Source organism: Streptomyces sp. NPDC047042 (assembly GCF_040644035.1).
Classification (GTDB): domain Bacteria; phylum Actinomycetota; class Actinomycetes; order Streptomycetales; family Streptomycetaceae; genus Streptomyces.
On record NZ_JBEYVP010000028.1, the window covers coordinates 1 to 165,840 of the forward strand.

The 165,840-nt window shown below is 70.2% G+C and carries 142 protein-coding genes, 5 pseudogenes and 1 riboswitch; of the genes and pseudogenes, 68 read left to right on the forward strand and 79 right to left on the reverse strand.

Features of this window, described 5'->3' with window-relative positions; translation table 11 throughout:
* Positions 1-219: 219 nt before the first annotated feature.
* Positions 220-1,185 (forward strand): YihY/virulence factor BrkB family protein, encoded by a 966-nt coding sequence (locus tag ABZ855_RS29940; RefSeq protein ID WP_360812092.1) that lies wholly within the window; start codon positions 220-222, stop codon positions 1,183-1,185.
* A 58-nt stretch (positions 1,186-1,243) separates the two neighbouring features.
* On the opposite strand, the gene ABZ855_RS29945 is transcribed toward ABZ855_RS29940, so the two are convergent.
* The 5 genes and pseudogenes from ABZ855_RS29945 to ABZ855_RS29965 form a co-directional block, all read right to left on the reverse strand.
* Positions 1,244-1,543: a hypothetical protein gene (locus ABZ855_RS29945; RefSeq protein WP_360812094.1), complete on the reverse strand. Its 300-nt coding sequence runs from the start codon at positions 1,541-1,543 to the stop codon at positions 1,244-1,246.
* Positions 1,544-1,705: 162 nt separating this feature from the next.
* A pseudogene (locus ABZ855_RS29950) lies at positions 1,706-2,877 on the reverse strand (DUF6596 domain-containing protein).
* Positions 2,874-3,293 (reverse strand): YciI family protein, encoded by a 420-nt coding sequence (locus ABZ855_RS29955; protein ID WP_319202564.1) that lies wholly within the window; start codon positions 3,291-3,293, stop codon positions 2,874-2,876. The pseudogene ABZ855_RS29950 and the gene ABZ855_RS29955 overlap by 4 nt, the downstream one beginning before the upstream one ends.
* Positions 3,294-3,432: 139 nt before the next feature.
* Positions 3,433-4,287, reverse strand: a complete 855-nt coding sequence (locus ABZ855_RS29960; RefSeq protein WP_360812096.1) for a DUF3592 domain-containing protein — start codon at positions 4,285-4,287, stop codon at positions 3,433-3,435.
* Between the two features lie 64 nt (positions 4,288-4,351).
* Positions 4,352-4,774, reverse strand: coding sequence for a hypothetical protein (locus ABZ855_RS29965; protein WP_360812098.1), 423 nt, complete (start codon positions 4,772-4,774; stop codon positions 4,352-4,354).
* Between the two features lie 150 nt (positions 4,775-4,924).
* Between ABZ855_RS29965 and ABZ855_RS29970 the strand changes: the two genes are divergently transcribed.
* The 5 genes from ABZ855_RS29970 (at position 4,925) to ABZ855_RS29990 (ending at position 12,060) form a co-directional block, all read left to right on the forward strand.
* Positions 4,925-6,298 carry a hypothetical protein gene (locus tag ABZ855_RS29970; protein ID WP_360812100.1) on the forward strand — a complete coding sequence of 458 codons (1,374 nt, stop codon included), beginning with the start codon at positions 4,925-4,927 and terminating at the stop codon, positions 6,296-6,298.
* Positions 6,298-7,614 (forward strand): hypothetical protein, encoded by a 1,317-nt coding sequence (locus tag ABZ855_RS29975; protein WP_360812102.1) that lies wholly within the window; start codon positions 6,298-6,300, stop codon positions 7,612-7,614. Before ABZ855_RS29970 ends, ABZ855_RS29975 begins: the two co-directional genes overlap by 1 nt.
* A 3-nt stretch (positions 7,615-7,617) precedes the next feature.
* A complete protein-coding gene (locus tag ABZ855_RS29980; RefSeq protein WP_360812104.1) occupies positions 7,618-10,602 on the forward strand; it encodes a tetratricopeptide repeat protein in 2,985 nt (994 codons plus the stop codon).
* A 197-nt stretch (positions 10,603-10,799) separates the two neighbouring features.
* Positions 10,800-11,456, forward strand: a complete 657-nt coding sequence (locus tag ABZ855_RS29985; RefSeq protein ID WP_360812106.1) for an ATP-dependent Clp protease proteolytic subunit — start codon at positions 10,800-10,802, stop codon at positions 11,454-11,456.
* 1 nt (position 11,457) lies between these two features.
* Positions 11,458-12,060 carry an ATP-dependent Clp protease proteolytic subunit gene (locus tag ABZ855_RS29990; protein WP_360812108.1) on the forward strand — a complete coding sequence of 201 codons (603 nt, stop codon included), beginning with the start codon at positions 11,458-11,460 and terminating at the stop codon, positions 12,058-12,060.
* 33 nt (positions 12,061-12,093) lie between these two features.
* On the opposite strand, the gene ABZ855_RS29995 is transcribed toward ABZ855_RS29990, so the two are convergent.
* Positions 12,094-12,501 (reverse strand): helix-turn-helix transcriptional regulator, encoded by a 408-nt coding sequence (locus tag ABZ855_RS29995; protein ID WP_360812110.1) that lies wholly within the window; start codon positions 12,499-12,501, stop codon positions 12,094-12,096.
* A 264-nt stretch (positions 12,502-12,765) separates the two neighbouring features.
* Here ABZ855_RS29995 and ABZ855_RS30000 point away from each other — a divergent pair, with 264 nt between their 5' ends.
* A complete protein-coding gene (locus tag ABZ855_RS30000; protein ID WP_360812112.1) occupies positions 12,766-13,653 on the forward strand; it encodes an RNA polymerase sigma factor SigF in 888 nt (295 codons plus the stop codon).
* Between the two features lie 140 nt (positions 13,654-13,793).
* Here ABZ855_RS30000 and ABZ855_RS30005 read toward each other — a convergent pair whose 3' ends face one another.
* Together ABZ855_RS30005 and ABZ855_RS30010 are read right to left on the reverse strand one after the other, a co-directional pair.
* Complete coding sequence (locus tag ABZ855_RS30005; protein ID WP_360812114.1) at positions 13,794-14,246, reverse strand: ATP-binding protein; 453 nt, start codon at positions 14,244-14,246, stop codon at positions 13,794-13,796.
* Between the two features lie 111 nt (positions 14,247-14,357).
* Positions 14,358-15,728 carry a DUF6777 domain-containing protein gene (locus ABZ855_RS30010; protein WP_360812116.1) on the reverse strand — a complete coding sequence of 457 codons (1,371 nt, stop codon included), beginning with the start codon at positions 15,726-15,728 and terminating at the stop codon, positions 14,358-14,360.
* Positions 15,729-15,886: 158 nt separating this feature from the next.
* Here ABZ855_RS30010 and ABZ855_RS30015 point away from each other — a divergent pair, with 158 nt between their 5' ends.
* Positions 15,887-17,176, forward strand: coding sequence for a streptophobe family protein (locus ABZ855_RS30015; RefSeq protein ID WP_360812118.1), 1,290 nt, complete (start codon positions 15,887-15,889; stop codon positions 17,174-17,176).
* A 51-nt stretch (positions 17,177-17,227) separates the two neighbouring features.
* Positions 17,228-17,356 carry a hypothetical protein gene (locus ABZ855_RS30020; RefSeq protein ID WP_360812120.1) on the forward strand — a complete coding sequence of 43 codons (129 nt, stop codon included), beginning with the start codon at positions 17,228-17,230 and terminating at the stop codon, positions 17,354-17,356.
* A 27-nt stretch (positions 17,357-17,383) separates the two neighbouring features.
* Here ABZ855_RS30020 and ABZ855_RS30025 read toward each other — a convergent pair whose 3' ends face one another.
* The 5 genes from ABZ855_RS30025 to mgrA form a co-directional block, all read right to left on the reverse strand.
* Positions 17,384-18,400, reverse strand: a complete 1,017-nt coding sequence (locus tag ABZ855_RS30025; RefSeq protein ID WP_360812122.1) for a serine/threonine-protein kinase — start codon at positions 18,398-18,400, stop codon at positions 17,384-17,386.
* The gene (locus tag ABZ855_RS30030) at positions 18,400-19,002 is read right to left on the reverse strand and encodes a hypothetical protein (RefSeq protein ID WP_360812124.1); all 603 of its coding nucleotides are present in this window, start codon (positions 19,000-19,002) and stop codon (positions 18,400-18,402) included. Before ABZ855_RS30030 ends, ABZ855_RS30025 begins: the two co-directional genes overlap by 1 nt.
* A gap of 14 nt (positions 19,003-19,016) precedes the next feature.
* Entirely contained in the window at positions 19,017-21,359 is a 2,343-nt protein-coding gene (locus ABZ855_RS30035; protein WP_360812126.1) for an FHA domain-containing protein, read from the reverse strand.
* A gap of 72 nt (positions 21,360-21,431) precedes the next feature.
* Positions 21,432-21,842, reverse strand: a complete 411-nt coding sequence (locus ABZ855_RS30040) for a hypothetical protein (protein WP_319202601.1) — start codon at positions 21,840-21,842, stop codon at positions 21,432-21,434.
* Positions 21,843-22,398: 556 nt separating this feature from the next.
* Positions 22,399-23,394 carry an L-glyceraldehyde 3-phosphate reductase gene (gene mgrA / locus ABZ855_RS30045; RefSeq protein ID WP_360812128.1) on the reverse strand — a complete coding sequence of 332 codons (996 nt, stop codon included), beginning with the start codon at positions 23,392-23,394 and terminating at the stop codon, positions 22,399-22,401.
* Between the two features lie 119 nt (positions 23,395-23,513).
* Here mgrA and ABZ855_RS30050 point away from each other — a divergent pair, with 119 nt between their 5' ends.
* Together ABZ855_RS30050 and ABZ855_RS30055 are read left to right on the forward strand one after the other, a co-directional pair.
* The gene (locus ABZ855_RS30050) at positions 23,514-24,401 is read left to right on the forward strand and encodes a LysR substrate-binding domain-containing protein (protein WP_360812130.1); all 888 of its coding nucleotides are present in this window, start codon (positions 23,514-23,516) and stop codon (positions 24,399-24,401) included.
* Between the two features lie 28 nt (positions 24,402-24,429).
* Positions 24,430-24,945: a DinB family protein gene (locus ABZ855_RS30055; RefSeq protein ID WP_360812132.1), complete on the forward strand. Its 516-nt coding sequence runs from the start codon at positions 24,430-24,432 to the stop codon at positions 24,943-24,945.
* On the opposite strand, the gene ABZ855_RS30060 is transcribed toward ABZ855_RS30055, so the two are convergent.
* Both ABZ855_RS30060 and ABZ855_RS30065 read right to left on the reverse strand, forming a co-directional pair.
* Positions 24,927-26,006 carry an adenosine deaminase gene (locus ABZ855_RS30060; protein ID WP_360812134.1) on the reverse strand — a complete coding sequence of 360 codons (1,080 nt, stop codon included), beginning with the start codon at positions 26,004-26,006 and terminating at the stop codon, positions 24,927-24,929. The two genes, ABZ855_RS30055 and ABZ855_RS30060, sit on opposite strands and share 19 nt — an antisense overlap.
* Before the next feature lie 41 nt (positions 26,007-26,047).
* The gene (locus ABZ855_RS30065; RefSeq protein ID WP_360812136.1) at positions 26,048-26,467 is read right to left on the reverse strand and encodes a VOC family protein; all 420 of its coding nucleotides are present in this window, start codon (positions 26,465-26,467) and stop codon (positions 26,048-26,050) included.
* Between the two features lie 238 nt (positions 26,468-26,705).
* Here ABZ855_RS30065 and ABZ855_RS30070 point away from each other — a divergent pair, with 238 nt between their 5' ends.
* Positions 26,706-27,587, forward strand: coding sequence for a phosphatase PAP2 family protein (locus ABZ855_RS30070; protein WP_360812137.1), 882 nt, complete (start codon positions 26,706-26,708; stop codon positions 27,585-27,587).
* On the forward strand, positions 27,523-28,230 hold the full coding sequence (locus ABZ855_RS30075) for a dienelactone hydrolase family protein (RefSeq protein ID WP_360812139.1): 708 nt from the start codon (positions 27,523-27,525) through the stop codon (positions 28,228-28,230). Before ABZ855_RS30070 ends, ABZ855_RS30075 begins: the two co-directional genes overlap by 65 nt.
* A 710-nt stretch (positions 28,231-28,940) precedes the next feature.
* Here the strand turns inward: ABZ855_RS30075 and ABZ855_RS30080 are convergent.
* From ABZ855_RS30080 to ABZ855_RS30110, 7 genes and pseudogenes are all read right to left on the reverse strand, one after another.
* Positions 28,941-29,897, reverse strand: a pseudogene (locus tag ABZ855_RS30080) (hydrolase); the annotation flags it as partial.
* 210 nt (positions 29,898-30,107) lie between these two features.
* On the reverse strand, positions 30,108-31,007 hold the full coding sequence (locus ABZ855_RS30085; protein WP_360812141.1) for an aldo/keto reductase: 900 nt from the start codon (positions 31,005-31,007) through the stop codon (positions 30,108-30,110).
* Between the two features lie 39 nt (positions 31,008-31,046).
* Positions 31,047-32,417: a phospholipase gene (locus tag ABZ855_RS30090; RefSeq protein ID WP_360812143.1), complete on the reverse strand. Its 1,371-nt coding sequence runs from the start codon at positions 32,415-32,417 to the stop codon at positions 31,047-31,049.
* Between the two features lie 220 nt (positions 32,418-32,637).
* On the reverse strand, positions 32,638-33,213 hold the full coding sequence (locus ABZ855_RS30095) for a DoxX family protein (protein WP_360812144.1): 576 nt from the start codon (positions 33,211-33,213) through the stop codon (positions 32,638-32,640).
* 418 nt (positions 33,214-33,631) lie between these two features.
* Positions 33,632-34,957 (reverse strand): aldehyde dehydrogenase family protein, encoded by a 1,326-nt coding sequence (locus tag ABZ855_RS30100; RefSeq protein ID WP_360812146.1) that lies wholly within the window; start codon positions 34,955-34,957, stop codon positions 33,632-33,634.
* A gap of 164 nt (positions 34,958-35,121) precedes the next feature.
* Positions 35,122-35,562, reverse strand: coding sequence for a MarR family transcriptional regulator (locus tag ABZ855_RS30105; protein ID WP_360812148.1), 441 nt, complete (start codon positions 35,560-35,562; stop codon positions 35,122-35,124).
* Between the two features lie 89 nt (positions 35,563-35,651).
* Positions 35,652-36,005 (reverse strand): YciI family protein, encoded by a 354-nt coding sequence (locus tag ABZ855_RS30110; RefSeq protein ID WP_360812332.1) that lies wholly within the window; start codon positions 36,003-36,005, stop codon positions 35,652-35,654.
* A 98-nt stretch (positions 36,006-36,103) separates the two neighbouring features.
* On the opposite strand from ABZ855_RS30110, the gene ABZ855_RS30115 reads away from it, so the two are divergent.
* Positions 36,104-37,153: an acyl-CoA dehydrogenase family protein gene (locus ABZ855_RS30115; RefSeq protein WP_360812150.1), complete on the forward strand. Its 1,050-nt coding sequence runs from the start codon at positions 36,104-36,106 to the stop codon at positions 37,151-37,153.
* A 15-nt stretch (positions 37,154-37,168) separates the two neighbouring features.
* Here ABZ855_RS30115 and ABZ855_RS30120 read toward each other — a convergent pair whose 3' ends face one another.
* A complete protein-coding gene (locus ABZ855_RS30120; RefSeq protein ID WP_360812152.1) occupies positions 37,169-38,011 on the reverse strand; it encodes a helix-turn-helix transcriptional regulator in 843 nt (280 codons plus the stop codon).
* 101 nt (positions 38,012-38,112) lie between these two features.
* On the opposite strand from ABZ855_RS30120, the gene ABZ855_RS30125 reads away from it, so the two are divergent.
* On the forward strand, positions 38,113-38,877 hold the full coding sequence (locus ABZ855_RS30125) for an SDR family oxidoreductase (RefSeq protein WP_360812154.1): 765 nt from the start codon (positions 38,113-38,115) through the stop codon (positions 38,875-38,877).
* A gap of 167 nt (positions 38,878-39,044) precedes the next feature.
* Here ABZ855_RS30125 and ABZ855_RS30130 read toward each other — a convergent pair whose 3' ends face one another.
* From ABZ855_RS30130 to ABZ855_RS30140, 3 genes are all read right to left on the reverse strand, one after another.
* Positions 39,045-40,190 carry an LLM class flavin-dependent oxidoreductase gene (locus tag ABZ855_RS30130; protein WP_360812156.1) on the reverse strand — a complete coding sequence of 382 codons (1,146 nt, stop codon included), beginning with the start codon at positions 40,188-40,190 and terminating at the stop codon, positions 39,045-39,047.
* 131 nt (positions 40,191-40,321) lie between these two features.
* Entirely contained in the window at positions 40,322-40,876 is a 555-nt protein-coding gene (gene ssuE / locus ABZ855_RS30135; protein ID WP_360812158.1) for an NADPH-dependent FMN reductase, read from the reverse strand.
* Between the two features lie 197 nt (positions 40,877-41,073).
* Positions 41,074-41,157, reverse strand: coding sequence for a putative leader peptide (locus ABZ855_RS30140; protein ID WP_360812333.1), 84 nt, complete (start codon positions 41,155-41,157; stop codon positions 41,074-41,076).
* A gap of 217 nt (positions 41,158-41,374) precedes the next feature.
* Here ABZ855_RS30140 and ABZ855_RS30145 point away from each other — a divergent pair, with 217 nt between their 5' ends.
* Both ABZ855_RS30145 and ABZ855_RS30150 read left to right on the forward strand, forming a co-directional pair.
* Positions 41,375-41,815: an SPW repeat protein gene (locus ABZ855_RS30145; protein ID WP_360812160.1), complete on the forward strand. Its 441-nt coding sequence runs from the start codon at positions 41,375-41,377 to the stop codon at positions 41,813-41,815.
* Between the two features lie 115 nt (positions 41,816-41,930).
* Positions 41,931-42,215, forward strand: a complete 285-nt coding sequence (locus tag ABZ855_RS30150; protein WP_360812162.1) for a GlsB/YeaQ/YmgE family stress response membrane protein — start codon at positions 41,931-41,933, stop codon at positions 42,213-42,215.
* 36 nt (positions 42,216-42,251) lie between these two features.
* Here the strand turns inward: ABZ855_RS30150 and ABZ855_RS30155 are convergent, their stop codons facing one another.
* Both ABZ855_RS30155 and ABZ855_RS30160 read right to left on the reverse strand, forming a co-directional pair.
* A complete protein-coding gene (locus tag ABZ855_RS30155; RefSeq protein ID WP_360812164.1) occupies positions 42,252-43,028 on the reverse strand; it encodes a GNAT family N-acetyltransferase in 777 nt (258 codons plus the stop codon).
* A gap of 144 nt (positions 43,029-43,172) precedes the next feature.
* Positions 43,173-44,075, reverse strand: coding sequence for a GNAT family N-acetyltransferase (locus ABZ855_RS30160; RefSeq protein ID WP_360812166.1), 903 nt, complete (start codon positions 44,073-44,075; stop codon positions 43,173-43,175).
* Positions 44,076-44,271: 196 nt separating this feature from the next.
* On the opposite strand from ABZ855_RS30160, the gene ABZ855_RS30165 reads away from it, so the two are divergent.
* Positions 44,272-45,888 carry an alpha/beta hydrolase gene (locus tag ABZ855_RS30165; RefSeq protein ID WP_360812168.1) on the forward strand — a complete coding sequence of 539 codons (1,617 nt, stop codon included), beginning with the start codon at positions 44,272-44,274 and terminating at the stop codon, positions 45,886-45,888.
* A 60-nt stretch (positions 45,889-45,948) separates the two neighbouring features.
* Positions 45,949-47,046, forward strand: a complete 1,098-nt coding sequence (locus ABZ855_RS30170) for a chemotaxis protein (protein ID WP_360812170.1) — start codon at positions 45,949-45,951, stop codon at positions 47,044-47,046.
* On the opposite strand, the gene ABZ855_RS30175 is transcribed toward ABZ855_RS30170, so the two are convergent.
* Positions 47,040-47,474: an SsgA family sporulation/cell division regulator gene (locus tag ABZ855_RS30175; protein WP_360812171.1), complete on the reverse strand. Its 435-nt coding sequence runs from the start codon at positions 47,472-47,474 to the stop codon at positions 47,040-47,042. The two genes, ABZ855_RS30170 and ABZ855_RS30175, sit on opposite strands and share 7 nt — an antisense overlap.
* Positions 47,475-47,959: 485 nt before the next feature.
* On the opposite strand from ABZ855_RS30175, the gene ABZ855_RS30180 reads away from it, so the two are divergent.
* A complete protein-coding gene (locus ABZ855_RS30180) occupies positions 47,960-49,381 on the forward strand; it encodes a SpoIIE family protein phosphatase (RefSeq protein ID WP_360812172.1) in 1,422 nt (473 codons plus the stop codon).
* A gap of 25 nt (positions 49,382-49,406) precedes the next feature.
* On the opposite strand, the gene ABZ855_RS30185 is transcribed toward ABZ855_RS30180, so the two are convergent.
* A complete protein-coding gene (locus tag ABZ855_RS30185; protein WP_360812173.1) occupies positions 49,407-50,903 on the reverse strand; it encodes a hypothetical protein in 1,497 nt (498 codons plus the stop codon).
* A gap of 245 nt (positions 50,904-51,148) precedes the next feature.
* On the opposite strand from ABZ855_RS30185, the gene ABZ855_RS30190 reads away from it, so the two are divergent.
* Entirely contained in the window at positions 51,149-52,294 is a 1,146-nt protein-coding gene (locus tag ABZ855_RS30190) for an aminoglycoside phosphotransferase family protein (RefSeq protein ID WP_360812174.1), read from the forward strand.
* Between the two features lie 234 nt (positions 52,295-52,528).
* Positions 52,529-54,529, forward strand: coding sequence for an N-acetylmuramoyl-L-alanine amidase (locus tag ABZ855_RS30195; protein WP_360812175.1), 2,001 nt, complete (start codon positions 52,529-52,531; stop codon positions 54,527-54,529).
* 89 nt (positions 54,530-54,618) lie between these two features.
* On the opposite strand, the gene ABZ855_RS30200 is transcribed toward ABZ855_RS30195, so the two are convergent.
* The 7 genes from ABZ855_RS30200 to ABZ855_RS30230 form a co-directional block, all read right to left on the reverse strand.
* Positions 54,619-55,116, reverse strand: a complete 498-nt coding sequence (locus tag ABZ855_RS30200; RefSeq protein ID WP_319202659.1) for a hypothetical protein — start codon at positions 55,114-55,116, stop codon at positions 54,619-54,621.
* A 46-nt stretch (positions 55,117-55,162) separates the two neighbouring features.
* Positions 55,163-55,831 carry an ABATE domain-containing protein gene (locus ABZ855_RS30205; protein ID WP_360812176.1) on the reverse strand — a complete coding sequence of 223 codons (669 nt, stop codon included), beginning with the start codon at positions 55,829-55,831 and terminating at the stop codon, positions 55,163-55,165.
* Between the two features lie 102 nt (positions 55,832-55,933).
* Positions 55,934-56,176: a DUF397 domain-containing protein gene (locus tag ABZ855_RS30210; RefSeq protein ID WP_055523791.1), complete on the reverse strand. Its 243-nt coding sequence runs from the start codon at positions 56,174-56,176 to the stop codon at positions 55,934-55,936.
* 84 nt (positions 56,177-56,260) lie between these two features.
* The gene (locus ABZ855_RS30215; protein WP_319202665.1) at positions 56,261-57,427 is read right to left on the reverse strand and encodes a thiolase domain-containing protein; all 1,167 of its coding nucleotides are present in this window, start codon (positions 57,425-57,427) and stop codon (positions 56,261-56,263) included.
* Positions 57,417-58,475: a thiolase domain-containing protein gene (locus ABZ855_RS30220; protein ID WP_360812177.1), complete on the reverse strand. Its 1,059-nt coding sequence runs from the start codon at positions 58,473-58,475 to the stop codon at positions 57,417-57,419. Before ABZ855_RS30220 ends, ABZ855_RS30215 begins: the two co-directional genes overlap by 11 nt.
* Complete coding sequence (locus ABZ855_RS30225) at positions 58,472-59,419, reverse strand: OB-fold domain-containing protein (RefSeq protein WP_360812178.1); 948 nt, start codon at positions 59,417-59,419, stop codon at positions 58,472-58,474. Before ABZ855_RS30225 ends, ABZ855_RS30220 begins: the two co-directional genes overlap by 4 nt.
* A gap of 18 nt (positions 59,420-59,437) precedes the next feature.
* Positions 59,438-60,238 (reverse strand): crotonase/enoyl-CoA hydratase family protein, encoded by an 801-nt coding sequence (locus ABZ855_RS30230; protein ID WP_360812179.1) that lies wholly within the window; start codon positions 60,236-60,238, stop codon positions 59,438-59,440.
* A gap of 195 nt (positions 60,239-60,433) precedes the next feature.
* On the opposite strand from ABZ855_RS30230, the gene ABZ855_RS30235 reads away from it, so the two are divergent.
* The 4 genes from ABZ855_RS30235 (at position 60,434) to ABZ855_RS30250 (ending at position 66,464) form a co-directional block, all read left to right on the forward strand.
* Positions 60,434-62,053 (forward strand): acyl-CoA synthetase, encoded by a 1,620-nt coding sequence (locus tag ABZ855_RS30235; RefSeq protein WP_360812181.1) that lies wholly within the window; start codon positions 60,434-60,436, stop codon positions 62,051-62,053.
* A gap of 173 nt (positions 62,054-62,226) precedes the next feature.
* Complete coding sequence (locus ABZ855_RS30240) at positions 62,227-64,323, forward strand: sulfatase (protein WP_360812182.1); 2,097 nt, start codon at positions 62,227-62,229, stop codon at positions 64,321-64,323.
* 165 nt (positions 64,324-64,488) lie between these two features.
* The gene (gene paaK, locus ABZ855_RS30245) at positions 64,489-65,784 is read left to right on the forward strand and encodes a phenylacetate--CoA ligase PaaK (RefSeq protein ID WP_360812183.1); all 1,296 of its coding nucleotides are present in this window, start codon (positions 64,489-64,491) and stop codon (positions 65,782-65,784) included.
* Positions 65,785-65,897: 113 nt separating this feature from the next.
* Positions 65,898-66,464 (forward strand): cysteine hydrolase family protein, encoded by a 567-nt coding sequence (locus ABZ855_RS30250; RefSeq protein WP_360812184.1) that lies wholly within the window; start codon positions 65,898-65,900, stop codon positions 66,462-66,464.
* 21 nt (positions 66,465-66,485) lie between these two features.
* Here the strand turns inward: ABZ855_RS30250 and ABZ855_RS30255 are convergent, their stop codons facing one another.
* Positions 66,486-67,985 (reverse strand): acyl-CoA synthetase, encoded by a 1,500-nt coding sequence (locus ABZ855_RS30255; RefSeq protein WP_360812185.1) that lies wholly within the window; start codon positions 67,983-67,985, stop codon positions 66,486-66,488.
* Positions 67,986-68,097: 112 nt separating this feature from the next.
* Here ABZ855_RS30255 and ABZ855_RS30260 point away from each other — a divergent pair, with 112 nt between their 5' ends.
* Positions 68,098-70,575 (forward strand): penicillin acylase family protein, encoded by a 2,478-nt coding sequence (locus ABZ855_RS30260; protein WP_360812187.1) that lies wholly within the window; start codon positions 68,098-68,100, stop codon positions 70,573-70,575.
* A 114-nt stretch (positions 70,576-70,689) separates the two neighbouring features.
* Here ABZ855_RS30260 and ABZ855_RS30265 read toward each other — a convergent pair whose 3' ends face one another.
* From ABZ855_RS30265 to ABZ855_RS30285, 5 genes are all read right to left on the reverse strand, one after another.
* Positions 70,690-72,240 (reverse strand): acyl-CoA synthetase, encoded by a 1,551-nt coding sequence (locus ABZ855_RS30265; protein ID WP_360812335.1) that lies wholly within the window; start codon positions 72,238-72,240, stop codon positions 70,690-70,692.
* A 32-nt stretch (positions 72,241-72,272) separates the two neighbouring features.
* Positions 72,273-73,400, reverse strand: a complete 1,128-nt coding sequence (locus tag ABZ855_RS30270; RefSeq protein ID WP_360812189.1) for a nitronate monooxygenase family protein — start codon at positions 73,398-73,400, stop codon at positions 72,273-72,275.
* Between the two features lie 261 nt (positions 73,401-73,661).
* Positions 73,662-75,329, reverse strand: coding sequence for an NAD(P)/FAD-dependent oxidoreductase (locus ABZ855_RS30275; protein ID WP_360812337.1), 1,668 nt, complete (start codon positions 75,327-75,329; stop codon positions 73,662-73,664).
* A gap of 356 nt (positions 75,330-75,685) precedes the next feature.
* On the reverse strand, positions 75,686-77,920 hold the full coding sequence (locus tag ABZ855_RS30280) for a serine/threonine-protein kinase (protein WP_360812191.1): 2,235 nt from the start codon (positions 77,918-77,920) through the stop codon (positions 75,686-75,688).
* A 57-nt stretch (positions 77,921-77,977) separates the two neighbouring features.
* Positions 77,978-78,835 carry an oxygenase MpaB family protein gene (locus ABZ855_RS30285; protein WP_360812193.1) on the reverse strand — a complete coding sequence of 286 codons (858 nt, stop codon included), beginning with the start codon at positions 78,833-78,835 and terminating at the stop codon, positions 77,978-77,980.
* Positions 78,836-79,194: 359 nt separating this feature from the next.
* On the opposite strand from ABZ855_RS30285, the gene ABZ855_RS30290 reads away from it, so the two are divergent.
* Positions 79,195-81,213, forward strand: coding sequence for a non-reducing end alpha-L-arabinofuranosidase family hydrolase (locus ABZ855_RS30290; protein WP_360812195.1), 2,019 nt, complete (start codon positions 79,195-79,197; stop codon positions 81,211-81,213).
* A 332-nt stretch (positions 81,214-81,545) separates the two neighbouring features.
* Here ABZ855_RS30290 and ABZ855_RS30295 read toward each other — a convergent pair whose 3' ends face one another.
* Positions 81,546-82,169, reverse strand: a complete 624-nt coding sequence (locus ABZ855_RS30295) for a hypothetical protein (protein ID WP_360812197.1) — start codon at positions 82,167-82,169, stop codon at positions 81,546-81,548.
* Between the two features lie 322 nt (positions 82,170-82,491).
* Here ABZ855_RS30295 and ABZ855_RS30300 point away from each other — a divergent pair, with 322 nt between their 5' ends.
* Entirely contained in the window at positions 82,492-82,875 is a 384-nt protein-coding gene (locus ABZ855_RS30300; RefSeq protein WP_360812199.1) for an SMI1/KNR4 family protein, read from the forward strand.
* A 200-nt stretch (positions 82,876-83,075) separates the two neighbouring features.
* Here the strand turns inward: ABZ855_RS30300 and ABZ855_RS30305 are convergent, their stop codons facing one another.
* On the reverse strand, positions 83,076-83,951 hold the full coding sequence (locus ABZ855_RS30305) for a hypothetical protein (protein ID WP_360812201.1): 876 nt from the start codon (positions 83,949-83,951) through the stop codon (positions 83,076-83,078).
* The gene (locus ABZ855_RS30310; RefSeq protein ID WP_360812203.1) at positions 83,933-85,432 is read right to left on the reverse strand and encodes a hypothetical protein; all 1,500 of its coding nucleotides are present in this window, start codon (positions 85,430-85,432) and stop codon (positions 83,933-83,935) included. The genes ABZ855_RS30305 and ABZ855_RS30310 overlap by 19 nt, the downstream gene beginning before the upstream one ends.
* 546 nt (positions 85,433-85,978) lie before the next feature.
* On the opposite strand from ABZ855_RS30310, the gene ABZ855_RS30315 reads away from it, so the two are divergent.
* Positions 85,979-86,470: a hypothetical protein gene (locus tag ABZ855_RS30315; protein ID WP_360812205.1), complete on the forward strand. Its 492-nt coding sequence runs from the start codon at positions 85,979-85,981 to the stop codon at positions 86,468-86,470.
* A 58-nt stretch (positions 86,471-86,528) separates the two neighbouring features.
* On the opposite strand, the gene ABZ855_RS30320 is transcribed toward ABZ855_RS30315, so the two are convergent.
* The 3 genes from ABZ855_RS30320 to ABZ855_RS30330 all read right to left on the reverse strand — a co-directional run bounded on the left by ABZ855_RS30320 (position 86,529) and on the right by ABZ855_RS30330 (position 88,972).
* The gene (locus tag ABZ855_RS30320) at positions 86,529-87,107 is read right to left on the reverse strand and encodes a DUF4240 domain-containing protein (protein WP_360812207.1); all 579 of its coding nucleotides are present in this window, start codon (positions 87,105-87,107) and stop codon (positions 86,529-86,531) included.
* Between the two features lie 108 nt (positions 87,108-87,215).
* Positions 87,216-87,704 carry a hypothetical protein gene (locus tag ABZ855_RS30325; protein ID WP_360812209.1) on the reverse strand — a complete coding sequence of 163 codons (489 nt, stop codon included), beginning with the start codon at positions 87,702-87,704 and terminating at the stop codon, positions 87,216-87,218.
* A gap of 227 nt (positions 87,705-87,931) precedes the next feature.
* Positions 87,932-88,972, reverse strand: coding sequence for a WD40 repeat domain-containing protein (locus tag ABZ855_RS30330; RefSeq protein ID WP_360812211.1), 1,041 nt, complete (start codon positions 88,970-88,972; stop codon positions 87,932-87,934).
* Positions 88,973-89,196: 224 nt separating this feature from the next.
* Here ABZ855_RS30330 and ABZ855_RS30335 point away from each other — a divergent pair, with 224 nt between their 5' ends.
* The 3 genes from ABZ855_RS30335 to ABZ855_RS30345 are packed head-to-tail and all read left to right on the forward strand — an operon-like array spanning position 89,197 to position 90,768.
* The gene (locus ABZ855_RS30335; protein WP_360812213.1) at positions 89,197-89,724 is read left to right on the forward strand and encodes a DUF4240 domain-containing protein; all 528 of its coding nucleotides are present in this window, start codon (positions 89,197-89,199) and stop codon (positions 89,722-89,724) included.
* Positions 89,725-89,736: 12 nt separating this feature from the next.
* The gene (locus ABZ855_RS30340) at positions 89,737-90,330 is read left to right on the forward strand and encodes a hypothetical protein (RefSeq protein WP_360812215.1); all 594 of its coding nucleotides are present in this window, start codon (positions 89,737-89,739) and stop codon (positions 90,328-90,330) included.
* A gap of 51 nt (positions 90,331-90,381) precedes the next feature.
* A complete protein-coding gene (locus ABZ855_RS30345) occupies positions 90,382-90,768 on the forward strand; it encodes a hypothetical protein (RefSeq protein WP_360812217.1) in 387 nt (128 codons plus the stop codon).
* Here ABZ855_RS30345 and ABZ855_RS30350 read toward each other — a convergent pair.
* From ABZ855_RS30350 to ABZ855_RS30365, 4 genes are all read right to left on the reverse strand, one after another.
* Complete coding sequence (locus ABZ855_RS30350; RefSeq protein WP_360812219.1) at positions 90,755-91,414, reverse strand: SMI1/KNR4 family protein; 660 nt, start codon at positions 91,412-91,414, stop codon at positions 90,755-90,757. The two genes, ABZ855_RS30345 and ABZ855_RS30350, sit on opposite strands and share 14 nt — an antisense overlap.
* A gap of 279 nt (positions 91,415-91,693) precedes the next feature.
* On the reverse strand, positions 91,694-92,872 hold the full coding sequence (locus ABZ855_RS30355) for an acyl-CoA dehydrogenase family protein (protein ID WP_360812221.1): 1,179 nt from the start codon (positions 92,870-92,872) through the stop codon (positions 91,694-91,696).
* A 183-nt stretch (positions 92,873-93,055) separates the two neighbouring features.
* On the reverse strand, positions 93,056-93,835 hold the full coding sequence (locus tag ABZ855_RS30360) for a CbtA family protein (protein WP_360812223.1): 780 nt from the start codon (positions 93,833-93,835) through the stop codon (positions 93,056-93,058).
* 25 nt (positions 93,836-93,860) lie between these two features.
* Positions 93,861-94,082: a CbtB-domain containing protein gene (locus ABZ855_RS30365; RefSeq protein WP_319202697.1), complete on the reverse strand. Its 222-nt coding sequence runs from the start codon at positions 94,080-94,082 to the stop codon at positions 93,861-93,863.
* A 61-nt stretch (positions 94,083-94,143) separates the two neighbouring features.
* A riboswitch (cobalamin riboswitch) is annotated at positions 94,144-94,225 on the reverse strand.
* Positions 94,226-94,380: 155 nt separating this feature from the next.
* On the opposite strand from ABZ855_RS30365, the gene ABZ855_RS30370 reads away from it, so the two are divergent.
* Positions 94,381-94,965, forward strand: coding sequence for a histidine phosphatase family protein (locus tag ABZ855_RS30370; RefSeq protein WP_360812225.1), 585 nt, complete (start codon positions 94,381-94,383; stop codon positions 94,963-94,965).
* Positions 94,966-94,992: 27 nt separating this feature from the next.
* Here ABZ855_RS30370 and ABZ855_RS30375 read toward each other — a convergent pair whose 3' ends face one another.
* From ABZ855_RS30375 to ABZ855_RS30405, 7 genes are all read right to left on the reverse strand, one after another.
* Entirely contained in the window at positions 94,993-95,394 is a 402-nt protein-coding gene (locus tag ABZ855_RS30375; RefSeq protein WP_360812227.1) for a ferredoxin, read from the reverse strand.
* A 41-nt stretch (positions 95,395-95,435) separates the two neighbouring features.
* Entirely contained in the window at positions 95,436-96,554 is a 1,119-nt protein-coding gene (gene paaE, locus ABZ855_RS30380) for a 1,2-phenylacetyl-CoA epoxidase subunit PaaE (RefSeq protein ID WP_360812229.1), read from the reverse strand.
* Positions 96,554-97,096, reverse strand: coding sequence for a 1,2-phenylacetyl-CoA epoxidase subunit PaaD (paaD, locus tag ABZ855_RS30385; RefSeq protein ID WP_360812231.1), 543 nt, complete (start codon positions 97,094-97,096; stop codon positions 96,554-96,556). Before paaD ends, paaE begins: the two co-directional genes overlap by 1 nt.
* Before the next feature lie 2 nt (positions 97,097-97,098).
* Positions 97,099-97,968 (reverse strand): 1,2-phenylacetyl-CoA epoxidase subunit PaaC, encoded by an 870-nt coding sequence (gene paaC, locus ABZ855_RS30390; RefSeq protein WP_360812233.1) that lies wholly within the window; start codon positions 97,966-97,968, stop codon positions 97,099-97,101.
* Positions 97,969-97,988: 20 nt separating this feature from the next.
* The gene (paaB, locus tag ABZ855_RS30395; RefSeq protein WP_360812235.1) at positions 97,989-98,291 is read right to left on the reverse strand and encodes a 1,2-phenylacetyl-CoA epoxidase subunit PaaB; all 303 of its coding nucleotides are present in this window, start codon (positions 98,289-98,291) and stop codon (positions 97,989-97,991) included.
* Complete coding sequence (paaA, locus tag ABZ855_RS30400) at positions 98,288-99,286, reverse strand: 1,2-phenylacetyl-CoA epoxidase subunit PaaA (protein WP_360812237.1); 999 nt, start codon at positions 99,284-99,286, stop codon at positions 98,288-98,290. Before paaA ends, paaB begins: the two co-directional genes overlap by 4 nt.
* A 110-nt stretch (positions 99,287-99,396) precedes the next feature.
* Positions 99,397-101,109, reverse strand: a complete 1,713-nt coding sequence (locus tag ABZ855_RS30405; RefSeq protein ID WP_360812239.1) for an IlvD/Edd family dehydratase — start codon at positions 101,107-101,109, stop codon at positions 99,397-99,399.
* Positions 101,110-101,158: 49 nt separating this feature from the next.
* On the opposite strand from ABZ855_RS30405, the gene ABZ855_RS30410 reads away from it, so the two are divergent.
* Genes ABZ855_RS30410 through ABZ855_RS30420 form a run of 3 tightly spaced genes read left to right on the forward strand, consistent with a single transcriptional unit; the run spans position 101,159 to position 103,154 of the window.
* Positions 101,159-101,989, forward strand: coding sequence for an IclR family transcriptional regulator (locus tag ABZ855_RS30410; protein WP_360812241.1), 831 nt, complete (start codon positions 101,159-101,161; stop codon positions 101,987-101,989).
* Positions 101,986-102,123 carry a hypothetical protein gene (locus tag ABZ855_RS30415; RefSeq protein WP_360812243.1) on the forward strand — a complete coding sequence of 46 codons (138 nt, stop codon included), beginning with the start codon at positions 101,986-101,988 and terminating at the stop codon, positions 102,121-102,123. Before ABZ855_RS30410 ends, ABZ855_RS30415 begins: the two co-directional genes overlap by 4 nt.
* A gap of 14 nt (positions 102,124-102,137) precedes the next feature.
* Positions 102,138-103,154, forward strand: coding sequence for an alcohol dehydrogenase catalytic domain-containing protein (locus ABZ855_RS30420; RefSeq protein ID WP_360812245.1), 1,017 nt, complete (start codon positions 102,138-102,140; stop codon positions 103,152-103,154).
* Between the two features lie 277 nt (positions 103,155-103,431).
* Here ABZ855_RS30420 and ABZ855_RS30425 read toward each other — a convergent pair whose 3' ends face one another.
* From ABZ855_RS30425 to ABZ855_RS30435, 3 genes are all read right to left on the reverse strand, one after another.
* The gene (locus ABZ855_RS30425) at positions 103,432-106,794 is read right to left on the reverse strand and encodes a discoidin domain-containing protein (protein WP_360812247.1); all 3,363 of its coding nucleotides are present in this window, start codon (positions 106,792-106,794) and stop codon (positions 103,432-103,434) included.
* Positions 106,795-106,863: 69 nt separating this feature from the next.
* Complete coding sequence (locus tag ABZ855_RS30430; RefSeq protein WP_360812249.1) at positions 106,864-109,668, reverse strand: family 78 glycoside hydrolase catalytic domain; 2,805 nt, start codon at positions 109,666-109,668, stop codon at positions 106,864-106,866.
* A gap of 114 nt (positions 109,669-109,782) precedes the next feature.
* On the reverse strand, positions 109,783-110,823 hold the full coding sequence (locus ABZ855_RS30435; RefSeq protein WP_360812251.1) for a LacI family DNA-binding transcriptional regulator: 1,041 nt from the start codon (positions 110,821-110,823) through the stop codon (positions 109,783-109,785).
* 321 nt (positions 110,824-111,144) lie between these two features.
* Here ABZ855_RS30435 and ABZ855_RS30440 point away from each other — a divergent pair, with 321 nt between their 5' ends.
* From ABZ855_RS30440 to ABZ855_RS30455, 4 genes are all read left to right on the forward strand, one after another.
* Positions 111,145-112,470, forward strand: a complete 1,326-nt coding sequence (locus ABZ855_RS30440) for an ABC transporter substrate-binding protein (protein ID WP_360812253.1) — start codon at positions 111,145-111,147, stop codon at positions 112,468-112,470.
* A gap of 67 nt (positions 112,471-112,537) precedes the next feature.
* Complete coding sequence (locus ABZ855_RS30445; RefSeq protein ID WP_360812255.1) at positions 112,538-113,470, forward strand: sugar ABC transporter permease; 933 nt, start codon at positions 112,538-112,540, stop codon at positions 113,468-113,470.
* Positions 113,467-114,294: a carbohydrate ABC transporter permease gene (locus tag ABZ855_RS30450; RefSeq protein WP_360812257.1), complete on the forward strand. Its 828-nt coding sequence runs from the start codon at positions 113,467-113,469 to the stop codon at positions 114,292-114,294. The genes ABZ855_RS30445 and ABZ855_RS30450 overlap by 4 nt, the downstream gene beginning before the upstream one ends.
* A gap of 64 nt (positions 114,295-114,358) precedes the next feature.
* Positions 114,359-115,816, forward strand: coding sequence for an RICIN domain-containing protein (locus ABZ855_RS30455; protein ID WP_360812259.1), 1,458 nt, complete (start codon positions 114,359-114,361; stop codon positions 115,814-115,816).
* 61 nt (positions 115,817-115,877) lie between these two features.
* Here ABZ855_RS30455 and ABZ855_RS30460 read toward each other — a convergent pair whose 3' ends face one another.
* The 5 genes and pseudogenes from ABZ855_RS30460 to ABZ855_RS30480 all read right to left on the reverse strand — a co-directional run bounded on the left by ABZ855_RS30460 (position 115,878) and on the right by ABZ855_RS30480 (position 122,181).
* Positions 115,878-116,597 (reverse strand): alpha-L-rhamnosidase C-terminal domain-containing protein, encoded by a 720-nt coding sequence (locus tag ABZ855_RS30460; RefSeq protein WP_360812339.1) that lies wholly within the window; start codon positions 116,595-116,597, stop codon positions 115,878-115,880.
* 106 nt (positions 116,598-116,703) lie between these two features.
* Positions 116,704-119,016, reverse strand: a pseudogene (locus ABZ855_RS30465) (family 78 glycoside hydrolase catalytic domain); the annotation flags it as partial.
* A gap of 90 nt (positions 119,017-119,106) precedes the next feature.
* Positions 119,107-120,378 (reverse strand): extracellular solute-binding protein, encoded by a 1,272-nt coding sequence (locus ABZ855_RS30470; RefSeq protein WP_360812261.1) that lies wholly within the window; start codon positions 120,376-120,378, stop codon positions 119,107-119,109.
* A 55-nt stretch (positions 120,379-120,433) separates the two neighbouring features.
* Positions 120,434-121,255 carry a carbohydrate ABC transporter permease gene (locus ABZ855_RS30475; protein ID WP_360812263.1) on the reverse strand — a complete coding sequence of 274 codons (822 nt, stop codon included), beginning with the start codon at positions 121,253-121,255 and terminating at the stop codon, positions 120,434-120,436.
* On the reverse strand, positions 121,252-122,181 hold the full coding sequence (locus ABZ855_RS30480; RefSeq protein WP_319202763.1) for a sugar ABC transporter permease: 930 nt from the start codon (positions 122,179-122,181) through the stop codon (positions 121,252-121,254). Before ABZ855_RS30480 ends, ABZ855_RS30475 begins: the two co-directional genes overlap by 4 nt.
* Positions 122,182-122,329: 148 nt before the next feature.
* Here ABZ855_RS30480 and ABZ855_RS30485 point away from each other — a divergent pair, with 148 nt between their 5' ends.
* On the forward strand, positions 122,330-123,367 hold the full coding sequence (locus ABZ855_RS30485) for a LacI family DNA-binding transcriptional regulator (RefSeq protein ID WP_360812265.1): 1,038 nt from the start codon (positions 122,330-122,332) through the stop codon (positions 123,365-123,367).
* Between the two features lie 191 nt (positions 123,368-123,558).
* The gene (locus tag ABZ855_RS30490) at positions 123,559-124,710 is read left to right on the forward strand and encodes an ABC transporter substrate-binding protein (RefSeq protein ID WP_360812267.1); all 1,152 of its coding nucleotides are present in this window, start codon (positions 123,559-123,561) and stop codon (positions 124,708-124,710) included.
* 142 nt (positions 124,711-124,852) lie between these two features.
* Here ABZ855_RS30490 and ABZ855_RS30495 read toward each other — a convergent pair whose 3' ends face one another.
* Both ABZ855_RS30495 and ABZ855_RS30500 read right to left on the reverse strand, forming a co-directional pair.
* Positions 124,853-125,263, reverse strand: a complete 411-nt coding sequence (locus ABZ855_RS30495) for a DUF4345 domain-containing protein (RefSeq protein ID WP_360812269.1) — start codon at positions 125,261-125,263, stop codon at positions 124,853-124,855.
* Between the two features lie 165 nt (positions 125,264-125,428).
* On the reverse strand, positions 125,429-126,037 hold the full coding sequence (locus tag ABZ855_RS30500) for a TetR family transcriptional regulator (RefSeq protein ID WP_360812271.1): 609 nt from the start codon (positions 126,035-126,037) through the stop codon (positions 125,429-125,431).
* Between the two features lie 138 nt (positions 126,038-126,175).
* Between ABZ855_RS30500 and ABZ855_RS30505 the strand changes: the two genes are divergently transcribed.
* Entirely contained in the window at positions 126,176-127,015 is an 840-nt protein-coding gene (locus ABZ855_RS30505; protein ID WP_360812273.1) for an alpha/beta hydrolase, read from the forward strand.
* A gap of 78 nt (positions 127,016-127,093) precedes the next feature.
* A complete protein-coding gene (locus tag ABZ855_RS30510) occupies positions 127,094-127,309 on the forward strand; it encodes an e9imm peptide (protein ID WP_360812341.1) in 216 nt (71 codons plus the stop codon).
* 9 nt (positions 127,310-127,318) lie between these two features.
* Here the strand turns inward: ABZ855_RS30510 and ABZ855_RS30515 are convergent.
* Positions 127,319-127,471: pseudogene (locus ABZ855_RS30515) on the reverse strand (IS5/IS1182 family transposase); the annotation flags it as partial.
* Between the two features lie 488 nt (positions 127,472-127,959).
* Between ABZ855_RS30515 and ABZ855_RS30520 the strand changes: the two are divergent.
* The 3 genes from ABZ855_RS30520 (at position 127,960) to ABZ855_RS30530 (ending at position 133,700) form a co-directional block, all read left to right on the forward strand.
* Entirely contained in the window at positions 127,960-130,230 is a 2,271-nt protein-coding gene (locus tag ABZ855_RS30520; RefSeq protein ID WP_360812343.1) for a LuxR C-terminal-related transcriptional regulator, read from the forward strand.
* A gap of 202 nt (positions 130,231-130,432) precedes the next feature.
* Positions 130,433-131,368: a hypothetical protein gene (locus ABZ855_RS30525; protein WP_360812275.1), complete on the forward strand. Its 936-nt coding sequence runs from the start codon at positions 130,433-130,435 to the stop codon at positions 131,366-131,368.
* Between the two features lie 40 nt (positions 131,369-131,408).
* Complete coding sequence (locus ABZ855_RS30530; RefSeq protein ID WP_360812277.1) at positions 131,409-133,700, forward strand: LamG domain-containing protein; 2,292 nt, start codon at positions 131,409-131,411, stop codon at positions 133,698-133,700.
* A 147-nt stretch (positions 133,701-133,847) separates the two neighbouring features.
* Here the strand turns inward: ABZ855_RS30530 and ABZ855_RS30535 are convergent, their stop codons facing one another.
* Positions 133,848-134,654 (reverse strand): transcriptional regulator, encoded by an 807-nt coding sequence (locus ABZ855_RS30535; RefSeq protein WP_360812279.1) that lies wholly within the window; start codon positions 134,652-134,654, stop codon positions 133,848-133,850.
* A 15-nt stretch (positions 134,655-134,669) separates the two neighbouring features.
* Between ABZ855_RS30535 and ABZ855_RS30540 the strand changes: the two are divergent.
* Positions 134,670-135,283 (forward strand): annotated as a pseudogene (locus ABZ855_RS30540) (SDR family oxidoreductase); the annotation flags it as partial.
* 594 nt (positions 135,284-135,877) lie between these two features.
* Positions 135,878-137,344 carry a hypothetical protein gene (locus tag ABZ855_RS30545; RefSeq protein ID WP_360812281.1) on the forward strand — a complete coding sequence of 489 codons (1,467 nt, stop codon included), beginning with the start codon at positions 135,878-135,880 and terminating at the stop codon, positions 137,342-137,344.
* Here ABZ855_RS30545 and ABZ855_RS30550 read toward each other — a convergent pair.
* Positions 137,275-139,686 carry an NB-ARC domain-containing protein gene (locus ABZ855_RS30550; RefSeq protein WP_360812283.1) on the reverse strand — a complete coding sequence of 804 codons (2,412 nt, stop codon included), beginning with the start codon at positions 139,684-139,686 and terminating at the stop codon, positions 137,275-137,277. The two genes, ABZ855_RS30545 and ABZ855_RS30550, sit on opposite strands and share 70 nt — an antisense overlap.
* 275 nt (positions 139,687-139,961) lie before the next feature.
* Here ABZ855_RS30550 and ABZ855_RS30555 point away from each other — a divergent pair, with 275 nt between their 5' ends.
* Positions 139,962-142,424, forward strand: coding sequence for a SpoIIE family protein phosphatase (locus ABZ855_RS30555; protein ID WP_360812285.1), 2,463 nt, complete (start codon positions 139,962-139,964; stop codon positions 142,422-142,424).
* A gap of 219 nt (positions 142,425-142,643) precedes the next feature.
* On the opposite strand, the gene ABZ855_RS30560 is transcribed toward ABZ855_RS30555, so the two are convergent.
* From ABZ855_RS30560 to ABZ855_RS30580, 5 genes are all read right to left on the reverse strand, one after another.
* Positions 142,644-143,915: an Nramp family divalent metal transporter gene (locus ABZ855_RS30560; RefSeq protein ID WP_360812286.1), complete on the reverse strand. Its 1,272-nt coding sequence runs from the start codon at positions 143,913-143,915 to the stop codon at positions 142,644-142,646.
* Positions 143,916-144,093: 178 nt separating this feature from the next.
* Positions 144,094-144,813, reverse strand: a complete 720-nt coding sequence (locus ABZ855_RS30565; protein ID WP_360812288.1) for a GntR family transcriptional regulator — start codon at positions 144,811-144,813, stop codon at positions 144,094-144,096.
* Between the two features lie 103 nt (positions 144,814-144,916).
* Entirely contained in the window at positions 144,917-145,672 is a 756-nt protein-coding gene (locus ABZ855_RS30570) for a hypothetical protein (protein ID WP_360812290.1), read from the reverse strand.
* 1 nt (position 145,673) lies between these two features.
* Entirely contained in the window at positions 145,674-146,750 is a 1,077-nt protein-coding gene (locus tag ABZ855_RS30575; RefSeq protein WP_360812292.1) for a maleylacetate reductase, read from the reverse strand.
* Positions 146,751-146,872: 122 nt separating this feature from the next.
* The gene (locus ABZ855_RS30580; protein ID WP_360812294.1) at positions 146,873-147,895 is read right to left on the reverse strand and encodes a hypothetical protein; all 1,023 of its coding nucleotides are present in this window, start codon (positions 147,893-147,895) and stop codon (positions 146,873-146,875) included.
* A gap of 139 nt (positions 147,896-148,034) precedes the next feature.
* Between ABZ855_RS30580 and ABZ855_RS30585 the strand changes: the two genes are divergently transcribed.
* The 10 genes from ABZ855_RS30585 to ABZ855_RS30630 are packed head-to-tail and all read left to right on the forward strand — an operon-like array spanning position 148,035 to position 156,201.
* The gene (locus tag ABZ855_RS30585; protein ID WP_360812296.1) at positions 148,035-148,892 is read left to right on the forward strand and encodes an N-acyl homoserine lactonase family protein; all 858 of its coding nucleotides are present in this window, start codon (positions 148,035-148,037) and stop codon (positions 148,890-148,892) included.
* Positions 148,889-149,824 (forward strand): NAD(P)-dependent oxidoreductase, encoded by a 936-nt coding sequence (locus tag ABZ855_RS30590; RefSeq protein ID WP_360812298.1) that lies wholly within the window; start codon positions 148,889-148,891, stop codon positions 149,822-149,824. The genes ABZ855_RS30585 and ABZ855_RS30590 overlap by 4 nt, the downstream gene beginning before the upstream one ends.
* Complete coding sequence (locus ABZ855_RS30595) at positions 149,821-150,231, forward strand: cupin domain-containing protein (protein ID WP_360812300.1); 411 nt, start codon at positions 149,821-149,823, stop codon at positions 150,229-150,231. The genes ABZ855_RS30590 and ABZ855_RS30595 overlap by 4 nt, the downstream gene beginning before the upstream one ends.
* 6 nt (positions 150,232-150,237) lie before the next feature.
* Positions 150,238-150,687: a 4-carboxymuconolactone decarboxylase gene (gene pcaC, locus ABZ855_RS30600; protein WP_360812302.1), complete on the forward strand. Its 450-nt coding sequence runs from the start codon at positions 150,238-150,240 to the stop codon at positions 150,685-150,687.
* Positions 150,680-151,600, forward strand: coding sequence for an NAD(P)-dependent oxidoreductase (locus tag ABZ855_RS30605; RefSeq protein ID WP_360812304.1), 921 nt, complete (start codon positions 150,680-150,682; stop codon positions 151,598-151,600). Before pcaC ends, ABZ855_RS30605 begins: the two co-directional genes overlap by 8 nt.
* Positions 151,597-152,358, forward strand: a complete 762-nt coding sequence (locus ABZ855_RS30610) for a carboxymuconolactone decarboxylase family protein (protein WP_360812306.1) — start codon at positions 151,597-151,599, stop codon at positions 152,356-152,358. The genes ABZ855_RS30605 and ABZ855_RS30610 overlap by 4 nt, the downstream gene beginning before the upstream one ends.
* Before the next feature lie 11 nt (positions 152,359-152,369).
* Positions 152,370-153,230: an SDR family oxidoreductase gene (locus ABZ855_RS30615; protein WP_360812308.1), complete on the forward strand. Its 861-nt coding sequence runs from the start codon at positions 152,370-152,372 to the stop codon at positions 153,228-153,230.
* The gene (locus ABZ855_RS30620; protein WP_360812310.1) at positions 153,227-154,315 is read left to right on the forward strand and encodes a zinc-binding dehydrogenase; all 1,089 of its coding nucleotides are present in this window, start codon (positions 153,227-153,229) and stop codon (positions 154,313-154,315) included. The genes ABZ855_RS30615 and ABZ855_RS30620 overlap by 4 nt, the downstream gene beginning before the upstream one ends.
* A gap of 11 nt (positions 154,316-154,326) precedes the next feature.
* Positions 154,327-155,448, forward strand: a complete 1,122-nt coding sequence (locus tag ABZ855_RS30625) for a zinc-binding dehydrogenase (RefSeq protein ID WP_360812312.1) — start codon at positions 154,327-154,329, stop codon at positions 155,446-155,448.
* A gap of 6 nt (positions 155,449-155,454) precedes the next feature.
* Positions 155,455-156,201 (forward strand): GntR family transcriptional regulator, encoded by a 747-nt coding sequence (locus ABZ855_RS30630; RefSeq protein ID WP_360812314.1) that lies wholly within the window; start codon positions 155,455-155,457, stop codon positions 156,199-156,201.
* 166 nt (positions 156,202-156,367) lie between these two features.
* Here ABZ855_RS30630 and ABZ855_RS30635 read toward each other — a convergent pair whose 3' ends face one another.
* A complete protein-coding gene (locus tag ABZ855_RS30635) occupies positions 156,368-157,603 on the reverse strand; it encodes an acyl-CoA dehydrogenase family protein (protein WP_360812316.1) in 1,236 nt (411 codons plus the stop codon).
* Positions 157,604-157,798: 195 nt separating this feature from the next.
* Between ABZ855_RS30635 and ABZ855_RS30640 the strand changes: the two genes are divergently transcribed.
* From ABZ855_RS30640 to ABZ855_RS30670, 7 genes are read left to right on the forward strand one after another with little or no spacing between them, the layout of a single operon-like run.
* Positions 157,799-158,965 (forward strand): flavin reductase, encoded by a 1,167-nt coding sequence (locus ABZ855_RS30640; RefSeq protein ID WP_360812318.1) that lies wholly within the window; start codon positions 157,799-157,801, stop codon positions 158,963-158,965.
* A 29-nt stretch (positions 158,966-158,994) separates the two neighbouring features.
* Positions 158,995-160,236: an acyl-CoA dehydrogenase family protein gene (locus ABZ855_RS30645; RefSeq protein WP_360812320.1), complete on the forward strand. Its 1,242-nt coding sequence runs from the start codon at positions 158,995-158,997 to the stop codon at positions 160,234-160,236.
* Between the two features lie 56 nt (positions 160,237-160,292).
* Positions 160,293-161,300 (forward strand): alpha/beta fold hydrolase, encoded by a 1,008-nt coding sequence (locus tag ABZ855_RS30650; protein ID WP_360812322.1) that lies wholly within the window; start codon positions 160,293-160,295, stop codon positions 161,298-161,300.
* Positions 161,297-162,874: an FAD-binding oxidoreductase gene (locus ABZ855_RS30655; protein WP_360812324.1), complete on the forward strand. Its 1,578-nt coding sequence runs from the start codon at positions 161,297-161,299 to the stop codon at positions 162,872-162,874. Before ABZ855_RS30650 ends, ABZ855_RS30655 begins: the two co-directional genes overlap by 4 nt.
* A complete protein-coding gene (locus tag ABZ855_RS30660) occupies positions 162,871-163,719 on the forward strand; it encodes an SDR family NAD(P)-dependent oxidoreductase (RefSeq protein WP_360812326.1) in 849 nt (282 codons plus the stop codon). The genes ABZ855_RS30655 and ABZ855_RS30660 overlap by 4 nt, the downstream gene beginning before the upstream one ends.
* A complete protein-coding gene (locus ABZ855_RS30665) occupies positions 163,709-164,122 on the forward strand; it encodes a nuclear transport factor 2 family protein (protein WP_360812328.1) in 414 nt (137 codons plus the stop codon). Before ABZ855_RS30660 ends, ABZ855_RS30665 begins: the two co-directional genes overlap by 11 nt.
* 5 nt (positions 164,123-164,127) lie before the next feature.
* Complete coding sequence (locus ABZ855_RS30670) at positions 164,128-165,714, forward strand: FAD-binding oxidoreductase (protein ID WP_360812330.1); 1,587 nt, start codon at positions 164,128-164,130, stop codon at positions 165,712-165,714.
* Positions 165,715-165,840 lie beyond the last annotated feature (126 nt).

Genomic DNA, 165,840 nt, shown 5'->3' on the forward strand with positions numbered 1-165,840 from the left:
GAGGTGGAAGACCTCCTCGTCGAGGACGGCGAGGTCGGCGCGCCGGAAGGTGTAGATCGGCTTGTCGCCGGCGGCCCGGCAGCACCACGTCGGTCACCTCGATCGGGAGCCCGTTCGAAACGCCCGGCGGCGAGCGCCGGTGAACCGGCGGTTCGGGGGCAGTCGACAGGGCACGCACCGGGGCTCGACCCGGAATCGAACGGAGGGAGCCGGTACGCGATGGGAACCGCCGTCCACGTCCCGCAGACCAGGGACATGATCGGGGAGGAACTCTCCGGGGACGAGGCGCTCACCGCCCTGCGGCGGTACGGCGGCATACGGCTCCTGGTGGACTCGTTCACCCGGTTCCGCTACGCCGACGGCTTCACCAACGCGCGCGCCCTGGCCTTCCAGATCGTGCTCGGCCTCGTTCCCCTTACCCTCGCTCTCGTGGGCCTCGCCACGTCCGTGCACACCGAGGCGGTGGGCCGGGTCGTCGAACGGACTCTCGGCGACATCGTCCCCGGAGCCGGCGCCGGCGTGCTCGACGAGGCGTTCGCGGGGACGCGGCGCAGCGCGCACGGCGATGTGTGGAGCACCCTCGCGCTGTGGCTGGGGCTCGCCTTCGCCGTGCTGAACCTCGCTTCGGCGATGGGCCAGATCGAGCGGGGCGCCAACCGTATCTACGGCATCGAGCGCGACCGCCCCTTCACCCACAAGTACGGTCGCGCGCTACTGCTGTCGGTGGCGGGCGGCCTGCCGATGGTGCTCGGGTTCGTGGTGCTCGTCGCCGGTGAGGCGGTCGGGGACGCCGTCGCCCAGACCCTGGGCTCCCCGAGCGGCGGCGACCACTGGTGGGGTGTCCTCGAGGTGCCGGTGGGACTGGCACTCGCGTGGATCGCCTCCGCCGTGATCTTCCGCTGGTCGCCGCGTCGCGGCCAGCCCGGCTACACCTGGCTCGCCTTCGGCAGCGCGGTCCACATCGTCCTGTGGGTCACGGCCACCTGGCTGCTGTCGCTGTACGTCGGCAAGAGCGCCGCGTTCGGTGCCGTGTACGGTCCGCTCACCGCGTTCGTCGCCCTGCTGCTGTGGGCCAACGTCACCGGCATCGCCCTGTTCCTGGGCATCGCCTTCGCCGCCCAGCTGGAAGCGGCCCGCGCCGGGATCGAGTCCGCCGTACGTCCGGATCCCGGGCCCGGTCGATGAGCTGTCGACGGCTTCCGGGGCGGCTGTCAGCGCCGCCCCGGAGACGGCCCCGCCTCGCTCAGGCGGCGCCGGTGACCCCAGGGGCGATGAAACGCCTGTACAGGGGGTTGAAGTCGGTGTCCGGGGCGCCTTCGATGCCGGCCTTCTCGATCGCGGGGGCCAGTCGCTGGGCGAAGAAGGTGTGGAAGGCCTCCTCCGATTCCCAGACGTCGATCACATGGAGCCCCTGCGCGTCGAACCAGGCCACATGCGCTTCAGCACCGGCCGGGGCGACCTCCTCCCAGCCGACGGTCTCCCGCACGGTGTCGTACTGCTCAGGGCTGACTCCGGCCCAGCTCATCGACATCACTACAGTCATTTTTCCGCCCCCTGTGTCCAGCTCCGAATGTGCTCGAGCATCCTCCCGCCGCGGCCTCCGGCGACGTAGAGCGCGCAGAGGCGCGGCCTCCCGGCGCTCCGCCCCCGCACGCCGGGCGTGCGGGGGCACGGCGGAGACTCCGGAACTCGGGCGCCCTTCAGGTCAGGGAGACTCCTGGCGCGGCCGCTCCCGCATCCGGGTGTTGAGCCGGGCGGCCTGGCGGGTCAGGTGGTCGCGTTCGGCGAGGTTGGGGGCCTTTCGTGCCGCCTCGGCGTACAGCCTTGCCGCTGTCGTCAGGTCGCCGTCGCGCTCGTGGAGGTACGCGGCCACCGCGGTGTGGCGCGGCAGCGATTCGTCCACTGTCGCGAGCGCCGCCAGACCGGCGCGCGGGCCGTCCGCCTCGCCGACGGCCACCGCTCGGTTGAGCCGGACGACCGGGCTGTCGGTCAGGCGTGCGAGTTCGTCGTACCACTCGACGATCTGTACCCAGTCGGTCTCCTCGGCGGTGGGCGCGTCCGCGTGGAGTGCCGCGACGGCGGCCTGGGCCTGGAACTCGCCCAGCCGGTCGCGGGCGAGGGCCGCCTGGAGGATCGCGACGCCCTCGGCGATCGAGGCGGTGTCCCAGCGGCCTCGGTCCTGCTCGGCGAGCGGCACCAGACTGCCGTCGGGCGCGGTGCGGGCGGCGCGGCGGGCATGGTGGAGCAGCATGAGGGCGAGCAGCCCGGACACCTCGGGGTGGTCGACCTGGGCCGCGAGCTGCCGGGTGAGCCGAATGGCCTCGGCGGCGAGGTCGACGTCGCCGGAGTAGCCCTCGTTGAAGATCAGGTAGAGGACGCGCAGGACGGTGGCGACGTCGCCGGGCCGGTCGAAGCGGACGCCGGTCACGGTGCGCTTGGCCCGGCTGATGCGCTGGGCCATGGTCGCCTCGGGCACCAGATAGGCCTGGGCGATCTGGCGGGTGGTCAGTCCGCCGACGGCGCGCAGTGTGAGCGCGACCGCGGAGGACGGCGTCAGCGACGGGTGCGCGCACAGGAAGTACAGCTGGAGCGTGTCGTCCGCCGCGGGGGCGGGTCCCGGCGTCGGCTCCTCGTCGACGCGGTCCTCGCGCCGGCGGCGGGCCGCGTCCGCGCGCGTCGCGTCGCGTCGAGGAACCGCCGCCAGGCGACGGTGACCAGCCAGCCCTTCGGGTCGCGTGGCGGATCGTCCGGCCAGACGCGGACCGCCTCGAGCAGTGCGTCCTGTACGGCGTCCTCGGCCGCCGCGAAGTCTGCTCCGCGGCGGACGAGGACGGCGAGCACGCTCGGGGTGAGGCTGCGCAGCAGGGCCTCGTTCATCGGTGCGGGCACTCCGTGGTGCTGGGTGACGCGGCCAGGAAGGGGCGCAGTTCGAGCCACTCGTGGATCGGCTTGCCGCCCGCGCCCGGCGCGGCCGACAGCTCCCCGGCGAGTTCGACGGCGCGTTCGTAGCTGTCCACGTCGATGATCATCCAGCCGGCGATGAGGTCCTTGGTCTCGGCGAACGGGCCGTCGGTGACCGGCGGACGGCCCTCGCCGTCGTAACGGACGAACGTCCCCTCGGGGGCGAGTGCCTGGCTGCCGACGAACTCGCCGGTCTCCTCGAGCCGGGCCGCGAAGTCGGACATGTACCGCACGTGGTCGGTGATCTCCTGCGGTGTCCACTGGTCCATGGGGATGTCGTTGACCGCGGCCGGGGCGCCTCGGTAGTGCTTCAGAAGCAGGTACTTGGCCATGACGGCTCTCCTTGGTGCGGGTGCGACCCATTGTGGTCGCGTTCACTACGGAGACGGAGCCCGGCACGGGTTCTCGACATCGCCGGCGGAAATCGCCGAAAGTTTTTTGTGAGGACCGGGAGACCGGGCCCGGGGGGTGTCACAGAGTGAGCGCCCCGGCGACCACGGCCGCGATGCCGACGAGCAGCAGGATGATGATCCACCCGACGGCCCTCTCACTGTCCCGGCGCTCGGCCGCGAGGTCGGGCGTGTAGACCGTGGGGTCGTCGGGGGCGTAGTGAACGGTGAGGTGGCGGCCGAGTGATCGGCCGGGGTCGGGGATGCCGTCGCGGGAGAGGACGGTGACGTGGACGCCCTCCCGGGTGGTGAAGGTGACGACGGGTGCGTGATTGACGATCTTGCTGCCCTCCCCGTCCTCGTAGACGTCCTTGGTGACCGCGACGACACGCGCCGGCACGGCGACGGCCGACGACAGCAGGGCGTCGCGGGTGCGCACGGCGCGGAGGTCGGCGCCGCTCGCCATGGCGACGATAAGCAGCGTGCCGAAGCCGAGCAGCGCCCATGGCCAGCCCCGGGCGACGGCCGCGTGGATGACAAGCCCGACCAGGAGCAGAGCGACCGCGCAGTTGGGGACGACCCGGCCGTGCTTCTCGTCCGCGGGGTCGAGCACGACGCGGAACCGGTCCGGCCGCCCGCGGCGGTAGCGCACCGTGAGTTCACGGCCGACCCAGGCCGCCTCGATGCCCCGGCCGTGTCTGCCGGCGTTCGGCAGAACGAACTCCCGCCCGCTGTCCGGGTCCTGGAAGGCGACCGTCACCGGGATCCCGGGGTCCTTGGACGCGCCGTGCGCCGGCTGTCCCACTTCGACGATCCGTGCCGTCACCCAGACCGCTCGCTGGGCCGGGGCGAGTCCGACCAGGGACAGCCCGTAGCCGAGCAGCGCGACACTCGCCGGAACGACCCACCACAGTTCCAACAGCCCGTACGTACTCACTCACAGCTCCAGGCGGAACAGACCGCGGCCCGGATCGACCCCGACGGCGTCGAGCCGCCGGTTGTCACGGGGTCACACCGTCACCGGCGTAGAGGTAGCCACCGGGTCGGGCGGGGTCGGCGACCAGCAGTACCTGGTCGCCGGGGCGGGGTATGCGCAGCTTGGAGACGATGGTCTGGAGCGTGACGCGGTCGGCGGCGCCGGGCGGCTGGAGGACGAGGTCGACGACCGGATCGAAGTTGACCAGCTTGCCGGTGTCGCTGATCGACACGACAGCCGCGGGTACGGTCGGCACGCCGGCCGCGAGCAACTGCTGTACGACGTGGCCGGAGTTGTACGCGCCGATCGACTGCTGGACCCTGGCGAAGTCCGACTCGCCGAGGAACGCCCGCGTGGTCCGGCCGTAGAAACCCTTGCCGCTCGCCACTTGGCCCGCGATCTCGGCGGCCTTCTCCTCACGGCTCTTGCGCCGCCCGAAGATTCCCATGGTCTTCTTCCCCTCTGCCGATGACTGGTCCGCGCGACTCGTACGCGTGACTGGCCGGCCGACCGGCCGACGATGTGGACGCTAGGCGGCCCTGATCGCCTACCGATCCCAGGTTCGTACGCATATCCGCCTCCGGCGTACGCTCCTGACATGCCGTCTCCCAGCCAGCCGACCGGCGAGCGCCGACCGCGCGCCCTGGTCATCGACCACGCCTGGCGCGGACTCGGCGCGGGCCTCGAACCGCTGAGCGGTCCCGGCGGGGCGCCGCTGACCCGCACGGTCAAGCTGATCGTGCTGCCGCTGATCGTCAGGCCGACCATGCGTCCCGAACTCGCGGGGGACTTCCTCGCTCCGGAGGAGGCCGCGCTGGTCGAGGAGCTGATCCTGGAGTCCGCCGCGCAACTGGCGGCGACGGCACAGTGGTTCACGCTGCTCAAGAAGGCCCGCCGGGCGCTGGGCGTGGTGGCGGGCAATCCGCAGGACCTCTACTTCCAGCGCTGCTTCGAACTGGCCAGCGAGCACGGGGTGCCCCGGGACGGTGCCGACGCGTTGGCCAGGGCCTTGGTCGAGGAGGTGGCCCACTCCCCCGGCGGACGCACGGTGGACGCGCTGAAGGACCACCTCGCCGACCCCGCCCGGCGCGCGCGGCTCGAGGCCGAGCTGGCCGCCGCCTGGGAGAGCCGACCCCCGGCCGTCGGCGCGACCGCGCTGGCCTCGGCCCTCGAGCGGGCCGCCGAGGCCCTGGACGCCTGCGGTGCGCAGGGCCCGGCGAGCACCTCCCCCTCGTACGCCGCCATGATCGGAGCGGGTGACGGCGAGTCGTTCGGCCGGGCTCTGTGGGCGGGTACGAGCGGTGTCTGGGGCCGCGACACCCTGTCGACGCATCTGGGGCTGACCGGGCGGCCGGTACCGCCGCGACCTGAGGTGGGCCGGGGCGCCTCGACGGCCACGCTGCCCGCACCGCTGGACCGCACGCTCTTCGAGCGGCTGTTCACGGTCCTGCAGTCGTCGGCCCACCGGGAGGAGTTGGCGACGGTGGCGGAACTCGTCGCGCGGGAGACCGGCCGCAGTTGCGCGCCGCTCGGCCTGCACGACGAGAGCCTGCGCGTCACCGTGGTCCTCGGCGGACGCCTGGCAACCGGCCTCGACCCGCTGGGCACCGGGGAGGGCCCGCCGGGACGGACCACCGCGCACCGGGCCGTCAACAGCCGCTGGCGGCGGGAGGCTTCGGTCCTGCGCGCCCGCAGGATGACCGTCTCCGCGCGCCCCGACCCGGACGGCGGCGTCCTGGACGCCCTCGCCCAGGACCTCCGCACCCCGTGGGCCGCCTACATGCGGCGGCTGTGGGTACGGCTGCACGGCCGCGACGTCCGCGACGCACCCCTGGCAGACCTCGCGTCGGCCTGGTCGGTGCTCGACGGGGTGGCCCGCTCGGTGATGATGGACCACCGCGCCCGGGTGCGCTCGGCACTGCGCGCCCTGGCCACGGACCCCGCCCCGGCGGCCGAACCGAGGAGCGCGTGATGGCGCGGGAGGACGAGGTCGTCGACGTCCGGATGACACGCGACGAGGACGGCACGGTCCTGATCGCCGCCGGGCCCGGCCGCCGTCCTGTCGACGCGTACGACGATGTCGCCGCCGCGGGCCCCGACTTCACCCGGGCCGTCCTGGAGGTCGCGGGCGCCGATCTGACCTGGCCCGTCCTCGACGACCCGGGGCTGCCGGCGGCGGAGGTCCATGACCCGGGGCGGGCCCAGCAGTGGCTGTGGGCGCTCTACGGTGAGCGCGTCGCCGCCGCCGTCCACGACTGTGCGGCGGGACAGTCCGACGTGCGGGTGACGGCGGAGGTGACGGCACTGGCGGGGGCAGCCGCCCGGCTCGGCCTCGGTCACTGGGCGGCCCGGTGGTGGCCTGCCTCGTACGCGGACGGGATACCCGAGCTCGAACCGGCTCTGCTGGGACTGGAGTCGGCCGCGCTCACCCACCGCTGCCAGCAACTGTTCGACGACGAAGGCGACCAGCACGACGACTGCGCGGCCGAACTGATCGAGGAGAGCCTGGGCGCTCTCGATCCGCTGATCCAGTGGTGGCGCGCGCAGGCGCAGCCGTCGGACACGGCTCGCCATCTGGAGAGCGTCCTGCGGCTGCTCGACGACGCGGCGGACAGCGCCGGTCTGGACGGGCAGGCGCTGCGCCGACTCCGGTCATCCCTGGACGTGCGTGGTCCGGCCGGTACACCGGTCGACCTCGGCGCACTGTTCGCCCGACCGGAAGGATTCGCACTCGCGGCGGGTGAAACGCTCGCGGTGGGCGGCCGGGTGATCGCCCGGGGGTCGGGGACCAACGACTGGCGCCGATACCCGCCGGGCTTCGTCGACGCCGCTGAGAACGCGGTCTCCTGGACCGCTCGCGCGTTCGGCACCCGGCGGCTGATCGAGGTCGAGGCCGTCGCCCACAGGTCGGCACCCGCGACAGACACTCTCCTCTTCGCGGAGGTGAACGTGAACGGCGGTGCGGCACATCGGGTGCCCCTCGCGAGACGCGACGACCTGTGGACCGGTCACTCGGACCTGCCGTCGGCTCTGCCGGCGGGGGTGCGGGTGCCGCGTATCGAGGTCGGTGTCCTGCTGCCGGGCTTCGACCCGGGCCCCGGCACACCGGCCGAGACCGACGTTCGCGCCGAGCGGGAAGCCGTTCGCGCCCTGGTCCGACGGCGGCTGGCCATCGCGGCGCAGCCTTCCGCGTCCGACGCGTCGCCTCTCGACACCTCACCTCTCGAGACCTGCTCGGCGCCGTTCCTCGCCGAGACCGCCGCCACTGCCACCGACGAGGACTACTGACACATGCCGGACGCCGGGATCGAGCATGGCGAGCAGGCCGGACAGGCCGAGAGCGGCGCGGGAGTGTTGTCGCTGTACGGGGAGCCGTTCGACGGCGGTTTCGCCCTGGCCGAGGAACATCAGCTGGCGGCCGATCTCACGGCCGCGTGCGCCGTCTACGAGGAGTTGCTCGCCGTGGCGGAATCCGTCGAGGACTCCCCCGACGTGCGGTTTCTGCGAGCGCATCTGTGGTCCGATCTGGCGAGTGTCCGGCTGTCCGCCACGGACCTGGTCGGGGCCGAGGAGGCCGTCGAGTGCTCCCGTGCCCTGCTCGACAACGTCGCCGGCGTCCCGATGGGACCGCGTGGTCGTCAGCTGTGGCTGGAAGTCCGGCTGAAGACACTGCTCGCCGGAGCCGATCTGCGGCGCCGGACCGGGCGTCTGGACGAGGCGATGGACCGTCTCGCCGAGGCAGCTCGCACGCTGCACGAGTTCGACGATCCCGAGGGGCTGCGCACCGCCGAACTCGGCTCCAACCGCGTGCTGTTGCTGATGGAGCGGGGCGAGTGGGGAGCTGCCGAGGAACATGCGACGGCGTTGCTGTCCACCCTGGAGGAGACCGAACTGGAGACGGTGCCAAGGGTGTTGACCGCCCTCGGCATGATCTGCTCCTCGACCGGCCGGTTCGACGAGGCCGAGGACCACCTCGCCCGCGCGGCGGAACGCTTCCGGGCCCTGGGTGACGTCGGCGAGCAGCACTCACTGCTGGCCAACCGGGCGTACGTGGCGATGCAGCGGGGCGAACTCGACCTCGCGGAGCGGCTGTTCGCCGAGGCGTCCGCGTTCTTCGAGCGGCACCAGTGGTTCGGGAACCTGGCGGTCTGCGAACAGGCACGCGCCTTCCTCGCCGGCCGATGCGGCGACAGCACCGGTGCGGGCGCCCTGATGACGGCGAGCCTGGCCCGCTTCGAGGAGATCGGCGCGTCGATCGCCGCCGCCGACACCATGCTGCTGGGCGCCCAACTCGCCTACGACCGGGGGGACATCCCCGAGCTGCAGCGGCTGGCCCAGGGGGCCCGCGACGTCTATCAGGCGCGGGAGGTGTACGAGCGGTGCGCCCAGGTCGACCTCATGCTCGCGAGAACACTCGAGGACAATCTGAACCGCACCGACCACGGCGACCACGAGAGGCGGTCCATCGACAACGCGCTCTCCCTGGCGCTTCCCGCCGCCCTGACCCTGCAGGCGGCGCGCTACGACTTCACCACCGCCCACGCACGTCATCAGTGGCTTCAACTCGCCGACGAGGCAATGGAGTTGGCCTTTCGTCTCGCCGTGCGCCGACAGGATCAGGGGCTGCTCTTCGAGCTGGTGGAACACCGCAGCGCGGGCGCCCTGCTGGCGCTGGACCGTACACCGCCTTCGGCGCCGCGCACCTCGCCACACGGGCGAGCCGAGGACTCCGAGGACGCCGGGTCGGTCTTCCCGAGCGCGGCCATGAAGACGTACGCCCCCGCCGACGCCCCCATGGCCCTGGGCGGTGTGGCGGCGGAGGCCGCGGCCTCCGCCGGGCTGCGTGTCGCGCCGCCGCCGAAGGTACGGATGGCCGCCCAGGGGCCCGGGCGTGTCGCACTCCAGGAGTACATCGCGGGGGCCGAGTTCCGCTATCAGCGGCGGATCGTGGACGACGAAGAGGTCCCGTTCTGGTTCACCGACGATCTGACCGGCCGCCCGGTGGTGCAGGTCCGGCTGGCCGACGCCGGCGACCTGTTCATGACCTGGACCTGGGCCGGCGGCGCCCGTGGCTTCGGTACCGGCCAGGGTGTCGCCGCCGAAGTCGACCTGGCGGTGCGGGAGTTGGCAGCAGCGCTGCCGGGTACCGGCGAGGGAGCGGAGGGGGTGCGCCGGGCGTTCGGCTCGGGGGCGCTGGCGGAGCCAGGGGCCGAGCGACGACTCGCCCGGCTGCTGGCGGAGGCGCTGTGGCCGGAGGGGCTGACGGCGCAGCTACGTCAGGTGTCGGAGCAGGCGGGCCGTCCGCTGATCCGGATCCAGCCCTCGCCCCGGGTCGCCCAGGTCCCCTGGGAACTGCTCGCCGTCGACGCCGACTCCGACGTACGGCTCATCGAGCTGGCGGACGTCGTGACCACCGCGCCGATGTCACTGCGCCGCCAGGCAACCGCGGCCCGCCCAACCCCCGACACGGGCACAGGTACCGGTTCGGGTACGGGTACGGGCCCAGTGGTTCTCGTCCTCGACCCCCGGATCCCCGGCTTCCGGGCCGACTCCCCGCTCGGGTCCGTCCTGGGACCGCCCGGATCGGACCCGGAGCTGCTGTCCCTCGTACGGAGACGTCTCGACGCGGGTGCCGTCCTGCCGCCCGTGTCCTCGCCGGCGGAGGCGCTGCGCCGTACCGATCTGGACCGGGACTGGCTGAGCGACGTACTGCGCAAGGGCGCCCGGAGGCTGCTGTACGTCGGGCATGTGAGCGGCGCGCCGGTCGAGGGCGGGCAGAGCGAGGACGGCACGCTCCATCTGTGCTGCGGTCCGGGAACCACCGGCCTGGCCGAACAGGTGCGCGGCCACCGCCCGTTGTCGGCGAAGGACCTGCTGCTGGGCACGCTGCCCCTGCGGGCCGACGGCGAACCCGGGTCTGTGCTGTGGCCGGCGCCGCCGCGGGTCGCGCTCATCGGCTGCGAGAGCGGCGGCGACCTCCGCTTCACCGAGTCGTTCGGCCTCGCCACAGCGATGATCCACAACGGTGCCGAGCTTGTCACCGCCACCCGTTGGGTGCTGCCGACCAGTTTCGCCTTCCACCGGCTGGCGGGGCTGTCCGAGTCCGTACGCCCGCTGACCGAGGCGATCGTCGCCGTCGACACCGCCCACGAGGACCCGGACCCCGTGGACCGGCTCGGACGCTGGCAGCGCGAGCGGCTAGAGCAGTGGCGGTCCGGCGGCCGGATCGAACACTCGCCGCTGCTGTGGGCGGCCATCACCTCGATCACCGCGTGAGGCCCAGGACTTCACAACAGGACAAGCAGGACAGGAAAGGGCAGGCCGGCGCCTCTGCCGTCGGCGAATCTGCTGCGGGCCAAGAAACCGGCCAGAGGCCTCGAGTCGGGCCGAGAGTGGGAGTGCGGCGTCGTCCGCCGTCCGCCGTACGACGAACGTACGACGACCCACCACCCACGACCCGACAAGGAGCCCCGATGTCCCCGTTCACCGCCGCCGGCCCCTGGCCCGCGCTGCTGCCCCGGGCCGAGGAGGGCGACACCCCCGCCTCCCGGTTCGACGACCATCTGGCCGCCCAACTGCTCGGCCGGCGCATCGTGTTCCTCGGTACGCAGGTCGACGAGGTCTCCGCCAACCGGATCTGCGCCCAGCTTCTCGTGCTGTCCGCGGAGGACCCGCGCACCGACATCAGCCTGTACATCAACAGCCCCGGCGGCTCCGTGACCGCGGGTCTCGCCATCTACGACACCATGCAGCTGATCCCGAACGACGTGTCCACGCTCGCCATGGGATTCGCGGCCAGCATGGGCCAGTTCCTGCTCAGCGTGGGCGCGCCCGGCAAGCGGTACGCGCTGCCGAACGCGCGGATCATGATGCACCAGCCGTCGGCCGGCATCGGCGGCACCACCTCCGACATCGAGATCCAGGCGGAGAACCTGGAGTTCACGAAGCGGACCGTCGAGCGGATCACCGCCCAGCACACCGGCCAGAGCGAGGAGACGATCTCCCGGGACGGCGACCGCGACCGCTGGTTCACGGCCGAACAGGCCAGGGAGTACGGCATGGTGGACCGGGTGGTCGGCGCGCTTGCCGACGTCCACCCGGCCTCCTCACGACGACGGATCGGGCTCTGACATGGGGACGTACACGATTCCGAACGTGGTGGAGCGCACCCCGCAGGGCGAGCGGTCGTACGACGTGTTCAGTCGGCTGCTGTCCGAGCGGATCATCTTTCTCGGCACCGAGATCGACGACGGGGTGGCCAATGTCGTCATCGCGCAGCTCCTGCATCTGGAGTCGTCGTCCCCGGAGCGCGAGATCGCGATCTACCTCAACTCGCCCGGCGGCTCGTTCACTTCGCTCATGGCGATCTACGACACGATGACGTTCGTCCAGGCGCCCATCTCGACGTTCTGCGTCGGCCAGGCCGCGTCGACGGCGGCGGTGCTGCTGGCCGGGGGTGACCCCGGGCGCCGGTTCGTGCTCGAACACTCCCGGGTGCTGCTCGGCCAGCCGGCGAGCAACGGTCACCGGGGCACGGTCTCCGACCTGGCCGTACGGGCCCGGGAGATGGTCCGCATCCGCGCGCAGGTCGAGGAGGTACTCTCCCGGCACACGCACCACGACGTGGCGACGCTGCGCGCGGACATGGACCGCGACAAGGTGTTCACCGCGGCGGAGGCGGTGGCGTACGGCCTGGCCGACGAGGTGCTGAGCCGGCGCCTCGTCGGTGTCTGACCGGCCCGCCGTTTCGCGACGGGCGCGGGTCGGCTAGGCGGCCAGGCACAGCCCGTTGTACGGCGCCGAGGTCGTCGTGCGCGCGGGGGTGCGGCTTCGGTTGTGCCGGGTCAGCTCTCTCTGGGCCAGGGACAGCAGGTCTCCCAGGTCCAGACCGAGGGCGTGGGCGGCGGCCGCGAGGACCTCCGAGGAGGCTTCCTTGCGGCCCCGCTCCAGCTCCGACAGATACGGCATGGAGATCCTGGCCGCGTCGGCGACGTCCTTGAGGGTGCGTTCCTGCGCGACTCTCTCGCGCCGCAGGACGTCACCGACCAGGTCGCGGAAAAGCGGTTCCCTGGGCGCGGGCTGCGCCGGGGTCACCGGAGCGGCCGGAGCCGGTGTCGGCGCGGTCTTCGGACGCAGCGGGATCACCCGGGCCTGGTTCGGCGCTTGATTGCTCACCCCCTCAGCCTAGATGCCCTCACCCCACAGGGAAGACATCGGCATTCCGCCCTGGGTGGAATCACCACGCGCGACGAACCACGAACAGGACGAACCGCCAGCTCAACACCCTTGGTTTCGCGAGACCTTCGCACCTCGCGTCCGCCAGTTTCTCTTGCACGGAGCAAAATAGGGGGCATGTACGGCGCCCGACCGGGTACGCGCGCAGTCGGGAACCGTTCCATCGTCCGCAACTCGATGTTTTCGTGGGAGAGGTAACAGGTAATGGACACCGCCATGATCCGGTCGAAGGCAGAGGTCGTCGTGGACACCGCCGGGGCCAGGACGGGTGACGACCCACTGCCCGGAGTCCCGGAACCGCGAAAGGTGGCCCCGCGTGACGCGCGGGAGCTGTCCCGCCAGTTCTTCCAGCGTCTGTCCGAACTCGAAGAGGGCACGCACGAACACCAGTACGCACGCAACACCCTGATCGAGATGAACATGTCGCTCGTGCGGTTCGCAGCAGGGCGTTTCCGGGGTCGCGGCGACGACATGGAGGACATCGTCCAGGTCGGGATGATCGGCCTGATCAAGGCCATCGACCGGTTCGAGCTGTCCCGTGAGGTGGAGTTCACGTCGTTCGCGGTGCCCTACATCGTCGGGGAGATCAAGCGGTTCTTCCGCGACACGACATGGGCGGTGCACGTACCGCGCCGGCTCCAGGAGCTGCGCGTCGAGCTGGCCAAGGCCCGTGAGGAACTGTCGAGCAGGCTGGACCGCGATCCGACGGTCGCCGAACTCGCCACGCTCATGAACCTGTCCGAGGACGAGGTGGTCGAGGGCCAGATCGCCTCCAACGGATACAACTCCGCGTCTCTCGACGCCGCGTTGACCGGTGACGGTCCCGATGACGGCGAGGCGGTGCTGGCCGACTTCATCGGGGTCGAGGAGCACGGGATGCGGCTGGTCGAGGACTTCCAGTCGCTCGCCCCGCTGCTCGCCGAACTCAGCGACCGGGACCGGGAGATCATCCATCTGCGGTTCGTCGAGGAGGCCACCCAGGCGGAGATCGGTGAGCTGCTCGGCTGCTCGCAGATGCATGTGTCGCGGCTGATCAAGCGCATCATCACGCGGCTGCGCGAGGGCATGCTCGGGGAGCTCGACTACGCCTGACGCGCGCACCGGCTCGTCGGCGGGCCGGATGGTGCTGCCCCTCACTCGCTCGATCGAGCTCGATCGAGCTCAGCGGTGAGGGGCAGCACTCACACACCTGGGTACTCACTCACTGAGTGAACGCACCGGGTGAAGTCGACTCACTGGGTGAGGGGCAGCACAGCCCTCACGCACTTGCCGACCGGGACGCGGCGGGCGGTCACCTCGGTGGCGAGTGCGTGGACGATCTCCAGGCCGTGCCGGCCGATGCGTTCCGGGTCCCTGGGGTAGCGCATGGGCAGCGTGGCGCTGCTGTCGTACACGGCGACCGTGACCGAGGTGTCCGTACCCTCCAGTTCGAGGACGTAGGGGCCGTGACTGTGCCGGTCCGCATTGGTGACCAACTCGCTGACAACCAGCATCAGTTCACCGTCGAGACGCGTGTCGTTCGGGGCGCACCGCTCCTTCCTCAGTTGCTCGAGGAAGGTCTCGGCGAAGACGCGTGCCTCCGCGATGCACCCCGGCTCACCGGTGAAGTGCGTCGCCCGTCGCAGCGGTTCGACGGGCTTGTCGAGACCAGTCGGTGTCACTGCTCCGTCCAGGTGGTCGATCATGCGTTTCTCTCTCGGTGGCCGGTCCGGCAGAACCCGGTCGCACCACTGCTCGTACCCCGAGCCGCGCGTCGCAGTCCCCCCTCTCCGAGGTGGCGTCCGTCTCCGGGGACCTCAGGAGGACGACGAGGTGAGGGCCGGTTGTGACGTACTGCCGGAGAGGTTGTCGTCGGGCGGGGACCGGAGCGACTCGGGGGCCGAGGACGGGGGTGAGGAGGAGGGAGCGCCGGACGTCGTCGGGCAGGGGGTGGCCGACGGACTCGCGGTGTTGGGTGTGGCCGGTGACGCGGGCGATGAGGCGGCGGGCGAGGACACGCACGGCAGCGGTGACCTCGGCGACAGCAGGCCGGGCGCCTGGGACGTGGGCTCCGAGGACTCCGGGGAGGGTTCCACCGAGGGTTCAGATGACGCTGTGGAGGGTTCAGATGACGCTGTGGAGGGTTCCGAGGACGCCGTCGAGGGGGTCGACGAACTCACCGACGGGGAAGGCCGCACGGCAGGCGGGGTGGTCTTCTGGTCGTGCCTGCCGGTGTCGCCGTGGTGGCGGTGGAACCAGTCGCGGTGGTCGGGGTCGTAGACGACGAAGACGTTGATGACCGTGGTGGAGGGCGCCACGACCACCACATTGGAGCTGCGGTACGCGGGCCAGGCGTCGCCCCGCTGGTGCGGGGTGGTCTGCTGTCGTACCGGGTCGGCGAGCGGGTTGCCGCACGCGCAGCGCACGCGCGGCCGGCCCCGGTCGTCGACGAGGACGGCCGTCCCGGTCTGGAGAACGGCCTGGTAACTGGTGGCGGCCCCGTCGCGGTAGCCGTGGTTGGTGACACGGGTGTCCATCCGCAGCTGTACGGGGGTGAGTGAGCGCAGATACGCGGGAACCCCGGCGGGCCGCAGGCCGAGGACCGACGCGAAAGCCCCGTTCTTCGCTGGGGCAGCCCCGAGCACCCTGATCTGCTTCTCCACGTCGCAGCTGGCGACCTTGCGGGTGCCGCCGTACAGGCCGGCCGCGCCGCCGTCCACGCGTCGTACGACGTTCGCGGCGGGCGTGTCCGAGACCGTGGCGGTGGGGGTGACGGCCGGCGGGGCGGAGCTGTCCTTGGCCGTGGACTCGGTGAAGGGGTCGGGCCCCGACTTGTCCGCGGCCTGGAGGAAGATCTCGCCGCCCGACCGGTCTGAGGTTCCTTCGGAGCGGGTGAGAACGACGATCAGGACCACCGCGGCCAGGACGGAGGTGGCGAGCACCGCGATCCGGGGCACCGACCGCCACCAGGGCCGGTCGCGGCCGGGTCCGGACCCGGGTCCCGTTCCGGAGCCGCCACTCGCGCCTGCGCCTCCGCCCTCTCCCCCGTCCCCGGGCCCGGCCCCGCTCCCGCCTCCGCCGTCGGCGGGCGGCTGGGACGGGGGTCCCACGGGGGGCGGGGTGGGGCCCGAGAGAGGGCCGGAGGGCGGTCCTGTGGGGCGGTCGGAGGACGGCTGTTCGACGCTCACGGGCTCTTCTTCCGACGTGGGCTCGCGGCATGCACCCCGATTTCTGCCGCTTTCTTCCACAACGTGCCCATTGTGTGCCCTGGTCCCGGTTCGCCCGCAAGCGGAGGCCTCGCTCCTCCCGACAGGCGCACCCGCCGAGTGCTGCTTAGCGTGGCAGGGTGAGCACGCGAACCCCCGCTTCCGTGCCGGTTCTCGCCGAGGAGCGGGCCGTCTCCCGGCACGGCTGGGCACAGGCCCTGGCCGCGGTGCTGACCGGACTCGCCTCCATGGTGCTGACCGCCGGGCTGGGGCTGTGGGCGGCCGGGGCCGGCGATCTGCCGGACGGGGCCTTCCCCCGGGTCGTCGCGGCCACCGTCGTGACGGCGGTCGGCGGCAACGTCGAACTCACGGGCGACGCCGGAGACCTCGCCGAGACAGCGGGCGGTCTGACCGTGATGCCGCTGTCCGTGACCCTGGTCGGGGCACTGGTGATCGGCGCGGGTTTTCTGCGCCCGTTGCGGCACCGGGCCGTCGCCGGGGCGACCGAGCTGGCCGGCTGGGCCGTGCGCATCGCCGTCCTGTGGGTGCTGGGCCTGACCGGTCTGGCGTTCGCGGCCCGTCAGACCTTCGCGGTGTCGCTGGGCGAGGGAACACTCGGCGACATCGGCGACATCTTCGGCGACGCACCGAGGATCGGCTTCGCGGCGGACGTACCGCTGACCCTCCTCGCGGGCGTGCTGTGGCTTGCCGGAGTACTGGTGCTGGCCCTGCTGGTCTCACGCGGGGCCCCGCTGCCGCCCCGGCTGCTGCGGTTCCAGGAGTCGGTGCGCCCGGCCGCCCACGCCATGGTCGTCCTGCTGCTCTCGTTCGTGGCCCTGGGAACCGTGATCGGGCTCGTCGTGGCCGTGACACGCGGGCAGCCCGCCCAGTCCCTCGCGCTGGTGCTGCTGGGCATGCCGAACCTGGTCTGGCTGGCCCTCACCATCGGGCTGGGCGCCACCTGGGAGGGGCGCGTCGACGGTCCCTTCGGGCTGCCGATGCCCCATGCCCTCGACGAGGTCCTGCGCACCTCCGACACCGCCACGCTCAATCTGGGCACCCTCGCCGACTTCGACGGCAAGGTGTGGTGGCTGGTGGTGGTCGACGCCGTACTGCTGCTGGCGGTCGCGTTCCTGATGGCGGCGCGCTCACCGGCCCGGACGCGGGCCTGGCAGCACGCCGTGCACATGGCGGTCGCGCTCGCGCTCACGGTCCTGATGATCTGCCTGGTCGGCCGGATCTCCGCCCACTACGGTCTGTCCGTGCTGGGCGTCGGGGACCTCGGCGGCAATCTCTCCGGCACCCTGTTCCTGCACGCCCAACTGTGGGGTGCGCTCGGCTTCGCGCTGCTGTGGGGGCTGGTCACGGGATTCCTGGGTGCGCTGCCGGCCCGGCGGGTGCACCGGCGGGGCGAGGTCGACAACCGCTAGGCGGGGCTCGGCGAGGCACTCGTATGGCGGAGGTACGGCACCTGCGGCTCGGTGACGTACGACGACACGGTGTTGCGGGTCGACGGGGGCTGGCGTATCTCGTACCGGAAGGTGTCGGCGCGGCGCGTGCCGTTGGGCGGGCTCGGCCTGGAGCAGGACCGGCCGCCCGTCTCCGTGTAGGCCCAACGGCCTGCCGCCCGGGGCCCGTTACCTCGGCCGCCGGTGGCCGTGGCGGGTGAACACCGGGCGTGCCCAGGCCGGTGGGCGGGGTGGCCCTTCGTCGGCGGACCCGGGCAGCCGGACCACCTGGGTCGGTGCGTGGCCGGTGTGCACGGCACCCGTCGAGGCCATGCGAAGGGCGGCGACGAAGTCGAGGCACGAGTCGTAGCGGTCGTCGGGGCTCTTGGCGAGGGCCTTGGCGAACACCGGGTCGACGGCGGCGGGGAGTTCGGGACGCTGCTCGGTCACCGGCGGTGGCTGGTCGTACTGGTGGGCCCACAACAGGGCCATGTCGTCGTCGCGTTGGAAGGGCGGGCGGCCCGCCAGGACCTCGTGGACGACGCACGCGAAGCCGTAGACGTCGCAGCGTCCGTCGACCGGGCGCCCGGAGATCTGCTCGGGCGCCACATAGTCGAGGGTGCCGACGAACTGGCCGACGGTCGTGAAGCCGGTGAGCGACAGCGACTTCTTCGTCAGGCCGAAGTCGGTGAGGTAGACGTGCTCGGGATGGTCGCTGTCGGTGCCCCGGGCGACCAGGATGTTGCCGGGCTTGACGTCCCGGTGGACCAGCCCGTGTTCGTGGGCGGCGTCCAGCGCGGAGGCGACCTGGGCGGCGATGCGGATGGCGGCCGGGAGCGGCAACGGGCCCTTGCTGTCGAGGAGATGACGCAGGTCGCTGCCGGCGACGTACCGCATGGCGATGTAGAGGATGCCGTCGGTCTCGTCGGCCTCGAAGACCGGGACGATGTGCGGGTGGTCGATCGCGGCGGCCACCCGCGACTCATGTGTGAAGCGTTTGCGGAAGGTGTCGTTGCGGGCGAGTTCGGGGGCGAGGAGTTTCAGGGCAACCGTGCGATCGAGCCGCAGGTCCCTGGCCCGGTAGACGACGGCCATGCCACCGCGGCCGATCTCCTCCTCGACGCGGTAGCCGGCGATCTGCTTCCCGAGCAGGTCGGAGGGCCGTCCCGCGTGCGACCGGGTGTCGTGGTCCGGGCCGCGCTGCATCAGCCGCCACCGTCGGCGCCGCCGATGCCGGCGTCCCCGACCACCCGGGTGTGCGCGTGGCCAAGGTCGGGCACCACCTGGGTCGGCTCATGGCTGGGGGCGGCGGGTTCCCGGTCGGCGGCGTACGTGCTCAGCCGGGTGCCGTCGGTGTACACCCAGCGTTCGTGCTCGGCGTCGTACAGCCATACGGACTCGCCGTCGACGACGATTCCGATGCGCTGTCCATGAGTGAGCCCCCGGAAGGACTCCCGGTCGAGTGCGCCCTCGGTCAGCTCCTCCACGGCGCCGCGATAGCGGGTCAGCGCCTGTTCGGCGCGGGCCAGCAGGGGGCGGGGGTCGGCGGTGCGGGCGAGCGGGGCGCCGGCGGCGGGCGGGTCCTGGGGTACGGCGACCAGGAGCCGTCCGTCGATCCAGGCGGACCAGCCGTTCGCGCACCGGACATGCCCCCAGTCGCCACGCCGTTCGACCAGCTCGACCGGCAGCAGCGCGTCGAGCGGCACGGTGGGCCGGGCGGGGTCGGGTTCCTCCCAGGCGGCCAGACCGCCCTGCGGCACGACGTGCGTGGGCCGGAACCCGGAGATCCGGAAACCCGGGGACGTCATCTCGCCCACCCCCTCTACTTCCGCATGACAGCCGGTTCGTGCCGCCGCAGCAGCCGCAGGACCAGGTAGCCGAACACCGCCGAGAGCACGACCAGCATGCCCGCGTTGATCAGCCAGACCCCGGCCGAGTGTTCGAACAGCGGGTCGCCGGTCAGGTCGCCGGGGACGATCCGCGACAGGCCGATGGTGCCCGCCATCGCCCCGAGCGCCCATCGCGACGGCACCAGCCAGGAGAGCTGTTCGATGCCGGGGACGCCGTCGAGTTTAAGCAGGGCCCCGCAGAACACGACCTGGACGATGGCCAGGAGCACGAGCAGCGGCATCGTCACCTCTTCCTTGCGGACGAGGGCCGAGACGAGGAGGCCGAGCATCATCGCGGTGAAGGAGAGCAGCGCGACGGCGACCGTGATCTCCACGAGGGGTGGCATCAACACGCCTTTTCCGCCTGGTGCGTTGAGGTCGACGCCGAGGAGGGCGACGAGGGTGAGTACGACGGCCTGGGCGACGGTGATCGTGCCGAGGACGACGACCTTCGACATCAGATACGCCGATCTGGACAGTCCGACGGCCCGTTCGCGCTGGTAGATCACGCGTTCCTTGACCAGTTCCCGCACGGCGTTGGCCGCCCCCGTAAGGACGCCGCCGACGCAGAGGATGAGCAGCGCGTTCATCGCCGTCTCCTGCGTCAGCGTGCTGCCTGCCAGCGCCCTGGCCATCGCGCCCATCACGAACGGCAGCGCGATCATGATGGCGAGGAAGGTGCGGTCGGCGCTCAGCGCGGCGGTGTAGCGGCGGATTAGGGTGCTCAGCTGTCCGCCCCAGCTCTGCGGCTTGGGCGGGGGCGGGGCGGCGTCGACCGGGCCCGACCTCGGCAGCCAGGGCTGGGCGGTCGAGTTGACGATGTACTGCTGGTGGAACGGCGAAACGCGGTAGTCCCCCGCCCAGTCCCTGTCCCGGTCGCGCTCGAAGGCCTCGAACGCCTCCGGCCACTGCCAGTACCCGAAGAAGGCGAGGGTGTCCTCGGGCGGCCCGTAGTACGCGACCTTGCCGCCGGGCGCGAGGACGAGGAGCCGGTCGCAGACGTCGAGGCTGAGCACGCTGTGGGTGACGACGATGACGGTCCGACCGTCGTCGGCGAGGCCGCGCAGCATGTGCATCACCGAGCGGTCCATGCCCGGGTCGAGGCCCGAGGTCGGTTCGTCGAGGAAGAGCAGAGAGGGTTTGGTGAGCAGTTCCAGGGCCACGCTGACCCGCTTGCGCTGACCGCCGGAGAGGCTGTGCACGGGCTGCCGGGCGCGCTGTTCGAGGCCGAGTTCGCGGATGACCTCGTCGACCCGTTCCCGGCGCTCCGCCTTCGCGGTGTCCTGCGGGAAGCGCAGTTCGGCGGCGTAGGAGAGGGCTCCGCGCACGGTCAGCTGGGCGTGCAGGATGTCGTCCTGCGGGACGAGGCCGATGCGCTGGCGCAGTTCGGCGTAGTCACGGTAGAGGTCGCGGCCGTCGTACAGGACCGTGCCGTGGTCGGCGGGGCGCTGCCCGGTCAGGGCGTTGAGGAGGGTGGACTTGCCCGCGCCGCTCGGGCCGACGACCGCGAGCAGGCACTTCTCCCCCACCGGGAAGGACACGCCCTCCAGGAGGGTCTTGCGGCCGTGGTCCACGGCGACGGTGAGGTCCTGGACGTCGAGGGAGACCTCGCCGGTGTCGACGTACTCCTGGAGCTGGTCGCCGACGAGGCAGAACGCGGAGTGGCCGACGCCGACGATGTCACCGGGGATGACGAGTTCGCGGGCGACGGGACGGCCGTTGAGGAACGTGCCGTTGTGGCTGCCGAGGTCGACGATCTCGTACGTCCCGTCCGCACGGGAGCGCAGTTCGGCGTGCCGGCGGGAGACGAGGAGGTCGTCGACGATCAGGTCGTTGTCGGTGGCGCGGCCGATGCGGACGGTACGGGTGGACAGCGGCCGGACGGTGGTGGGCTGCCGGAAGGTGCCGGTCATGGCCGGCATGGAGACCGCCGAGGGGCGTTCCCGGGGCGGCGGGGGCGGGCTGACCAGGACGGCTCGCGGTCCGTCGGCGGGGCTGCCGAAGCGCAGTACGCTGCCGGGCCCGACGTCCCGTTCCCTGACACGCAGCCCGTCGGCGTAGGTGCCGTTGGTGCTGTTCTCGTCCTCGACGGTCCAGTGGTCGTCCTCGGGTCGCAGCACCGCGTGGTGCCACGAGACCCGGACGTCGTCGATGACGATCTCGCTGAGCGGGTCGCGTCCGACGTGGTAGTCGTGGCCCGGACTCATCACCGTGCAGCCCGTCTCCGTCTCCAGGACGAGTTCGGGCGCCGACGGCGTGACCCAGCGGTCTACCATGCCCAAAATTCTAGCGATTCGTCCGTATATACGCCTGGGCAGCCCGCCACCGGAGCCGGGGAGCCCGGGCGGCTACGCGACCGGTACGACGAGCGCCGGGTTGGTCCGCTGCATGCGCAGCGCGTCCACGGATTCGGCGAGGAGTTCGTACTCGGTGGTCTCGTCGTACGTGGCGATCCGGACGAGCCGGCCGGCCGCCAACTCGTCGGCGACCAGATCCTGCTGGTACGGGTCCAGGGTCCAGGCGCGCAGCAGGCCGGGGACGTCGGGCACGGTGGTGGCCACCGGGACGAGCGAGTTCGGGGGGAAGTACGGTTCGTCGGGCTGCGGATCGAGCCGTTCGGCGATCCAGTTCGCCCGGTCCCGTAACCACCACAGGGCCAGCGCCAGGGTGGGTGCGCGGTAGGTGCCCAGCGGTACTCCGATGCGCCGGCCCGCGCACACCCCGTACGCCGTGACATGGCAAAGGAACTCGTCGTGCACGATCTTTCCCCCGATCGCCTGCCGGCCTTGCCTCGCTTTCCGTGCGGCTCACTCGCTGTACTCGTTGCTGCAGGTCACTCCATGGTCACTCAGTGGTGCAGTGTTCTACCAGTTGAGTATCTTCACTATTGACACTCTGTCACCACGCCTTTCCAGCCAGTTTCCAGGCATTCTCCTGGCATATTCCTGGCAGGTATGGACCGGAATCCGACGGGTCAGTCTCTTTTCCCGCGGACGGATCTCCCGTGATTCACGAGGATCATGGGATTCGCGACGAGTTCTTCGCTTCCCAGTGGTCTCCACAGCGAAGACCACTGGGAATGGATGGCCCCATGACCACCAGCGAAAAAGTCGACAAGAGCGACGAGGAATTCACAGCCGTACCGCGCAAAAGCCCGGCACCCGGGGGCTGGACCTCCCGGTCTGGCCAGAATCCGTCACGTTCTCCGGTCCCTCGAAGGCCGAGATCCGAAAGGCCCTGGGAAAGGAAGAGGCTGCCACAGTGACAGTACGGCCGGCCGAACGATTCCGTTCATGACGGAGGACCTGACATGGATCAGGCCTTGACGACGGCCTCGATCCGGGCCAGCTCCTCGTCGGAGAACTCCAGGTTCTCGATGGCCGCGACGCTGTCCTCCAGCTGCTGCGGGCTGCTCGCGCCGACCAGGGCGGAGGTCACCCGGCCGCCGCGCAGGACCCACGCCAGGGCCAGTTGGGCCAGGCTCTGGCCGCGGGACTTGGCGATGTCGTCGAGGGCGCGCAGCTGCTGCACGAGGTCCTCGGTGATCCGGTCGGAGCTCAGGAACGGGCTGTCGCTCGCCGCCCGCGAGTCCGCCGGGATGCCGTCGAGGTAGCGGCCGGTGAGCACGCCCTGCTCCAGCGGGGAGAAGACGATGGAGCCGACCTGCAGCTCGTCCAGCGTGTCCAGCAGGCCCGACTCCTCGGGACGGCGGTCCAGCATCGAGTAGCGGGGCTGGTGGATGAGGAGCGGGGTGCCCAGGTCGGCCAGGATGCGGGCGGCCTCGCGGGTCTGCTCGGGCGAATAGTTGGAGACGCCGGCGTAGAGCGCCTTGCCCTGCTGGACCGCCGTGTGCAGAGCGCCCATCGTCTCCTCGAGCGGGGTCTCGGGGTCAGGGCGGTGCGAGTAGAAGATGTCGACGTAGTCGAGGCCCATGCGGGTCAGGCTCTGGTCGAGGGAGGAGAGCAGGTACTTGCGCGAGCCCCACTCGCCGTACGGGCCCGGCCACATGAGGTAGCCCGCCTTGGTGGAGATCACCAGTTCGTCGCGGTACGGGGCGAAGTCGGCCTTGAGGGCCTCGCCGAAGGCGGACTCGGCGGCGCCGGGCGGCGGGCCGTAGTTGTTGGCCAGGTCGAAGTGGGTGACGCCGAGGTCGAACGCGCGGCGCAGGATGGCGCGCTGGGTGTCGACCGTGCGGTCCCCCGGGCCGAAGTTGTGCCACAGGCCGAGCGACAGCGCGGGGAGCTTCAGACCGCTGCGTCCGGTGCGCCGGTAGGGCATGTCCGCGTAACGGTCGGGGTGTGCGGTGTACAACGCGACTCCAGAGGGGTTGGCACAGCTGACGTGATCATTGCTGGTACCACTCTTCCTCGGCGGCGGGCAGTGGTCCAACAGGAGAATCCGATGGAATTCAGCGGATAGGCTTCTCAATCATGGAACTACGCCACCTCCAGCACTTCGTCGCGGTCGCGGAGGACCAGCACTTCACCCGGGCCGCCGAACGGCTGATGGTGTCGCAGTCGGGTCTGTCGGCGTCGATCCGCGCGCTCGAACGGGAGCTGCAGACCCCGCTGTTCGTGCGCACCACCCGCCGGGTGACCCTCACCCCGGCGGGTCGTGCGCTGCTCGGCGAGGCCGAGCGGATCCTCGCCCAGGTGCGCTCGGCCCACGAGGCGGTGGCCGCGGTGCAGGGGGTGCTGCGCGGGATGCTCGCGCTCGGGTCCGAGCAGTGCATCGCCGGGGTCCATGTCGCGGGACTCCTCGCCAGGTTCCGGCGGCAGCACCCGGACGTGGAGATCTCGCTGCGGCAGGCGGGCTCGGGCGCGCTCGCGGAGGAGGTGGCCGCCGGGCGCCTGGACCTCGCCTTCGCCGTCCGGGGGACGCAGGAGGAGAGCGACCAGTTGCGGGCCGTACCGCTGAGCAGCGAGGCGATGACCGTGCTGTGCCATCCGAGTCACCGGCTCGCGGTGGCCGGCGCGGCCGTGACCCCGGAGGACCTGGGCGGCGAGGTGTTCGTCGACTTCCACCCGGACTGGGGGCCGCGCCGCACCACCGACGCCGCCTTCGCCGAGGCGGGCGTACGCCGGACGGTCGCCCTGGAGGTCAGCGACGTGCACAGTCTCCTCGACCTCGTGGACGAGAACCTCGGGGTGGCCGTCGTACCCCGGCACTTCCGGCACAAGCGCGCCTCGCTGACGGCGCTCCCGGTCAAGGGCACCGGCGAGACCGTGTACGAGACGGTCGCCCTGCTGCCGCCCTCGCCGGCGACCAGTCCCGCCGCGCGGGCGCTCATGGCTCTTCTGGAAACAGAGGAGGCATGACGGACCCGGATGCGGAAGGGTGGACCCCATGCATGCAAAGGACATCCTCATCGACGGGTACACCCGCATCCAGGAAGAGGTTCACGCCGCCGTCGAGGGCCTGGGCCCCGACGAGCTCAACCACCGCCCCGGCCCGGACGCCAACTCCATCGCCTGGCTCGTGTGGCACCTCACCCGGGTCCAGGACGACCATGTGGCCGGCGCCTTCGGTCTCGACCAGGTCTGGCTGGCACAGGACTGGGAGAAACGCTTCGGCCTCGGTCTGAAGCCCCGTGACATCGGGTACGGCCACACCTCCGCGCAGGTCGCCGAGGTGCGGGTCGACTCACCCGAACCGCTGCTCGGCTACTTCGATGCCGTGCACGCCCAGAGCCTCGAAGCCCTGCGCGATCTGACCGCCGGGGACCTGGAACGCGTCGTCGACGAGCACTGGGACCCGCCGGTCACACTCGGCGTCCGGCTGGTCAGTGTCCTGGCCGACGATCTTCAGCACGTCGGCCAGGCCGCCTACCTGCGGGGACTGCTTCAGAGCGCCGAGGCGTAGCCCGGCAGGACGACGTCCTCGATGAGGGCCTTGCGCTCGTCGAACGGGATGAACGCGCTCTTGACGGCGTTCACGGTGACCGTGCGCAGGTCCTCGACCGTCCACCCGGCCTCCTCGACCAGGAGGGACATCTCACGGGTCATCGTCGTGCCGGAGACCAGGCGGTTGTCGGTGTTGAGGGTGACGCGGAAGCCGAGGTCGCGCAGGGCGGTGATGGGGTGCTCGGCGATCGACGTGGCCGCGCCCGTCTGGAGGTTGGAGGTCGGGCACATCTCCAGGGCAATACGCCGGTCGCGCACCCAGCCCGCGAGACGGCCGAGCTTCCCGGCCGCGAGGTCGGGGATGTCGTCGGTGATGCGGACCCCGTGGCCGATGCGCTGGGCGCCGCAGACCTGGAGGGCCTGGTGGATGCTGGGCAGACCGTGGGCCTCACCGGCGTGGATGGTGAACGGCACGCTCTCGCTGCGCAGGTGTTCGAAGGCGGCGAGGTGGTCGGCGGGCGGGAAGCCGTCCTCGGCGCCGGCGATGTCGAAGCCGACGACACCGGCGTCCCGGAAGGCCACGGCCAGGTCGGCTGCCTCACGGACCCGGTCGAACATGCGCATGCCGCACAGCAGGGTCCCGACCCGTACCGGGGTGCCCGCGGCGGCGGCCTTCGCCATACCGGCCGCCAGGCCCTCCTGGACGGCCTCGACGACCTCGGGGAGGGTCAGACCGCCGTTCACGTTCAGTTCGGGGGCGTAGCGCACCTCGCCGTAGACGACTCCGTCCTCCGCGAGGTCGAGGACGTACTCCTCGGCCGCGCGCAGCAGGCCCTCGCGGGTCTGCAGCACGGCGAGGGTGTGCTCGAAGGTGGCTATGTAGCGCACCAGGTCACCGGAGTTGGCCGCTTCGACGTACCAGGCGGCCAGTTCGTCCGGGTCGGTGGTGGGCAGGGTGTGGCCGACCTCGGCGGCGAGCTCGACCAGGGTGGCGGGGCGCAGGCCTCCGTCGAGGTGGTCGTGCAGCACGGCCTTGGGGAGGCGGCGGATGGTGGCGGTGTCGACGGGGGACGCGGTCATGTGCGGTGCTTCCTCGGCAGGTGGTGGTGCGGTGGGATGGGTCAGTCGGTGGCGGGCTGGAGAAGGTCCCAGCGGTTGCCGTACAGGTCCTGGAAGACGGCGACCGAGCCATAGGGCTCATGGCGCGGTTCCTCCAGGAAGGTCACGCCGGCGGCGCTCATCCGGGCGTGGTCGCGGGCGAAGTCGTCGGTGTGCAGGAAGAAGCCCACGCGTCCGCCGGTCTGGTCGCCGATCCGGGCACGCTGGTCCTCGTCCTTGGCCCGGGCGAGCACCAGGCCGGTACCCGCCGCATCGGTGCCCGCTCCCGCCGAACCCGGCTCGACGACGACCCAGCGGGAGCCGTCGGGGCGCGGGGAGTCCTCCACGAGCCGGAAGCCGAGCGCGTCGGTGTAGAAGCGGATCGCCTTGTCGTAGTCGTCGACGACGAGGGTGACCAGGGCGATGCGTCGCGTGGGCTTCATGCGGTTTCCTCGGCCGGTGGGGTGACGGGTGGGGGCGGGGTGACGGGTGGGGGCGGGGTGGGCACTGATGGCGCGATGGACGGGCGGCCGATGTGCGGCCGATGTGCGGATCACATGCGGTTGACGGGTGAGGTTATACGTAACACCCAGGGCGTGTCACCTCAGTACCCGCAGGTGTGATGTCCTGCGCATCCGAAGGTCGCGGGAACGATCGCCGGAGCGTGATCGTCGAGCAGGTGTGAACCGTGAGCAAGCCGTCGCCAGGTCCGGCTCCCCCGCGCTGGGGAGCCTGGTCGCTTTCGCGTTGCTGGCGCTGCTGGCCGTCACGGTCGTCGCGCGGGGCGGCGGCACCCTCTTCGGCGACCGGGAGTTGCTCGACTGGTCGCTCGCCCACCGCCCGGACGTCGTCGTCATCCTCGCCCGCGCGGTGACCCACACCGGTTCGGGCTTCGTCCCGTACGCCCTGGTCGCCCTCGCCGGTTTCCTCCTCGGCCGGAGTGCGCGGCACCGCATTCTGGCGGCCGCCGCCTGTCTGACCTGCCTGGTCGCCGCCCAGGCCGTGCGGTTCTCGGTGATGGCGCTGCTGGCCCGGCCCCGGCCCGCCGCGGCGCACTGGGCGACGGACGCCGGCTTCTGGTCGTTCCCCTCGGGTCACACCACCACGTCGGCCGTCACCGCCGGACTGCTCGTCCTGGCCGTCTGGATACGGGCCCCGCGCGGCCGGCATCTGCTTGTCGCCGCTGTCGGCTGCTGGGGTGTGCTGGTCGGGCTCACCCGGGTCTATCTGGGCGTCCACTGGTTCTCGGACGTCGTCGGCGGCTGGCTGTTCGCCGTGGGGTGGCTGGGGCTGGTGGCGTACGGGGTGGCCCGCTTCGTGCCGGACGCGTGGGCGGACGTGCTGCGCGGCGACCGGGATCCGTCGCGCGAGGCGCCGTCGCCCGGCATACCGGGGCCGGGATCAAGGGCCGGATTCCTCCGTGGCAAGGTGGGGATCGCGCCGGAGTCCGACTGCGGCGCACCACCATCGAGCGCTGCCCTTCCTGGAGTTGACTGCCATGTCCGAGCTGCCGAAGCCGACCGGATCGCCCTCCCACCAGAACGTGACGTTTCCCAGCGCTGACAGCACCGCGCACGGATATCTGGCGCTGCCGCCGTCGGGGAGCGGGCCCGGCGTCATCGTCATCCAGGAGTGGTGGGGCCTGACCGACCACATAGCGGACGTCACCGACCGGCTCGCGCAGGAGGGCTTCGTCGCCCTGGCCCCCGACCTCTACGGCGGCAATGTGGCGCACGAGAACGAGGAGGCGCTGCGCATGATGCAGGCCCTGCCGGTGGCGAAGGGCGTCGAGCTTCTCTCCGGCGCGGTCGACTATCTGCTGGCGCGGCCGGAGGTCACCTCGGAGACGGTCGGCTCGGTCGGTTTCTGCATGGGCGGCGGCTTCGTGCTCTACCAGGCCGCAGCCGACCCGCGCGTCAGCGCCGCCGTACCGTTCTACGGTGTGATCCGGGGCGAGCTGCCCGACTTCTCGGGCCTCAAGGCCGAGGTGCTGGGCCACTACGGCGAGCTCGACGCGAGTATCCCCGTGGAAAGCCTGGACCCGCTGCGCGAGGCCATCAAGGGGCAGTCCGGCATCACCCCGGACCTGCGCGTGTACCCGGCCAACCACGCGTTCTTCAACAACGACCGCGAGGTGTACGACGCCGAGTCGGCGACCCGGGCCTGGGAGAGCACGGTGCCGTTCCTGAAGGAGCGGGTGCGCTGAACGCGGGTCCGCTGAACGCGGGCTGCCCGGCCTCGGGCGGGCCGGACGCGGGCGGCCTGAACTCGGGCGGCTTGAACTCGGGTAGCTGCCTCGGGGCTGAACGCAGGTCCCGGGTCGGCGGCCCGGGCGTGGGAGAGCACGGTGCCGTTCCTGAATGAGCGGGTGCGCTGAACGCGGGTCGCTGAGCGCGGGTGGCCGAACGCGGATGGGCCCAACGCGGATGGGCCGAACGCGGATGGGCCGAACGCGGATGGGCCGGTCATGGGCCGGAGCTCGGGCGGCCCGAACGCGGGGCGCTGACGCGGGGCCTGAACGCAGGTCCCGAGTCGGCGGCCCGGGCGTGGGAGAGCACGGTGCCGTTCCTGAAGGAGCAGGTGCGCTGAACACGGGTGGGCCGACCTCGGGTTGACCGGCTATGGGCCGGAAACTCGGGCGACCCGAACGCGGGGCGCTGACGCGGGCGGCCCCAACGCGGGTCCGACGCGGGGCCTGTAGGCGGGACGCTGACGTGGGCGGCCACAATGCGGGTCGCTGACGCCGGGCCTGTACGCAAGTCGCTGACGCGGGCGGCCTGAACGCCGGGCGCTGACGCCGGGCCTGTACGCGGGACGCTGACGTAGGCGGCCTGAACGCCGGGCGTTGACGTGACAGTGGGCGGGCCCGGGGTGTTGTCCCCGGGCCCGCCCGAAACTTTTCCCTCCGCTACCTCAGCCGCTCGCGCCCGCGAGCCAGGCCGTGGCGTTGAGGGCGAGGGGCGCGTTGGTGGCGCCGGTGTCGTTCCAGCCGTCGTAGAGGGTGTTGCCGGACTGGCCGGTGCCGTCGTCGATCGGGGAGCTGTCGCCCCAGAAGGCGATCCGGCCGCTGCCGAAGGTGCTGGTCAGGAAGAAGGCGCCGGTGTTGCCCGAGTACCCGGAGCGGTAGAGGAGTCCCTTCACGGCGGAGTTGTCGGCGGGCTTGAGGGTGGCCGTCGTACCGCTGGCGATGAGGCTCTTGGTGACTGTGCCGAAGGTACCGTGCAGCACCGGGTTGGAGGCGTCACTGATCGCGGCCGGGTAGCCGGAGCTGATGTTCAGGGAGTCGATGGAGAAGCCGAACGGGTCGGTCGAGTCGACGCTGTTGTTGGTCATCAGGTCGTTGAGGATCGCGACGGCGTCCTCGCCGTCGCTGTTGCGGTCGGCGCCGGTGTGGTCGGAGATCATGAAGAGGCCGCCGCCGTTCTGGACGAACTTCATGATGGCGGTCTTCTCGGCGGTGGTGAACAGCGTGTTGGGCTCGGGCAGCACCAGTGTGTCGAATTTCGACAGGTCCGTCGCCGTGGAGCCGCCGTAGGCGAGTGCGGAGCCCGAGGGCAGTGTCTTGAGGCTGTAGTCGCCGGTCTGCTGGAGGGCGACGCCCCAGGAGGAGAGCGCGCCGGTCCAGTCGGACTCGTCGGAGGGGGTGGAGTCCTCGGCGAGCGGGTCGGGCTGGTTCTTGGAGATGATCCAGTCGGCATTGCCGGCCGTCTCGGCGTGGGCGTTGTCGAAGAGGATGCGGTGGGGGGTTGCCGCGGTCGCGGCGGTCGCGGTGCTCGCGGTGGCGGTGACCTGGACGGCGACGCCGGTGGCGATCAGGCCGAGCACGGCCAGGGCCGAGGCGAATCTGTGCCGGGACTTCGTGTTGGCGTACATCTGGCGTTCCTCCATGGGTGGGGGGAGAGCTGGGGGAAAGCGGTGCGGGTGACGAATCTGCGCGCGTAGACCGGGCGTTGACGACCTCCCGGTCCACACAAGGCAGGACCGTACCGACAAGATCCACGGCGCGGGGAGGTCGGCCAGAGGTTTCACGTAAAGCTCTTACGCACGTGTAACCACCGGCCGAAAATAGGTAGTTGGCGCCGATTAAGGGCGATGTGCGGCGCCGAGTCGGGCCAACTCCTCGCCCGTGAGCCGCAGTCCGGCCGCAGCCACGTTGTCCACAACGTGCTCCGGGTTTCCGGTGCCCGGGATGGCGAGCACATGCGCCCCCTGGTGCAGGCTCCAGGCGAGCCGCACCTGGGCGGGGCTCGCACCGTGCGCACGGGCGACGGCGAGCACAGCGTCGTCGTGGGCGTCGGTGGCGCCGCGTGCTCCCCCGCTGCCCGCGACGGCGAAGAAGGGGACGAAGGCGATGCCCGACTCCCCGCACAGCCGCAGGAGTTCGTCGCCCTCGGGGTCGGGCCGGTCCAGCGCGTACCGGTTCTGCACGCACACCACCGGGGCGATCTCCTGCGCCTCGGCGAGGTGCTCGGGCCCGACGCCGGAGATGCCGAGGTGGCGTATCAGGCCGGCCGCACGCAGGTCGGCGAGCGCGCCGAAGTGTTCGGCGATGGAGTCCTGTTCCAGTCGGCGCAGATTGACCACGTCGAGGTGGTCGCGGCCGAGTTGGCGCAGGTTCTCCTCGACGTGGCCGCGCAGTTGGTCGGGGCGGGCGGGAGTGCCCCAATCCCCGGAGTAGTCGCGGTAGGGGCCGACCTTGGTCACGATGACGAGGTCGTCGCCGTATGGGGCCAGCGCGCTGTTGATCAGTTCGTTGGCGGAGCGCAGCGCGGAGAAGTAGAAGGCGGCGGTGTCGATGTGGTTGACGCCGAGTTCGACGGCCTTGCGCAGCACGGCCAGCGACTGTTCACGGTCGCTGGCCGTACCGAGGTGGAAGGCGGCGCTGCCGGTGAGCCGCATGGCTCCGAATCCGAGCCGGTTGACGGTGAGATCGCCGAGTTTCCAGGTGCCCGCGGCGTCCGCGGTGATCGTCTCCGAGGTCATGGACGGAGTCTCGCACGCACCCCGAACACCACACCGGTTTTACGGATAGACGTAAGTGTTCAGCGTGGCCACCGCCGAGGCCGGGTTGCCGAGGTCGTAGCGGTCCACCGCGAGGAAGTTGGGCTTCTTGCGGGCGGCCGGCTGGCAGAACCGCTGGGCCCGGTCGGTGAGTTTGGTGTTGTCGGTCGTCGCCGTGGAGGCGATCGCCACGTCCCGGAAGTGGTTCATGACGAAGAGGGGCTTGAAGGCGCCCTCGGTTCGGGTCAGCGGCGTGTTGGAATCCGCGCCGTACCAGCGGCTGTAGCAGGACCAGTCGGAGGTGCCGAGGCCGCCGCCCATGGACCAGTAGTTCTCCACGGTCCATTCACGCTGGTACATCACGCCGAAGGTGTCCCGGGTGAGTCCGGCGCTCTGGTCGGCGGAACGGCTGTGGTCGGTGAAGATCAGCAACCGGTCGTTGGCGGCGACCAGATCGGCGATCTTCGGCCAGCCGTTCTGTCGTACACCGGTCTGGTCGGGCCGGTAGAGGACGTCCGACAGGCCGTTGACGCGGGCGAGTTCGCCGCGCAGGACGCCCGGGTCGACGTAGTCCTCCAGGAAGACGGTGACGACCTGGGTGGGGTTCTGCTTGAGGAAGTCGACCATGCGCTGGAGGTCGACCCAGAGGGCGACGGGGCTGCCGACGAGGGTGCAGCTGTTGTGGCAGAGGATCGCGCCGTCGGAGGTCTGGTGGATGTCCAGCATGAACCCGCGTACGCCGTCGGCGAGTTGCTGGTTGATGCCGCGCGCCTGGTTGGGGACGAGGTTGACGAAGGGCGGGGCGAAGCCGCCGTCGACGCCGTTGGCGTAGGCGTTGTGGGCGGTGAGGAACGTGACCTGGTCCAGGGTACGTTGGTCGGCGGGCGGCATCGGGGCGACGCTGGGCGCGACCGGGGTGAGGTACCAGGCGGCCAGTCCGCCCGAGCCGCCGATGGCCAGTTGGTCGGGGTAGTTGGCGCCGGACGGCTTGGCGGCGACCGTCAGATAGCGGCTGGTTCCCGGCGCCTTGAGCGTGTACTGGTCGGTGCCGGAGGGGGTGATCTCCCAGGGCGCGTCGGCGCTCGTGCAGGCGACCGTCCTCGCCTGGTCGCCGGAGCGGCCGAGACAGGAGCCGGCGGTGTCGGTGCTCTCCAGGAGGTACGAGGTGCCGCTCGCCCGCAGCGTCCACTGCTGGCGGTCCTCGTTGCCCTTGGGCCGGTGCTGTTCGACGGCTCCGGCGTCGTCGGCGGCGTTGAGTCCGGTGGTGGCGCTCTGGACGTAGTAGGCGCCGGCGGCCGGCACGGGGGCGGCCAGGGCGGGTGGCGCGGGGGTGGCAACTGCCGCTGCCAGTGCGGCTGTTGCGGTCAGGAGAGCGGTGCGGGGGGTTGGCATCTACGGGGCCCTTCAGCGACTCGGCGGCTCGACGACTTGATCGGCAGGGGCATGACATCACGAAGCCCCGCACGAAGTCAGCACACCGGCGCACGAACCTTCGGCGACAAGCGCCGCACTTCTGCCATTTCGGTCTGACCGTTGAGGTGTTTCGTCGCCACCGAGGCCGCGGGCGCAGGGTTCATGACGCCGCTGCCGAGTCCGACGAAGTACGCCCGCGTCAGCCGGTTTCCTGCCCGGCGACCCGGGTGACAGCCGGGTCCTCTGTCTTAGCAGACCTCTCAGGACCCTCCGGACTCTCAGGGCGCTCGGGCCGCCAGAACGTCGCCAGGAGCCCCGCCGTGGCCACCACCGCCACCCCGAGCGCGATGCCGCCGCCTGCCCAGCCGGTGACCTCGATGTCGGCGGCGTGGTCCACGGAGAGCCTGCCGGGCCCGAGGACGCCGAGTGCCACGGAGATGGCGGCCAGCATCAGGACGTATTCGTAGCCGTCCTTGAACACGAAGAACCCGTTGGGCCGGTGGGCGAGGAGCCCCGCGACCAGCATGACCGAGACGATCGCCGCGCAGCCCAGCGGGGTGAACAGGCCGAGGACGAGCAGTGCGCCCGCGCCGACCTCGGTGACCACGCTCATCCACGCCTGCAGTGTCCCGTGCCGGAGACCGAGCCCGCCGAACCAGCGTGCCGTGCCCGCGATTTTTCCGCCGCCCCGCCAGTGGTTGAGCCCGTGCGCGATCATGATGACGCCCAGGACCACTCGGACCGCCAGTACCGCGACTGCTTCCGCGTCCGTCAACTCGCCCTCCCCTGCTGCCGTTCGGCGGCTTGCGCCACCGCTGCCGCTTCCTCGCGTACGAGCACGCGCTCCTCAACGAACGACAGCACCATGAGGTGACAGGCCAAAGAGGTCAACCCATGCGCAAGTTGTGTTACCCGCCCGCCTGTTCGCCCTCCGGCCGGCCTGCGACGGCCGCACCCGGCTCGCGGCACGGCCTCGCGACCACCGCCGGGCCACACGTCGGCGCGCGGCGGGGCGCCGGCCACATCCAGGTCGGGTGACTTCAACAACGCCAATGACGAGTTCGGGAGCGTCCGGACCACCGCCGAGGATCCTGGTTGGGATCGCAAGGAAGCAGGCCGGGACCGACGGTCCCGGCCTGCTTCCTTGCGATGCAAGGGCCCAGCCCAAAATCAGACCCCAGCCGGTGTCGCCCTCAGCTGAGCGGCTTCGCCAGTACCGCCTTGCGGTGGCTGAACGTCTCGATCGAGTAGCGGCCGTGGTAGTTGCCCATCCCGCTCTCCCCCACTCCGCCGAACGGCAGGTCGGAGACGGTGAGATGGGCCAGCGGCAGCCCGTAGCCGACGGCGCCGGAGGACGTCTCGGCGGCGATCCGCTCGCGGGTCGTGCCGGACTCGGTGAACACGTACAGCGCGAGCGGCTTGTCGCGGTCGTTGATGAAGCCGATCGCGTCGTCCAGGCCGGCGACCGTGACGATCGGCAGGATCGGGCCGAAGATCTCCTCCCGCATGACGGGCGACGCGGGGTCGACGTCGGCGAGGACGGTCGGCGCGATGTACTTCGTCGCCCGGTCCTTGACGCCACCGGTGACGACCCGGCCCGAGTCGAGCAGGCCGCCGAGGCGGTCGAAGTGGCGTTCGTTGACGATCCGGCCGTACTCGGTGGAGGTGGCCGGGTCCGCGCCGAACAGCTTCTCGACGGCCTTGGCGAGCGCCGGCTCCAGCGCGGCGGCGGTCTCCGGGTCGGTCAGGACGTAGTCGGGCGCGACGCAGGTCTGGCCGGCGTTGAGGAACTTGCCCCGGACCAGCCGGTCGGCGACGACATCCGTGTCGACGCCGGTGTCCACGAACGCCGGGGACTTGCCGCCGAGTTCGAGGGCGACCGGAGTGAGGTGCTCGGCGGCGGCGCGCATCACGATACGGCCGACAGCACCGTTGCCGGTGTAGAAGATGTGGTCGAACCGCTCGGCGAGCAGGGCCGTGGTCTCCGGGACGCCGCCCTCGACGACGGCGACCGCGTCCGTGTCCAGGTACTGCGGCAGCAGCCGGGCCACGATCTCGGAGGTGGCGGGCGCCAGTTCGCTCGGCTTGACCACGACCGCGTTGCCGGAGGCCAGCGCGCCGACGACCGGCGTCAGCAGGAGCTGGACCGGGTAGTTCCAGGGCGCGATGACCAGGACGACGCCCAGCGGGTCGTACTGCGTCCAGGCGGTGGCGTCGGCGCCGAGGCGCTCGGGGACAGGCGCGGGCTCGGGGCTCAGCCAGCCGTCGAGGTGTTCGAGGGTGTGGTCGATCTCCCGGATCGTGAAGTCGATCTCGGTGCGGAACGATTCGGTCGAGCTCTTGCCGAGGTCCGCGTGGAGAGCGGCGGCCACGTCCTTGCCGTGCTCGGTGAGGAGTTCGCGCAGGCGGCCGAGCTGGGCCTTGCGCCACTCGACGGGCTTGGTGCGGCCCGTACGGAAGGTGGCGCGCAGGCGCGTCACGATGTCGGCGGGCTGCTCGGGGGACGTGGGGTGGTTCACGGTTCCTCGCTCACGTGGTCTGATGCGGTTGTCTCGGGCGCGGAAGGCCGGCTCGACGTACTCGACTCACCTGCCCAACCTCTCACGCCCCAAAATATATTCCCTATACATGAATATAGCTTTGTGTGATCATGCATGACTGTGCGTGTCGACACCGTCGAGCGTCAGACCTGAGCCGTCGTCCCGTCGAGCGTCGTGGCCAGGCGGTCCAGGAGCGCGCTCAGGAGTTCCTCGTCCCCGTCACTGATGAGCGGCCAGTCGGCGCGGACCTCGCGGTCGAGGCGGCGCCAGTACTCCTGGCCGCGCGGGGTGAGGTGGACCAGGACGCGCCGACGGTCGCGGGCGTCGACCCGGCGGTGCACAAGGTTCTGGTCGACGAGGTGGTCGACCAGCCGGGTCAGCGTCGGCGCCGGCAGGAAGGCGGCCTCGGCTATCGCGGTCATGTGGTGGCCGGCGCCGTCGGAGAGCAGGGCGAGAACGCGCCAGGCGTCGAGGGAACAGCCGTGCTCGTCCAGGACGGGCTGGAGGCGGCGCGCCGCCAGCCGTTCGGCCCGGGTGAGGAGCCGCAGAAGGTCCTGGGGCCGGCGCTGCGACGGTGTGGGCATCCTGCTGCTCCTCGGTCCCGGGAATACGTACATCGTATGAGACGGCGGGGGGTTCACCGGGACCACCCCGCGCTCAGGTCACCGCCGCCTCAGTCGTCCACCTCGCCCAGGAAGGGCCGGACCTCGACCGGCAGGGTCGTCGCCAGCGCCGCCTTGCGCCCCCACTCCAGGGCGGCGTCGAGGTCGGGTGCCATGAGGAGGCAGATCCCGCCGAGGAACTCCTTGTGCTCGGCGTAGGGCCCCTCGATGACTTCGACCTCGTCGCCGAGGGGCCGTACCACGGTCGCCGCGTCGGGACGATGGAGTCCGCCGGCGAAGACCCAGGCCCCGGCCTCGCGCAACTCGTCGTGGAAGACGCTCACTCTGCGGTTGATCTCCACCATCGACTCGGGCGCGGACGGTTCGCCGACCGGCTTCATCGCGCTGAGCAGGTAGTACTTCATCGCGTCCTCCTGGGCATCGCGGCTCTGCCTCATCTCCTACACGAAGGGAGCACTTCTGTAGAGACACAACGCACCGCGACACCGGGAGAATCTTGTTCATGACCGCCATCCCGCACCCGCTTGTCACCGTCGCCCGCCGGCTCGCCGCCGACGTCCTGGCCCCGCAGGCCGAACGGGTCGACCAGGAAGGCGTGCCCGCGAGCACCATCAAGGCCGTCAAGCGGTCGGGGCTCCTCGGGGTGAGCGCGCCCAAGGAGTACGGGGGTGCGGGCGCGCCCGCCGCCGTGGCCCGGGAGGTCGCCGAGATCCTCGCCGGCGCCTGCTGCTCGACCTGGTTCGTACAGACCCAGCACCACACTCCGGTGAAACTGCTGACGGAGTCCCGGTTCCCGGTGCGGGAACGCCTGTTGGGCCCGCTGTCGAGGGGCGAGCTGATGTCCGGGATCGCGTACGCGCACCTGCGCCACTTTCCTCGCGTCGCGGTGCGAGCCGGGTACGAGCGGGGCGGCTGGCGCTTCGACGGGACGGTGCCCTGGTACACGGGCTGGGGGCTGAACGACGTCATGCTGCTCGCGGGACTGTCCGACACGGACGAGGTGGTGTTCGCCTTCGCCGACGCGCGCGAGCAGTCGGGGCTGCGGGCCTCGCCGCCCATGCGGCTGGCGGCGCTGACGGCCGCACGTACGGTGTCGCTGGAGCTGAAGGGCCTGCGGCTGCCGGAGGAGGCGGTCGTGCTGCGTGTCCCGCGTGAGAAGTTCGCGCTGGCCGACCTGGAACGGGCCGCCAACACCAACCCGGCCGTCTTCGGGGTGGCGTACGCGGCCCTCGATCTCCTCGCCGCCCACCCGGACGCCACGGCGACGGCACGCTCACTGCGCACCCGCCTCGACGCCGTGCGCCGCACCGCGTACGCCCTCACGGACCACCGTCGGCCGCAGGAGCACATGGCGGACCGGCTGGCGCTGAAGACGCGGGCGTACGACCTGATGCGTACGGCGACGACAGCGGCCGTCGTCGCCGGGGGCGGCCGGTCGCTTGACCTGAACAGCCCGGCCCAACGACTGGCACGCGAGGGCCTGTTCCTGCTGGTGCAGGGCCAGACGTCCGACGTACGCGGCGCCCACCTGGGGGCTCTGGCCTCCCCCTAGGGGATGGCAACAGGCCTAGCCTCTCGGTGTCTGCCCCGATTGGCGTGTCGCCGCGAGGGTGCCGAGAAGTGACAGGGACTGCGCATTCGTGGAGCCCGGGACCGCGTGGTAAACCACCAGTTCCTGCCCCGGGCTCCCCTTCACGTCGAACACGTGGACCCGCAGGTCGAGAAGGCCGACTTCGGGGTGCGTGAACCGCTTCGACTGAAGGCGTTTGCCGCGTGCCCTGTGCTGCTCCCACATGGACACGAACTCGGGGCTCTTCACACGGAGTTCGTCGACGATCGCGCGGATGCGGGGGTCGCCTGGGGTGAGCCCGTCGGCGAGACGGACGCCGGCGACGGTGTTCTCCGCCACGGTGTGCCAGTCCGCGTAGAACGTGCGCGCCGCCGGGTCGAGAAAGAGCGAGCGCGTCAGGTTCCTGGAGAACGGGAACCCGAGGAAGAGCGCGTCCCCCAGGCGATTGCTCGCCAGGACGTCGTACGCCCGGCCGAGCACGAGTGCCGGAGTGTCGGGCCACGACTGAAGGAGTTCGAGCAACGAGACGTCGGCCTCCTCCGCGGGCGCGGCCACCTCGGGTCGCGGGCTGAGCCCGGCCAGCCGGTACAGGTGCTGGCGGCCGTCGTGGTCCAGGCGCAGGACTTCGCCGAGCGAATCGAGCACCTGCGGCGACGGGTTGACCTCCCGTCCCTGTTCGAGGCGCACGTAGTAGTCCACGCTGACGCCGGTGAGCATGGCCACCTCCTCGCGCCGAAGTCCCACTACCCGGCGCCGTCCGTAGACGGGCAGGCCGAGTGCCTGCGGAGTGAGCTGAGCCCGTCTGTTGCGCAGAAAGTCACCGAGGGACGAGGGAGCCATGCGTTCCAGGCTAGGGGCGCCGAATCCGCGTATCCAGGGTGTGCCGCACCCAGGTGAACGGCGTCCTTCCTGGCCGCCGCCGACCGGCCGAGTGTGGGGCCATGACCACCAACACCTCAACACTTTCCGAATCCACCGCTTCCTCTTCCCGGGTCGTCCTCGTGACCGGTGCCAGCAGCGGCATCGGCGAGGCCACCGCCCTCCGGCTCGCCTCCGAGGGCCACCGGGTCGTCCTCGGCGCACGCCGAACCGACCGCTTGGAGGCACTGACCTCGCGCATCCGTGCGGAAGGCGGCCTGGCGGGCCATCGGCGGCTCGACGTGACCGATGCCGAGGACGTGCGTGCCGCTGTCAAGGACACCGTCGCCGAGTACGGACGTATCGACGCGATCGTGAACAACGCCGGCGTGATGCCGCTGTCGAGGCTCGACGCGCTGCTAGTCGACGAATGGGACCGCATGATCGACGTCAATGTGCGGGGACTGCTCCACGGGATCGCCGCGGTCCTTCCCCACTTCCGGAACCAGGGGAGCGGCCACGTCGTCACCGTCGCCTCCGTCGGCGCACACGAGGTGGTGCCGACCTCGGCGGTCTACTCGGCGACGAAGTTCGCGGCCTGGGCGATCACGGAGGGCCTGCGGCTGGAGTCGGAGCCGGGCATCCGGGTCACCACGATCTCGCCGGGTGTGGTCGAGAGCGAACTCGCCGACCACATCTCCGATCCGCACGCGAAGGACGCGATGCGCGTCTACCGGCGCAACGCCATGCCCGCGGACGCGATCGCCCGGGCCATCTCCTACGCCCTCGACCAGCCGGCGGACGTCGACGTGAACGAGATCGTCGTCCGTCCGGTGGGCCAGCGCTGACGCGGCAGCCGCCTTCGCCGCGGTACGACCGGCGCCGGCCCGGTCTGCGGCACTGAACAGGTTCGGGCCTGTCACGTACGGGCCGGCGCCCCGCGAGGGCGCCGGCCCGTACCGCTGCCGCCGCCGCTGCCGCCGCCGCTGCCGCTGCCGCTGCCGCCGCGGAACGCTCAGCTCGCGAACGGCACCTGGCTCTCCGGGGCGGCGGCCGGCGCGAACGGGTGTTGCCACAGGCCGCGGGCTGCCAGCCGGGGCAGGACGCCCTCGCCGAACCAGTACGCCTCCTCCAGGTGCGGATACCCGGAGAGGACGAACTCGTCGATGCCCAGGGCGTGGTACTCGGCGATACGGTCGGCGACCTCGTCGTGGCTGCCCACGAGCGCGGTGCCCGCGCCGCCGCGCACCAGGCCGATACCGGCCCACAGGTTGGGGTGGATCTCCAGCCCGTCCCGGTTGCCGCCGCCGTGCAGGGCGAGCATCCGCTGCTGTCCCTCCGACTCGCTGCGGGCCAGCCCGGCCTGGATCTCCCGTACGGTCCCCGGATCGAAGCCCTCGAGGATCCGGTCCGCCTCCGCCCAGGCCGCCTCGGCGGTGTCGCGGGTGATGACATGCAGCCGGATGCCGAACCGCAGGGTGCGCCCGTGCTTGGCGGCCAGTCCCCTGACCCAGGCGATCTTCTCGGCGACCTGGGCCGGCGGTTCGCCCCAGGTGAGGTAGACGTCGACGTGTCGGGCGGCGACCTCCCCGGCGATGGGCGAGGAGCCCCCGAAGTACACCTCCGGGACCGGGTCGGGCACCCGGGCCAACTGGGCGTCCTCGACCCGGAGGTGCTCACCGGTCAGGTTGACCGTCTTGCCCTCCCACAACTCCCGTACGATCTCGAGGAATTCGCCCGTACGACGGTACCGGGCATCCTTGTCGAGGAAGTCGCCGTAGGCCTTCTGCTCGTGGCTCTCGCCGCCCGTGACGACATTCAGGAGGAGCCGTCCGCCGCTCTGGCGCTGGAAGGTGGACGCCATCTGCGCGGCGAGCGTCGGGGATACGGAGCCGGGGCGGAAGGCCACCAGGAACTTCAGGCGCTCGGTGTGCTGGCTGACCATGGCGGTGGTCAGCCAGGCGTCCTCGCACCAGGCGCCCGTGGGGGTGAGCGCGCCGACGAAACCCAGGTCCTCGGCGGCGCGGGCGATCTGGCTCAGATAGGCGACCGTCGGCGGCCGGTTCCGCCCGAAGGCGGTCGCCGGGGTGCCGTGGCCGCCACCGACGACATGCCGGCTGTCGCCGTTGGTGGGGAGGAACCAGTGGAAGGTGAGGGACACCGAAGATCTCCGATCGGGAACGTGGTGTTGCGGCTTGCCGTGGCGCAGAGCGGAGGGACGGGCGGAGGTAGATCGTTCGCGCCGATGCCGGTGCCTACAGCGGGAGTTGAGGGACTTTCGCGCCCCCCGGTTCAGACCGCCGTGGCGAGGAGCGGGGAGCTTCCGAGGGCTGCCGAGAACTGGCCGAGGATCTGGGTGAGCGCCTCGGCGGTGGCCGGGGCGACGGAGATGGAGCCGTCCTCGTGCGCGGTGATGTCCTTGTCGAGGGTGAACCAGCCCTGGACGATGTGGGCGGCGCCCATGGAGTTGAGGACCGGGCGCAGCGCGTAGTCGATGGCCAGGACGTGTGCGGTGCTGCCGCCGGTGGCGAGTGGCAGCACGGTCTTGCCGGTGAGGGCGTACTGCGGGAGCAGGTCGAGGAGCGCCTTGAGGACACCGGAGTAGGAGGCCTTGTAGACCGGGGTGCCGACCACGACGCCGTCGGCGCGCGCGAAGAGTTCGGTGGCCTCGACGATCGCCGGGTGCCTGAAGTCGGCCCCGAGCAGGGCCTCTGCGGGGATGGTGCGTACGTCGAGCGGGATCACCTCGTGCCCTTGGGCGGTCAGCCGGGTGTCCAGGTGGCGCAGGAGTTTTCCGGTGCGGGAGGAGACGGAAGGACTGCCGGAGACGGACAGGACGGTGGCCATGGGACTTCCTTCTGAAGGCTTTGCGGAGCCCGGGCGCCGCTGCTCGGCGGGGTGCCGGGGGTGCGCGGGCGGTACGAACATCGGGCGTTGACCGCCGCGGGCCGTTTTCGGGCACGCCGATTCCCGTCCGGAGTGAACTCCGGCGAGGGCTCAGGCAGTTGGGAAAACGGAAAGGACGCGGCGGATCGGGACGGGAATCAGGCCGCGGAGCAACAGGAGGCACTGGAGACGCGCGCGAGGTCGACGTGCCGTCGCCGCGTGAGGTCCAGTCGCATGTTCATGTCGACGATCGTGACAGTCGCCGAAGACGACAGTCAAGGAAAACCCGACCGATCTCGCATCCCGGACCCTTCACGCGCGACACTCAGTGTGCGGGGCACATCACCCAGGATCACAGGACTGCACATAAGGGATAAATAAGAGCACAATATAAGTGCGCGGCGTAAACCGCAGACCGCATCACCGCGGTCAGGCCTGCACAGCCGAAGGAGACGAGTCATGGCCAATGTCTCGCACACCAGAGGTGACATCCACAGTCACCCTGATGTATCCGAAATGCGGGCACGGTACGCCCGTATGCTCGGCGGTCGCGATGTGGCGCTCGTGGACGGACCGGTGTTCCTGGTCGGTCTGTACTGCGCCGCGTCCCCCTGGATCCTCCACTACACGACAAGCCAGCCCTCCCTCGTGACCCACAACCTGATCATGGGCATCGCGATCGGCCTGCTGGCCCTCGGGTTCACCAACACTCCGGAACGCATGTACGGCCTCAGCGGGGCCCTGTGCGCGATGGGCATCTGGATGATCATCTCGCCGTGGATCGTCGGCGACAGCCCTGACGCGGGTGTGGTGCTGAACAACATCATCATCGGCGCCCTGGCCCTGTGCCTCGGGCTGTTGAGTGCGGGCGCGACAGCGAGAAGTGCCCCCAGGGCATAGCCGGAAGCGGGTCCGGTCCACGGCGGGACCGGACCCGCTCCTCGCGTGAACGGACTGAGCCGGGCGACAGCGGGCACCAGGAGGTCATGGGCACATACCGGCAGGAGGGGCGGAAATGACGATCTCGAGCATCATCGGCGCCATCATCATCGGTACCGTCATCGGCATACTGGGCCGGCTCGTCGTCCCGGGACGCCAGCACATCGGCGTCCTCTGGACGATCGCCGTGGGAATCGTGGCCGCGCTCATCGGTTCGGCGATCGCCGCCGGACTCGACGTGTCCGACACGGACGGCGTCGACTGGGTCGAGTGGCTCATCCAGATCGGGCTCGCCGCCCTCGGGGTGGCCATGCTGGACCGGGCGAAGGCACCGAAGCGCGCGCACAGCAGGCGTCGGTGACCGGGCGGGCACGAACTGTCGGGGCTGTGCGTGCGGTCAGGGCCGGTACACGTACGGCGTCGTCGTCGTGAGGGGTTCGAAGCCGAGGCGTTCCAGGACGGGCCTGCTCTGGTGTGAGGCGTCGACCTGGAGGTAGCGGTAGCCGCGTTCCACGGCGGCGCGGGCGCGGTGGGCGACCAGGGCGCGGTAGATGCCCTTGCCGCGCCAGGCCTCGACCGTGCCGCCGCCCCACAGTCCGGCGAACCGGGTGTGCGGTACGAGTTCCATGCGGGCCGCGCTCACCGGTTCGTCGCCGGCCAGCGCCACGACGGCCACGACCGTGTCGGGGTCGTCGGTGAGCCGGGCGAGCAGTTGGTGCCGCAGCCGGGAGCTGTCGGTGCCGAAGGCCTTCTCGTGCACGTCCGCCACGAGGTCGACGCCGGCCCGGTCGGTCACCGGGACGAGACGGATGCCCTCGGGCGGCTCGGTGTCGAAGGTCAGCCCGGCGACCTCGCCGATCATCAGCGTCTCCTCGGGTTCGGGCGTGAACCCCGCCGTGCGCAGCCGCTGCCCCAGGTCGACGGGGAGGTCATGGCCGTAGAGCTTCCACTCGAACTCGCGCCCGAGGGCGCTGTAGTGGCGGATCTGCTCGGCGATCGCCTCGTCGGCGCGCGCTTCGTCGAGGTCGGACCAGACGACGCCGTTCCACCCGTGGGCGTCGGCGACCTGGCGCACCACGCCCCCCACCCGTTCGATCCGGGCGCCCGGCCCGTCGGGCTGCGCCCCTTCGCGCATGTCACGGTCGTAAAGGGCGAGCACGCCTACATGATCCATGGCGTTACTCCAGCACCCCCATCGGGCGAGCGCAACGGTATGGGCGGCCGCAATACGTCATGTTTCGAGCCATTCGCACATGTGAAGCGGTGCCCCACCTCGAGAAGACCCGGTCAGTCATGCCGACCTCTACGGGCGTTCGCCCTACCCGAGTTCGAGCGTGGTCACCCCGAAGACCCTCTCCCGCGCGAACTCCCGCACCGGTCCCGTGTACATGCGTGCCGTCTCGAAGGACGGAGTGAAGCCGGCTTCCTCCACCATCGCGACGGCAGCCGCGTTCGTCTCGGGCACGTCGATCGCCACGTCCGCCCCCGCCGCCTCGCCGGTCAGCGCGGCGAACAGCGCCCGGGCGTCGTCGGCGGTGTCCGCGAACAGGGGGCCGATGCGGTGGGCGTCCCGGCCGGGGCGGACGACCCCGTAGCCGGTGAGGGCCCGGTTCGCGGAGCCGTCGGCGCTGCCGTCCGCGTCGGCCTCACGGACGAAGGCCCGGTGTCCCGGGGCCGTCAGCCAGTACTGCAGGAAGCGGGGCCGGTCGGCGGGGGTGCAGCCGGCGTCGTACACCGCGATGGCCGCCAGATCCTCCGGCCGTACGGGACGTACGCGCGCCGGTGTCGCGGCGGCGGGGGCGGTTCCGGTGAACCGGAGGGTGCGGTGGGCCGGTTCGAAGCCGGAGCGGCGGTAGTTGTCCTGCTGGGCCACGACCCCGTCAAGGCCGACGGTACGGGTGCCCGCGTGGGCCAGCGCGGTCTTCCAGGTGGTGATCCCGTAACCGCGCCCGCGCAGATCGGGGCGGACGAGATAGAAACCCAAAAAGGCGTACGCGTCTCCGTAGTTGACGACCGAGATCGCCGAGACCGGTTCCCCGCCCACCCTGCCGATGAAGAAGCCCTCGGGATCCTGGGCGAAGAACCCGGCGCTGTCCGACAGCCCCGGATTCCAGCCCTCGTCGGCCGCCCAGCCCGTGACCACCGGCCAGTCCTCGGGCGTGGCCCGGGTGACGACGAGGTCTTCGGGGGTCGGCGAGAGGGGGCCGGCGGAGGCGGTCATGGATGTTCTCCGTTCCGTTCAGTGGGGGGCCGGGGCGGGACGCGGGCCCATCCGACCATGGATCCGGAAGGGGCCGCGACCACGCGATGTGGCCCGCACGTCCGTTCGACTGCCGGGAGGCGAGGTCAAGCGAGCCCGCCTATCGTGTTCGAGGGCGCCGTCCCGGTCCACAGCCGGGCACACCCCTGGAGGCATCATGCGGTCCGCGTACCCACGCCGGGCGCTCGCCTCGGCCGCGACCCTCGCCCTGCTCGGGACGGGTGCGCCGACGGCGACCACGGCGGACGACGAGCCCGACCTGTCCCGCTTCTACCACCAGAAGATCAAGTGGTCGACCTGCCCCGCGGGGGCCGCGTACGAGGTGCCGATGAAGGGCCTCCAGTGCGGCAAGGTGACCGTCCCGCTCGACTACGCGAAGCCGGGCGGCGGCACACTCGAACTGGCGTTGGCACGCTACCGGGCGACCGGGAAGTCCCGGGGTTCCGTGCTGCTGAACTTCGGCGGCCCCGGCGGCCCGGGCGTCAGCCAACTCGCCTACGACGGCAAGGACTTCATGGGTCTGACGAACGGCTACGACGTCGTCTCCTTCGACCCGCGCGGTGTCGGCAGGTCCTCCCCTGTCAGCTGCGGCGAGGACACCGCCACCGACAGCGAGGTGACCGGCGGCGAGATCGAGGACGATCCGCGTGCCGCCCTCGAACAGCTGCGCAGGGCGGCCCAGGCCTGTGCACGGCACTCCGGACCGGTCCTGCGGCACATCGGCACCGTGAACGCCTCCCGCGACCTCGACGTGATGCGTCAGGCCCTGGGCGACAAGAAGCTCAACTATCTCGGATTCTCCTACGGCACCCGGCTCGGCGCGGTGTACGCGGCCCAATTCCCCGAGAAGGTGGGCCGGTTCGTCCTCGACGGTGTCGACACCCTCACCGAGTCCCTCGCCGAGCAGGGGCTCGCGGGCGCCGCAGGGCAGCAGACCGCCCTGGAGGCCTTCCTCAACTGGTGCGTGACGGACATCGCCTGTCCGTTCGGGCAGGACGCGCGCACCGCCCGTGAGCGGGTCGTCGCTCTGGTCCGCTCCCTCGACAAGGACCCGGTGCCGACCGGCTACGGTGACCGTTTCTCGGGGCAGGACCTCGTGGGCGCCATCGGTCAGGGCCTTTACAGCGAACGGATGTGGCCGCCTCTGGAGCGTGCCCTCTCCGCGCTGGTCGAGGACGGGGACGCACGAGGGGTCATGGGGTTCGGCGGCGGAGGGGGGTTCGGGAGCGCGGATGCTACTGTCCCCGTCCTGCCGAGACTGAACCCCGTCCGCAGGAGTCCCTCCCCGGACGCCGACGGCGGGCTCGTCGACGAGGTCGAGATACCCCTCGACAACCTCCCCTCCGCCCTGATGGCGATCAACTGCGCGGACAACCCCGACCGGCCCACCGCGGCACGGATCACCAGGGATCTCCCAGCCCTGCGCGCCAGGTACGAGCGGGTTTCCCCGGTGTTCGGCCGCTACCGGCTCACCGAGGTACTGACCTGCTACGGCCGCCCCAGGGGCACGGACTTCATCCGCACCCGGGTCCGGGACCTGGACACGCCGAAGATGCTCCTGGTGGGCACGCGCGGCGACCCCGCCACGCCGTACCGCTGGACCACGGAGACGGCCGAGCGGCTGGGCTCGTCGGCCGTCGTCCTGGACAACAAGGGCGAGGGCCACACCGGGTACGCCTCCTCGACGTGCGTGCAGCGCAAGGTCGACGCGTTCCTGCTGTACGGGTCCCTCCCGGCCGACGGCAGCTCCTGCGGCGCGGACGACGCCGACTGAGGCGCGCTCGCCGTTGCTACTCCGAATGCCTGACCCCCGAATCGGCCCTAAGGTGCACATATGGAGCACGCTCTGAGTTCCGCGACGCTCACCGAACTGCGGCGCCCGCGCCCCTACCCCGCGGTCTCCGTACTGACGCCGACGCACCGCCGTGAACCCGACAACGCACAGGATCCGGTCCGGTTGCGCAACGCCGTCGCCGAGGCCAAGAGACGCCTGGAGGCCGATCCGGCCGTCACCCGCGAGCGGCGCGTCGATGTCGTCGAGCAGTTGGACAGGGCCCTGACCGAGGTGGATCTCACGCACGCCGAGGACGGCCTGGTGATCTTCGCGGCGCCCGGGGAGCACACGGTGTGGTCGCTGGCCCGGCCGGTGCCCGAGCGGGTGGTCCTCTCGGACACCTTCCTGACCCGGAACCTGGTGGCCGCGCAGGCCGCCGAACGGCCGTTCTGGGTGCTGGCGGTCGCCGCCGACCGTGTCTCGCTGTGGAGCGGGGGCGCGGACCGTGTCGTCGAGGAGAACACCGCGGGATTTCCGCTGAGCCGAAGTCTGGAGGACCCGGACGCCGAGCGGCAGGAGCGCGTCGGCGATCTGCCGAGCGTCTTCCGGGACGAGCACACCCGCCGCTTCCTGCGTGACGCGGACAGCGCGCTGGGCCGCGTCCTGCGGGCGCACCCGCGTCCGCTGTACGTGACCGGGGAACCGGCCGCCCTGGCCGCCCTCGCCGAGACCGGAACCACCACCAGGGACGCGGCACACGTCCCGCACGGCGGCCTCGGGCACGCCCGCGCCGAGACGGTGTGGCAGGCCGTGCGTGCGGTGGTCCTCGACCGGCAGCGGGCGGACGCCGACGCGGTCCGGCGGGAGCTCGAAACGGCGCGTGGCCGGCGGGAGTTCGCCGCCGGCGTGGACGAGGTGTGGCACAGCGCCGCCGAGGGACGCGTCCGGCTGCTCGCCGTCGAGGAGAACTACCGTGTGACGGTCCGGGACGACGACGGCGACCATCTCGTGCCCGCCGCGAGCGGAGACCTCGACGCCCGCGAGGACATCGTGGAGGAGATCGTGGAGCGGTGCCTGAGCACCGGGGCGGAGGTCCGCTTCGTACCGGACGGGACGCTCACCGAGGCGGCGGGGATCGCCGGGGTGCTGCGCTACTGACCCTCGCCTCCCGCCGAGGGGGCGCCGAGGAGGTCGGACAGTCCGCGGTCCACCGCGTCGCCGAGATCCTCCTTCCCCGCCGCCACGACGGCGAAGGTGCGGAGCAGGAAGCGGCTCAGGGCGGGCGTGTCGAACTGGAGCAGGGCCAGGCCGTGCGGGGAGTGGAGTTCCAGGACCGTTCGCGCGGGCCCGCACGGCCAGATGTGCACATCGCCGCCTCCGGCGGGCCGCCGTACGCCCTCCTCCAGCAGGCTCCTGGCGAAGGTCCAGCTCACCCCCTCGCCGTCGAGGGCGACCTCCGCCGGGAAGTCGATCTGCACGGCCAGTGGATCGGTCGAGGCGTAGCGGAGCGTGGCACGGACGGGGAGCTCCTGCTCCTCCGAGGTGATCAGACGTGCGCGCGCGGGCTGTTCGAGGGTGACATCCATGGCAGTCTCCGCTCCCGTTCGGGCCGACGATGGTGATGCCGACGCGTTGTGCCGACGTGGTGTTACGACCCCGAAATGGCCTCTCCGATTACGCGGAATCCTCAGCTTTTAATGTGAGCTGCATCACTGGCGCGTACGGTTTTCCGCGGGGATCACGGACCGCTGGGCGATTCGGGGGCAACCTGACGGTGCGCCCCGGCAGCACACCACCACACATCGCACAAACGACCGTCGAACTGACGCCTGAATGAGTTGCCACTCATCTCCATCGATCCGCCAAGTCGCGTACCCCACCTACGACTTGGCACACCACACGCGTACCGTTTCCGCACCAGGAAAACCGGCCGAGAAGACTGTGGCATATGCCAGAAGCACCACCGTCTCGTGTGTTGCCAAATCCCTTACAGGGCGTCGCGGGCTGTGCAACAGTCGTAACCGGTCCTTCCGTCAGCCTTGGTCGTACCGTCCCTTCATCGGAGTGCGTCATGCCGCCCCATCTCTCCGCGGACCATCCAGCCGCCCAGCCGCCCGCCCGCGGCTCGGTCGACGCGCTCATCACACAGACGCGACAGCTCAAAGGTGACGTGGACGCCGTACGCCGGGACGCACCGGCCGACGGATCGGACCCGCGGGAACGCTGGCAACGCGCCCTGTACGACCTGGCACTCCAGCAACTCAGCGAACTCGACGACCACTTGGCCCAGTTGCGGGACGGACCGGAACCCCTGCCCGAGGCGCCCGCCGCCCGAGCCGTACCGACCGCTCCCCGGGGCGACTCACTGCTCAGCCGCGTGGGCAGCGCGGAGTGGAATCTCCTTACGGACGAAGCCAGTTGGTCCGGCGAGCTGTACGAGATCCTCGGCCGGGACCCCGCCGCCGACCCCCTCACGCTCGACGAGCTGCCCTCCCTGGTCCTCGACGAGGACCGGCCGACGCTCACCGTGATGGTCACGGCCTGCCTGATCGACGCCAAGCCCATCGACGGCGAGTTCCGCATCCTGCGGCCCGACGGCGACGTACGCACCGTGCACATGATGGGCGAGCCCGTCCTCGACGCCGACGGCAGCACCGCCTCCATGTGGGCCGTAGTGCGCGATGTCAGCGAGCTGCGGCGCAGCCGGCGGACGGTGGACGAGAGCCGGGACTCCCTGCAGCGCCACCGGCACCACGCGCAGTCCGAGCGTCGGCTCGCGGTCGAGCTGCAGGAGGCCGTGCTGCCGCCGTGGCGCGGTTCCCTGCGGCTCCCGCACCAGAAAACCGAGACCCTGGACCTGGCCGCGCACTACCTCCCCTCCTCGACGAGCGCGCTGATCGGCGGCGACTGGTTCGACGCTCTCGAACTGTCCGACGGCGACACCCTGTTGAGCGTCGGCGACCTCACCGGGCACGGGGTGACGGTCACCTCGAGCATGGCGATGCTGCTGGGCGCGCTGCGCGGCATGGCCGTGGCGGGCACCCAGCCCGGTCAACTCATGACCTGGCTCAACCAGTTACTCGACGCCTCCGTCCAGCCGGCCCTGGCCGGCGCGGTCTGCTGCCGCTACCGGCCCGAGACCCGCACCCTCACCTGGGCCCAGGCAGGACACCCCGCCCCGCTGCTGTTCCGCGACGGGACGGGACGCGTGCTGGACCCACCGGACGGCGTGCTGCTCGGCGCGACCTCCGGCGCCGCCTACGGACAGGCTGAGGAGACCCTCGAACCCGGTGACATCCTTCTCCTGCACACCGACGGGCTGGTGCCCGGGCTCCACGAAGGCACCGCCGCCACGCACCGCCTGCTCGAACTGGCCCCCCGCTTCGGCGAGGCACGCACGGCGCAGGAATGCGTACGGGCGGTGGTGGAGGAGTTCGGCGAGACCGAGCGCGAGGACGACGCCTGTGTACTCGTCGCCAGGGTGACCCCGTAGTCGCCAGGGGTGACCCCGTAGGGGCCTAGACCCGCGCGTTGTTCCCGCCCCTCCCCTTCGCCTGCTTGGGCAGGGACAGTTTGATCTCCTCGCGGAGCTCGTTGATCTTCGGGTAGCTGGAGTACTCGGCGGTGAGCCGGTACATCTCGCGCAGCCGGTCCCAGGTACGGCGGGACGAGTTCGAGCCCATCGACACCAGGGCCAACCGCGCGTACCCGGCGGCCTGTTCGGGGTCGTCCGCGATGAAGCAGGCGGAGGCCATGGACAGGAAGTCGAAGATCTTCGACCGCTCCCGGCCGTCGACCCTCAGTTCCAGGGCCTTCTGCGCGTAGTACTGGGCGTGCACCGCCGCGGCGGGTTCGTGCTCGGCCAGCGTGCGGTAGGCCAGGGCCTGCATGCCGTACAGGTCCTCCGCCTTGAACATCTGCATCCAGCTCGGCGGCGGCACGTCCCCCTTGTCGGAGACGAAGAGGTCCTCCGCCTGCCCGAGGGTGCGGCGCATCGCCTGGCCGCGCCCCATCGACGCCTGCGCCCAGGCCTCGACCGTGTACAGCATGGCCTGCGTACGGGGCAGGGTCTCGTCGCCCGAGCCGGAGTTGGCGAGCTTCATGAGGTCGAGTGCGTCGTCGGGCCGGCCCAGGTGCACCATCTGGCGGGCCGCCCGGGAGAGCGCCTCCCCGGCGCGCGGCCGGTCGCCGCCCTCCCGGGCCGCGTGGGCGGCGATGACGAAGTACTTCTGGGCCGTGGGTTCCAGGCCGACGTCGTGCGACATCCAGCCCGCCAGGACGGCGAGGTTGGCGGCGACGCCCCACAGGCGCCGCTGGAGGGGTTCGGGGTGTCGGTAGGCGAGCATGCCGCCCACCTCGTTGAGCTGGCCCACCACCGCCTTGCGCTGGAGTCCGCCGCCTCGGGCCGCGTCCCAGGCCCGGAACACCTCGACCGCGCGTTCCAGTTCCTCGATCTCCTGCCACCCGATGGGAGCGGCCTCGTACCGGTCGAAACCGGCGGGATCGACATGCAGGGGGTCGTCCAGGACGGGTGCGTCGGCGGACAGAGTCGGGTCGGTGTGCAGCCAGTCGTGCATGGCACTGCTGAGTGCGGAGCCTGCGGTGAGCGCGACGCCCGCGCCCACCAAGCCGCGTCGGTTGAGCATGAGGTCCATTCCCGTGAATTCGGTGAGGACCGCGGCAGTCCGTTCGGGCGCCCACGGCACGCCGTCGGGAGTTTCCGCACTCCCGCCGCCCGGCCGTTTCCCCACACGCCCGTGCCGGACCAGACCTAAGTCCTCGATGGTCACGACACGGCCGAGACGCTCGGTGAACAGGGCAGCCAGTACACGCGGCACCGGATCGCGCGGGATCTCTCCCGTGTCGATCCACCGCCGCACCCGCGAGGTGTCGGTCGCCAGCTGGGGGTGGCCCATGGCCGCCGCCTGCCGGTTGACCAGCCGCGCGAGTTCGCCTTTCGACCAGCCGGCCAGGCCGAACAGGTCGGTCAGACGAGTGTTGGGTTGTCCGCTCACGTCAAGCCCCCAGGTTCTCGGCTGAGTTGACAGTAACCGTCTGTCAGTTGCTGGGCGACTATTCGCCAGGGTTCGCCAGGGTTCGCCAGATGGTGTGCCACCGGTCAAGGGGTGTCAGGTAGGAAAGCGCCACCCCGGCCCGGTCTCCGTCCGGTTACAGCAGACGCACTCCCCAGGGTGCGTCCGGGAGTCCGGGCCGGGTGGCGCATGACCGTCGCAGGCACACGAAGGGATCTGTTTCTCCCATGTACGCAGCATCGTCCTCCGTGTCCGCCCCTCCCCGGCTGCTGCACCCCCGCCCGGGTGGCAGCGGCCCCTATCTCGACCCCTCGCGTCCGGCTGCCCCGGCCCTCGGTGCCGGTGCCGGCCGGGGGCGGCGGCTGCCGGGGATCGCCGCGCAGCCGCTCAGCGGGAGACTCGACCTCTCCGGGCCCCAGGGCGCCCAGCTGCGCGCGGCGATCGCCTCGGTGCACCGGATCTGCCCGGAGTTCGCGCCGGTGCAGGTGCTGCGCCGCAGCGGACGCTCCGTACTCCTGGTCGGGACGACAGGGCGCAGCACGGCCGTCGCGAAGTGTTTACTGGACCATTCACCGGCCTGGGCCGAACGCATCCGGCACGAGATAGCCGCATACCGCTCGTTCGTCCGGCACCGCCCGCCGGTGCGGGTGCCCCGGCTGATCGCGGCGGACCCGGACAACTGCACGCTGGTCATCGAGCGGATGCCCGGCCGGGTCGCGGCCCTGCAGCGGCACCCGACGGAGGCGCCGCCGCGTGCGGACATCAGGGCGGCGCTCAGCGCGATCTGCCGGCTCAACAGCTGGCGTCCACCGGCGGGCACCTTCGACGCCCCGCTGGACTACGCGGCACGGATCTCCCGGTATCACGAGCTGGGGCTGCTCACCGACCGGGACATGGGCGATCTGCAGAAGCTGGTGCACGGCATCGCGCACTCGGCGGGCCGCCAGGGCATGGGCCAGTTCTGCCACGGCGACGCACTCCTGTCCAACATCCTCCTCTCACCGGCCGGTCCAGTGCTGGTGGACTGGGAGCACGCGGGCTGGTATCTGCCGGGGTACGACCTGGCGACGCTGTGGGCGGTCCTCGGCGACGCGCCGGTGGCCAGGCGGCAGATCAGCCAGCTCGCGCAGTCGGCGGGACCGGCGGCACGGGACGCCTTCCTGGTGAACCTGATGCTGGTACTGACGCGCGAGATCCGTACGTACGAGCTGGCGGTGCAGCGTTCGATGCACGAGCCGACCCCGGTGGCCCCGGGTCCGGCCGGACCGGGTGCCGTGCCGTCCGGTGAGGAACAGCGGCTGCTGCTGAGGCGGCTGCACGACGACTGCCAGCTGGCCCGCCGGGCCGTGCGTGCGGCGGTCGGCACTCGCTGAGGGGCAAGTGGGCCCGTGACGCGCCTGGACAGCGGCGCGTCGCGGGCCTTCGCCGTGTCCGGCGGGCAGGACGTGCGGCCGGGCCGCCACGAAAGTTCCCGCACCCCTCTTGACATGGGAAGTCTCCGTTCTTTGGGCATGATTGACGGACCGTCGGGCAGCCGAGCCACTAAGGTGCGTACCGGCCCCGCACGTCCGCCACTCCCCCACACCCGCCCGACCCCGGAGGCCGTTTTGCGAGGATCCGCCACCGACCCCACTCCCCCCACCGATCCAGGACGCAGACGTCTGCGCAGAACCGCCGGGACACTCGCGTCCGCGGCCCTGCTGCTGCCACTGCTCGGCGCGGCCCCGGCCGACAGCGGCGCCCCGGCCGACAGCGGCGCCCCGGCCACCCGGCTGCAGCGCGCCTTCGCCGCGGCGGCGGACCAGTACCACGTGCCGCAGAGCGTCCTGCTCGCCGTCTCCTATCTCCAGTCCCGCTGGGACACGCACGCCGGGGCGCCCAGCGTCACCGGCGGCTACGGCCCGATGCACCTCACCGACGCCCGGACGGCTCTCGCGAACGCCCCGCACCACAGCGAGGGCACGGAGGACCCGCGCGGTGACAGTGCCCGGCCGCCCCTGCACCCCACCACCGAGGTACCCACTCAGGCCGAACTCCCGCCCCGACTGAGCACGTTGACGAAGGCGGCCGAGCTGACCGGCCTGCCCGCCGAGCAGCTCCGCACCGACCCCGCCGCCAATGTGGCCGGGGGCGCCGCACTGCTGGCCGCCGCCCAGCGGGACCTGGCCGAGCCGCTGAGCGCAGACCCGGCGGACTGGTACGGAGCGGTGGCCCGCTTCTCCGGCGCCGACGACACCGCCACGGCCGCCGCGTACGCCGACGACGTGTACGCCGTACTGCGCGGCGGCGAGCAGCGCACGACCGACGAGGGCCAGCGGGTCGCCCTCGCGGCGCGCCCCGAACTGGCCCCCGACACAGCCCAGTTGAAGCGGACCGGGCTGCGCAGGGTGTCCGCCGAGGGCACCGAGTGCCCGACGACGGTGTCCTGTGAGTGGATTCCGGCACCGTACGAGGAGTTCGGCGACAACGACTACGGCAACCACGACCTGGGCAACCGGCCGGCCTCCCAGCGCATCCGGTACATCGTCGTCCATGACACCGAGGGCGCCTGGGAGGGCGTGCTGAACATGGTCCAGGACCCGACCTATGTGTCCTGGAACTACACGCTGCGCTCGACGGACGGGCACATCGCGCAGCATGTGAAGGCGAAGGACGTGGCCTGGCACGCGGGCAACTGGTACGTCAACGCCAAGTCGATCGGACTGGAGCACGAGGGTTTCCTGGCGAATCCGGACGCCTGGTACACGGAGGCGATGTACCGTGCGTCGGCCCGGCTGGTGAACTATCTGGCGGCCAAGTACGACATCCCGCTGGACCGGCAGCACATCATCGGCCATGACAACGTGCCGGGACCGACCACCTCAACGGTCTCCGGTATGCACACCGACCCGGGCCCCTACTGGGACTGGCAGCACTACTTCACGCTGCTGGGCCGCCCCTTCGAGCGCACGGCTCATGTGCGGGGCGACAGCGCGGTGGTGACGATCCGGCCGGACTACGCGTCGAACCGGCCGAAGTACACGGGCTGTGTCACCTCGGGCCAGGCGTGCCCTGCCCACGGGTCGAGCGAGGTGCGGCTGTACTCGCAGCCGGACACGACGTCGCCCCTCGTCAAGGACATCGGTACGCACCCCTCGGGCAGCGGTGTCTCGTCGATCGACGTCAACGACGTCGGCGCACGCGCCTCCACCGGCCAGCAGTACGCCGTCGCCGAACGCAGGGGCGACTGGACGGCGATCTGGTACCTGGGCCAGAAGGCCTGGTTCCAGAACCCGGCGGCGAACCCGACGGCGGTGGCCGCCGTCGGCGCGCTCGTGACACCGAAGGACGGTCTGACGGAGATCCCGGTGTACGGGAGGGCGTACCCGGAGGCCTCGGCCTATCCGGCGGGTGTGCCGGCCCAGGCGGTCTCGCCGCTGTCCTACAAGCTGCCCGCCGGGCAGAAGTACGTGGCCGGGGACAAGGTGCCGGGCGAGTACGACTACGCGGTCACCTTCGACACGTCCTCACACCGGGTCGTGGTCGGCAAGGATCAGTACTACGAGATCCAGTTCGGCCACCGGGTGGCGTTCGTCAGGGCGGCGGACGTACGGCTCACGCTTTCCTGAGCGACCGATCTTCCTGAGCCGTCGACGACAGAGGTGAGGGCCGGTTCCGCCGCGTGGCGGAATCGGCCCTCACCTCTGTGAACAGCGCTTCAGGCCGTCTGGAAGAGCTCCGCGGGCAGCGGCTTGAGCAGGGCGTACAGGTCGTCGGTGATCGGGCGGTCCCAGGCCGCGATGGTCACCAGCACGTTGTCGCTGCGGTCGAACTGCACGCAGGCGATACGGCTCTCGGAGAGCTTGAGGCGGCGCACGATCAGGAGGTTGTCGCCCTGCATCACCGGGACGTCCTCGGTGCCGACGACGGTGACCTCCTCCTCGTTCTCCAGGGCCAGCAGCAGCTGGGCGACCTCGAAGGGGATCTCGTCCTCGGCGACGTCACGTGCCGGGGAGCCCTCCGGCAGGTTGCCGATGACCATCGCGGGGCCACGGCCGCCGAACAGGTCGTAGCGCAGGAAGACGCCCTGGCAACTGCCGTCGGGCGCGGGCAGCAGGCCCGCGCCGAGGTTGCCGGGCCAGTCGCCCGGATCCATGGCCAGAACATCGAAGTCGGGGCCGGCGGGAGTGGCGCTGCGGCGGCGGAGGAACGACATACGGCCATGGTACGTGTCCGGCCGAACCTCGTGTCCCACGGGCGCGTCAAACCGGCTGGGCGGCCGGCCTGCCCGTCTGCTTGTGCCGCTCGTGGTGGCGGGCGACGCGGGCCCGGTTCCCGCAGGCCGGTTTGCACCACTCCTGGCGCGGATGCTCCTTGAGGAAGTACCGCACGCAGCGCGGCGCGTGGCAGGCCCGCAGCCGCTCCCGGTCCGCACCGGCCAGAAACGCGACGGCGGCCTGCGCGAGCACGGCCACGATCTCCACCTCGCCGCGCACCCCCTGGTGGCGTACGACGGGTTCGGCGTCGTCGGCCCAGTCGAGCACGGGGACGGTGGGGGTACGGGCGGCAGCCGCGTTGAGCAGCCGCAGCGCCTCGGCCAGGGGCAGCAGCCGTGCCGCGTCCGCCGGGCTCGGTTCCCCGGGCCGTACCGCGCGGGCGAAGAGGGTCCGCACGGCGGCGCGCAATTCCCGTACGGCGCTCAGCGTGGCCTCGTCGGCGGCGAAGTCGGCGGCGCCGGGCACCATGTCGCGGTGGGCGCGCACCCAGGTGGTGAGGCCCGCGGTGTCGCCGAGGTCGTCGGCGATGCCGCCGTCGCCGTCGTGGCGGACGGTGAGGGCGAGGTCGAGGGCGAGCCGCGTGTCACCGCTGATGTCGCTGCTGCTGTCGCTGTCGCCGTCGCTACTGATGTCGCTACTGATCAGGTCCCGCATGACGCTAATGCTAATCCCAGAGGCATCCATTAGCACCGCAGGGGCGGCCCCGTCGCCGCGGGGCCGCCCCTGCCGCGGCTTTATCTCGTGGTCAACGCGCTCTCAGGTCAGGTCGAACTCCCCTTCCCGGGCCCCCGAAACGAACGCGCCCCATTCCGCGGGCGTGAAAATCAGGGAAGGGCTGTGCGGGCGGCCACTGTTGCGCATCGCGATGAAACCCTCGACAAAGGCGATCTGGACATCCCCTCGCCCACTGCTGCTCGACTGCCAGTCGGCGTTGCTGAGGTCCAGCTCCGGCTTGTCCCAGCCCGCGAGCGGGTGCTCCTGGATCGTGCTCTCGGCCACGTCCGTGCTCCTCCCGGTTACCGTCGTCCGCGGCCAGCCTAGCCATCGGTTCCTGCCGCCGACAGGCCACGTGAGGGGGACGCTTCAGGAGGTGGGCGGTTCGCTGCCGACGAGCCACATGGAAAAGAACTGGGAGCCGCCGCCGTAGGCGTGCCCGAGGACTCTGCGGGCCCCGTCCACCTGGTGTTCCCCGGCGAGCCCGCGCACCTGAAGGGCCGCTTCCGCGAAGCGGATCATGCCGGAGGCGCCGATCGGGTTCGTCGACAGGACGCCGCCCGACATGTTGACCGGCAGGTCCCCGTCGAGTTCGGTGACCCCGGCCTCGGTGAGTTTCCAGCCCTCGCCCTCGGCGGCGAAGCCCAGGTTCTCCAGCCACATGGGTTCGTACCAGGAGAACGGTACGTACATCTCGACGGCGTCGATGTCCCGGCGCGGGTCGGCGATCCCGGCCTGCCGGTACACGTCGGCCGCGCAGTCCCGGCCCGCCTTCGGGGACACGGCGTCCTTGCCCGCGAAGAGCGTGGGTTCGCTGCGCATCGCGCCGCCGTGCAGCCAGGCGGGCCGGCGCGGTGAACGGGCGGCTCCGGCGCGGTCGGTGAGGACCATCGCGACGGCGCCGTCCGAGGAGGGGCAGGTCTCCGAGTAGCGGATCGGGTCCCACAGCATGGGTGAGGCCTGGACCTTCTCCAGCGTGATGTCGTGCTCGTGCAGATGCGCGTACGGGTTCAGCAGCGCGTTGCGCCGGTCCTTGTACGCGACCAGCGAGCCGACCGTGTCGGGGGCGCCGCTGCGGCGCATGTACGCGCGGACGTGCGGGGCGAAGAAGCCGCCGGCGCCGGCCAGCAGGGGCTGCTGGAAGGGAATCGGCAGGGACAGTCCCCACATGGCGTTCGACTCGGACTGCTTCTCGTAGGCCAGGGTGAGGACGGTGGAGTGGACGCGGGAGCGGACGAGGTTGGTGGCGACGAGGGCCGTGGACCCGCCGACCGAGCCCGCCGTGTGGACGCGCAACATCGGTTTGCCGACCGCGCCTAGCGCGTCGGCGAGATACAGCTCGGGCATCATGACGCCCTCGAAGAAGTCGGGCGCCTTGCCGATGACGACGGCGTCGATGTCGGCCCACGTCAACTCGGCGTCGGTCAGGGCACGTTGGGCTGCTTCCCGGACCAGTCCGGCCATGGAGACGTCCCGGCGGGCGGCGACATGCCTGGTCTGGCCGATCCCGACGACCGCCACGGGCTCACTGGGCATGACGGGACTCCCCTTCGAGTACGGCGACGAGGTTCTGCTGGAGGCAGGGCCCGGAGGTGGCGTGGGCGAGGGCCCGGTCGGACTCGCCCCGGTGGATGCGAGCGGCGGCCTCGCCGATGCGGATGAGCCCGGCGGCCATGATCGGGTTGGCGGCCAGGGCACCCCCGGAGGGGTTCACCCGGACGTCGTCGCCCAGCCGGAGCGCCTTTCTGAGGACCACCTCCTGGGAGGTGAACGGCGCGTGCAACTCGGCGGTGTCCACGGGCCGTTCGAAGGCGCCGGCCTTCTCGGCGGCGAGCCGTGTCGAGGGTGAGTCGGTCAGCTCGCGCACGCCGAGCGAGTGGGCCTCGATGCGGTGGTCGATGCCCCGGATCCAGGCGGGCCGTTCGCACAGGTCCCGGGCGCGGTCACCGGCCGCGAGGATCACGGCGGCGGCCCCGTCGCCGATCGGCGGGCAGTCACCGGTGCGCAGCGGCCGTACGAGGTAGTCCCCTTGTGGCACCGAACCCCGCAGCTGGGCGTGGGAGTTGGCCTCCGCGTCCGTCCTGCTCCGGGCGGCTACGGCGGCGAGCGCGGGCTCGTCGGTCTCGCCCGCGTCGATGAGCGCCTGCGCCTGGAGCGCGGCGAGTGCCACGGAGTCCGGCCACAGGGGCGCCACGTAGTACGGGTCGAGCTGCCGGGTCAGGACGTCCCGCACCGAGCCCGGCGACGACTTGCCGTACGAGTACACGAGGGCCGTGTCGGTGTCGCCCGTGAGCAGCTTGGTCCATGCCTCGTACAGCGCCCACGCCCCGTCCATCTCCACGTGCGACTCGGAGATGGGCGGCCAGGCGCCGACGCCGTCGAGGGCGAGGGTGAAGGAGAAGGCGCGGCCCGCGAGGTAGTCGGAGGAGCCGGAGCAGGTGAAGCCGATGTCGCTGGTCTTCAGGCCGGTCCGGTCGAGCACCTCGTGCAGGACCGGCATGAGCATCTCGACCTCGGAGAGCTCCTCGCTGGTGCGCCGGTGATCGGTCTGGGCGAAGGCGACGACGGCGATCTCGCGTGTCACAGCAGCTCCTTGTACGTCTCGTAGTCCGCGTCGGGCTCGCCGGTGGGCCGGTAGTGGTCGGGATAGCGGCCCCCTTCCGTCCACACCGGCTCCACCCGCAGCCCCATCCGGACCTGGTCGTACGGGATGCCGCCGATCCGGCCGTGCAGGGCGAGGTCGGCGCCGTCGAGGGCGATGTGCGCGTACACGTAGGGCACTTCGATGTCGAGGTTGCGGGCCTTGATGTTGACGATGCAGAACGTGGTCACGGTGCCCCCGGGGCCCACCTCGACCTGCTCGGCCGTGCCGACACCGCAGGTGGGACAGGCCCCCCTGGGCGGGACGTACACCTTCCGGCAGGACGGGCAGCGCTCGCCGACGATGCGGCGCTCGGCGAGGGCGCCGATGTAGGCGGTCTGGGCGCGGCCGGGCGAGTAGGTGTAGTCGAGGCGTGCCTCGGCGACGATGCCGGTCACCATGTCCTCGAACTGCCCGTCGTGGTCGGCCGGTTGTGCTTCGGCGTCGCCGTCGTACGGCTCGAAGCAGGCGATGTCCGTGATCGCGCCGGAGCGTTCCGCCGCCCAGCGGACGCGGACGCGCATTCCGGTGCGGACGGCGTCGGGGCCGGACGCGTCGAGGGCGTGCAGGAGGGCCGTGTCGGCGCCGTCGAGCCGGACCAGGACCCAGGCGAAGGGCGTGTCGAGGGGCTGGCCGCGGCGCGGGGCGGGGTTCCAGGCCCAGGTGGTGACGGTGCCGGTGGGGGCGACTTCCACGAGGTCGCGCAGTTCGTCGGCGGTCACCGGGTCGTACTCGACGGGCGGGACGAGGGTGCGGCCGTCGGCGGTGCGGACGCCGAGGACGACCTGTTCACGCAGGCCGGTCAGGAAGGCGCTCTGGACGGGGCCCAGGGAGCGGGTGAAGGGGAATTCGACGATCAGGGGGGCTTTGAGGACTTCGGTGGTCATCCTGGGGCTCCTTCGCTGTCAGGCGCGCCGGTAGACGGGTGGGCGCTTCTCGGCGAAGGCACGGGTGCCTTCCTTGGCGTCGGCGGTGTCGAAGATGGGCCAGCCGCGCTTGAGTTCGGCGGCGAGGCCCTCGGTCTCGGTCAGTTCGGCCGTCTCGTACACGGAGGCCTTGACGGCCTCGACGGCGAGCGGGCCGCAGGCGTTGACGCGTTCGGCGATCTCGAGAGCCTTGTCCAGGGCGGTTCCGTCGGGGACGACGTGTCCGATCAGGCCGATCGCGGCGGCCTCCTGGGCGCTGTAGGGGCGTCCGGTCAGCAGCATTTCCAGGGCGTGGGTGCGCGGGATCTGCCGTTGAAGGCGCACCGTGGAGCCGCCGATCGGGAAGAGACCCCGCTTGACCTCGAAGAGTCCGAAGGTCGCCGACTCGCCCGCGACGCGGATGTCGGTGCCCTGGATGATCTCGGTGCCGCCGGCGACGCAGTACCCCTCGATCGCCGAGATCACCGGTTTGCGGGGGCGGTGGTGGCGCAGCATCGCCTTCCAGTGCAGGTCCGGGTCGGCCTTGAGCCGGGGGCGGTACTTCTCGCCCTCCAGACCGCTTCCGGCCAGGGCCTTCAGGTCCATGCCGGCGCAGAAGGCGCCCCCGGCTCCGGTGAGCACGATCGAGCGGACGGCGTCGTCCTCGTCCGCCTCGAGCCAGCCGTCGTACAGCCCGACGAGCATCGGCAGCGAGAGCGCGTTCTTGGCTTCCGGCCGGTTGAGCGTGAGCACCAGCGTGGCGTTCTCACGCCGGACGGTCAGGTGTTCCGTGCCACCCATCGCCCATCTCCCCTCTGAAAGAACGAGAACAGGTGAAAGAACGAGAACAGGTTGCAGGAGCGGAGGAAGCACTTCAAGGGTTTTCTGACAGGTAGTCAGATTTCTTCGACGCTTCCCCTTCACAGTTGCCGCGCCCTTTGCTCTGATGACCGGCGAGCCGACAACCGCCAGGGATGCCCGGGGTCAGGAGGAGCGGTGGAGTACAACCTTGCCGACCTGTTCGAGTCGGTCGTGGACGTGGTGCCGGATCGTGCGGCGCTCGTGTACCTCGACCATCCAGGTACGGGCGCGGAACGCCGCCTGAGCTACGCGGAGTTGGACGCCGCCGCCAACCGGATCGCCCATCATCTGATCGACAGCGGGATCCGCCCCGGCGAGCATCTGGGGCTGCACCTCTACAACGGGGTCGAGTACCTCCAGACGGTACTGGGGTGCCTGAAGGCGCGGATCGTGCCGGTCAACGTCAACTACCGCTACGTGGAAGAGGAGTTGGTGTACCTCTACCGGGACGCCGACCTCGCCGCCCTGGTGTTCGACGCGGAGTTCACCGAGCGGGTGGCGACGGCAGGGCCCTCGGCACCGACGCTGCGGCATCTGATCCGCGTGGGTGAACCTCCCTCGGGAGCATCCGAGTTGGAGGCGGTGCCCTTCGCCGGGGCGGAGGCCGCCGGGTCCCCGGAGCGGGGCTTCGAGGCCCGCTCGGGCGACGACCAGTTCATCATCTACACCGGCGGTACCACGGGCATGCCCAAGGGGGTGATGTGGCGGCAGGAGGACCTGTTCTTCTCCGGGCTGGGCGGTGGCGCCCCGACCGGCGAGCCGGTCAAGTCGCCGCAGGAGCTGGCCGAGCGGGTGGCGGCCGGCGGAGAGGGGATCACGTTCTTCCCCACTCCCCCGCTGATGCACGGCACGTCGACCCTGACCGCCTTCATCGGCTTCAACTTCGGCCAACGTGTGGTGATCCACCGCAAGTTCACCCCCGAGGACGTGCTGCGCACGATCGAGAAGGAGAAGGTCACCAGTGTGTCCCTGGTGGGCGACGCGATGCTGCGTCCACTGATCGACGCGTTGAGCGGGCCGATGAAGGGCACGGACTGCTCGTCCCTGTTCAACATCTCGTCGTCGGGCGCGATCCTGTCGGAGACGGTGCGTGCCGAGTTCCAGGCCCTGGTGCCCAACGTGATGCTGCTGAACAACTTCGGGTCGTCGGAGTCCGGCTTCAACGGCACGGCCACCGAGGACTCGGGCCCCGCGCGCGGCTTCCGTATCCGCGTCCACTCCCGCACGCAGGTGGTGGATCCGGCGACCTACGAGGCGGTGCCGCCGGGTGAGGTGGGCCGGATCGCACAGTGCGGCCACGTACCGCTCGGCTACTACAACGACCCGCGCAAGACGGCGGAGACCTTCTTCGAGAAGGACGGCGAACGGTGGGTGCTGCTCGGCGACATGGCGACCGTCGACGAGGAGGGCGTCGTCACCGTCCTCGGGCGGGGCTCGCAGTGCATCAACACCGGCGGGGAGAAGGTGTATCCGGAGGAGGTCGAGCAGGCGCTCAAGTCCCATCCGGACGTGTACGACGCGCTGGTGGCCGGTGTTCCGGACACGAAGTGGGGCAACCATGTGGCGGCGGTGGTGCAGTTGCGGAAGGGGGCTCCGCAGCCTTCGCTGGAGGAGGTCCAGTCCTACTGCCGTACACATCTGGCCGGTTACAAGATCCCTCGCCAGCTGGTGATCACCGAGACGATACGGCGCTCACCCAGCGGCAAGGCGGACTACCGCTGGGCCCAGGAGGTGGCGGTCGGCGCGGACCGCTAGACGGAGCCCGCGACTCGCCGTGGGCCGGCCGGGACGACGGGCGTACGCTGTGCGCGCGGTCGATCCGGGTTTTTTGAACGGAGGGTGACGCAGGGCCGTACGCGAGGTCGGCGGCCCTGTCCTGCGAGCCCGGTCCGCCGTGCCATCAGCGCTTCGCACGGAAGGACCCACGGGTGTCGCACCACACGCCCCCTCGTCAACACCCGAAGACGGACACGGACGACACGGACGACGCGCACGGGACAACGGCCGAGGAAGCGTCGCCCGCTCCCACGGTGAACGACACCGAGTCCGGCGCTACGACGGACGGGGATCCGGCGGACGTAGAACCCGCAGACGTGGAAGCGGAGGGCGTTGAACCGGGGGGCGTCCAACCGGCGGACGAGAAGTCGGCCGGCACGACGACGATCGTCGCGGCGGACGAGCCGGGCGCACGCCCCGTGGCGGGCGAGACGGCCGACGGCGCCGGGGACACGGAGGCGTCCGACGAGGCCGCCGTCACCCGTGTGGCTTCCGCCGACGCCGAGTCCGCCGACGCGGCGGCCCCCGACTCCACGTCCACCACGTCCACCGCCTCCACCGACGAACCCGAACCAGCCGGGGCCGCCTCCTCCGGCGTCCGCCCCGGCTGGTTCGGCTGGCGCCGTCGTTTCCCCCGCGCCGCACGTGCCGTACGGGTGGGGACGAGTGTCCTGGCCGGTGTGCTGGTGATCGGTGTGCTCCTCATGCCCAACCGCCTCGACCGGATGACCGTCGCGTCGTTTTTCCGGCTCCCGGTCGAGGCGATCTTCCTCGCGGCCGTCCTGCTCGTCCTGCCGTCGAAGGCACGGCGGATCACGGCCGTCGCCCTGGGGGCGTTTCTCGGGCTGTCCACCGTCCTGAAGTGTCTCGACATGGGCTTCTACCAGACCCTGGCCCGGCCGTTCGACCTGGTCTTCGACTGGGTTCTGTTCTCCGACGCGGCGGACTTCCTGAAGGACTCGCTCGGTCGCTCGGGTGAGGTGCTCGCGGTGATCGGCGTGATCGTCCTGCTGATCGCCGTTCTCGCGCTGAGCTCGCTCGCCGTGGTGCGGCTGGCCGACCTGATGGCCAGGCACCGCCCCGTCGCCGTGCGCGGCACGCTGGCCCTCGGCACCGCGTGGATCGTCTGCTTCACCATGGGCGTGCAGGCAGGCGGGGTGACGATAGCCACCAAGGGCTACTCCCAGTACCTCACCAACAAGGTGGAGTACGTCCGTGAAGGCCTCGGGGACGCCGAGGTCTTCGACAAGCAACTCCGCGTCGACGCCTTCGCGAACACCCCGACCGACCAGTTGCTGACCGGACTGCGCGGCAAGGACGTGCTGTTCACCTTCATCGAGAGCTACGGCAGGGTGGCGATCGACGATCCGGCGATGGCACCGGAGATCGACGCGACACTCAAGGAGTCCGACGCCAGGCTCAAGTCGGCCGGTTTCGCGGCCCGCAGCGGCTGGCTCACCTCACCCGTGGCGGGCGCCGGCAGCTGGCTGGCCCACTCGACGTTCCTGTCCGGTCTGTGGATCAAGAACCAGCAGCGGTACCGGACCGTGACCACCAGCGACCGCGCCACCCTGACCAGCTACTTCCAGAAGACCGGCGCCTGGCGCACGGTCGGCATCGTCCCCGGCGTCCGTAAGGCCTGGCCCGAGGGCAAGTACTTCGGCCTCGACCACATCTACGACTCGACGCACCTCGGTTACCAGGGGCCGTACTTCAGCTGGACACCGGTGCCGGACCAGTTCAGCCTGGAGGCCTTCCAGAAGCTCGAACACGGGAAGAAGAACCGGGACCCGATCATGGCGGAGATCATCCTGGCCTCCAGCCACAATCCCTGGTCCCCGATCGCCCACATGATCGACTGGAACGACCTCGGGGACGGCACGATCTTCAACAAGATCAAGAAAGAGGGCACGAACCCCACGGAGGTCTGGAAGAGCGCCAAGCGCGTGCGGACCGAGTACCACAAGGCCATCCAGTACTCCATGGACAGCATGATCCAGTGGGTCCAGCGCTACGGCGACGACAACACCGTTCTCGTCCTGCTCGGCGACCACCAGCCCGTCCCCCTGGTCACCGGGGGCAGCACCAGCAAGGACGTGCCGGTCACGATCATCGCCCACGACCCGAAGGTACTGGACCGCGTCGCCGACTGGGGCTGGACGGACGGCCTCAAGCCCGCACCCAACGCCCCGGAGTGGGGCATGGACAAGTTCCGCGACCGCTTCATGACGGCGTACGGGCAGAAGTAGAAGCGTGAGCGGCCCGCGCTCCGCGCGGGCCGACACCTACCCGTTTTCGGAGCAGGACCCCTTGCACGCGTCTCGCCGCCCTGGATTACTGATCCAGAACACCTCGACCGAATGATCGGTCGCCCGGGTCGGGTGCCGGCGACCGCGATGTGAGGGAGACGTCCGATGGCGGATGCGACGGAGTGGCTGGACGCGGGCGAGCGCCTCGGCCTCGAGGCCCTGCGCGCACTTCAGCTCGAGCGGCTGCGGGCCTCGCTGCGCTACTCCTACGACAACGTGCCCTTCTACCGCGCCTCCTTCGACAAGGCCGGCGTCCACCCGGACGACTGCCGTTCCCTCGCCGATCTGTCCCGGTTCCCCTTCACCACCAAGGCGGACCTGCGCGACACCTACCCGTACGGGATGTTCGCCGTCCCCCGCGACCAGGTCCGCCGTATCCACGCGTCGAGCGGCACCACCGGGCGCCCCACGGTCGTCGGTTACACGGCGAACGACCTGTCCCTGTGGGCCGACCTGGTCGCCCGTTCGATCAGGGCGGCGGGCGGCCGACCCGGCGACACGGTTCATGTGGCGTACGGGTACGGCCTGTTCACCGGCGGTCTCGGCGCCCACTACGGCGCGGAACGGCTCGGCTGTACGGTGATCCCGGCGTCCGGCGGAATGACGGCACGCCAGGTCCAGCTGATCCAGGATCTGCGGCCCGGGATCATCATGGTGACGCCCTCCTATCTCCTGACGATCCTCGACGAGTTCGAGAAGCAGGGCGTCGATCCCCGGGGCACCTCCCTGCGGGTCGGCATCTTCGGGGCCGAACCGTGGACCGAGCGGATGCGTGAGGAGATCGAGGAGCGGTTCGCGATCGACGCGGTCGACATATACGGGCTGTCCGAGGTGATCGGCCCGGGAGTCGCCCAGGAGTGCGTGGAGACCAAGGACGGGCTGCACGTGTGGGAGGACCACTTCTTCCCCGAGGTCGTCGACCCGATCACGGGCGAGGTGCTGCCCGAGGGAGCGAAGGGGGAACTGGTGTTCACCTCGCTCACCAAGGAGGCGATGCCGGTGATCCGCTACCGGACCAGGGATCTGACGCGGCTGCTGCCCGGTACGGCTCGCGTGTTCCGGCGGATGGAGAAGGTCACCGGGCGCAGCGACGACATGCTGATCGTGCGCGGAGTGAATCTCTTCCCCACCCAGATCGAGGAGATCGTCCTGCGCACACCGGGCGTCGCACCCCATTTCCAGCTCCGGCTGACCCGCGAGTCCCGCCTCGATCACCTCACCGTCCGGGCCGAGGCCCGCCCTGGAGCAACCCCGGAGACCCGGGACGCGGCGGCCCGGGCCATCGCGACGGCGGTGAAGGACGGTATAGGGGTCTCGGCGGCGGTGGAGATCGTCGAGCCGGAGACACTGGAGCGGTCGGTGGGGAAGATCCGGCGGGTGGTGGATCTCAGGTCGCGCTGACGTCGGCGCGACCCCGCTGACTGGGAAAACCGCAGGTCGGATGCCGTTGTCAGTGGTCGGTTCTACTGTGGGGCGAGATCGAGAATCCGCGCCGAGGAGACAAAGAGGTTCCCATGACGACCCTGACTGACCGCCCGAACAGCGCGCTGCTCGTCATCGATGTCCAGAACGGCGTGGTGGACGGCGCTCACAACCGCGACAAGGTGATCGCGAACATCAACACCCTCGTCGACAAGGCCCGCACGGAGGGTGTGCCCGTGGTCTGGGTGCAGCACTCCAGCGACGAGCTGAGGACGGGCAGCGAAAGCTGGCAGTACGTGCCGGAACTGGTCCGCCGTGACACCGAGCCCCTCGTCCACAAGAAATACGGCGACTCGTTCGAAGCCACGGAACTGGAGGACGTCCTCGCGGAGCGCGGGGTCGGCCGGCTGGTCGTCACGGGCGCCCAGACCGACGCGTGCATCCGCTCCACGCTGCACGGCGGCTTCGTGCGCGGATACGACGTGACGCTCGTCGGCGACGCCCACACCACGGAGGACCTCACGAAGTACGGAGCTCCGACGCCGGCCGAGGTGATCGCGCACACCAACCTCTACTGGCAGTTCCAGGACGCTCCGGGGCGCAGCGGTGAGACCGTCAGCACGGTGGAGACGACCTTCGCCACTCAGGACGAGGGCTGACGGTCAGGGCGAGGGGGACCGTCAGGAATCCGCGAACCGGTCCCTCAGCTCCCGCTTGAGGATCTTCCCGCTCGCGTTGCGCGGCAGTTCGTCCACGAACAGCACCCGCTTCGGTGCCTTGAAGTGGTCGAGCTTCTCGCGGGCGTGGGCGAGAAGTTCCGCTTCGGTGACCTCGCCCCGGGGGACGACGATCGCGGTGACCGCCTCGATCCAGCGCTCGTCGGGAAGGCCGACGACGGCCGCCTCGGCGACCCCCGGGTGGGTGTAGAGGGCGTCCTCGACCTGGCGTGAGGCGATCAGTACGCCACCGGAGTTGATGACGTCCTTCACCCGGTCGACAACGGTGTAGTAGCCGTCGGCGTCCCGGACGACCAGGTCGCCCGAGTGGAACCAGCCGTCCTTGAAGGCGGCTGCCGTCTCCTCGGGCTTGTCCCAGTAGCCCTCGCACAACTGCGGGGAACGGTAGACGACTTCGCCGGGTGTCCCGTCGGGGACCTCCGCACCGTCCTCGTCCACCACGCGGGCGTCCACGAACAGCACCGGGCGTCCGCAGGAGTCCAGCCTGCCCTTGTGTTCGAAGGGCCCGAGAACCATGGAGAGGGGGCCGATCTCGCTCTGGCCGAAGCAGTTGTAGAAGGCGAGTTTCGGGAGTCGCTCGCGCAGCCGTTCCAGCACCGGGACCGGCATGATCGAGGCGCCGTAGTACGCCTTGCGCAGTCCGCTCAGGTCGCGGGTCGCGAAGTCGGGGCGGCCCGCGAGACCGATCCACACGGTCGGCGGCGCGAACAGGCTGTCCGCGCGGCCGGACTCGACGAGGTCGAGAATCGTGTCGCCGTCCGGGGCGTCGAGAATGATGTTCGGGGCGCCGACCGCGAGATACGGCAGCAGGAACACGTGCATCTGCGCCGAGTGGTAGAGGGGCAGCGAGTGCACGGGCCGGTCGCCTGGGCTGAGGTCGAGGGCGGCGATCGCGCTCAGGTACTCGTGCACCAGCGAGCGGTGGGTCATCATCGCGCCCTTGGGCAGCGCGGTGGTCCCGGACGTGTACAGCAACTGCACCAGGTCCTCGGTGCGTGACTCGGGGCCCTCGTGGGGCTCGGTGTCGGCCAGCTGTGCGAGCAGCGAGCCGTCGGCGTCGCGGAGCGGCAGGACCCGTACGCCGCCGGGGAGCCGGGCGGCCAGGTCCGGGTCGGTCAGGACGAGGGTGCTGCCGGACTGGTCCAGCAGGTAGGCGAGGTCGTCGCCGGTCAGGTTCTGGTTGACGGGGACGTGCACGAGTCCGGCGCGGGCGCAGGCGAGGAAGGCGATGAGGTAGGCGTCGGAGTTGTGCCCGTAGGCGCCGACCCGGTCGCCGGGGGCGAGTCCCTCGGCGCGCAGTACGCCGGCGGCCCGGGAGACGGCCTCGTCGAGTTCCCCGTACGTCCAGGTCCGATCGCGGTACTCGACCGCCACCCGCGCCGGAACGCGCTGGGCGCTGCGCCGCAGCACCCCGTCAACCGTGCTCCCGTATTGCTGCGTCATAGTCCATGATCCTGGTTCGGTCACCGAACGAGGTCAAGCACCGGAGGGGGCCGGGCGACATACCCGTTGGTACGCTCAACCGCTCCTTCCCTCAATGACGTTGGGAGGCACGATGCGCACCCGAACGAGACGGTTCGTCGTCACGGCCGTCGCATTACTCACCGCCACTTCGGCACTGCCCGCCGCCATGGCCCAGAGTGGTCCCGCGGAGGCATCGAAGACATCGGCATCACAGGTGTCCCAGCGACATCCTTCCCACGGCAGGCTGTCCGCCGTAATCCGCTACACCGAGTACGGCATCCCGCACATCGTCGCGAAGGACTACGAGAACCTCGGCTTCGGCAGCGGCTGGGCACAGGCCGCCGACCAGGTGTGCGTGCTCGCTGACGGTTTCGTGACCCTGCGCGGCGACCGCTCGCGCTGGTTCGGGCCCGAAGCCTCGACGGACTTCTCGCTCTCCGACGCCTCCGACAACCTCTCCAGCGATCTCTACTTCCGTGGAGTGCGGGACAACCGGACAGTCGAGGGGCTGCTCGCCCAGCCGGCGCCGCAGGGCCCGAGCCGGTCCGTCAAGGACCTGATGAACGGCTGGGCGGCGGGTTACAACGCCTGGCTGAAGCAGAACCGGGTCAAGGACCCGGCCTGTGCGGGCGCCGGCTGGGTCCGGCCGGTCACCGGTCTCGACGTGGCCACGCGTGCGTACGCCCTCGCGGTGCTTGGCGGACAGGGCGGCTTCGTGGACGCGATCACCGCCGCACAGCCGCCGACGGCCTCCACCGCGTCCGGCGCGTCGGCCGTGTCGGGCGCGGCGAGCGCGTCCACGAAGTCGGCTCTTCCGGACGCCTCTGCCGCCGCCCGGGGCGCGCGCGAGCTGTTTCACATATCCGACATGGGCTCCAACGCCGTGGCGTTCAACGGCAGTACGACGGCGAACGGCCGTGGCCTGCTGCTGGGCAACCCGCACTACCCGTGGCAGGGCGGACGCCGGTTCTGGCAGTCCCAGCAGACGATCCCGGGTGAACTGAACGTTGCCGGTGGGTCGTTGCTCGGCTCGCCGACGATCTCCATCGGGTACAACGCGAACGTGGCGTGGAGTCACACCGTGTCCACCGGTGTGCCACTCAGCCTGCACCAGCTGAAGCTCGACCCCGCCGACCCGACGACATACCTGGTCGACGGCAGGGCGGAGCGGATGACCCGCCGGTCGGTGACCGTCCCGGTGAAAGACGGCTCCCCGGTGACCCGCACCCAGTGGTGGACCCGCTACGGCCCCGTCGTCCTCTCCCCCGGCGGTGACCTCCCCCTGCCCTGGACCACGACGACGGCGTACGCGCTGAACGACCCGAACTCGGCGAACCTGCGCTTCTACGACACCTCGCTCGGCTTCAGCAAGGCGCGCGGTACCGCCGATGTCCTCAGCTCCCTCGACAGGCACCAGGGCATTCCCTGGGTGAACACGGTCGCCGCCGACTCCTCGGGGCACTCCTTGTTCTCCCAGTCGCAAGTGCTCCCCCGGATCACCAACGAGCTGGCGGCGGCCTGTTCGACGCCGCTCGGCAGGGTGCTCTATCCGGCGGCGGGCGTCGCGGTCCTCGACGGCTCACGCGCCGACTGTGCCATCGGCGACGATCCGGACGCCGTGGCGCCCGGGATATTCGGTCCCGCGCGGATGCCGACCCTGAAGGACACGCCGTACGTCGAGAACTCCAACGACAGCGCGTGGCTGACCAACCTGGACAAGCCGATCACCGGGTACGAGCGGATCTTCGGCCCGGTGCGCACGGCCGTCTCGCCGCGTACCCGGGGTGCCGTCGCCGATGTGGCGGCGCTGGCCGCGAAGGGCGGGCTGACGGTCGCCGACCTCCAGCGGCAGCAGTTCTCGAACCGTTCGACGTCTGGCGCCCTGGCCGCGGCCGACGCGGCCCGGGCCTGTGCCGCGCTGCCGGGTGGTACGGCAACGGGCAGTGCCGGTACGGCGGTTGACGTCAGTCAGGCGTGCGGGGTGCTGGCGTCCTGGGACCGCACCATGAACAGTGACAGCCGGGGCGCGCTGCTCTTCGACCGGTTCTGGCGCAAGCTTCGCGGCGCGGTGCCGTCCGCGCAGCTCTGGAAGGTGCCGTTCTCGGCGGCGGATCCGGTCGGCACGCCCAACACGCTCAACACGGACGCGCCGGGCTTCACCCGGGCTCTCGCGGACGCGGTGACGGAGCTGCGCGCGGCGGGCATCCCGCTGAACGCCCGCCTCGGGGACCACCAGTACGTCGTACGGAAGGGTCAGCGGCTGCCGGTCGGGGGCGGCACCGAGTCGCTGGGCGTGTGGAACAAGATCGAGCCCGTGTGGGACACGGCCAACGGCGGTTACCGGGACAACGCGTTCGGGTCCAGCCATATCCAGGCCGTGGGCTGGGACGGCAGCCGCTGCCCGGTGGCCCGGACACTGCTGACGTACTCCCAGTCGTCGAATCCGAACTCGCCCCACTTCGCTGACCAGACGCGGCTGTTCTCGGCCGAGAAGTGGGTCCGGGCCAGGTTCTGCGAGAAGGACATCCTGTCGTCGCCTGCGCTGCGGGTGGTCCGGGTGCACGGCTGAGGGACGTAAGGAGCCGGTCCTCCGGTGTGGTCCCGTCCCGTCTCCGGGCGGGACGGGACCACACCGCGACCACACCGCGAGCACAACGCCGTCCATACGCCGGCTCGCGGCCGCTCACACGGGCCTTGTGCGGCCCTCCCAGTACGGGTCGCGCAACCGCCGCTTGTACAGCTTGCCGTTGGGGTCGCGTGGCATGTGCTCGATGAAGTCGACGCTCTTGGGCCGCTTGTACCCGGCGAGCCGGCGGGCGCAGTGGCCGAGGATCTCGGCGGCCAGGTCGGGCCCCGGCACATGTCCGGGTGCCGCCTCCACGACCGCCTTGACCTCCTCGCCCCAGTCGTCGTGCGGGATGCCGAAGGCGGCGGCGTCGGCGACGGCGGGATGGCCGAGCAGGGCGGACTCGATCTCGGCGGGGTAGATGTTGACCCCGCCCGAGATGATCATGTCGATCTTGCGGTCGCGGAGGAAGAGGTAGCCGTCCTCGTCCAGGAGGCCCAGGTCGCCGACGGTGAAGAAGTCGCCGATACGGTTCTTGAGCGTCTTGCCCTCGTCCTTGTGATAGGCGAAGCCGCCGGTGCTCATCTTCATGTAGACGGTGCCGAGTTCGCCCGGCGGGAGCCGGTTGCCGTCGTCGTCGAAGATCGCGAGTTCGCTGATCGGCCAGGCCTTGCCGACCGTGCCGGGTTTCTTCAGCCAGTCCTCGGCGGTCGCGAACGCCCCGCCGCCCTCGCTGGCCGCGTAGTACTCCTCCACGCACTCGCCCCACCAGTCGATCATGGCCCGTTTCACATGGTCGGGGCAGGGTGCGGCGCCGTGGATGGCGTGCCGCATGGACGACACGTCGTACGCCCGCCGCACCCGCTCGGGCAGCGCGAGGAGCCGGTGGAACTGGGTCGGGACCATATGGGTGTGCGTGCACTTGTGGGCGTCGATGACGCGGAGCATCTCCTCCGGTGTCCACTTGTCCATCAGTACCAGACGGTGCCCGATGTGCAGGGACGCGCCGGCGAACTGGAGTACGGCCGTGTGGTAGAGCGGGGAGCAGACCAGGTGCACGTTCCCGCCGAACGGCTTGATGCCGAAGATGCCGAGGAATCCGCCGAGGTACGCCTCCTCGGGGGGCTTGCCCTGTAGCGGGCGCCGGATCCCGCGCGGGCGGCCGGTGGTGCCGGAGGTGTAGTTCATGACCCAGCCGAGGGTGCGGTCCTCGGGCGCCGACTCGGGCTGTCCGTCCAGGAGTTGGCCGTACGGCCGGAAGCCGTCGACCTCGCCGACCGCGTACCGCTGTTCCGCCGGGAGCTGTGCCTCGTCGGCGGCGGCGCGTGCCGCGTCGGCGAACCGCTCGTGTGCGATGAGCACCTTGGCGCCGGAGTCGGCGACGATCCAGGCGATCTCGGGCCCGACGAGGTGGTGGTTGACGGGGACGAGGTAGAACCCGGCCTGGGAGGCGGCCAGATACGCCACGAGGAACTCGACACCGTTGGGCAGGACCACGGCGAAGGCGTCACCGCGTTCGAGTCCGGCGGCGCGCAGCCCGTGGACCAGTTGGTTGGTGGCGGCGTGCAGCCGTCCGGCGGTCCACTGCTCACCGTCGGGCGCGATGAGGACCGTGCGCTCCGGGTCGACGGTGGCCTGCGCCCAGAATCCGTTGGGGGTCTCGCTCACTTGCCCACTGGCTGTCCCGCTCGCTGTCACGCTCACGACTGGTTGCTCCTTCCGTCGGCGTTTCGGCCCGCGATCCGGTTGACTCGGTTCACAGCCTGCTCGAAGCCGCTGGTCAGGTCGTCGAAGACGGCCTGGACGCTTCGCTCGCTGTTCATCCGGCCGACGATCTGGCCGACCGGCGTGCCGAGGAGGGGCGCGATCTCGTACTTCTGGATGCGGGAGACGGCCTCGGCCACGAGCAGACCCTGGAGGGGCATGGGCAGGGTGCCGGGTCCGTCGGTGGAGTCCCAGGCGTCGGTCCAGTCGGTGCGCAGCTGACGCGCCGGCTTCCCGGTCAGGGAGCGGGAACGGACGGTGTCGCCGGAGCCCGCCGCGAGCAGCTTCTGTGTCAGCGCGGTCGAGTGCATGTCCGCCTCGGTGGTGGTCAGCCAGAGAGAGCCCAGCCAGACCCCCTGGGCGCCGAGGGCGAGCGCGGCAGCCACCTGCCGTCCGCTGCCGATACCGCCGGCGGCGAGCACCGGCAACGGGTCGACCGCGTCGACCACCTCCGGCGTCAGCACCATGGAGGCGATCTCACCGGTGTGACCGCCCGCCTCGTAGCCCTGCGCGACGACGATGTCGATACCGCCCTCGGCATGCTTCTGGGCGTGCCGGGCGCTGCCCGCGAGGGCCGCCACGAGCACACCCTGGTCGTGCGCGCGGGCCACGACATCGGCGGGCGGCGAGCCCAGGGCGTTCGCCAGCAGTCTGATGGGGTAGTCGAAGGCCACGTCGAGCTGGTTGCGGGCGACCTGCTCCATCCACCCGGTGATACGCCACCCGGAGGCCTCACCCTCGGCCAGTTCCGGCACCCCGTACTTGGCCAGGGTGTCCCGGACGAACTGGCGGTGCCCCTCGGGGATCATCGCCTCGACCTCGGCCTCGGTGACCCCTTCGACCTTGCGGGCCGGCATGACGACGTCCAGCCCGTACGGCCGGCCCTCGACATGCGCCTCGATCCAGTCCAGGTCGCGCTTGAGGTCGTCCGGCGCCGTGTAGCGGACCGCTCCGAGCACCCCGAAACCCCCGGCCCGGCTGATGGCCGCGGCGACGGCGGGGAACGGCGTGAAGCCGAAGACGGCGTGCTCGATTCCCAGTTTCTTGCTCAGCTCCGTCTGCATGGCCGCAGGATGCCGCAGTCCTCCGGACGAGGGAAGAGGTTTTCTGATACACCGTCAGATTCTTGGCCATCGGGCAAGGGCGAGGCTGGGGCAGGCGAACGCCTCGCCGGTGCTCAGCCCCCGGCGGCCCTGCCAGCCGGGTGAGCCTCGCCGGCACCCTCAGCCCCGCCGGTCGGCCGCAGTCCCGCCAGTCGCGCGCAGTCCCGTCAATCGCCTGCAGTCCCGTCTGCCCTCCCAGTCCCGTCCGCCCTCCCCGTCCCGTCAGTTCTCGTCCGTCTCCAGTACGGCCATGGCCGCGTTGTGCCCCGGCACCCCGCTCACCCCGCCCCCGCGCACCGCGCCCGCCCCGCACAGCAGGACGTTCGCGTGCCGGGTCTCCACGCCCCAGCGTCCGCTGTCCTCCTGGGCGTACGGCCAGGTCAGGTCGCGGTGGAAGATGTTGCCGCCGGGCAGGCGCAGGTCGCGTTCCAGGTCGAGGGGGGTTTTCGCCTCGATGCAGGGGCGCCCCTCCGCGTCCGTGGCCAGACAGTCCGCGAGAGGCTCGGCGAGGTGGGCGTCGAGCTGGGCGAGGGTCGATTTCAGCAGCTCGTCCCGTACGGCGTCGTTGTCACGGGCGAACAGCCGTGCGGGGGTGTGCAGGCCGAACAGGGTCAGCGTCTGGTAGCCCCGCTCGACGAGGTCCGGGCCGAGGATCGTCGGGTCGGTGAGCGAGTGGCAGTAGATCTCGGACGGTGGCGCGGCGGGCAGTTCACCGGCGGTCGCCTGGGCGTGGGCGGCGGCCAGTTGCTCGTACCCCTCGGCGATGTGGAAGGTCCCGGCGAACGCCTCGCGCGGGTCGACGGACGTGTCCTTGAGCCTCGGCAGCCGGGTGAGCAGCATGTTCACCTTGAGCTGGGCGCCTTCGGCGGGGCTCGGCGGGGCGTCACCCGTCAGTGCGGCCAGTTCCCGCGGCGAGGCGTTCACCAGTACGTGCCGGGCGCCGACCGTGCTCTCGCCGTCGGCCGTCCGGTAGGTCACCTCGGCGGTACGGCCGTCCGTGTCCACCCGTACGACCTCGTGGCCGGTGGCGAGCACGGCGCCCGCGCTGCGGGCGGCGCCGGCGAGGGCGTCGGTCAGGGCGCCCATGCCGCCCACGGGAACGTCCCAGGCTCCGGTGCCGCCGCCGATGACGTGGTAGAGGAAGCAGCGGTTCTGTCGCAGGGAAGGATCGTGCGCGTCGGCGAAGGTGCCGATCAGGGCGTCCGTCAGGACGACACCGCGTACGAGGTCGTCGGCGAAGTTCGCCTCGACGGCCGCTCCGATCGGCTCCTCGAAGAGGGTGCGCCAGGCGTCCTCGTCGTCGACGCGGCGGCGGAGTTCGTCGCGGGTGGGCAGCGGCTCGGTGAGGGTGGGGAACACCTTTTCGGCGACACGGCCGGTCATGCCGTAGAAGCGCTGCCAGGACTCGTACTCCCGTTCCCCTCCGGTGAGCCGTGCGAAGGCCTCGCGGGTGCGGCGTTCGCCGCCGCCGACGAGCAGTCCGGTGGGCCGGCCGTCCCGTTCCACGGGGGTGTACGAGGAGACGGTGCGCCCGCGCACCCGGAAGTCCAGGCCGAGATCGCGCACGATCTTCCGGGGCAGCAGGCTGACCAGGTACGAGTAGCGCGACAGCCGGGCGTCGACCCCGGCGAACGGCCGGGTCGACACGGCGGCGCCGCCGGTACCGGCCAGCCGTTCCAGGACCAGCACGGACTTCCCGGCGCGGGCCAGGTAGGCGGCGGCGACGAGACCGTTGTGCCCGCCGCCGACGATCACCGCGTCGCATCGGTCGCGGCGGTCGGATCTGCCGGTCCGGTCGGCTCGGTCGGCTCGGTGGGGGTGCTCGGTCGGGTCGGGGTGCTCGGGTGCGGGCATGGCTCTTGGTAACACGTGATGATCCACCCCGGCCAGACCTGTAGGTCCGAGGGGCGCAGGAGCCGTCGGGCCGGCCACGGTCAGCGGGGCCGCGTCCCCGCTCTTGGGCACGGCGACGAACCGGCCGGGGAAACGGCCGGGGAAACGGAGCAAGGCCGCACCGAACAACTCCCCCGCGTCCGGGACGCCGCGACCGGTACTCGCTGGTGCCGGGCTCGTCGGATTCGCCGCCCGCCTCGCCGACCCGTGCGGCAGGGCACGGCCGCCGTGGGTCGGGTCCGGCGGCGGAGGCGTCACTCGCGCCGACGATGCCTTTTCCCCAGAGTCGGTCTGGCGTCAGATCCCGCCTGCGCGCGACGCGTGGACGCGCTCCCGGCGCCGGCTCGGCAGGCTCAGTGGCCCGACGCCCGTTGCTGTCGTAGTGCCGCCACCCTCCTGTACAGCTCGACGGCCTCGGGGCCCCGGCCCAGTTGTTCCAGGCAGTGGGCCTCGTCGTTGCGGCTGGCGAGCGTGTCGGGGTGGTCGGCGCCGAGTACCTGTTCGCGGGCGGCGGCGACCCGCCGGTACTCGGTCAGGGCGTCGGGCCAGCGGCCGAGCCAGCCCAGGCCGACAGCCACCTCTCGGCGGCTGACCAGGGTGTCCGGGTGGTCGGCGCCCAGGATCCGTTCGCGGATCGCGCACACGTCGCGTGACTCCGCGAGCGCCTCCTCCCAGCGGTCGAGGCGGCCGAGGTTGACGCCCAGACCGTGCCGGGCGCGCAGGGTCTCGGGGTGCGCGGGGCCGTTGACGCGGGTGCGGTCGTCGACCAGGTCGCGGTACAGCTTGAGGGCCTCCGCGCTGCGGCCGAGCCGGCCGAGGCTGATGCCGACCTCGTAGCGAGCGGCGAGCGTGTCGGGGTGATCGGGCCCGAGCGCCTCCGCGCGGGCTGCCGCGACTTCCTGGTACGTCCGCAGGGCCTCGGGCCAGCGTCCCAACTGGCCGAGCGCGTAGGCGACTTCGTACCGCGTGACCAGGGTGTCGGGATGGGCGGCGCCGAGCACCCCGGCGCGGGCCGTCGCCACCTCGCAGGCCATGCGGTACGAGTCCTCCAGGCGTCCCAGACGGCTCAGGTTGAACGCGAGGTTGTGGCGGCAGCGCAGGGTGTCCGGATGGTCGGGGCCCATGGTGCGCTCGCGGGCGGACAGGACGTTCGTATAGGTCTGGTGGGCCTCGAAATGGCGACCCAACTGCCCCAGGACGTAGGCCATTTCCTGCCGGGTGGCCAATGTGTCGGGGTGGTCGGCGCCGAGTACCCGTTCCCGTTCACGGGCCACTTGGGTGTACTCGCGCAGGGCGTCGGCGGCGCGACCGGTGCGGCTGAGGGTGAAGCCGACCTCGTAGCGGCTGGCGAGGGTGTCGGGGTGGGCGGGTCCGAGGACGTGTTCGCGCTCGGCGGCGACCGCGCGGTGCACCTCGCCGGCCTCGGCCCAGCGGCCGAGGCGCCCCAGACTCAGGCCGGCGTTGTGCCGTCCGGCCAGCGCGTTGAGCGTCTGGGGCGACGGAGCGGGCGGCGACTGCGGTACGGGTTCCTCGGGGCGGCCCCCGACCGGGCGGGCGATCCAGTCGCCGGTGAGCCCCGCCGACGGGTCCGGCGGTGGGGTGCTTCTGCGGGCGCCGGTCGCCTTGTGGCCGCTGGTCATGCCCCGGGTCCAGGACGGCAGCCGGGGTTCGCGGGTGGCGGGCTCGGCGGGCCGGAACTGGGGCTGCGGGGTGACGACGGTCGGCACGTACAGCGGGGTGGCCCGGCCGGCGCTGATCCTGCGGGCCAACTCCCGTGCGTCACTGGGGCGTTCCTCCGGACGCTTGGCGAGAAGGGCCAGGATGACCCGCTCCAGGAACTCGGGCACCTCCGAACGGTGGCTGCGCGGCGGCTCGGGCGGGGTGTCACGGTGTCCGACGAGCACCGCCCAGGCGTCGTCGAGGTCGAACGGCGGTACCCCGGTGGCCAGTTCGTACAACACACAGCCGAAGGAGTACAGGTCGCTGCGCTGGTCGACCTCGCCGCCGCTGATCTGCTCCGGCGACATGTAGTGCGGGGTGCCCATGGCGATTCCGGTGCCGGTGAGCCGGGAGGTGAAGCCGATGTCGTGACCGAGCCGCGCTATGCCGAAGTCGCAGATCTTCACCGTACCGTCGGTCAACCGCATGATGTTCGCGGGCTTCAAGTCACGGTGGACGATGCCCTGTTGGTGGGTGTAGGCGAGGGCGGCGGCCACCTGGTCGGCGATGTCGACGACGTCCGGGACGGGCAGCGGATGGTGCTTGTTGTCTTCCAGGAGCTGGCTCAGATTGCGCCCCTCCAGCAACTCCATGACGAGGTACAGCACCCCGTCGGACTCGCCGAAGTCGTGCACGACGGTCACTCCGCGGTGCTGCAGTGCGGCGGCCACCCGTGCCTCGCGCCGGAACCGTTCCCGCAGGACACGGGTGAAGGAGTGGTCGTGGTGGGGGCCGAGCGGCTTCAGGCACTTCACGGCCACCTGGCGCCCCAGCGACTCGTCGCGAGCACGCCACACCTCTCCCATGCCGCCGCGCCCGATCAGATCGATCAGCCGGTACCGACTCTGGATCAGTCTGGTGTCCGCCATGTCCCGCTGCCGCCCCCGGTCCTGTTCGCCCTCCCCTGGCCCGTCCAGTATGGCGAGCTATCGTCCGAGTTTGTACGGCGCGGGGCGCGAGCCGGGGCCGAGCCGTGACATGGCCCGCAGAATGTGTTTGGGCGGGAGTTGCCAGCGAAGACGTGCGGGAACGCAGCGCAACACGGTACCCGTGGCACGCAACTGCCGGGAGACGGTGGCCGGTTCGGCCGCGGCTCGGCCGTACAGCTCGTGGGCGTACGGCGGCAGAGAGGCGTACGCCAGCTGTGCCACGCGCCGCCACAGCACCTCACGCGCCGGGACGAGCAGTGGATGTGTCGGAGGACGCAACAGGAAGTCGTCCACCTCGCGTGCCTCGGCTCCCACGGCCAGTTCGGGGCGGACCTTCTCGAAGTACGCGCGCATCTCGTCCTGGTTCGACGGTACGTCGTCGGGGTCGAGGCCCACCAGGCGGGCGCTGACCAGGTGTTCTCGGATGTACCGGTCGGCATGGGTGTCGGTGATCGGGTATCCGGAGCGGCGCAGGATGTGCAGGTAGGAGTCGATCTCGGCGCAGTGCACCCACAGCAGCAGTCCGGGTTCGTCGACGCCGTACCGCTCCCCCGTGTCCGGGTCGACGGCAGAGAGCATGCGGTGGATCTTCCGCACCCGGGCGCCCGCCTTCTCGGCCGCGTCCGTGGTTCCGTAGGTGGTCGTGGCGACGAAGTTCGCGATGCTCATCAGCCGGCCCCAGGCTTCCTGCCGGAAGTCCGAGTTCTGCAGGACCCCGCGCACCGCGCGCGGATGCAGCGCCTGGAAGTAGAGGGCGCGGATTCCGGCGACCCACATCATGGGGTCGGCGTGCAGCTGCCAGGTGACGGACCGGGGGCCGAACAGTCCCGGATCGCCTGTGGGTGTCCCGCCCATTCGCCGCCTCCTTCGGTCGCGACGTCACCTCGGTCTTTCCCGGGGCGTCCCTGGGTCATGCCCGCGACGACTGCAGTGATGCCTCTGGTCGAAGACAGTGGATGACACCCTGTGCAGTCGTGACTCACGCAGTCCCCGAATTAGAGGCGCCGGTTCGAACTTTCGATCAAATTTCGGAACGTGGACTGCGTCGATGTGGGACATCGTTCAGGTTTGAGCCACGCGTAACGAAATATTTCGACGCCGAGAGCGCATTTTGCGAGAGGTATTGACGGGATGTGTCGGGCTCCTATCATCCTGCCCAACGAGTTCGATCGACGGCACGGCGCAACCCCCCACCCGACCGTACGAGGAGAACCATGAACCCGCTGAAACGTCTCGGCCGCCGCCGAGCCTCGGTGTTACCCCTGCTGGCCGTGGCCGCCCTGGTGACGCCAGGGGCCGCGACCGCCGCTCCCGACGACGTCCGTGCCTCCACGCTGGGCGCCCAGGCCGCCCAGTCGGGGCGGTACTTCGGGACCGCCGTGGCCGCCGGCAGACTCGGTGACGGCACGTACTCGACCATCCTGGACCGCGAGTTCAACTCGGTCACAGCCGAGAACGAGATGAAGTGGGACACCACCGAGCGCGCACGCGGCTCGTTCAACTTCGGCCCCGGCGATCAGATCGCCAACCGCGCGGCGGCCCGAGGGCAGCGCCTGCGCGGCCACACCCTGGTGTGGCACCAGCAACTGCCCGGCTGGGTCAGCTCCATCGGGGACGCGAACACGCTGCGCGGTGTCATGAACAACCACATCACCACGGTGATGAACCACTACAAGGGCCGCGTCCACTCCTGGGACGTGGTCAACGAGGCCTTCGCCGACGGCGGCAGTGGCCAGCACCGCTCCTCGGTGTTCCAGAACCTGCTGGGCGACGGCTTCATCGAGCAGGCCTTCCGCACCGCGCGGACGGCCGACCCCGCCGCCAAGCTCTGCTACAACGACTACAACATCGAGAACTGGAACGACGCCAAGACGCAGGGCGTCTACCGCATGGTGCGCGACTTCAAGGCGCGGGGCGTGCCCATCGACTGCGTCGGCCTGCAGTCCCACTTCGGGGCCGGCGGCCCGCCGTCGAACTTCCAGACGACGCTGTCGAGTTTCGCGGCGCTCGGCGTCGACGTACAGATCACCGAACTCGACATCGCGCAGGCACCGGCGACGGCCTACGCGAACACGGTGCGGGCCTGTATGAACGTGGCACGCTGCACCGGCATCACCGTCTGGGGCATCCGGGACAGCGACTCCTGGCGCAGCGGTGAGAACCCCCTGCTGTTCGACCGCAACGGCAACAAGAAAGCGGCCTTCCAGTCGACCCTGACCGCGCTGGGCGGCAGCGCGGCGGCACAGCGGGCGGACACCCGTTCGGCCGGGTCCGCCGCCGCGCTCCCCTCCACCTTCCGCTGGAACTCGAGCGGATCGCTGATCGGGCCGAAGTCGGATGCTACCCACCAGATCGCCGGGATCAAGGACCCGTCGGTCGTCTACTACAACGGCAAATACCACGTGTTCGCCAGCACCGCGAACGCCTCCGGGTACAACCTGGTCTATCTGAACTTCACCGACTGGTCCCAGGCCGGTTCGGCCACGCACCACTACCTGGACCGCACCGCCATCGGCGCCGGGTACCGGGCCGCGCCGCAGGTGTTCTACAACGCGCCGCAGCGCCTGTGGTACCTCGTCTACCAGACGGGCAACGCCTCGTACTCCACCAACTCCGACATCAGCAACCCCAACGGGTGGAGCGCCCCGCGCAACTTCTACTCGTCGATGCCCGAGATCATCCGGCAGAACATCGGCAACGGTTACTGGGTCGACATGTGGGTGATCTGCGACAGCGCCAACTGCTACCTGTTCTCCTCCGACGACAACGGGCATCTGTACCGCTCCCAGACGACCGTCGGCCAGTTCCCGAACGGCTTCACCAACACCGTCATCGCCGCGCAGGACTCCAAGTACGCCCTGTTCGAAGCGAGCAACGTGTACAAGGTGCAGGGCAGCAACCAGTACCTCCTCCTCGTCGAGGCCATCGCCTCGGACGGCCGGCGCTACTTCCGCTCCTGGACCGCGAGCAGTCTCGCCGGTTCCTGGACACCGCTGGCCGCCTCGGAGAGCAACCCGTTCGCCAAGTCGGGCAACGTGACGTTCCCCGGCGGCACTTGGACCCGGGACATCAGTCACGGCGAGATGATCCGCGCGGGCTACGACCAGACGCTCACCATCCCGGCCTGCAGGCTGCAGTACCTGTACCAGGGCAAGGACCCCAACGCGGGCGGTGACTACAACAGTCTGCCGTGGCGCCTGGGTCTCCTCACCCAGACCAACTCGACCTGCTGACACCGGCAGCAGCCGAGCGACCGCGCGAGCGTGAACGGGGCGCTCCCGCGGTCGCCTGCGCTTGTCTGCGATCGCAGGCAGAAGCCCGTGACCGCACCGAACGCAGCGCCCTGTGACCACAGCCGCCAGGTGTCTCCAGCGCATCGCGCTGACCTGCGTCTTTGTCGACTGGCTACAGCAGACCGCGACCTCACACCAACCCAGCAAACCGTCAACCACGCGCTGTCGGCAGCACGCGCCGACCGCCCCCTGGCCTTCACGGCAACGCCTGACCCTCAGCTGCTACCAGAGTCTGAACTCAGGGCCCTGCTTCAAGGAGGCCGTCCTGATGACTACTGGCCGCGGTGGCGGTCGGCAGACGCCGGGCGGCGAACGCGCGGCGACGTCGCATCCACCCGTCCCGTGGTGGCGGGGGTCAAGCCCTGCGCTGCTGCCCAAGCGCGCAGTGCCGCTTCGGCTTCCTCGCGGGACTGGGGGCCGCGGTCGACGTGGAGTTGCTGGAGGTGGCGGATGGCCGCCCCTATCGTCCGGCCTCGCGGCAGGCCGAGCAGAGTCATGATCTCCTTGCCGTTGAGGGGCACCGGGACGCCGGGGAGCCGCTCAGAGAAGGCACGCTCGGCTGCGCCACGCTCCTCGGACTCGCGCTTGGTCTGCTCTCTCGCGTGCCACTCGTCGTAGTCGGCCACGTCGCAGGCCTGCAGAGCGGCCCGGCACCAGTCCTCCTCGTCCCGCCCCTGGCCGAGGCCCACTTCCACGAACAGGTCGCGGTAGTCCGGCGCGCCGGAGCTGACCAACGCCACACCGAGCCGGGCGAGCGCAGCGTTGATCGGCCAGTCCTCACGCGGACCGCTGAATTCCGAGGTGTGCACCGGCCCCCATTCCAGTACACCGGCCCGCCACAGGGCGGCGGTCTGATCCCCCTCGCCGCCCCAGAAGTCCGCACGCACATGAGCCACCGGTCCACTCAGTGAGAGATCACAAAGCATTCCCGGCAGGTCACCGCAGAGCGCCGTGGAAATGGGCAGCAACCCCATACGTTGCCTGAGCGGGGCGACCACCGCACCCGGCACTCCTTCGGCCCAGCTTCGCAAGCGGTCGAAATCACCTACGACAGCGTCGAGTCGGTACGACATCTGCGTAGAGTAGCCGCGCACCCGAGACGCCGGCCGCACATGTCCACTTGCCCTGGGGGCATCGTCCGCTCCCGTGCTTGTTGTGGCAGTCGACGCTTCAGGTTTGGGAGCTGTGAACCTGCCAGGGTGAAGGAGTGACGTCGACATGACAGAGTCGGTTCCCGGGTCGACAGTGGCCACATCCGCTGATGTCGCGCAAGCTCGGGCGGAGATTGGGCTGAGCCTGCCGGCTTCGCTGGTGGCGTTGTGGAAGGTGACGGACGGTTTGATGACTGATGCTGGCGTATCCGTGTACTCAGCCAGGTGCATCGGCGAACGCAACACCACTTACGAAGTCGCGCAGTACGCACCGGGTTTCATTCTCATCGGCGACGACAGTGGTGGCCGCGGTTTCCTCCTGCGTGCCGACGATCCGGGCTCCGCCGTGTTCGCCTCAGATCTGGGCGACCTGGGTCCTGAGGAATTCGACGTAGAGTCCGTGGACTTCACGTCCTGGATCGAATCGCTTTGTTCCGACCCCTTTTGTTGACACGAGAGGCATTTTCGGGTTCGGGGAGCCCGCGTTGCCGTGATGGACCGGAAGGCACTCCCGAAGGGCCACCTCCTGATTTGTCCTCGACGGTCACCACCAGAGACGGCGACCACGGCGGGCGGTGCGGACCGACCCTCGACGGAGAATCCTCGAAGTCGCCCGCCTTCTCGCAGTCGAGCAATCGCTGAAGCGGCGCTTCAGCTTCGGTGCGGGGAGATCGGCCCGGTGAAGAACGCGGCCTCGAATCCGAAGCAGACCATCAATCCTCCTGGTGCCACCGCCAGAGCGCCGATGGTTTCCGGAAACGTGAGCGGGATACCGATCTCCTCGCGGGTGATGAGGTCCCACAGCCGCACCGTGCGGTCGTCGCCGCCACTGACCGCGACAGGCCGGCCATGGACCAGGGCGGTGGCGAGCACGGTCACAGTGCCGGTGTGTCCGGTCAGCGCGGGGAGGAGTTCCCCGCCGTCGGAGAGATCCCACAGCCGCACCGTGCCGTCCTCGCCGCTGCTTACGGCGACAGTCCGGCCGGCCACAGCGGCGACTGCCACCGCATCGACCCGGCCCGTGTGACCGGTCAGAGGCGCTCCGATCTGCCGGCCGGTCCTCAAATCCCATACCCGTACGGTTCTGTCCTGGCCGCCGGAGACGGCGACAAGCCCGCCGTCGAGCATCGGGATGGCCACCGCCTGCACGAACCCGTCGTGTCCGGCGAGGGGATCACCAATCTGGTGACCCGTCGCCAGGTCCCAGCGCCGCAGCTCACCCGAGTGACCGTCGTCGAAGCCGCCGGTGACGGCGAGCGGGCGGCCGTCGAGGACCGCGGTGGCCAGCGTATGCGCCTGCGGGATGCCGACCAGCGGCGCACCCACCGGTTCGCCGGTGTTCAGGTCCCAGCGGCGTACGGTCCCGCTCGGCGCCCCCCACGGAACTGATCGCCGGCCGATAGTGACCGCTGTCGGGTGTCCGTTCACCGTTGCCGTGGCGACGGCGTGGACAGCCTCCGCACTTTCGGCGTCCGTGACGAGCGGGGTTCCGTTCGGCCGGCCCGTGTTCAGGTCCCAACGGTGCACCTCCCCGTTGTCGCACCCTGTGAGGGCGACCGGGGGCCGTCGACCTCCGTGATCACCGTGCTCCTGACCGTGCCGAAGTGTCCGCTGACCGGGGCCCCCGCGAGCGGCTGGGGCGACAGATCCCACAGGCGCACCGTCCCGTCCTCCATAGCGGTGACCGCGACAGGGCGACCTTCCACGACGGTCGCGGCGAGCGCGCCCGCGTCACGGGCGGTGAACGATTCCACCACGGGGTGCCCGGTGGCCAGGTCCCACACGCACACCGTGCCGCCGTCGAGGATGGCGACCACGGTCGGACGGCCGTCCAGCATCGTCACGTCGAGGTCCTCGACCCAATGCCGGGTACGTCCTGCCAGTACCTCCCCGATGGGTTGCTGGGTGCCGAGATCCCAGCGCCGCACGGTGCCGTCATAGCTGCCGGTGACGGCGACCGGACGGCCGTCGAGGGTCGTGGTCTCCATCACGGTCAGGCCCTCGGTGTGACCGATGAGCGGCTCGCCGACAGGGTGCCCCGTAGCGAGGTCCCACAGCCGCGCCTCCCTGTCGCCGCTGCTCCCGGTGATCAGGACCGGGCGGCCCTCCAGCATCGCCGTTGCCAGATGCACGGCCCCCGTGTGACCTGTGGGGATCGAATTGACGTGACGACCCGTCTTCAGGTCGTGAACCGCCGCGACAGGGAAGTCCTGGCAGACGTCTGTGTCGCTGTCGTCGGTCTGGACGGTGGACACCACGACCGGGCAACCATCGAGCACCGCGCAGGCCAGGGAGTTGAGGTAGATCCCTCCCGGATACCACATCCCTTCGGGGAGCGAATCCGGTCCGGAGAGGATCCCGGGGCAGGACACGGTGTCGACCCGGCCGATCGGTTGACCGTCCGCCAAGTCCCATACCTGGATGGTGTTCCCGTAGGTACCGGTGACCACAACGGGCCGGCCGTCCAGTTCGGTCGTGGTGAGCACCCACACGTCCTCCGCGAGGGGCGACCACAGGTGGATCTGCTCACCGGTCGTGAGATCCCAGGCCCGCACGGAGGACTCCCCGTAGCCGCCGGTCACCGCGAGGGCACGGCCGTCCCGCGTCGTCGCGGTCGCCACGGCCGACAGCCCTTCCTGGTGGCCGGTCAACGTGGCGAGGAAACGGGGTGACGTCTCCGAACCGGTCGCCCACGCCACTTTCCAGTCGTGGCCACCGTCGCCCGGCAGCGGTACGGAGGCGATGCGAGCCGCCAACTCGGGCGCCCCGTAGCGGGCGGCGTCGAGGGCCAGCAGATCGCGGCGTACCCGAGCGTCGGCGTCACGGTGCAGATGTGACGACTCCCGGTACACCGCCGCCGTCAACCGGCCGGTCCGTCCCGGAGCCACATCCAGCAACGCCTGCACCCGCGCTGGATCGGCGTGCACCAGGAACCCGTGATCGACCGACCCCACCTCCGTAACGACAGAATCAGCCTCGGAGACATCAGGAGTCGGACCGTCAGACATGGTCGCACTGTAAAGGAGCCCACTGACACGCGGTCCGACAGGCCCATGTGAAGCACTGCTCCGAGCAGGAGCCCTGCGGGTGCGGGACGACCAGGACATCCTGGTCCAGGACGGCGACATCGCGTGGATCGGCCCACCGGGCACCCACAGATGCCTGTGGCGGCGAAGGCGGGGAACTGGGTCGTGCGTATGGGCGCGCGCCAGGCCGGGTACGGCAAAGGGCCCGATCCGTCGAGGATCCCGGCGTCGGCAGGTGTCCCGCCGACCGGCCGGAGGTGGCCCTGGCCGCCACCCACCCCCTCCACCAGGTCGCCTTCAACTCCGGTGAGCTGGTGACACTGCGGACCTCGGACAGGACGGTGCTGCGGCGGCAGCGACTGGATGTCGGCGGTTTGCCCGTGGTTACGCTGTCGCGCGCGCTCGTCCTGCCCTGGGCGACTGCTTGATCGGCACAGCGGATGGCCGGGCTCGATCCTCGAGACTGCGGCGCCCACGCTGCCGAGATCAGTCAACGAGGCACCCGCCACCAGCAAGGAGAAGACGTACATGCCCCTTGAGGAAAGGCGCACTTGGGCACTGCTGAGGCAACTCGACGACCCGGAGCACCTGGAGTTTCCGCGCGGTTACGACCACGCGGCCACACGAGCACTGTTTGAGCAGCTCGCGTCCCGTCTGGGCCGGCGGTTCCAGTGCGCGTGCTCCGTCGATCGGGGCGTCGAGGACGCAAGCCACCACGGAACGATCGTGATCCCACACGGCTCGACCGTCAGCGGGGAGCACATCACGGTGACCGTCAGCAACTTCGGGAACCTGGCCGCTGTCACACTCGGCACCCCTGGAAGTTACGACGAGGGAGAGGACAACATCCTCTTCGAGAAGGCCGACCAGCAACGCATCGACGACGAACTCGAAGCACTCGGCTACATCTCCGTTTCCGAGCACCTGCTCTGGACCCCGTACGACGGCGTCAGCGAGCTCGGACCGCAATGCTCCAAGTACCCCCCGAGGTGGTGGACCCGATTCTTCGACTACTTGTGACAAGAAGGCGTCGCCCGGCCGAACAGCCGTCCTGACGGTTCCGTCGGCCTACTTCATCTCAGTTGAGGAAGAGTGCCGCAAGCCGTGGGAGGCGGCGCCTCATCTCCTCTTCGTCTTCGGGGTCCCGGTTCCATTCCTCACCCAGCAACTGCTCCGGACGCGCCATGCCGCTCAGCGCAGTCTCGACTGCTGTATCGAGCGAGTCGGTCTCCCCCTGGACCCTCAGGTATGCATCCGAGATCAAATAGCTCACAGACTCGTAGCCGATCCAGCCGCCTTCCCCACGGCTCATGCGGGTTACCGTAGGCAACTCGGCAAGAGAGTCGGGATTTTTCACCGCACGGCTGAATGTGTCCCGACCGAGAAGGGCCAGCCCGCCACGGAAGTCCATGAAGCCGTCATTCGTACAGCTGCCCTCAATCAAATAGGCGGCCATACACAACGAATGTCGATAGGCCGAATCCTTCACCTCGACGTACTTGACGTAAAAGTCAATGATCTCGGCCGGCTCCAGTGCGGCAAGGACACCGACCAGCGCCTCAGGCAGTGGATCATCTGGCAGTTCGCGATCGTCGGCGCGGTCACCGACCGCGGCCCGAGCACTGCCGACAAAACCCCACCACTCCTCTATGTCCATGGCAGTGATCATAACCAGCCGACAATCACACACCTTTCTGTCTCTGTTTCTGTTTCTCACGGTTGCGGCACGGGACGGGGCATGCCCGTGGACGCCGTCGATCACGGCTCAACGTGTGTCAACCGCTACCGGCCGGATCAACTTGACGGGCTCGTCGCCCGGCTCGTTCCGGAATCCGTCGGCACCACACGAGGTGTACGGCCCCATGAGCCGTGTACCGGCAGTGCTGGCCAGGTACCACCGGCCGCCGACCAGTGCCAGGGCCTGGTACGGATCCCAGGGATCGACATCGACGAGGGATGGATCGACTCCGCACAAGACGTCCGCGCCGAACCGTTCTCCGATGTGTTCCGCGAGGCGCAGGTCAGGGTAGGGCCCGAGGTCACACTCATACGCATGCACCACAAGACCGAGCGGCCAGGCCGGATCCTCGGTGGGCTCCAGACCTGCCCACAGGCTTCCCATGTCGTCCGGGACGTCGGCTCCGGGGGGCTGCACGACCAACTGCAGGCCGGGCGGGGTCAATGCCACGAACGCGGCAACCACCTCGGCAACGGTGAGTGGCCGTGACACGGTGATACTGAACATGATCGTCACCCAACCACGCCTGGCAACCGTCACGAGCGTGAGGGCGGGATCGAAGAGGTTGCTGTGCGGCGGTGAGGCGTGGACGTGCAGAAATTCGGGTGCCGGGTCCGGGTCCCACTTACCCAGGATGAATGTGAGTTGATCGAGTCCTTAGAGGCAGTCACGGCTGCAGCAGGTGTGCCCTCCGAGCATGAGGGTGCGTATGGATATGGATGTCAGGGCGTTGCAGGCGTGGTTCACCGCCCTGTTGCCGGTCCGGTGACAGGGCGGTGTTCAACTCCGACAGGCGCCGCGAGCCCGGTCAGATCCCATACTCGTACAGTCCTGTCGTTACTGCCGGTGACGGCGACGGGCCGACCGTCCACTACGGCCGTCGCCGCTCCCCCGACCATGCCCTTGTGACCTTCCAGGTCGCCGATGGGCCGGCCGGTGACCGGGTCCCAGATCCGTACCGTCCCGTCCGCGCTGCCGGCCAGGACAACGAGACGGCTTCCCTCCACCGCTGTCGTCAACGCTGTCACCGGGGAGCGCGCGTCCAGGGGCTCGCCCGCGGGCTGACCGGTGGCCAGGTCCCATACTCGTACCGTCCCGTCGAGGTCACCGGTGACGGCGATGGCACGACCGTCGACCACGGCTGCCGCCGCGGCGCGTACCTCGTTGGCGTGGCCGGTGAAAGGCTCACCGCTCTGCGGCCGGTCCGACAGGTCCCATACTCGTACGGTCCCGTCGTTGCTGCCGGTGACGGCGACGGGCCGACCGTCCACCACGACTGTCGCCACTGCCTCGACCCAGTCGGTGTGGCCTGCCAGGGGCTCACCGAGCTGTTCCCGGCCGGCCAGGTCCCATACCCGTACCAGGCCATCGGCATGACCGGTGACGGCAACGGGGCGCCTGCCCACCACAGTTGTGGCCACGGCGCACATGCGGCCGATGCCTTGGTCCAACGGTTCACCCAGATGTCGGCCCGTGGCCAGGTCCCACATCTGTATGAGGTCGCTGCCGCCACCGGATATGGCGACGGGCCGACCCTCAACTGCGGCTGTGGCCACAGACCACACTTCGCCGTTGCAGATCAAGCCGTTGTGACCGACCAGGGGGCCGCCCACCGGACGGCCGTCGCTGAGGTCCCAGATGCGGACCGTCTCGTCGTGGCTGCGGCTGACAGCGACGGGCCGACCGTTCACCACGGCGGTCGCCACCGACCAGACGCCGTGTTCGTGACCGGTGAGGGTGGACCGGAGTCGGGATGTCGTGTGAGCACGCGAGCCATCGGACATGGACAAGATGGTAGGAGTGCCATTTCTCGCAGCCGAAGCTGCCTCACCCCGACGACGCCCCACCCCCGGCCGGCGCTGCGGGGCCACCGCCTGCCGACAGAGATGGCGCGCGCCCGAGAATGCGCCTGGGCCTGCGGCCGGTCGCGAGGAACACGTGACCGGCAGTCGGAGTACGGCAACTTCCGCAGGTGAGTGGCCTGAGCCCTGTGCAAGGATCTCGAGCCATGAATGAAATGCGTTTCTGGGCCCTCATCGCATCCTTCGACTGGGAACGAACCGGTGATGACGAGGCGGTGCTCGCTCCTGCCTCACGGGTGCTTCGAGGACTGTCACCAGAGGAGATCCTCGCGTTCGAGGACCTGCTTGCCGCCAAGCTCTACGCACTGGACACGCGAGAGCACGCTCGTTGGTGCTATCAGGGAGAGGCAGATCCGGACAATGGAGATGACTACATCTCCGCTGACGACTTTTTGTACCGGCGTTGCGTGGTGGTAGCGAACGGCAGGGAGTTCTACGAGGGGGTACTCGCGGATCCCTCACATTTCCCGACCGGGATGGAATTCGAGTCTCTCCTGTACCTCGCCGGCAATGCTTACGAGGCCCGGACCGGAGCGCCGCACGACCAGCTCACGAGCGTGTCCTGGGAAAGCTTCAGCAACACCGAGGGATGGCAGCCCGCCCAGAGCACGACGGCAGGACGCTACACCGGGCCCGGGGTACCGCCGTTGAACCGCCGGCCTGCAGGTGAGTGAGACGCTGTCGCCGTGACGGAACGGAAGACCTTTCAGACGCATCTGCGGCAGGCCGCCACCGACATCTTGGAGCGCGTCCCCGAGCAGCTGAAACCTGAGATATATGTCCTGGCCTTCAACATCTGGCGGGTCGACGCCGACAACCGCCACCCGTACGTGGACATCGGCTACAACACGGAGAGCCAGTACGAGGAGGAGATGCGCCGGGACTACTGCGACCCCTGGGAGGCGCGCTGGAACCCGGCCTTCTGGATTCTCGCGGGCTTTGACAAGCTCGGCAACGTCCCTGAGGACCCGGCCGGCGGCCCGCTCTACGAGGAGGAGGCCAGGAAGCTCGGCATCTGGTACGACGGCGAGTTCGATCTCGCTCGGATGCTGGAGGACGACGGGCTTCGCGCCAAGTCCGGCCTCCTCGAACTCCACTTCCACGACGCCGTTGTCAACCTCGCCCGTCACCTCCACGCGAGCGACACCGTCGAGAGGATCTTCGGACGTCCACTGCCCGTGGTCGTGTTCGACATGGACTGCCCGGGCTGGGAGGAAGAGGCCACCAAGGCCGCCAACCCTGACGAATTGATTGAGGACTTCTTGGCGTGGTCGAGTTGATTCAGCCGCTCCCCGGACGCCGCAAGATACGGATGTCAGACCGGCGGGCGCATGGCCCCACTGCCGCTACGACACCTGGTGCCGCTACCCGCCGGTGTCGACGAACCGCTGGATGCGAGCAGCAAGGGCATCGGTGGCGATGGGCGGACCGATGGGTTCGCGTTGCTGTCCCCCCAGAGCTTGTGCGGGCAGAAGGTTCGTAAGGCATTCGACGACGTCGACGAAGTGGGCGACCAGGCCCGAGCTGTCCGGTTCAGGGTCGTAGTGCAGTCGCAGGCCTTCGAACGGTCCCGCATGGTGGTGCACGACAGATCCCCGCGCCAGGGGATACAGCCGGATGACCGGCTCGTCCGTGCCTTCGTCAAGGACCGCGAAGTAGTCATCGACTCACCCTCCCCATCCATCACGGCAACCTTTGCCTGCTTCATGCGCCTCTGAGCGGAAGCCCTGAACGCTCGCGCAGAGATTCGAGTGCGTCAGGGGCCACTGCCCCGATGCGCAGTGTCGAGCTGTTGAAGGAATAGTGAGCCACTGTGCGGCTCGAGCTGTCGACAAAGCCCAGCCAGTGACCACCTTGGTGCATCGCGCGAGACCCGAGGTAGTCCAGCAGTGGCTCGACAGCCTCCAATTGATCCTCGCGTAGCCGACACGTGGCTTGGTAAGGAAGCGCTCTGACCGCCTGCCTGCCGGCGACATGGAGCAGGAAGGCCGACAGCCGCCGGGCTTCGCTGTACCACTTCTTGCCCGGCTCGGCCCGCCCGTGGACCCTGGGGTCGGGCCGGCCGACGTCGTCCGGGCGCACGCTCCACCGCGTGGGCCACTGGTTCTCTCCGCAGAAGACCAGGTGTCCGTCCTCAATGCTCAGGTGCCTGGGGGCACTCAGCCGGAACGTGTGCTCGTGACCGCCCGTACCCATCAGCTCCGGGTGCCTGCCCGCCGCGGCGTAGTAGTCACGCAAGGCCTCCGGCAGGCTGATCCCCAAGCGGTTCTCGGCAGCCGTGATCTCGTCGTCATCGCATCCGCAGTTCGGGGTCCAGGCACCGAACGTGATCGACATGAGGTCCCGGAGCGACTCCTTGATCACCGCAGGCCCCCTTCCGAGTCCCGGGCAGGCCAAACGTCGGCTTCGCCCACGACTCCTCCGGCCCCCTCCGACCAGCCATGACCACGTACAGACATGACCGGAATGGTAGACAGCCGCGAACGCCGGCCCACCTCTCACAGCTCGGCTACCGCACTTTTCCGTGGCGGGTTACGTAGTTCTACTGACGCCGCACCGGCTGCACCGGCTGCATCCGGGCTTCCGGACTGCCCCGTTCGCCGCGGGCGCACGGGCGGCTGTCACTCCGCGCGGCAGTGCCCCTCAGCGCCGTACCCTCGGCATCCCCAGCCCGATCCACGAGATGATCTCCCGCTGGATCTCGTTGTTGCCGCCCCCGAAGGTGAAGATCACCGCGGAGCGGTACCCGCGTTCCAGTTCGCCGTGGAGTATCTCGCCGGCCGAGCCCTCCTTCAGGGTGCCCGGGGCGGCGACGATCTCCAGGAGCCAGGCGTAGGCCTCGCGGCGGGCCTCGGAGCCGTACACCTTGACCGCGGAGGCGTCCTGCGGGGTCAGGGTGCCCTCCTGGACGGCGTTCACCATCTGCCAGTTGAGGAGTTTCATCGCGTCGAGCCTGGTGTGGATCTGGGCCAGGCGCCTGCGGACCCACGGCAGGTCGACGACGCGGCGGCCGTCGGCGAGTTTGGTCTCCATCGCCCAGCGCTGCACGTCGTGCAGGGAGCGGATGGCCATCGTGCCGTGTGCGGCGAGGGTGACGCGCTCGTGGTTGAGCTGGTTGGTGATCAGCCGCCAGCCCTGGTTCTCCTCGCCGACGCGGTGGGCGACGGGGACCCGGACGTTCTCGTAGTAGCTGGCGGTGGTGTCGTGCGAGGCGAGGGTGCGGATGAGGGTGCAGGAGTAGCCGGGGTCGGTGGTCGGCATGAGCAGCATGGTGATGCCCTTGTGCGGTGGGGCGTCCGGATCCGTGCGCACGGCGAGCCACACCCAGTCGGCGGTGTCGCCGTTCGTCGTCCAGATCTTCTGCCCGTTGACGACGTACGAGTCGCCGTCCCGTACCGCCCGCGTCTTCAGGGCGGCCAGGTCGGTGCCCGCCTCGGGCTCGCTGTAGCCGATCGCGAAGTCGATCTCGCCGGAGAGGATCTTGGGCAGGAAGTACGCCTTCTGTTCGTCGCTGCCGTACCGCATGATCGTCGGGCCGACGGTGTTGAGCGCCATGAGCGGCAGCGGTACGCCCGCCTGGGCGGCCTCGTCGAAGAAGATGAACTGTTCCATCGGGGTCAGCCCGCGCCCCCCGTACTCCTGCGGCCAGCCGACGCCGAGCCAGCGGTCTGCGCCGAGGCGGCGGATGGTCTCGCGGTAGAAGCGCTTCTGGGCGGCCGGGTCGCTGAACCGCGAGTAGGCGCGGTCCGGCACCAACTCGGCGAAGTAGGCGCGCAGTTCGGTACGCAGTCGCTGCTGCTCGGGCGTGTATTCGAGATGCACGGCGCCTCCTGCTGGCTCCCCAAGGCCGGACCTGTCGGCGCACACGGTAGAACGTGTTCCAGAAATTGGGAATGGCGGTGCGCGTACGGGTACCGCTACGGGTGCGGGTACCGCTACGGGTGCGGACGCGCCGAAGGGGGCCCCAGATGTCCGGGACCCCCTTGAGGCGGAGTGGCGAACCGGTCAGTGGGCCACCGGTGTCGCCTTCGGTTCGGTGCCGCTCGCGCCGACGGCCGCCGCGGCCCTCGGAGTGAGCAGCCGCTCCGCCATCAGCCCGAAGACCAGGCCGAACGCGGTCCACATCGTCGCCTGGATGCCGAGGGTGGCCACCCGGTACCGCCAGAGCAGGCTGGCGGAGAACCCTTCCGGTACCTCGTTGGTGAACGACGGCAGGAACGCGTAGGCGAGTCCGACGGCCAGGACGAAGAACGCGCTCGCGGCAAGGGTCGCGTTCCAGTTGCCCAGGCGCGGCGCGAGGCGTTTGCCCAGGATGACCGCACCGACGGCCAGCAGCACGCTCAGCGCGACCATCAGGAAGAACAGCGCGGTCCGCTGGTTGAGGGTGTCGGGGTCGCCGACGGCGGGCGGGTTGGCCGGGTACTTGAGGAACGGCACGACGTACACGGCGAGCAGGCCGGCCCCCGCCAGGAGCAGCGCGGTCGCGCGCGGCCCGAAGCGGCCGATCCGGCCGAGCGCGAAGCAGTACGCGAGGGCCGCGATACCGCCGAACGCGACGCCGTACACGAGGACTCCGGTCCCCAGGCCCACGGTGGACTGCAACGCACGGGAGACGAGGGCCTGTTCGGCGTGCCCGTGGTGGGCCTCGTGCATCTCCTCGAACGCGATCGCGTCATCGACGAGCGGCTCGGCGAGGAAGTACGCGACGACCCAGACGAGCACACCGGCCACCAGGCCCGCGAGCATGCCGCGGACCAGGAGGTTTCTGACGGTTGTGGAGTTCATGAGCTCGTACGTTTCCCTGTCCTCGTCAGTGGCAGGGGAAGCCGAGCAGGTGACGGGCGTCGTGCACCCATTCGTGCACGCCCTCGCCGGAGATCAGGGAGGTGGCGCCCTGTTCGGCGCCGACGAAGTAGAGCAGCACCAGCATCAGCACGCCGAAGAAGACCGCCCAGGGGGCGATCGCGCCGATCGGCAGCTTCTCGGGTACGGCGGTGGGTGCAGCGGTCGGCTGAACTGCGGACTGTGCCATGACAGGACCTCCTGTGGGAACTCGCGTCCCGTATCGGTGGTGCAGAGGACGACAGTCACGGGTCTGACTTCCCCCGGGCCGCACCAGGCGGGTGCGTACGGGGCTTACAGTGGCGCGACCGTGCCGGATTCCCACCGGCTTCCGTCGAACCGTCGTCAATATCGACGAGAACGTACCGCGAAGCGGGGGCGCGGCCAAGGGCGCGTGGGATCGCGTACGGTGCGCGATGCCCCGTACGGCACCTCAAGTTCCGTACATGACAACGACATTGGGGCAGAATGAGCGCGGGAGCGACCGGATGACGAGCCGAGTGATGTTGATCTCACCGGCGATCAGCGCGGCCCTGCGGGAGGCCCGTTTCGACGACGACTGCCCGCTGGACGCGTCGGGTCTGCGGCTGGCCCGGGCGGCGGCGGGGACGCTCCCGCCGGTCTCCCGGGTCTGGGTCTCCCCCACCGCACGCTGCCGTGAGACGGCTCTGGCGCTGGGCCTCGACAGCGGGTCACCAGAGGGGCCCGGCGGCCTGGACGTGGGTCGCTGGCGCGGCGCGAGTCTCACCGAGGTGACGGAGAAGGAACCGGAGGCGCTGGCCCAGTGGCTGACGGACCCCCAGTCGGCCCCGCACGGCGGCGAGTCGGTGCACGCGCTGTGCGACCGGGTCCTGCGCTGGCTCGACGACTCGGCGGCCCAGGTCGCCGGCCGGTCGGTCGCGGTCGTCGAGCCGGAGGTCGTACGGGCCGCGACGGTACGGGCGTTGGGGGCGCCCGAGTCGGCGTTCTGGCGGATCGACGTTCCGCCGCTGACGGCAACGGAGTTGAGCGGCCGGGCGGGACGCTGGAACGTGCGGGTGGGGTGGCGACTCGGGGCGCCGGACGAGGAGTAGGGGGCGACAGTCCCCAGGAGTGAAGAGCTACTCGCCCTCTGGCCCGGAGTCCGGCGTCTTGAGCGTCCAGGCGAAGTCCGCGCATGCCTGTGCGCACTCCCGGCACGCCTTCGCCGCGTCCTCGCCGCCGGGGTAGTCGTCGAAGACCTGCGCGGTTTCCAGGCAGACCGTGCCGCACCACTCCAGCTGGACGCGGAGGGAAGCCTCGTCCAGGTCCGCCTGTTCCGAGAGCAGTCGGCACGTCGCGTCGCACACCTCCGCGCAGAGGATGCCCTTGCGGCGCGCGAGGGCCTCGGGGGCGGGCCCGTCCGGGGACGCGAGGCTCGCGCGCAGGGCGCACGCCCGCGCACACTCGGTGCACGCCTGGGCGCAGACGAAGCGGTCCTCAAGGAAGCGGAAGAGCTCCTGTTGCGAAGTAGTAGGGGTCACATCGGTCGGGTTGCCTCGGCTCGGCCCGCCAAACCTCCGCCTCAGCTGTCGTAGTCGACCGTGAGCGTCTCCGAGACGGGGAACGTCTGGCAGGTCAGGACGTAGCCGGCGGCGACCTCTGCGGGTTCGAGGGCGTAGTTGCGGCGCATGTCCGCCTCTCCCGAGGTGACCAGCGCCCGGCAGGTGCCGCAGACGCCGCCCTTGCAGGCGAACGGCAGGTCCGGGCGGGTCCGCGCGGCGCCGTCCAGGACGGTCGCCTCCCGAGACAGGGCGGTCGTGGTGGAACGGCCGTCGAGGGTGATCGTGACGCGGCTCACCGGGCCCTTCACCACCTCGTCCGTGTGCTCAACCTGGCGGAGCGGCTGGTCGTCGGCGTAGAAGAGCTCCTGGTGGACACGGTCCACGGGGACGCCCAGCTCCGTCAGCAGCTCCTGGGCGTCGCGGACCATGCCGTGCGGTCCGCACAGCCACCAGTGGTCGGTGCCCGGGACGTCGACGAGACCGGCGAGCAGCGCGGCGAGCCGTTCGGCGTCCAGGCGCCCGGACAGCAGGTCGGCCTCGCGCGGCTCGCGCGACAGTACGTGCCCCAGCTGGAAGCGCGTACGGTACAGATCCTTCAGGTCCGCCAGTTCGTCGGCGAACATCACGGTGTCCGTACGCCGGTTGCCGTACAGGAGGGTGACCTGTGAACGGTCGTCGGCGGCCAGGACGGACTCGGCGATCGACATCATCGGGGTGATCCCGGAACCGGCGGCGATCAGGACATGGCGGCCGGGTGCCGTCAGGTCGGGGGTGAAGGCGCCCGTCGGTGTCATCACGTCGAGCACGTCACCCGGGCGCACACCGTCGACCAGCCAGGACGAGAACAGTCCTCCGGGCACCACCCGTACGCCGATGCGGGGCTGTTCGCCGACGGGGGCGCAGATCGAGTACGACCGCCGCTCCTCGCGCCCCTCGAACTCCCGGCGCAGGGTGAGCGACTGCCCCGGCGTGAAGGCGTACTCGGCGGCCAGGTCCGACGGCACCTCGAAGGCGACCGTGACGGCGTCCGCGCACAGCCGGCGTACGTCGGCGACCTTCAGGGCGTGGAAGACAGGGCGGCGCCGCACAGCGGGCGGGGCGGTGGTCGGCGGGACGGTCGGGGTGATGGGCGCGGCCATCAGATCTCCTTGACGTACTCGAACGGCTCGCGGCACGCGCGACAGCGCCACAGGGCCTTGCAGGACGTGGCGGCGAAACGGGAGGTCTCCTCGGTGTCCGCCGAGCCGCATCGGGGGCAGGGCACGGTGCGCCGGGTGGGCAGCAGGGAGAGGGAGACCGGGCCGCGCGGGGCGGGGCCGGGAGGGGCGATGCCGTGCTCGGCGAGCTTGCGGCGGCCCGCCGAGGTGATCCAGTCGCTGGTCCACGGGGGGTCGAGAACCGTACGGACGCGCACGCGCGCGTACCCCGCGGCCCGCAGCCGAGCGGCGACGGCGGCGCGCATCTCCGCCATCGCCGGGCAGCCCGAGTAGGTGGGGGTCAGACTCGCCACCACTGTCCCGTCCCCGGTCACCTCCACGTCCCGCAGGACGCCGAGGTCGGCCAGGGTCAGCATGGGCAGCTCGGGGTCCGGTACCCGCTCGGCGATGTTGCGGGCGCGCCGGACCTCATCGATCCCGGTCACAGTCGTCCCGGATCCGGTTCCGGTTCCGGTTGCGTTCATGGTCACCATGTCGCCTCCGGGTGGGCGCGGGCCACGCTCTGCAACTCGGCGAGCAGCGGGGCAAGATGCTCGGTGTGCTGTCCCTCGCGGCCGGCGCCGCGCGCCGGTGGGACGGCCGGCATGGGCAGCCCGGCGACCGCGGTGACCTGCCGCAGCACCTCGAGGACCTCGCCCCGGACGTCGTACGCCGTGAACAACTCGCTCAGATGCGGGGCGACTTCGTCCAGGGCGGTGCGCATCCGCCGGTGGGACTCTTCGGTGCCGTCGCCGAGGCGGACGGCCCATTCGGCCGCGTACTGCCGGTGGTACGTCAGCTCCTTGACCGCCTTCGCGGCGATCGCGGCGAGCACCGGGTCGCGGTGCGCGGCGAGCCGTTCGAGATGGGCGAGCCGCCAGCTGGACAGCACCAGCAGCCGCGTGATCGAGAACGCGAAGTCCCCGATGGGCAGTTCGGCCAGGCGTACGTTGCGGAAGTCCGCAGGGTCCCGGAAGTAGGCGTACGCGTCCTCGTCGCGCCCGGTGCCGTCGACCTGGCCGGCGCGCGCGTACAGCAGCCGGGCCTGGCCGAGGAGGTCGAGGCCGATGTTGGCGAGGGCGACCTCCTCCTCCAGCTCGGGGGCGCGGGTGCACCACTGGGCCAGCCGTTGGGCCGACACCAGTGCGTCGTCGGCGAGTTCGACGCAGGTCGCGGCCAGCTCGCCGGCGTCGACGCCGTCCGGCAGGGTGGTGTCGACGCCGTACAGGGGGTCCTCGAACCCGGTGCCGAAGGCCCAGCGGGCGTCACTGCCGTCGTCGTGGCCCTCGGCGAGGGAGAGATAGACGTGGTCGTCGTGATGGCTGTCGTCTTCCATGGCGTGCTCGGTGTCGCTCATTTCCGTGCTCCTCCCCTCGGCTAGATGTGCGGGACGTCGGCGGGGATGTCGTAGAAGGTCGGGTGGCGGTAGACCTTGTCGGCGCTGGGGGCGAAGAAGGGATCCTTCTCGTCGCGCGAGGAGGCCGCTATGTGCTCGGAGCGCACCACCCAGATGCTCACGCCTTCATTGCGCCGTGTGTACAGGTCGCGCGCGTGGGTGAGTGCCATCCGGTCGTCGGCCGCGTGCAGCGAGCCGACGTGTACGTGGTTCAGCCCGCGCTTGCCGCGCACGAACACCTCGTAGAGGGGCCACTCGGCCGACAGGTTGTCGCTGCTGCTCATGCCGCTGTCTCCTTCGCGGCCCGCGCGCGCTGCTTGGCGGCGTGGGCGGTGGCTGCCTCGCGCACCCAGGCACCTTCCTCGTGGGCGGTGCGACGTCGTGCGATCCGTTCGGTGTTGCGGGGGCCGTCGCCCTTGATGACGCGCATCAGTTCGTCCCAGTCGGGGGTGCCGAAGTCGTGGTGTCCGCGCTCCTCGTTCCAGCGCAGCTCCGGGTCGGGCAGGGTCACGCCGAGCTTTTCCGCCTGGGGGACGGTCATGTCGACGAAGCGCGTGCGCAGTTCGTCGTTGGTGTGCCGCTTGATCTTCCAGGCCATGGACTGCGCGGAGTTGGGTGAGGAGTCGTCGGGCGGGCCGAACATCATCAGCGAGGGCCACCACCAGCGGTCGACGGCGTCCTGGACCATGGCGCGCTGTTCCTCCGTACCGCGCATCATCGTCATCAGCAGCTCGTAGCCCTGCCGCTGGTGGAAGGACTCCTCCTTACAGACGCGGACCATCGCACGCGCGTACGGACCGTACGAGCTGCGGCACAGGGGCACCTGGTTGCAGATCGCCGCGCCGTCCACGAACCAGCCGATCACGCCGACGTCGGCGAAGCTGAGCGTCGGGTAGTTGAAGATCGACGAGTACTTCTGGCGGCCCTCGATGAGCCGCTCGGTGAGGTCCGCGCGGTCGGCGCCGAGTGTCTCGGCGGCCGAGTAGAGGTACAGGCCGTGTCCGGCCTCGTCCTGGACCTTCGCGAAGAGGATCGCCTTGCGGCGCAGCGAGGGCGCGCGCGTGATCCACTCGCCCTCCGGCTGCATGCCGATGATCTCCGAGTGCGCGTGCTGGGCGATCTGCCGGACCAGCGTCTTCCGGTAGCCCTCGGGCATCCAGTCGCGCGGCTCGATCCGGTGATCCCGCGCGATCGTCGCCTCGAAGTGCTTCTCGAGCAGTGCGTCGCCGTCCGACCCGGCACCGTCCGTGTCCGAGGCGGCGGTGTGTGTCGTCGTCATCGATTACCCACTCCCCAACCGACCATTCGTTCGGGAACCAGTGTGACGACTTTTCCCCGCCCGCACAACCCTTGTCTTTTCGACGCGGGCTCAGGGCCGGGACCCACCCGTCAGTGGGATTCCCGGCTCACCTCCGAGCCGCTGGAGCCGATGAGGAAGTCCAGGTCGGCGCCCGTGTCGGCCTGCTGGACGTGGTCGACGTACAGGCGTTCCCAGCCGCGCCTGGGGTTGGCGAAGCCGGTGACGGTGGCCTCGTTCGGGGTCCTGCGGGCGAGTTCCTCGGCGGGTACGTCGACGTCGAGGCGTCGGGCCGCCACGTCCAGGTCGATGAAGTCGCCGGTGCGGACGAGAGCGAGGGGGCCGCCTGCCGCCGCCTCCGGGGCCACGTGCAGGACGACGGTGCCGTAGGCGGTGCCGCTCATCCGGCCGTCGCAGACGCGGACCATGTCACGGACGCCCTGTTCCAGCAGCTTCTTCGGCAACGGCATGTTGGACACCTCGGGCATGCCCGGGTAGCCCTTGGGGCCGCAGCCGCGCAGGACGAGCACGGAGTCGGCGTCCACGTCGAGGTCGGGGTCGTCGATGCGGGCGTGGAAGTCCTCGATCGAGTCGAAGACGACGGCCCGTCCTCGGTGGCGCAGCAGCTGCGGGGAGGCCGCCGCCGGCTTGACGAGCGCTCCGTCGGGGGCGAGGTTGCCGCGCAGCACCGCGATACCGCCCTCGGCGACCAGCGGCTTCGCGCGCGTGCGGATGACCTCCGGGTCCCAGATCGGCGCGTCGTCGAGATGGTCCACCAGCGGCTCGCCGGTGACGGTGAGCGCGTCGGGATCGAGCAGGTCGCGCACCTCCCGCAGCACGGCGGACAGGCCTCCGGCGCGGTGGAAGTCCTCCATCAGGAAGCGGCCGGCGGGCTGGAGGTCCACCAGGACGGGGACCCGGGAGCCGATCCGGTCGAAGTCGTCGAGCGTGAGGGGGACGCCCAGGCGTCCGGCGATCGCCAGCAGATGCACGACGGCGTTGGTCGAGCCGCCGATGGCGGCCAGGGCGACGATCGCGTTGTGGAAGGACGCCTCGGTCAGGAAGGTGGCGGGGCGGCGGTCGGCGGCGACCATGTCCACCGCCAGTCTGCCGGTGCCGTGGGCGGCCTCCAGGAGCCGGCTGTCGGGCGCCGGAGTACCGGCCACCCCCGGCACGATCGTGCCGAGCGCCTCGGCGACCAGGGCCATCGTCGAGGCGGTGCCCATGGTGTTGCAGTGCCCGCGGCTGCGGATCATCGCCGACTCGGAGCGGGTGAACTGTTCCGAGGAGAGCGTGCCGGCCCGCACCTCCTCCGACAGCCGCCACACGTCGGTCCCGCAGCCCAGTGGCGTCCCCCGGAAGGTCCCGGTCAGCATCGGTCCGCCGGGCACGACCACCGCGGGCAGGTCCACCGAGGCGGCGGCCATGAGGAGCGACGGGATGGTCTTGTCGCAGCCGCCGAGGAGCACGACTCCGTCGATCGGGTTGGCCCGCAGCATCTCCTCCGTGGCCATGGCCGCCATGTTCCGCCAGAGCATGGCGGTGGGCCGTACCTGGGTCTCGCCGAGCGACACCACGGGCAGGTCCAGGGGGATGCCCCCGGCCTCGTACACGCCGTTGCGGACCGAGGCCGCGACCTCGTTCAGATGGGCGTTGCAGGGGGTCAGGTCCGAGGCCGTGTTGGCGATGGCGATCTGGGGCCGGCCGGTGAAGGCGTCGTCCGGTGCGCCCCGGCGCATCCACGCCCGGTGGATGTAGGCGTTGCGCCCCTGGCCCTCGTACCACTGCGCGCTGCGAAGTGTCACCGGTAAGCCTTTCCAACAATCGGTACGGTGGTCTATTCTTCGGAACCTCATGGAGCATAGACAGATGGACGACGGCACGTCAGCCCCTGTGAGCGAGGAAGCCGCCGGAGGCGACGGTGACGGGGCGCGTCTCGTGGGGTCGGACCGGGTGCTCGCCGTCCTCAAGGAGTTGGCCCGCTATCCGGACGGCGTGGGCCTCGAAGAGCTCACCCGGGTGATCGGCAGCCCCAAGCCGACCGTGCACCGGGCGCTGGTCTCGCTGCGCCGGGCCGGGCTGGCCGACCAGGGCGTCCGGGGTCGCTATGTCCTCGGCGACGAGTTCCTGCGGATGGCCTTCGCCCACCACGAGGAACGCCCCGAGCATGTCCGGGTGCGTCCCGTACTGGAGGCGCTGGCCGACCGGTTCGGCGAGACGGCGCACTACGCGGTCCTCGACGGCCGCGAGGTCGTCTACCGCGCCAAGGTCGACCCGCCGAGCGGCGCCGTCCGCCTGACGTCGACGGTGGGCGGCCGGAACCCCGCCCACGCCACCGGTGTCGGAAAGGCCCTGCTCGCCCATGAGTTGGCCACCACTGCCGAGGTCGAGACGTGGATCGGCGACGCGCCCCTGGCTCCCCGCACACCCCGGACCCTGTGCACGGCCGACGGCCTGCACCGCGATCTCCGGATCGTCCGCGAGCGGGGTTACGCGGTGGACGACCAGGAGAACGAGCCGGGCGTCAACTGCCTCGCCGTGGCCGTGTACGCGACCTCTCCGACCACGCCCTCCGGCGCCGTGAGCGTCAGTGCCCTCACCTACCGCACTCCGCTGCACACCCTGGTCGAGGCGGTCGCCGAGATCCGGGAACTGCTCGGCCCGCTGGCCGAGCCGCACCGATGACGAGCGGCCAGCAGCCCCTCACCCCCGTCCTCCCGCCGGCCGAACTGGAGACCGACCCCGTGCACCTCTTCCTCGTCCTGGAACCCGGTCGCCGCCCCGGCAGCCGTCGCCCGTACCTGCTCGGTCAGCGGTGAGCGCCCGCCGCGCCATGCGTGCGTTCGTTCTCACGGGCCCCGGGAAGTACGAGGTCCAGGAGGTCCTCGCCCCCGTGGCCGCACCGGGGGAGGTCGTCGTCGACGTCGAGCGGGTCGGCGTGTGCGGCACCGACATGGAGTTCCACACCGGCGCGATGGCCTATCTCCACCAGGGGCACTCCGCCTACCCGATGCGGCTCGGCCACGAGTGGTCGGGGCGTGTGGCGGAGGTCGGTGATGGTGTCGACGGCGCGTGGATCGGCCGCCGGGTGATGGGCGACACCATGCTCGGCTGTGGTGTCTGCCGACGCTGCCGACGAGGGCGTCAGCATGTGTGCGAGCAGCGGCAGGAGGTCGGCATCCGCGGTGACCGGGCCGGCGCCCTCGCCGAGCAACTCACGGTCCCCGCTTCCTCGTTGCACGCCCTGCCCGACTCCGTCGACGCCACGCTGGGCGCACTGGTCGAGCCCGGCGGCAACGCCCTGCGCGCCGCCCGGGCCGCCGAACTCGGGCCCGGTGACCGGGCGCTGGTGCTGGGACCGGGCACGATCGGGCTCCTGGTCGCGATGTTCGCCCGGGCCGCCGGGGCGAAGGTCCACCTGATGGGGGCGACCGACGGTTCGCTCGCCTTCGCCCGCGATCTGGGCTTCGAGCATGTCTGGCGGGAGGATTCCCTCCCGGATCTGCCGTACGACGCTGTCGTGGACGCCTCCAACGCGGCCCATCTTCCCGATCTGGCCCTGGAGTTGGTCGAACCGGCGGGCCATGTCGTCTACATCGGTCTGGCCGGCGAGCCCAGCCGGATCGACACCCGTACCGCCGTCCTCAAGGACGTCACCGCGGTCGGCGTACTGTCCGCCTCCCCCGGCCTCGACGCCACCATCCGGGCGTACGCGGAGGGTTCGGTCGATCCGCGGCCGCTCGTCGCCGCGACGGTGGGTCTTGACGACGTCGGAGCCGTCCTCGCGGGTGAGCGCCCGGCGGGCGCGGGTCCTGGTCCCAAGTTCCATGTGGACCCGCGCCTGGGCTGAGGCGGGTGCCGGTCGACCGTGCCGGCACGGTTCAGGGGGCGGTGATGCCGTCGATGACATGACGGAGGAAGCCGACCGCGGTGCCGCCGTCGCGGACGCGGTGGTCGAAGGTCACGCACGGAGGAACTTCTCAGCGACGCGCGCCGGCCGAACATGTCGTCACCCTTCTCGCCGTCCTGAAGTCCGGGGCGACCCATGGACGTCTGGACTCCGCCTACCCGGCGGACCGGCTCACCCACACCGTGCCGTACGCCGTGTCCCGTGAGCCGGAAAGCGGTCACCTGATGCTGATCTCCGCCAGTTGGAGACGGCGGATCGTGCTCTCGTCGGAGGCCGGCGCGCCGAGCCTGGTGGCCTGCAGGCGCAGATGGCGGCCGGTGGCGGCGGTGAGGGTGTAGGTCTGCGCGGCTCCGTCGGGGTTGGCCTGGCCGGTGACCGTGCGCACGGTGGTGTAGGCCGTGGCTCCCTCGGCCCGGGTCCGCAGGGTGAAGTCGACGGGGAAGCCCGCCGTGCCGCCACCGGCCGCGCCGGTGTCGGTGCGGGGGTGGAGGGTGACGGAGCCGATGGAACGGTCGGCGCCCAGGTCGACCTCGATCCAGACAGGGGTGGCACCGACATCGGCGGAGGGGAAGTCGATGCTGGTGAAGCCCTTGGCACCCGTGACACTCGACGTGGTGCCGTCGAGGGCGCGCGTCTTGCCCCAGTCACCGTTCTCCAGCGTGCAGTTGGCGGTCACCGAGGTCGCGGCGGTGGGGACGGCGAGTTCGGCCAGCTGGAGCCGGTACTTGGCCGACTCGTCCGCGGCCGGGACGCCGAGCCTCGTCGCCTGCAGCCGCACGTACCGGGCGGTGGTGGTCCGGAAGCCGTAGGTCTGCACAAGTCCGCCCGGATTGGGCTCGGCGGTGACGGTACGGACGGTCGTGGAGGTGCCGGCGCCGTCCGCGCGTGTCTGGAGGGTGAAGTCGACCGGGAAACCCGCGGTACCGCCGCCGACAGCGGGAGTGTCGGTGCGGGGGAAGAGCCGGACGGCGTCGATGTCGGTGTCGGCTCCGAGGTCGATCTCCACCCACACCGGGTTCGCGCCGACATCGGCGGAGGCGAACTCGTTGCTGGTGTAGCCCTTCGCCCCCGTCACGCTGGTGAGCTTGCCGTCGGTGAGCCGGCTGCGGCCCCAATCCCCGTTCTCCAGGCTGTTGTTGCTGCTGACGGCGCGGCCGAGGGCGAGGTTGTCGAGCCGCCCGGCGCCGGTGACGGTGAACGTCCATGTGCCCGGCTGGAGGGTGAAGTACACGTACGCGGAGTCCTTGCCCGCGTACGTGAGGCCGCCGGCACCGCCGGTGGCGGAGCCCGAGGTGAAGACGGTGGTGCCGTTGGCCTTGATGACGGGATGGGAGCCGCCGTAGGTGGGCACGCCGACACGGGCCGTCGTGCCGCTCGGCGAGGTGAGGCCGAGTGTCACCTGGGTGCCCTCGCGGGTGATGCCGAAGCGGATGTCGCCCTTGACGGTGGGTGTCACGGTGTTGATCTTCGTGAGGGTGCCGGTCTGCGGGACGACGTCGTACGTCGTCCAGCCGGGCTGCGTGGGGCGCACGCCCGCCGCGTAGGCGGACAGCGCGTAGAGCGGGCCGCCGTTCCAGGCGTGGTTGTCGGTTCCCTCAGCCTTGGTCCACAGCTCCCACAGGGTGTAGGAGGCGGGGTCGTTGACCTGCGCGGCGAAGCGGTTGCGCATCCGCTCCTCGGCGACGGTGGCCGCGCCCATCAGGTACAGCGCCTCCAGGACGTAGAACTCCATGTAGGGGCTGGCGTTGAGCTGTGTGCGCAGCACCTCGACGAGCCCACGGTTGCGGGAGGCGGGGGCCAGGCCAGCGACCACGGCGAGGGCGTTGGCGCGGTCGTCCGTGTCGCGGGTGTAGCCGGGTGAGCGGTACTCGTTCGTGGAGGAGTTCCACAGCACGCGGTCGAAGTTGGCCCTGATGCTGTCGCGTCGGGCCCTCCAGCCGGCCGTGTCGGCGCTGTTGCCGCTGAGGTCCGCCAGTCTGGCGGCGGTGTCCAGGGCGAGGTAGTACCAGCAGTTGTCGAGGACCCGGGCGTCGATGTCGGAGCCCCAGTCCTCCCAGTCCCAGTCCCCCGCCCGGTGCTTGACCAGGCCGTCGCTGTCGAGCGCCCACAGGTTCAGGTACTTCTTGACCGCCGGATAGGCGCCGGTGACGGCGTCGGCGTTGCCCGTGTAGAGGTAGTAGGTCCAGAACGACCACACCGAGGCGAGCATCTGGACGGGCAGTTCGGCCGTCCAGCTGACCGACGGGACCGGGGAGTAGAGGGCCCCGGTGTCCTTCTGCCAGGCCGTCAGCTGGGCGATGGCCTTCGCGCCGAGCGCGTGCGAGCGGGTGTCGAAGGTGTAGAAGCCCTCCTTGAGCTGGTTGACGACATCGCCCCACCACTGGGCGCGTTCGCGGGTAGGGCAGTCCATGTAGTTGTCCCGCATGTTGACGTACATGGTGCGGGCGGCCTTGCCCCACAGGGTGTCGAGGAAGGGGTCGCTGCTGCTGAACGACCCGGCGAAGTCGGTGTCGTAGCCGGACTCGCGGTACTTCAGGTCCAGGACGGTGACACCTGCGGGGATGGTGTAGCGGACGGCGGTGCCGCTCATCCAGCCCAGTGACTCGAACTCCTGGACACCGCCGGCGCAGACATAGGTGGAGCGCACGTTGAAGCCGGTGCCGGGTTCGATGCCCGTCAGGTTGGCGCCGTCGTCGTGGTGGTCGGTCTGGATGCCGATCACCGCACCGGCGGGGGCGTCCACCTTGAGGTACGGGGTGACCTGGAGGTTGGACGGCAGGGTGGCGGAGATGGGGGTGCCGCCCTGTCCCGCGGACGGCAGGGAAGCGGCGTTGGCGTAGGACGTGAGACCGGAGTGGCGGAACAGCGGAACCGGCCGCTGGACGAGGCCGTTCCAGGGCGCGGAGCCGGCGGCGCCGAAGTCGGTGGGAGCCGTCCAGCCGCTGTCGTCGAAGCCCGGGGACCGCCAGCCCGCCATGGCGGTGGCGTTGCGGGCGTCGTAGTAGATGTTCGACTCGGGCAGCCGGAAGTTGGCCTGTGCGCCGCTGGTGTTGTTCGAGTAGCCGGGGTGGGCGGTGTGCTTCCAGCCGGTGTCACTGACTATGCGGGTGGTAGTGGACCCGGTCGTGATGTCCGACTGGAACAGCAGACCGCCCTTGCCGCTGCTGTTGTGCGAGAAGCCCTGCTTGCCGAAGTGCCACACCAGCAGTGCGACGGTGTTGCTGCCACTGGTCAGGTAGGGGGCCAGGTCGATGACGTCGTGGTAGGTGTCGGTGCGGTTGGGGCCGCGCTTGAGTCCGCCCTCGAAGACCACGAGGGTGCCGTTCACCCACAGCCAGTACTTGGAGTCGGCGGCGATCCTCGTCAGGGCCTGGGACGGCTTGGCGGGCAGGGCGAACGACCTGCGGAACGCCACCCATTGGTTCGTCGCGGTGGCCGGAGCCCAGATCCACTTGGCGGTCCAGGCATCGGCTGCGGCCGCCGCCGGTGCGAGGGCGGGCAGCACCAGGGAACTCGCCAGGGGCGCGAGCGCCACGGCTGTGGCGGTGCGCAGGACAGACCTGCGGGTCAGCTGTCGCATCGGGGGGTCCGTTTCATGGGGTGGTCAGGAGATGGGGAGAGGTTGGTAGGGCCGGGCCTGGCGGGGACGTCAGTCCCGTACGCCGCCGAGCAGCGCCTCCAGATCGGCGGCGGCACCTGCGCCGCCGTCCTCGAAGAGGACCTTGTTGGCCAGCGCGGGCAGTTCACGCGCCGGCACCTCCAGGAACGGTTCCAGCTTCCGGGCCAGCCGGGCGGCGTCGGAACCCAGGCCGTGCCGGAGCAGGACTCCGACCGTGCGTTCCCACAGACCGGGGTCGTCCATCAGGTCCCGTACGGTGGCCGGCTCGGCCGAGGTCGCCGGGCAGGGGTCCTCGGTCGTCCAGGTGTGCGTCCCGTGAGCCGCGGTCACCGGGGGCCATCCCTCGCCGGGCAGGTGGACGGTGGCCCGCGTCCCCACGGGCACGGTCACCTCCAGATGGAAGCGCCCCTCCGCGCGCCGCCAGCTCACCGAGGCCTCGCCGTACGGAGTGACATGTCGGGCGGAGGCGTGGGTGAGCGCCCGGTCCGGCAGCGGCCGTACGGTGAACTCCCGGTATCCGGGGGCGGCGGGGGCGAGTCCGGCGACCGTGCGGTGCATCCAGTCGGCGACGGCGCCGAGGGCGTAGTGGTTGAACGAGGTCATCTGGCCCGGGTTGACGGTCCCGTCGGGCAGCATGCTGTCCCAGCGTTCCCAGACGGTGGTGGCGCCCATCGTCACGGGATACAGCCAGGACGGGCAGCCCTTCTCCAGCAGCAGACGGTGCGCGAGGTCGGAGCGGCCGACGGAGGTGAGGGCGTCGGTCATCAGCGGGGTGCCGACGAATCCGGTGGCGATCCGGAAGCCGCCCGTACGGACGAGGTCGGCGAGCCTGCGACCGGCGGCCTCGCGCTGCCCGGGGAGGGACAGCAGATCCCACTCGAGGGCCATGGCGTACGCGGTCGGTGAGTCGCCCACGATCCGGCCGGCCGGTGTGACGAACGCGCGGGCGAACGCCTCCCGGGTCCGGGCGGCGAGCGCGCGGTACTCGTCGGCCTCCGCGGAGCGGCCCAGCGTCGCCGCGGTACGGGAGACGAGGTCGGCGCAGCGGACCAGGCACGCCGTGGCGACGACGTCCGCCGGGGTGCGGGCGGCGAACGGGTCGTCCGGCGGTGCGGCCGGGTCGAGCCAGTCACCGAACTGGAAACCGCCCGCCCACACGCCGTCGGCGGTCAACGAGGCGATCTTGTCGACCCAGGCACGCGCACTGGCGAACTGGCGCCGCAGGATGTCGAGATCGCCGTAGCGCTCGTGGAGCACCCAGGGCACCACGGCGGCCGCGTCTCCCCAGGCCGCCGCGGTCGGTGACCCGGTGTCCAGGACGTCGGGGACCACCCAGGGCACCGCGCCGTCGGGATGCTGGTCGGCGGCGAGGTCGGCGAGCCAGGAGGAGAGGAAGCCCGCGGTGTCGAAGAGGAAGGCGGCGGTGGGCGCGAAGACCTGGGTGTCTCCGGTCCAGCCGAACCGCTCGTCACGCTGCGGACAGTCCGTGGGTACGTCGAGGAAGTTGCCGCGCGTGCCACGGACGACGTTCTCGTGGAACTGTTCGAGGTCCGGGTCGGAGCAGGTGAACCAGCCGGTGCGCCGCAGGTCGGTGCCCACGACCACGGCGTGCAGGTCCTCGGCCGTGAGGCCGGGCACTCCGCTGATCTCGGCGTAGCGGAAGCCGTGGAAGGTGAGCGAGGGTTCGAGGACGGCCTCGGCGGACTCGGCGAGCAGGTAGGTGTCGACGGCGTCGGCCGTCCGCAGTGGCCTGGTGCACAGCTCCTCGTCCTCGAGGACCTCGGCGTGCCGGACGGTGACCTCGCGGCCCTCCGTGGCATCGCGTACCCGCAGCCGGACCCAGCCGACGACGTTCTGCCCGAAGTCGGCGAGCGTACGGCCGGACGGTGACTCCCAGACCTTCAACGCGGGCAGCACCTCGGTGACGCGTACCGGGGGGCCGTCCGGGGCGACGAGTCGCGCCAGGTCCGTGTCCTCCTCGGGGAGCACGTCCACCGGGCCGATCGCTGCGCCGGGTGTGAACCGCAGATCGGTGCGCTGGCCCTTGTAGAGGTCGTCGGCGACGATCCCGGTGTCGCGCGCCCGCCACTTCTCGTCGGTGCCGAAGACGTCCACGGACCCGTCGGCGTACCGGACTTCCAGCTGGGCGAGCAGGGCGAGCCGGTCGCCGTAGAGGGCGCGGGCACCCCACCAGCCGAGGTGGCCCCGGTACCAGCCGTTGCCGAGGAGGACCGACAGGGTGTTCTCGCCCGCTGTCAGCAGTGCGGTGACGTCGTGGGTCCGGTAGCGCAGCCGGTGGCGGTAGCTGGTCCAGCCGGGTGCGAGGACCTCGTCACCGACGCGGGTGCCGTTCAGTGCGGCGGTGTAGACGCCGTGAGCGGTGGCGTACAGCCGGGCGCTCACGATCCCGGGGCGCAGGACGAGTGTGCGGACGAGCTCGGGGGCGGGTGCGTCCAGGGCGCCGTGGTCGCGGGGCGTGATGAAGCGGGCGCTCCAGTCGCGCGGGTGCAGCAGTCCCGTCTCCACGGTGGCGGGCGCGCTCCACCCGCTCCAGGCGTTCTTGGAGGCCACCCGGATCCGGACCGTGGCCCTGGTGCGGGAGGGCAGGGGCTCGAAGGGCCAGGGCACCAGGATCTGCTCGGCCGACTCGACCCGTACGGCGGTGACGCCGTCAAGCTCGACCTCGTACGCCGTCTGGTGCCAGCCGGGGTCGTCCGTACGCACCTGCCAGGAGAGGCGCGGGGCCGGGGATCCCACACCGAGCGGGTCGTCCCGGTGCTCGAAGCGGATCGCCGCAACGGTGGTGTCGCGGGGCTCCGGATGTTTCACGGCCATACCCGTCTCCTCTCTGGACGTGGAACGTTCCACGTTTGAAACGACTCAACCATGAGCCGGAGAGGTCAGCGCGTCAAGAGCGGACGGGAAATTGGATCCGCGATTCCGCCGCGCTCAGGGACGCGGCGGGGCTGTGCTGCCGCGCACCACGAGGTGCGGGGTCGAGGCCGTCACGACGGCACGGTCACGGCTCTTCTCGATCCGCTCCACCAGGAGCCGGGCGGCAGTCTCGCCCATCATCGCTCCCGCCTGGTCCACGCTGGTCAGGCTGACCGGGGCGAGGGCGGCCACCGAGGTGTTGTTGTACCCGGCGAGCGAGAGGTCCCCGGGGATGCGCAGGCCGAGTTCGGCGGCGGCGCGGAAGACTCCGGTGGCGGCGACGTCCGCGCCGGCGAAGATCGCGGTGGGGGGTCGTCTCGACGTGAGCAGTTCCATGGCGCCGCGGTAGCCACCCTCGTCGGAGTACCCCGAGTTCACGACGCGGGCCAGGTCGGCCAGGCCGTGCCGGGCCATCGCCTCGTCGTAGGCGGCCCTGACATGGTGTTCCGGGCGCTGGCGCCACTGGGTGCCGCGCACCGTCGGATGCGACAGGTGGGCGATGTCCCGGTGCCCCAGGCCTACCAGATGGTCGATGACGAGATCCACGCCGAGACCGTCCTGGTTGACCACGCTGTCGTACGCCGGCGACGGGTCGTGATGGCCGATCACCACGGTCGGCACGTCGGCAGCGATGCGTACCACCTCCTCCCGGGCGACGGCGGGGGCGATCAGGATCAGCCCGTCCATCTGCCGGTCCACCATGGCGTGGATGAGCTTTGTCTGGTCGTCCCTCTCGGCGGAGCCGCTGGAGCCGATGAACACCGTGAACTCGGTGGTGCGCAGCGTGGCGTCGACCCCCTCCAGGAGGTCGGCGTAGAAGGCGTTGCGGATGCTCGCGAGGAGGATGCCGATCGTGAAGGTGCGGCCCCGCATACCGCGGGCGGCGGCGTGCGGACGATAGCCCAGCTCGGCCATCGCGGTCCGCACCCGCTCGCGCATCGCCGGGCTGACGCCATAGGCGTTGGTCAGCACCTTCGACACGGCGGAGGTCGACACGCCCGCACTGCGTGCGACATCGGCGATGGTCACCCTCTTCGAGCCGCCGGCAGATCGCATGGGAATCCCCACCTCCGTTGTCATGATCGCCCCGCCCCACTTCGGCGTTTCCGGAACGTTACTCGCAGATGACTTGACGGCTCCGGGCGGTTCGCCTCAATCTTTGGGGCATTCCGTTCGTGGCACGTTACACGAAAGGCCCGCCACGACCGGCCGAACGGACGGCCACACCACGGCGGACCGCCAAGGACCCGACGCACGGCCGCCGCGAAGGATCAAGAGGCCGGCCCTCCATGCCCCATCTCCACCCGCAGCCCTACCGCACCGGACCCCACCACCCCCACTGAAACGATTCACAGCCGCTCGAACGAAGGAACAACCATGAGGTCAAGCACTCCCGCCAAGAGAAGGGCCGTGGTGACCGCGGCCGCCGTTCTGCCGCTCGTGCTCAGCGCCTGCAGCGCCGGTTCGCTCGGCTCCGCCGACGATGGCGGGAACGCGACGTCGATCAAGCTGCTCGTCGACAACGCGCCCGACAACCTCCAGTCCGCGCAACAGCTGGCCAAGGCCTTCGAGGCGAAGAACCCGAAGATCAAGGTGAGCGTGGAGACGCGTCCCGGCGGTACGGAGGGCGACAACCTCATCAAGACCCGGCTGCAGACGGACAGCATGGACGATCTCTTCGTCTACAACGTGGGATCCCTGTTCCAGCAGATCGACCCGACGAAGACGCTCACCCCGATCACACAGGACCCGTATGTCAAGAACCTCGACGAGTCCTTCCTCCCGCAGGTCACGGTGGGCGGCCAGACCTACGGCGTCCCGCTGGGCTCGGCGCTCGGCGGCGGCGTCCTCTACAACAAGAAGGTCTACGACAAGCTCGGCCTGTCGGTGCCCAGGACCTGGGCGGACTTCATCGCCAACAGCGAGAAGATCAAGGCCGCAGGTATCGCCCCGGTGATCCAGACCTACCAGGACACCTGGACCTCCCAGCTGCTGGTGCTGGGCGACTTCCACAACGTGGCGGCGGCGCAGCCGGACTTCGTCAAGGACTACACCGCCGACAAGGCGAAGTTCGCCACCGATGCGAACGCGTTCAAGGGCTTCGAGCACCTCCAGCAGATCCACGACCTGAAGCTGCAGAACTCCGACTACGCGTCGGCCACCCTCGTCAAGGGCCTGCAGATGCTGGCCACCGGCAAGGGCGCCCAGTACCCGATGCTCTCCACCGTCATCAGCGGCATCAGGACGAGCAACCCGGACCAGCTCAACGACATCGGGTTCTTCGCACTGCCCGGGGACGACGCCGCCACCAACGGCCTGACGGCGTGGTTCCCGAACGCCCTGTACGTCCCGAAGACGACCACCGGCGACAAGCTCGCCGCGGTCAAGAAGCTCCTCGCGTTCGCGGCGAGCCCGGCCGGCTGCGCGGCCCAGGCCAAGGCGTCGACGCCGACCGGCCCCTACCTGGTCAAGGGCTGCACCCTGCCGACGGACGTACCGACGATCACCAAGGACGTCGCCGCCTATTTCACCGGCGGCGCCCAGAGCCCGGCGCTGGAGTTCCTGTCCCCGGTGAAGGGACCGAGCCTCGACCAGATCAGCGTCCAGGTCGGCTCCGGCATCACCGACGCGAAGACCGGGGCGGCCCAGTACGACAAGGACACCGAGAAGCAGGCACAGCAGCTCGGTCTGCCGGGCTGGTAGGAACGCACGTCAGTGTCTCCCCGCCTTCGGCGACGGGCGCGGGGAGGCACCCGAGAGAGGTCGAACGATGACCACAGTCGTACCGGCCGGGCAACCGCCCGCCACACAGCGGGAATCGGCGAGCAGGGCGCGCCGCTCCCCCGGAACGCGCAGTTCCTATCCCACCTGGTTCTATCTGCCCGCGGCGGCCGTCTACGGGGTGCTGTTCCTGGTCCCCACCCTCGCGTCGTTCTACTTCAGCCTGACCAGGTGGACGATCTTCAAGTCGACCTTCATCGGTCTGGACAACTACACCGACTTCTTCCAGGAACCGGCCCTCGTCAAGGGCTTCGTCAACACGTTCCTGTACGCGGTCGTCACCTCGGGACTCAAGGTCGTCATCGGCCTTCTCCTCGGGATCCTGCTGACCAGTCAGATCCGAGCGCGTGGTTATCTGCGCTCGGTGGTGTTCTTCCCGGTGCTGGTCAGCACGGTGGGCATCGGCATCACCTTCACCGCCTTCATGGACCCCTCCACCGGGGCCATCAACAGGGCCCTTTCGGTGATCGGCGTCGACGGTCCCGGATGGCTGACGGATCCCTCGCTCGCCCTGTTCTCGGTGGCGCTGGTCGACGTGTGGAAGGGCGTGGGTCTGGCGACCGTCATCTACATCGCCGGCATCGTGTCCATCCCGGACGAGTACTACGAGGCGGCGAGGCTGGACGGCGCGGGTTCGTGGCAGCTGCTGCGCAACGTCGTCCTGCCGCTGAGCTGGCCGGCCACGTCCACGGTCATCATCCTGTCGCTCATCGGCGGGCTGCGTTCCTTCGACCTCATCTGGGCGATGACCCGCGGCGGACCGGGCTTCAGCTCCGACGTGGTCGCCTCCGTCATCTACAAGCAGTACCAGGCGGGCTTCTACGGCCTGTCGACCGCGGGGAACGTCATTCTCTTCCTGGTTGTGACGGCGGTCGTCGTCCCGCTGTCCCGCTTCCTGGCCCGCAAGGAGGTGCAGCGATGAAGAAGTCCACCGGCACCTGGCTCGGCCTCCTGTCGACCGCCGTCAGCCTCGTGGTCTTCGTCGTGCCGTTCGCGTTCATCGTGCTCACGGCCGTGAAGGATCCGCAGCAGGCGTCGCAGCTCGACTTCTCCTGGCCACGCCACTTCCAGCTGGTCGACAACTTCGTCCAGGTGGTGGAGGCGCGGGACTACATCCTGGTCATCGCGTTCGTCAACAGCGTGATCCTGACCGTCACGAGCGTGACGGCGATGGTCGTCCTGGGCGCGATGGTCGCGTTCGTGCTGCAGCGCCGGATCACCCGCTGGACGGGGCTGATCAACTTCCTGGTCCTGTCCGGGCTGATCATCCCGCCGGCCGTCGTGCCCACGATCTGGGTCCTGCAGAAGGCGGGCCTGTTCGGCACACTGCCCGGGCTGATCCTCGTGGAGGTCGCCTTCGGTCTGTCCTTCTCCATCCTGCTGTTCCGGGCGTTCATCGCCACCATCCCGCGCGAACTCGACGAGGCCGCGATCATCGACGGCGCCTCTCCGCTGCGGCTCTTCTTCCGGGTCGTCCTGCCGATGCTCCGCTCGGTCGTGGTGACGGTGATCGTCGTCCAGTCGGTCGCCGTCTTCAACGACTTCACCAACCCGCTGTACTTCCTGCCGGGTGAGCAGAACGCCACCGTCCAGCTGACGCTGTTCAACTTCCAGAGCCAGTACAGCACCAGCTACAACCTGCTCTTCATGGACATCCTGCTCATCACCGTGCCGCCGCTGATCATGTTCCTGTTCTTCAACCGGCAGATCGTGGCGGGCATGACCGCGGGGGCGGTCAAGGGCTGAGTCTCCGGCGCCCCTCGTACCAAGTGCCAAGTACCAACACCTCACCGATACAAAGGAGTCTCGTGTGACCAGCCCCCATGCCGGCCTGCATGTCGAAGGCCTCCGTCCCCGGAGGCACGGAACCCGGACACCCGGAACGCGACACCGTTCCCTCCTCACTGCCCTGCTGGCCGCCGCCCTTGCCGTCCTCGGACTGGTCTCGGCCGGGCGGGCGCAGGCGCTCGGCGGTGACATCCGTATGCACGACCCGTCCGTCATCAAGGTGGGCAACTGCTACTACGGCTTCTCCACCGGGTTCGAGAACGACCCGCTCAATCCCAGCGGTTCCATCACCGAGCGCCGGACGTGCGACGCCACGGCGGCGACCGGCTGGACGAAGATCGGCAACGTCTGGGAGTCCACGCCGTCCTGGATCGCCGGCAAGCTCGGTTCGACGCCCCCGAACATCTGGGCCCCCGACATCAAGTACTTCAACGGCAAGTACCACCTGTACTACGCCGGTTCGCTCTGGGGCACCTCGTACGCGGTGATGGGTCTGGCCACCGCCACCAGCATCGAAGGCCCCTGGACCGACCAGGGCATGGTCACCGACGTCAACTACCCCATCGATCCCAACGTCGACTGGGGACCCGACGGCCGGCTGTACGTCTCCTGGGGCTCCTGGACCGGCTCCGGCACCTATATGCACGTCCTGGACCAGTCCACCGGCAAGCTGTCCACCAGCGACAACAACCTCTGGCACATCGCCGTCGGCATCGAGAACCCGACCATCGTCCTCAACGGCGGCTACTACTACCTGTTCGGCTCCAAGGGCCTGTGCTGCAGCGGCACCAACAGCACCTACTACACGGTCGTCGGACGGTCCACCGCCATCACCGGCCCCTACCTCGACCAGAACGGCACCGACATGGCGTCCGGCGGAGGAACACAGGTGCTCGCGGGCGCCCACCCGAAGGTCGCCGCCGGCGGTGCGGACGCCTACGACGACGGCACGTCCAAGTTCCTCGCCTACCACTACTACGACGGGAACAACTCCGGCCGGGAGGCCCTCGACATCCGCCAGGTCACCTTCACCGGCGGGTGGCCCGTACTCGCCGCCCCGCTGGGCTCCGCCGACAACCACCTCATGAACCGCAACAGCGGCAGATGCGCGGACGTCTGGTTCGCGAGCACGGCCGACGGCGGTGCCGTGAACAACGGCAACTGCAACGCCGGGACCAACCAGGGGTGGGTCCCGACGCCCAGCGGTTCCAACTACCGCCTGGTCAACGTCAACAGCGGCAAGTGCCTCGAGATCCCGGGCGGCTCCACCGCCGACGGTGCGACGGCCGACCAGTGGACCTGCGACGGCGGCACGCACCAACTCTGGCGCAGGACATCGGTGATCGGCGGCTATGTCACCTTCACCAACGTCAACAGCGGGCTGTGCCTCCAGGTCGCCGGAGGATCGACCGCCAACGGCGCGGCCCTGAGCCAGTCGAGCTGCAACACGGGTACGAACCAGCAGTGGCTCCTCGTCTGAGACCTTGGCGCGTCCGCGGCACCGACCGGTGCCATGGACGCGCCTCCCCTCTTGCGACCCCTCAGCCGGCCAGAGGATCACCCGTGATGAACGTGTGCCTCCCCGAGCCGACGCTGTGCGGGTCGCGGCCTCCCGAATGGAGCAGCACCTGCGCCGTGGTGTTCGCGGGCAGCTCCACGTCCAGCCGGAACAGGCCGTCGCGCCGGGCCCACCGCGCGGACACCTCGCCGTACGGTGTGCGGTAGCTGCCCTCGGCGTGGGTGAGGTCGCCGACCGGGCGGGGGTCGATCACCAGCTCGCGGTAACCGGCCCCGCCGCGCGCCTGGCGGATGCCGACGACTCCGGCGTGGAACCACTCCTCGATCTGGAGCAGGATCATGTGGTTCTTGGAGTTGCCCATGCCCCACTCCTCGGGCACGGTCGTCAGGCCCTGCGGATTGGCGGTGGTGGGTGCCATGAAGTAGCCGTAGCTCGGCCGGGTGTCCTCCTGGAGGACGTCCCACAGGACGTCGTCGCGTCCGCCCTCGTGCAGGGCCCTGATGATCGGGGCAAGCCCGAGGGTGCCGCCGCTGAGGTGCGGCCCGCCCCCGAACGGCTGGTGTGCGCGCACCAGTTCCACCAGCGCGTCCAGCACCTTCTCGCGTTCGGACTCCGGTACGAGGCCCTCGTCCAGCGCGAAGGCCTGCGCGGCCTGGGTGGCCCCGGCGCCGCCCCGGTCTCCCTCGGCGGTGTAGCGGGCAAGAGCCGAGTTGTAGAAGGCGTCGTTGAACGCGTCCCTGATGTTGTCGGCGAGGTTGCGGTACTCGGAGGCGTCCGTGTCCCGTCCTCAGTGCGGCCATCCGGGCCATCCGGTCGGCGACCTGGTGGTAGCCCCAGGTTCCGGTGATACGGCCGGAGGTGTTCTCGCTCGCGATCCAGTCGGCGAGGGCGGCGTCGACAAGGTGGGCGTTCGCCCCGGTGCCGGTCTTCCTGGTCCTGATGCAGTTCAGGAACGCCTGCATCCGCGGGTAGTAGCGGCTCATCGTCTGGGTGTCGCCGTACGTCTCGTACAGCAGCCAGGGCACCAGCACGATGCCGTTGCCCCAGTTGATCTCGTCGCCGAAGCGGCCGGTGTAACCCCAGTCGTACACCGGGGTCTTGAGCGCCACGTTGCCGATGTCGGCGCCCGCCCTGGACTGCCCCTCCGCCAGGTGCCGTTGCATGGTGCGCAGGTAGGCCGCGTATCCGAAGGTGCGGTGCACCGAGGCGAAGGGCTGTACGTAGTCGGCGGGGTAGGCGAGCTTCTCGCGGCCGGGGCAGTCCGTGAAGGTGGACATGGTGTTGCTCATGATGGAGTAACGGGCCATGCGGTGAACGCGGTTGACGCGGTCGTCGGACGTGCTCAGGGAGCCGGCGGCCGGCACGTCCGCGTGGATCCGCAGTCCGGTCACCGTGTCCCGGGTCGGTATGTAGCCCTCGGGCAGGCCGGTGACCTGGAGCCACTGCATGCCGAAGTAGTGGAACCGCGGATGCCACCGCTCGCCCCGCTTGTCGCCGTACGTCGTGTAGGCGGCGAACACGTCGGTGCCGCGGGCGGCGCCACCGCCCATGATCGACGCCTGGTTGACGGTGCCGTCGGCGTTGAGCGACTCGGCGGGCCGCAGCTGGACCGTGCTGCCTGCGGGCAAGGGGCCGTCGAGTTCGAGTTGCGGCCAGCCCGCGAAGTTCTGCCCGAAGTCGAAGACCCACACGCCTGGTTGGGGCTGGGTGACGCCGACCGGGCGGAGTCTGTCGACGACCTTGAGGGGTTCGGCGACGCGCCAGACCAGTTCGGTGGTCAGGTTGGGCGGCGGGGCGATTCCCGCGCCGACCCAGCCCACGGCCGTACCGTCGCGCCGCTTCGCCGACGCACCGAGGTCCGCGCCCGGGGCCGTCCAGGCGGGCTGCTCGCGCCGGGCGTCGTAGTCGGAACCCGAGTACCAGTTGGCCGTGGTGGTCGGGCCGAGTGCCGCCCGCCACGAGCGGTCGCTGACGACCGTCTCGACCCTGCCGTCGGTCCTGGTGAGTTCCAGGCGGGCGATGAGACGTGGGGAGACGGCCGCGCCGGCGCTCGGGTCGGTGCTCGCCAGGGAGTTGCCGGAGCCGGTGACCGCCGCTCCGCTCTCGTGGCCGTGGGAGAGACCGGGTTCGAAGGTGATGCCGGTGCCGTCGGCGCCCGCGGTACCGATCGCGGTGATGGTGCGGGACTCCAGGCGCACACCGCCGTCGCCGGTGTCGATGTTGACGGTGCCGCCGACGTGGTAGTTGGCCACACTGTTCACCTTGACGGTGACGGCACCCGGGTCGGCGGGCACGACCAGGCTGCCGCTGCCCTTGAACTGACTCTGCCACCAGCTGTAAGGGGCGGTCCGGCCGGTCGCCGGGTTGGTGACGGACCGGGTCACCAGCGCCGTACCGTGGCCGAGCTCGACGCCCAGGGTGTTGGCGCCGGGGCGGACGAGGCGGGTCACGTCGTACGCCCGGTATTCGGTGGAGAGCTGGTAGTTGGAGTTGCCCGGAGCGAGCACCTCGTCGGTGACGGGCCTGTCGTTGAGCCACGCCACCTGCAGTCCTACGCCGGACAGGTACAACCGCGCCCGGACGACGTCCCCCCGGCCCGTGTCCACGCGGAAGGCGCGGGCGAGGAGGGGCAGCGGCTGGTCGACGCTGCGGCCGGGGTACTCGATCCAGCGGGCCTCGCCCCAGTCGGCGCGCTTGAGGAGGCCCATCTCCCACGACGCGGCCCGGCTCCACGGTGTCGCCCTGCCGTGGTGGTCCCAGGCCCGCACCTGCCAGATCACCCGGTCGCGGGAGGCCGGGGCAGGGCCGTGCCAGGCGATGTCGGTCTGGGCCGAGGAGCGGACCGTGCCGCTGTCCCAAAGCAGACGGCCCCGGTCGAGGTCCGCCTCCGTGCGGGCCGCGCGAATCCGGTAGGCGGACTGTGTCCATCCCGCGCCGGCGCCGACCACCCGCCAGCCCAGTCGGGGTGCGGGGTTGTCGACGCCTAGGGGCTCGTCCTCACGGCCGTCGACGGTCAGACCGGTGACCCTCGCCCCCCGTCTGTCGTCCTCGTGACCGGCGTGGGCCGTCTGGGCGGGCAGTGCCAACCCGGTCGCCGATACGGCCATCGTCGTGACCACCTGTCTGCGGCTCAACTCTGCTCCACCTGGGACATCGGGCATGTCGAACCTCCGATATGCGATCGATGAGAACGTCTCAGTCGGCTGCTGCGCATCACCGTCGGCCACAGAGGGTGGCCGACGGCGCGTCGGTCAGCTGCCGGACTCGTAGTCGCTGTCCATCTCGGCCAGGACCTTCTCCGGCGTGCTCTGGTCGCTGAAGATCTCCTGGAGACCGCTGAGCATGGTCTGCTGGACCTTGGCGTTGGGCCAGAGCTGGTCCATGAACGGCACGGTCCGACCGGCCTTCACGAACTCGGACAGCTGGGCGAGGGACGGGCTCGCGACGAAGCCCGTGTCGGACAGGCTGGGCAGTCCGCCCTGCTTCTTGACGAACAGGTTCATGCCCTCGGGGGACATCACGAAGTCGACGAACTTCAGGGCGAGTTCCTCGTTCTTCGCCTTGGCGTTGACGCCGTATCCGGCGCCCGCCGCCGCGGGTATGAGGGTCTTCGACGGATCGTCGGTGGCCGGCAGCGCCCGGAGGGTGAACGTTCCCTGGGGGTTCTTCTGCTCCAGGAGGGCGATCACCCAGTTGCCCTGGATGATGCCGAGCGTCTTTCCGGTCGCGGCGAGGCTCTGGCTGGCTTCGTAGTTGGTGCCCAGGGGGTCCTTCTGGAAGCAGCCCGTCTTCTCCATCGTCAGGTACTTGTCCAGGGCCGTCAGCCAGGGCGACTTGGCGAAGGTCGCCTGCCCCGCCTGCATCTTCTGGTCGAAGTCGCGGTCGTCGCCGTAGACGGTGGTGGCGACGAGTGCGTACTGGACGAGCTGGGTCACCCAGTTGTCCTGGTTGCCCAGGGCGAAGGCGGGCGTTCCCTTGGCCTTGGCGGCGCGGCAGAAGGCGAGGAGGTCGGTCCAGGTGTCCGGCGGGGTGAGACCGGCCTTCGTCATGGCCTGCTCGTTGTAGACCGCGCCGATGCCGTTCTGCCCGAAGACCGCCGTGTAGGTCCTGCCCTCGTACTGGGCGACGCTCTTGATCGCCTCCGGCAGCGTCGCCGCCCACGGCCGGTCCGAGAGGTCGCGCAGATAGCCGGGCTTGGCCAGGGTGTAGGTGGCGCCCGGATTGCCGTTGCCGGGCCACACCGACATCACGTCGGGCGCGGTCCCGGAGGACAGCTGGGTGCGGATCTGCTGCTGGTACTGGTCGGCGCCGCTGGTGGTGTAGCGGACCTTGACGCCCGGGTTGGCCTTTTCGAACGCCTTGACGACGTCCTCGACCGAACCCTGGTCGATGGAGGCGAGCGTCAGGGTCCGGGAGCCGCCCGAGCCGCTGTCGGAGCCGGTCTTGGTGCCGCCGCTGCACGCGGCCAGCACGGCGACCGAGGTCGTCGCGGCGATCAGAAGGGGGAGTGCGCGTGTCTTCATGATGTCCTTCTCGGGGAAGAGCCACCGGGCATGGGGGACGGTCGGGCGTCGGGGCTCACCCCCGCAGTCCTCCCGCGAAGCCGTTGATGATGCTGCGCTGCAGCACGAAGTAGACGAGCAGGACGGGCAGGACGCTGATCACCAGAGCGGCGAAGATGAGGTTCCAGTCGGTGACGTACTGACCGACGAAGCCGGCGATCGCGACCGGCATGGTCTGCCGGTCGCTGCCGCTGAGATACAGCAGCGGGGTGAAGAAGTCGTTCCACACCGCGACGGCGTTGAGCACCAGGGCGGTGACGGTGATGGGTTTCAGCATCGGCAGGACCACGTACCGGAAGCCCTGCAGTGGTGTGCACCCGTCGATCAGCGCCGCGTCCTCGAAGTCGCGGGGCAGGGCGCGCAGGAAGCCGACGTAGAGGAAGACGGTGAACGGCACCTGGAGGCCGGAGTAGAAGAGGACCAGGGCCCATGGGGTGCCGAGCAGGCCGAGGTCGCGCATGGTCTGGTACAGGGGCAGCGAGGCGAGTTGGAAGGGCAGGACCAGGCCCAGCAGGAAGCCGAGGTACGTGCCCCGGGACCAGCGTGGTGTCGCGCGGGCCAGCGGGAACGCCGCGAGGGAGGAGACGGCGAGCACGATCACGACGCTGCACGCCGTCACCAGCACGCTGTTGAGCAGCGCCCCGCCCAGCGCGCCCTGCTGCCAGGCCTCGGTGAAGTTGTGCAGCGTGGGCGAGGTGGTGGGGCTGATCGGCGAGGAGGTGTCCGACGCCGGCCGCACGGCCAGGTTGACCAGGACGTACACCGGGAAGCCCACGACCAGGGCGATGGCGATCATCGTCAGTTCCAGCGCGAACGTACGACCGCGGTAGCGGCTCACGAGGTGGCCCTCTCGTTGCGCGACAGCACGGCGTACTGTCCGGTCGAGACGACGGCCACGATGATCGTGAGGACGACCGCGAGCGCGATGCTGTAGCCGAACTCCCCCAGCGTGAAGGCGTCTTTGTAGATCAGCGTGGAGAGGGTGTCGGTCGCGTGTCCCGGCCCGCCGCCGGTCAACGCGTAGACCTGGTCGAAGAGTTTGATCCCGCCGATGATCGACAGCATCAGGTTGATGGTGAGGGCCGGAGCGAGCAGTGGCCGGGTGACCGACCAGAAGCGCCGGACGGCACCCGCGCCGTCGATGGCGGCGGCTTCGTGGACCTCCTTGGGTACGGACTGGAGTCCCGCGAGGAAGATGACCATGGAGTAGCCCGCGAACTGCCAGACGATGACTCCGACGACGGACCACAGGGCGACCGTCGGGCTGCCCAGCCAATCCTGCCGCAGCCCGTCCAGTCCGACCGCGCCCAGCAGGCTGTTGACCGCGCCGTCGGGGCCGAGCAGGTTGCGCCAGAGGTAGGCGGTGACGATCGGGGTGATCACGGCCGGGGCGAACAGCAGGACCCTGAGCACGTTGCGGGACCTGATGGCCGAGTTGACCCCGAGGGCGAGCAGCAGGCCCAGCGCGTTCTGGATGACCGTGATCGACACGGCGATGACCAGTGTGTGCCGGATGGCCTGCGTCGCGTCGGGATCACGGAGCAGTTCGGAGAAGTTGTCCAGCCCCACGAAGGAGAAGTGGGGGTCGAGGCCGTCCCAGTCGGTGAAGGCGTAGTGGACACCGCGGACACTCGGCACGAGGACGACGAAGGCGAAGAGCAGTACCGCGGGCAGGGCGAACCACCAGGGCGGGGTGTTTCGCGCCCGCCGGACACCGGGAGCCGGTTCGGTGTCCGGAAGCTGCTCGAACGGGGCCGCGGTCACCAGCACACCTCCTTCCGCGAATCGGTTCACGACTCGATGGGTAACGTTACCCACGAGGTCGTGGCCAGACCTTAGAGAGCGTCCTGTGTGACGTCAAGGGCCCTCCGTAGACTCGGCGTCAGCGTTTCCCAGCGGAAAAAGGAATCGAATGGAGCCACCAGCTCGGCGTCGTCGCGTGACGATCGTCGATGTCGCACGCCACGCCCAGGTGTCCACCACCGCCGTGTCCAAGGTGCTGCGCAACGCGTACGGGGCGAGCCCCGAGATGCGCGAGAAAGTCCGCCGCGCGATCGACGAACTCGGCTACCGGCCGCACGCGGGGGCGAGAGGCCTGCGCGGGCAGACGTACACCATCGGTGTGATGCTCCCGGACATCCGCAACCCCTTCTTCCCCGAGGTTCTCGACGGCATCACCGACTGGCTGGGGGACACGGAGTACCAGGTACTGCTGGGCCCCGGCTGCAACGGCGAGAAGGAGGAGGCCCGGGTCACCGAGGCGATGGTGGACCGCGGTATGGACGGCCTCATCCTGGTCGCGCCCGTCTCACCCCGCCCCCACCTCGAGCACATCGCCTCCTCCGTGCCGACCGTCGTCGTCGGCCGGCACGGCTCGTCCGAGCTGTACGACACGGTGGTCGACGACGACGTGGAGGGCGCGCACCTGACCGTCGCACACCTCGCCGGACTCGGGCATCGCCGCATCGCCCACATCGAGCACCACGAAACCGACCCGACGCGCCTCGCCGAGATGCCCAACGCCCGCCGCGCCGACGGATACCGGCAGGCCATGCGGACACTCGGGCTGGCCGACCACATCGACGTGGTCTCCACCACCTACACCCAGGAAGGCGGCTACCGGGGCGCACAGGAACTGCTGGCGCGCCCGACGGTTCCCACGGCCGTGTTCGCGGGCGCGGACATCGTGGCCATGGGCGCCCTGGAGGCGATCAACGAGGCCGGGCTCTCCGTTCCCGGCGACATCTCGGTGGCCGGTTACGACAACACCACCTTCGCCGCGCTCGGCCCGATCTCGCTGACCAGCGTCGACCAGGCGGGCCACGAGATCGGCGGGAACGCCGCCCGGCTGCTCCTGGAGCGGATCTCCGACCGGCACAAACGCACGGACCAGGTCCGGCTGTCGCCCACCCTCGTCACGCGCCGGACGACGGGACGGCCGCCGGAGTAGGTCGAGGGGGAAGCCGAGGGGGAAGCCGCGGGGGTCGTTCAACCATTCGATTGAATGTGGGATTCCCCTCGTGGGAAACGTTGCCCATCCGTGGCTCGCGTGGCAAAAATGGAGCTGCCCGGCGCCCGGACCCGTCCTCCAGCACCGGACGGCTTCACTACGCCACCCCCCAGCAGAGAGGTCTCCTCAGCATGTCCAGCTTCCTCAGCAGACGACGCGTCCTCGCCACCGGAGCGGGCGCCGCCCTCGGTGTCGGCGGGGTCGCCGCGAACGCCGCTCCGGCCACCGCCTCCCCCGCGAACTCCCGAGGCGCCACCCGGGACAACCCCCGGGGAGAGGAGAGAAGGACCCTCGACGAGCTCTACCGCGCCGCTCTCGCGGAGGGCGGCAAGCTCGTCGTCTACGCCGGCGGCGACACGCCGACCCAGCAGGACGGCACGAAGGCGGCCTTCAAGGCCCGCTTCCCCGAGATCGACCTGACCTTGATCGTCGACTACAGCAAGTACCACGACGTCCGCGTCGACAACCAGTTCGCGACGGACACCCTCGTTCCGGACGTCGTCCAGTTCCAGACCCTGCAGGACTTCGACCGCTGGAAGCGGCAGGGCCGTCTGCTGCACTACAAGCCCGCCGGGTTCTCGAAGGTCTACGACGGGTTCAAGGACCCGGAGGGCGCGTGGGTGGCCACCGGCGCGATCGCCTTCAGCTTCATGTACAACACGGCCGCGGTGGGTTCGAGGACCCCGCTCACCCCGCGCGACCTGGTCGACCCGAAGTGGAAGGGCAAGATAGCCTCCGCCTTCCCGCACGACGACGACGCGGTGCTGTACCTCTTCACGCTGTACGCCCGGAAGTACGGCTGGGACTGGGTGGCCAGGTTCGCCGCCCAGGACGTGCAGTTCGCCCGCGGCAGCAACTCTCCCGGCGACGCCGTCTTCGGCGGACAGAAGACGATCGGTGTCGGCACCGCCGGGTCCGCGGTCGGCACCTCTCCCGTGACGTTCGCCATCGGCACCGGGCACCCGTTCATGGCCTGGGGCCAGCGCATGGCCGTCCTCAAGCAGGCCAAGAACTCCACGGCGGCCAAGCTGTTCCTCAACTGGCAGCTGTCGACGGAGATGCAGAACGGATCCTTCAACGGCTGGTCCGTCCGCACCGACGTCACTCCCCCGGCGGGCCTGAAGCCGATCTGGGAGTACCCCAACGCCTACGTGGACGGCTTCCCCCGCTTCATGTCCGACCGCGCCGAGGTGGAGCGCTGGAAGCAGACCTTCGCTCTGTACTTCGGCGAGGTCAAGGGCGACCCGACACCCGGCTGGCTGGGGCTGCACCCGGGCGCCTAGGGACGGACGGATGCGCCGATCGCCCTAGGGACGGACGGATGCGCCGATCGCCGCTTCGGAGGGGCGGTCGGCGCGTCGCTGTTCCGCAGGACGCCCGTGTCGCCGCCGTCCGCCCACGTGACCCACACCCGCCGTCAGTGGATCAGCGTTCGGCCGCCGTCGAGAGCTGCGACGCGGAGTCCTCCACCCGCAACACATAGGCCGCAGCGCCGGCGTAGAAAGCCTCGACGACAAAAACGGCGATCAGCACCGCGTGGGGCCACCCATCCGCCACGAAGCTGACCAGGCGCCCCACAGCCAGGCCACTCATGAAGGTGAACAGCGTGACGAGCGAAGTCCTGGTGTAACGCGTGTTGGCGGCTCCCAGGAAGAACAAGATCGCCAGGGCTACGAACAGTGACCCGGAACCGCTCCTGAAAATGTTCGCCTCCGACGGCGACTGGATGTCGACCCCGTAGACGTCGAGCAAGAGGTGCGGAGCCAAGAGATAGACCAACCCGATCACGGCGATCCCGAGGCCCGCGGAACCAAGGACCAACTTCTTCAGATTCATTCTTCTGAGATTTCCGTTTTGGGAGCTCATCGAAGACGCTCCAGAACATGCGCCACGAACTGCTCGTGGTACGGGAAGGGGCCGGCATGGCCGGCATCGGGGTGGATCCGAGGGGGTGAGACATTCGGCAGGGTGGGTGGGTGGGCCTGCGTCGGTCTGCTGTGGTCAGGCGTCTGAGTTCCTTGCCGCCTGCCGGTCGCTGCTGCCGTGTGCCAGTGAGGCGAGGATCTCCTTGCGGCAGACTTCGAGGATTTCGTCCGCCAGCGGAGAATCGTCCGGGCATGCCCGCGACAGCATGATCGCGCCGACCGCATGGGCGAGCATGTCGATCACCATGGCGCGGGCCGCCCGCTGCTCCGCACCCCCCGACGGGCCACTTGGGACCTGAAGGGCCGTCACCACGCTCTCGATCCCGGCCGCGAACTCTGTTTTGATGTCCGCCGGCTGACGTGCGGCATCGCCGCTGAGGGCCGCGATGGTGCAGCCGTCGCCACGCCCGTCACGATGCTCCCGGGAGACGTAGCTCTCGACGAACTCGGCGGGGCCCACGCCTTCTGCCCGTGCCGCGATCTGCGAGAGCCCGCTCGCGGACGCCTCGGCCATCAGGTCGGCCTTGGAGCCGAAGTGCTTGTAGAACCCGCCGTGGGTGAACCCGGCGGCCGCCATCAGTTCCGCCACGCCGACACCGTCATAGCCGCGCTCGCGGAACAGCCCGGCGGCTGTGGCGACGATGTGCGCGCGGTTCTGCTCCGCCTGCGCCTTGCTCACGCGCATGTCCAGCCGCCCTTTCCACGGTCGACGCTCGCCGATCGAAGGCCAAGCATACATAGATGTCGATCCACATCTAAGAGGTTGACTTTTTATATTACGACCGTCATCGTATCGTTCACCCGCTCCAGAAAGGCTCAAGCCATGAGTGATACGCATCTGACCGCACCGACCCAGTACGTCGAGGTCGACGGCGACCGGTTCGCCTACCGGCGCTGGGGCAAGCCCTCCGGCGTCCCGATCTTCCTCGTCCAGCACCTCCGCGGAGGCATGGACCACTGGGACCCCCTGCTCACCGACGGTCTGGCCGAAGGCCGCGAGGTCATCCTGTTCAACGGGCGCGGCATCGCCTCCTCGTCCGGCACACCGCGCAATCGGATGGAGGACATGGCCGACGACATCGCCGCGGTCATCCGGGCGCTGGGGCTGGAACAGGTCGATCTGCTCGGCTTCTCGATCGGCGGTTGGCAGGCGGAGGAAGTCACGCTGCGCCACCCCGAACTGGTGCGCAAGCTCATCCTGGTCGGCACCGGCCTCCGGGGCGGGGACCCGACGATGGACCCCAAGGTGCCCGAGGTGGCGGTGAACCCGGTCCCCACCGTGGAGGACTTCCTCTTCCTGTTCTTCGGCCGCTCGCCAGCCGCCGTCGAAGCGGGCCGGGCCTTCTGGGAGCGCCGCCACCAGCGGACCGACCAGGACCCGCCGAGCTCCCTCGAAGTCGCACAGGCGCAACTCGAAGCAGTTGCCGCCTACGCCGAACCCCTGCCCGGCGAGAACCCCTACGCCTATCTGAACGCGATCACCCAGCCGACGCTGGTCCTCAACGGCACCAACGACGTGATGATCGCCTCGATCAACTCCTGGCACCTCGCCCAGAACATCCCCAACGCCCAACTGCTGATCTACCCCGACGCCGGGCACGGAGCGCACTTCCAGTACCCCGAGCGGTTCCTGAGGCACGCCCTGCAGTTCCTCGACGAGTAGGACCGGCTAGACCTGTCCGGGTGATCACTAGTCCCACTACGGCGGCTTTGGTAAATGGGCCTGGTGAGTGCAGTGGAGATGACCCGCGCAGAGGCAGTCGCGCTGGTGCAGCGTGTTATGGATGCGGGCTGCGCCTCCGATGACGATGTGGCCGGTTGGCTGGACAGGCTCGGCAGAACCCTGGCTTGCCCGTCTGGGCACGTCAGTGCCTTGATCTTCTGGCCGCCGGAGCGGGACCTTTCGGCCGATGAGGTAGTCGATCAGGCTTTGACATATCGGCCGATCGCTCTGTGAGGTCGGGCCTCAACTCCGAAGCCGGACCAGCAGGGCTGCGGTGGTTGCGGTGCCGAGAAAGGCATAGCCCCGCTTGCCATAACGGGCGGCCGCGGCCCGGGACTGCTTCAGCCTGTTGGTCGTCCGTTCGACGGTGTTGCGCTTCTTGTACCGCGCTTCGTCTAAGCGCAGTGGCCGTCCGCCGCGCGCGCCTTTGCGCAGGCGGACGGCCTCGCTGTCGCACCGGTCACAACGCTGGGCGCGGCGGGTCTGTCACGTGTCTGGCCACGCTCGTCGTCGACTTCCCGCGCGGCACGGCACCTCACGGCTGGACCACCCCGGTCGGCGAACCCAGGTGGGTCACGAATTCACCGGTGTCACGCATGTTCACGAAGCTGTCCTTGAGCCTGACACCGGCGGACCGGGGCCGGATGGACAACGAGCGGACTACTGCAGCCCGGCCGGTCTCGTGCGCACTCGGTCTCGGCCGGTGGCGACGGACAGGGGCGGGATTCATGTGACCAGCGGCACTGTGGCTGTGCATCTGCTGTGGATACGGTGTCGCTGCCGCGCCGGTAACGCATGCGTGGGCGGCGCGTGGCCGACCGGTGGGTTGCCCCCGACAGCGTTTTTCAGCGAAGGGAAGAAGGTGAGGGCGCGGCGTGACCAGCATGATCTCCGAAGCGGGCAATCTGCCCGTGGCCTTCACCAGCTTCGTGGGGCGACGGCACCTCATCGCCGAGATCCGCCGTGTCCTCGGTCCGGCCCGGCTACTGACGCTCACCGGAATGGGTGGCGTGGGCAAGACGCGGCTGGCGCTCGAGGCGGCCGCCGCGTCGAGAAAGGCCTTCGCGGACGGGGTGTGGCTGGTCGACCTGGCTCCGGTGCGGGAGCCGCTGGCCGTGGCGGACGCCGCCGCGGCGGCGCTTGGGGTGCCGGAACTGGGCGCGAGGCCCGCCCTGGACCAGCTCGCGAGGTATCTGGCCGGGCGCCGGGCGCTGATCGTGCTGGACAACTGCGAGCATCTGGTCGACGCGTGTGCCGAGCTGGCCCAGACGCTGCTGTCGGCCGCACCCGAGGTACGGGTGCTGGCGACGAGCCGGCAGACACTGGGCATCGCGGGCGAGCACGTCCTCGTCGTACCGCCGCTGTCGGTTCCGGAGGAGGCGGTCGAGCTCCTGCGGGACCGGGCCACCGCCGTCCGGCCGGAGTTCCGGATCACCGACCTGAACCGGGCCGGCGCCTCCCGGCTGTGTGCCGGCCTGGACGGGCTGCCGCTGGCGATCGAGCTGGCCGCGTCCCGGCTGCGGACGCTCACCGTGGACCAAGCGGTGGACCGCCTGGAGGACCGTTTCACCCTGCTCACGAGCGGCAGCCGGACAGCGCGGCCCCGTCAGCGCACGCTGCGGGCGCTGGTCGACTGGAGCTATGAACTGTGCTGTCCGGCCGAGCGGCTGCTGTGGAATCGGCTGTCCGTCTTCGTCGGTGGTTTCGCCCTGGACGCGGTCGAGAGTGTCTGCGTGGGAGAGGGCATCGCCCCGGACGAGGTGGTGGACCTCCTGGACCGGCTGGTCGGGCAGTCCATCGTCCTGGCGACCGAGCAGGAGGGTCTGCCGCGCTACCGGATGCTGGAGACCATCCGCCGCTACGGACGACTGCGGCTCGCCGAGTCCGACGAGGAACAGTGGTTGCTGACACGGCACCGCGACTTCTTCCTGGCTCTCGCCGAACGTGCCGCCGACACGTGGTACGGCCCCGGACAGCAGCAGACCCTGGCCCGGTTGCGCGCCGAACACAACGATCTGCTGGCGGCACTGAACCACGGCGGCGACCCGCAGGCCGAGCTGGCGCTGGCCGCGGCGCTGCGCTACCACTGGTGCGCTGACGGGTTTCTCGGCGAGGGGCGTCGCCGGCTCGACCGGGCGCTCGCGGGCGCGCCCGAGCCCACTTCGGCCCGGGCCCGGGCGCTGGTGGCCGCCGCCTGGGTGGCGTTGCTGCAGGGCGATCCCGCTGCGGCGGATCAGTGGCTGACCGAGGCAGGGGAGCTGGGTGACCAGCTCGACGATCCGGCGGTACGCGCGAACGTCCTTGGATTCCGAGGGACGCTGGCGCTGTTCTGCCGACGCTTCGAGGAGGCCCTGCCCCTCTTCGAGGGCGCGGTGGCCGCCCACAGGGCACTGGGAGAGGAAGCCGCTACGGTCTTCTGGCTGTTCCAGCTCGCGAACACCCAGACCCACCTCGGTGACGCGGGCCGAGCCGAGACCGCCAGGCAGGCTGTCGCGATCGCGCAGACGCACGGTGAGAGCCTGAACCGCACGTACGCGCTGTGCGTGCTGGGCCTTGACGCCTTGGTACGCGGTGACCTGGCGGCGGCCATGGCACTGACCCGCGCCGGGCTGGAGATCCAGCGGGACTTCAACGACTACGTCGGGGCCGCGCTACTACTGGAACTGCATGCCTGGATCAGCGCCGCCGGCGACGACCACGAGCGGGCGGGGCGGCTGCTCGGCACGGTGCGCGCCCTGTGGCGGGACACCGGCACCGAGCTCTCCGTGTTCGGCCCCGATCTGACCGAGCACCATGCGCGCTGCGAGGAGGCGGTCGTCAGAGCCCTGGGCCCGGCAGCGTACGAGAAGGTTCTCACGGAGGGCGGCCGTCTCGACAGCCCCGGCCGCGGCATCGCCTCCGCTCTCGCCGACGGCGCCGAACCGGCCGCCCGAGCCACGGCCGGCGCCCCGAGCCCGCTGACCCAGCGGGAGCGGCAGGTGGCCTCGTTGGTGGCCGAGGGCATGACCAACCGCCAGATCGCCGCCACTCTGGTGCTCTCCCCACGCACGATCGGCGGCCACGTCGACCACATCCTGGCCAAGCTCGGCTACGGCCGCCGCGCCCAGATCGCGACCTGGTGGGCGGAGAACCAGGTAACCGACCCGTCCGAATGACGCATGCGCGGGGATGCCCCCCGCTGTGATCCTTCTCGTCGTGGACGCCGACACGGCAGACATGACAAACGGGTGACGCGGGGCTGCTGAACGCACCGGCGGCCCGATCGTGGCTCCATCCGGTACACGCATACCCACCTCAGTAAAAGCCGACCTCGGGCCGGTATGCCCTCGTACTCTCCTCATTCAGTCCGGAGGACGCATGTTCAAGCGAACCGCAGTGCATGTACGCGGAAAGACGAGATCCAGAAAAGGGAAGCGTGCCTTCGCTGCTTTCTTCGCCGTCGCCCTCGCGATAACGCTGCTCCAAGGGCTCCTGTCGATGACAGCCGCCCCATCGGCACAGGCTGTATCGATCACCGAATGCCCTGGAGGTTCCCATTCGGGAGAGGGGTCGTCTTCCTGCCCCAACCTGGAAAACGAAGATCTTGTCACCCAGCGGCGCTTCCCGTCTGTACTGTATCGCGGAGACGAGCGCCTGCCGAACGACATCTTCCGCCACGGCTTCACTTCGTGGGGGAGCAATGACGACATAGTCTCGCACCTCCGAGGCGACCCAAATCGCAACAGCAACTACATCCCGACGACTGGCACGCGATCCGTTGCGGAGACGTTCGCGCACAATGGTGGAATGATGCGCCTGAATTCCATGGCCGCGCAACCACGCTGTTCGAACGGGCGGATCTGGATATACGGACTCATTCCATGGCGTGGCCTGCTGGAAAGCTGTGAACACGGCCGGGTTACCTCGGAGGCCTTCGTCTACGTCATCGATCCCATGTGGGCGAGGAACGCGCTGTACGTCCCCGATCAGGTCCGAGGGAATGCGGCGCTTCATCGGTTCGCCGCCCAGGACGAATGGGCCTACGTTCACCGGATTCCGCGAGAGGCGATCACCGGCGTCCGCATCTACCGAATGACGGGGCACGCCGAAAACCGCGAGGTAGATCCTCGGACCGTCACCTTCGCCTTCGATCGTTTCGTCGGGAATCCTTTCCACGCGCAGGCACAGATCCTCTACAACCCGGAAAGCGATCCGAATTCCCACTTCGGGTTCCATTCGAACCTGAACGTCCCCGACCTGCCCACGAACCCGTACACCCGCGGCTGTTCGACGATAACTTTCTGCCGACGCTGACCTCGGAATTCCGCAAGAATTCCGACACGAAAGGCACCACATGCTGAAGAACAACGAGCCGGGGGTGAGAACCCGGACGGCCACCTCGCCCATGCGACGGATGCGGACCGGTCTCGTCGCCACCTGCTCCCTCGCGCTGGTCGCCACCGGCGGGCTGCTGACGACCGCTCCCGCGGCGCAGGCCGACATCACCGACGGCCTGCTGCTGCGGTACAAGCTGGACGAATCCGCCGGCACGGTCGCCCATGACTCCTCGGGCCACGGCCTTGACGGCACGGTCAACGGCACCGCCGACCTGGGTGGTGCCGAGGGGCTGGGCTTCAACGGCTCCAACACCTACGTCAAGATGCCGAACAACGTCATGGCCGGGCTGGACTCGATCAGCGTCGACTTCGACGTGTGGGTCGACAACGCCCTGACCAAGCCGTACTTCTTCTACGGGCTCGGCAACACCAACGGCACCAGGGGCAACGGCTACCTGTTCACCACTGGCGACACCTTCCGGACGGGGGTCTCCCTCGGCGACTTCAACACCGAACAGCACATCGAGCCCTCAGGCGGCACCTACACGCTGCCGCACGGCACCTGGAAGCACGTCACGTACACCCAGACCGGCCACACCGGCATCCTCTACGAGGACGGGGTGGAGAAGGCCCGCAACACCAACGTCACCATCACCCCCGGCTCGATCGGCAACGGAACCACCACCGCGAACTACCTCGGCCGGTCCCTCTACGCCAACGACAAGTACTTCAAGGGCCGGATGCGCGACTTCCGCCTCTACAACAAGTCCCTGTCCCCGGCCGAGGTCGAGGACAGAGCCAACGACACAGAACTGCAGTCGGAGGAGCTGCAGGCCCTGGCCACCTACAACGACGCGCTCGCGGCGTTCGAGGACCCCAACATCGGCCCGGTCCTCATCTTCCCGTCCGACTACACCGGGGACATCGACAACGTTCAGCGGCCGCCGGACTGGACCGACTCCTCCGGTCGGACACCGACGCTCTGGCCCACCCCCACCACCGCGAAGAGCCCACTGTTCACGGCCGATCAGATCAGCGCCCTGGAGGACGCGGTCACCGCCGCGGTACAGCCCGACGGCGACACGACGTACACCTTGGCCGTCCACTACGACGGGATGAGCGACCGGGTGATCGTGGAGACCAACGCTCCGGCCGCGGTCACCGACCCCCTGACCACCCAGTACGACGGCCAACTCGTGATCGACAGGTCCACGGACGTCCCTGCCGCACCGCCCCTGTGCCGGCCGGCGCAAGCCGGCAGCACCCAGGGACTGCTGCTGGACTACAAGCTGGACGAGCCCGTCGGCGAGATCGCCCACGACTCCTCGGGCCACGGCCGCGACGGCTGGATCAACAACGCCGCCGACCTGGGAGGTGACGAGGGACTGGGCTTCAACGGCTCCGACACCTACGTCAAGATGCCGGACAACATCATGAAGGGACTGAACTCGATCAGCGTCGACTTCGACGTGTGGGTCGACAACACCCTGACCAGCCCGTACTTCTTCTACGGGCTCGGCAATGCCAACGCCACCAACGGCAACGGTTACCTGTTCACCACCGGCGACACCTTCCGCACCTCGGTCTCCCTCACCGACTACACGGCCAAGAAGGACGTCCAGCCCTCGGGCGGCTACACACTGCCGCACGGCGCGTGGGAACACGTCACCTACACCCAGACCGGCACCACCGGGATCCTCTACGAGAACGGCGTCGAAAAGGCCCGCAACACCAACGTCACCATCACCCCCGGCTCGATCGGCAACGGAACGACCACCGCGAACTACCTCGGCCGGTCCCTCTACGCCAACGACAAGTACTTCAAGGGCCGGATGCGTGACTTCCGTGTCTACGACCACGCCCTGACTCCGTCCCAGGTCCATGACCGGGCCGACGCGCCCGCGAAGCGAATGGAGCAACTGCAGGAGCTGGCCGACTACAACTGCGCGATCTCGTACTTCGACGACCCCGACGTAGGGTCGGTGATCACCTACCCGTCGGACTACACCGGAGACCTCGACGTGCAGACACCGACCGACTGGACCGACTCCTCCGGGCAGACGCCGACGAGCTGGCCCCAGCTCTCCATCGCGAAGAGCCAGCAGTTCACCGTCGCCGAGATCAAGAAGGTCACCGAGGCGGTCAACCAGGCGATCCAACCCGACGGCGACACGACATACGGACTGGTGGTCACCTACAACGGCCCGACCGACAAGATGATGGTGGTCACCAACGCCCCGGCCTCGGTCACCGACCCGCTGATGAGTGCCTACCCGGGCAAGATCCTCCTCGAGACACCCACAGCCTGACAGGCGACCGGGATCAGCTGTGAATCAGGGAGGGGCCCGGGTCACCGGGCCCCTCCCCCGCGTTGCTGCCGCCGGATCCTTGCCCCAGGAGGCACTCGGCGCCCCGCAGCGGGCGGCCCATCGACGATCAGCGGCGGCTTCTCCCGGTCAGTGGGCGGTAGCCCAACTCCCCAGCAGGGCCAGCCGCTCCGCCGTCTCCGAGCCCGGCTCCGGGGTGTAGACCACCAGCGTCTGCTCCGATGACTCCGGCAGCGTCAGCGACTCGTACGGCAGGGTCAGCAGGCCCGCGACCGGGTGCTGGAAGCGTTTCACGCCGTACAGGCACGCCCTGACCTGGTGGTCGGCCCACAGCCGGCGGAAGTCCTCGCTCTTGAGGGAGAGTTCGCCGACCAGCTCGCGCATGCGCCGGTCGCCGGCGTGCGCACCCGCCCTCATCCTCAGGGTGGCGACGCACTGCGCGGCGACCGCGTTCCAGTCGGGGTAGAGATCGCGGCCCTCGGGTTCCAGGAAGAGCTCGCGGACGACGTTGCGCCGGGCGGGATCCAGGCGGCTGAAGCCGTGCAGGGCGTCCCCGAGGGTGTTCCAGGCCAGCACCTGTGTGGCGGGATCGAGGACGAAGGCCGGGATGTGCTCCACGCTGTCGAGCAGCCGCTGGACGCCGGGACGGACGCCCGGGGGCGCACTGCGGCGGCGTCCGTCCTTCCTCGGCGGCCGGGCCACCGCGCGCAGATAGGTGTGCTCGGTGCCGTTCATGCGCAGGACCCGGGCGATGGCGTCCAGGACAGCGTCCGAGACGCTCGGCCCGCGGCCCTGCTCCAGGCGGATGTAGTAGTCGACGCTCACCTCCTCGCGGCGCAGCCCGGGCACCCGGCGCCTGCCGTACGAGGGCAGCCCCACGTGGCGGCGAAGGGTGGGGGAGCCGAGGCCGGGGACACTCCCCGGCGGGCCTTCCACCTTGAGAGCACCTCAATGTCGTACGAGAATCTGGCCGGCCGTATCGCCGTCGTCACCGGGGCCGCGAGCGGGATCGGCGAGGCCGTCGCCGTGACACTGGCCGCGCAGGGGGCGAGGGTCGCGCTGCTGGCGCGGCGGGCGGAGCGGCTGGACGCCGTCGCGGAGAAGATCCGGGCGGACGGCGGGCAGGCGCTGCCCGTGGCCGCCGGCGTCACGGACGACGCGTCGGTCGCGGCCGCGGTGGAGCGGATCCATGAGGCCTACGGGATCGTCGATCTGGTCGTCAACAACGCGGGCGTCGTGCTGACCAGTTCGCTGGAGGACGCGCGCGTCGACGAGTGGCAGACGGCGATCGACACCAACATCACCGGGGTGCTGCGGATCACCGGGGCGTTCGCCGAGGACCTGGGACAGGCGGCGGCGCGGGGCGGCAGTGCGGACCTGGTGAACATCTCGTCCATCGCCACCCATCAGACCGGCCTTCCCGGCTTCGCGGTGTACGGGGCGACCAAGGCCGCGGTCACCCATCTCTCGGCGCTGCTGCGGGACGAGTTCGGGCCGCGGGGGGGGTACGGGTGACCAACATCGAACCGGGGGTGACGGACACGGGGATCGTCTCGCATCTCGACGAGGCCGGGCAGGACGCAGTCAAGGCGCCAGGTCTGAGTAAGCAGGAAAGGACCTCACGGGCGAGTTGGGTCGGACCGACCGGGGACCATAGCATCCAGTGGGACGACAGGAAGAACAGACTCGATCAAGCCAGGGGAACGAGCCGGAGTGACAGGTGGGACGGCGCGGTTGCGAGTGCCGGTGGGCGAGGACGCGGAGCGGTGGGTCACCCGCGTGGGCTGTCGTCGCGTCCTGCTCATCGTGCACAACGTGACGTCCGCGACTCGCCTGCTGGACGTACTTCCGCTGTTCAACAGCGATGTTCGCGTGCAGTTGTTCGCCACCTGCACGGGTTCCTCTCCTTTCCTTGCGGGAGTACCCGAGCTGTTGGCTCAGGCGGGCCTGCCTGTCCTCCCTTGGGACCAGGCCAAGGACACGGAGTTCGATCTGGCGGTGGCCGCGAGCTATGGCGGCCAACTCGGCTCGATACGCGGCAAGTTGGCCGTTTTGTCCCACGGGATGGGATATAATAAGAAGTTGGCGACACCGGACACCGGACACCGGACACCGGACACCGGACACCGGACACCGGACACCGGACACCGGTCTTCGGTATGGCGCCGGACTGGCTCCTCGAGGACGGCCGTCCAATCGCGTCCGCCACGGTGCTGTCCCACCCCGAACAGTTGGAGCGGCTTCGCTCGGCGTGCCCCGAGGCGGTGCCCACCGCGGTACTGGCCGGGGATCCTTGCTACGACCGTATCCTCGCCGCTCTCCCCCAACGCGACCGCTTCCGCCGCGCACTGGGCGTGCGACCCGGCCAGCGGCTGATCGTCATCAGCTCGACCTGGGCAGCGCGTTCCCTCTTCGGCGGTGCCGGGCCAGGAGGAGCGGGCGAGCCGGGTACGGATGATCTGCTGCCGTGGCTGCTGTCGCGGCTGGCGGCGGAGCTGCCGGCCGATGAGTACCGGACGACCGCTGTACTGCACCCGAACATCTGGTACGGCCATGGTCCCGGCCAGGTCCGTGCCTGGCTGGACAACGCGCGGACAGCCGGCCTCGAGGCGATTCCGCCGCTCGACGGGTGGAGACAGGCCCTGATCGCCGCCGACTGCGTGCTCGGGGACCACTCCAGCGTCACCTACTACGCGGCGTCCATAGGCATCCCCGTCCTCCTCGGGGCGTTCCCCCACGAAGACCTCGACCCGCTCTCCCCGGTGGCCGCCCTCGGCCGTACGGCTCCCCGTCTCCTGCGCCGCGGCAGCCTCCGCGCGCAGATCGACCGGGCGATCACCTCGCACGACCCCGGCCGCTACGACGAACTGGCGGAGCAGACCAGTTCGTCACCAGGAGAGTCGGCCGCCCTGCTGCGCCGTCTGTTCTACGGCCTCATGGACATACCCGAACCCACAGGGCACCCTGCGCTGCTCGACCCGCTGCCACTGCCGCCGTACATGCCCGCCCGCGTCACCGCACCGGTCCGCGTCCTCGCGCGGCACATCGGTACGGTTCCGCCGGAACTCGCCCTCGTCCGGTATGCCGTCGTCGGCGACGAGCCCGATCCGTCGGAGGACCCGGACCCGGCGGTGCGGGTCGACACCGCGCACATGGTGGCCGACGAGGAGACGCGGGAGATCGGCCGGCTGCGCGTCGCCGACATCGTCGTACGCCGTGCCGCCGCAGACGATCCGCGGCTCGGCCCGCCGGCCGTCTGGACCTCGGAGGCGCTGGAGCGCTATCCGTACTGCGGGCTGGTCGCCTATGTCGACGGCCCGGACCGCTGTGTCGTACGCACCCGCGAGGGAGACCTTCTGCGGCTGTCCGCCGCCGCGGAACTCGACGGTCGGCCCGACCTGTGCGATCCCGCCGTCTACGCCTCCGCACTCCACGCCTGGCTCGCGAGCGGGCAGCCCCTGGACAAGGCTCTCCCCGCGATCACCGTACGCACCGGCGCCACGGCACATCACGTCACGGTCGAACGGCTCCCGTCGCCCGCACCACCGACGGGGGCTCACGCCTCCGGTTCGGCGAGCGCCATCCGGATCCGCTCGGCGCCGACCCGGTCACCGTTGTCCTCGTAATGCGCAGCGGCGGTGCGAAGATCCTCCGCCGCCTCCGCCGGACAGTCCGCGAGACGGTGGCACCGGGCCCTCGACTCGAAGACATCCGCGAGTTGCAGCCCGGCGCCCGCCGTCTCCATGGCCTTGACGGCCTCGTCCAGGCACACCCGCGCCAGGTCTGTGTCCCCCGCCTCCAGGTGCGCCTCGCCGAGGCTCATGTAGACCCGGCCCTCGTTGTAGGCGTCACCACCGGCGGGCAGCTGACGGAACCGCACCAGGGCGTCGTTGAGCCGAGCGAGAGCCTCCGCGAAGTGACGCTGCTTCGTCTGCGCTCGGCCGATGTGATGTTCCAGCAGAGCCGTGGCACGAGGAACGTCCGCCCAGCCGTCGTCGCCGTCCCGGATCCGTCCAAGGATCTCCCGCGCCTCTTCGAAACACCGCTGGGCATCCGCGTACTTCCACCGCTTGAGGCGGAGCAGCCCCAGAGCCTCGACGGCGCTTGCCTGCCCGCGATGGTGGCCGCAAGCCTCGTCCGCGGCTGCGGCCTCCGCGAGCGCCTGCTCGGCGTCGTCCGCCCGCCCGGCTCCCATATGTCCGAAGGCGAGTTGCACCAGCATCCGGCCCACCGCGCGCCGGTCACCGAACTCCGCGGCGCAGCGCCGGGCGGCCTCGACTCCGAGCAGATGCGTGTCGATCCACTGGGCGTGGAAGCCGAGCAGCAGATGCAGACCCCACATCGCCTCGCACAACTGCCATACGAGGTCGTCGAAGCCGTGGTGATCGGCCGCCCGGATGACGGCCGCGAGGTTCTCCCGCTCACGACGCAGTTCCGCCAGCGCGTGCTTGCCGTCCGCCGGATCACGGTCCGCCGGCAGAACGAGTGCCCGATAGGCGGGGCCGAGCCGCCAGCGCAGCGGCATGACCCGGAAGTCCGCTTCCGCCGCCCAGCGCAGATACCCGACCGCCACCCGTCGGACCCCGGCGGACATACGGCCATGACCGTCCTCGGCCACCGCGAGCTCACGTGCGTGCGCCCGCGCCAGATCGTGGAAGCGATAGCGCTCCTCACCGACCTCCTCCAGCAGATGCACCCTGGCCAACTGCTCCAGCAGGTCCCGGGCCTGGCCCTCCTCCACGCCGGCGGCGTGGGCGGCGCACATGACGGTCACGGTCGGCCATGCCCACCCCGCGATCGCACGATAGAACGCGGCACCCTCGGGCGTCAGTTCGCGGTAGGAGGCATCCTGCGCGCGGCGAACGGGATCGATGAAACCACCTGAGTCGTCAGCGTTTCCCGCTCCCATGGCGTCGCCTCCCCCGCTCTGGCCGTGGATCCGTTCGGACAACCCTCGCGCCACCCGCTCCCATGCCAAGTGCTCTCGGACCGCGAGACCGGCACCCGTGGTGCACAAGGCGAGAGGAACACCACCGGCCGCCTCGGCCACGGCCTGCACGACCGCGTCCGGAGCCGCCGCGCGCTCGCTCCCCGCGACCCGCCGCAGCAGGAGGACGGAATCCGCGGTCGACAGCGGTCCGAGGACGCGCGGGCGGGCCCCGTGCTCGGCCACGAGGCGGCCCAGCCGGTGCCGACTCGTCACCAGGACGAGGCACCCGGGCGACGCCGGGAGCAAGGGGACGACCTGGGCGTCGGAATGGGCGTTGTCCAGTACGACCATCATGCGTCGGTCGGCCGTGCAGTCGCGGAACAGATCCCGCTGACGGGCCTCGTCGCCGGGCACCATGGCGGGCGGAACCCCGAGCCTCTCCAAAAACCGCGCCAGCACGTCGGAAGGCGGCAGAGCCGTGCCGGAGGACGCGCCGGCCAGATCCACGAACAGGATCCCGTCAGGGAACCGCTCCCGCAGTGCGTACGCGCAGTGAACGGCGAAAGCCGTCTTACCGATGCCGCCCGGGCCGGTTAGGGCGGCAATAGTCGGCGCGCCGGGTACGGGATCCGCGTCGTCCAGCAGTGCCGTGATCCACGTGATCACGTCCTCGCGGTCCGTGAACACCGCGGTCGCCGGCGGCAGCATCTGCGGACGGGAGGCACCATGAGCCACGGCAGGCACGGCACGCGGCGCCAGCCAGGATGCCTCCCGAACCCACTCCGCGACCTCGCGGGCGGCCTCCGGTGATCTGCGGGCGACTTCCAGCAGCCGTAACGCAGCCGCCCGCTGCTCCTGCTCGGTGACGGGCAGAGTGGGCTGCTCCTCACCGCCTCCGGAACCGGTGTCCGCTCCCCCGTCCGCAGTCCGTGCCCGGCCCAGCAGGCCGCAGAGTCTCTCGGACGTCCGCCTGCCCATCTCGCCGCCCGCTCCGGAAAGAGCACCCGAGGCGACGGTGCCGACAGCTGAGAGCGCCATACTCATCAACGGTTCCACCCAGGACTCCCCCAACTCGCCGATTTCTCAATGGTATCGACAGGATCAGAGAGGGCATCGACCCGCAGGAGAAGATCGGCGACTTCGGCCTCACTCCCCGTCCGTCGCACTTCTCGCATGATCGACCACCCGGCCGCCGATCGGGCGGAGTCGCAGGATGGAGCGATAATGGCTTACGTCCTGCGATTCGCCGCCCGGGATACGAGGACCGCGAATCGCTGGCCGGTGCGATCTCCGCGAGAGCGAGATGAGCGATCATGGACCAGCGCATCGCCGCCGACCGGGCGGCGCGGCCGCTCGCAGAGCCGGTCGACGAGTCGCTGACGGCGCGCGTCACCCTCGACGAGCACGCCATCGTGACCGGGTGGAACGCGGGCGCCGAGCGCCTGCTGGGATACTCGGCCGCGCAGATCGTGGGGCGGTCGGCGGCCGTTCTGCTGGCCGATCCGATCCCGTCGGAGGACCTGCGCCCCATCGCGGAGCTGCCGAGATGGAATGGGCAGGTCTCCGTCCGGCACCGTGACGGCCAGCGGCTGGAGATCAGGGTCCTCGCGCACCACCGGACGCCGGAGACCGGTACCCGCGAGTGGTTCCTGGTCTCCGCCCTGACCGGGAAGCAGCCTCAGCCGGCCGACGACACCCTCGTGGGCCGGAGCTTCGCGCAGTCCCCTTCCTACGCGCAGGCGCTCTACGACACCGGGCTCCGGGCGCGGTGGGTGAACGAACGCATGGCACAGGCCTTGGGCCTCACCCAGGACGACCTGCTGGGCCTGCGCACCGGCGAGGGCGTGGACGGGCCGGTCGGTGAGCAGGCGGAGCAGGGCATGCTGCGGGTGCTGGCGACCGGGGAGCCCGAGTATCAGGAGACCTTCATGCGAGCCGGCGGTGAGACGCGCGAGCACGCCTGGTCGGTCGTCCTGTCGCCGCTGCGGGACCGGACGGACCACGTACAGGGTGTCTGCCTCACCGCGCACGACATCACGGAGCAGTACTGGGCCCGCAAGCGGCTCCAGCTGATCGCCGAGGCCGGCCGGCGCATCGGCACCACGCTCGACGTGATGCGGACGGCGCAGGAGCTGGCGGACGTGACGGTCCCGGAACTCGCCGACTTCGTCAGCGTCGACCTCCTGACCTCCCTCGACGACCTGCACGAACCGCTTCCGGCAGGCGGGACTGCGGCCGGTCCTCTCCACCTGCGGCGCGCCGCCCACCAGTCCGTGACCCCGGGCATCCCGGAGGCGGTCGTCGGCCTGGGTGAGGTGGACGGATATCCGGAGCGCTCCGCACCGGTCGAGAGCCTCCGGTCCGGACGGGCCTCACTGCACGAGATGACCGAAGCCGCGATCGCCGGCTGGGCCGCCGGCGACCCGGTCCGGTCCTCCCGGGTCCGCGAGCTCGGCATCCACTCGGTGATGACGGTGCCGCTGTCGGCACGCGGAACCACCCTGGGCGTCGCCGTCTTCTACCGCTACCGGCACCCCGAGATCTTCCAGCAGGACGATCTGGTCCTGGCCGAGGAACTGGTGGCCCGGGCGGCCGTCTGCATCGACAACGCCCTGCGTTACACGCGTGAACGCGGTACGGCGGTGATGCTGCAGCGCAGCCTGCTGCCTCGGCGGCTGCCCGAGCAGGCGGCGGTGGAGGTCGCCTCCCGCTACCTTCCGGCCGGCGGGCACGCCGGCGTGGGCGGCGACTGGTTCGATGTGATCCCCCTGTCCGGGGCGCGGGTGGCGCTGGTCGTCGGCGATGTCGTCGGCCACGGCATCCACGCCTCCGCGACCATGGGCCGTCTGCGTACGGCCGTACGCACGCTCGCCGACATCGACCTGCCTCCCGACGAACTGCTCACCCACCTCGACGACCTGGTCGCCCGCCTGTCCACCGAGCAGGAGAGCGACCAGGTCGCCGACCGGTACCCGGAGCCCGTCGGCGAGGTCGGCGCGACCTGCCTGTACGCCGTCTACGACCCGATCTCCCGGCGCTGCGCGCTTGCCCGCGCCGGACATCCGCGGCCCGTCGTCGTGAGACCCGAGGGCACCGCCGAACTCGTCGACCTCCCGGCAGGCCCCCTGCTGGGGCTGGGCGGCCTGCCGTTCGAGGCCGCCGAGATCGACCTGCCCGAGGGCAGCCTGCTCGCCCTCTACACCGACGGCCTGATCGAATCCCGGGACCGCGACATCGACGACGGCCTCCACCGGCTCTGTCACCTGCTCACCCGGCCGACGCCCTCCCTGGACGCCCTGTGCGACACGGTGCTCGCCGACTTCCTGCCCGAGCGCCCGGCCGACGACGTCGCGCTCCTCCTCGCCCGCACCCGCGCGCTCGACACCTCCCAGGTCGCCACCTGGGAGATACCGGCCGACCCGTCCGCCGTCGCCCAGACCCGCAAGGACGCGTTGGCTCAGGTCGAGGCCTGGGGGCTGGAGGACGCCGCCTTCGTCACCGAGCTGGTCGTCAGCGAACTCGTCACCAACGCCATCCGGCACGGCCAGCCGCCGATCCAACTCCGCCTGATCCACGACAGCAGCCTCATCTGCGAAGTCTCCGACGGCAGCAACACGGCTCCCCACCTCCGCCGCGCCCGCACCTACGACGAGGGGGGCCGCGGCCTGCTCCTCGTCGCCCAGCTGACGCAACGCTGGGGCACCCGCCAGGGCGCCCGGGGCAAGACCATCTGGGCGGAACAGACCTTCGAGCCGTCCCTGCCCGGCCACTTCTGACCAGCCCGGCCGCTTCTGACCAGCCCGGCCACTTCTTCCCGCAAGCGCGAAGTCCGAGCCGGCTCATGCCCGCTGTGAACAGCCATGCCCTCGTCCGAACGGCCCGGAGTCCGCTGTCATGACGGAACGAGATTTCCGGCACGGCCGCACACGACGCCTCGGCCCCGGCCCCGAACTGCTCGCGCGGGCAGGGGCCGACCGGGTCCGACGCCCTTGGTCTCAGCCGAAGAAGACCTGCTGCAGCAGATAGATGTTGATACCGGAGATGAGCAGAGCCGCCACCCACCCCACGAAGGTGGTCACGCGCCGGTTGACCAGCTCTCCCATCAGATCCCGGCGGCGGCTGATCAGTACCAGGGGGATCAGCGCGAACGGGATGCCGAACGAGAGCACCACCTGCGACGCCAGCAGGACCGTGTCCGGCGACACTCCGAGCGCGAGCACGGCCATCGCAGGTGCCATGGTGATGGCCCGCCGGAGGAACAGCGGTATCCGCATCCGCAGGAAGCCCTCCATGATGACCTGGCCGGAGTAGGTGCCCACGCCCGACGAGGAGAGACCGGACGCCAGGAGCGCGGCGGCGAAGGCGAGCGCGGCTCCGCCGCCGACGATCCGGCCGAAGCCCTGGTGGGCGCTGGCCAGACTGCCGTCGAAGCCCCCGGCGGCTCCGTGGAAGACGGCGGCCGCGACGCAGAGCATGGAAAGATTGATCAGCCCGGCCAGGCTCAGGCCCAGCGTGGTGTCGATGCGCAGTGTGCGCAGGGCACGCCGGCGCTCGATCGGCCCGTGCGGCGCCTGCCGTTGCGCGGTCAGGGCCGAGTGCAGATAGATGACGTGCGGCATGACGGTCGCACCGATGATGCCGATTGCCAGCACCACGGAGTCGGTCCCGTGGAAGACCGGCACCATCCCCGCGGCCATCCCCGACGCGGACTGGCCGCCGGCGGCGGCCACGGTGTAAGCGAAGCCGAGGGCTATGACGCCGAGCAGGAACACGATGGCCAGCTCGAACGGGCGGTAGCCGCGTCGTTGAAGGGCCAGGATCGCGAAGCTCACCACGGCAGTGATCAGCGCGGCGGGCAGCATGGGCACACCGAAGAGCAGATAGAGGCCGATCGCCGCGCCCACGAACTCCGCGAGGTCGGTGGCCATGGCCACCACCTCGGCTTGCGCCCACAGTCCCACCACGACCGGCCTGCGGAAGTTGTCGCGGCAGAGCGTCGGCAGGTCACGTCCCGTGGCCAGGCCCGTCTTGGCCGACAGGTACTGGATGAACATCGCGACCGCGCAGGCCGACACGAGAACCCAGACGAGCAGGTAGCCGTGGCGGGCTCCCGCCTGGAAGTTGGTGGCGAAGTTGCCGGGGTCCACGTAGGCGACGGCGGCGACGAAGGCCGGCCCGTAGAAGGCGCGCCGGCGCCGTCGGACGGCTCGGCGGAGAGTGGGGCCCTGGGCGAGGGCTGGAGGCGCTGCGGAGATGCCGGTACTCATCAGGGGGCTCCTACGGCTCAGGGAGGGCGAGCGGGTACGCCTGTCGGCAACCGATGAGGACCATCATCGGCCTGTATGTGCATCGTATCGTCATACAATAATTCTACGCATGGATCCGGGCAAGGGCTGGAGACAGGAGACAGAGAGAGTCCGGCGGCCTACTGGAGCCGCGCTCGGTTCAGAGTGAGGGCTGTGGGCCGCCGAGGGCGGCCAGTGCCTGGAAGCCCGCTTCGTACGAACGGTCCACATGCGTGGCACAGGCAAGGGCGGCCCGTTCGGCATCCCGGTCGGCCAACGCCTCGTAGATGACGCGCAGTTCGGCTCCCGCGGCACGCGCACGGTCCGACGAGAACAGGGAGACACACATCAGGACGACGATCCGCGCCCGCAGTTTCGCCAGGGCGTCCAGCGTGACCATGACACCGGCGGCACGCAGCAGCAGGCCGTAGAAATTGTCCCGTGCCTGCAGCAGGGCCGACGGGTCCGGCGGGAGTTCCGCAAGTTGCTCGAACTGCATCAATGCGCCGTGCAACGCCTTCAGTTGCGCGTCGGAGGCGTGTGCGACGAAGCGCCGCACAGTGACCTCTTCCAGAGCCCGCCGGACCTCGTCGATCTCCGCGGCCTCCTCCGGCGAGGGCACGCACACCACGCATCCCTCGTCGCCGGCGGTCAGCCAGCCCTGCTCGCAGAGATCACGGAGGGCCTGACGTACCACGCTCCGCGAGACGCCGGTGCGTCCCACGACAAGGTTCACGTCGAGCAGCTGTCCCGGAATCAGCCGCGACCGGCAGATGTCGTCGCGCACCGTCCGCAGGACATGGTCCCTGGAGAAGGCCACCATCGAGGCCGACTCCAGGCGCGAGTAGGGCTCCTTTGCCCACGAACCTTCGTGCTCCACGGCAGTGAGGCTACGGCCGGTTCGTCATACAATCAATGCCTTGTGTGGCGCGATTTCGACGTATGCCCGCGCACGGGGCTCGGGGCGGTCGCCGCGGTCGTCGTCACGGGGCGGGACGGCTCTCGCTCGGGTGCGTGCTCTCCGCGACCGTGTCCACCCGCTCCAGCAGGCGCGTGCGCAGCATACGCCGCAGACGTACGACCGAGTCCTCGTTGAGGTGGTGCAGCGGGTCGTCGTACGTGGTCAGCTCGATCCTCGCGCCCAGGGACGCCAGGGCGCCGGCCGTCCGCTCGGCCCGCACGAGGGGCACGAACTCGTCCTCGTTCGCGCACAGGAGCACGATCTCGGTGCCTGCCAGGCCATTTTCCGGCCCGGCGGGCCAGGGCTTGGCCTCCGGCCCGAGATGGCCGCCGGTGTGCAGGAACGCGCCGGCGCACACCGGCTGGTCCCGCAGCAGGTACTCGGAGAGCAGGCAGGCTCCCTGGGAGAAGCCGAACAGCACCACATTCCGGGCCGGCCAACCCATCCGTTCCAGGTCGGCGAGGTGGGTGCGTACCGTCTCGAGCGCCTGGTCCAGGCGTGGCTGGTTCTCCTCCAGCGGTGCCAGGAAGCCGCGCGGATACCAGGTGTCCGCGTCGGCCCCCGGGACGACCCAGGCCACACCGGGGAGGTGGACCCGATCGGCCTGCTCGATCATGAAGCCCGGGCCCTGTCCACGTCCGTGCACCGCGTAGACCACCAGCCCGGCCCGGTCGAGGGGCGCGCCGTGCAGTAGTGGCGGGCGCGTCAGGTGCGGGTTGTCGGGCGTGAGGGTGAAGGCCGCCGTATCCGGCATATTCGTCGCTGGTTTTTCCGGCATTTCAGACCGCCTCGTCGTCTCGTGGTGGCTCCCCGGCCCAGGCCCGGGTGAGCAGGTCGGTCAGTTCCTCGGCGCCGACCGGGACCGGGTTGTCCCGCGGTACGTACGGCAGGATCAGGCCGGCCGCCTCGGGGATGTCCTCGCGGCGCATGCCGTGGTCGGCCAGTGCGCGCGGGGCGTCGAGTGTCTTGCGCAGCGCGTTGAGACCACTCACCGGTGTAGCGCTGCCCAGAGCGGCTGCGATCCGGTGGGCCGCTTCCGGCGCGCCCGGCGCGTTGAGCTGCAGCACGTAGGGCAGCACGGTGGCGTGGGTCTGGGCGTGCGGCAGGTCGTACGCCCCGCCCAGCACATGACAGATCTTGTGGTGGAGCCCCGAGCCGGCGGAGGCGAAGGCCACCCCGGACAGGTAGCAGCCGTACAGCGTGGCGTCCCGTCCGGTGATGTCGTCCGGCTCCCGGACGATCCGGCGCAGCCCGTCCGCGACCGCCCGCAGGCCCTCCATGGCGAAGGCCTGGTTGACCGGATTGGTGCGCGGGGCCCACATCGAGTCGACGCAGTGGGCGATCGCGTTGAGTCCGGAGGCCACCGACAGGCCGACGGGCAGCGAAAGGGTGAGCTCCGAGTCGTACACCACGGTGACCGGGAGGACGGCGTCGTCGACGCCGGTGGTCTTGCGGGCGGCCTCCGTGAGTCCCCAGACGTTCGTGGCCTCGGAGCCGGCGTAGGTCGTGGGCACCGCGACGATGGGCAGTCGGGTGGTGAGCGCCACCGCCTTGGCCAGTCCGGTGGTGGATCCGCCGCCCACGCAGACGACGAGGTCGGCGTCGCACTCCGAGGCCGCGGCCCTGGCCGCCTCTGCCTGCTCCACGGGTACGTGCGGTCGTACGTCGGCGTGCCGCAGCACCACCGGGAGGTCCGCGGTGACGCGGTCGGCGATCGCGGACTCGGCCGGCGCGGCGATCACCATGACTCTGCGGGCGCGCAGCCGGTCGGCCTCCGAGGCGAGGTTGCGGGCGGCGCGGCCATAGCCGAAAAGGACGCGCTGGCCGAGTGTGATGTTCTCGAAGCTGAGGCTCACTGTTCGTTCCTGGAGGGGCGGGCGACGGCCGGGGGTGAGGGCCGGCGGGGACGATGGTGTGCGACGGGGCCCGGGCGTGATCGGTGCGCCCGGGCCCCGGATACGTCTGCGGGGAGCAGGCGTCAGTCGGTCGTGACCGGCTCCAGGCGCGCGAGGATGTCGTCCCGCTCGCTCTCGAACTGCGGCGGCAGCATGAAGTTCTGGCCGAGCTCCTCGGGAGACTCGTCGCAGTCCCAGCCGCCCTCGTCGTCGGTGACCGCCAGCTCGAACAGGGCACCGCCCGGAGTCCGCACGTAGTGGGACTTGAAGTAGGTGCGGTTCTTCAGCTCGGAGATGTCGGTGTAGCCGACGCCCTCGATGTCGAACCGGACGGCCGCCTGGTTCTCCAGGGTGTCGAGGTTCCAGGCGAAGTGGTGGTAGGTGCCCGCGCCGTAGCGCCAGGTGCCCTGGTCGTCGGAGCGGTTCCCGCGCAGCTCGATGAAGTTGCCGTACTCCTGGGTGCCGGCCTGGAAGGAGGCCAGGTCGCCGTCCTCCTCGACCTTGCCCTGGGAGAAGAAGGCCTCGTTCCCGAAGTCGACCATGCGGTCCTGGTCGTACACGTGGATGCCCATGCCGTGGATGCCGTGGATGGCGGCCTCGGGGGACACGCCGTTGCCGGAGAAGCCCTCGCGCGGGTCGTTCTCGTTGCCGACCAGGACGTACTCGATGCCGGAGGGGTGGAGGAACGCGACCCGGCCCCGGCCGAGGGCCTCGAAGCGCCTGGCCTCGATGTCGTGCTCGCCCAGCCGCTTCACCCAGTAGTCGAGGGAGCCGGCCGGAACGGAGAGGAGAACCTCGCGCGCCTGGTTGGTGCCCCGCTTGCCGTACAGACCGGCCTGAGCCCAGGGGAACGTGGTCACCACGGACGACGGGTCGCCGTTCGCGTTGGAGTAGTAGAAGTGGTAGATCGGCGTCGAACCGTCGTACAGCACGGTCTTCTTGATGAAGCGCATGCCCAGGACCCGCGTGTGGAAGTCCACGTCCTCCTGCGCACCACCCACGGACAGCGTCACGTGGTGGGAGCCGACGAGATACGTCATTGCTCGGTTCTCCTTGTCTGTCGTGCCCAGCCGGAAGGGGAGTTCGGCGAGCCGTATGATTGTCATACGATATGACGGCGAGGTCAATACCGAAGCAGCCCTCTTGAGGTCGGGAAACGGGGGCCGGGGTGAGTCTCAGCCCATTGCGAGGGTGTCTGGTCTGCGCTAACGTGCGTCCCAACGCATTGTCGGACAATCATACGGGGTGACCGTGATACTCACACCCGCCGACGAGACGTACGAGGTCCTCATCGTGCGGTACGCCTCCCGTACGACGACCCGCGGGCTCGTCTTCCTCAACCACCACCTGTACGGCGAGCCGGACGGTCCCATCGGGATGGACTACTACGTCTGGATCGTGCGCAACGAGCACCGCACGATCGTCGTCGACACCGGCTACAGCGAGCTCGGCGGACGCAACCGGAACCGGGGTCACCTCATCCACCCGGGAGAGGCACTGCGTCGCCTGGGGGTGGAGCCGGCCGAGGCCACCGTCGTTCTCACCCACGCCCATTACGACCACGCGGGCAACGTGGACCTTTTCCCGGACTCCCAGGTGATCGTGCCGCGGACGGAGTTCGACTTCTGGACGGGTGACTGCGCACAGCGGTTCCAGTTCCACCACACCGTCGAGGAGGCCGAGATCGACCATCTGCGGACCGTCCACGAGCAGGGACGCATGGTCTTCCACCACGGCCACCAGGAGATCGCGCCCGGTGTGGAGCTGATCGAGCTGGGCGGACACTCGCCCGGGCAGGCCGTCCTCACCGTCAACACCAGCGAGGGCCTGGTGCTGCTCGCCTCCGACGCCACGCACTACTACGAGGAGTTGGAGCGCGACCTGCCGTTCCTCGTCGTGGCCGACCTCGAGGCGATGTACCGGGGCTTCGACCACATGAAGCAGCTCATCGCGGACCGCGACGCGATCCTCGTCCCCGGCCACGACCCGGCCGTGCTCGACCGCCACCGGCGGCTCGACGGTCCGATGGGCGAGTTCGTCGCGGTCATCGGGGGCGTGCCGAACGGCCGCCTCGACGGACCTCAGAGCGGAGGAACGGCATGACCGGCATGACCGGCACGACAACGCCGCTGGGCTTCATCGGCCTGGGCAACATGGGCGGGCGCATGGCCCGCCGCCTGGTGTCCGCCGGGTACGAGGTCCTCGGTTACGACACCCGACCGGAGAACGTCACCGCGTGCGGGGCGACCTCCGCCGAGTCCGTCACCGAGGTGGCGCGAAGGTGTGACGTCGTCCTTCTGTCCCTGCCGGAGAGCAAGGTCGTCGAAGCTGTGGTCCTCGGGGAACGGGGTGTGCTGGCCGAGGCCCGCGAGGGGCAGGTCGTCGTCGACCTGAGCACCTCGGCGCCCGCCTCCACCACGCACCTGCACGAACAACTCGCCCAGCGGGACGCCACCTTGCTCGACGCCGGTATCTCCGGTGGCGCGGCGGCGGCGGAGAAGGGCACGCTCACCCTCATGGTCGGCGGGGACACCGAGACCCTCGACCGGGTGCGCCCGCTGCTCGCGGCCTTCTCCGTCAACGTCTTCCACTGCGGACCCGTCGGCGCCGGTCACACGGCCAAGCTGCTCAACAACTTCCTCAACGCCGTCGCCCTGTCGGCGACCGCCGAGGTGATGGTCGCCGGGCGCAAGGCCGGACTCGACCTCCAGGTGCTCCTGGACGTGCTCAACACCAGCTCGGGCGTCAACTTCGCGACGCAGAACCGCTTTCCGAAGATCATCCAGGGCGACTATCTCAAGGGCGGCCTGACCAACGCGCTGATGATGAAGGACGTCCTCGCCTACGTCGATCTCGTCACGAGCCTCGGTGTCACGAGCCCCAACTCCGCCGCCCCGCTCGCCTCCTTCGGGCTGGCCCTTCAGCTGGGCTACGCGCAGGACATCAGCAACACCGTCGTCGACGCGATCGGCGACCTCTCCGGGCGCGTCCGCGTCCACGACGGCGCGTACGACGCCGGGAAGGACAAGTCGTGAAGCTCATCCACGGGACCACCCAGCACGGCCCCGGCGCCAAGACCGGCTCGCGGTTCACCGGCACGGTGCACGCCCACCTGACCATGCCCGCCACCGACGGCGTGACCATCAACACCGTCAACTTCGCACCGGGCGCCCGCACCTACTGGCACACCCATGAACACGGCCAGATCCTCCAGGTGCTGGCCGGGAGCGGCTTCGTCGCGACCGAACAGGACGGCGTCCGCCGGCTGCGGGCCGGCGACACCGTGTGGTGCCCGCCGGGCGAGCGGCACTGGCACGGCGCCGCCCCCGACTCCTATCTGACCCACACGGCCATCTCGCTCGGGAAGACCGCCTGGGCCGAGGAAGTCGGCCACGAGCAGTACACCACTCCCGTCACCACTCCTGTCACCGCAGAGGACTGAGACCCCATGGCAACCCAAACCCCGATCACCGCGGCCGAACCCCTGATCACTGACGTCAGCCCTCAGGACGCCACCCACCGCGACACCTACGAAGCAGGCCTCGCCATCCGCAAGGCGGTCCTCGGCGCCGACCACGTCGAGCGTTCGCTGGCCAACGTCAGCGAGTTCGCCCGGCCGATGCAGGAGCTGGTCACCGAGTACTGCTGGGGCGCCGTGTGGAGCCGTCCCGGACTCGAGCGACGTACCCGCAGCCTGGTCAACCTCGCCATGCTGACCGCCCTGGGCCGCAATCACGAGCTCGGCGTCCACGTCAAGGGAGCACTGACCAACGGGGTGACGACCGAGGAGATCCAGGAAGTGCTCCTCCAGACGGCCATCTACGTCGGTGTCCCGGCCGCACTGGAGTCGTTCCGTGTCGCCGAACAGATGATCAACGAGGTCAACGGCGATGCCTGACCGCGACAAGACTCCCGCCGCACTGCCGTCGGTGGCCTTCATCGGCCTGGGCAACATGGGCGCGCCGATGTCCCTGCGTCTGATCCGCGCCGGATACTCCGTGACCGCGTTCGACCTGAGCCGGGACGCCCGTGCCGCGTCGGCCGCCGCCGGAGCCGCCACCGCGGAGACCGCGGCCGAGGCGGCGAAGGGCGCGGACGTCGTCGTCCTCATGCTTCCCGGCAGTGCGGTGGTCGAGGCGGTGCTCGGTGATCCCGCGATGTCGGAGGCGCTGGCCCCTGGCAGCACGGTCGTGGACATGAGTTCCTCCGACCCGCTGTCCACCAGGCGTCTGGCCGCCGCCCTCGGCAGCCGTGGGGTCACCCTCGTCGACGCCCCTGTCTCAGGCGGGGTCAAGGGCGCCGAGAACGGCAGGCTCACGATCATGGTGGGCGGCGCCGAGGGTGACGTCGAACGGCTGTCACCGCTGCTGGCGACCATGGGCACCGCTCGTCATGCCGGCCCGGTGGGCGCGGGACACGCGCTCAAAGCCATCAACAATCTGCTGTCGGCCACCCATCTGCTGGCCACGGCCGAGGGTGTCCTGGCGGGTGAGCGGTTCGGGCTGGACCCGGCCGTCATGGTCGAACTGATCAACTCCTCCAGCGGGCGCAGCGGTTCGACGGACAACAAGTTCCCCAACTTCGTGCTGCCCGGTACCTACGACTCCGGCTTCGCCATGAAGCTGATGGTCAAGGACATGCGCATCGCCGTCGACCTGGCCCACCGGCTCGGCACCGAGAGCCCGCTCGGCGACCACGCCGTCGCCCTCTGGGAACGCGCACTCGAAGCACTGCCCGACAGCGCGGACCACACAGAGATCGCCCGTTGGGCGTCCCACGTCTCCGCGGACCGAGAGCCGGTGACCGGATGAGCGCGCAGTCCGAGGCCGAACTCCACGATGCCGTCGTGGAGTTGCACGGCGCCTGGGACGAGCAGTGGCAGGCGGTGCTCGAACTCGCGCCCGAACTGCTCGCCGCGTACGTACGGCTGGCCGGTGTGCCCCAGCGCAAGGGGCACCTGGACCCCAAGACCCGCGAACTGATCTATCTGGCCGTCGACGCGGCGGCGACCCACCTGTACGCCCCCGGCGTACGTCGGCACATCCGCCGGGCGCTCGATCTCGGCGCGACACCGGGTGAGATCACCGAGGTCATCGAGCTCACGACGACCCTGGGCATCCACGCGATGAACATCGGCGTGCCGCTGCTCGCCGAGATCCTCGAAGAACGCGGCCTGCGCGACGGGCCCGGCGAACTCGACGCGTACCAGAAGGAGTTGAAGGAGCGGTTCACCGAGAACCGGGGCTACTGGCACGAGTTCTGGGACGAGATCCTCGAACTCGACCCGGAGATGTTCGAGGCCTACACCGACTTCTCGTCGGTGTCGTGGCAGCACGGCTCCCTGGAACCGAAGGTGAAGGAGTTCGTCTACACCGCCTTCGACTGTGCCTCCACCCACCTCTATGTGAAGGGGTGGAAGGCGCACATGAACAACGCGCTGACCTACGGCGCCACCGTCGGCGAACTTCTGGAGGTCATGGAGATCGCCTCGGTCATGGGCATGCAGAGCGCGCTCCAGGCCCTGCCGGTGCTGCGCGAGGAACAAGCCCGACCCCTGCGACTGACGTGAGGCGGAAAGACATGACACTGCGCGGACTGGACGGAAAGGTCGCCGTTGTCACGGGGGCCGCAGGCGGCCTCGGACGGGCCACGGTGGAGCGGCTCGTGGAGGAGGGCGTGCGGGTCGTCGCCGTCGACCTGGACGAGGCGGCCGCCAAGGAGGTCGCCGAGGCTGTCGGCGGAGAGACCGTCGGCATCGGTGCGGACGTGACGTCCGAGGACGGCGTCGACGCCTACATGCGGGCCGCCGTGGACACCTTCGGGCGGGTGGACCTGCACCATCTCAACGCCGGGATCGCCGGTTCCCTGGCCGACCTCGTAGACGTGACGGTCGAGGAATGGGAGAAGGTGATGGCGGTCAACCTGAGGGGCCCGTTCCTCGGCGTACGGGCCGCGTTCCGCCACTACCTGGAGCGGGGCAGCGTCGGGTCCGTCGTCGTCACCGCGTCGATCGCCGGCCTGCGCGGCAGCAACGACCTGCTGGCCTACACCACGTCCAAGCACGGCACGGTGGGTCTGGTCCACGGCGCCGCCGTCTACGGAGGCCCCATCGGCGTGCGGGTGAACGCCGTCGCTCCGGGGATCGTGCCCACGCCGATCTTCGGTGAGGCCGGGATGGCCGACATGCGCCGGCGCGCGGGCACCTCGCCGCTGCGACGAGCGGGCCGGCCGGAGGAGGTGGCCGCGACGGTGGCGTTCCTGCTCAGCGACGAGTCGAGCTACGTCACCGGCGAGATCTTCTCCGTCGACGGCGGCGCCAGTGTGCAGAACACCAACCGCCGGGGCGGCGGAGCGGGGCTCTGGGACGTGGCGGTGACCGACGAGGCGCTCCTCGCCCGCCACGCGGCGGGAGCGGTCGGAACGCAGGAGGCTTCCCGATGACGACGATGAGAGCAGCCCTGCTGCGAGGCTTCGAACAGCCCCTGACCGTCGAGGACGTGGAACTGCTCGACCTCGCGCCGACCCGGGTGCTGGTCCGCACCAGGGCGACGCCGTTCTGCTCCACCGACGTCACCAGCTTCCACGGCCGCCTCGGCAAGGTCCCGCCGACGATCCTCGGCCACGCCTCGACCGGCGAGGTCGTCGAGGTCGGCAGCCAGGTCCGCGGCATCGCGGTGGGGCAGCGCGTCGTCGTCCCCGGCACACCCGAGTGCGGCCACTGCTTCTACTGCGGCATCGGACGCCCCGACCAGTGCTCGGAGCTGTTCGACCTCTGCGGGGTCTACCCGGACGTCGCCCGGACCTCCGACGGCCTGACGGTGAACGCCGCCGGGTGCGTGGGCGGCTACGCCGAGATGATGAACGTCTCGCAGAACCAGGTGTTCCCGGTCGACACGGACCTGCCCTGGGAGGTGCTCTCACTCCTTGGATGCGGGGTCACCACCGGGGTGGGAGCGGTCCTCAACGTCGCCCGCGTCCAGCCCGACGAGGTGGTCGCCGTCGTAGGAGCGGGACACCTGGGGCTGTGGGCCGTTCAGGCGGCGCGTCTGGCCGGTGCCCGCGAGGTCGTCGTGATCGAACCCCGGGAGGAGCGCCGAGGCGTGGCGACCAAGGCAGGAGCCACCGCCGCCGTCGCACCCGAGGACGCGCTGGAGGCCGTACGGGGTGTGACCCAGGGACGAGGGGCCGACAAGGTCATCGAGGCCGCCGGGCCGCCCGCCGCACAGCGCCTGGCGCTGGAGATCTCCCGGCGGGCCGGCACCGTCGTGCTCTCCGGCCTGAAGGACGTGGCCGGCGAGGTCACGTTCGGGCAGATCCCCCTCGCCGTCCAGAGCCGACAGGTGCTCAGCACCCAGAACGGCAACGTGCGCATGCGCCGCGACCTTCCCGCATACGTCCGTCTGCTCGAACGGGGCGCGCTGGACCCGGCGCCGGTCATCACCTCGACGTACCGGCTCGACGACATCAACACCGCTCTCGAGCGGTCCGAACGGCTCGAGGACCTCTCGGGCGTGTTCGTCTTCTGACGGGAGCCGAGATGAGAGCAGCGGTGCTGGAGGCGTTCGGCGCCCCCATGCCGGTCCGGGAACTCGCCCTGCGCGACCCGGGCGAGCACGAGGTGCTGGTACGGACGGTCGCCGCGCCGTTCTGCTCCACCGACTGGCTCGGCTGGCGGGCGATGCGCGGCAAGAGACCGCCGGTCGTGCTCGGCCACACCGCGCTGGGGGTGGTCGAACGCTGCGACGGCGGCGGCGCCCACGCCCACGGTCGTGGCTACGGCGTCGGTGACCTCGTGGTCGTCGCCGGGACACCGCAGTGCGACGAGTGCTTCTACTGCGGCATCGGCCGGCCGGACCAGTGCGCCCGTCTCTCCGACAGGCCCGAGCCGGTCGTCGCCACCGACCCTGCGGGCCGTCCGGTCCGCGCGGCCGGTGGCGTCGGCGCGTACGCCGAGTTCGTCCTCGCGGACCGCAGCCAGGTGTGGCCCGTGCACAGTTCGCTGCCCGCTGACCAACTGAGCCTGCTGGGCTGTGGCATCACCACCGGGCACGGCGCGATCGTCAACGTGGCGGAGGTCCCGCCGGGCGCGTCCGTCGTGGTCGTCGGTCTGGGACACCTGGGGTTGTGGTGTGTGCAGGCCGCCCGGGTCGCCGGCGCCGGCCGGATCATCGGCGTGGACCTGCTGGCCGAGCGCCGTACGACGGCTGCCGGGCTGGGGGCGACCGATGTCGTGGACCCCACGCAGGGCGATCCGGTCGAACAGGTGCGGTCCCTCACCGAGGGGCGGGGTGCGGACGTGGTCGTCGAGGCCGCGGGCCCCGAGCAGGCGGTGCAGCAGGCGGTCGCCATGTCACGGCGGGCCGGGACGGTCGTGCTGACGGGTGTGCAGTGGGCGGAGGGCCGGATCTCGCTTCCGCAGAACGCCCTCGCGATCCACGGCAGACGGATCCTGTCCTGTCAGAACGGACAGAGCGTGATGTCCCGCGACCTGCCCCGCTGCGTGGAACTCCTGGAGAGCGGTGAGTACGACGCCCGGCCGATCGTGACGGCCCGCTACACCCTCGACCGGATCAACGAGGCTCTGTACGCCTCCGGAGAGTTCCGCGACCTCAGCGGGGTCATCACGTCCTTCCGCCAGCAACCCCCTACGCAGGAGTGAGGGATCATGCCCCGCGCCCCGAAGCCCACGGCCTCGAATCCGGCCTCGAATCCGACAGCGACCTCTCTCGCCCCGGCCTGGACCACCAGTCCCGTCGGCCGTGTCGCCGCACCGCTGCGCGAGCAGGTCGTCACGGCTCTGCGCGACGCGATCCTCGACTTCCGCCTGGAGCCGGGCCGCCGCCTCGTCGAGCGCGAGCTCGTCGAGCAGCTCGACGTCTCCCGCACCACGGTTCGGGAGGCGCTGCGGGAGCTGACCTCCGAGGGGCTGATCAAGGTCGTGCCCCAGAAGGGTGCCGTGGTCGCGGTGCCCACCCTGGACGAGGCGCGCGATCTCTACGAGGTCCGGTGTGCGTTGGAGACGCTGTTGCTGCGACGGTTCATCGAGAAGGCACCGCGTTCCAAGGTGTACGCCCTCGAAGCGGCGGCGGAGCACTTCGCCGAGGTCGCCTCGGGGGACGACGCCGAGCCGCGTGACGTGCTCGACGCGCGGCGCGACTTCAACGCCGTCCTGCAGGACGGTGCCGGCAGCGAGGTGCTGCGGCAGCTGGTGGAGGGCGTCCAGGCCAAGGTGCGCGTCCTGGTGGTCAAGGGCATGTCGACGAACCACGCCGAAGTGATCCAGGAACTGCGCGACATCGTCGCCGCAGTCAGGGAGCGGGACGCGGACACCGCGGTCGAGATCTACTCCAAGCACATGCGGCGCGTGGCCGCCAACGTCCTCGAGGGCCTGAAGGGGATCCAGGAGCGGTAGAACCGCTCCTGGATCCCCTTCGCAACTCCTCGCCGACCCGCGCTCCAAACACGTTCGCGTACCCATTGTCGTAGCGGCTTCCGTCATGCCGACGAGGCGGGTGAGCTGGATCTGAGGGCCGGTCGCCATGGAGGTTCCCTCTTCGGTAGGCATGGCGACGGAGGCCTCAGAAGGTCAGCGGCTGTCCGAAGTGGACGCGTGAGACCGACCCGTAGGTGACGTCCCACTTGGCGGCGATGTGCGTCTTGAACATCGCGACGTCCCGGTAGTACTTCTCCATGGGCGATCCGAGCCGCGCCGAGCTGGATCCGGCGGTGGAGAACGCCAGGTCGACGGCCTGGTTCGCCAGCTGGGCGCCCTGCAGGATGACACCGCGCAGCCGGGCGTCCTCCTCGGGTGTGAACTCCTGGCGGGTGCGCTCCCAGCGCCGTCCCAGCTCGGTGTACTGGCGCATCGCGCCGAGCAGCAGGGTCTCGCCGGCGTCGACTTGGGCCAGCATCTTGCCGTACCAGCGGTGGAACTCGGCGGAGTCGGTGCGCGGCATCATCGGCGGGAAGCTCGTCGGGCGGGTGGCCATGAGGTCGTCGAAGGCGTCGAAGGCCGCCCAGGCGGCGCCTATCTGGGTTGCGACGAGCTCGCAGTTGAAGAAGGCGAGGGTGCGGCCCAGGTACATCGGGTTGCGGTGCAACCGATAGCCGATGGTGCCTGTGTCGCCCAGCGTGTGGTCCTTGAAGTCGTAGACCACGCTGAGGTGTTCGGGGACCAGCGCGTCCGTGACCTGGAGCGAGTTCGAGCTGGAGGCCCGCATGCCCAGGACGCCGCCCCAGTCGTCGAGGATCTCGTAGTCGGCTCGCGGGACGATGTACGCGCGCAGTCCGAGCGGCTCGTCCCGCTCGGTGAAGGTGTGGGCGACGAGCATCGCGTGGGTGCTCCACATCGAGCCCGAGCAGTAGTCCCAGGTGCCGGTCAGCCGGTAACCGTCCGCGGTGCGGACCGCCCGGCCGCGCGGAATGGTGCGTCCCGGCGCGATGAGGTCCCCCGCGAACAGCTCCTCCTGGGCCTGTTCGGGAAAGAAGGAGGCCACGTGCCAGGCGTGTCCGGCGCCGAGGACGAAGGACCAGCCGACACCCGGGTCGCCGCGTGAGATCTCCACGGCGACCCGGAGGAAGTCCGCCAGCGGCAGTTCGAGGCCCCCGTACCGCTTCGGCTGGAGCATCCGGTAGAAGCCGGCGTCCAGCAGTTGTTTGTGGATCGCCTCCGAGTAACCACCGAGCGCCTCGTGCTCCGCCTGCGCGGCCCGCAGGACCGGGCGGAGCCTCGTCGCCACCTCGAGAAGGTGGTCGACCGTGCCCTCCGCCGCAGGCTGGGGCGCGGAGTCTGCGGCGTACAGGCTTGCGCTCATCGGGCTCTCCTCTCGACATGAAACTTTGTATGACGATATTATAGGCATGCAGAGTGTGGCGCTGGATAGAGTCACCGACCAGGGGATCGACTCGGGCAACCACCTCTCATCTCACCCTTTACGTCATTGTGCGATCGTCATACAGTCCCTCGCAGGCCGCAGTGCCGTTCCGGGACTTCAGAGGAGTTGGTTGTGATGTCCACGCCGTCATCCGTCGCCCAGTCCGGCTCCCGTCCGGTCACCGCACGGGAGTTCCGCGATGTCATCGGGCGGTTCGCCACCGGCGTCACCGTCATCACGGCGGAGAGCGGCGGCATCCGGTACGGAAGTACGGCGAGCGCGGTCAGCTCCCTCACCGACGATCCGCCGATGCTGCTGATCTGCCTCAACCGGAATTCGGCCACCGCCGCGGCGGTCCGCGACAGCGGCGCCTTCGCGGTGAACGTCCTCGCCGAGGACCACGTCGACCTGGCCACCCGCTTCGCCTCCCGCGTACCGGACAAGTACGACGGCGTGCCCACCGAGACCGCGTCGAACGGCTCGCCCCTGCTGGTCGGCGCCATCGCCCACCTGATCTGCCGGGTCGCCGAGCAGGTCGAGGCAGGCACCCACTACGTGTTCCTCGCCCACGTCGAGGAGGCGATGTCGTACCCCGGCCATCCGCTCGCCTACTTCCGCGGCCGCTTCGGCCGGATGCAGACGGCGCCGGAGGCCACCGTCCTGCGCGAGGTCCGCGCCCGCGTGCTCGACGCCGGCAGTGACGTCGAGGAGGTCATCGACACCGGCCGCTGGGCCGAGGAGTTCGGGGTGGACACCAACCGCGTCCACCGCGCCCTGGCCGCCCTCGCCGACGAGGGGCTCATCCGGCGCCAGGCCGGGGAGTACCTCATCGCACCCGTCCCCGACTCCATCATCGACGAGGTCTACAAGGCCAAGCTCGCCATCGAGACGGGTGTCGCCGAACTGACCGTCGGCAAGGTGAGCACCGACCAACTGGCGCGGCTGCGCGAGCTGATGGAGGACACCCTCGGCTACGTCAAGGACGGCCGGTTCACCGACCCCGAGGGCTGGGTGCGCGCCAACGAGCGCTTCCACGAGTACATGGTCGAACTCGCGGGATCCACGATCCTGCTCGACACCTACCGCCGCCTCTGCCTGCCGGGCCTCAACCTGCGCGCGCTCGACGCGGCGAGCTACGCCTCCAACTCCCTCCTGGACGACCACCGCCGGCTCGTCGAGGGATACGAGACCGGCGACCTGGCCCAGGTCTCCGGCGTCCTGCGGCAGCACGCACTGCGCCCGCTGGAGATGCGCCGCGAGGACCGACTGCGCCGCGCCACCGACGCGAACCCCGCCGTCTGAGCACGGCCACGCCCCGTTTAGGAGATTCGATGACCACAGCACACGCCGCCGCCCAGCCCGGCCTGGCCGCGCCCTCGGATGAGGAACTCGTCGGACGGGCACGAGCGATGCGCGAGGAGTTGCTCGCCCGCCAGGAGGAGGCGGAGCGGCTGACCCACCTCCCCGACGACCTCCATGAGCAGTTCGTCGCGAACGGCTTCTACGACATGTTCGTCCCCAAGACGTACGGCGGCCTCGAGGTCTCGCCCCGGACGTTCTTCGCGGTCTGCAAGGAACTCGCCCGCGGTGACATGGGCAGCGCCTGGTGCTTCGCACTGGCCGCGAACCACGCCCTCCACGTCGCGTCCTGGTACCCCAAGGAGGTCCAGGACCGGGCGTTCGGCAACCACGACTTCCGGGCCGCGTCGGTGTCCGCCCCGACGGTCAGGGCGAAGAAGACCGACGGCGGGTACGTCCTCAACGGCGTCGTGGACTACTGCTCCGGCATCCCCCACTCCACCTGGTACCTCGGCCAGTGCATGGTCGAGCAGGAGGACGGCGCCGCCCCGGTGATGGGCATGTTCCTCGCACCCGAGGAGAGATTCGAGCGTCTGCACAACTGGGGTGAGTCGACCGGTCTGAAGGCCACCGGCTCGGAGAGCATCCGCTTCACCGACGCCTTCGTCGAGGCCGAACTGGTCGTCGAGGACGCCAACATGATCGACATCCCGGTCAAGGACGGCACGGTCGGCTCCCAGCTGCACGGCAACCCGATGTACGCCGGACGCGGGCTGCTCACCTTCACCGTCTCCCTGGCCAGCCTGGCCGTGGGCGGCCTGTACCACGCCCTCGACGAGTTCGAACGCCTCATGCGCAGCCGCAAGACCCCGCTCCCGCCCGTCCAGCTCCGGCTGTACGACGTGGACTACCAGCGGCACTACGGCGCGGCCTGGACAAAGATCAGGACCGCCGAACTGGCGCTGGACGGCGTCATCGCCCAGCACGCGGAGTACTGCCGGGCCACGGTCGACGGCAGCCGCGAGTACACCTTCGTCGACGACTGGAGCCTGGCCTGCGTGGTCCGGGAGATCATCATCCAGCTCTGGGAGACGCTCGAACATGACCTGCTGCGCGTCGTGGGCTCCGGCTCCATGCGCCAGGGTGAGCGGTTCGACCGGATCTTCCGCGACATGAGCTCGCTCCTCACCCACCGCAACCCGATGCTGCGCGAGCAGGCGTTCCGCAACACGGCCAACCTGCTCCTGGAGATCCCGCCGCCCGAGGCCCGCTGACCGCCGACTCCCCTCCCCCTCCTCCCTGTTGGGCCGCCGAGACAGGACGACCGAGCATGACCGACATCCCACCCCATCTCGACGACCGGGTCGAGCCGATCACCCTCCGCACCGGCTTCTTCTGGATACCGGGCGAGCAGATCCCCACCCCGCACGGCACCCTTCCGCGCGGACCGCTCTACGTCGAGTGGCTCGCCCCCGTGGAGGTCACCCGCCCCCACCCGCTCGTCCTGATCCACGGTGGCGGCGGCCAGGGCACCGACTGGCTCGGCACCCCGGACGGCCGACCGGGCTGGGCCTACGACCTCGTACGCGCCGGATACGCGGTGTACGTCGTCGACCGCCCCGGCCACGGCCGCTCCCCGCACCACCCGGACGGACTGGGGCCGGTGGCCCCGCCGCTGCCACTGGAGTTCGCGAGCTTCCTGTTCGCGCCCCCCGAAGCCGCCGGGTCCCACACCCAGTGGCCCTGGGACCGCACCTTCGACGGCCCCGAGTTCCAGCAGCTCACCTCGGCGATGGGCTTCTTCCTGGCCGACTTCGCCGAGGGCCAGCGACTGGACGGGGAGCGCATCGCGGCCCTGCTGGACCGGATCGGCCCGGCGGTTCTCATCACCCACTCCGCGGGCAGCCCGGGCGGCTGGCTCGCCGCGAACCGGCGTCCCGACCTGGTCGAGGCCATCGTCGCCGTCGAACCGATGGGACCGCCGTACGCCGACTTCCCCGGCCTGGGCGAGATCACCTACGGCCTGACGTACGCCGAACTCACCACCGAGCCGGCCATCGACTCCCCCGACCGGCTGAAGGCCGACCCCGCGGGCCACCGCATCCCCGGTCTCAGCGGCACCCCGATCGCCGTCGTCACCGGCAGCGCGTCCGGCAGCGCGGCCCAGTCCCCGCCCCTGGTCGAGTTCCTGCGCACGGTCGGCGCTGACGCCGAACTGCTCCCGCTGGCCGACGCCGGCATCGTCGGCAACGGCCACGGGCTGATCCTCGAGGCCAACTCCGCCGAGACGGTCAAGCCGGTCATCGCCTGGCTGGCCGGACTGGAGACCTCACGATGACGACGACCAGCCGGGAGCACACGGAGCTGCCGGACGAGGCGGTGCGTCGCCTGACCGAGGTGGTCGGGGCGGACGCCGTCCTGCTGACCGAGGCCGAACGCGACACCTACCGCGACCCGTACTGGTTCCAGGGCGACCGCACCTACGACTCCTCCGCCGTCGTCTTCCCCACCTCCACCGACCAGGTGCGCGAGGTCGTACGGATCGCGAACGAGCACCGCATCCCCGTGTGGACCTCCTCCCAGGGCCGCAACAACGGCTACGGCGGCCCGTCGCCCCGCGTCCGAGGCTCCCTCCTGATCAGCTTCCGCCGGATGAACCGGGTCCTGGAGATCAACCGCGAACTGGCGTACGCCGTGGTCGAGCCGGGTGTGCGCTGGTTCGACCTGTACGAAGCGCTGGAGGCGTCCGGCAACGGCGACCTGTGGTGCTCGATCCCCGACCTCGGCTGGGGCAGCGTCATCGGCAACTCCCTCGACAACGGCGTCACCTACGGCCCGAACGGCTCCGACTTCCAGAAACTGTGCGGGATGGAGGTGGTCCTCGCAGACGGGGAGGTGCTGCGCACCGGCATGGGAGCCATCCCCGACAACCCCTCCTGGCACGTCTACCAGCGGGGCCTCGGCCCGGTCCTCGACCCGCTGTTCATCCAGTCCAACTACGGCATCGTGACGCGCGCGGGCGTCTGGCTCCAGCGCCGCCCGGAGGCGTACGCGCCGCTGTACCTGACCATCCCCCGGGACGACCAGCTCGCCCAGGCCGTCGACATCGTCCGCGAACTCCGCCTCGACGGGGTGATCCGGGGCGTGCCGAACCTGCAGAACACCATCACCATGGCGGCCCAGTTCCCCGAGCTGCTGGGGGAGTTCATGGGCGCCGAGGGACCGGCGAGCGAGGAGGCGTTGGACGGCCTCGCCACCCGCACCGGCATCGGACGCTGGGGGCTGCGCACCGCGCTGTGGGGCGACGGGCCCGTCGTCGACCACCATCTGCGCCGCATCCGTGAGGCGTGGTCGGCCATCGACGGCTCACGCGTCGACCACCACCGCACCTACCCGCGCCACGAGTGGGGCGAGCTGACCACCTTCATGGAGAAGGTCCAGGCCGGCATCCCGAGCATGGACCTGATGGAGGTCGTCCCGGAGTTCGTCGGCCACATCGGCTTCTCGCCGGTGGTACCGCTCACCGGCGGCGAGGTGCGCCGCGTCGTGGACGTGATCCATCGGCTGGTCACCGACCGGGCCGGAACCAACTTCGTCTGCGCGATCTTCCCGATCAACGACCGCAGCGCCATCGTCGTCAGCAGCATCAGCTTCGACACACGCGACGAGAAGCAGGTACGCGCGGCGGTGGACACCGCGAAGATGCTGGTGAGCGGGGTGGGGGCGCTCGGATACGGCGAGTACCGCGCCCACTTGGACTTCATGGACCTCGCGGCCGACCAGTACTCCTTCAACGACCACGCCTACCGGCGCTTCGTCGAGCGGATCAAGGACGCGGTGGACCCGAACGGAATCCTTTCCCCGGGCCGGCACGGCGTCTGGCCCGCCTCCTACCGGAAGGCCGTCGCATGACCGTGATCGAGGAGGTGAGCGGACTCGTCGCCGTGGTCACCGGCGGCGCGTCGGGCATCGGCAAGGGCATCGCCCAGCGGCTGGCTGAGCGCGGTGCCCAGGTGGTGATCGCCGACATCGAGGAGGACCCGCTGCAGGCGACCGCCAAGGAGATCGGGGCGGTGGGGATACGTACCGATGTCACCGACGCGGCGAGCGTGCTGGCGCTGGCCGGTCAGGTCGTGGAGCGGTTCGGCAAGGTGCACCTGGTGTTCAACAACGCCGGGGTGGCCCCCGAGTCGCGCATCGCGGACATGACCCTCGACGACTGGAAGTGGATCCTCGACGTCAACCTCGCCGGCGTCATCCACGGCGTGCACGCCTTCCTGCCGCTCCTCAAGCGGCACGGCGAGCCTGCGTACCTCGTCAACACGTCCTCCATGGGCGGCTTCGTCGCCGACATGCCCGGCCTCGGGGCGTACGCCACGACCAAGTTCGCGATCATGGGCCTCACCGAGGCGCTCGCGCACGAGCTGGAGCGGGAGGACTCGAACGTGGGCGCCGCGGTCCTCGCACCGGGAACGGTCCGCAGCGGCATCGCCCGGTCCCTGCGCACCAGGCCCGCGGGGGCGGCGAACAGCGCCTTCGTCCAGAACGACATCTCCGACGACCCGGAACTGGCCAAGCTGCGCTGGCTGGACCCGGTGGAGGTGGGCGACGTCGTGCTGGCGGGCCTGGCCCGCGGTGAGACCCACATCGTCACGCACCCCGAGTGGTACCCCATGGTCGCCGAGCGCGCGGCCGCGATCGAGGCGGCGTTCCGACGCGGGGCTGCCGTACGCGAGGAGAACTCTGATGGCAACTGACCCCAAGGACGTCGTAAGGGCCTTCGTGGACGCCCTCAACCGCCAGGACTGGGACCGCGTCGGCGGGCTGATCACGCCGGACTTCAGCTACACGATCATGTCCTACGACCTGCCCGGGGCGGGCACCCCGATGGACGGCGAGACCATGCTCAAGGTGCTCCCGGGGATGCTCGCCCTCTTCGACGGGACCGGCCCCCAGGTGGAGATCACCCGTCTCGTCGCCGAAGGTTCATGGGTCGTCGCCGAGGCCGAGGGAAACGGCTTCTTCCGTGGCGGAAGCCCGTACGCCAACCGGTACGCCAACGTCTACGAGGTCGCGGGCGACCGGGTCAGGACACTGCGCGAGTACATGGACACCCAGCACACGGCACAGTCGTTCGCGGCAGTGCGGGAAACGGAGTAAGGGACATGTCACCTCAGACGCCACAGACGCTGCCGCCGGACGTATCGGCCGAGGACTTCTCCCGAGCACTGAAGTCGCTGGCGCTGATCGTCGGGGAACAGCATGTGCTGAGTGCCCCCGACGAACTGGCCGAGTTCCGTGACCCCTACTCCTTCGACGGGCGGGACACGTTCGTGCCCTCCGCGGTGGTCTTCCCGGGAACAGTGGAAGAGGTCCAGGCGATCGTCCGCGTCGCGAACGAGTTGCGGATCCCGCTGTGGACGGTCTCCCAGGGCAGGAACAACGGCTACGGCGGTGCCGCTCCCCGCGTCGGTGGCTCGGTGGTGGTGAGTCTGCGGCGGATGAACCGGGTGCTCGAGGTCAACGACGAACTCGGCTACGCCGTCGTCGAGCCCGGCGTGCGGTTCTCCGACCTCTACGAGCATCTGCGGGCCGGCGGCCATCGGCTGATGGTCTCCACGCCGGACCTGGGCTGGGGGAGCGTGATCGGCAACGCGCTCGACCACGGGATCGGCTACGGCGTGTACGGGGACCACGCCGCCGGCGCCTGCGGGATGGAGGTCGTCCTGCCGGACGGGGACCTGTTGCGGACCGGTCAGGGCGCGATGACCGGCTCGAAGGCCTGGCATGTGCACCGTCGGGCCTTCGGACCGTCCGTCAGCGACCTGTTCATGCAGTCCAACTTCGGGATCGTGACGAAGATGGGCGTGTGGCTCATGCCGACGCCGGAGTGCACCCTGGTGGGCACGGCCGGGGTGCCCCGCGAGGAGGATCTCGAGCCCTTCGTCGAGATCCTGCGGCAGCTGATGCTGGACCGGATCATCGACGGCGTGCCGACCGTCGCGAGCGCGCTCTCCGTCGCCTGGCTGATCGCACCGCGGTCGAACTGGTACCAGGGCGAGGGGCCGGTCCCCGACGAAGTGGTCGACGAGATCGGCCGCAACCTGGGGACCGGCCGCTGGACCGTGCGCTTCTCGCTGTACGGACCGCGATCCGTGGTCGACGCGAAGTTCGCCGTCATCAAGCAGGCGTTCGCCCGGATCGACGGAGCCGATGTCACCGGCACGACCTACCCCGGTGACGCCGGAGCGGACGTCGTCGCACCGCCCCACCAGGTACCCGCGGGCATCCCCAACCTGGACATGCTGGAGTCGGTGAAGTGGTGGGGGCCCCAGGGCGGTCACGTCGGGTTCTCGCCCGTCCTCCCCCTGGTCGGCTCCGTGGTGCGCGAACAGCGCGAGCGGGCGAGGCGCATCGTGGAGAAATACGGCTTCGACCAGATCGGCGGTCTGATCCTCACTCCGCGCAGCGCCCAGGACGTCACGATGTTCCTGTACGACCTGACCAACCAGGAGCAGGTCACGGCTGCCTACGCGGCCTGCCGAGAACTGATCGTCGAGACGGCGAAGGCCGGGTTCGGCGAGTACCGGGCACATCTCGACGCGATGGACCTGGTCACCGACCAGTACGACTTCAACGACCACGCGATGCGCCGCTTCACGGAGAAGCTCAAGGACGCGATCGATCCGGCCGGAATCCTCGCGCCGGGCAAGCAGGGTATCTGGCCGGCCGCTCACCGGCCCGCCCGCTGAACACCTGAAGAGAGACGGACATGCAGTGGGGCCCCGGTGGAAGCACACCGGCCGACATCAACGGTTGTCAACAGGCCGACTTCTCAGGGGAGTTCAACATGCGTGTGTTCGTCACCGGGGCGAGCG

What these genes read in the sequence shown, in the direction of transcription:
- ABZ855_RS30175 (WP_360812171.1), bottom strand. Translation starts at nt 47,474, where the DNA reads ATGGATGTCACCCTCGAACAGCCCGCGCGCGCACGTCTGATCACCTCG.
- ABZ855_RS30140 (WP_360812333.1), bottom strand. Translation starts at nt 41,157, where the DNA reads ATGAACATGCGACTGGACCTCACGCGGCGACGGCACGTCGACCTCGCG.
- ABZ855_RS29975 (WP_360812102.1), top strand. Translation starts at nt 6,298, where the DNA reads ATGGCGCGGGAGGACGAGGTCGTCGACGTCCGGATGACACGCGACGAG.
- ABZ855_RS30640 (WP_360812318.1), top strand. Translation starts at nt 157,799, where the DNA reads ATGTCCACGCCGTCATCCGTCGCCCAGTCCGGCTCCCGTCCGGTCACC.
- ABZ855_RS30450 (WP_360812257.1), top strand. Translation starts at nt 113,467, where the DNA reads ATGAAGAAGTCCACCGGCACCTGGCTCGGCCTCCTGTCGACCGCCGTC.
- ABZ855_RS30470 (WP_360812261.1), bottom strand. Translation starts at nt 120,378, where the DNA reads ATGAAGACACGCGCACTCCCCCTTCTGATCGCCGCGACGACCTCGGTC.
- ABZ855_RS30150 (WP_360812162.1), top strand. Translation starts at nt 41,931, where the DNA reads ATGACGATCTCGAGCATCATCGGCGCCATCATCATCGGTACCGTCATC.
- ABZ855_RS29985 (WP_360812106.1), top strand. Translation starts at nt 10,800, where the DNA reads ATGTCCCCGTTCACCGCCGCCGGCCCCTGGCCCGCGCTGCTGCCCCGG.
- ssuE (WP_360812158.1), bottom strand. Translation starts at nt 40,876, where the DNA reads ATGGCCACCGTCCTGTCCGTCTCCGGCAGTCCTTCCGTCTCCTCCCGC.
- ABZ855_RS30580 (WP_360812294.1), bottom strand. Translation starts at nt 147,895, where the DNA reads ATGACAATCATACGGCTCGCCGAACTCCCCTTCCGGCTGGGCACGACA.
- ABZ855_RS30250 (WP_360812184.1), top strand. Translation starts at nt 65,898, where the DNA reads ATGACGACCCTGACTGACCGCCCGAACAGCGCGCTGCTCGTCATCGAT.
- ABZ855_RS30570 (WP_360812290.1), bottom strand. Translation starts at nt 145,672, where the DNA reads ATGCCGGAAAAACCAGCGACGAATATGCCGGATACGGCGGCCTTCACC.
- ABZ855_RS30160 (WP_360812166.1), bottom strand. Translation starts at nt 44,075, where the DNA reads ATGACCGCCTCCGCCGGCCCCCTCTCGCCGACCCCCGAAGACCTCGTC.
- ABZ855_RS30495 (WP_360812269.1), bottom strand. Translation starts at nt 125,263, where the DNA reads ATGAATCTGAAGAAGTTGGTCCTTGGTTCCGCGGGCCTCGGGATCGCC.
- ABZ855_RS30555 (WP_360812285.1), top strand. Translation starts at nt 139,962, where the DNA reads ATGGACCAGCGCATCGCCGCCGACCGGGCGGCGCGGCCGCTCGCAGAG.
- ABZ855_RS30260 (WP_360812187.1), top strand. Translation starts at nt 68,098, where the DNA reads ATGCGCACCCGAACGAGACGGTTCGTCGTCACGGCCGTCGCATTACTC.
- ABZ855_RS30420 (WP_360812245.1), top strand. Translation starts at nt 102,138, where the DNA reads ATGCGTGCGTTCGTTCTCACGGGCCCCGGGAAGTACGAGGTCCAGGAG.
- paaK (WP_360812183.1), top strand. Translation starts at nt 64,489, where the DNA reads ATGGCGGATGCGACGGAGTGGCTGGACGCGGGCGAGCGCCTCGGCCTC.
- ABZ855_RS29990 (WP_360812108.1), top strand. Translation starts at nt 11,458, where the DNA reads ATGGGGACGTACACGATTCCGAACGTGGTGGAGCGCACCCCGCAGGGC.
- ABZ855_RS30105 (WP_360812148.1), bottom strand. Translation starts at nt 35,562, where the DNA reads ATGCCCACACCGTCGCAGCGCCGGCCCCAGGACCTTCTGCGGCTCCTC.
- ABZ855_RS30005 (WP_360812114.1), bottom strand. Translation starts at nt 14,246, where the DNA reads ATGATCGACCACCTGGACGGAGCAGTGACACCGACTGGTCTCGACAAG.
- ABZ855_RS29965 (WP_360812098.1), bottom strand. Translation starts at nt 4,774, where the DNA reads ATGGGAATCTTCGGGCGGCGCAAGAGCCGTGAGGAGAAGGCCGCCGAG.
- ABZ855_RS30060 (WP_360812134.1), bottom strand. Translation starts at nt 26,006, where the DNA reads ATGACCGCGTCCCCCGTCGACACCGCCACCATCCGCCGCCTCCCCAAG.
- ABZ855_RS30225 (WP_360812178.1), bottom strand. Translation starts at nt 59,419, where the DNA reads ATGACCACCGAAGTCCTCAAAGCCCCCCTGATCGTCGAATTCCCCTTC.
- ABZ855_RS30490 (WP_360812267.1), top strand. Translation starts at nt 123,559, where the DNA reads ATGTCCAGCTTCCTCAGCAGACGACGCGTCCTCGCCACCGGAGCGGGC.
- ABZ855_RS30170 (WP_360812170.1), top strand. Translation starts at nt 45,949, where the DNA reads ATGGAGCACGCTCTGAGTTCCGCGACGCTCACCGAACTGCGGCGCCCG.
- ABZ855_RS30430 (WP_360812249.1), bottom strand. Translation starts at nt 109,668, where the DNA reads ATGGCCGTGAAACATCCGGAGCCCCGCGACACCACCGTTGCGGCGATC.
- ABZ855_RS30335 (WP_360812213.1), top strand. Translation starts at nt 89,197, where the DNA reads ATGAATGAAATGCGTTTCTGGGCCCTCATCGCATCCTTCGACTGGGAA.
- ABZ855_RS30205 (WP_360812176.1), bottom strand. Translation starts at nt 55,831, where the DNA reads ATGCGGGACCTGATCAGTAGCGACATCAGTAGCGACGGCGACAGCGAC.
- ABZ855_RS30000 (WP_360812112.1), top strand. Translation starts at nt 12,766, where the DNA reads ATGGACACCGCCATGATCCGGTCGAAGGCAGAGGTCGTCGTGGACACC.
- ABZ855_RS30665 (WP_360812328.1), top strand. Translation starts at nt 163,709, where the DNA reads ATGGCAACTGACCCCAAGGACGTCGTAAGGGCCTTCGTGGACGCCCTC.
- ABZ855_RS29945 (WP_360812094.1), bottom strand. Translation starts at nt 1,543, where the DNA reads ATGACTGTAGTGATGTCGATGAGCTGGGCCGGAGTCAGCCCTGAGCAG.
- ABZ855_RS30280 (WP_360812191.1), bottom strand. Translation starts at nt 77,920, where the DNA reads ATGGCGGACACCAGACTGATCCAGAGTCGGTACCGGCTGATCGATCTG.
- ABZ855_RS30635 (WP_360812316.1), bottom strand. Translation starts at nt 157,603, where the DNA reads ATGAGCGCAAGCCTGTACGCCGCAGACTCCGCGCCCCAGCCTGCGGCG.
- ABZ855_RS30410 (WP_360812241.1), top strand. Translation starts at nt 101,159, where the DNA reads ATGGAGCATAGACAGATGGACGACGGCACGTCAGCCCCTGTGAGCGAG.
- ABZ855_RS30530 (WP_360812277.1), top strand. Translation starts at nt 131,409, where the DNA reads ATGCTGAAGAACAACGAGCCGGGGGTGAGAACCCGGACGGCCACCTCG.
- ABZ855_RS30230 (WP_360812179.1), bottom strand. Translation starts at nt 60,238, where the DNA reads ATGGGTGGCACGGAACACCTGACCGTCCGGCGTGAGAACGCCACGCTG.
- ABZ855_RS30605 (WP_360812304.1), top strand. Translation starts at nt 150,680, where the DNA reads ATGCCTGACCGCGACAAGACTCCCGCCGCACTGCCGTCGGTGGCCTTC.
- ABZ855_RS30525 (WP_360812275.1), top strand. Translation starts at nt 130,433, where the DNA reads ATGTTCAAGCGAACCGCAGTGCATGTACGCGGAAAGACGAGATCCAGA.
- ABZ855_RS30050 (WP_360812130.1), top strand. Translation starts at nt 23,514, where the DNA reads ATGGAACTACGCCACCTCCAGCACTTCGTCGCGGTCGCGGAGGACCAG.
- ABZ855_RS30670 (WP_360812330.1), top strand. Translation starts at nt 164,128, where the DNA reads ATGTCACCTCAGACGCCACAGACGCTGCCGCCGGACGTATCGGCCGAG.
- ABZ855_RS30035 (WP_360812126.1), bottom strand. Translation starts at nt 21,359, where the DNA reads ATGGTAGACCGCTGGGTCACGCCGTCGGCGCCCGAACTCGTCCTGGAG.
- ABZ855_RS30660 (WP_360812326.1), top strand. Translation starts at nt 162,871, where the DNA reads ATGACCGTGATCGAGGAGGTGAGCGGACTCGTCGCCGTGGTCACCGGC.
- paaE (WP_360812229.1), bottom strand. Translation starts at nt 96,554, where the DNA reads ATGGCCGCGCCCATCACCCCGACCGTCCCGCCGACCACCGCCCCGCCC.
- ABZ855_RS30125 (WP_360812154.1), top strand. Translation starts at nt 38,113, where the DNA reads ATGACCACCAACACCTCAACACTTTCCGAATCCACCGCTTCCTCTTCC.
- ABZ855_RS30655 (WP_360812324.1), top strand. Translation starts at nt 161,297, where the DNA reads ATGACGACGACCAGCCGGGAGCACACGGAGCTGCCGGACGAGGCGGTG.
- ABZ855_RS30650 (WP_360812322.1), top strand. Translation starts at nt 160,293, where the DNA reads ATGACCGACATCCCACCCCATCTCGACGACCGGGTCGAGCCGATCACC.
- ABZ855_RS30500 (WP_360812271.1), bottom strand. Translation starts at nt 126,037, where the DNA reads ATGCGCGTGAGCAAGGCGCAGGCGGAGCAGAACCGCGCGCACATCGTC.
- ABZ855_RS30545 (WP_360812281.1), top strand. Translation starts at nt 135,878, where the DNA reads ATGGCGCCGGACTGGCTCCTCGAGGACGGCCGTCCAATCGCGTCCGCC.
- ABZ855_RS30505 (WP_360812273.1), top strand. Translation starts at nt 126,176, where the DNA reads ATGAGTGATACGCATCTGACCGCACCGACCCAGTACGTCGAGGTCGAC.
- ABZ855_RS30550 (WP_360812283.1), bottom strand. Translation starts at nt 139,686, where the DNA reads ATGGCGCTCTCAGCTGTCGGCACCGTCGCCTCGGGTGCTCTTTCCGGA.
- paaC (WP_360812233.1), bottom strand. Translation starts at nt 97,968, where the DNA reads ATGAGCGACACCGAGCACGCCATGGAAGACGACAGCCATCACGACGAC.
- ABZ855_RS30320 (WP_360812207.1), bottom strand. Translation starts at nt 87,107, where the DNA reads ATGGACATAGAGGAGTGGTGGGGTTTTGTCGGCAGTGCTCGGGCCGCG.
- ABZ855_RS30330 (WP_360812211.1), bottom strand. Translation starts at nt 88,972, where the DNA reads ATGTCCGATGGCTCGCGTGCTCACACGACATCCCGACTCCGGTCCACC.
- ABZ855_RS30345 (WP_360812217.1), top strand. Translation starts at nt 90,382, where the DNA reads ATGGCCCCACTGCCGCTACGACACCTGGTGCCGCTACCCGCCGGTGTC.
- ABZ855_RS29980 (WP_360812104.1), top strand. Translation starts at nt 7,618, where the DNA reads ATGCCGGACGCCGGGATCGAGCATGGCGAGCAGGCCGGACAGGCCGAG.
- ABZ855_RS30620 (WP_360812310.1), top strand. Translation starts at nt 153,227, where the DNA reads ATGACGACGATGAGAGCAGCCCTGCTGCGAGGCTTCGAACAGCCCCTG.
- ABZ855_RS30085 (WP_360812141.1), bottom strand. Translation starts at nt 31,007, where the DNA reads ATGACCTCGGAGACGATCACCGCGGACGCCGCGGGCACCTGGAAACTC.
- ABZ855_RS30075 (WP_360812139.1), top strand. Translation starts at nt 27,523, where the DNA reads ATGTCCGAGCTGCCGAAGCCGACCGGATCGCCCTCCCACCAGAACGTG.
- ABZ855_RS30625 (WP_360812312.1), top strand. Translation starts at nt 154,327, where the DNA reads ATGAGAGCAGCGGTGCTGGAGGCGTTCGGCGCCCCCATGCCGGTCCGG.
- ABZ855_RS29970 (WP_360812100.1), top strand. Translation starts at nt 4,925, where the DNA reads ATGCCGTCTCCCAGCCAGCCGACCGGCGAGCGCCGACCGCGCGCCCTG.
- ABZ855_RS30200 (WP_319202659.1), bottom strand. Translation starts at nt 55,116, where the DNA reads ATGTCGTTCCTCCGCCGCCGCAGCGCCACTCCCGCCGGCCCCGACTTC.
- ABZ855_RS30445 (WP_360812255.1), top strand. Translation starts at nt 112,538, where the DNA reads ATGACCACAGTCGTACCGGCCGGGCAACCGCCCGCCACACAGCGGGAA.
- ABZ855_RS30485 (WP_360812265.1), top strand. Translation starts at nt 122,330, where the DNA reads ATGGAGCCACCAGCTCGGCGTCGTCGCGTGACGATCGTCGATGTCGCA.
- ABZ855_RS30165 (WP_360812168.1), top strand. Translation starts at nt 44,272, where the DNA reads ATGCGGTCCGCGTACCCACGCCGGGCGCTCGCCTCGGCCGCGACCCTC.
- ABZ855_RS30610 (WP_360812306.1), top strand. Translation starts at nt 151,597, where the DNA reads ATGAGCGCGCAGTCCGAGGCCGAACTCCACGATGCCGTCGTGGAGTTG.
- ABZ855_RS30190 (WP_360812174.1), top strand. Translation starts at nt 51,149, where the DNA reads ATGTACGCAGCATCGTCCTCCGTGTCCGCCCCTCCCCGGCTGCTGCAC.
- ABZ855_RS30300 (WP_360812199.1), top strand. Translation starts at nt 82,492, where the DNA reads ATGACAGAGTCGGTTCCCGGGTCGACAGTGGCCACATCCGCTGATGTC.
- ABZ855_RS30025 (WP_360812122.1), bottom strand. Translation starts at nt 18,400, where the DNA reads ATGCAGCGCGGCCCGGACCACGACACCCGGTCGCACGCGGGACGGCCC.
- ABZ855_RS30120 (WP_360812152.1), bottom strand. Translation starts at nt 38,011, where the DNA reads ATGGCTCCCTCGTCCCTCGGTGACTTTCTGCGCAACAGACGGGCTCAG.
- ABZ855_RS30145 (WP_360812160.1), top strand. Translation starts at nt 41,375, where the DNA reads ATGGCCAATGTCTCGCACACCAGAGGTGACATCCACAGTCACCCTGAT.
- ABZ855_RS30055 (WP_360812132.1), top strand. Translation starts at nt 24,430, where the DNA reads ATGCATGCAAAGGACATCCTCATCGACGGGTACACCCGCATCCAGGAA.
- ABZ855_RS30415 (WP_360812243.1), top strand. Translation starts at nt 101,986, where the DNA reads ATGACGAGCGGCCAGCAGCCCCTCACCCCCGTCCTCCCGCCGGCCGAA.
- ABZ855_RS30315 (WP_360812205.1), top strand. Translation starts at nt 85,979, where the DNA reads ATGCCCCTTGAGGAAAGGCGCACTTGGGCACTGCTGAGGCAACTCGAC.
- ABZ855_RS30560 (WP_360812286.1), bottom strand. Translation starts at nt 143,915, where the DNA reads ATGAGTACCGGCATCTCCGCAGCGCCTCCAGCCCTCGCCCAGGGCCCC.
- ABZ855_RS30290 (WP_360812195.1), top strand. Translation starts at nt 79,195, where the DNA reads ATGAACCCGCTGAAACGTCTCGGCCGCCGCCGAGCCTCGGTGTTACCC.
- ABZ855_RS30090 (WP_360812143.1), bottom strand. Translation starts at nt 32,417, where the DNA reads ATGCCAACCCCCCGCACCGCTCTCCTGACCGCAACAGCCGCACTGGCA.
- ABZ855_RS30115 (WP_360812150.1), top strand. Translation starts at nt 36,104, where the DNA reads ATGACCGCCATCCCGCACCCGCTTGTCACCGTCGCCCGCCGGCTCGCC.
- ABZ855_RS30645 (WP_360812320.1), top strand. Translation starts at nt 158,995, where the DNA reads ATGACCACAGCACACGCCGCCGCCCAGCCCGGCCTGGCCGCGCCCTCG.
- ABZ855_RS30435 (WP_360812251.1), bottom strand. Translation starts at nt 110,823, where the DNA reads ATGCGATCTGCCGGCGGCTCGAAGAGGGTGACCATCGCCGATGTCGCA.
- ABZ855_RS30180 (WP_360812172.1), top strand. Translation starts at nt 47,960, where the DNA reads ATGCCGCCCCATCTCTCCGCGGACCATCCAGCCGCCCAGCCGCCCGCC.
- pcaC (WP_360812302.1), top strand. Translation starts at nt 150,238, where the DNA reads ATGGCAACCCAAACCCCGATCACCGCGGCCGAACCCCTGATCACTGAC.
- ABZ855_RS30440 (WP_360812253.1), top strand. Translation starts at nt 111,145, where the DNA reads ATGAGGTCAAGCACTCCCGCCAAGAGAAGGGCCGTGGTGACCGCGGCC.
- ABZ855_RS29955 (WP_319202564.1), bottom strand. Translation starts at nt 3,293, where the DNA reads ATGGCCAAGTACCTGCTTCTGAAGCACTACCGAGGCGCCCCGGCCGCG.
- ABZ855_RS30215 (WP_319202665.1), bottom strand. Translation starts at nt 57,427, where the DNA reads ATGCCCAGTGAGCCCGTGGCGGTCGTCGGGATCGGCCAGACCAGGCAT.
- ABZ855_RS30365 (WP_319202697.1), bottom strand. Translation starts at nt 94,082, where the DNA reads ATGGCACAGTCCGCAGTTCAGCCGACCGCTGCACCCACCGCCGTACCC.
- paaD (WP_360812231.1), bottom strand. Translation starts at nt 97,096, where the DNA reads ATGAACGCAACCGGAACCGGAACCGGATCCGGGACGACTGTGACCGGG.
- ABZ855_RS30030 (WP_360812124.1), bottom strand. Translation starts at nt 19,002, where the DNA reads ATGACGTCCCCGGGTTTCCGGATCTCCGGGTTCCGGCCCACGCACGTC.
- ABZ855_RS30425 (WP_360812247.1), bottom strand. Translation starts at nt 106,794, where the DNA reads ATGCGACAGCTGACCCGCAGGTCTGTCCTGCGCACCGCCACAGCCGTG.
- ABZ855_RS30520 (WP_360812343.1), top strand. Translation starts at nt 127,960, where the DNA reads ATGATCTCCGAAGCGGGCAATCTGCCCGTGGCCTTCACCAGCTTCGTG.
- ABZ855_RS30370 (WP_360812225.1), top strand. Translation starts at nt 94,381, where the DNA reads ATGACGAGCCGAGTGATGTTGATCTCACCGGCGATCAGCGCGGCCCTG.
- ABZ855_RS30360 (WP_360812223.1), bottom strand. Translation starts at nt 93,835, where the DNA reads ATGAACTCCACAACCGTCAGAAACCTCCTGGTCCGCGGCATGCTCGCG.
- ABZ855_RS30110 (WP_360812332.1), bottom strand. Translation starts at nt 36,005, where the DNA reads ATGAAGTACTACCTGCTCAGCGCGATGAAGCCGGTCGGCGAACCGTCC.
- ABZ855_RS30255 (WP_360812185.1), bottom strand. Translation starts at nt 67,985, where the DNA reads ATGACGCAGCAATACGGGAGCACGGTTGACGGGGTGCTGCGGCGCAGC.
- ABZ855_RS30155 (WP_360812164.1), bottom strand. Translation starts at nt 43,028, where the DNA reads ATGGATCATGTAGGCGTGCTCGCCCTTTACGACCGTGACATGCGCGAA.
- ABZ855_RS29940 (WP_360812092.1), top strand. Translation starts at nt 220, where the DNA reads ATGGGAACCGCCGTCCACGTCCCGCAGACCAGGGACATGATCGGGGAG.
- ABZ855_RS30285 (WP_360812193.1), bottom strand. Translation starts at nt 78,835, where the DNA reads ATGGGCGGGACACCCACAGGCGATCCGGGACTGTTCGGCCCCCGGTCC.
- ABZ855_RS30510 (WP_360812341.1), top strand. Translation starts at nt 127,094, where the DNA reads ATGACCCGCGCAGAGGCAGTCGCGCTGGTGCAGCGTGTTATGGATGCG.
- paaA (WP_360812237.1), bottom strand. Translation starts at nt 99,286, where the DNA reads ATGACGACGACACACACCGCCGCCTCGGACACGGACGGTGCCGGGTCG.
- ABZ855_RS30590 (WP_360812298.1), top strand. Translation starts at nt 148,889, where the DNA reads ATGACCGGCATGACCGGCACGACAACGCCGCTGGGCTTCATCGGCCTG.
- ABZ855_RS30270 (WP_360812189.1), bottom strand. Translation starts at nt 73,400, where the DNA reads ATGCAGACGGAGCTGAGCAAGAAACTGGGAATCGAGCACGCCGTCTTC.
- ABZ855_RS30310 (WP_360812203.1), bottom strand. Translation starts at nt 85,432, where the DNA reads ATGTCTGACGGTCCGACTCCTGATGTCTCCGAGGCTGATTCTGTCGTT.
- ABZ855_RS30615 (WP_360812308.1), top strand. Translation starts at nt 152,370, where the DNA reads ATGACACTGCGCGGACTGGACGGAAAGGTCGCCGTTGTCACGGGGGCC.
- paaB (WP_360812235.1), bottom strand. Translation starts at nt 98,291, where the DNA reads ATGAGCAGCAGCGACAACCTGTCGGCCGAGTGGCCCCTCTACGAGGTG.
- ABZ855_RS30630 (WP_360812314.1), top strand. Translation starts at nt 155,455, where the DNA reads ATGCCCCGCGCCCCGAAGCCCACGGCCTCGAATCCGGCCTCGAATCCG.
- ABZ855_RS30065 (WP_360812136.1), bottom strand. Translation starts at nt 26,467, where the DNA reads ATGAAGCCCACGCGACGCATCGCCCTGGTCACCCTCGTCGTCGACGAC.